The organism is Chryseobacterium oryzae, from assembly GCF_022811665.1.
GTDB lineage: Bacteria > Bacteroidota > Bacteroidia > Flavobacteriales > Weeksellaceae > Chryseobacterium > Chryseobacterium oryzae.
On the sequence record NZ_CP094529.1, the window covers coordinates 1,903,162 to 2,133,847 of the forward strand.

A 230,686-nucleotide genomic window follows, 5' to 3' on the forward strand; every position below is an offset into this window, starting at 1 on the left:
ATTTGTTGTTTGGCAATCCCGAATATCCACAGTTCAATTTACTGGTTTGTTCCTATAATTGCAGTGATGGGATTTTTCAATTCTATACAATTTACGTCCATGAATACAATTTCGATTGCAGATCTAAGAAACTTCCAGACAAGCAGCGGAAATTCACTTTTATCTGTTAATCAACAGCTTGCCGTAGGATTCGGAATTGCATTTGGCTTAATTGTTCTCAAAATTTATGAAAACAATACCGAGCTTATTCATCACGAAGTCCATCAAGCATTTAGATTTACATTTCTTACTGTAGGAATACTAACCATACTTTCCTCACTTGTTTTCAGAAGATTGCATATTTATGATGGTAAAAACATGAAGTCTCAAGATTAAGCAAAAAAAGTTTTTTATCATTAAACCGAAATTTTCAGTAACGCTTTTGTCTTTAATAATTGAATTTTATATTTTTTATACTTACTTTTCATTAAAAGCAGAGGTAAATTATATTATTTAAAAGTGACTTCCTGTAGTACTGATGAAAAACCAAATCAGCATCAAAATATAAAACGAAATTATAATTAAGGTAAGAATTCCTATAAATTTATAATGAGCTTTTAAATATTCAAAAGAACATCTCAATGCTGCCTGATTGTTGTTTTTCAGAGCAAGTTTCATATTCGATGAAAATTTGTACAGATAATTTATCGGGATAAAATAAAATCCGGCAACGATTAAATAAATAAGACCTGCCGCAAAACCTCCAAACATAGGTCCGAATTTTAAGCCCATGAGCATCATTCCCAATGATATAATGACAAAAAAACCAATTCCTATAAAACCAAGAATGGATAAAAATGAAGTCCATTTTACTGTTTCCGTTAAAAATTCTTTGCTAATACGATCTATTTTCAGTTCTTCAAACTTGTCGAAATGTGATTTTGTTTCCATGTGAAATTTTGTGCAAAATAGTAAAAAATTCATGATTCTATTGGATTAATAATCCAATCGAGAAATATACTTTAAGATGATAAAAGTAAGTATTTGTAGAATGGTTCAAAAATAAATAACAGTATCTTTGTGGATATATAATTTACAGATGAAAGACTTAATGGGACAGGCAATTTCAGATTATTTCCACAACAAAAATCCTGAAGATCTGCAGACCGAAACTTCTATTTCCGAACTCGATGAACTTCCGGTAAGTTATCTTTTCAGAGATTTTGAAGAGATGAATAGTATTGAGAAAAAAGCCCTTACTTTATCCTCAGGTAAAGTGTTAGATATTGGTGCTGGTGCGGGTTCTCACTCTCTTTATCTTCAGAATGAAAGAAATTTGGATGTTACTGCACTGGATATTTCACCAAAATCTATTGAAGTTTGCCAATTAAGAGGAATAAGAAAAACTGTCAATCAAAATATGCTGGAATTTTCAGGAGAAACTTTTGATACGATTCTTCTTTTGATGAACGGCACAGGAATTTTTCAGAGTTTAATTGTAATTGATATTTACCTCAAAAAACTATATTCTCTTTTAAATGAAAACGGACAAATTTTAATCGACAGTACAGATATTATTTATATGTTTGATGCTGATGAAGATGGCGGGGTTTATATTCCGGCGGAAGGATATTATGGCGAAATAGATTACATTGTACACTATAAAGCTGATACTGAAGATCCAATAAAATGGCTTTATTTAGACTTTAATACTCTTAAAAATGCTGTAGAAAATAATGGTTTCAAAATAGAAAAGATGATTACTGAAGAGAATTCTTATCTGGCGAGAATCACAAAAAGGTAATTACAATACTTATTGATTGTTTTTTTACAATGTATAATTCTAAATTATTAAATGAATTTATTTTAGATTGACTATAAATTACAGGTGTAAATAATTGAAAATCACCACATTGTAATTGATACGAGTTTCGGTTTTTATAAAAACACTTTCTGGGAATCATTTTTGTATTTTGATTACTAATTAAATCAAAAATATACAATTATGAACACCAACAGACTTTCATCTGCGATGGAAAAAGCTCTAAGCGACCAGATGAATAAAGAAATTCACGCCTCACACATATTTTTATCCTACGGAATTTGGGCAGATGATAAAGGATATCAAGGAATTGCCAATTTTCTTTACCGCCATTCGCAGGAAGAGAGAAATCACTCGATAAAATTTATGGAATATGTATTGAATCGTGGTGGAAAACCAAAAGTAGAAGCAATACCTGCTCCGCCAAACGACCCAAAGTCTCTTACAGAATGTTTTGATAATGTTTTTAAACATGAAGTAGATAATACAACCTCTATTTATAAGATTGTTGATATGGCGTTAGGTGAAAAAGATTGGGCTACATGGAATTTCATGCAATGGTTTGTTCAGGAACAGATTGAAGAAGAAACATTGGCTCAAAACCTAATAGATAAATTGAAAATTGCGGGTGGCGACAGAGCTACTGATGAATCTTTATTCACCTTAGATAAAACCCTTGCCAATGCACCGAATGATGTGCCTTTAGCACAGGAAGCTACCGGAGATAATCCGTAAAAATTCAAACATAATAATAATTAAAATCTGTCAATTTTTTCGACAGATTTTTTTGTGTTCATTTAAAAAGGATATAAAATAAAAACAGGAAATCAATTTGAAAATAAATATACTTATAGATTTGAAATAAGGTTAATTATATTATCTTTGCACGCTGAAAGTAAAAGCTAATTAGCGAAAACTTTTTAATCATCAAACTTTGAAATCGCTGTTATAAACCAAACGGTTAATAATGCAATAAAAATATAATTTCGTTATGAAATGTGGAATCGTAGGCTTACCAAATGTAGGTAAATCAACTCTTTTTAACTGCTTAAGCAATGCTAAAGCACAGTCGGCAAATTATCCTTTCTGTACCATAGAACCCAATTTGGGAACAGTTTCAGTTCCGGATCAGAGGTTATTCGAACTCGAAAAATTGGTAAATCCTGAAAGAGTGCTTCCTGCTGTTGTAGAAATTGTAGACATTGCAGGTCTTGTAAAAGGGGCAAGTAAAGGAGAAGGTCTTGGAAACCAGTTTCTTGCCAATATTCGTGAGTGTGAGGCGATTATTCATGTTTTAAGATGTTTTGATAACGGAAATATTGTGCATGTTGAAGGTTCTGTTAATCCTTTAAGAGATAAAGAAATTATTGATATTGAACTTCAGCTAAAAGATTTGGAAACAGTAGGAAAAGCTGTTGAAAAAGCTAAAAAATTCATCAAATCTGGGAAGAAAGAAGATATTTTAACGTATGAAACGCTTCAGGCGTTGCAAAAGCATTTGGAAGATGGTAAAAATGCAAGAGAATTTGTGGTCAACGATTTAACAAAATCTATTATCGGAGATGTGCAGCTTCTTACCAACAAACCGGTTCTTTATGTATGTAATGTAGACGAAAATTCGATTAAAAACGGGAACGATTGGGTTCCTAAAATCGAAGAAATGGCAAAAAATGAAGGTGCTGAAATTGTTGTTTTAGCAGCTCAGATTGAAGCAGACATCAACGAGTTGGAAACTTTCGAAGAAAGAGAGATTTTTCTTGATGAGCTTGGTCTTACAGAGCCGGGTGTAAACCGTTTAATTAGAAAAGCTTACGATTTACTGAAACTTCAAACTTATTTTACAGCGGGGGTTAAAGAAGTGAGAGCCTGGACAATCGGACAAGGTTGGACTGCCCCTCAAGCAGCCGGAGTGATCCATACAGATTTCGAAAAAGGTTTTATCCGTGCAGAAGTTATCAAGTTTAATGATTTTGTTACTTACGGATCAGAATCTAAAGTGAAGGAAGCAGGAAAGCTTTCTGTTGAAGGCAAGGAATACATCGTTCAGGATGGTGATATTATGCACTTCAGATTTAATGTTTAAAATATTAAAAGTTAGTTATATAATATTTTTTAAAACGCTTCCATGAATTTGGAAGCGTTTTTTCACTATCTTAGAAAAAAGCTATTATGAGATATTTATTTTTATTATTTTTGATTTTTTCGTGTTCAAAAACTGTGGAAGACAGATGTTTTGAATCGTCTGATAGCTTAACGAAGCATTTAAAAAATGATGAAGATTTAATCATTGATAGCCATGATATGCAAATGCAGGAATATGATGTGAAACGGATTATAGCAGAAAAACCGGATTATTTACAGATTGTTAATCTCAGAGAGTTTAGAAGTTTTAAAAAAGATAGTATAGAATTGAACTCAGAAGAGATTATGGAAAAGAAATGGAAAGAATATGATTCTGAATTTAAAATTTTTAATGATAAATTTTCAAAACAATTCACTTTTTCTAATCAACAAAAAATAGATAATATACTGTATGCTTTTGGCAGAAATCAACTTGGATTTTGGCTTTGTAAGATTGAAAACGAAAAGCCTTCTGCTTATTTTTTAGGATTAAGTTTCAGTCATTATTATATTAACGAAGTGCAGGAAAAACCAATTATTAATAATGGTTTTTTAGAGATTGAGGGAAGTTTTGTTAAAATCATAAAAGTTCCTGGCTTACCCGGTTATGATGATTATTCTGCAATTGAAGATGGTAAATTATTTAAAATAAAATTAGATGATTTAATAAAAGATTCTGATAGTGATGGATATAATGATATTTTCGAAAATAGTTTTGGTTTAAACCCTCATAATAAAGATTCAGATGGTGATGGAACGGATGATTTTAATGATTTGAATCCGATGTTTAAATCTGAAAACAATAAGTTTACGCAACTTTATGAAATGTTATTGCCTGATTACGGGACTGAAAATCTTCGAGATAATAATTACTTTTTTCAAGTTTTTATCAGTGACTGCGATTATTTTCATCAAATAAAACCTAAATACCATGTTCTGTTTGTTTCTGAAGATTTAAAATTACAGCCAAAGTATGTGAAAATTACTGATGTTTCCAGTTATGGAATCGATAAAATCAGGAGAAATAAAAGTAACCCTAATGTTTTTTATATAAAGCAATGGGGAAGCAGTAGCATGACAGATTATTCTGCAGAATATAAAGATGGTCAATGGATTTTGAAAATTGGTGGAGGATATATAATTTAACTCATTTTTCATAAATTCCTATATTTGAATTATACAAATTCCACATCCTGGAAAAACTAGCTCAAGCTTCTCTGGAAGATTTTTATTTAAAGCATTCTCCAATTTTTTGTGTTACCAAAAATGACTTAGGAATTGGAGGTGTTAAGAAAATTCTTCTGTTCGAAGTGAGACGAAAATTCGAAAGTAAAAACAATTGAGAATCGCGCAAGTTTAGAATTTTTAGAGACTAAAATTTATTTTTAGCCGACAGTTCCAGTCTTGAATTTTGTTTCTTTTGTTTCAAGACAAAAGAAAAATTACTTTAAAGTTTCGCTAAATTTTCAATCGCTTTTTCCAAAGTTTCAGTTTTCTTGGCAAAGCATAACCTTATTACATTTTCATTCATTTTATCCTGATAAAAAGAAGAAAAAGGTATCGTAGCAACTTTATGCTGAATGGTTAATTCCTGAGCAAAGTCGAAATCATTTTTATCGGAGATTTTATCATATTTCAAAGCCTGAAAATACGTTCCCTCGCAGTCGAGCAGTTCAAATGAAGTTTGGCGAAGACCTTCTCTTAAAAAATCTCGCTTTTCCTGAAAAAAATTGCTGAGGTAGAGATAATTACTATCATCTTTCATATAATCTGCCAATGCGAGTTGCAATGGAGTGTTTACACAAAAAACATTGAACTGATGCACTTTTCTGAACTCTTCAGTAAGAGCCTTCGGAGCCGCACAATATCCTATTTTCCATCCGGTGATATGAAAAAGTTTACCGAAAGATGCAATAAGAAAGCTTCTTTCTTTAAGTTCGGGATATTTGCAGATGCTTAAATGTTTTTTCTCATCAAAAACTATATTTTCGTAGACTTCATCGCTCAAAATAAATATCGAGGTTCCTTTTACAATTTTAATAAGTTCCTGCATATCTTCTTCACGCAATATCTTTCCTGAAGGATTGTTTGGATTATTAAGAATGATAAGTTTTGTTTTTTCGGTAACCAAATTTTTCACGATATTCCAATCTATTTCATAGTTCGGAGCCTTCATTTTAAATCTCTTTACTTTTCCTCCGAATAATTCTACGGTAGGTTCGTAGCAGTCGTATGCAGGTTCAAAAATAATCACTTCATCGCCTTCTTTTACCAAAGTTGCAATGGTTGTGAAAATTGCTTGGGTTCCGCCTGCGGTAATCGTGATTTCGGTTTCAGGATGATATATAGCTTGATGAGAATTTTCTATTTTTTCGGCAATCCGCTCTTTAAGAGGTAACATTCCACCCAACGGAGCGTATTGGTTAAATCCTTTTTTCATATACTCATCTGCTAAAGCAATAAGTTGAGCATCTGCGGGGAAATCGGGAAATCCCTGAGATAAATTGATGGCTTGATGCTCATTCGCAAGCTGAGTCATCTGGCTGAAAATAGTTGTCCCGACATTCGGAAGTTTAGATTTAGGAAGCTGTATCATTGGTGAATTTCAGTTTAACTTACTAAAATAAAGTATTTTCGTTAGTTTTTAGTGAAAAATCAACAAAAAAACAGACAAAATTGGTTCGGTAAGCAGAATAGTAAAAGTATAATTTGGTTATATCCCATATTCCACAGGCTTTATGTGAAATTTGATGTTGATTTAAAGTGAAAAAGAATAGAAAAACATGCTTTAAAATTCGTATTTTTTTGTTCTTATTCGTATTTTTGTCTGTTTACTGATTTTTATATGTCACAAGATTTACAACCCAACTATTCCGAAGAAAATATCAGAACCCTCGATTGGCAGGAACACATTCGTCTCCGTCCCGGTATGTATATCGGTAAACTGGGAGATGGATCTTCTGCAGATGACGGTATTTATATTTTGCTGAAAGAAATTCTGGATAATTCTATTGATGAATTCAGAATGAAAGCAGGAAAAAGAATCGAAATTAAAGTAGATGAGGGTAAGGTTTTAATTCGGGATTTTGGTCGTGGAATTCCTTTGGGAAAAGTGGTAGACGCTGTGTCTAAAATGAATACCGGTGGTAAATACGACAGTAAGGCATTCAAAAAATCGGTGGGTCTTAATGGAGTGGGAACAAAAGCGGTAAATGCATTGTCTGATTATTTTCGTGTACGTTCGTTCCGTGATGGTAAAATGAAAGTAGCGGAGTTTTCCCGAGGTCTTATTACTGAAGAATTTCCTGAAAAAGAAACCTCAGACAGAAACGGTACAGAGATTTCTTTTACTCCGGATGCTGAAATTTTTGTTCATTACAAATTCAGAAAAGAGTATATCGAAAGAATGCTCCGAAATTATGCCTATCTTAATCCAGGACTGAAAATTATCTTCAACGGCGAGACATTTTTTTCTGAAAACGGTCTAAAAGATTTGCTTGATGAAGAGCTGGAAAATGAAACACTTTATCCCATTATTCATTTAAAAGACAGCGATATTGAAGTAGCGATAACCCATACCGATAAATCTCAGACAGAAACGTATTTTTCTTTTGTAAACGGACAGAATACAACGCAGGGAGGAACACATTTGAATGCTTTTAGAGAGGCTTTTGTAAAGACTATTAGAGAATTTTTCAACAAAAACTTTGATGCATCCGATGTTAGAAAATCTATTGTTGCTGCCATTTCAATTAACGTAGAAGAACCCGTATTCGAATCTCAGACGAAAACAAAATTGGGTTCTAACGATATAGGTCCTAATGGTCCCACTGTCCGAACTTTTATTATTGATTTTCTAAAAAGCCAGTTAGATAATTTTTTACATAAAAATCCGGAGATTGCAGAAGCCATTCAAAGAAAAATTTTAATTTCCGAAAGAGAAAGAAAAGAACTTTCGGGAATTCAGAAACTGGCTAGAGAAAGAGCTAAAAAAGTTTCGCTACACAACAAAAAATTAAGGGACTGCAGACAGCATTACAACGATCAGAAAGCAGAAAGAAAAGGAGAAACTCAGATTTTTATTACCGAGGGAGATTCTGCATCAGGTTCAATCACAAAATCTAGAGATGTAGAAACTCAGGCAGTTTTTTCATTAAAAGGAAAACCTTTAAACTGCTATGGTTTAACCAAAAAAGTGGTTTATGAAAATGAAGAGTTCAACTTGCTTCAGGCAGCCTTAAATATCGAAGAAAGTCTTGAAGATTTAAGATATAATCAGGTAATTATTGCAACAGATGCCGATGTAGACGGAATGCACATTAGATTGTTGATGATAACATTCTTTCTTCAGTTTTTTCCTGATGTTATTAAAAACGGACATTTATATATTCTTCAGACTCCTTTGTTCCGGGTGAGAAATAAAAAAGAAACCAGATACTGTTACACAGAACAGGAAAGAATAAAGGCTCTGAATGAACTTGGGAAAAACCCTGAAATTACGAGATTTAAAGGTTTGGGAGAGATTTCTCCGGATGAGTTTAAGCACTTTATCGCTAAAGATATCAGATTAGAGCCGGTAGTGATCGGAAAAGACCAGACAATAGACCAGCTTCTTGAGTTTTATATGGGGAAAAATACTCCCGACAGACAGGTTTTTATCCTCGAAAATCTGGTGGTTGAGGATCCTGATATAGATAAAAAGGAAATCTTGGATGAAATAGAAATATAAAAAACACACAAAACACAAATAGAATGAGACTAAGTAATAAAAAGAAAGTACCGCTTTATAATTTTTTCAATACTTTGTTATTGTTATTGCTTTCACTGGGAATTATTGGTTTTATTTTCAATGAAATGAAATTCGATATTTTAGGTAATGCAAGTTATGTATTAATTATATTTCCTTTGTTATTACTCTGTATGCTTCATTTATTGGGAAGACAAATTTTCGAATATGACAGCGATGGCGAGGCTCTCAATTTTAAAAACAGAAATTTTATTCCGTTTTTACATAAAAATTTAAGCGATGAGTTCCCAAAATATAAGCTGATTAAGTATGAAGTAGTGTCGATATTGTTTGTAAAAAGATTATACGTTACAGTTTCAAGTAAAAATAGTGGTACAACAATGCTGAAATATGAAATTTCATATTTAACAAAAAAAGAAGTAAATGATTTAAAGTTTTCTCTGAATAAAGTAGTAAAAGCTAACCAAGAGAAAAATATCAAGAATAAATAATGATAGAAGAAAATGCTCACGAAGGCGAAAGCTTAAAAAAAGTTTCCGGACTGTATAAAGACTGGTTTCTCGATTATGCATCTTATGTTATTTTAGACAGAGCAATTCCGTCTGTTTATGATGGTTTTAAGCCTGTGCAGAGAAGAATTATGCATTCCATGCGAGAACTGGAAGATGAAAGGTATAATAAAGTTGCCAATATTGTTGGGAATACCATGAAATATCACCCTCACGGTGATGCTTCTATCACAGACGCAATGGTGGGAATTGGGCAGAGAGAACTTCTTATTGATACGCAGGGAAACTGGGGAAATATTTACACCGGAGATTCTGCCGCTGCTGCAAGATATATTGAAGCACGACTTACTCCTTTTGCATTAGAAGTTGTATTTAATCCTAAGACTACCATTTGGTCTAAATCTTATGATGGAAGAAATAACGAACCGGTAGATCTTCCCGTGAAATTCCCTTTACTTTTAGCACAAGGCGTTGAAGGAATTGGAGTCGGTCTTTCTACTAAAATTCTTCCGCATAACTTTAATGAACTTATTAATGCTTCGGTTGCTTATCTTAAAGGAAAGAAATTTGAGGTTTTTCCTGATTTTTTAACAGCAGGTTATCTTGATGTTTCTGAATATAATGACGGAGCAAGAGGTGGGAAAGTAAGAGCGAGAGCAAAAATTTCCCAGGTCGATAAACATACCTTAATGATTACCGAACTACCTTTTTCCAAAAATACTGGCGATCTTATAGATTCTATCCTGAAAGCCAATGAAAAAGGGAAGATTAAAATAAAGAAAATTGAAGACAATACCTCAGACAAGGTAGAAATTCTTATTCATCTTCACAACGATGTTTCGCCAGATAAAACTATAGATGCACTCTATGCTTTCACAGACTGTCAGGTTACTATTTCTCCCAACGCATGTGTTATTGTAGGAGATAAACCTATGTTTTTGAGTGTTTCGGAAATTCTTAAAATGAATACCGACCACACCGTTTCTTTATTAAAGAAAGAGCTGGAAATAGAACTGCACGAACTTCAGGAAAACTGGCACTTTTCTTCACTCGAAAGAATTTTCATAGAAAACAGAATTTATCACGATATTGAAGAAGTTAAAAGTTGGGAAGAAGTTATTAAAACTATTGATGAAGGCTTAAAACCTCATACATCTCATCTTTTGAGAGCGGTTACGCAGGAAGATATTCTCAGATTAACGGAAATCAGAATCAAAAGAATTTCAAGATTCGATTTAGATAAATTCAAAGAAAATATTGCAGCTTTAGAGGGCAAAATAGAACAGGTAAAGTTTCATTTATCCAACCTTATTGCTTATGCAATAGATTATTATATCAATATTCAGAAAAAATACGGAAAAGAAAAAGAAAGAAGAACAGAACTCAGAATTTTTGATACTATTGATGCTACAAAAGTGGCGGTAGCCAATGAAAAGTTCTATGCTAATTTCGAGGAAGGCTTTATTGGAACTTCTCTGAAGAAAGATAAATATCTGTTTGACTGTTCGGATATTGATGATATCATCACTTTCAGAAAAGACGGAAGTATGAAGGTTGTAAAAGTAGAAGCTAAAACTTTTATTGGTAAAGACATACAACACGTAGCTATTTGGAAGAAAAATGATAAGAGAACTGTTTATAACATGATTTATCGTGAAGGTAGAGAAGGACCTTATTATATGAAGCGTTTTTCGGTGACAGGAGTAACCAGAAATACAGATTATCCTTTAGCTTCCGATAAAAAAGGTTCAGAAATGCTTTATTTTTCTGCCAATCCTAATGGCGAAGCAGAAGTGGTAACCGTTCTTCTAAAACCAAACCCAAGAATCAGAAAAAATAAAATGGAAATAGATTTTTCTGAGTTGGCAATTAAAGGAAGAGATTCCAAAGGTAATTTGGTTACAAAATATTCTGTGAAAAAAGTAGATTTGAAGGAAGAAGGAGTTTCTACTCTTGCACCAAGAAAAATCTGGTTCGATGATACTGTAAGAAGACTAAATGCTGATGCGAGGGGAACTTTTTTAGGCAACTTTAAAGGAGATGATAAAATTTTAACCATCAATTCTCAGGGAGAAGCCAAATTGATAAGCTTCGATTTGGGTAACCGTTTCGACGATGAATATATTATTTTAGAGAAATGGAAACCGCAACAGGCAGTTACCTGTATTTATTATGATGGAGAAAAAGACATCTATTTTATTAAAAGATTCTTGTTGGAAAATACCACCAATGTTCAGACGTTTATGCCATCCGAACATCCAAAATCTTTTATAGAGAGTATAATTGTTTCGGATAATGCTTCTGCTGAAATTGTATTTGCTAAAGATAAAGGCAAAGATAGAGATCCTGAAACTGTAAATATTGACGAATTTATTTCCATCAAAGGAATAAAAGCCATCGGAAATCAGTTTACCAAATTCAAGGTGAAAAATATTAATATTACAGTTCCCGAACCTGTTGAAGAGGAACCGGAATTGTACGAAGAACTAGAATTTGGACTTTCCGTAGACGAAGATGGTGGTACAATTGGAGATTTATTTGAGGACGATAACACAGAAGCTTAAAAAAAATGAATATTATTATATTAATTATTGCAATTACTGCTTTGGTAACTTTTACAGTTCCTAACGGAAGTGCAAATTTCGAGAAATACAAGTTTAATGTAGGAGCTATTCTTCATAGAAAAGAATATATAAGATTGCTTTCTTCCGGATTTTTACATGCGGATTTTATGCATCTCTTATTTAACATGATGACATTGTACTTTTTTGGTCCCGTGATTGTTGAAGGATTTGGTAATCTTGGATTTCTTTTAATTTATTTCGGATCGATACTTTTAGGAAATATTTTTTCTCTCTTCATTTATCAGAATCAATCGTGGTATTCTGCTATTGGTGCAAGTGGAGGAGTTTCTGGAGTATTATTTTCTGCTATTGCATTGGTGCCGCAAATTGGCATTTACTTTTTCTTTATCCCGATTCCGATTCCAGGGTTTATTTTTGGTTTGTTGTATTTCAGCTATTCTGTATATATGATGCTGAATCCGAGAATGAATGATAATATTGGGCATGCTGCTCATTTGGGAGGAGCATTTTTCGGATTGGTTTATGCAGTTATTGTTCATCCTGAAAGTGCCATCCAGAATGCATTGTTTATTGCAATCATGTCTTTACCTTTGATCTATCTTGCTTACGAAATATTCATCAAAAAAAGAATCGGTTAGAAATTTTCTAACCGATTTTTCAATATGAAGCTTTACATGTTATAAATCCTTACCTCGAATTAGCTTAGATTAATGAAAGGCTATAAAATATAAACAGACCTTTAAATCAAAATATTGAGGCTCGAAGGCTGCACTTTTATATGAATGGGAGATTTAATTTTATTGAATTCCCCATCCAGATGCCAATTTTTAGTATTGACTTTAAATTCTATTTCTGAAACCGGTAAATACGTGATGTAATTGTCCTCTTTCAGCTTTTTGGTAAACATTCTGAACGCAAAAAAAGGAGAATAAGTAATCGGAAATTTCTTTACCAAAACCATATCCACCAAACCATCGCTTTTACTCGCCATTGGAGCAATATAAGCATTGTTACCAAACTGGCGGGTGTTGGCAATATTAATCATTAGATATTTTCCGTTGTACTGCTTATAATTTTCATCAAAAAACTTCAGCTTGATGGGTTTATAACTGAAAAATGTTTTCAGGGAAACTTTAATGTAATTTTTGAATCCGCGTGTAGTTTTTTCAAACTCTTTCACCACTTTTCCGTCGAAACCTGTCCCTGAAACATTAATAGAAAGCTTTCCGTTAACCGTAAAAGTATCTATTTTTCTTGATTTTTTATCTTCAAGCTTTTTTAAAAGCTCTCCTAAATTTTTACTGAACTGTGTTTCGTTGGAAAATCCATTTCCTGAACCTGCCGGGAAAATAGCGAGAATTTTTTCCGTATTAATAAGATTCTGGGCAACGGTTGAAATGGTTCCATCTCCGCCTATTGCCACAAAAATATCAACATCATTAAAATGTTTTAAAATAAATTCATCGGTTCCCTGTATAGATTCCGAAATATAATATAAAGGATCTTTTACCTTAGATTTCAGATCGTTAAGAAACGGATGATAATTTTTCTTCGCCGAAAAAGGATTAATGATAAACGCAATTCTTTCCATTCCCGCAAAATTATAAAATGGAAATGTATTGGAAAGCATTAAACTGTGTTAATCTTACCATATCCTCAAAAAACTTCATTGCTTAGCTCCATATTCACCATTGCTCCTGTAAAATTTCCTGTATGTACAGCATTGGCAACCGACCGCAGAATACTGGAGTTGTCTCCACATGCATAAATTCCGGCTTCTGTCGTCATTTGTTTATGATCTACGACCAAATGACCATGCTCTGTAAACTTGCAGCCTAAAGATCCGGGAATATCCGAATGCTGTTTGAAATGAAATGCTCCGTAAACGGCATCAAAATTCAATTTTTCGCCGTTATTCAAGCTCAAATAATCAACATTTCCTTTATGATGAACCATTTCTTCAATCTCTGTTTCGATGATGGAGATTTTATTTTCAGAAAGTTTCTGAAGTTGCTCTTCAGTAAAACAAGCTTCTCCTCTCGTAAAAATGGTAATGTCATCCGTAAGGTTTTTTATGATTGAAGAAAGATGAAAACCTCTGTCGCCATTGGCAATAATTGCAGTTTTTCTGTTTCGGAATTCGTAACCGTGACAATAAGGACAATGAATAAGCGAAATTCCCCAACATTCTTTAAATCCTTTAATATTCGGAATATCATCTGTAATTCCTGTAGCAAAAATCAGCTTTTTGGCTTTGAACGATTCGCCGTTTTCCGTAATAACTTCAAAACCATTTTCTGTTTTTTTCCCTTCTATGGCTAATCCTTCAAAAAATGTTATTGTATCATAATTTTCAACCTGTTTTTTTGCATTTTTCAAAATTTCTAAAGGTTTTTCGCCATCATGAGTAATAAAATTATGAGAATAGGGTGTTTGGCGGTTGCACGGCTTTCCGTTATCCAGAACTAAAACATTCCTCAAAGATCTTCCTAAAGACATTGCTGCAGAAAGTCCGGCGTAACTTCCGCCAACAATAATAACATCCAATAAATCTGAATTTTTCATATCTAATCTTTGGTTTAATTGGTACACAAAGATATATAAAAAGTGAACCAAGATTTTATAAAATTCTTTTGGTAAAATCATAAAAAAAGTGACTCCGAAGAATCACTTTTAATTTGAATAATATTGATGAATTACCAGTCTCTTTTCTTTAATATTAAATAAGAGCCTAAAATAAACAAACCGCACCAAACGACACAGGCAATAAGACTGTCTATAGGATAAGTAAATTCGTATTTTAAACCTAATGCTTTTGCCATATTAAGCCTGAACATAGGATTAGGAATTAGACTAGACATACTTTCTAACGGAAGTAACTTACTGAAGAAAAAATCATGCTGAAGAATTTCATTTCTTTCTGCCATCTGTGTACCTTGAACTTTTGCAAAAGTTTCTATTCCGCCAATAATAGATTCGCCAACCCATAATGCGAAAAATGCCAAAAACACAAACATAGATTTTCTTAACAATATGGATAAAAACATCAGAAAACAGAAGAATGTAAACAACTTAAGAAAATAACTTCCTATAAAGTACATTTCCTGATACACCAATGCAGAATCGGTAGTTTTAGAATAATTCAGCCCTAAAAACAAAGTAATTCCGAAAACAAGTATTGTAGAAATAATGGTAAAAATACTTATCGTAAGAAGCTTTGAACCGATAAACTCTTCTCTACTCAGTCCGTCTATTGTATTTTGTTTAAACATCCTGTTGCTGAATTCTTGGCAAATGGAGAAAACAATGATAAGTCCTAAAAATATCTTCAGCAATGCCACAATATAGGTGGTAAAATTCCAAATTTCAGGGAAATTATACATTCCCTGTTCTTTTAAATTAATTGTACTGCCAAAAATTTCCAGATCTGCCAAACCCATAAAAAGAAAGATAACAAGAATGGCAAAATACATAATTGTAAAAACCTTAAATGGAGTGTAATTCAGGTTTTTATAATATTCTAATTTTAATAGCTTCATCATGATTATTGTTTGTTTTTTACAAGTTCTAGGAATTGATTTTCTAAAGATTTCTTTTTCTTTGCCAAGTGAGAAAGATAAATACCTTTCTCTGCTAATTTCTGATTGAGTGCTGAAGCAGAAATTGAAGCATCATCACGAATCTGTGCTTTAACCATATCGCCTTCTGTAGATACAGAACTGAACCACTGCAATTCTTCCAAAGCACTCAATAATGCGGTATTTTGATCTGCTTTCAGTTCAAAAAAGCCCTGATTGCTGGTCATTTCATCTACTCTTCCCGAATAAATCGCTGTTCCTTCTTTCAGAACAATTACATGGCTGCAAATTTTTTCAATTTCATCCAAAAGATGACTCGCAATGATAATAGTAATACCCTGTTGTGCAATAGAACCAATTATTTCTCTAATTTGAATAATTCCTTCCGGATCCAGTCCGTTGGTTGGCTCATCCAGAATAAGAACTTCAGGATTATTCAGCAAAGCAGAAGCAATGGCTAAACGTTGTTTCATCCCTAACGAAAAAGTTTTGAATTTATCTTTTTTTCTTTCCAGAAGCTTAACCATGTTCAAAACTTCATCAATTCTTGCAGACGGAGTTCCCTTTATTTCTGCAACAATTTTAAGATTAGTTTCTGCACTTAGGTAAGGATAAAAATTGGGCTGCTCTATAATTGCTCCAATTCTTTTTAAAGTTTCGGGATCGGTTCCTTTTTTACCAAACCAAAACCAGTCGCCACTTGTAGGATTAATGGTGGAAAGCAACATTCCGAAAGTAGTAGATTTCCCACTTCCGTTGGGGCCGAGAAGTCCGTAAACATTTCCTCTTTCTACATCGAAAGAAATATTGTTCACCACCACTCTTTTGAATTTTTTCGTCAGATTCTTTACTGATAAAACTTTTTCCATGTAATTTGAGTTAAGTTATATGTAAAAAGTCTAAAATTTAGACCAATTGTTACAGAAAAGAAAAATAAGTTTACAGTTTCCTTAATCTGAATAAAAATTTAAAGAAAATTCTTATTTCTCGGAAATAAATATTCTTATTCTATTATTAGACTGCGATTGAAAAGGAGCATCATTTTTTAATCAAAAAAACGTAACTTTGCATCCTACGAAAAATTTTATGGAAAGTATACAAGTACACGACAAAACTTTTGTACCCTATCTAAAGGACGCCGAAATTCAGGAAATTGTAAAAGCTACCGCTTTAAAAATATACGAAGATTACAAAGACGAAACACCAATTTTTGTGGGTGTACTGAATGGAGTAATCATGTTTTTCTCCGATCTTCTGAAACATTATCCCGGTTCCTGCGAAATAGCATTCATCCAAATGAGTTCTTATGTAGGAACAGAATCTACGGGAATTGTTTATCAGAAAATGGAATTAACCAAAGATATTAAAGACCGCCACATCATTTTGGTAGAAGATATTGTAGATACGGGAAATACTGTAGAAAGTCTTTTTAAATATTTCACCGAAACACAGCGTCCTAAATCTGTAAAACTGGCTTCTTTCCTATTAAAACCCGAAGTTTATAAAAAAGATTTCAAGCTGGATTATATTGGAAAAGAAATTCCTAACAAATTTGTTCTCGGTTACGGTTTAGATTATGATGAATTAGGAAGAAACCTACCAAATCTTTACCAGTTAGAAGAAGGACAGATTAACCATTAAGCGCTGTTGGCTGAAAGCTGATAGCTTTTAGCCCCAACTTAAATTAGAAATAAATTTAATAATAACTTAAAAAAGCTAAAAGCAAAAGCACCCTGCAAAAGCCAGACGCCTATTGCAAAAAGCACTTAACATTATGATAAACATTGTTCTGTTTGGTCCTCCGGGAAGCGGAAAAGGTACACAAGCTCAAAACCTTATCGACAAATTTAATCTGAAACAAATTTCTACAGGTGATCTTTTCAGATTCAACATGAAAAACGATACCGAACTGGGGAAATTGGCAAAATCCTACATCGACAAAGGAGAATTGGTTCCCGATCAGGTAACCACAGATATGTTGGTTGATGAAATAAGAAAACCTACCGATGCCGCAGGATTTATTTTTGATGGGTATCCTAGAACAGCAGTTCAGACAGAAGCTTTGGAAAAAATTGTAAAAGAAGAACTGAATGATGAGATTGATGTTTGTCTTTCTTTGGTTGTAGAAGATTCAATTTTAGTAGAAAGATTACTGAAAAGAGGTGAAGTGAGCGGAAGATCTGATGACAGCAATGTGGAAATCATAGAAAACAGAATTAAAGAATACTACGCAAAAACTGCCGAAGTAGCCGAATTATACAAGCAGCAAGGTAAATATGTAGAAATTAACGGTGTTGGAGACATCAATGAAATTTCAGAAAAACTTTTCGCTGAAGTAGAAAAAGTAAAATAAGGAATTAGGGTTTAGAAATTAGGTAACAGGTATTAACCTAAATTCTAAGCTCTAAGCCCTAAATCCTAAGTAAAAAAATATGTCAAATTTTGTAGATTACGTAAAAATCCATTGTAAAAGCGGTCATGGCGGTGCAGGTTCTGCCCATCTACGTCGCGAAAAATATATTCCTAAAGGAGGACCTGATGGTGGCGACGGAGGTCGTGGCGGACACGTCATCATGAAAGGAAATGCCAACGAATGGACTTTACTTCCACTACGTTACACCCGTCACATAAAAGCAGAACGAGGTGAAAACGGAGGAAAAAACCAACTTACAGGAGCTTACGGAGCAGATGTTTACATAGAAGTTCCTATCGGAACTATTGCGAAAAATGAAGAAGGCGAAATTATTGGTGAAATTCTGGAGGACGGACAGGAAATTATCCTCATGGAAGGCGGAATGGGCGGAAAAGGAAACGAGCACTTCAAATCTTCTACCAACCAAACTCCACGTTTTGCACAACCTGGAATGGATGGACAAGAAGGCTTCGTTGTTTTCGAGCTTAAAATTCTTGCAGATGTAGGATTAGTAGGCTTTCCAAATGCGGGAAAATCTACACTTTTATCTTCTGTTTCTGCTGCAAAGCCGAAAATTGCCAATTATGCATTTACTACTTTAACTCCCAATTTAGGAATTGTAGATTACAGAAATTACAAATCTTTTGTAATGGCAGATATCCCGGGAATTATTGAAGGAGCTGCCGAAGGTAAAGGCTTGGGACATCGTTTTTTAAGACATATTGAAAGAAATTCTATCCTTTTATTTCTCATTCCTGCGGATTCTGAAGATCATTTTCAGGAATTTAAAATTCTTGAGAACGAGTTGAAAGAGTACAATCCTGAACTTTTAGATAAAGATTTTATTATTTCGGTTTCCAAATCTGATCTTTTAGATGATGAACTGAAAAAAGAAATCTCAGCAGAGTTTCCTGAAAACAGAAAGCCTTTATTTTTCTCCGGTGTAACTGGAGAAGGATTAATGGAACTTAAAGATGCTATCTGGAAAAGACTGCACGGATAAAAATTATTGAATTTTATTCGCTAAAATATAAACAAACCTCGGAATGCATTTCGAGGTTTGTTTATTTTGATTTTCAGAAAATAATAAGAAAAATTTACAATTATTTTTCGCAAACAATTACCGTTTCGTTTTTTGAAAAACCTAAATAATCGTTTTCATCAAAGACTTTTACTTCAGTTTTAAATCCGGCATTTTTCAGTCTGTTTTCCAAACCTAAAACCGAATAAATTCTTACATGATCTTCCTGTCCGAAATACTTCAAACGTCCTTCAGGAGAATTAATACTGTAATCTTCATAAATTTCTCCGTCTTTAAAAGGTGTTTGAATTAAAACAGTTCCATTAGTTTTCAAAACCCTGTACAATTCCGACATTGCTTTTTGATCTTCAACAATATGCTCTAAAATATGGTAACAAACCACAAGATTAAACTTTTCGTTCTCTGCATTAATATTGGTAATATCAAAATGATAATCCGAAAGAAATTCGTTTTCGAAATCGGTTGGAAAATAAAAAATATCATTTCTTTTTTTCCATTTTTTATACAACATTCTGGAAGGTGAAAAATCAAGAAAAAGCATATTGGGCTTTAGATATTTCTGTTCTAAAAGCTGGTTGAGTCTTCGTGTTCTCGGTAAACTTCCGCAGACTGGACAAATTAACTGCCCGTTTTCCAACTCAGCAAATTTCTTCAGTTGAGTTGTGCAAATATTACATTCATAATTTTTTCCTTTATAGAAAGGCTTTAGCAACTTTCTGAAATTATCCTCATTTTCAATAAGCAATTTCTGAGGAATAATATTCTTTACAATCGATTTTAAAAAATTATACATGTAAACGTTTTTCTGACTTCAAAATAACAAAAATTTATACGAACTCAATCGGTTTTTGAAGAATTAAAGCATCCTGACAACCCGAAAAAAGCTGAAATAGAGCTTTATGAAATTTTTACACTATCTTTGCATTATATTTCGCGGCATTCTCAGCCATAAAGCTCATTGATATGGCTTTAAAATTCTGTTAATAATTTTAGCAGATCTGCTAAAAATGATGAAGTAAACTGCTTCACCCGCATTATTTAATACACATTAAGAATTTGTTATTTACCGACTTAAAATTGATTAAGCCCATCTTAGATGCGCTTCAAACTGAAGGATACGAAAAGCCAACTCCCATTCAGGAACAGGCAATACCTTCCATATTAGAACACAGAGATGTCTTGGGTACAGCCCAGACCGGAACAGGAAAAACAGCGGCTTTCGCCATTCCTATTCTTCAAAATCTTACAGAAAGAAAAGCTCCGAAAAATAATTTCATCAAAGCTTTAATTCTTACGCCAACCAGAGAACTTGCCATTCAGATTGAAGAAAGTTTCAATGCATACGGCAGAAATTTACCGTTAAGAAAACTGGTAATATTTGGTGGAGTAAAACAAGGAAACCAAGAAGCAGCACTTAGAAAAGGAGTAGATATTTTGGTTGCCACACCCGGAAGATTATTGGATTTTGTTGCGCAGGGAATCATCAGCTTAAAAAATCTGGAAATATTCGTTTTGGATGAGGCAGACAGAATGCTGGATATGGGTTTTGTACATGATGTAAAAAGAATTATTAAGCTTTTACCTCAGAAAAGACAAACACTTTTCTTTTCTGCTACTATGCCTACGGAAATTCAAAAACTTGCAGATTCTATCCTGAATACTCCTATAAAAGTTTCTGTAACACCCATTTCTTCTACTGCAGAAACCATAAAACAGGCGGTTTATTTTGTTGAAAAAGAAAACAAACTCGACCTCCTCACTCATATATTAAAAAATAATATTTCGGATTCTGTACTTGTTTTTGCCCGAACAAAACATGGTTCGGATAAAATTGCGAGAAAGCTTCAGCAAAGCCAGATCACGGCAGAGGCAATTCATGGTAATAAATCGCAGAATGCAAGACAAAATGCTTTAAACAACTTCAAATCGGGCAAAACAAGAGTATTGGTTGCTACAGATATTGCTGCAAGAGGTATTGATATTGATGAGCTGAAATATGTAATTAATTTTGAATTGTCTGATGTTGCCGAAACGTATGTGCACCGAATTGGACGAACCGGTAGAGCTGGTGCAAAAGGAAGTTCAATATCTTTTGTAGACGGATTAGATTTGCTGAATCTAAAAGATACCGAAAAACTAATCGGAATGAAAATTCCTGTAGTAAAAGACCATCCATACCATACAGACGATTTGGTTGTACAAAAAAGAGATTCTAATAATAAACCTTTTGTACCAAAACCGAAATCATCCCATCCAACTCAACAGAGAAAAGATATTGGATTTAAAAAACCGAAAAACAAAAGCAATTTTTCTCGCAAAAAGTAAAATAAAAGGCTGTCTAAATTTCTAAGACAGCCTTTTTATTTATATGTAAGCAATAATCTATTCAGATTTATTAAATTTCAAAAGCAAGAGATTATCCTGATACAATTCTAAAGTATCTCCAGAAACAACATATTTGTTAGCTTTCTGAAGCATATCCAGAAAATTCTTTTCTACCGACATATTATTGCAAGCCATTCTGGTAGAACCCACCCCAGAAGTTTCAAATTTTCCAGATGTGGTATCCATCACTACTCCACCAAAAAATCTGTTGCAACCAGAATTTCCATTAATTTTTGAACCTTCAATCTGTAACGTAGGAATCTGTCCTTTTACGTTATCTGCTAAAGCCCATTTCGTATTGACAATAGATGGTTGCTCCTTTCCTACTTTTGCAGCAGAAGCATTTTTGGTCGTTCCGCAAGATGCCAAAAGAGCAAATGTGCATATACTTAAAAAAATATTTTTCATTTTAAAATTTTACTTTTAGGATTAATTTGAAATTCAAAAAGATTTGAAAAAGCTTATTATAAGCTAGAATAAGCCAAATTTACGCAAATATGTTTGAAATATTCTTAGTCTTCATTGATATTTTATTGGAATTGAAGAAAAATATCATTGAGTAATTTATTTTTATTGAATTTTCATTCTTTCAGCAAACTGAGGATTAAGTGTACCTTTCAATTCCTGCCAAGAAACGGGGATTACAATATCACCTGCCGCAAATGCGGCTATTTCGTAAGGGCTGTAATGAAAATAAAGATTTTTATTATCAAAATAGAAATTATTATTTACAGGAATAACATCTACCAGAAGCATATCAGAATTTTTCACGTTTCCTTTATCGTCAGTTGTTCCACTAGGAATTTTATTGATATTTTTCTTCAATAACTCCTGAAGCTTCAAAGTTTTTATGGATGTAATATCTGTAAGCTGAACTTTTTTATTGTTTTTTAAATCGAATACTCTGTCTGCAAAACCATAATTGCCGTGAGCTCCACCTTCATAAGAACTGAACATATATTCAATCTGAAGAAAATCGTCTGAAAGAGATTTCAGCTTCATTAAAGAACTTGAATCCCAAGTTTGAGGGTTGGGTAAATCTTTCATCCAATCCTCATCTCTACCTCTTAAAGATGAAAAATAATTATTTTTTTCTTTTTCTATAAAAGAAGTTAAACCTTGTTTTGAAAAATCTGAAATTCCTTTTTTGTCGTAATAAATACTATCCAATAGCGATTTATCTGTTATGGAAGGAAATAAAAGCACTTTCGATTCGTATTTCAAAGATAACTTTTCGTTTACTTTTACAGAATCATTTACTTTAAGAGAATCTATCGCAAATTTTTCTGGACTTTTATTTTCTGTTTTTAAATCAGTCTTTTGGCAAGCAGTAAAAAGAAAAGAAACAGAAAACAAAATGGGAAGAACATTACTTTTCATAATAATTTATTTTCCTATCAAAATGCAAAAACCATTCACAAAATGAATGGTTTTTAAAATTTATATAAAAATAATAATCTATTATTTCTTAATTAAGCTCATAACTTGACTTTCACAATCCGAAATTACCTTCCATATTTGTTTGAATGCCGGGTAATATTCTTTAGGATAATTTCCACTTGCAATATTATATTCTGAAAATGTTAGAATTTTATTATCTTTTTTCTCAACAGTATAAGAATAGCTAATTTCTTTATCTTCCGTAAGGATTTTTTTATTTTTTGGCAGTTCAGCAACTTCATATCCCTCAGGAATTTCTATTTCCACCATTTTTATTTTACTCATTGGTGAAATAAAATCTATTCTATATTTTCTTTCATCCTGCTGATCGAAATCATTTTTAGTTTGATGTAAAAATAAAAGAGGATTCAGAATCATTTTTTTTCCAATAACATCAATCATATTATTTGAGGTAAAAGCCATAGTAGATCGAAACTCTACTCCATTCAAAGCTCTAGAGTTGATATTCGTGAAATCCACTGAAAAGTTATTCTTATATTGTTTTTTATATTTATCCGGATTTTCATCAAATCTTTCTTTTGCATTCATTGCTAACATACCTTCATCTTGATCTTGATACTCACCTGAAATGGTACCATCAGAATTTATTTTTGCTTTAAGTTTATAATTACTGTAACTTATATTAGTATTATTAATAGAAATAATTTCTGCTTTATTATCTTTCAGTATAAGCCCATTATCATTCCATACTCGTAATGGTAAAAGATTAGCCTTAGATTGTTTAGAAGTTGCATCAAAAAGGTAAAATTCTTTGTTTATTTCGACTCCTACAATTACATAATTAAAATTGCCTAGATTGGGAAGTGTTAAATTAACGCTTCCATTACTCACGGTAGAAATAAGAATAGGATAAGCAGTAATATTGGCACTCCTGAACATTGCAGTCAACATTAAATTAATATCAGAATCATTCCCCGTTTTATTTTTAATAAGATCTCTCACTCCATTTTCTGCATAGATACCATTATTTTGATTCCATGTAAAGTTAGTCTTTACATATTCTAAAATTTTATTAGCCTTAGAAAGATCATCTTTATCACCAAGAATTTCTGGAGTAATTAATTCTTTTACCAATCTATCTTTTTTGTATTGAGAGCCAAAAAATTCAGCATCCCATAGTTCTCTTCTAATATCCTCCCAAGTAGTAGTATACATTTTAATGTTATTTCTTATATAGGTGGAATGAAGTTCTGCTCTGATTTTTGTTCTATAATTATCATTATTTTTTACAAATTTTTCAGTCTTAAAACTTTTAAGATTATCGTACCCAAATCTATAAGTCTTATAATGTGAACCATACATTATTGCTTCATTAATAATTTTATATTTGGGAAATAACTCTCCTGTAAAATCTACACTATAAGAAACTTGTATTGGTGAATCTAGAACATATTCTGTATAGACTGAAGGAGTATCCAATTCAATGTAGATTAAGGGAATTTCATATATAAACGGTGAAGAAACTTCGTAATGATACTCTAAAATTGACCCATTTTTTATAGCTGGAAATGCATATTTATTTACGGTTCTATATTTATTTTCTTTCGATCTGAATTTAGAACTTTTATCCACTTTAGTTTCTACTATATTATCTCCTTCAAGATTGTACACTAATGCATTCATATTCATCAAAACTTCGCGGTCTCCGGAATTGTTATCATAAAGAGAAACCTCCAGATTATGCCAATCTTCAGATTTGTCTTTGTCATAGATTTTCACACGATAAGTATATTCTTTAATAAGGTTTCCGGAGTTACTATCTATACGGAAGTGTATGGAGCGATATAATATTTCTGCAGGAGCTTTCGGTTCAATTTCAGATTTTTCTTTTTTAAGATCATCTTTATTAAACTTAGGCATCTTCAAGAATTTTTGTTCTTGTGCAAAAAGAGCTGTACTCATACAAAATACAGCAAATAGCATGATTATATTTCTCATTTAAGATTTTTTTGAAATTAAAATTTTTGAGTTGTCGGAATTCATAATTTTTTTTCTGAAACTTACATAGTCATTATACTTTTCTTTAGGAAAAAGCCCTTTGTTTACCTGAAAAAACCTTTTTACAATAAGCTGATCTTCTTTCTTTTCGAAAGATATTTTATAACTGCCAAATTCTGAATTAATGCTTCCATTTTCCGGCATTTCTTCAATAGTATATCCTAGCGGAAGCTTATAAATAATTTCATATTCATCTTCATAAGAAAAACGAATTTCAAAAGGAAGGTTTCGTTTTTCATTTTGATGATATATAGAATTCGTATAAATAGGAACAGCTCTGAAAATATAACTAGAACCCACGATTTTAGAATAATTAACAGCCTTGAAATTCAAATCAAAATCGATTGTTGCTAAATCTCTGTTATTTTTGAAATCAGACATCTCAATCTTTTCAAAATCTAAAGTACTGAGCCTATTTTTTATGGTATTATTTTTTTCGCTTTGTCCTAATCCGGCAAATACTAAATTAAAATCATACTGATTTCCTGTATAAATAAATTTCCCATTTCCTGTGATTGTTTTATCCGGATTTAGCTGAACATTTAATACCTGTTTTTCTTTATTCTGCTGAGAAGAATAACTTGGAGTTTCCATGATGTCGATTCCATTTGGTTTTACAGCCAAAACATTTCTATCCGTCGTATTGAAACTTAAATGATTATAAGCCATTTCCTGAGATGTATTTTCCAGCCAAATATTTCCCTTTTCTGTGGGAACTACCAAAATCACATGGTTACCTGCCATTTTTGGAAAATTAACATCAAAACTTATAGGTGAAGAATTAGAATTAACAATTACATAATAAGAATTTATTCCTGCTTCATCCAAAAGTGTTTTCATATAATTGGTAAGACCTTTACAATCACCATATCCTTTTTTTTGAACTTCATCCGGCATCATTGGCTGCCAACCTCCAATTCCCAACGCTACGAATACATATCTTGTTTTACTCTGCATATACTGATAGATTTTCTTCACTCTTTCCTCCGTAGATCCAGAAAGATTAAGTGCAGCAATTTCAGATTTTATTTGCGGAGTAGACACAGAAACTGGTTTCAGAAGATTGTTATAATACCATAAACCAAAATCTTTCCAAGTAGTGATATTCCCTTTTTTTCCGACTAAACTAAACTGATCTAAGGAAAAACTTACTTTTGGAAGTATTTTTTGTGGATTAGGAACCATATCTTCATGATCCATCGCCGGAATATTCTGATAGGTATACAATTTACCACCATCCTCATCTGATACATTTACCGAAGCAAAGCCAAAAGAAGAATCATAAGTTTTTGAACGTAAATTAATTCCTGATTTATTAATAATTTTAAAACTGCTTTTCTGTAAAGAAATATTAAAACCATAATAGGGAATGAAATCCGGAATAAAAACCGTATTCTGATCTTTTTGATCGTAACTAAACTCTATGGTATAAGGATAACTTGTGGGTGTGTAAGACAGATACATCATCCTGTTATCTGAATAAAATGAGCCTTGGGAATTTGCTGCAACATCGGAGAAATCACTTCTAGAGTAGCTTTTTACTTTAGCTCCTTTCTCATCATATATTGTTACTTTTATATTCGAAACTGTATTTCCTTTTTCATAATATATTTTAGGAACAGAAAAACCAACTGCATCTTTGTTGATTACAGTAATAGCTGAAGAATTTCGGTAGAATATTTCATCTATTTTATTAATTTCCAAAACTGTACTTTCATTCCTGATAACAGCACTTGCATTCTTTTTAAGTACATCACTAATTTCGGATACTGGATAATTTTGAGCATAGTAAAAAGAAGCTAAAGAAAATGCTCCTATACACCATAATTTCATCATTAGTTATTATTTTCTCAAAAATATAAAAAATCTTAATAAAATGTTAAAAAAAACTATCCTTCAGATGAGAATTATTGTGTTTCTAAACAAAAAAAAGACTCCATAAAAATGGAGCCTTTAAAATATTATTAATGAGATGATTATGCATCAATCTTAGCATATTTTGCATTTTTCTCAATAAATTCTCTTCTTGGCGGAACTTCATCGCCCATCAACATAGAAAATACATTATCTGCTTCAACTGCATTATCGATGGTTACCTGTTTTAGAATTCTGTTTTCAGGATTAAGAGTTGTTTCCCAAAGCTGTTCAGGATTCATTTCTCCAAGACCTTTGTAACGCTGTACTTCTACACCTTTTCCATCTGGAGACATTTCTAAAGTAAAATCTTCACGCTCTTTTTCGTTATAAGCATACACTTTTTTGTTTCCTTTCTTCAAAAGATATAAAGGAGGCTGAGCAATGTAAACATATCCGTTTTCTATAAGTTCTTTCATAAAACGGAAGAAAAACGTAAGAATTAATGTCGAAATGTGAGAACCATCTATATCGGCATCGGTCATGATAACGATTTTATGATATCTCAGTTTTGTCATATTCAGTGCTTTGCTGTCTTCTTCAGTTCCTACAGAAACACCAAGAGCTGTATAAATATTTTTTATCTCTTCATTATCATAAACTTTGTGGAGCATAGATTTTTCAACATTCAATATTTTACCTCTTAGAGGCAAAATTGCCTGAAAATGTCTGTCACGTCCTTGTTTAGCAGTTCCACCCGCAGAATCTCCCTCTACTAAGAATAATTCAGATTCCTGAGGATCTTTAGAAGAACAGTCTGAAAGTTTTCCCGGAAGCCCAGAACCTCCCATTGGAGATTTTCTCTGAACCATCTCTCTAGCTTTTTTCGCTGCCTGTCTTGCCTTTGCTGCTAAAACTACTTTCTGAACAATCTGCTTAGCTTCGTTAGGATTTTCTTCTAAAAAGTTAGTAAGCATTTCTCCCACGATTTTATCAACCGCACCAGAAACTTCAGAGTTTCCTAGTTTTGTTTTTGTTTGCCCCTCGAACTGAGGTTCCATAACTTTTACAGAAACCACAGCGGTTAATCCTTCACGGAAGTCATCCCCTGTAATTTCTACTTTTTCTTTCTGAGGAATACCTAAATCATCTGCATACTTTTTCAAAGTTCTTGTTAAAGCCCTTCTGAAACCCGCCAAGTGAGTTCCTCCTTCGTGAGTATTGATATTATTAACGTAAGAATGAAGATTTTCGCTGAAAGATGTATTATATCTCATCGCAACCTCCACCGGAATATCATCACGATCACCTTCCATGAAAATTACACTTTCCATGATAGATTCTCGGTTTCCGTCTATAAATTCAACAAACTCTTTTAAACCGCCTTCAGAGTGAAAAACTTCAGATTTGAAAGAACCGTCTTCAAGAACACTTCTCTCATCTGTTAGCGTAATGGTTATACCTTTATTAAGGTAAGAAAGTTCTCTTAAACGAGTAGCAAGAGTATCGTAATTGTAAACTAATTCTGTGAAAATAGTATCATCCGGCTGAAAAAACTGTTTTGTACCTCTGTAATCACTTTTTCCTATTTCTTCTACGTTTGTCTGAGCTTTTCCTTTAGAATAAATCTGCTGATAAACATTTCCGTCACGATAAACAGTCGTTATCATTTCATTAGAAAGTGCATTCACACAAGAAACCCCAACTCCGTGTAATCCTCCGGATACTTTATAAGAATCTTTATCGAACTTACCTCCGGCTCCAATTTTGGTCATTACTACTTCAAGAGCAGACTTTTGTTCTTTTTCGTGAAAATCTACAGGGATACCACGCCCATTATCCATCACCTCAATAGCATTTCCTTCTTTAATGTTTACCGAGATGGTATCACAGTACCCTGCCAAAGCCTCATCAATAGAATTATCTACTACTTCATAAACCAAGTGGTGAAGACCTCTGAATCCTACATCACCAATGTACATTGAAGGACGCATACGTACGTGCTCCATTCCTTCTAATGCCTGAATACTACTTGCTGTATATTGTTTCTGACTCATATTTTTGTAACAGCTACCCGATTTTATCTGTAGCTTAATAAGATTATTTTTTCAATAAAAATGCTTACAAATATCGTGATTTTTTTCGAGTTATGAAAGACAAAAGAACACCAATATTATCATCATATCATGAACATTTAACGAAAAATAATTTAAAGTTAATTTTAAATTATTTCGCTTCATTGCTGTTATAAATCATATTTAAAAAAGAATATTTATCCCTAACTTTCATGGGAAAATTTGGTTTTATGGATGATTTTATTGCAGCCCGCTCGCAGATGGCTCTTTCTTTAGGTTTTCATATTATTTTTTCCTGCGTCGGGATGGTGATGCCTTTCTTAATGGCATTTGCCCATTGGAAATACTTAAAAACCGGCAACGAAGTTTACAAAGGTCTTACCAAAGCATGGAGCAAAGGAGTAGCAATTCTTTTTGCGACTGGAGCTGTTTCGGGAACGATGCTTTCTTTTGAACTTGGCTTATTGTGGCCAGGATTTATGAAGCACGCCGGACCTATTTTCGGAATGCCGTTTTCTTTAGAAGGTACCGCTTTTTTTATTGAAGCTATTGCCATAGGCTTTTTTCTGTATGGATGGGACAAATTCAATAAGTGGTTCCATTGGTTTTGCGGATTTTTGGTAGGTATAAGCGGTTTAGCTTCGGGAATTTTGGTGGTTGCCGCCAATGCCTGGATGAATTCGCCATCCGGATTTGATTATATTAATGGAAATTACGTGAATATAGATCCTGTAAAAGCAATGTTCAATGATGCTTGGTTTCCTCAGGCTCTTCACATGACTGTTGCTGCTTTTTGTGCTACAGGATTTGCCGTTGCAGGGGTTCATGCATATTTAATTTTAAAAAAGAAAAATGTAGAATTTCATACAAAAGCTTTTCGTATTGCAGCTTCTTTTGCACTTATCGGAGCTTTCGGTGCACCTTTAAGCGGTGATATTGCTGCAAAATCTGTTGCCGAAAGACAACCTATAAAACTTGCCGCCATGGAAGCTCATTTTGAAACTGAGAAAGGAGCATCTTTTGTAATTGGTGGAATTCCTGATGAGAATAAAGAAGAAATTAAATATGCGATAAAAATCCCAAAAGTTTTAAGTTTTTTGGTGAGCAGCGATTTCAATTCCGAAGTAAAGGGATTAAAAGATTTCCCAAGAGATGAATGGCCACCGGTTTCAGTGGTTCATTATGCGTTTCAAATCATGATTTTTTTCGGTGTCATCATGATTATTATTGGCAGTGTTTATGTGTATTCAACATTCTTCAAAAAAGAGTGGCTAGATAAAAATTGGCTTCTGAAAACTTTTGTATGGGCAACTCCATTCGGATATATCGCTTTGGAAGCGGGCTGGACGGTGACTGAAGTAGGCAGACAACCCTGGATAATATATGGAATTATGAGAACCATAGACGCGGTGACTCCGATGCCCGGAATACAATATTCTTTTTACTTTTTTACGGCAATTTTCGTTTCATTATCGTTAATCCTAATTTTTCTTCTAAAAAGACAGATTAAAATGGTGCCCAAACTGTATGATTCTACAGATGTTGAATATCAATCTAAAAACAAAAAATCATGAATTATATTGTTATAGGATTTCTCTGGCTTGCAATATGTCTTTATATTATTTTAGGAGGTGCAGACTTCGGAGCTGGGATTGTAGAACTTTTCAGCAGAAAAAAAGAGAGAAAGTACACACAGAAAATAATGTATGAATCTATTGCTCCAATTTGGGAAGCAAATCACATGTGGCTTGTTATTGCTATCGTAATTTTATTTGTTGGATTTCCTGATATTTACAGCTTTGCTTCCACCTATCTTCATATTCCGTTGGTATTAATGCTTGTGGGAATTATTGCAAGAGGAACGGCATTCACATTCAGACATTATGATGCGGTTGAAGACCAATGGCAGAACGTTTATACTCATATTTTTTATTATTCTAGTTTGCTGACGCCTTTTTTTCTGGGAATGATTGGTGCGTCTTCTATTTCCGGAACCTTAAATCCTGATGCAAAAAATTTCTTGGATCTTTATGTATTCAGTTGGTTTAATTTTTTCGGAATTTGTGTGGGATTATTTACGGTGGCAATATGCTTTTATCTTGCATCAATATTCAGTTTGAGAGAAACAAAAGCAGGTTACAACCTCAATCTCATGATAAAAAAAGCCAAGCAGTCTATGATTTTTGTAGTAGCGACAGGAATTTTAGTATTCATCTCTGCTTACACTTCCGGAATTCCTTTATTGGAAAGAGTTTTTGGACATTGGATTGGCATTGCAGCAGTTGTTACCGCTAGTATATTTTTAGGAATGCTCTTTATTTTCATTAAAACAAAAAAACTTTTGTTGGTAAGAGTTTTGGCGGGAGCACAGATTCTTATGATTCTTGTTGCAGCAACTTATCAACTTTATCCCGATATTATTCTGCTTCACAACGGAAATCACTTATCATTAACGGAAAATATAGCTCCGGAAAAAACCATCAGTTTTTTAGGATGGGCACTTATGATTGGATGTATTTTTATTTTGCCTTTCCTTTTTTATCTGATGTATTCATTCAGCAGACGGAATGCTAAAGATTAGTTTTTTGCAACAAAAATGATTTGAAAAGAAAACTCCCTACAAAAAATGTAAGGAGTTTTTTTACGCTTATAATTTTCCAACAGCTTTCTTCATTAAATCTGGGCGTAAAATCCTGTATCTTACTTCCATATCTTTAGGAACATAAAGCACTAAAGGCAATTTACTGTTATAATTAGCAATTTCTGGCTGCAAAGAAACAAACTTAAGAGTGAGTTTTTGATCCGGACATGCCATTAATGTGCTTCCCGTTTCTCCTTTAGAATCTATTTCATAATAATTGTATCCCCAACCCTGAACTTCTTTCAGTTTTTTATCGCCAATTAAGAAATGTCTGTTACAATCTACTTTTTTTTCAATTCCTGCAAAAAATTCTACTTTTAAATCGTTCTCATTTTTCTCAACAGGAAGCTGAATATATACCATTTTATATCCATCTTTTGCTTTAGGAAACATTTCGATCTGGAGTTTTTCAAACTTTTTAGTTTTCTTTTGTGCCAATATATTTCCGCCCATTAAAAGAATTGCAGAAAGACAAATTATTTTTGAAAATTTCATATTATTTTAAATTTTGAAAAAGTAAAATTCAAAAATTATTCCACAAATGTGGTATCAAATTAACTTGTTAACTTTCAACATTATTCAAACCTGCAAAAAATAACTTTCGGAAAAACTTTCTTTAGCTGCTTTGTACCCAATATTAAAAATCTGTTCCAACCTTTCTTTTTTTCGTTCAAATGTACCAAAACCAGAAAGTTCCTGAGAGGAAATAAGCCAATCGCAATGATCGAACTTAATTTTTTCTATCCTGTAAGAAAGTAAATCGTATGAACGGGAAACAATTGCTTTTATCGATTTTAAATCATTTATTTTAATATCATTTGGCGGAGAAACAAATACACCAATCATTTTATCGCAATCATTCCGAATAATATCTGCTGGGAAATTATTAAGCACACCGCCATCGCAAAACATCTCTTCTCCCAAAATATAAGGTGTTGTAATCCCCGGAATTGAGCAGGAAGCAATAATGGCATCTGTAACCAAAAAATCTTTATCGAAGATTTTTTCTGTTCCTCCCACAAGTTCGGTAGCAACAATTCTCACGTCTTTATCCAAATCACCTATTTTAATTCCCTGAAAAATAGGTTTTAGATAATTTTTAAAAATAACAGACGAAACAAGCCCGGGTTGATTAAAAGCAAAATGCTTCCAGTTAAAAAAATATACCGATTGAAAAAAATCTAAAATTTCTTCAGGCTTTTTACCAATAGCATAAAGGCACCCAACAATAGAACCGGCACTGCAACACGATAAGACATCTATGTTGATGTTTTGTTCATTCAGAAATTTTAAAACTCCGGCATGAGCAATACCTTTTGTTCCGCCGCCGGATAAAACCAATCCTATTTTTTCAGAATTCATTGAATAAATTTAAGAAAACATCTTTAAAAGTAATCTTTAAGATTTCTAAATTTTATGTTAATTATTAAGAAAATAAAAAACCACAGACGTAAATCTGTGGTTTAGTTTATATTAAGTTGAAAATATCAAATTAAATATGAATTACCTCTCCATAAGCAGCTGCAGCAGCTTCCATAATCGCTTCAGAAACTGTTGGGTGCGGGTGTATAGCTTTGATGATTTCGTGACCTGTAGTTTCTAATTTTCTTGCAACAACAGCTTCAGCAACCATATCCGTAACACCATCACCAATCATGTGGCAACCTAACCATTCACCATATTTTGCATCAAAGATTACTTTGATAAAACCATCTGTATTTCCGTTGGCAGTTGCTTTTCCGCTTGCTGAAAGAGGGAATTTACCCACTTTAATTTCGTATCCTTTTTCTTTAGCCTGCTTTTCTGTAAGACCAACAGAAGCCACTTCTGGATGGCAGTATGTACATCCCGGAATATTGCCATAATCTATTTTCTCAACGTGCATTCCCTTAATTTTTTCTACGCACGTAATTCCTTCAGCAGAAGCAACGTGTGCCAAAGCCTGCGTAGGAATAATATCACCGATGGCATAGTAACCAGGAACAGAAGTTTCATACCACTCGTTTACCAAAACTCTGCCTTTATCTGTCTGAATTCCCACTTCTTCAAGACCAATCCCTTCAATATTTGCAGCAATTCCGACAGCAGACAATAAAATATCAGCTTCAAGAGTGATGTTTCCGTTTGCCGTTTTTACCGTTGCTTTTACGCCTTCACCGCTTGTATCAACACTTTCTACAGAAGCATTGGTCATAATATCAATACCAGATTTTTTCAGAGATTTCTCAAGGTGTTTAGAAATTTCTTCATCTTCTACAGGAACAATGTTTGGCAAGAATTCAACAATGGTAACTTTGGTTCCCATTGTGTTATAGAAATCTGCAAATTCTACTCCGATAGCTCCGGAACCTACAACAATCATAGATTTCGGTTGTTCAGGAAGAGAGAGCGCCTGTCTGTAGCCAATTACTTTTTTGCCATCCTGAGGAAGATTCGGCAATTCTCTAGAGCGGGCTCCGGTTGCAATAATGATATGAGTTCCTGTATATTCGGTTGTTTTACCTTCTTTATCTGTAACAGAAACTTTTTTACCTTTCTGTACTTTGGCAGTACCAAGAATTACGTCGATTTTGTTTTTTTTCATCAAAAACTCAATCCCTTTGCTCATTTTAGAGGCTACACCACGGCTTCTCTGAATAACATTCGGAAACTCAAAACTTGCTTCCACTTTATTCAAGCCATAATCTTCAGCGTGATTAATATAATGAAAAACCTGAGCAGATTTCAGTAAAGCTTTAGTGGGAATACACCCCCAGTTAAGGCAAATTCCTCCTAAATTTTCTTTTTCGATAATTGCAGTTTTAAAACCCAACTGTGCCGCTCTGATTGCGGTAACATATCCACCAGGACCACTTCCGATGACAATAATATCGTAATTCATTAGTTTAAAATTTTTATGCGAATTTAAGGAAAAATATTGGATCTTGAACGTTATCAAACAGCAGACTTCCACTACTGATTAACAAAAAAGAGCATGCTTTGCGCACACTCTTTATTATGTTCTTCTATACAATGATTTTTTAAGAAAAATTATCTTACAGATTTTAATAGTTTTTTTTCGTTTCTGTACCTTTCATTTAAAGCTTTCAGCTGCTGGCTTTTCATTTTTTTTGTGGCAAGCGGATGTTTCAGAATTAATTTTTTCTCAAAATTATATTTTTTATCCAGCTCTTTTGCCTTAGCATTGTACAATTCAGTTTTTGAAGGATGTGGCGGAACAGGCGGGCGTTTCTGTGAAAAAGCAGTTGTGGTGAAACCAAGCAATAATACTGTTGATATAAATAAGTTTTTCATAACATTTTATTTTTTGATATTTAAAAGAAAACCATTCATTGGATTTTGAAATGAATATTACACATACTATACCAAATTATTCATTGCTATTTTTAAACTATTTCTTTACTTTTATATCTTGAAAATTCATTTGCATTTATGAAAAAAAGTACTTTAACCCAAGACAACATTTGGATGAAAGAGCCCGAAGAACACGACTTCCCCGCTGCTCAGGATTACCTGGAATTACTTTTGGTTCCCGATGCTGCAAAAAAAATTGTTGAAGATCTCAAAAAAGCTCCCACGATTATAAAAAAATCTAAAGATATTCTGAGAGCAAGCAGGCTTCCATTATTGCCGGAAACCAATATTCACGTTAAAGAAAATCTGAAAAAAGTACAGAAAAATAAAAAACTGTCGCCCATATTGCTGATGAGAGGGCAAAATGATCTCATTATTGCAGATGGTTACCATCGCTTATGTTGCAGCTATTATCTTACGGAAGATATGGATGTTCCGTGCAGATTAGTATAACCCCAAATCAGAAATTGGTTTGGGTTTTTACTTTAAAATACATTTCAAAACCCATTACTGTATTTCAATATTTTGTTTTAAAGGCAGATTTTTAGAAGAATTTCCTACAAAAATTCTGAACGTACCTTTTTCTACAGTCCAGCTCATTGTTGAATCCAAAAACTGAAGTTCTTTTACAGGAAGCTCAATAGAAATACGTTTTGATTCTCCGGGTTTTAAAAATACTTTTTGAAAGCCTTTCAGCTCAATAACCGGTCTTGAAACTGATGCCAGTAAATCTTTTACATAGAGTTGTACAACTTCGCTTCCTGCTTTTGAGCCTGTATTTTTCACATTAATTTTTGCAATGATGGTATCATTTTCTGCAAATTTTGACTGATTTAATTTTAAATCTGAAATCTCAAAAGTGGTATAGCTTAACCCAAAACCGAACGGGTATAACGGTTCACCGCTCAAATCATAATAATCATTTCCTCTTCCTGTTGGATGATGATTGTACGTTAAAGGCAATTGTCCCTCCTCAATGGGAAACGTAATCGGCAATTTTCCTGAAGGATTTTCTGCACCAAAAAGCACTTTTGCAACCGCATTTCCGCCTTCTTCACCGGGATACCAAACGTCTAAAACTGCTCCTACCTGATCTTTCCAGTCCGTGGTTTTTATGGCAGAACCGCCCACCAAAATAACTGCGGTTGGTTTGTTTAGTTTTGAAATTTCATGAATAAATTCTTCCTGATTTCCCGGAAGGCTCAATGAAGAACGATCCTGAAATTCACCTTCATGAATTCCTGCCGTAACGATAATGTAATCTGCATTTTGAGCTAATTTTACAGCATCTTTAAAATCTTTTTGATAATCATTTAAACCATAATTCCAAACCAGTTCTATATTGGCTTCTCCTCTGTTTTCACGGAATTCTACAGCAATATTATATTTTTGACCTTTTGTGAAATCCACATCTACTGTTTGGGTTGAATAGCTCAGTTTTTCCCAATTATCAATCAATAATTTTTCATTTAAATATAATCTGAAACCATCATTTCCACGAAGTCCCAATTGATATTTTCCTGATGTTGGAGCTTCCAGTTTGCCTGTCCAGCGGATGCTGTAATTATCCGGCTGAAGCTTTTTGGGATTTGGAGAATATAAAGTCCATTTAAAATTCAACTGTTCGTCCTGTTTTTCAAACTCTGGAGTTCCTTTTAAATCGGAATTAGAAAAATAAATCCCTTTTAAGCCTTTTTGGTTTTCAGAAGATAAAAATTCGGCAGGAACAGTTACCAACTTTTTCAAATTCCAGTCAATTCCTTTGGAGTAGGTGATTTCTACATTTTTATTTTTAACGAAATTTTTAATCCCTTCCAAAATACTCACTTTTTTATTTCCCGGTCCCGAATATCCTCCCAATCTTGCATCTACAGCATCTGTTCCAACCACCAAAATCTTTTTATAATTTTCTGAAATGGGAAGTGTTTTGTTATGATTCTGAAGCAAAACAAACGATTCGGCAGCTGCCTTTTCCGCCAACGGTTTATGATTGATTTTCTTTAGCTCAGCCAAATCTTTTTTGGAAACATAGGGATTTTCAAAAAGACCCAATTCAAATTTAGCCCTCAAAACTCTTGTAACAGCATCATCAATTCTTTTCTTTGAAATTCTTCCATCCAAAAACGGAGGAATAAATAATTTATAATGTTGATATTCGGTTTGAAAAATTACATCAAGTCCTGCATTAATCGCCTGTGCAGAAGCATCATCATAATCTTTTGCCGTAAAATGCAGAACATTCGCCCCGCCAACCGCACTTGCATCACTAATCACGAAACCTTTGAAATTCCATTCGTTTTTCAATTTTTCGGTTAATAACCAATGATTTGCGGTTGATGGCCTTCCGTCCAAGAGATTATAAGAAGTCATCACAGAACGGCTTTTTCCCTGATTAAAAGCTTTTTGAAAGGGAATTAAATGCGTTTCTTCCAAATATCTTTTGCTCCAATGAATTGGATATGAATCTCTTCCGCCATCGCCCACATTGGCCAAAAAGTGTTTGGGAGTAGTAATAATTCCCTGATTTTCAAAGGAAGAGACGAAATTCACCCCCATCACGGAAGTCAAAAACGGATCTTCGCCGTAGGTTTCTTCTGTTCTTCCCCATCTAACGTCACTCGCCAAATTCACAACGGGTGTCAAAATCTGACGAATTCCTCTCAGTTTAGATTCTTTTGCAATCGCTGTCGAAACTTGTTTCATCAACTCAGGATTAAAAGTTGCCGATAAGCCTATTGCCTGTGGAAAAGCCGTTGCTCCTTCACGCATCAACCCATGCAAAGCTTCATCAAAAGGGATGATGGGAATTCCCAATCGGGATTCTTCCACAAAATATTTTTGAATGGCATTGATTTTTTTGGCCAACCTTTCTGCATCTTCATTGGCATTATATTTCAGCAATTGTCCGGCAACGCCACCTCCCTGATTTCCTGCACTCACTTGTAAACCAAAAATTCCGTGGGAATACTGACCTTTCGGAACGTTATCCAAATCTCCGGGAATCATAAAACACTGCCAGAATTTTTCTTCGGGAGTCATCCTTTTCAGTAAATCCTGAACTCTGACTTCCACAGTCTGTTTCGGGTCTTTATACAAAGGTTTTTGAGCTGAAATGATTACAGAACTCAATAATGAAAAAGCTATTATTTTAAAACGAAACTTAAAGCACATACATAATTTGATTTAATTATTGTTCTTTTGTCATTAAATATAAGAACCAAAAGTTCAAGACGGATTCTTCTGCTAAAATTTGGAAAAACTTCCTTAACACTTCCGAATCCTAAGTCATTTTTAAGTCTTCGCCAATTCAACTATTGTGTAATTTGAATTACCGTAGAATATTTTAATTGAGTTCTTTCCTTTGGTAAATTGAGTTCAATTGAATTCCCATTTTGTTTCCAATGGATTTTGTTTGATAATCCTAAAACTTTTAATGATTTTGGTTTAAAATTTTCAGGAATAATAAATTTCAGCGTTGATGGCGATTGATAATCTGACTGATCGCTCAAATGAAAAATATTTACTGTTTTTCCGTCTTTACTCTGTGTGTAATAAAAATTCCCTTCGTGGTAAGGAGCAATACTTCTCGTTGCAAAAACCGCCGACTGATTTTTATCCATCCAACCGGCAATTTCGCTTAATCTTTTATAAACAATCTCATCATAATCTCCGTTGGGCCCTGGAGCAATGTTCATCAGGTAATTTCCACCTCTTGAAATGATTTTCACCAGCGTTTCAATAATTTTCTGGGAAGATTTATAATTGTCATTCGGGACATACGAAAAAGAATCGCCCATCGTAATGCAACTCTCCCACGGAATCGAAAGTGCTTGTTCCGGAACAGCCTGTTCTGGTGTCACATAATTTTCCCATTTTCCGGGCACAGTGCGGTCTACAACAATAATTCCGGGTTGGTTTTTTCTTGCCATTGTCCCGATTTTATCCATATCAATATCCTGCTCTACTTTAATCGTTCTTTGCCATTCAACATTTGGATCGATGGTATGAAACGGGCGAACCCAGCCTCCGTCTAGCCAAAGAATATCAACTTTACCGTAATTTGAAGTGATTTCATTCAACTGATTAAAAGTGAAATTTTTGAAATTATTCCATCTTTCAGGATATTTTTTCGGATCATAATTTACATTTCTGTCTTTCGGCGGAAAGTATGACCACCAATAATTATCGGAATGCCAATCTGGTTTCGAAAAATAAGCTCCGATTTTGAAGCCATCTTTTCTGAATGTATTGAAAATTTCCCTCGTTACATCCGCTTTAGGATTTTTAGAAAAAGGCGTTTTGGAAGAAGTGATTTTATAATCAGACTGTTGCGTATCAAACATTGCAAAACCATCGTGATGTTTTGTAGTAAAAACCACATATTTCATTCCTGCTTTTTTGGCTGCATCTGCCCATTTTTGTGGATTGCATTGTCTAGGATTGAATGTCGTCTGAAGATTTTCGTAATTTTTCACATAATCGTAGTAAGATTTGCCATGTTCGGGTTTTCTCTGCGTCCAGGATTCGTCTTCCGGGCAAATGCTCCAGCTTTCCACTACTCCCCACTGGCTGTACGTTCCCCAATGCATAAACAGTCCGAATTTAAGATCCTGCCAATTTTCAAGATTCTGAATAACAAGTGGATCTGTAGGTTTCAGATAACCATCAGACACATTATGAGCCTGTGAAAAAAAAGCGGAGGACAGGAGAATTGAAGAAAAAAAGAAGGCTTTCGTTTTTAGCGTGGCAGACATTAATTTAGTTTTTGCTAAATTAATATTTCCTCAAGAAAAGGCACAAAATATTTCATTTTAAAATAAAAATTGAGAATAGCACTTCATTTCAGGAAAATGATGTATTAATAAAGCTTCTTTAAAAATAAAATTTGAATTTTATTGATATTCATTAAAGAAAAACGACTTCACTCAGTCTGACAACACTTTAAAATTACAGGTGCCATACTGAGTAAAATGAAATATCTAAACAAATTTTGTCGATTTTATAAAAGAAATTTCCTCAAGAAAATAACCATTACTATTTATTTTTCATAGTTGATCGATACGCTTCTACCAATCTCACAAACTCTGCTCTGTAGCCTTCTTCGTCAATACCTTTTCCTTTTTTGGCAAGATTTTGAATGTCCTTTAAATCTTTATTTTCAATTAAGTCAGAATTTCTTAAAACCAAACCAAACCATGCTACGGCAGAAGCAAACTTAAAATCTGCACTTGCAGAACTAAAGGACGGACTGCTGTTTTTCACTACCTCAACAATTTCATTACTTTTGTCACCATCAGGTTTTTTATATCGGAATTTTACGGTTGCCAGTTCGTCGCTGAAATTTTGTGAAACTATACTGTCAGAATACTTCAACTCTGTTTCTTTAGGTAAAAATTCAGAAAAAACATTGTTAGGAATAATTTCGTACAAAGCCGTAACGGTGTGACCACTTCCCAATTCTCCTGCATCAATTTTGTCGTTGGTGAAATCTTCATTTTTCAGTTTTCGGTTTTCATAACCTATTAAACGGTAAGATTTTACATATTTAGGGTTAAATTCAATCTGAATTTTCACATCCTTGGCAATGGCATACATATTCCCGGCAAATTCTTTTCCCAGAAACTTGTTGGCTTCCTGAAGATTATCAATATATGCATAATTTCCGTTGCCTTTGTCTGCTAAAGTTTCCATTCGGTTATCTTTAAAATTCCCCATTCCGAAACCTAAACAGGTAAGAAAAATTCCCGATTTTCTTTTTTCTTCCACCAAAGTCTGGAGGTCGCCCGTTGAAGAAGCCCCAACATTAAAATCTCCGTCTGTTGCAATAATAACACGGTTATTTCCCCCTTTTATAAAATTTTCCTGAGCCAATTTATAGGCCAATTCAATTCCTTCTCCACCTGCGGTACTTCCGCCTGCCCGAAGATTATCTAAAGCTTCAATAATTTTGCTTTTTTCTTTGGCTGAAGTTGGTGGTAACACCATTCCTGCGTTTCCGGCGTACACAACAATTCCTACTTTATCACTCGGTCTCAATTGATCGAGAAGAACTTTAAAAGAAGATTTCAAAAGCGGCAATTTATTGGGTGCATCCATCGAACCTGAAACATCAATCAGAAACACAAAATTTGAATTCGGAAGTTGATCTGTCGGAATTTCTTTTCCCTGCAAACCGATTTTTAATAATTTATGATTTTTGTTCCATGGAGAATCATTGTATTCTGTATTGATTGAAAAAGGTTGGTCATTTTTCGGGTGTGGATAATTATATTTAAAATAATTAATCATTTCCTCTATTCTTACGGCATTTTTATTAACATACTCGCCGTTATTAATCATTCTTCGGATATTGGAATAGGCTGCATTATCTACATCTATGGAAAACGTAGAAACCGATTGGTTTTTCGTGAGTTCAAAAGGATTTTCTACAAAAGCATCATATTCCTCATTATTTTGCTGAATCTGACTGGCTTTTCTGATGCTGTCCTGAATTTTTTGAATTTGCTTGAAAGCTTTTCTCTCTTTTCGGGAAAGTTTTTTGGTTTTAATAACAATAACTCCGTTTGAACCTCTGCTCCCATAGATTGCTGTAGCAGAAGCATCTTTTAAAACTTCTATACTTTGAATTGAGTTTGGGTTTAATTTCCTAAATTCATCAGCACTTTTTGGAATACCATTAACAACATACAAGGGCTGTGTATTTCCGCTAAAACTTGAAATCCCTCTAATAACAATTTGTTTGGATGAGCCAGGAATCCCTGAGTTGGGAACTACCTGCAAACCGGAAACAGTTCCGATTAATGCCTGAGAAATATTATTTTTTTGTTTAAATTCATTTCGAATATCAAAATTTGAAGAATAATTCTGATAATCACCCATTGCTATAATAGGCGCAGAATGATTCAGAATTGAATATTGATTTCTTTCTTTAACGACTTCAGAGGAAGTATTTGATGTCCCACTTAAAATATTAGATTGATTTTTTACTGTTTTATAACCTTTTACAACTATTTCTTCATTACTAGGCTTTACATCTTCTTTATCTAAAACCCCATCATGATCTGGTTCCATATAAACAAGATTATCTTTTGCTATATTGGAATTTTGTAAAGAAATTTCATTATGATAAACAGGTGATATTGTAGGTTCTGGAATTATGGTTTGATGTACCAAAATTTCAGGTTTCTGAATTTCTTTTTGAACACTCTTTTCCTTTTCAATATTGGTTTTCACTACACTATCAATTTCCTGAATTTTAGAATTAACTTTTGGTGAAACCGTATTTTGGGCAACAGTATTTTTTCCGTTTTCAGAACTATTATTTTTCTGAATGAAATAAAATGCTCCCAAACCGATCATTAAACTTGCAGCAATGCCGTAAGGAAACCAAATGGGCATTATTTTCTTTTTTTCGTCTTTTTCATCTAATTTTTCTTCAACTTTTGACCAAATTTTGTCAAACCCAGGAAAAGTAACAGGTTCTTCCCAAGATTGGGAAGCCTCATTGAATTTTTTATCTATATCGTGATTGTTTTCCATTTTGTAAAATTTTTAAATGTTCTGATTAACCAAAAGTTCCTGAAGTTTTTTTCTCGCAAAATTCAGCTGCGATTTTGAAGTTCCTTCGCTTATCGAAAGCATGGCTGCAATTTCTTTGTGAGGATATCCTTCAATGGCAAAAAGATTAAAAATTGCTCTGCAGCCTTCCGGCAGAAAATTCAGTAGTTTAAGAATATCTTTCTCGAAAGAAATACTGTCTGTAGGAGAATCTGCCGATTCCAGAAACTCTTCATCTAAAGAAACATTAAGGGCTTTCATGCTTCTTAACTTCTGCAAACATTCATTTACTGTAATTTTCTTTGCCCACGATTCGAAAATATCATGATTCTGAAGCTGATTAAATTTTGTGAAAATTTTATAGAATGAATCGGCTAAAACTTCTTCTATATCCTCATCATTTTTAAGGTAACGCTTACAGACTGCGTAGAGCTTACCCGCCATTTTTTCGTAAACTTTCCGCTGGGCATTGCGGTCGTTTATTTTACATTGTAACAGTAATTCTTTATCCATACTCTGGCTTATACTCTTAAAGATGCGGGAAATCTATGAATGGTTGGAAAACATCATTACTTTTTTTTAAACTATCAAAATAGATTGATTGAGCTTATTTTTTTTCAATTAAAAAATGAAAATACATTAAAAAAACTTATCAAAACAAATAATTTTAACCCTTCTTTAACAATAAATCTTGTAACATATTCTTAACATTGCTGACTATTTAATTACTGTTTAAAGCTGATAGGAAATTTAATTATAAGTTAACAATCATCTTTAAAACTAATAGATTTGCTTATGAAAAATAAAAGATTTGCATCTTTACTTTTGGTTTTATGTACCGGAAGTATGATGTTTGCTCAGGATGACTTAATTAATAAATTAAAAAACAATCATTCTCAGAATGCTAATTTCCAATTTACTACACTGAAAGATGTTGGAGCTACTTCGGTGAAAAACCAAGGTTCTTCGGGAACTTGCTGGAGTTATTCCGGAAACTCATTTCTGGAATCTGAAATGCAGAGAATGGGTAAAAAACCTGTTGATTTAGCTGAAATTTTCACCGCAAGAAATTCTTATCATGATAAAGCTAAACTCTATGTTTTAAACAGTGGGGCAATTAGTTGGGGCGATGGTGGAGAACTGCATGATGTTATTAATATGTATAAAAAATATGGTGCAGTTCCGCAGGAAGTTTACACAGGTCTGAAAACCGGACAAACTTTAAATAATTTTAAAGAAATGCTGGATAAGCTGAAACCAGTTTTAGACAGTTTGGTAGCAGCATCTTCTAAAGCAAAACTCTCAGATAACTGGATGAATTCTGTAGATGCTGTTTTAGATGCTTATTTGGGTAAAGTACCAACCAATTTTACGTATGAAGGTAAAAATTATACGCCAAAAACTTTTGCCAAAGAAGTTGTGGGAATAAATCCTGAAGATTATGTTGAAATTTCTTCTTATAAAGATTATCCTTATTACCAGAAATTCGTAGTTCCTATTCCTGATAACTGGAGCCATGATTCTGACTGGAATGTTCCGATGAAAGACCTTACAGCCATAATAGACAATGCAGTAAACAAAGGATATTCTGTAGGTTGGGCAACAGATGTTTCTGAACCTTATTTTTCTTATAAAAATGGTGTAGCCTATGTTCCGGATACCGATTTGGATCAAATTACCAAAGCCAACAGCGGAACTCTGTTCACCGAGCCTAAGAAAGATAAAACCATTACGGAAGATATGCGCCAAAAAGCATTGAATAATCTTTCTACAACAGATGACCACGGAATGCACATTGTAGGTTTGGCAAAAGACCAAACAGGTAAAGAATATTATATGGTGAAAAATTCCTGGGGTGTTACCAACGATTTTGCAGGATATTTATATGTAACAAGACCTTATTTAGAGTATAAATCTACCGCAATACTGGTTCACAAAAATGCAATTCCGAAAAGCATTAGAAAACAGCTGAAACCAACGAAAAGTATCGGTCTATAAATTGCCGATTTGGAATAAAAAAACAGAGTCGCTTTACAATATGAAGCGACTCTTTTTTTATTTTATAAGAGAGGTAAATACCTTTCTGAAATAATATTGAGATGATGAATATTATGTCCAACAATAAGCTTCCCTATTGTTTCCGCAGATATTCTGTTTCCGTTGGCATTTCCCACATTTTGTAAAGCTGAAGAACGGGCACTTTTTAAAAGAATTTCAGATGAATTTCTAATCAATTTATACTCTTCAATTAGACTTTGTAAAGACCTTTCGTTAGCAAAAGAATTGTTGGCATAGCTGTTTTCATCAAAACCGGGTAGCTCATTTTGATCTCCTCTTGCAATCGCGAGAATTCTGTACTGAAAAACTCTTTCAGTATCCGAAAGATGTAAAAGCAGTTCCTTTAAATTCCATTTTCCTGTATCATAAGCAAAAAGAGATTGCTCTTCGGAAATATCAGAAAAGATTTCCACAGTTTTTTTACCACATTCCGTAAATTCTTCTATCCAGTTGTCAGACGAAATTAAATTTAAATACCTCTGAACATATTTTTCAAAATCATTCATAATTTAAGTTGAAGAGTTAATCGTTATCAAAACAAAAATGTTATTCAAACGAAACCAAAAAAAACATCCGCTTTAAAAACGGATGCTGAATATATTTTAAGAAAAAGCTCTTTCTAAATCTGCAATAAGATCTTCTGCATCTTCAATCCCAACACTTAGGCGAACCAAGTCATCTGTAATTCCTAATTCTGCACGTTTTTCGGCAGGAATGGAAGCGTGAGTCATTAAAGCGGGATGATTTGCCAACGATTCTACTCCACCTAAAGATTCTGCCAAAGTAAAAACTTTCAATTTTTCTAAAAACTTAATGGCATCTTCTTTTTTCCCGGACTTAAATGTGAAAGAAACCATTCCTCCAAAATCTTTCATCTGAGTTTTTGCCAATTCGTATTGAGGATGAGATTCTAATCCCGGATAAATAACCTGTGCAACTGAAGGATGAGATTCTAAATATTTTGCCACAGCCATTCCGTTTTCAGAATGTCTCTGAACCCGTAATGCCAATGTTTTAATTCCTCTCAATACCAAATAAGAATCGTGTGGTCCTAAAATACCACCACTGGCAAACTGAATAAAATGAAGTTTCTCCCCTAGTTCTTCATCTTTTGCTACTAAAGCACCTGCAATAACATCCGAATGTCCTCCTAAATATTTTGTAGCTGAATGCATTACGATATCTGCTCCCAAATCTATTGGACGTTGCAAATACGGCGTTGCAAATGTATTATCTACTGCAACCAGAATATTTTTTCCTTTGGCAATATCTACAACCGCTTTTATATCTACCAACTTCATAAGAGGATTGGTTGGAGTTTCAATCCAGATTAACTTAGTTTTCTCGGTAATAACATCATTTATTTTTGAAGCATCATCAAAATTAACAAAGGTAAATTTTAACTGATATTTTTCGAAAAGTCTGGTAAACATTCTGTAAGTTCCGCCATACAAATCGTCTACCGCAATTACCTCATCGCCCGGATTTAGCAATTTCAAAACACAGTCTATCGCAGCCAACCCAGAGCCGAAAGCCAAACCTCTTGCACCATTTTCGATGCTTGCCAAAGAGTCTTCTAATGCCTGTCTTGTAGGATTTGCTGCTCTCGAATATTCGTATCCGGAATGTACTCCGGGAGATTTTTGCGCAAATGTGGATGTTAAAAAAACGGGAACATTTACGGATCCTGTTGCAGATTCGTGGTGTTGCCCTCCGTGTATAACTTTTGTATTAAAATTCATTTCTAAATATTTTTTGAAAGAAACTTCAAAGTTAATAAATATACCTTTTCAAGGCAAAAATAAAGCGGAAAGGCAACTGCTTTTCCGCTCTAAATTATCATAAAAATTGTTATTTTTTAATAATCTTATAAGACTTTCCTTCTTTTCTTGTACCGATATTTACCATATAGACACCGGAAACCAAATGAGAAACATCTATTTTTCCTTCTGTAGAAACAATTTCGCTTTTTACCACTTTACCATTCATGTCGACAATAAATACCTTTGTTTTTTCTTTCAAATTCGAAATATTCAGAACGTCGTTAACAGGGTTAGGATATACATTTGTAGAAGATTTAAGATCGCTCTCGTTTACAGATAGAGAAGGAGGTGTTACTGTAAAATCAGTTACAGAAAAGTTCAAATTATTAGGTGATGCCCAAATTCCTACCGCAATGTAAATAGTCTGATTGGCTGCCAAATTAGCTGTTGTTAATGTCGCTGTTCCTGCCGAAGAGTTATACTTGAATGCCAAACATCCATCTATTGAAGTTCCTGTACAATTGGTAAACATTGCAACTCCTTGATATGGAGTATGAGTTTGAATTGTTATAGAAACTGATTCGCCCGGAACATTTCCTGAGGTATAAGAAAAGAGATAATCTCCCCCTGTAGAAGTAAATACACTTCCAAAATATTGTCCTCCAGTTGTTGTAAGACATTGGCTACTGAAGTTAGTAACCCAAGATTCTGGTGCGGTACCTGTTCCGGCTGTTGTAATATTAGCCTCAGTAAATCCGTTTGTGATAGGACGAGCATTCGCACAACTTCCAAATTGTGCCTTTAATAAACCTGAGCACAAAAAAGCCATAATTGTTAAAAAGTAAAGTTTTCTCATTTTTAAAAAATTTAAAATTAGATTTAAAAATAATAAAAAAAATATTGATAACCAAACAATTATACTTTTTAGCAATTATGGTTTACTAGAACTAAATGCAAATATCTACATTTTTATTGCTGATTTTATGGCAAATTCTTCTGCAATCTGCTCAATCCATTCTGCAACATCATCTTCACCGGTTGCTCTCTGGTAAGTATTTCCTAGGGATACCAAAATCTGATGAATAAACATTTTCATTTGGTCTACAGGCATATCTTTTGTCCATAAATCAATTCTTAGAGCTTCCATTGTTTTGTCGTCCCACACGGAGATCATCGTTGCTTTTGTTTCTTCCTTTTCAACGCCTCCGTCCTGTGCATTCCAAGTGATGTTTTCCGGAATGTGATTTTCGTCCAGCTCTACATCTATCGTTATCTGAGTTTTTCTCATTATTTTATTATTCTGAATTTATTATTTTGATATTAAAAACTGCTTTCAGCTTTAAATTTATTTATCTAATTTCGGCTTGTAGCCTGCTTTGTTGAATATATCTGTTGCATCCATTTTCAAAAAATCGGTAAGTTTTATCTCCGGATTTTTTTTTAGGAATTCTTTACATATTTGCCAACCGGTGTACACTCCCACCATTGGAGAAGATTCATTATCTATTTCTGTATAAAATTTCGAAAAAGGTCCCGGATTGATGAAACGGTCTACCAAACGATGATCGTCACCAAAAATTAGATTATTCTCTACAAAATAATTGTAAATATTAGCTTCATTGGTTACAGCCCAATTGTATTGCTTTTGATCGTAATCCATTTTAAGGTAATTCGGCAAATCGGGAAGAAAAGCATCCTGAAGAATCATCATTTTCCCGTTATAAACCAATAAATCTACAAATTTCTGATGATCCGGAGAGAAAGGAACAATTTTCTCAATAAAAACCTTAGAAACTTTTGGAATAATATTGTTGGGGTTCATTGATTTTTGAAAATACTCTTCCAAGCCTTTATAATTAGGATTTTTATACCCCATAAATCCGGAAATATCAATAAACAGAAAATTGGTTTTCTCATCATACAGAATAGGATTCTGAATCATCTGTAAGCTTGATGAAAACAAAAATACTTTGGGATTTTTAAAATCCGGAAAATAGTATTTAATATGCGAAAATAAATCCTGAAGATCTTTTTCTAATTTTGCCTGATCTATTTTAGAAGCAGCTTCTTTATAGATCTTAATTTCATCAGCATTCACTTTATTTTTAGCAAAATCCGCATCCGAAACGGTACCCTGAAACCAAGGAAACTGAGCTTTAAATTTCTCCAGCGGAATATTAGGATCATAAAACATTTTAGAAAGATCCGTAATCTGCACTTTTTCAGCAGGATTTTTGATCTCTACTTTCCATTGTGCTTCCTCTTCCTTTTTACAGGAATTCAAACTAAATACTAATGCCGCAGATATAATAGCAATTTTAAAAATCTTCATTATTTTTACATGAAATTTAGGTTTACAAAAATAAGGATATAAATATAAAATCTTGTGGGAAAAGTTTTTTTTGTACTCAAAGAATTATATTTACTGAATTAAAGGAAAAAAAACAAAGGAAACCATTCCTCAACCAAACTAGCATTTTAAGGTTACCACCGAATTTAATTAAAAAGAAAAAATATTCGTTTGGTGTGAAATAAAAATATCAAAAAAAATAATAAACAATCAATGCAAACACAAAAAGTAATAGACCATATTGTAAAATGGTTGAAAGATTATGCTGAAAAAGCGAATGTAAAAGGATATGTTCTCGGCGTTTCAGGAGGTGTAGATTCTGGTGTTGTATCTACACTTTGTGCAATGACAGGGCTTGAAGTTCTTCTTCTGGAAATGCCTATCCGCCAAAAAGAAGATCAGGTGAACCGAGCAAAAGAGCATATTGAAGATCTGAAAAAAAGATTCCCTAACGTTCAGGGAGAAACCATCAACCTTACTCCGGTTTTCGAAACATTTGAAGATATCGTAGAAAATCATGTTGAAGGCAGATGGAGCAACAATCTTGCTTTAGCCAACACAAGATCGCGCTTCAGAATGGTTACGCTATATTATTTCGGACAGCTTCACCAGCTTTTGGTTTGTGGAACCGGGAATAAAGTTGAAGATTTCGGCATCGGTTTTTACACTAAATATGGTGATGGAGGTGTAGATGTTTCCCCTATCGCAGATCTTTATAAAACTGAAGTCTATGAATTGGCTAGAGCTTTAAATCTTATTGAAAGTATTCAAAATGCTATCCCAACAGACGGATTATGGGATGCGGAAAGAACAGACGAAGACCAAATTGGTGCTACATACCCAGAACTTGAAAAGATACAGAAAGAATACGGAACTAAAACTGCCGAAGATTACGAAGGACGCGACAAAGAAGTTTTCCTTATTTTCGACAGAATGCACAAAGCTGCAAAACACAAAATGATGCCTATCCCGATTTGTGATATTGATGAAGACTGGAGAAATTAAATTCACCCTACCTATAAACAAAAATATCAATGCGATTCTGCATTGATATTTTTGTTTTTTTTAGATTCTTAAATTATTTCATCTTACTTATTCAGAATCATAGCGGCTTCTTTGGCTGCATACGTAAAAATCATATCTGCTCCTGCTCTTTTGAAGCACGTTAAACTTTCAATAATTGCCTTATCATTATCCAGCCATCCATTTTGAGCTGCAGCTTTCAGCATTGCATATTCTCCGCTTACATTATAAACTGCAACAGGCAAATCTATTGCTTCACGAACTTTAGAAACAATATCCAAATACGGAAGACCTGGTTTAATCATGATAATATCTGCTCCTTCTTCAATATCTTTAAAAGTTTCGTTAAGTGCCTCCCGGGAATTATGAAAATCCATTTGATACGTTTTTTTATCTTTCGGAATTTCCATATTATCTTTTGGAGCACTGTCTAAAGCACTTCTGAAAGGGCCATAAAATGAACTTGCATATTTTGCGGCATAACTTAATATTCCTACATCCTGAAAACCACTTTCTTCAAGAGCCTCACGTATCGCAAGAACTCTTCCATCCATCATATCACTCGGAGCTACAATATCTGCACCCGCTTCCGCATGAGAAACAGACATTCTTGCCAAAGCTTCATTGGTGGCATCATTTACAATTTTACCATTTTCTATAATACCGTCATGACCATAAATAGAATAAGGATCCAAAGCAACATCGGGCATAATAACCATTTCCGGAACTGCATCTTTAATAGCTTTAATGGTATTCTGCATGAGTCCGTTTTTATTCCAAGCTTCTTTTCCTGTATTGTCCTTAAGGTTATCCGAAACTTTCATATATAAATTTACCGCCTTTACCCCTAAAGAAAAAAGCTCTTTGCATTCTTTCACCGTAAGATCTATGCTCCTTCTGAAAATTCCCGGCATAGAAGAAATTGGTTCTTCTTTATTTTCGCCTTCCATCACAAAAATAGGCATCACAAAATCGTTAACAGAAAGACTGCACTCTCTTACCAAACCTCTCATCGACTCGCTTACTCGGAGCCTTCTATTTCTAGAATATATCATTTTTGGAATAATTTTTGAATAATTTATTGCAAATTTAAAATAAGTTGTGCAAAAAACTATTGCATTATATCATAGAATATATTATTTTTGTTAGTAATTTTTATACAAACAGTTTATTGATGAAGAAATTTTTACTCTTAATTATATTTATTTTCTCCTTTACAGGGTTTTCCAGCGGAATTAAAGGACAAATTAAAGAGCCTGCGTCATTTTCTCAAAAATCCGATGACGGTGTTCTTACAGCTTATCCTAATCCGGCGAAAGATTTCCTGATGGTAAAAGCAAAGGATTCCGGGCTTAAAATAAAGACTGTAAGTTTCTATTCTATTTTGGGTACACAAGTTGCAAATTACGTAATTAACAGCAACAGTGTAGAAATTAATATCCAAAGGTTAAAACCCGGAAAATACCTAATTCGATATATTTTGAGTGATAATACACAAAAAGTTACTCAAATAGTTAAGCAATAACAACATAATCCTGATAATCATCAGGATTTTTTATTTGAACCCTTTCAGCTTTAATAATTTAAAACAATTTTAAAATTAAATTATTGAAATAAAGCATTTTACGTTTTCTCTATTTTCTTTCATATACTTATTGCGTAACTTTCGCATAATTTTTAAACTAATTGTAAAAAAACAATTTCATGCTAAAAGCAGAACACATCACTAAAACCTACAATGCAGGAAAGAAAACGGCATTACAAGATTTTAGCATAAACGTTCCCAAAGGTAGCATCTATGGACTTCTCGGTCCTAATGGTGCAGGAAAAACATCTTTCATTAGAATCATCAACCAAATTACGCAGGCAGATTCAGGTGAAATTTTTATTAACGGTGAAAAACTCAATCCTAATCATATTAAAGATATCGGATACATGCCTGAAGAAAGGGGTTTGTATAAAAATATGACGGTTGGAGACCAGCTTCTTTACTTTGGAGAACTGAAAGGCATGAAGAAAAATGATGCCTTAAACGAAGCTAAAAAATGGTTCGACAAGCTACATATTGACCAATGGTGGAAGAAAAAACTTTCTGAACTTTCTAAAGGAATGGCTCAGAAAATACAGTTTGTGGTTACAGTGCTTCACCGCCCGCATCTTCTAATTCTGGATGAACCTTTTTCGGGTTTCGATCCTGTAAATGCGAACCTCATCAAAGACCAAATTATTGAACTCAAAAATAACGGAACCACAATTATTCTGTCTACCCACAGAATGGAAAGTGTAGAAGAAATGTGTGATTATGTAGCTTTAATAAATAATTCTAAAAAAATAATCGACGGTAAAGTTTTTGACGTTCGAGAAAAATTCAAGAAAAATATATTTGGTGTTACTTTATCCGATTTACAAGAGGATTTATTTCTTCAATTCAAAGAAAAGTACGGAATTTTCAACATCACCAACGAAAACAATTTGGTTTCTTTCGATCTGAAAAATGAAAACGACCAAAACCTTATTTTATCCGACCTCATCAATATAGGAAAAGTAAGATCTTTTGATGAGAAAATCCCAAGTATGAACGAAGTATTTATTAATGCAGTAAGCACTAATTCCTGATTTATGAATAATATTTTTTTAATTACAAAAAGAGAATTTCTTACCCAGGTTAAGAAAAAATCTTTCATCATACTTACGCTTTTGGCTCCCTTAATGATTATTGCTTTTGGTGCCGTAATTGGGATGATGTTTAAAGCCAACGAATCTCATATTTCGATTCAGGTAGTAGATAACAGCGGGATTTTTAACAACCAGTTGAAATCTGATGACAAAATACAGTACGAATTTATCCCTTCCGCTGAAGAGCAATCTAAGCTGAGAACTTTAAAAAGCAATGAAAATCTTGACGGAATTTTAATTTTACCCGCTTTAGCCTCGAACAATTTCGATGATTTGGAGAAAAACACACGTTTGGTAGTAAACACCAAAATAGGTTTTGATACCAAACAGAGAATCGTATCAGATATTACCAATGTTATTAAAAAAGAGAAAATAAAGCAGCTTGGCATAAAAGAGACCCAACTAAATGATCTTGATAAAAATTTCAGTCTTAAAACCATCAATGTATCCGAAAACAACAAAGAAGATTCAGATTTAGCACATGGAATTAAGAGCGGACTGAGCATGATTTTGATGTATGTTACATTTATGTTCATCATTATTTACGGTGTTCGTGTCATGAGAAGCGTTTTAGAGGAAAAGAACAACCGAGTGGTAGAAATCATCATATCTTCTGTAAAACCTTTCGAATTGATGATGGGTAAAATTTTGGGCGTAACCATGGTTGCACTTACCCAGTTTATCGTTTGGATATCTATGTCTGTAATTGGAGCATTGATATTGAATACGAGCTTCAACTCGGTTCAAACCAACATACCTGGAGGAAATGATACACCTTTGAGCAAGTTAGATGTTCCTCAAATTGCTACACAGATTTCTCACGGTTTACTGGAGCTGAATTTCCCTCTAATTATCTTCGTTTTTATTGTGTACTTTCTTTTAGGATATATTTTTTACAGCTCAGTTTACGCAGCAATCGGTTCGGCAGTAGATAATGAAACAGAAACACAGCAATTCACTCTATTTGCTATTTTACCCCTTACTTTGGGTATGTACGGAAGCTTTTCAATATTAAATAATCCGGATGGACCTGTAGGATTTTGGATGTCTATTATTCCGTTTACGTCTCCTGTTGCAATGATTGCGAGAATTCCTTTTGGTGTTCCAGCATGGGAAATTGCCCTTTCTATTGCATTACTTTTAGGAACAACAGTTTTCATGATTTTCTTAGCAGGAAAAATTTACCGAGTAGGAATCTTGATGTACGGAAATAAAGCTACTCTGAAAGAAATTTGGAAATGGATAAAAAACTGATTTTTTTGAAATTAAAAATCATGTTTAGTAAATTTGCACAATAAAAAGTTATTATGAATATACAAGGTAAAAATGCCATTATTACTGGTGGTGGCAGAGGTTTAGGCAAAGCAGTTGCTTTAATTTTGGCTCATGAAGGAGTAAACATCGGGATTACCGGCAGAAATGAAGAAAACCTAAAAATGACCGTAGACGAACTGCAACAGATTGGCGTTAATGCTTATTATTCAGTTTTCAGTATGGATAATGAAATTCAGGTGAAAGCAGGATTAGAATCTCTTATCGAACAATTGGGAAGTGTAGATATTCTAATTAACAATGCAGGGATCGGAGATTTTGGATCTATAGAAGATATGCCGGTAGAAACATGGGAGCAAGTGATAAAAACAAATCTTTTTGGAGTGTATTACGCGTCAAAAACAGTTCATCCTTTTATGAAAGAAAAAGGAGAAGGTGACATTATCAATGTATCTTCTACAGCAGGTTTAAAGGGCGGCCCCAATATGTCTGCCTATGCAGCATCGAAAGCAGCCGTAATCTCATTATCTCAATCTATGATGGCAGAATGGAGAAAGCAAAACATCCGGGTTATCACTTTAACACCTAGTACAATTGCATCGGATATGTCTATTCAGGGAGGTCTCACCGATGGAAATCCTGAAAAGGTTCTTCAACCTGAAGATTTTGCAGAATGGGTACGAGATATTCTAAAAATGAACAGACGAGCCCTTATTGCTAATGGATCCATCTTTTCTACTAATCCTTAAAAAAACAAAACCAGCTTTCGAGCTGGTTTTTTTGTATATTTAATCCTTTGAAATCTTTTTACTCTGAAAAATTTTCGGAGTAATTCCTTCCATTTGTCTGAAAACACGAATAAAATAATTCATATCCGAAAAACCTGTACTGTAAGCCACTTCTCCTACCGAATGATTTTGCTTTAATAATTCTTTGGCTCTCTTTATTCTTTCCTGGACAATAAATTCGTTGGGTGAGATCCCTAATTCTTCTTTAAACATTTTAAAAAAGTTAGACTTACTTACATAAGCCATTTTTGCTATAGAATCTACAGATAGTTTCAGATGAAGATTTTTCTTGATGTAATCTGCTACAAAACCTATTCTCGATTTATTTTTCAAAGTATTTTTCTCCACAAGATTTCTTGCCTGAGTCTGCATGAGTCTTATTAACAGCTCTTTTAATGCAAAATCTGCGATTACATCTTTATAAGAATTGTCATCCATTGCAATTCTCATAATATTATTGGTTGCAGAAGCCAGAGATTTGTTGTTGAGAAGATAAAATTCATTCAGAGAAATATTCCATTGAGAAGAATCATCCACCTTTGCAGCATTAAAATTGAGATGATCCAAAGCTTGCTGTACAAATTCGGGATTCAAAGTGAGAGAAATACACTGTGAAGCATCATCATCAGCTTCAGGAAAATCAATCACCATAGTTTCGCCAGGAGCAACCAAAACACTTTCTCCTGGAAGATATTCAAAATAATTGGTTTTATTTTCAAGTTTCATCCATTTCTTCCCTCTCAACATTCCTGTAAAAGCTAAGTCTTCAAAATGCAGTTTTACATTATACGCACTCCTGTGGGTTTCATAAATGCTAAATTCACAATTATTTAAACTGAATTTAGTTTGGTTTTCTACCAATGTATTCAGTTTACTTTCTTGTGTCAGATTGGGTTTGATGAGCTGAAATCTGTTTTGGTTCATTATAGAAGATTTTAAAATCTCGTATTTCCAAATATAATGATTTTTAAAAAACAGAATGAATATAAATTTCCTTAAAAAATCTTAAAAAGTCTTAAAAAGATAATTATCCTATTTTTTTGGACGATTATCCTATGACATTTATCACATTAACTTCTAGATTAGCAATAATAAATGTTAATTGAATATTAATTAAAAAAAGTGAATAATATGAGCACAACAGCAGAACAAACCCAGAATTCATCGACTTTGGCGTGGCCTGAGTTTAAATCTAAATATGATAACTATATCGGAGGAAAATTTGTTCCGTCATTGGGCGGACAATATTTTGATGTTGTTTCACCGATAAATGGGGAAGTTTTCACTCAAGCAGCACATTCTAATAAAGAAGATTTGGATGCAGCTGTTAATGCAGCTTCAGAAGCTTTCAAAACTTGGAAAGATACCTCTCCAACAGAGCGTAGCATCATTCTGAACAAAATTGCAGACAGAATGGAGCAAAATCTTGAGTACATTGCAACTGTAGAAACTATTGATAATGGTAAAGCAGTAAGAGAAACTTTAGCTGCAGATATCCCTTTGGCGATTGACCATTTCAGATATTTTGCTTCGGTAATCAGAGCAGAAGAAGGATCTCATAATGAGTTAGATAAAGATACGGTATCATTAATCGTACACGAACCGCTTGGAGTAATCGCACAGATTATTCCTTGGAATTTCCCAATCCTTATGGCCGTTTGGAAACTGGCTCCGGCTCTTGCTGCTGGTAACTGCGTAGTTTTGAAACCGGCAGAAAGTACTCCTATCTCTATTATGGTTTTAATGGAATTGATTGGTGATTTGCTACCTGCAGGTGTTATAAACATCGTAAATGGTTTCGGTGCCGAATTAGGAAGACCTTTGGTAACCAATCCAAAAGTAGCTAAAGCAGCGTTTACCGGTTCTACAGCAACAGGACGTATGGTGATGCAGTATGCTACAGAAAATATCATTCCTGTAACTTTAGAATTAGGTGGAAAATCGCCTAACATTTTCTTCAATTCTGTTATGGATGCAGACGACGAATTTTTAGATAAAGCTATCGAAGGAGCTGTTCTTTTTGCCTTGAACCAAGGTGAAATCTGTACATGTCCTTCAAGATTATTGGTTCAGGAAGATATTGCAGACGCTTTCATTGCAAGAGTAGTTGAAAGAACAGAGGCTATCAAAGTCGGAAATCCACTAGATAAAACAGTAATGATGGGAGCTCAGGCTTCAAAAATTCAAAAAGATAAAATTGAAGGTTACTTAAAGTTAGGTAAAGAAGAAGGTGCAGAAGTGCTTACCGGAGGAGAAGCTAATAACATCGAAGGTTTCGAAAACGGTTTTTACATCAAGCCAACCATCTTCAAAGGAAACAACAAGATGAGAATCTTCCAGGAAGAGATCTTCGGTCCGGTTGTAGCGTTTACCACTTTCAAAGACGAAGCAGAAGCTTTAGAAATTGCAAACGATACCATTTATGGTCTTGGAGCAGGGGTTTGGACAAGAGATGCGCATCAGTTATACCAAATTCCGCGTCATGTAGAAGCAGGAAGAGTTTGGGTTAACCAATATCACGCTTACCCTGCAGGTGCACCTTTCGGAGGTTACAAGCAATCAGGAATCGGTAGAGAAAATCACAAAATGATGTTAGACCATTATCGTCAGACTAAAAACATGTTGATTTCTTACAACAAAAACAAATTAGGATTCTTCTAAAAAACACTTGTTATATATATTAGGGGCGTGCCCCTTTGTTTTCCAAAACTAAAAAACCTCATAGGTTTTTAAACCTATGAGGTTTTCCCCAAGCAAAAACAAGCGGGTCGGGCTTTTCAGGGCTCCACTACGTTTCGGTGCTTCGCTACGCTACGCACTGGCTTGTTCCTCGCCACCCTTACAATCCCTCACGCAATTACGTACAGAGCATTCAAAAATAATTAATTCTAATCATTAATTAAAGAAATCTAATCCTTAAATAAATAGTAATTATGATCCCAAAAACAATGAAAGCGGCAGTCGTACAAGGTTACGGACAGCCATTGAAGATTATGGAAGTTCCTGTAAAAACTCCCGGCAGATACGAAGTTCTTGTAAAAGTAATCGCTTGTGGTGTTTGTCACACCGATTTACATGCAGTAGACGGTGACTGGCCGGCAAAACCAAAAATGCCATTAATTCCAGGACACGAAGGTGTAGGAATTGTAGTGGCTTGCGGACCGGAAGCTCAGGTAAAAGAAGGTGATGCTGTTGGAGTTCCTTGGTTGTATTCGGCTTGCGGATGTTGCGATTATTGTATAACAGGATGGGAAACATTATGTGAAGCTCAGAAAAACGGAGGTTACAGTGTAGATGGTGGTTTTGCAGAATACGTTATTGCAGATTCCAGATATGTAGGACATCTAAAAAGCAATGCAAACTTTCTGGAAATTGCGCCTATCCTTTGTGCTGGTGTAACAGTATATAAAGGTCTGAAAGAAACTGAAACCAAACCGGGCGAATGGGTAGCTATTTCCGGTATTGGCGGATTGGGACACGTTGCTGTTCAGTATGCAAAAGCAATGGGAATGCACGTTGCCGCGATAGATGTAGCAGATGATAAATTAGAATTGGCTAAAAAATTAGGTGCAGATTTGGTGGTTAATGCTAAAGAAACCGATCCGGGAACTTATCTTCATAAAGAAGTGGGCGGTATGCACGGAGCATTAATTACTGCTGTTTCTCCAATCGCTTTTAAACAAGGGATTGATGTTTTGAGAAGAAAAGGAACCATTGCTCTTAATGGTTTGCCACCGGGATCATTTGAATTACCTATTTTCGAAACTGTTCTGAAAAGAATTACCGTGAGAGGTTCTATCGTAGGAACCAGAAAAGACTTGCAGGAAGCATTAGATTTTGCCAACGAAGGATTGGTAAAAGCAACCGTAACTTCTGCAAAACTGGAAGACATTAACGATGTATTTGATAAAATGAAAAAAGGACAAATCGACGGACGTATTGTTCTGGATATTGCCGGACAAAATTAACTTATTGTTATTTGTGATTTTTAAGCCCGGCAAATTATTCTTTGCCGGGTTTTTAGTAACTTTATAGAAGAACAAGGAGAATTTAAACGGCGTTTTCCTTAGAGTGATATACTAAAATGGCAAATTGATTTAATTTGCGACTCTTAAAATTATTTTATCAATCAAAAAGAAAAATATGGATACCAAAGATAAAACATCAAGACTTTCCGTAACGCCGGAAGCTATGGAGGTAGTTTGGGAATTGGAAAAAAAACACGGCGATCTGATGTTCTACCAGGCTGGTGGCTGTTGTGAAGGGACGCAACCGCAATGTTTCGAAAAAGGTGGCTATTTCCCCAGAATGAATGATGCAATGATAGGCACCATCAACGGACACGAGTTTTGGATAGACCGCGACCTGTTCGAATATTGGAAGTATTCTCATTTCACTTTGGATGTGCTGGACGGTTGGGGACCAGGCGGATTTTCTCTGGAAACACCTTTGGGAAAAACGTTCAAAGTTCATTATCGTTTATTCACGCCAGAAGAACTGGAAAAGCTGGAACCTGTGAAGCGCAGCGAATGAAAAAAAAAACCGTCCCAATTACTATAGGACGGTTTTTTTTTATTATTTGTAACCCAAAAGTTTAAGAACTTCTTCCGGTTCTTGTTTTTCTCTGAAAATTTCATACTGAAATTCTCCGTTTTCATCTTTCTGAATAAGAATATGCCTTGGCTGTGGCAATAAACAATGATGAACGCCACCATAACCTCCAATTGTTTCCTGATATGCTCCGGTATGGAAAAAACCAATATACAGAGGCTTTGTATCGCTAAAAACAGGAAGATAAATAGCATTGGTATGCTGTTCAGAATTATAATAATCATCCGAATCGCAGGTTAATCCGCCTAAGAAAACTCTTTCATAAGAATCTTCCCAACGGTTTAAAGGCAACATAATAAAATGTCTGGAAATTGCCCATGTATCTGGAAGAGTAGTCATAAATGACGAATCGATCATATTCCATTTTTCTCTGTCGTTCTGACGTTTCTGAGAAATAATTTTATACAGATTCGCACCACTTTCTCCTACGGTAAAACTTCCGAATTCAGTATAGATATTAGGTTCTTCAACGCCTTCTTCTTCACAGAATTTTTTAATTTGAGAAGCAATTTCTTCTACCATATACTGGTAATCGTAGTCGAAATTAAGGGATGTTTTTATCGGGAAACCACCTCCAATGTTCAATGAATTTACTTCAGGTGCAATTTTTTTAAGTCTTGCATATACGCGAAGACATTTATACAGTTCGTTCCAGTAATATGCAGTATCTTTTATTCCTGTATTAATGAAAAAATGAAGCATTTTCAGTCTTGCATTAGGATGCTCGGCAATTTTCTGACTGTAATATGGAATAATATCTTTATAACCTATTCCTAATCTTGAGGTATAAAATTCGAATTTAGGTTCTTCTTCGGCAGCAATTCTAATTCCTATGTCGAAAGTGGTATCGATACTTTCGGTAAGTTTATCCAACTCGCGGTAATTATCCAGAATAGGAGTAATATTTTCGAAACCTCCGTTGATCATTTCTGAAATTTTCACCAAATAATCATCCGTTTTAAAGCCATTACAAATTACCTCAATATTTTTGTCTACTTTACCTTCTTCGTACAGCGACTTTACAATATCCATATCGTAAGCAGAAGAAGTTTCTATAGAAATATCGTTTTTTAAAGCTTCTTCAAGTACAAATTTAAAATGGCTAGATTTTGTGCAATAGCAATATCTATAACTTTGCTTATAATCAATCTTTTCAAAAGCTTCTTTAAACCAGCTTTTTGCTTTTTGAATATTCTGGGAAATTTTCGGCAGATAATTTATTTTTAAAGGAGTGCCAAATTTTTCTACGACATCCATCAGCGGAATATCGTGAAACAACAAATTGTTCTCAGAAACATTGAATTCTTCAGTAGGAAAATACAATGTCTGATCAATAAGTTCCGAGTATTTTATCTTCATTTTTTAAACGAGTAAATTAAGAATGCAAAATTGCTAAAAAAGTTTGGTTTTTTAGTTTTAAATTGTATTAAAATTTCATCAAAAAACAAACATTATTATTGTCTGAATTAAAGATAGCGACTTCCCACAAATACTAGCAAATCTCCCTTTTCGTACTCCACAGAAACATCTTCCTGTACCGCAAAATTTCTGGTTCCTATTCGCGAGGTAATATTCAGGCTTTCACCATTCAGGCTCCAGTTCAAACCTTTTGTAAAAACATTTTCTGCGATGGGGAACGGATAAAGAGAAATCATACAACCTTTTACATTTTTCAGGACAAAATTTTTAGGAATAAAAAAGTATTCTGAAAACTCATCATAAAACTTAATATTCAATTTTTCTTTAAACGAAAATGCTACCGTAAGATTACCCAGAAAATGATCCTGCTCTCCTCCACTCGCTCCCCAAACATCAATATTCTTATACCCTTTTTGTAAAATAATTTCCAAAGCTTTGTGAAAATCGGTTTTATTTTGATCTGGCGTAAAAATGAATCTATCATCATAAACACTGTCATCCGATCCAAAATGAGAATCGAAGTCGCCGGAAATAAAATCCAGTTTTTCTAATGGAAAATTTAACTGTTTCAAATAATGAAAAGCGCCGTCTGTACAGGCTATAAGACCAAAACCGCTGAGTACGGGAAAAGATTTGGGCGGTTCTCCGTTAATGAATAATAATGCTTTATCTTTCATTAGGATTCCAGTATTCTTCCGGTTCGTTATTTATTTGAGAAACATATCTCGCCAATACAAAAAGATAATCTGAAAGACGGTTAAGGTATTTTATAAGTTCTGGACGAACTTCTTCGGAATCATTCAGAAAAACCAACGAACGTTCTGCTCTACGACATATTGTTCTTGCTGCATGCAGAAAAGTTGCAGATTTATCTCCTCCCGGAAGGATAAAAAACTGTAAAGGTTGCAATTTTTCATCAAAGGAATCCATCCATTTTTCCAGCTCTTCGATTTCTTTATCTGAAATAATGATTGGTAATCTCGATTTTCCATTTGCCAGCATTAATTTATCTACAGGAGTTGCCGCTTCCGAACCTACTGTAAACAAATCGAACTGTATTTTCTTAAGCTGTTTAACAATCTGCTCATCTTCGATATGGCTTTTAGCGATTCCGATAAATGAATTCAGTTCATCAATATTTCCATAACTGTCTACTCTTGCACTTGCTTTGGAAACTCTCGTTCCTCCATACAATGCTGTTTCGCCTTTATCTCCAGTTTTTGTATAAATCTTCATAAAAATCATTTTTGTGGAAGCAGTTCTGCATCCATATTTTTGTAAGACTAAATTACTTTATTATCCTGTTTCGGGCAAATAATACCTCCACTTAGTTCAATAATAACCGCATTATCGTAATAGAGATACCTAAAATTATAATGAACACTTAAATCACTCAAAAAATATCATAACAAAAAACTAATATTAAAATTAAAAAATCATTAAATGGTTAATGAGTTAATAATTAATTTAATTTTTGTTAAATACTATTAAACATTTCGCAACACATACCACACTAAGATCATTTTGCGTTTTATTTTTTTTATCTTTGATTCCTTATACGTATATATATGAATTTTGTGGAATGCCACGATGAACCCATCCATATCCCGGGTTACATCCAAAGTTTTGGTTACCTGATTGGCGTAGACACAGCTTCTCATACCATTTCTTTTTTAAGCGAAAATATTGCTGAAATTTTCGATATCGAGAATGCAGCATCTCTTTTGGGTAAGAAACTATCTCAATACCCTGAAGTTTTCAGAACAGTTTTAGATTCTGATATTTTCGAGAATGCAGAATTTCTTTCAAGACGAGAAAACGAAACTTATTTTGATAAAATTGTTATTCAGGGTAAACTGTATCATTTTTCTGTTTTCTTGTCTAATCAGTTTGCATTTTTAGAATTTGAAGCGGTTGTAGAAAATACCCTGAAAAAAATTACCAGTAAATATGATAATTTCTACATCATAGATAATGAACAGGAAATCTGGAAACAGCTTCTCAACATCATTTCTACCATTATAGATTATGACAGAATGATGGTTTATCAGTTTATGGAAGATGGTTCGGGCAAAGTAGTTGCTGAGAAAAACAATGACAATCTCGAAAGTTATTTGGGATTGCATTATCCAGAACACGATATTCCTAAACAAGCTAGAGAATTATATCTGAAAAAGAGAAAAAGAATTTTTTCTGATGTGTATTCTCAACCTGTTAAAATTTTGAGTCTTACCGAAAAAAATATTGATCTCACTTTTGCCGTAACAAGAGCCATGTCTCCTATCCACGGGCAATACATAAAAAATTCGGGTGCAGCATCCAGCTTTAGTATATCAATAATTATTGATGATAAACTTTGGGGATTGGTTACCTGCCAAAACAGAACAGCAAAACATATTGATCTTGAAGACAGAGTACAATCTGGTATTTTCACGGTATTGGCATCTAACGCTTACTCTTCATTTAAATCGAAAAAAGAGCTGGAATACAGGCTCGATCTTAATGAAAAACTGAGTTTTCTGAAATCTGAATTTCTGAAATCTGAAAATCTTTTCGATGCACTGGATGCCAATAAAAAGGAATTGAGAATAATTCCTAATGCAGACGGACTTGCAATTATTTCCGATCAGGACATCGTTTTGGAGGGAATTACCCCAAACAAAGAAAAGGTAAAAGAAATCATCAACTGGGCTTACAAAAATGTTTCTGATAATATTTTTGCAAGCAGCAGTTTCCTGAAAAACCACGGACAAAAACTTGGTCTTAATCCTGATACTGCAGGAATTATTATTTATTTCGTGGAAAAAAGCAAACGAGAAATACTAATTTGGTTCAGAAAAGAGTTTGATGAGCATATCAGTTGGGCAGGAAATCCGGAAAAAGAGATTAATATTTCTATGCAGAATGGCGTAGAAAAGCACACCGTTTCCCCAAGAAAATCTTTTGAAATATTCTTAGAAAATATTAAAGGAAATTCTAAAAGATGGAGTTCCAAAAACGTAATTGCTGTTAATCTCATTAAAGACCTCATCCTAGAAACATCTCACAAGCAATACATTACCATCAAAAAACTGAACGATCAGCTTAAAAGAGTTAACGAAGAGCTCGACAGTTTTTCTTACACCATTTCTCACGATTTGGGAACACCGCTTACGGTAATGAAATTAAATGCTCAAATGCTGCTTAAATCTCTTTCTGAAACTGCAGATCGAAGTAAAATCAATTCTATTATTGATGAAATCGACAGCATGGCAGAAATGATGCAGAATGTACTCCAGCTAAGCCGTGCAAAACACAGCGAAATTAAGCTGGAAACCATTGAAACCAATGCTACCATCCAAAAGATTACTGAAAATGCTAAAATTACATTTGACAGCCCAAAAAGTTTGGTTGTCATAAAAGAATGTCCCGAAGTTTTGGCAGATAAAACAATGCTGCATCAGGTATTTTTAAATATTATTAATAATGCTATAAAATATTCTTCTAACCAGGAAAAACCGGTTGTAGAAATTGAAGGTAGTGAGGAAGGTAATAAAATTATCTACCGAATTAAAGATAACGGCATTGGGATCCCCGAAGAAAATAAACATAAAATGTTCAAAATATTCAACAGGATGGATAATGCCAAGCAATTTAAAGGAAATGGTGTCGGTTTATCTATCGTACACAGAATAATGAGCAGACTTGGAGGAAATATCGATTATGAAAGTGATAAAAACGGAACCTGTTTTATTCTTACCTTTCAAAAACCTTCCACAATAACAAAAGAACTCAACAATGCTTTCTGATTATCTTAAACAAAAAACAGCAGAATATCACGATGCAGCAGAATTGCTTTTCAACTCTCAAAAGATATTCAGTAAAACATTTACATTAGAAGATTACAAAAAAATAATTTACAACAATTATTTAATGCTTTTTTACGCTGAAGATAAAATATTTAGGCTTCTTGAGGATAAATATGGTGAAAAACTTCATCTTGTAGACAGAAAAAAATTACCCCTTATCGAAAAAGATTTCCAATCTCTTCATTTAAGTAACGATCAGCCTTATTCTTTCGATATTGAAAATGAACTTGAAGCATTGGGGGCTTTATATGTAATTGAAGGCTCTACTTTAGGCGGAAATGTAATTGCTAAGCAACTTTTCAAAACAGAAGGATTTGAAGAATTAAAATTCAATTTTTTTGGATGTTATCAGGAAAATACCGGACTAATGTGGAAAAACTTTAAAGATGTTATCGACAGTTATATTGAAGAACCCAATTACGACCAGGTTTTATCCGGAGCCCGAAAAATTTATCAGTTTTTGTTAGGAATTTCTTAAATCTATTAAAATATAATTAAAATTCCCGAAATATTGCTCAATTTTTCGGGAATTTGTACATTTGGGAAATTCAAGATTACAATAATTCAAAATAATAAATAATTAAAAAGTACACATTATGAAACTGTAAAGTTCCATAATACCATTAAAAACAATAAATAAAAAATATTATGAAAGTAACTGTAGTAGGTGCAGGCGCAGTAGGAGCAAGTTGTGCAGAATACATCGCTATGAAAAACTTCTGTTCGGAAGTAGTTTTAGTAGACATCAAAGAAGGATTTGCTGAAGGAAAAGCAATGGATTTGATGCAGACAGCATCATTAAACGGATTTGATACAAAAATTACCGGAACAACTGGCGATTACAGCAAAACAGCAGGTTCTCACGTTGCCGTAATCACTTCAGGAATCCCAAGAAAACCGGGAATGACCAGAGAAGAACTTATTGGTATTAACGCAGGAATTGTAAAAGATGTTACCGAAAATCTGGTAAAAAACTCTCCTGATGTTATTATCATCGTAGTTTCTAACCCAATGGATACTATGGCTTATCTTGTGCACAAAACATCTGGTCTTCCAAAAAATAAAATTATAGGAATGGGTGGTGCTTTAGATTCTGCAAGATTCAAGTATAGATTGGCAGAAGCTCTAGAAGCTCCAATTTCTGATGTAGACGGAATGGTAATCGCAGCGCACAGTGATACGGGAATGCTTCCTTTATTGAGCAAAGCTACAAGAAACGGTGTTCCTGTAACAGAATTCCTTAGTACAGAAAAACAAAACTATGTAATTGAAGAAACCAAAGTAGGTGGAGCTACGCTTACAAAACTTTTGGGAACATCTGCATGGTATGCACCAGGTGCTGCAGTTTCTGTAATGGTTCAGGCAATTGCTTGCGATCAGAAAAAAATGATTCCTTGTTCTTTAATGCTAGACGGAGAATACGGAGAAAGTGATATCTGCCTTGGAGTTCCTGCTATTATCGGAGCCAACGGAGTTGAAAAAATCGTAGATATTACCTTAACAGAAGAAGAAAAAGCAAAGTTTGCTGAAGCTGCAAAAGCTGTAAGAGAAGTAAACGGAGATTTGAAATTTTAAATATAGCTTTCTTTTTTAAGCATAAAAAAAGCCAAAACAGAAATGTTTTGGCTTTCTTATTGAGAGTAACTCAATTTTGGATTACATTTTTAATTCTTACTTAAAACGAGTATTTCTTTTCAATTATAATTAAAAAAGAGGCTGTCTACACTTCTCTTGAGACAGCCTCGTGTTGTTTTTTTGAAGGATAATAACTTAATTGCGGATTAATTAAGATAAGTTTAAAACTGTTGTCCATTAATTACTTTTTATCTACAGCAAAAAAAGAATGTATCACATTTGTGATACGAAGTCTGTCTTCATCAGAAAGATTAGATCCTGAAGGAAGACACAAACCATTATTAAATAATTGTTCTGCTATATTAGTTCCATAATAGGGAGCATCAGTAAAAACAGGCTGCAAATGCATTGGCTTCCACAGTGGTCTCGATTCTATATCATCCTCTAAGAAGGTCAATCTTAAATCTTCACGATTTTTACCTATAATTTCAGGATTTACAGTAATTGCAGAAAGCCAATGATTGGAGAAAAAATCTTCTGATGGCTCAGTAAATACTTCTACCCCTTTAATATTTTTAAAGAGATTAATATAAAAGTCATGCATTTTTCTCCGGGCTTCTACTCTATCCTCTAAAACTTCCATTTGTCCACGACCTATACCTGCAACAATATTGCTCATACGATAATTGTACCCAATGAATGAATGCTGATAATGAGGTGCATTGTCTCTTGCCTGAGTTGAAAGAAAAACAGCTTTATCTTTATCTTCCTGAGTATGACAAACTAAAGCTCCACCTCCGGAAGTAGTAATGATTTTATTGCCGTTAAAAGATAAAATACCGAATCGCCCAAAAGTTCCGCAAGCTTTGTTTTTATATTTCGAACCTAACGCTTCAGCCGCATCTTCAATCACAGGAATTTCATATTTTTCTGCAATCTCAAGTATTTCGTCCATTTTAGCAGGCATTCCGTATAAATGAACAACAATAATTGCTTTTGGTTTTTTCCTTTTTGAAATTCGGTCTTCTATGGCTTCTTTTAAAGCTTTCGGACACATATTCCAAGTATTTTTTTCTGAGTCAATGAAAACGGGAGTAGCGCCGCAGTAAGTGATTGGATTGGCGGAAGCTGAAAATGTCATCGACTGGCAAATCACCTCATCCCCGTGTTTTACATCACATTCTATTAAAGCTAGATGCAATGCAGCTGTACCAGCAGAAAGGGCTGCTACTTTTACCTCTATATTGAAGTAACTTTCTAAATCTTTTTCAAAACCATCTACATTGGGACCTAATGGAGCTACCCAATTAGCATCAAAAGCTTCTTTTACATATTTTTGTTCATTCCCACCCATGTGTGGTGAGGAAAGCCATATTTTAGAATTGATAATAGTAGTTTTTTATAAATGTAAATGTATGTTTAATTTTCTCCAATACTTTTTAATTACTATTCATCGTTAAAACTACTCTTATAGTCTTAATTATTATTTCAAAATCTAATTTCATGGAGTAGTTTTTAATATAATATAAATCATACTCTAGTTTTTTCAAATTATCTTCGGGTGTTGCTTTTGGAAGATTGACTTGAGCCCAACCTGTAACTCCGGGTTTAATTACATGTCTTAAATCAAAAAATGCATTATCTATGGTACATTGGTGTACAAATTCTGGTCTTTCTGGTCTTGGACCGATTAAACTCATATCACCTTTTAAAATATTATAAAGTTGAGGAAGTTCATCAATTTTAGAGAGTCTTAAAAATTTGCCCACAAATGTAATTCTATCATCATTTTGTGTTGTAAAACCACCACTATGATTGGTCTTCATAGTTCTAATTTTATAAATTTTAAAATTTTTGGCTCGAATTCCAACACGTTCTTGAACAAAAAAAACTTTTCCGGGAGAAAATATTAAATTTATTATACAAGCAAATATAACCAAAGGTAGAGCAAAGGGTAAAAGACAAATAGCAACGGTAAAATCAAAAAATCTCTTCATCGATAGTTTAAAATTCTTTTTCAAACCAATCGAAAATATATCGTCAGCCAAATACTCGTTTGAGCTTAGCTTAACCAATGGAATTCTCCGATTTACGAATTCATAGAATTCATGTGCATCGTAAACAGTTACTCCTTTTAATCTTGCATGAATAATATCATTAACCAAATTTTCAGGCAATCTATTTAGACTTGATGTTTCAATGATAATATTCTTAATGTTTAATCTATCTAAATACTCTAAAATACTTTTGGAGTTTCTTTCTGAGTTATAGATAACAACTTTAAAAAATTGTTTCAATTTTTTTCCTTTAAATAGCTTCATAGATATGTCACTTACATTGATAAACAGACATCTTTCTATGCTATTTGCTACATTAAAATACGTTTTAAATTTCATACAATTTTTAGTTACTAATACTATAAATAATACATAAAGTATTTCTGCAAAAATATTAATTTTATATTAGAATTAATTTAAACTTTAATAATAATTACAATTACTTTTATGATGTAATAATTGCTTTTATCAACAATACTATTTTATCTGCAATAATTACAATTTTTCTAATTATTAAAACACTATAATATTTATAAAAGTCGCTTAAATAAAGTTACTAAACTTTAAGAATATCCTTATAAATATCTATTGTTTTTTTTATCATAATATCTCTAGTTAATTCTTCGTTATACCTTTTAACGGCATTTTTTGAAAACTCTTGGTACAAATTTTCATCTTTAAGCATCGTTCCAATACTTTCTGCAATTATTTTAGAGTTCATTATAGGAACTGTTATTCCTGTATACCCATTTACGTTTACCCAATCTACACCGGATCCAGGTATTTGTGTTGATACAATAGGCAAACCATAAGACAATGCTTCTACTTGTACAATTGCGTATGCTTCAGTTTTAAAAATTGAGCTTAATGCGAAAATTTTTGAATTTTTGAATAAAAAATCTTTTTCAGCATCAGTAATTTTTCCTGGTAATAGAACTTTATCTTCTAATTTATTTTCTTTAATAATCTCTTCTAGTTTCTGTCTTTCTTCACCTTCTCCCGCAATAACAATAATACAATCGGTAGGGATCGTTAATGCTGATTTTACAAGGTACTCGTAACCTTTATAATAAGCCAATCTTCCTAGAGAAAAAATAATATTTTTATTTTTTAAACCAGAAAAACGATTCTTTTCAATCTGCTTATCATTTGTTAGTATATTAACTCCAATTGGTACAACTACACATTTATTCCTATAAAGGTTTAACAAATCGGAACCTTCAATATAATTGGGGCTTGTCGCAACAATAACTGAAGATTTACTCATTAGCCATTTTAACAGAGGACGATAAAAAATTAATAAAATTTTTTGTTTTAAAATATCGCTATGCCAATGTAAAACAATTGGTTTTTTAGGCTTTGATAAAAACATAGCAATTGCAGCCATTGGATCTGGAGAATGAACATGTATTATGTCATAATCATTTCGAATTTTCTTAAATATTTTTATAACCTGCAAAGAAAAAAGTGTGGAAAATTTTTTAATATTAAGTTTTGCTCTATAAATATTGCCTTGTTTATAGTGATCTACTTTATATTCAGAAATATCATTTACACCTAGAGCATCACAAGTAATACCTTCGTCATTGAGTCCTTCTGTAAGTAATTGTATTACGACTTCAACACCGCCTAAATTTGCTGGTGGATAGGCTTTACCAAACTGTAAAATTTTCATAATTCTAAACTTTTTTCATGTTTTTCCCCAGAAATTGTCCAAGTAAATTTCTCTAAGAATAAGTCATAATTTTTCAAATCATTATCTTTAACAAGAAGTTTATTCATCTCATTAATTAAACTGTTTTCAATTTCTATTTCAAAATAGTTTATTTCATCTCCAAAAATCTCTTTGAAAACAGGAATATCTGAGGCTAATATTAACTTTCTAAAATACATTGCTTCAAGAATAGGCAATCCAAACCCTTCATATTTAGATGGAAATATCAAGAAAGAGGACTTTTCATAAACATATTTTAAAGTTGATTCGTTGACAAAGCCCGTAAAAAAAATATTATCTTTCCCCAAATTATCTATATTGTCGTTAATAAAAAAAGAATCTTTTTTACCTACAATTAATAAAAGTACATCTTCCCTATTCAGCTTATTAAAAGAATCTACTAAAAATTTTAAATTTTTGTGCGGTTTTACGTTTCCGACAAAAAGTATAATTTTATTGAATGAATCTAGTTTTTGTTTAACATTTTCATCAATATCAGTACAATCAATTTTATTCATTTGTTTATAGCCATTGTAAATCACTTCAATTTTAGACTGATCAATAGTTATAAATCGTAAAATTTCTGTTTTTGAAAATTCTGATACTGTGAAAATTTTATATGCATTTCTTTTAATAATTTTAAAAAGAAATTTAAAATATAGAATTGCCAATTTCGAATAATAATGCGGATTTGCTAAATGAAATGCATCATGAATGGTAATAAATAAACTATTCTTTTTTACAAAGAATGGAATATTTATATGAGGAATAAATATTTTAGCATTTTTGGGAAGTTTTGTAATGTACTCGTATTGTTCTCTCAAAGAAAATGGTAACGACTTAAAAAAAATAATCTCAACTTCTGATTCTGAATTTTTTAAAACTTCTTTAACTTTTTCGTCACTTTCATTGTTGCTAATCAATATTAAAGAAAGCTTTTTATCTTTTAAAAAATAATATAACAATTCTTCTACATAAGTACCTATTCCAGAATTATTAATCATTCGGCAATCAAAAATAGTTTTCATTATTTGAATAAAATAGAATTATATGGTTCCAAACTATTATTTAAAGGAGACAATGTTTGGAAAATTTGTAATACAACATACCCGAAAATTAATAAACCAATTAAAAATTTAAGAATATTATATCTAGTTATTGCAGGCAAAAAAGAAAAAAATATGCATTCACTAAAACGATAATATAATGAAAGTCTAGTGGCAATTAATTCGAATTCACTAAAAATAAGATAAATAGAAATATTAATAAGAGCAGACCACAATAAAATATTTTTTAATCTACTATCTAACTTAATTTTTTGTAAAGCAAAAAAAGTTATAAATAATATCGCCACCCTTACAGCTGTACTAAAACTATATAAAATATTACTATTATACATATCATCTTTACTGTATGCACTTGCTTTATTTGCAAAGTGATTTTCACTTCCTAAAAATGAACTAATAAGATTAATAATTGGCTGAGCAATTTTAGTGGTAGCTAAAAATAATACCGTAAAAAAAACTATAAAAAATATTTTTTTTGAACAGATTACATTTCGAGTAATTATAGCTAAAGGTAAAAAGACTGCTGCGGAATAATGATTAAATACAGCCAATACAATGGCAAAATAAAACATTTTGATATTTCCTTTGTTGAGATAACTTAGCCCCAAACCTACAAAACCGAGTGCTAATCCTTGCCGTATTCCGTTCATGTCATAAACAAGAAACCAGAATCCTGAATACATTAACAAAGATAGTATTATGTTATTGGATGTTAATTTGAATGATAACAGTTTAAGAATAAAAGATAAAAAGAAAAAAATAGCTAAAAATGAATTAAAGCTACCTCCAAAAAATTTTACGACTTTTGTTAAAAATTGATATCCTAATTCTATATTATCTGGAAAATTAAACACTCGATAATATTCATATGTATCTGTTCCTACACTAATATCTCTGAACATTCCTATACATAGAATAAATAAAATTGCAGGCAATAATAAAAACAAAAATTTATTTTTGTTTCTGAAAACTACTTGTAAACTATAGACAAGAAATAAGTATGTGGGTACAAGATAGTATAACATATATTAATTAATCCTAAAATTAAGGTAACCTTTTATTCTACCAATTAGAGTCTTATAATAAAATTTTTTATTGCCACTTAATAAAATTCCTCCCGCACTTCTTAATAGATATTTGTAAAACTGTAATAAAACTGATAATTTTTTTGTACGTAAGTATTCTTTTTTAAAAATAGCACCAAAGCCTAAACCATACTTATAAGCTCTTTCACTATCTTTTGATGACAAATTGGCTGGATGATATACTGTAGCATTTTTTGCGAACCCACCTCTGCTTTTGTCATTCAGCACAGCCCACATATAATCTGTTTCTTCTCCCGATCCAAAAAAACTACCTACACCTAATTGAACGTCAAAATTTATATTTTTATTTAATTTCGTAAATACGTTGTAAGAAATACATTTTTTAATAATATCTTTTTTGGATAGAATTCGGTTTTCTACAGTAATAAAATTAAAATCTGTAATAGGGTCATTAGCCTTTAATAATACAAAATCAAAGTTATTTTCTGTAAATGAATTTTTAACATCTTCTAAAACATTCTCAGAATACGTACAGTCATCATCCGGATATCCAACAATTTCTCCTGTTGCAACATCCAATGCAATATTACGATTATAAGAAAGACCTTTTCTATCACTTCTTATATATATTATAGTAAACTGAGAATCATATCTCTGAACAATTTCTTCAATAAGTCTATGAGGATTCTGATCTACCAATATAAGTTCAAAACTCCTATATGTCTGGGCTGATAAAGAAATTAATAGTTCTTCTATTTCAGAAACTCTACCTAAAGTAGCCGTAATTAGTGAAAACTTCATTTAATATATAGTTTCATTTAATTTGTAAAATAACTCTTTAATGTGAAATTCATCATTATAGTAAGTAGTAAAAGCGTTAGCTAAAAAATCGTCATAAATCGAGTTTTCTAATAAATTGTTACTTTCAAAACTATTAAGTTGTTGAAGTAAATATTCTGAATCTAAATTATTTTTCAAAACAATTTTAAATTCAAGATTAGATAGATTCTCTTGAAACGAATTTATACAATTACTAAAAATAGGAATTATACCATTTGCAAGATAGCTATTCATTTTTGTAGGAGTTGCCACTCTGTTCATTTCAATATCTTCTCGTATTATAAAGCCATACTTGTACTTCTTTATTTCTTGAGACAATTCTTTATATGGTTTATAATCAATCACAACATTTTCAATTTTATACTTATTTACATACTCTTTTGCTTTGTCTTGATCAGGAGTAAACAAATACAATTTCGCGTTCTTAATTTTTAGTTCTATTTCGGAATACAAAATCAGCATTTGATCTATACATTGCCAATCTGACATGGTTCCTGCGTATAAAAATGTAGGAGTGCTATATTTACTAGGCTGTGTGAAAGCTTCCTTGTTAACATCCAAATTAAAACAAGGCATTATATAAAATTTATTTTTAAAATCTACTTTATATTTTTTCTCATAGTGTGTTTTCATTTTATTTGAAACAAAAATTGAGAAAAAATTACATCTCAATGAGATAAACTCGAAAATAGTCCATAAAGCAATTTTAAATACTTTGTCTTTATGGTGGTAATTAACGAACAATTCTTCGGGCATAATACCTTGATACCAACATATCACTTTGATGAAAGGATTTTTAATTAAAACCTTTAAATGTGATTTTGCATTAACAACAATAATAATATTTTTTCTTGAGTCTATTTCTTTTATAGATTCAATTATTTCGACTTTAGCTTCGAAATTAGATAAAGATTTTCTTATGATTTCGACATAATGTATTGTAGCATCATGCCTATCTCCTTTTTCAAAAAGAATCTGAAATTTCATCTTAATGTTATTATAGTTACTTATATTCTAAATGATAATCTTTTTTAAATAAACAAACTGAAAAACAGTATGAAATATATAACTTATTAGATAAGAAATTGAAATACCAACTGCTCCTAAATTGAGTATTCTAATCGTATAATATGAACATGCAATTAAAATAATTGCCCAGAATAAGTTAAAATAAAAACCAAGCCACATTTTGCCTTTACTTGCAATTGCTTGTCCTACTACATTATTAACAGCGATAAAACCGGTAGTAATGAACATAATAATGATTGGTACAAGGGCATCATCATATTTATGTCCATAAAAAAATGTAATTAAAGGTGAAGCAATAACAAAAAACAGCACCAATCCAAAACCTATATAAACACTTACTCTCAGATTTTTATTAAACACTTCTTTGTATGTATCTATATTATTTGCATTAGCAGTTAACATAGGCAATGCAATCTGAGAGAGCGCAGCAGGAATAAATAAAATTGTATTTCTCCACTGGTTGGCAATATCAAAATTAGCCATCTGCTCATATCCTTTTGGTTGATTAACAAGTAAGTAATTACAATACCAAGTAACCGGACCAACCATTAAACCTCCCAAAATTGCAGGTAAACTAAATTTCCATAAAACATTAAGTTCTTCGAAATTTTTAATATCAAAGATTTGAATATTAAATTCTGAGTAAAAATATTTTTTTAATGTTAAAAAATTGAGTAAAAACAAAATCACAAAGTTAAGACCAAATGCAATTACCACAGCGTTCAGATCAAAAAATTTGGATGCCAAAATTAATCCTATAGAGGAAATAACTCCTGCAACAACATTATTTATAGACATTTGTTTAAATTTTTCCATTCCTGCGAGAATGCCATTTTGGATTCCGTTAAGAGAGGAAAAAAACAGAATAAAAGAACTTAATCTAATTTCGTTAAAAATTACCGGAGCTTTTATTTGGATTGCAATTTCTTCGGCAAATACATAAACTAAAATAGAAACAAATATGCTTATTATAATTGCTAGTAGTGTAGAAATACCAACAATTTTTTCAACTTTTGCTTTGTCTGAAAATCTATACTGAGAAATATATTTTGTTGAAGTAATACCCAATTCTAAACCCGCAAACATTACAAACATAAGTATTGTAGATTTAATTATCCCAAACTGACCATATTGCTCTTTACCTAAATATCTTGCCATTAAAATTGTGGCTAGTAGTAGAATAAATTTTGACAACAGGTTTCCTAATAGAATCCAAAAACTATGTGAAAAAATTTTCTTATTAATGTCGGATGATAGAATTAACTTTACTTTTGATTTGATATCCATTGCTAATTATAATGAACGGATAAACTCTACAATTTTCTCACAAGCATTTCCATCCCCGTATGGATTATGAAGTTCACTCATTTTTTGGTAGATTGTAGTATTTGTTAAAAGTTTATTTGTTTCTTCTACAATCTTATTTTTATCTGTCCCAACCAAAATAACGGTACCCGCTTGTACTGCTTCTGGCCTTTCAGTTGTGTCTCGCATAACCAAAACAGGTTTTCCTAAACTAGGAGCTTCCTCTTGCACACCACCAGAATCGGTAATAATTAGATAAGACTTCGCCATCAACCAAACAAATGCAGGATAAGCTAATGGATCTATAAGCCTTATATTGTTAATACCGGAAAGTATTTTATATACTGGTTCCTTTACATTAGGGTTAAGATGAACAGGATATATAATCTGTGAATTATGGTTGGATAGCGCAATTTCTTTCAGTGCTTCACAAATATTGATAAATCCTTGACCGTGATTCTCTCTACGATGCCCAGTTACCAGTATTAATTTTTTTGAAGGATCAACTATTGTTTCTAAAAAATCGATTTCAGGATTCTTAATTGTTTTTACTCTTTCGGAACTCTCTAATAAAGCATCAATAACAGTATTTCCAGTAATAACAATATTTTGTTTTGGCAGATTTTCTTTCAACAAATTATCATAAGATTGTTGTGTTGGTGCAAAATGAAAATCTGCAATTCGTCCCGTAACCTGCCTATTGATTTCCTCTGGAAAAGGCGATCTTTTATTATGAGTTCTCAATCCTGCTTCTACATGACAAATCTTAGCCCCACTATAAAATCCAGCAATACTAGCAGCCATTGTCGTTGTTGTATCACCATGAACATAAACATAGTCTGGTGAAAAATCATCCAAAACCGGTTTCAGTTCAGATATAATGTCTGCAGTTAATGTAAATAGATTTTGGTTAGGCCTCATTAAATTCAAATCATAATCAGGTCTAATCTCGAAAAAATCTAATACCTGATCTAGCATTTCGCGATGTTGAGCTGTAACGCAGACCTTTGTTTCAAAAATATTCTGATGTTTTTGAAATTCTTTTACCAGAGGAGCCATTTTAATTGCTTCCGGTCTCGTTCCAAATATTATAAGATTTTTCTTTTGCAATTTTTAATTTTTAAATTATTAGTATAAATTAAGTTGCTTTAAAAACTTTAGTAATTTATTATAACTTATTGCTATATCAAATGTTATAAAACATTTATCTTAAAGTAGATTGATATTTTTCTAACTGATTATAAATCTTTTTAACATCTTGAGATTTCTCTTTCTGTAAAATTAAAAACGCATCGGGAGTATAAACGAAAATAGAATCTTTAAGACCTACAAATGCAGTGAAAATTTCTGTACCGATGACCATATTACCATTTTCATCAACAGAATGCCCTGTAGAACGTAAATAATCATATAAAGACTCGAAAGACCCTAAATCACTCCATCTGAAATGAGCAGGTACTACTTTTATCTTTTTAGATCTTTCCATTACAGCATAATCTATACTTATGGATGGTATCTGTAGAGAGGCTTCTATATTCAGAGACTTATTTTCAGATATACTCCAAGCTTCTACACATTTTTCAAAGACTTCCGGTTGATACTTTTTCAGTTCATCTAAAAATACACCTGCTTTAAAGCAAAACATTCCGGAATTCCACAAAAAAGTACCTCTTTCTAAAAATCCTTGTGCTGTTTCAGTGTTTGGTTTTTCTCTGAAAGAAAGTACATCTTTCCCTTCATATTCTATGTAACCATATCCAGTTTCCGGTTTTGAAGGAACTACTCCAAAAGTAACAAGAAAGTCTTTCTGAGCTAATTCAATCGCCTCTTTAATTGCTTTTTCATAAGCATCTTGGTTCTGAATAAGATGATCAGATGGAGTAATAATCAATATATCCTCAGCATCAACAGCAAGAGATGCAAAGGCAATTGCGGCTGCTGTATTTCGTGCTGCAGTTTCTGTAATAAAAGTTTTAGGAATAGAAATGTCATTCAAAAGCTGTTGGCTCCATTCGATATGATCTGTATTTCCTACAACCATAATTTCATCTACCACTTTTTGATTTCTTTCTGCAGTTAATTCAAATAAAGCTTTACCAGAAAATAATTTAAGAAACTGTTTTGGATGTTGTTTCCTTGAAAGAGGCCAAAGCCTACTCCCTACACCTCCTGATAAAATTACATTATATATTTTCATGCTCTATTATAATCATCTTCAACTCTTACAATATCGTCCTCACCAAAATAAGTTCCATATTGTACCTCTATAAAAACAACAGGCTCATTAGTTTTGTTCTCCATACGATGATGTGCTCCTAAAGGAATTTGTGCTACCTCTCCCGCTTTAAAATCTTTAACTTGATCGTTAATGGTTATGGTTCCAATACCAGAAACTATTGTCCATACTTCAGCTCTATGGTGATGGTACTGAAGAGAAAGCCTACCTCCAGGATTCACTAATATTCTTTTTACTTTATGAGTTTCAGCATCTTCCAAAACCCAGTACTCTCCCCAAGGTCTAACATCGTGTTCTAGCATTACTTATATTTATTTGTATTAAGTCTGCAAATATACTCAGTTTTTTCCAAGAATTACATTAATAAAATTTAATATCACATCTAAATTCTTTTATTTATCAAAAAAAATATTAATTAAATAATAAAAACGGTTTAATAGTCAAAAATAGTTGGTGAAATTCTTTGCAACGCTGATTATTACTGATGATACAGAAAGTTTATTGAACTTTGTTTCAATAAACTTTTTTTATGTCTGAAAATTCAAAAAAAATCGCTGTTGGAGTTGCAAAAGTTTGGAGGTGATTTCTTGAGGTAAACAAAATGGCAAACGCCGTTTTAAATGTAAAAATTGTGGCATTTATTTTACATCCGAAAACAAATCTGTGAGCTTGAAAAACAAAGAAATTTGGTTTAAAAAATGGATTGTCTGTAAACAAACCTATGAGCAGATTTCAGATGAATCAGGGTATTCAGTAAGTACGCTTCAGCGGTATTTTAATGTGATGCTTGGAAATGCTCCTAAGCTGACCTACAGCCAAAACAAGGAAGTAAGTTTATCTGCTGATTGATGGAACCTATTTTTCCAATGAAATTTGTTTGGTTGTTTTCAGAGATAATGTTTTTAAACAAACCCAACTTTATAGAATCACTGACGGGGAGCATTATGAGGAGATGAAAGAAGATTTGGAAAACATCCTTAGTTTGGGAATAAAAATCGGCGGAATAACCTGCGACGGCGATAAATCATTACTCAAAGCCATCCGAAAAGTCTGCCCGAAGGTTCCCGTTCAAAGGTGTTTGGTTCATATCCAGAGGATGTGTAAAATATGGCTCTCTGCCTATCCAAAGTCGAATGCGGGATTTGAACTGCGGGAAATTGTCTGCAAACTGCATTTCATTGATAATGAATCTAAGAAACAGTATTGGATAAAAGAATTTTTGGATTGGTTTGACAAGCATAAAGATTTTATTGATGAAAAATCCTACAGCCCGGAAACCGGTAGATATTGGTATACTCACAAAATGGTCAGAAGGTGTTTCTCTGTTATCAGAAAAGCTTTGCCTAATATGTTCACTTTTCTTCAAAATCCTAAAATCCCAAAAACAACAAACGGAATTGAGTCTTTTTTTGGTCATTTGAAAGGAAATTTAAATATTCACAGAGGGCTCACGAAAAGCAGGAGAAAAAAGTCCATTCAGTGGTATCTCTTCTACAAGAACCGAAAGAAGTAAGGTTTTTTTAGCCATAAAGCTGTTCCAATAATTAATGGAAAAAAGGATGGAAAAACCCATCCTTCTAAACTATTGTTTACAGCGCTGATTGTATTGCTGATGAGTTGCTCCTCAGCATTGCTCATTTCCTCTTCCAATCAACAGCCAAATATTACGAATTATTTCTGGGAAAAACACCAACTATTTTTGACCACATTACCATAAAAACTCAATGGAAAAGAATTTATATCATTTTTTACATCTACTTGAAATATATCAATTACCTAAGAATTAACTAAAACTGGACTATAAATAGATTTTTCAACTTTCCAATTTAATTTCTTGAAAACTGTTATATCCCAATATATTCTTTGTAAAATTGGAAGATTATTTTGTTTCATATAAAAAATAGTTGAAAAATTTTAACTATTATTGAGCATAAAATTTTATAATAGCAATATTACTATATTTTATAAAATTTATATGACAGAAGCAAATAACAGTATACGAGAAAAAAAATTAAAATTTCACACATAGTATGACTAGATCATAAATAACTTGAGTTCGGTATAAGCAATATTTTAAATAAATGATATTTTAGTTGGTTATTACTTTATCACAAAGAAAACAAAGAGATGCTTGATTTTTAAAACAATTTTAAGTTATAGAATGGCACTTCGTTTATCAAAGTAATAAAAATTTTTATTACTTTGGTGAGTTCCACGCTTTTGTTTGCTTTACGTATAAATCAATTATTAGTATTTTGTTTAACTTTTCGATTTATAAATCCTTAACCCTAACTCAGATTAAATATTAAAAAGACAAATAATTTACAATCTTTTATTTACAATATTTTTATTTAGAAGACCTTTAACATCATAAATAATTCCATTTTCCTTAAGAAAACTTTTTAAATCTAATGTGAAAAATTCTTTGTGTGATACGGTGAGAACAATAGCATCATATTTTACCTCATCTCGAAGTTGTGAAATACAATGAATGTTATATTCGTTTTTTACTTCTTCAGGGTTTGCCCAAGAATCATATGTAATTACCTCTGCACCATAATCTTGTAGATTGGTAATAACATCAATCGCTTTTGAATTTCTTATATCAGGACAGTTTTCTTTAAAAGTAATTCCGAGATTTAAAATTTTAGATCCTTTTACTTTAATATCGTTTTTAATCATTAATTTAACAACCTGGGATGCGACAAATGCCCCCATAGAATCGTTCAGTCTTCTTGCTGCTAAGATTAATTCGGAGTAATATCCTATTTCCTGTGCTTTTTGAGCGAGATAAAAAGGATCTACTCCAATACAATGCCCACCCACCAAACCAGGTTTAAATTTTAAAAAATTCCACTTGGTTCCAGCCGCTTCTAAAACATCATGAGTATCAATATCCATTAAAGAAAAAATCTTAGCAAGTTCGTTCATAAATGCAATATTGAGATCTCGCTGAGAATTTTCAATTACTTTTGAAGCTTCAGCAACTTTTATGGATGGAGCTAGATGCGTACCTGCAGTAATTACCGATTGATATAAATCGTCAACAATCTTCCCTGTTTCGGGTGTTGAACCGGAAGTTACTTTCAAAATTTTATCTACTGTATGCTCTTTATCTCCCGGATTAATCCGTTCCGGAGAATATCCAACAAAAAAATCTTGATTAAATGTTAATCCTGACACTTTTTCTAATACAGGAACACATTCTTCTTCGGTAACTCCGGGATAAACTGTAGACTCATATATAACAATATCTCCTTTTTGTAATACCTTAGCTACCGTTTCACTGGATTTGTAAAGTGGAGTTAAATCTGGTCTATTGTGTTTATCTACAGGTGTTGGAACGGTAATTATATAAATATCAGCATTTTTGATATCTTCTAGCAGAGAAGTACAATACAGACCCTTTGGATTTGATTCTGATTTCTGTAAAGGATTTTCTTCTAACAATACTTCATGAAGAAAATCATTATTCAATTCCTGAGTAACGTCATTACCAGATTTAAGTTCGGCAATTCTTTTCTCATTGATATCAAAACCTACTACAGAATATTTTGTAGCAAAAAGTCTGGCAAGCGGTAATCCCACATATCCTAAACCTATCACACAAATATTATATTTACTGTTCATTATCTATTAAATTACTCAGAAAAGACTAAAAATTATTCTATTTACCTAATAGTCTTTTCCAGAATGACTTTTTATTATCAGCAGAATATCCATACCCGTATTTGTAACCATAACCATATCCGCTGTGTATTTTATTCACATCATTAAGAACCATTCCAACATTTTTAATTTTCTTTTCTGCAATCTGTTTATTGATGAATAATGCCAATTCTTTTTCTGTGTAGCCAGAACGAGATACATACACCGTAACATCAGCAGTATCAGCAATAAGAAAAGAATCTGTGACAAGCATAAGAGGTGCCGTATCCAAAAGGATATAGTCATAATCCTGTTTTAAACTTTCAACCAATTCCTGATATCTTCCATTGGATAAAAGCTCTGTAGGATTTGGCGTAATTGCGCCAGAATATATTACATCACAATGAGGATTAAAAGATGTAGGATGAATAATTTCTGAAGCTTTCATACTATCATCGTACATAAATTCCGATAAACCTATCAATCCTCTTCTATTCTCATTATATCGCTGTAGTTGTGGATTTCTGATATCAGAACCAATAATAACCACTTTTTTTCGCGGAGTGGCTAAAGTTAATGCTAAATTCACTGAAGTAAAAGTTTTACCTTCCCCTTTCACCGTTGAAGTTACAAAAATAACATTCCCTTTTTTACCCTTCGGAAGCATAAAATTAATATTGGTAATCAGTATTCTGAATGCTTCTGCCAATGGCGACAAATCGTTCATCTGAACTATTTCAGGTTCACCTTTCTCTAAAGAAGGCAGTTCACCAATCACTGTAGCACCATGTATAAGTTTTTCCAGATCATTTTTAGTTTTAATCTTATTATTGAATAATTCGATTAAATAAATAATACCGAACGGAATTAAAAGTCCGATAATTAAAGCTCCTAAATAAATAATCAGCTTCTTTGGAGAAACCGGTATCGGATTCGTTAAAGCATCGTCTACAATTCTAGCTTTTGGTGCGGCTATAGCCAAAGAAATTGCAGCTTCCTCTCTTTTCTGAAGCAACAGTAAATAGAGCTGCTCTTTAATAGTCTGTTGCCTTTCTATGCTTCTGAAAAGCTTTTCCTGAACCGGAATTTTAGAAATTTTTCCCGATAAACGGTTTTGTTCACTATTAATATTGTTTCTTGCTATTTGAAGGGCAGATCTGCTTTTCTGTAAACTTTGAATTACAGAGTTCCTCATGCTATTCACCTGGTTGGTAAGATCCACAACAAGTGGATTGGCTGTTGTAGAATTTTCTAACAAGCGGCTTCTTTCAATCACCAATTGGTTGTACATTCCAATATTAGATGAAGCATCGGAATCTGAAAGTCCTACGTTGAGAGGTAAAACCTGATAATTGCCCTGTCTGTTAATAGAACTCAATAAACTGTTCACCAATTCCAGCTGAGATTCATTCTCTATTTGTTTTTCTCTTCCTTTAGTAGCTGCTTCCAGTGAAAGTTCTGCCTCAGTCTGTATATCTGCAATATTATTTCTAACTTTAAAGTCTTCTTTTTGGGTTTCTACAGAACCTAATTCGTTACTAATCAGTTTAATTCTATCATCTATAAAATTAGCTGTTTTCTGCGCCTCAGAATTTTTATCAATATTAGCTTCTTTGTTATAATTTATGGCGAGAGAATTTAATATATCTTCGGCCTTTTCTGGTACAGGATCTGTAATAGAAAGTTTAAGTACTGTTGCATCTTTCTGAACAAGAGAGACATTTAGCTTTGCAAGATAGTAACGAGCCCTATTCATTCCCGACATAAAATTCAGGAAGAAAAGATTTTGGTTATTATCTTCTTTTTTTGGACGGTATAATGAGTTTTTCTGAAACATTATAACACCAAAAGGCATTGAAACAGACTTATTAAATTCAGCAATAATATCTTTATTAAAAGACTTAGATTTTAAAATTATTTTATTTCCTTCAATTTCTGCACTAACTTGCTTTTTAGGATATTGTCCGTTTTTATTCTCTTTTATAATTCTTACTATAAATGGGGAAGTTTCTTTATAAAGTTCAGATTCTTTAATCTTTCCTTTTGCATAAATTCCTGTTTCAAGAGATTTGTCTCTTACCACAGAAAGCATCAGTTTTTTAGACTTCAAAATTTCAATTTCGTTATCTACAGAATTGGTACCCATGCCTCCAATTCCTCCCAATTCGGAGATAACTGACATTTCCGGTTGTCCTGACGCAGATTTTTTAACTTCTTTAATTAGTAATGTAGATTCTGTGCTGTAAATAGGCACACTATATCTCAAGAAAAACCATGCAATTATTAGTGCCGCAATGACTCCAATGACAAACCAATACCACCTAAACAGATAAGGTTTAATTATTTCTCTAATATTAAGATTTTCTTCCTGAAATTCTTCTGGGTTCTGACTGTAATCCACTATTAACTATTGTGAGGAATTAGAAATTTATTTTTTTGTTAATGCTAACACACCTAATGCAATAGAAGCGATTACTGAAGCAACAGATATATACAATCCTGTATTAGGATCTATTCTGGCTGCTTTTTCACGAACTTCATTGGGTTCAACATAAATTAAATCATTTTGTCTTAAATAATAGTATGGCGAGTTAAAAAACTGAGCACTCGTTAAATCTACCCTTTCCTGTGTGAATTTACCATCAACATTTCTAACAATCAAAACATTTTTTCTAATTCCAAAAGGAGTAAGATCGCCTGCTAAACCAAGAGCAGCGGGTAAAGTTGTATTTCCGTCCGGAATAACATAAGTTCCAGGTCTACTAACTTCTCCCAATATGGATATTTTAAAATTAACCAGCTTAATATCAACAGCAGGATCCTTTACATATTTTGAAATTAAATCTACAAGTTTTGTTTTCAAAGATTCTACTGTTTCATCTTTTGCCACTACTTTTCCTATTTGTGGAAAATTAATGTTCCAGTCCGTATCTACCATGTATGTGGGACCTGAAACAGGTAATTGCTGAGGAAGATTATTGGAGCTAGGCATAGAATACTGCGTAATAGTGGTACTCGACGAATAATTCTGATTGAATGGCTTTACAACATCCATATCCTTAGCTGAAACAGATATAATTAACTGATCTCCCGGCTGTAAAGTACTACGACTGTTCTTTATAGAATTATCAAGTGCAACACTTTCAATATCTTTCATATAGTTGATCTCTTGTCTTGGAGTACAGGAGAAAGCAGCTAAACCAATAGCTCCGCAGATCATATATCTTCTTAAATTCATTTTTGAAATTTTTTTCACAAAAATAGGATTATTATTTATAATATACATTTTTTTAATTATTAATCTTCTTTGTAACCCAACTCTCCCAACTCTGAATTTTATTATTATTTTCTATCTAAAATCTCAAACTCAGAATTATTGCTTATAAATTCTGGAACAATGTCTTTAAGGATGCTTACAACTTGGAATTTATCTCTTTTAATTGCAGCTTTAATGATTTGGTTACAAAGTCGATCTATTTTTTCAAACTCTATATTGACATCTTTAGAAATCATAATTTTCTGATGTAAAGTAGACAAGGTTTTTGTATTATTTTTTAAAATTTCTTCATATAATTTTTCTCCAGGTCTTAAACCAATAAATTTTATTTTTATGTCTTCATCTAAAGTAAACCCCGATAATTTAATCATTTGCTTAGCCAAATCTAAAATTTTAATAGGTTTCCCCATATCAAAAACAAAAATTTCTCCGCCATTTCCTATTGTTCCAGCTTCCAAAACCAGTTCACAAGCCTCTTGTATTGTCATAAAATAACGAATAATCTCTGGATGTGTAACCGTAATAGGACCACCTTTTTCAATTTGCTTTTTAAAGTGAGGAATTACCGAACCATTAGATCCTAAAACATTACCAAATCTTGTAGTAATAAATTTGGTAGAATTATCTCTGCATCCATAAAGTGCCTGGACGTACATCTCTGCCACTCTCTTTGAAGCTCCCATAATATTAGTTGGATTAACAGCTTTATCTGTGGACAACAGCACAAAATGTTCTACATTATATTTTTTTGAGAGTAAAGAAACATTTTTTGTTCCCAAAACGTTTGCAAATATTGCTTCATGGGGATTTTCTTCAATAAGAGGGACGTGCTTATATGCCGCTGCATGATAAACCATAGAAAACCAATAATTCTCAAATAAAACTTGTAAACTATAATTATTGGAAACATCTGCTAAAACAAACTTAAAATTCTGCTCTGGAAATTTTTCTAAAAGATCTAATTTCAGATTATACAAAGGTGTTTCTGCCTGATCTACAATAACTATTACTGAGGGTTTAAATTGAGCTACTTGTTTTATGATTTCACTACCTATTGAACCCGCTCCTCCCGTTACCAAAATACTTTTCCCAAAATGCCTTTTTCTAACTTCAATATTTTCGCTTTTATTAGACTTTCTTTTGAGTAAGTCTTCAATTTGTAAATTACTAATTCCTTTTATAACATTAGACTCATTTATATCATTTAGATTTGGTGCTTTTAAGACTTTCAGACCATTGTCTAATGCTAAAGTCACCCATTTATTAAGCTCATCTTCAGAAACAATTTCTTCGATAATCAATATAGCATCAAATTTATTAAGTATATTTTTATCTTTAAAAAAATTATCAATATTATAAATTTTATTTCCTAATAACATTTTTTTCTGAGAATCAGACTGTTTTATTAGAAAGCCTTTCAACTTGTAAGAACAATTCCGATTATGCAAAATTGCACGAGCTACAGATACCGAATTACCATCCACTCCAATAACTGCAAGTTTAATTTTTGAAAAAGAAGCTTGAGCATCAATCAAATCACTAAACATTTGTTTTATTAATAATCGGAATAAAAACATTAAAAAAACCGAAATAAAAAAATATAAATAAATAAACAGATTCGAATATATATATTCATCGAAAATGCTTTTAAGAATTAAATTGAGCAACAAAATAGTTAATAATGTACTCCCCGAGCAAAGTATTATTTTAAAAAAAACATAGTGATGAGCGATTTTAGTAAATTTTTGATAAAAATAAATGAAAATAACATTCACAATAACTACAAGAGCTATTTTAAAGAAAATATATCGAGAGAAACTCTCTTTTACATGAAGATTATCGAAAATAAAATATAAAATAGAAATAGATATAATTGACAATAAAACATCTAAAACAAACACAACCCATTCTGATGGATAGCTTAGCTTAATATTTTTAAAATAATCTCTTATAGAAAGAGATTTAAAAGCATGTATAAGCTTTTTCATCTAACAATTAAATTCCTAACTTACAAATATATTTAGAATAGATATTTAGAATGATAAACACATTTTATTGAACTAAAACAAATTGCTCTATTATTTTTTAACGCTTAACATATTTATTATTAAAAAAACATGTAATATTTAAAATAATACTTCTTTTTTATTTAAAAGTAAACTTACCCATTCTTCTTTCTGCAATTTCTTTTTAAGGACTAAATTATTTTCTTCACAGACTTCTAAAATATCATCAACATCGAAAAAACATAACCCTGAAAGTAATAATTCGCCACTATTATTGAGTACCGATGTATAAGTGGGAATATCCGAAATTAAAATATTCCGATTAATGTTAGCCAGAATAATATCAAACTTTTCTTTTCCAAGATTTTCTGCGGTCCCTAATTCTATATTCAGCTCAACATTATTTCTAACAGCATTTTCTTTAGAGTTTTCTACCGACCACTCGTCTATATCGATTGCTAAAGTATCTGCTGCACCATTCTGTTTCGCATAAATTGCTAAAACCGAGGTACCACAACCCATATCCAGAACTTTCTTATTCTGAAAATCCATATCCATCATTTGCTGAATCATTAAATGGGTAGTGGGATGATGCCCTGTTCCAAAAGACATTTTAGGCTGAATAACGATCTCATGCATTCCAGGTACAGATTCATGAAATTCTGCTCTAATTAAAACTTTGTCATCGATATTAATTGGCTCGAAATTTTTCTCCCATTCTTCATTCCAATTAATGTTGGGCATTTCTTTATAAGAGTATTGAATTTCAACATCGTTGTTCTGGAGAAGAGAAATTCCTTGAAGCTGATTTTCATTGAATATATCTTTTTGAATGTATCCTAAAATACCATCAAATTCCTCTGTAAAACTATCGAAACCAATTTCAATAAGCTCCGCCATTAATATTTCGTTCCACGGATAAAGGGGAGATATTTTAAAATCAAATTCAAGATAATTCTGCATACAATATATTTTTGCAAAAATAGTGTTTTCAATACTTAAAAACTAAAGCCAAACAGAATAATTTTACTTATCATAATATTCGGCAGATTTTTTGCACCATAAAATTATGTAAGTGCTTGAAATACTTACAAAATATTCCACCAAAACAAATTAAAATTACAAAACATCTATTATGAAAACAACATTTGCCATTGTCGCAATCTCCGCAATTAGTTTGTTGAGCTGTGCAGATAAAAAAGAAAACAGAGAAGAATTTAAAGAAGAACACAATAAAGATTTCATGAGAAATGATATGGGCGAAACTGCTGCTGCTCATTCCGAAAAATCTTCAGATCGGGATAAAGATACTCCAAAAGCGTTAAAAGATACTGCTGCAACACCTACAGATTATAAAAGTAAAGAATCCAGACCCAATACTTCTGTTGGTGGTTCCAGATAAACTAACTCATCTATAATTACAATAATCCGTTTCAAAATTGAGACGGATTAATTTTTTATTGATTGCTTGCAATCAGAAATAATTTTATTTCAGCATTAGTTTTAAATCTAAAATGTGGATTATTTCAAAATAACAAAGGCTCATTGATTTTTAGTAATATGATTAAAACTGACATTCTTATCAATTTCAATATAAAAACAAATCTTTCATAGATTCGAAATTATTTTTATTAAAAAAGAATAAATATTTACCATAATTATTACATTTGTTCAAACAAAAAAAATTCATGAAAAAGACAGCAATATTTTCCTTATTATTCTTTGCAGCATTAGCTTTTGCACAGGGAATCAAATTTGAAGAGGGAAATTTTAAAACACTCTTAGCAAAGGCTAAGAAAGAAAACAAACTTATATTTATTGATGCTTATGCGGTATGGTGTGGACCGTGCAAATTGATGGTTAAAAACATCTTTCCGCTTCAATCTGTTGGAGATCATTACAACAGTCATTTCGTCAATGCTAAAATTGATATGGAAAAAGGAGAAGGTATTGAACTTGCCAAAAAATATAATGTAAAAGTTTTTCCTACTTACCTGTTTATTAACGGCGATGGCGAAGAAGTTCACAGAACGATTGGTTACGTAGAGGAAAAAGATTTTATCCAGTTTGCAAAAGATGCAGAAGACCCAAGCAAAAGGCTTACTTCCTTAAAACAAAAATTTGAAAAAGGAGAAAAAGATCCAGAATTTTTGTTAAAACTTGCAGAACTTACAATGTATAGCGATGCAAAACTATCCAATATGGTTCTTGAACGTTATTTTGCTGCCAAACCAGAGTTGAATCAAACAAACTTACAGCTTTTGTTTCAAGTTATGAAAAGCACCGAAGATCCATCATACAAAATTTTTGTGGACAGAAAACAAGATATTCTGAAAATGTTGCCTGAGAAAAATTATGATAACATCAATAAAAATGTAAAAGTTAATACGATTCTTGCTAAGGCATACAATCCTGAAACAAAAAAGTATAATGATGCATATTTCTTAGCGGAAACTCAAAAATTCATGACTCAGCCAGAAGCTGAAAAGCTATTGGTAAAAGTAAAATCTAACAAGGCTCTAAAAGAAAAAGATTTTGCAACTTATGAAAAGCTTGCTTTAGAAACGTATAAAGATTACTCTTCTGCATCTTCTGAAGAACTTAATTCTGTAGCGTGGAACTTTTTTGAAAATATCAGCACAAAGACCTCTTTAGAAACTGCTATAAAATGGGCTCAGGAATCGGTGAATAAAAATACAAATTATGCCAATACCGATACTTTGGCTAATCTTTACCATAAAATTGGTGATAAGAAAAACGCAAAAATCTGGGCAGAAAAATCTATTGAACTTGCAAAAGCAAGTGGAGAAGATTCTACTGATACAGAAAAACTTTTAAAGAGCCTGTAAAAACAATCTCACTTTAAAATTCTTATAAGCGATGCAATATAATTATGCATCGCTTTTTTTTTATTTGAATATTTATCTTCAAAGCTATAGATATTAAATAAATCATCATATTGAAATAAACCAGCTTTTGTCATTATGAAAAAAGTCTCAACTTTCTGAAATACCAACAGTTTAAATTCCTTCGGAATGACAAAATCAATACTAAAAACTCATTGCTAATTGCAAACAATCAGGATACTAAATCATATAAGAGTAATTTCTTTCAATTTATACCATACAGATATTCATTATATTACAAAAAAAATCCGCTATACTTTTTGTATAACGGATTTAAATATTTTAAAGAAATTTCTTAAGCTTCTTCAGCAGGAGTTTCTTCTTTTTTAGCAGGAGCAGCCTTTGGAGCTTCTACCGGTGCGTCTGATACGATATCAAACTCGAAGTTATACTCTACATTTCTGTGTAATCTGATGTTAGCAGTTACTTTACCTGTTCTCTTAATTGTGTTACCAGGAATTTTGATGTATTTTTTCTCAACAGAAACACCAGCTTTCTCAAGAGCAGCAGAAAGATCTGCATTGTTGATAGAACCGAATAATCTGTCTCCTGATCCTACTTTTGCAGGGATTGTAACAGAAGTTTTCTTCAATTGTTCCACTTTAGCGTTAGCTGCAGCGATCAATTTAGCTTCTTCTTCTTTTCTAGCTTCTAAAGTAGCTTCTAAAGCAGCTTTATTTTTTGGAGTAGCCAAAACTGCATAACCTTGCGGTAATAAGAAGTTTCTTGCGTAACCAGGTTTTACACTTACTGTGTCGAACTCAAGACCTAAGTTTTCTACGTCTTTTTTTAGGATAATGTCCATTGTTGTTGTCTTGTTTAGATTCTAGATTTCAGATTCTAGATTTCAGATTTTTTCTGATGCCTAATTTCTGATGTCTAAAACAGTTAGAATTAAATAATTTATTCAGCAACAAAAGAAGCAAAAGTCTTTCATCTTGCTTCTTTTATCTTTTAGTCTTATTTTAATAAATCTGCTACGTAAGGCATCAAAGCAAGGTGTCTTGCTCTCTTAATTGCAGCAGAAACTTTTCTTTGATACTTTAAAGAAGTTCCTGTATATCTTCTTGGTAAAATTTTACCTTGCTCGTTTACGAACTGTAATAAGAAATCAGCATCTTTATAATCTACATGCTTAATTCCGTATTTTTTGAATCTACAGTATTTCTTTTCAGATTTTGTATTGATATCAAGCGGAGTAAGGAATTTTACTTCAGATTCTCCTCCAGCTGAGGCTTGTTTAGCCATATCATCTATTGCCATGTCTTTGTCTTTTTAGATTGTGGGTTAATAAATTAAGCTTTTGCAGCCTTTAGTTTAGTTCTTCTTGTTACAGCATATTCTACAGCATGCTTGTCTAGTTTTGTAGTAAGGTAACGGATTACTCTTTCGTCGCGTTTGAATGCCAATTCTAGATCAGCTACTACAGAACCTTCTCCTTTAAACTCAATTAAAGTATAGAATCCATTCTTTTTCAATTGAATAGGATAAGCTAATTTCTTTAATCCCCAATTTTCTCTTGTTACAATTTCGCAGTTCTTTTCTTTTAAAAGATCTTCGAATTTTTTCACTGCTTCCTCCACCTGAGCATCAGATAGAACGGGAGTTAAAATGAAAACAGTCTCGTAATTGTTCATAATGTAAATAAATTTGTTAATTATTTCGAGGTGCAAAAATAGGAATTAATATCATAATATACAATACACCTATAAAAATTCAATTAAAAATTTGAATTCAACAAATAATTCCTCTAGGAAAAAGCCTTTTAAATAGACAGATTTTTATAAATTCGTTTAAATTTTTTACGATGATGACTTTCGGAATTGAAGCAGCAAGCTTTTACGCACCATCTTTATACCTGGAAATTAAAGATTTAGCAGAAAAAAGAGGAATTGAACCCGCAAAACTTGAAAAAGGTTTAGGCTTACACAAAATGGGACTTCCAGATGTACACGAAGATGCCGCAACTTTCGCAGCAGAAGCTCTTTTGAAACTGATAACAGACTATCAGATTAATCCTAAAGACATTTCGAGAATATATATAGGAACAGAAAGTGCACTGGATGCAGCAAAACCAACAGCTTCTTATGCAATGCAGATGGTGGAAAAATATCTGGAAAATGAATTTGGTGAAAGATGCTTCAAAAACTGTGATGTGGTAGACATGACTTTCGCCTGCATTGGTGCGGTAGATGCTCTACATAATTCATTAGATTTTGTACAGGCAAATCCCGACAAAAAAGCGATTGTTATTGCAAGTGATTATGCAAAATACGAACTATCTTCACCCGGAGAATACACTCAGGGAGGTGGTGCAGTAGCACTTTTAATTTCTTCTGAGCCCAACTTAATTGAAATTGAAAATAAATGGGGCGTAGCTACAGAAAGTGTTTTCGATTTTTTTAAACCAAGACGTCAATTCAAAAAAGAGGACCTGAAAGAATCTCCCGAAAACTTTCCCGATAAAATAGAAATTTTTACAGATGAACCCGTCTTTGATGGACACTATTCTAACCAGTGTTATCAAGACAGAATTCGTGAAGCTTACCAACATTATAAAGAGATTACTTCTACAACAAAACCGTACGAAAACTGGAGATATTTAATTTTCCATCTTCCTTATGCTTTCCACGGAAAGCGTGTTTTTACAGAAATTTACAGCCTAGAAAACGGGATTTCTTTCGATACTCTTGAAGAACAAAAATCTGTAGCAAAATCTGAAGAATACATCCAGTTTATCAATTCAAAAATAGAAAAATCGCAACGGGCATCATCAGAAATAGGAAATATGTACACTGCGTCCATTTTTATGGCGTTGCTTTCTGCTTTTCAGTCTTCTTATGATGAAAATGAAGATTTATCGGGTGAAGAAATTGGCTTCTTGGCATACGGAAGTGGTTCAAAATCTAAAGTTTTTGCCGGAAAAGTTTCACCGAAATGGAAAAAAGTAGTTTCTAAATGGAATTTGTTTGAAACGCTGAAAAACCGATTAGCCATCGACTTCAACACCTACGAAAAATTGCACAGAAAACAGCTTGAACATTCTGTAAACCCAGATTACAACGGTTTCGGGCTGGATCGTATAGAACTCGAAAATCCTGTTCTGAAAGGTGCGAGATATTACCAGCACAAATAATATTCAATTTAAAAAATAAAATCTGTCCCATTTTCTGAGACAGATTTTTTTTATTTATAAAAGTGATGAAATTATAATTGAACCATTTCCGTTACTTCAACATCATAACCCCCAACCTGCGGTCTGATATTAGGATTCTGAGTAATTACTTTGAATTTATTGATGCCTAAATTTTTTAAAATCTGCGTTCCAATACCATAATCTCTATAGTTGAATGCCAAAGTAGGATGCTGTTGCTGTCCGTCCTGATAATTCAGAAACTGCTGAAGTTTTCTTAATGTATTTTCTGAATTGGAAACATTATTAATGAAAATAATCGCTCCTTTTCCTTCTTCATTAACCATTTTTGTTACTTTTTCCAACAGTGGTTTTTCTCCGTTATTCAATCTGGTCAATACATCAAAGTACGAATCTGAAGACTGAACTCTCACCAAAACTGGTTCATCTACCGTCCACGCACCTTTTGTTAACGCAAAGTGAATCTGATCGTTAGAGGTTTCTCTAAAAGCAAAGAAATCGTATTCTCCATACGCTGTTTTTACCTTTCTTTCCTCAATTCTTTCAATTAAATTACCTTTTTTAAGCTGATAATGAATTAAATCTTCAATAGAAACAATTTTCATATCATGTTTCTGAGCAAAGGCATATAACTCTGGTAAACGCGACATGGTTCCGTCTTCGTTCATGATTTCGCAGATTACCCCACCCTCTTTAAGACCGGCAAGACATGTTAAGTCTATCGCTGCTTCGGTATGACCTGCTCTTTTCAAAACACCACCTTTTCTCGCTCTTAAAGGGAAAATATGTCCCGGACGCATAAAATCCGTAGGTTTAGAATTTTCGTCCATTAATGCAAGAATTGTTTTAGCTCTGTCTCCTGCAGAAATTCCGGTAGAAGTTCCTTTGCCTAAAAGATCTACAGAAACGGTAAAAGCTGTTTCTTTAGGGTCGCTGCTTCTGCTTACCATTACTTCAAGCCCCAGTTCGTCACATCTTTTTTCAGGAAGCGGCATACAGATTAATCCTCTTCCGTGAAGTGCCATAAAATTGATGATTTCTGGTGTTGTAAGTTCAGCTGCACAAAGAAAATCTCCTTCATTTTCTCTGTCTTCATCATCTACTACTATGATTATTTTACCATTTTTAAGGTCTTCGATAGCCTCAGGAATAGTATTTAATTTAATATCAGACATTTTTACTTTAAATTTCTGCAAAGATACTCATAAAAAAATGCATCTTCCAATTATTATAAACTGTTTATTATTCGCCAAATACGGAGTTTTTTGCTTTTCTGAAAATATGATAAGACTCCAGTCTTTTGGCATGGTCGTAAATATGCGAATTTATCATGATTTCATCGACCTTAAATCTCTCCTGAAAACTTTTTAATTTTTCTTCAATCTCTTTTTGATTTCCAATTAAAGTAAATTTAAGTTTTTGAAGTACCATAGATTTTTCCATAGGCGACCAAATATCATCCATATCTACCACGGGCGGTGCAAAAGGTTTTCTGTCGTTTCTTATAATATTAATAAACGCCTGATACAGAGTGGTGGAAATTAAATGAGCTTCTTCAGAAGTTTCGGCAGCAACTCCATTTACACAGGCAATAATGTATGGTTTTTCTAAATATTTGGAAGGCACAAAATGTTCTCTGTAAATATTAAAAGCCATTTCCATCTGTTCCGGAGCAAAATGCCCTGCAAACGCATAAGGCAAACCAAGTTCCGCAGCAAGCCACGCGCTGTCTGTACTCGATCCTAAAATATACATCGGAATATCTAGTCCTTCTCCCGGAATAGCTCTAACCAAAGCATCAGAATTTTCTTTGGAGAAATATTTTTGAAGTTCTAAAATCTGTTTTGGAAACTGCTCATTAATTATTGCCGGATTTCTTCCTAATGCCTGAGCCGTTAAACCGTCTGTTCCCGGAGCTCTTCCCAAACCGAGATCTATTCTTCCGGGGAATAGAGATTCTAATGTTCCGAACTGTTCTGCAATAATTAAAGAACTGTGATTGGGAAGCATTATTCCTCCTGAACCCACTCTTATTTTTCGGGTTCCATTCGCGATAAAACCTATAAGTACCGAAGTTGCAGAACTCGCAATACTTTCCATATTATGATGTTCTGCAAGCCAGAATCTTTTATATCCTAAATCTTCAACATATTTTGCCAAAGATAAACTGTCCTGATACGTGTCGTGAATGGTTTTATCCCTTTTTACCGGAGCCAAATCCAATACAGATATTTCGAAGTTTTTCATAAACGAATTATTGAATAACAAATGTAAGGCTTATTCAATTTCACCGGTTGGTTCTGTAATTGATTGCATGGATAATACAATATAGAAAAAACCATCAATAAAGGTTCTGAACTTTTATATTTATTCTTTTATAAACTTGAAATTCTTATAATCGATCACTATAAAATACACTCCTTTTTCTAAAGATGAAATATCTACTTTTTGGTTTGTAATTCCGGATTTAATTAATCTTGCATCGGAAGAATAAATCTTAAATTCTGCTTCTTTTCTGAGACCAGAAACAAACAATTCATTCTTTGCAGGAATGGGATAGATATGTACTTCAGTATTTTTCACCTCTTTAACATTCAAATTATTATCCTGCGTAACTGTAGAATTATTCTCGATCATCTGATAATCATAATTGAACTGAATACTGGAGATGGGAAACGTAATATTTTCCGTAAAATACTGATTATTTGCTGTATTATTAAGCACCAGATAAGCGGTCTGACCGCTAGTTCCTGTAACTTTTATTGGCAAAGGCATTTCAAAAAAAGATACTGACGGATGACTTTGCGTTTGTGATGCTTTTACAGTAAGCTGATTTCCCACCTGCTTCCATCTGATATCATACATGGGATAACCTTGTCCGTAAACCCAATCATTAAAAAACTCTGTAAAATCTTTTCCTGTAGATTGCAATAAAGATGCATTAAGGTCTGCTGTTTTTACATAATTATATGCTAAATTAGGTCTTGCGTGATAATCTTTAAGTGCCTGATAAAAAACAGTATCTCCTAAAATCCATTTAATCATTCTTACCACATATCCTCCTTTAGCGTATGATAATCGACTGTTAAATATCGCATTGATGTTGCCAAGACTACTGTCCGGAACATACACACTTCCCCCCGGAGAACTTGTAATATAATTTTTTTGATTGAGTAGATAGCTCAGAAACTGAGAATTCGTCATCAGTAATTTTTCGTTGGCAACATGTTCTCCAAAAGTAGCAAAACCTTCATTAAGCCATATATCATTCCACAAACCGCAGGTTACTTTGTCTCCAAACCATTGGTGGGCTAGTTCATGAGCAATTAAATCTTTACTCCATGCACCCATAGAAGACATTGTCTGATGCTCCATTCCGCCACCAGCCTGAAATTCCATGTGCCCATATTTTTCGTTTCTGAAAGGATAAGCACCAAAATAGGTTTCAAAAGTATTCATTACAGTTTTTGTCCAGTCTATATTAATCATACTTGAAGTATTGAGAGAGGTAGACGGGAAAACGTAATTAACAAACGGAAAAGGAGGATTTCCCATAGTATCGTTTATTTTAACAAAATTCGTAATAGAAAATGCTATAAGATAGGCAGCTGTGGGATATTGCGTTCTCCAAAAAGTAAGTTTTTGTCCGTTGGGTAAAATGTTTTCAGACATCAGTTTACCATTGGCTGCTACATTATACTGAGAAGGAGTGGTTACTTTTATATCGAATCTTTCAATTTTATCGTTAAGACTTTGTTTTGTAGGAAACCAATCCTGTGCGCCATAAGGTTCATTTAGAGTAGATAAAACAGCATTACCGTTTTGTGTCCCGTTAAAAAAAGCTCCGTTAGAGGCAGAAGGGACTCCAGAATATTGTATAGTGAGAGAATCGAGCACATTTGCAGGCAGAGATGATGTGAAATTAATCTTCAGTTCTTTAGTAGAAAGCTGCTGAAAATTAAGACTTTGCCCATGATAAGTAACCTGCGACACAGGCATATTATTATTCAGATCAAAATAAATAGCGTTGAGGGATTGAGAAGGTTTGAAATGAGAGGTTACCGAACCAGAAATCTGCAAAAAAGCAGGATCTACCGTTACATCCATTCTCTGATACTGCAAATCGTAATTCAAAGTATTGTTATTAATATTTCCTGCTTCCATTTTTGCAGAAAAAGATTTCATTTCTTTAGCAATTAATCCCTTTTTTTCCAGGTTTATACTCTGAGCTTCCAGTGAATTGATAAAAAAAACACTTAAAAGAACTAGATATATATTTTTCATTGATAGATAATTAGAGGTTAAAGATAAAAAAAACCTTTCAATCTCAGATTAAAAGGTTTTGTATGAATTCATTCAATATTTCTTAAAGATCCAATGCCGGTCCTATAATTTTTTCCATTCTGCTTTTTACCTGATCTACAGATCCGGAGTAATTATTAACCATTAAAGAAAAAACCAATGTTTTACCAGTATTTGTTTTTAAATATCCTGCTAAAGTCTTTACCTTATTTAAAGTTCCGGTTTTGGCAAAAACCTGACCGTTTCCGTTGGTTAAAAACATCCTTTTCAAAGTTCCGGATTGTCCTCCAATAGGTAAAGAATCAAAATAAGTTTTGTAGATTTTAGTATTCATCAGAGAAGAAAGATATTTTACCTGAGCAATAGGTGTTACTTTATTGCTTCTGGATAAGCCGCTTCCGTCTATATAATTTAAACCTTCTACATCAAAAGCAATATCTTTTAGGTGGTTGTTCACCACTATTCTACCCGATTCTGAAGTTTGGTCGCCCATTTTATAAAAACCAACCACTTTTAGTAAAGCTTCCGCTAAGGAATTATCACTTCTTTGGTTCGTATAATACACGATATCTGCCAAAGTTGGAGATTGATAAACACTCACTTTTTTTCTGATTTCCGGAGAAGAATCTGATATTTTCGGGGTAACTTTTCCTGTAACTGCCACACCGCTTTTAAGTAAATTTGCCTTAAATGAATTGGCTAAAAATGCAGGTGCATCGGGAAGTTTTGTAGTTAAAGTTCCGTTTCCTTCATATTTTTCGGCATAAACCATTTGATCAGCGTACGGAGAAACATAGAAAAATTTCTTATCCGAACCAGGCGTCATAGATTTTTTTACGATAAGCTTCTCGTTTGCAGGATTAATCTCTTTAGTGGTACCTGCGGGCAAATAATAATTGTTATTTTCCAGCCAAACCACATTTTCCGGAAGTCTAGAGATATTCCCTTTGAAAAGTGCTGTCTGAATAATGATATCTCCATTTACCTTTTTAATTCCTTCATTTTTAATTCCCGAAACAAAATCGGCAACAATATCTTTATAAGACGCAGCTCCCGCTTTATTGGTTCCTAAAGAAGGATCTCCACTTCCTACAATATAAATATTACCGTTTAATACCCCATTCTCATCAATATTTCCTGAATACTCTAACTGAGTCATCCAACGATAATTTTCTCCCAATAAGCTTAAAGCTGTTTCTGTTGTAAGAAGTTTTGTAGTAGAAGCAGGAACAAGCGGAGTACTTTCGTTGTAAGATGAAATAATCTTTTTGCTTTTCGGATCATATACCACAAATCCCCAAGTCGCATTTTTAAGCACAGGATCTGTCATCATCGTATTAACGCTGATGTCTACTAAATCTTTAGGAGACAAAACCGCTTTTTCTACAATTTCAACAGGAGAAGGCAGACTTAAAACTCTGGAATTATCTGTATTGTGAGAGTAAAGAACCGAAGATACGGTAGTCTGCGCCAATAAAAATCCGGCAGCTAAAACCGTAATACCTGAAATATATTTTCTGAAATTTACCATCTAATTTTTATTTTTGATACTATTTGGATACCGTAAAAAATGATTGGTTAAATGATTATTTACAATTCAAACATACTATCAACGTTCAAATGTAGAGAATATTGCAATACAGTGATGATAAGAGGCATTATAAAACAATATAAAATTTGTTAATATCTGTTAAAAATCTACAAAAACATCTTTTTTAACACTTTGATATGCAGTGATTTCATCAAATTCTTTCAAACTTAGCAAAACTAAAGATTTATATTCCTGATATTTTTTTCCTCTGGGCAATTTAAGTAAAATCTGAAATTGATATAAATTATTCAGACGCGAAATCTGGGATCTTTCCGGACCTAAAACACAATCTTCCGGAAGATATTTTCTAAGCACAGAACCTAAGAACTGAGAGGCTCTATTCACCTTTTCATCTCTTCTGTGCTTCAGTTCAATCATAATTAATTTGGTAAATGGAGGATAATTGAATTTCTGTCTTTCTGTAAGAAAATATTTATAAATTTTAGAAATATTATTCATTTTAATCAACTGAAAAACAGAATGATCCGGATTATAAGTCTGAATTAAAACTTTACCTTCTCCAGAAACTCTCCCTGCTCTTCCGGAAACCTGCGTAATGAGCTGATAAGCTCGTTCTTCTGCTCTGAAATCCTGTACATATAGCATAGAATCTGCTTTTGGAATGGCAACGAGTTCAATATGATCAAAATCTAATCCTTTAGAAATCATTTGGGTTCCTACGATAATATCGGTTTCCCTTTCTTCAATCTTTTCGTAGAGTTTTTCGTAAGCAAACTTTTTGCGCATAGAATCTACATCCATTCTGTCTACTTCACTATCGGGAAATATTTTCGACACTTCCTCATGAATCTGCTCTACTCCCACACCTCTTTCGTTCAGGTTTTCAGAAAAACATTTAGGGCAAACCTTTGGTTTCGAAGCTCTTTGTCCGCAATAATGGCATTTCATTTCATTTGCAGATTTATGGTACGTCATTACTACATCGCAGTTGGAGCAATAATTTACATATCCGCAAGATTCGCATTCCAAAACACTCGCATAGCCGCGTTTGTTGTGCAGAATAATGGTTTGGTTTTTATCTTCGAGGGTTTTCTTAATTTCATCAATCAGACGAAGAGAAAAATTACCCGACACCTTTTTAGAATCCTGAGCTTCTTTAAAATTAATCAGTTCAAACTCAGGAAGTTTTACACTCCCAAACCGTTCTCCGAGAAAAACGTATTTCATTTTTCCTTTTCTGGCAGAATAATAACTTTCTACGGAAGGCGTTGCAGAACCCGAGATAACTTTAGCATCATAAAATTTAGCCAAAACCAATGCAGCATCTTTCGCATTGAAATAAGGCGAAACTTCACGAGGTCTGTATCCAGAATCGTGTTCTTCATCCACCACAATTAATCCTAAATTCTGGAATGGCAGAAACAGAGAAGATCTGGTGGCAATCAAAATGCGGATGTCATTATTTTTTATTCTTCTCCAAACCTCAACTTTTTCAAAATCGGTGAGTTTTTGATGATAAAATGCAAGCTGTCGCCCATATTTTTTTTCTAACCGCTGAGTAATTTGCTTTGTTAGAGAAATTTCGGGCAATAGAAACAGTACATTTTTCCCTTCAGAAATACAGTCTTCAATTTTTTCTAAATAAATATGCGTTTTGCCGGAGGAAGTTACCCCGTGCAACAACACATTTTTACCTTCCGAAAAAGCTTCATTAATTTCCGCTTTGGCTACTTCCTGCGTTTCTGTAAGTTCCTCCAATTCCTCAATTTCACCTTCATAAGATTCGATACGGTCTTTTCTCAGATAATATTCTTCAACCAGATTTTTATCGGCAAGAGATTTAAAATGAGCACTCACAAAATATCCGTCCTCAAAAAGCTGGGATTTTTTGATGGGTAAATCCGGATTTTCGGTTTGCTTTTCTAATATATGAAGAAAAAGGTCTTTTTGTTTTTTGGCTTTATTGAGTTTTAAGAGGATTTCGGTAAGATTTTGATTCCTAAGAACTTCATCGTTTATTTTTACATACGCAACTTCTTTCGCTTTGTATTTTTCTGAAATTTTTTCGTCTATTTCTATGTACTGTAAATCAATAAGCGAATTGATGGTTTTTATAATATCTTTTTTCGGAATAAAAGCTTCAATATCGGTAAGATTAATCAGTTGTTTTACTTCCAATGCCTGAATAAGATACATTTCATTCACATCCAGATTCTCAAACTCTATAACTGTATTGGGTTTCAATTTAAGATATGTTTCGCTTTCCAATTTCAAAGAAGAAGGAAAAGCAAAACGGTAAATCTCTCCCAAATTGCATAAATAATATTCTGAAAGCCATTTCCAGAAGCTGATTTGTTCTGGTGGCAGAATCGGCTGCTCATCTAAAATACTGATAACATCTTTCGGGATAAACTCTATCGGCTCTTGGTTGTGAAGTTCGAAAACAATACCAGTATAAATCTTTTTTCCGCGGAACTGAACCAAAACCCTCATCCCTGGCTGAATTACAGAAAACAATTCATCAGGAACTTTATAGGTGAAAGTTCCTTTCAGATTGAGAGGTAAAATAATTTGAGCGTATTGCAAAAGAGTAATTATCCTGTAAAATTAAATTTTTATTCAGAAAACAGCAATTTTGTTTGTATTGAATTACATTAAACACTCAATTTAGATTCAATGCAAAAATTTTAATTCTGAAAATGCTTTAGAAAACCATTTCAATAATTTCAAACCAAATAGCCGATGTTACAAACCCAGCAATAATGCTTACCCCAATAATAAGATTGGTGAGTTTGGTATTCAGCCTGAACTGTTCTGCTATAATACTAGAAGTAACCACCGTGGGCATTGCTGCTTCAAATACAGATATTTTTGCCACATTCCCTTTTATATTGAACAAAAGAGCCAACGCCAATACAATTGCCGGAGCCAAAATGAGTTTATAAAGCATAGAAAAAGACATTTGAGGAATGAGTTTTTTCCAGCCATTAAATTTTAGTTGTAACCCTACAGAAAATAAGGCTAAAGGACTTACTGTTGCAGCAAGCTTATCGAAAAAAGGTTCTGCAGAAGAAAAATCTATAAATTGTGATAATCCGAGTGCAAAAACACATCCCAAAAGCGGCGGAAAAGTAATAAGTCTCTTTAAAATAAATTTTGCACTTACCTTACCCGATTTGCTGCCTCCTTTAACTGCAGCTATAATTCCTAATGTTGACAATGCCAAAAACATGGTCTGATCACAAATGATGGCAATACTTAAAAGACTTTCTCCATAAAATGCCGAAATAAGCGGAAAACCTATGAAAGATGTATTGCTGTATCCGCTTGCCAGTTCCAGCGTACTTCTTGATCTTCGCGAATATCCTTTATACTTGCTGTAAAACATCATTATAAAAAAACAGCATACCGCTACTAAGAGTGTGGAAAGTATAGGAAAAAGCATTTCTGCAGACCACTTAACTTTGGGTAAATATTTAAAAGAAACCGCAGGGAGAGCAATATAGAGAATCCAGGTGTTGATGCCTTTGTGGGCATCCGGATGAATAGACTTTGTTTGTTTAAAGATCATCCCTGCCAAAATACACACTGCAATTAAAACAAAATTCACCATGATTATAAAAAAATATCTGCAAAGTTACGCTTGATTTTAAAAACCTGACAGTTTTACGGGACTTTTTATTATAGAAATTAAATTTTCATTAAATAGAAACATTTAATTTTTAAAATACTTTCGCGGAGAGAAGTTAATATTTATAATTTTAGCAGATATACCGACCAAATAGCAAAAATTAACAATTTACATTTTAATAAATTTTTAAAAATAATTTTTAATTTAAGGAATTTAAAACTTAAAATTACCAAACATCAATGTCTATCTCATCAGAACATATTATTTTAGTATCCATAAAATATAGAAATTATGAAAGCAGAATTTGAAAATATTCCACTTAAAAAAAATGAAACTTTAAAAAGATTTGAAATTGAAGTCAATGGGCATTTTGCATTTATTAATTATAAAGAGAACGGCACGCAGATTTCACTTATTCATACCGAAGCAGAACCCGAACTTTCCGGTACTGGAGCAGCGGCGGCTGTGGTAGAAAAAACACTTTATTATATTGAAGAAAGCGGAAAAAAACTTCTTCCTTTTTGTCCTTATGTTTTTGCATTCATCAAAAAAAATCCTGAATGGAAAAGAATTGTTGATGAGAAATTCAATGGATACGAAAATATTTAAAAGATTCAATCATAATTAAAAAACAAATAAAAAGTAACTGAGATATGATGTCAAATATTGGTTTAATCGTTGAAGAAAGAGCTGCAGATATAGGTAATTTTTTAGTCGGAAGACTTTTACCTTTTCGGGAAAAAAGATCTGTAGGTCCTTTCATTTTTATCGATCACATGGGACCAACCTGTCTAAAAGAATATCAGAATTTTGATGTTCCTCCACATCCGCATATTGGGCTTTCTACCCTAACTTATCTTCTGGAAGGATCTATTTTTCATCGTGACAGCATTGGGTCGGCAACAGAAATAAAACCGGGAGCCGTTAATTGGATGACTGCAGGAAAAGGGGTGGTACATTCTGAAAGAACTCCCGAATATTTAAGAAATTCACCACAATTTCTTCATGGTTTCCAGATTTGGGTGGCTTTACCGAAAGCATTAGAGCAAAGCGAGCCATCATTTTTCCACATAGAAGCAGAAGAAATTCCTTCGTGGAAGGATGGAGATACTGAATATAAACTTATTGCCGGAGAAGCTTTTGGCAAAAAATCTGCTGTTCCCACTCACAGTCCGCTTTATTTTGTCGAAATTAAAAGCAAAACGAAACAAAAACTGAATATTGGGCATCATATTTTTGGTGAAGTAGGAATGTATGTTTTAGAAGGTTCGGTAAATATTGAAGGAAATGATTATGGCACCAAACAACTTTTAATTGCAAAAAACGCTTCTCTCTGCGAGTTTGAAATCAACGAAAATACTACGATATATCTTTTTGGTGGTGAACCATTTCCTGAAGAAAGACATATTTTCTGGAATTTCGTGCATTCAGACAAAGAAAAAATTGAGGAAGCAAAGATTAACTGGCACGATCAAAACCATGAGGCATTTCCTCTTATCCCGGGAGATGATCAGGAATACGTTCCGCTTCCTAAAGCTATTCTGAATAGAAAATAGTTCTCTACAGTTTTATTTAAAACCCATCAAAATGAAAATATTAGCATTCGCAGGAAGTACTTCTTCCACATCCATCAACAGAGAACTCGTAAAGTTTGTTTTAAAAAGTTTTCAGGAAAACGAAATCAATTTAATTGATCTTAATGATTATTCTATGCCTGTTTTCTCTGTAGATCTTGAAAAGAAAGGATTTCCAGAAGAAGCCCATCAATTCTTACAACAGATTGAAGATTGCGATGTCATTATCTGCTCTTTGGCAGAACACAACCGTTCTTACGCTGCGGCGTTCAAGAATATTTTCGATTGGGCATCGAGAATCAATGTAAAAGTTTTTCAGGATAAACCAATGTTTCTAATGAGCACTTCTCCCGGAGGTTATGGGGGCGGAAATGTGATGAACGAAGCAAAGAAGTTTTTTCCAAACTTTGGAGCAGATATTAAAGAAACCTATTCACTTCCAAAATTTTACGAAAATTTCGATTTGGAAAGTGGTGTTATTAATCCAGAAATGCTGCAAGAACTCAATGACAAGATAAAACTTTTCAAAACACGATAAAAAAAGGGATGAAATTAATTTTCATCCCTTTTTATTTAATTTTCAAATTTCCTTACCGCTTCTAAGGTTTTGTTGATTTCTTCATCCTGAATAGCATCGCTTATAAAATACGTTTCATAGCCACTTGGCGGAAGATAAACGCCGTTATTCAGCATGTGATGAAAGAATCTGTTGAATTGTGCATGGTTCGCTTTTTGAGCATCATCAAAATTGGAAACTCCTTCAGTATCGAAGAAAACCGACATCATAGAACCTTTTCTGTTGATTTTATGAGCAATTCCTTTTTCATTTAAAATTTTTGCAATTTCAGTATCTAAGACTTCTGTTGTTTTTGCAAGTCTGTCGAAAAATTCAGAATCATTTTTAATGATCTGTAAAGTTTTCAAACCGGCTCTCATTGCCAAAGGATTTCCACTTAAAGTTCCCGCCTGATAAACAGCACCTTTAGGAGCCAAGCAATCCATAATTTCGTTTCTTGCGGCAAAAGCACCAACAGGAAGTCCACCACCAATAACTTTTCCGTAAGTAACCAAATCTGCTTTTACATTAAAAAGCTCCTGAGCTCCGCCAAAAGCAAGTCTAAAGCCAGTCATAACTTCATCAAAAATCAGTAATGCTCCATTTTCATCACATAGTTTTCTCAATTTTTGAAGAAAATCATTTTCTGGCAGTACGCATCCCATATTCCCTGCAACAGGTTCAATGATGATCGCAGCAATTTCCTCAGGGTTTTCTTTAAACAGAGCTTCAACCTGATCTATATCATTGTATCTCGCTAAAAGAGTATCTTTGGCAGTACCTTGTGTTACCCCTGGAGAATTGGGATTTCCAAAAGTTACCGCACCGCTTCCGGCTTTAATAAGAAAAGAATCTGAATGACCGTGATAGCAACCTTCAAATTTGATAATCTTATCGCGTCCCGTAAAACCTCTTGCCAATCTCACCGCACTCATACATGCTTCCGTACCAGAAGATACCATTCTTATCTGATCGATATTCGGAACATTTTCGGTAATAAATTTTGCGATTTCTGTTTCCAATTCGGTAGGAGCACCAAAGGAAAACCCTTTTTCTGCCTGAATTTTCAGTTCTTCTAAAACTTCAGGATGCGTATGCCCCAAAATTGCAGGTCCCCACGAATTGATATAATCTATGTAAATATTTTCGTCTGCATCGGTAAGATAAGCACCTTTAGCAGATTTCATAAAGACAGGAACTCCTCTCACAGATTTGAACGCACGAACAGGAGAATTTACTCCCCCCGGAATATATTGGTTAGCTTCGTTGAATAAAGCTGAACTTCTCTGGTATTTCATATTCAGTTGTTTAGAAGTCTAACAATCTCGTTGTAAGATGTTAAACTTTCAGCAATAATTAGTTTCTTGGTTTTTTATCAATTAAATAGATGACTTGTCCTGCCAAAGGCTTCTGTCCTTCATTCATTCTATTTTTAGCATACAGTTTATTAAGTTTAATCCCAAATTTCTGGGCAATATCGTACATATTTTCACCAAATTCTGCTTTGTAAGTAGGTGTATTACCTTCAGAATTTTTAGATTCAAGAAAGACTATGGCATTTTTTTTAAGTAAATCAGATTCAAGCTCATTCCACTTCATGATTTTACTTTCGCTGATTCTGAATTTATCTGCAATAAATTTTACATTAGTATCTTCTGGTATTACTACATATCTTAAACCATCATTGGGATGGGTTTTAATTAAAATAGTATTGAGGGTTTCTTCTTTTTTAATTTTTTCTACCCTTTTCTTTTGTTCTGCATAAGAAGTCGCCTTATAAGGAACTTTCACAGTAACAGGTTCGGATATTTTCTTTATCTCTTTTACTTGTTTTGCGGGTTCTAATCTTGCCATGAAAGTTCTATCATCTTTCAAATCAGGATATTTTTTCAAAACCGCATACAGAACCTCCTTAGAATTAACATCATCGAATTCGTAAAGCTTATATTTTTCGATCTTTCCGATTAATATAGATGCATATCGTGGATTTGTAGCGTAGCCTGCTTTTTTAAGACCATGAGCCCATGCTTTGTAGTCTTTCATATCCAGCTCGAAAAGTTTTGTATAATATTTTCTTGTTGCCAGAAAAACTGAGTGATCTTCGTAGGATTGTTTCGGATCATCATACACTCTGAAACACTCATTGGGAGCATCATCGGTATGCTTCATGGTTTTACCAACCCAATCTTCTTTACATTTTATTCCGAAGTGATTTTTGCCTTCCTGTGCAAGTCTGCTCTGCCCACCTCCTGTTTCCAAAAGTCCTTGTGCAAGGGTTATAGAAGCCGGAATTTTATATTTTTCCATTTCTTCCACAGCATACTGTGCAAATTTCTGAATGTACTGATCTTCTGTAGCCCAAGTTTGAGCTGAAAATTTTGATAAAACTAAAAGGCTTACCAATGAGAAAAGTCTTTTCATTTTTCTATTTTTTTGATGAGATAAAAACCATATAAAAGTTTGAAAACTTAGATTACAATAGAATCACTTAACTATTGATTTCAAACAAATTACACAGCAAAATTTCATTATAAAATTATACAATTACAGTTTTGTTTTGTTTTTCCAAAAGCATATTGGCTCCCTCAATTCCCTGCAGACCTCCTGTATGAAAACATAAAATCTTGCTTCCTTCAGGAAAATAGCCTTCATTAATCATCTCAAAAACATTCTGCATCATTTTTCCTGTATAAACCGGATCTAAAGGAATATTGTATTTCGCTTTAAAATCGTTAATAAAACGCACATTTTCTTCATTCAACTTACCGTAACCACCTAAAGATGCGTCTATTAAATGATAATTATTTTTTGTGGTAAGTTCAGAAATTCTATTCTCAAGAGAGTCATCTTGCACGACCTTAAAACCGATCACTTTCTGCCCATACTCACAAAATTCCGCAATTCCGGCTACTGTTCCCCCCGTTCCAACTGCTGTGCAAAGATAATCAAAATCTTTTGTATGCTCATTCAGCATCATTTTAACACCTTTTACAGCACTATGGTTTGTTCCTCCTTCGGGAATAATCAATGCTTCAGGAAATTCCTGCTGCAAAAAAAAGGTAAGCTGATCTTTATGCCGGTAATCTTCACGGGTAACAAATTTCAGATTCATCTCGTTTCTTTTCGCAGAAAGCAAAGTAGGATTATGAATCCATTTTTGCTCCAGCTCCTCTCCTCTTATAATACCTAAAGTTTTTACGCCATATAAGTTCCCAAAAGCTGCAACCGCAGAAATATGGTTAGAAAAAGCTCCTCCAAATGTTATAATAAGTGAGTTTTGGGGTCGATGTTCCAAATACTGGTTAACATTCCAAAAAAGCTTCCAAAACTTATTGCCAGAAATATAAGGATGAATAAGATCCTCTCTTTTCATAAAAAGTTTTACGTTTTTTTCTGTAGGAATCTCTACGATTGGAATATGAATATTTGGAATTTTCATTACTACAAATTTCTTTATTTTATTTGAATTGAATGAATATCTGAACGTTAAACAAAACTTAAAATCATTTTAACCTTGTTAAATCCTTCTGAATTTCCAAAAAGACCATAACTTCCTGTTCTTTAAATAATTAATATCGTGTTCCATAGCATATGCTTCTCTTTCAAACGAAATAGATTTATATGCCTGATATTCATTTTTCAATTTAAAATAATGATAATAATATTCTACAACATACCACACGTAAAAGAACACAATAAGCAGCTCAAGCTGTTGCCTTAAATGAATTTTCTCGTGGTTAATAAGAACTTTATTCCTTTTATCTTCGGGTTTTCTAATTAAAATAAAAGGATAAAGGGTAATGCCGTTTATTTTTGTATTTTTGAGGAGGAATTGGCACACAATTATCATAATAACAAATATAAAAGTTTTGATTTAACTTATGGCAAATTTTGACATCAAAGAGCATGAAGACTTTTACTATAATGAACAGGGATATAAAGTTTTCACAGAAAAGTTTCATTTAAAAAGAGGTTATTGCTGTAAGAACGGCTGCAAACACTGCCCTTACGGTTACGACAAAAAAACCGATACATTTACAAAAAACATTAAAAAATAGATACAATGAAAAAATATATTTTTATTTTGCTTGCAGCAAGTTTAGGATTAAGTTCTTGCAGCCCTTTCAGAGTACAATCCGATTATGCACAAACTGCTAACTTCTCTACTTATAAAACTTACAAACTAAGAATTGATGATCTGAAACTGAATGACATCGATAAAGACAGAGTTTTGAATGAGTTATCCAAACGGCTCCAGATGAAAGGTCTATCATCATCAAATACTCCAGATTTAATCATCAATGTAAAAGCAAATCATAAAAAGATTACCGACATCAACACATCCAATCCTGGCGGAATGTGGGGATGGGGAGGCGGATTCGGCTGGGGAATCGGCATGAACCGTACTTGGACAAGCAATTATAACGAAGGTGCCATTATTGTAGATATGATTGATGCACAGAGCCAGAAACTTGTTTGGCAAGGTATAGGAAGCGGTATTTCTGTAGACAGACCTGCTGCAAAACAAAAACAAATTCCTCAGATTATGTCTGAAATCATGGCAAATTATCCTCCGGGAATGAAAAAATAGTATAAAAATTATCATTATATTTGGAAGCCGTTACGAGTATGTTTCGGCTTTTTATTTTATATTTAAAGACACTTCACTGCTTCATATATTAATGATTCGTGTGTTGGAAGAGCGTAGAATAATACTAAACATAAAATTGTCAGCGATTTAAGTAAAATATTTTAGTGGTTAATTTGTTACTATTCAATTTTTTTAACTAAATTTGCACACCTAAAATTTAAAATTTACAAAGGAAATGACAAAGGCAGAATTGGTAAACACCATCTCAAATAAATTGGGGACCGAAAAGAATGAAACACAGAAAGTTGTAGAAGCTTTTATGCAGGAGATAAGAACTTCTATGTACAACGGAGATAATGTTTACTTAAGAGGATTTGGATCATTCATAGTGAAAACAAGAGCAGCTAAAACGGGAAGAAACATCTCTAAAAATACTGCAATAGAAATTCCTGCACACAATATTCCTGCTTTCAAACCATCAAAATCTTTTGTGGAGAAAGTTAAGACAAAAGTTGCAGTAAAATAAAAAATTAATATTAACGATTTACTAAAAAATTAACATTATGCCAAGCGGAAAGAAAAGAAAAAGACACAAGGTAGCAACCCACAAAAGAAAGAAAAGAAGAAGAGCAAACAGACATAAGAAAAAATAATCTCACAAGAGGTTTTTAATATAATAATATAGTTGGTGCGATTTATTTTTAATATCCACCGACTATATTTTGTTATGTAAATAAGTTAAAAAAATTAAGAGCTAAAAAAAATCTTAATTTTATCAATCTTTTTATCTTTAATTTTAACAATGAAGAAAGAACTAATAGTTTCGTATGAAGATGATCTTACAAAGATTGCTTTGCTGGAGGACGGAAGACTATGTGAACTTCATGAGGAAGAAGACAAAAATGATTTTGTAGTAGGAGATTTATTTATCGGAAAAGTAAAAAAACTCGCTCCAAACCTTAATGCAGCTTTTGTAAATATCGGTTACGATAAAGACGCTTTTCTGCATTATCAGGATTTAGGACCGCAGTATCTCACGTATAGAAAATTTCTGAAAGATACCGTTTCGAAAAAACAAACGACTTCTAGCCTGAAAAACTTTGAAATTCAGCCTGAAATTGATAAAAACGGAACCATCGACAAAATCATTGCAAAAGATGATATCGTTTTATTACAAATTACCAAAGAGCCTATTTCTACCAAAGGACCAAGAATATCTACACAGATTTCTCTTACCGGCCGTTTTTTGGTTCTGATACCTTTCGACAACAAAGTATCTATATCTAAGAAAATAGGTAGTTCTGAAGAAAAAATAAGACTTCGCACTCTCATTAACAGCATAAAACCTGAAGGTTTTGGCGTCATCATCCGAACAGTGGCAGAAGGAAAAAAAGTAGCAGATCTTCACAATGATATGAATCAGCTGATTCAGAAGTGGGAAAATACTTTTAAAAATATTCAGAAAAATAAAGTTCCGTCTAAAGTTCTGAGTGAGGACGACAAAGCCTCATCTATTCTAAGAGACAACTTTAACCAAGATTTTGTAAATATCATCTGTGATGATGAACAGATGGTAAATGAAATGAAAAACTATCTGGAAGTTATAGCTCCTGAACGTAAAAATATCGTTCAGTTTTATGACTCCCACATTCCTCTACTCGAATATTATAACGTTGAAAAACAGCTTAAACAAAGCTTCGGAAAACACGTTAATATTCCCAGTTCTAAAGGTGCTTATCTTGTGATAGAACACACAGAGGCACTGCACGTCGTCGACGTTAATTCCGGAAATAACATTACTGCCGGAAATACTGCCAATAAAGAACACGCACTGAACGTGAACAAAATGGCAGCAACAGAAATAGCAAGACAACTTCGTCTTCGTGATATGGGTGGTATTATTGTCGTAGATTTTATTGATATGACAAACCCGGATCACAGAAAAGATCTTTACGAGCATTTCCGTACAGAAATGAGCAGGGACAAAGCCCGTCATAAAATTTTACCTCCAAGCAAATTTGGACTGATACAAATTACAAGACAGAGAAACCGTCCCGAAAAACAAATTGATACCAAAGAAGAAAACCCCAATAAAGACGGAGAAATTGTTGCTCCTATAGTTATTGTGGAAAGAATGGGTGAAACCATTAGAACCATTATGCAAAAAGAGAAAGGCAAACTGTTCTTACATGTACATCCTTTCGTAGAGGCTTATCTTACCAAAGGTTTGAAAAGCATCCAAATGAAATGGTTTTTAAAATACAGAAAATGGGTTAACATTATCCCAAGAGATTCTTTTAAGTATCTGGAATACAAGATTTACAATTCTAAAAAAGAAGAATTAAGCAGTTATTCCAACTAAATTACAATTAAAACCTCCTTTTCGGGAGGTTTTTTCTTTCAATTCCTTCATCATTACATTGAAATTTAAATATGTAAAGAAATAAATTTAGAATTATAAAACAATACAAATTAAAGTTCGTCAAAAAATTTGATAACCATTCTGAATAAATTTATTAACCAGAATAGTATTGTTTTTAAGGCTACAAAGGGCTCACCAATTGTAAAAACCATTCTTTTACTTCGCCTTGCAGATGTGGTGCAAGCTTTTCTTCACAGGTTTTGTGGTAAGTATTCAGCCAATTAATTTCTTCAGAAGAAAGAAGCTCTTTTACCACAGTATCTTTAAAAAACGGACAAATCGTTAAGGTTTCGAATTCATAAAAAATTCCGTTTGCAGTAGCTTCAGATTCTTTTACGGCAATAAGATTTTCATGACGAATCCCATATTCTCCCTCTACATAATATCCAGGTTCGTTGGAACACACCATTCCTACCATTAATTCCTGAGGATTCAAATCTTTTCTTATATTTTGTGGCCCTTCATGTACATTCATAAAACTTCCCACACCGTGTCCTGTTCCGTGGTTGTAATCTTTACCGTTCATCCACAAAGGCAATCTTGCGATAGCATCCAGCTGAACTCCTTTGGTACCTTTAGGAAATTTCACCATTGATAAACGAATCATCCCCTGCAAAACCAACGTAGAATTGATTTTAAACTCCTCCGAAACTGCCCCTAAAGCCAAAGTTCGGGTAATATCGGTTGTTCCTTCTAGATACTGACCTCCGGAATCCACCAAAATACTTGCATCATTGGTAACTTCATTACTTCCTTCAGATTTGGCAGAATAATGAATCACAGCACCATTATTTTTATATCCTATGATGCTTCCGAAACTTTCTCCCACGAAGTTTTCTCCTGCCGCACGAAACTCTCTTAATTTTTGCCCGATAGAATATTCATTCATAGCTTCTTTGCCGGCATTTTGGATAAGCCAGTAAAGAAATTTCACCATAGCAACGCCGTCTCTTACCATCACTTTTCTGAAACCATCCAGCTCGGTTTCATTTTTCTGAGCCTTCATCAAATTTCCAGGAGGATTAGCTTTTATAAAGGTATTGCCCGCTTTTAAAGCTTCAAAAACAGATTGATTGCTGTTTGGAGACACCAAAATATTTTCATTGCTGAAGTTTCTCAAATGACTGTAAAAATCTTCATAAGGCATCATTTTTACGAAAGATTCATCCATCTGCTTTCTGGCTTCCACATCCATTTTATCAAGATCTGTGAAAAGAATAGCATCATTTTTTGTAATGATAATATACCCTAAAAATACAGGATTGCTCTCTACATCACTGCCTCTAAGGTTCAAAGTCCATGCAACATCATCAAGACTTGAAATAATATGAACCGTAGCCTCCAGCTCTTCCATTTTCTGGCGGATTGCAGAAATTTTATCACTTACAGATTTCCCAGCTCTTTCTATAGGATGCGTATAAATCGGATTTTTTGAAGGAGTACCTCTTTCTTTCCAAATTTCTTTTAATAAAGGAAGATCTACCAGAGTTAAATTTTTTGCATTCAGTTTCTGATGCAAGAGTTCCCAGTTGGAGTGGGAAGTTGCCAAAGCATTTACCGCAACTTTTCCGTTGGAAGGAATTTCAGAAATAATCCAGTCGATATAATTAGGAGTTCCCTCCATTCCGTCTTTAAAAAGATCAATCCCCGAACCAGCCAGTTCTACAGGAGCCTGAGTAAAATATCTTCCATCTGTCCACAGCCCTGCTTTATCTTTTGTAACTACCACAAAGCCGGCAGAACCCATAAATCCCGAAAGCCAAGCTCTCTCCTGCCATTCCTGAGGCAAATATTCGCTCATGTGAGGATCTGCAGAATATACTATAAACGCATCAATATTATTTTTCTGCATTTCTTCACGAAGTGCAGCTACTTTTTCCTTTGAAGTCATTTTTTTACCAATTTTAAAGATGGAAAGTTACGGAATTTTAAAATTTTGAAATCATCTGAACCGTTAAAAAAAACCTAAGATTATACCGTTTTGCATTTCAAATTTTGTTTTTCAGAAGTAAATGAAACGGTTTTGTTTGCCTTTATTTTCAGTATTTTTTTTAAAATTACTTGTCTCTACTTGCATTTTTTTCATTATCAGAACATGTTTTTCTCTTTTTGCCGATTCAATTTAAAAAATTTGGAAAGGTTATTGCTATTCTGCTCTTATGAAACCACAGAATTATCAAAACCACAGAAAATTTTATCCGCTACACCACTTCGTTTTATTGCCGATACTTTTCTTTTTAGAAATATTAGGGATTTATAAAGTTTTTAAAGATTCTGAAAACGAACTTATATGGATTTTATTTTCCGTACTCATTTTTTTAATTCTTTTTTTTAGCATTATGGTTCGCCAGCATTATGCATTAGGACTTCAGAACAGAATCGTAAGGCTTGAATTTAAACAGAGATATTTTGAAATCTATGGTGAAAGATCAGATGAAACTGAAGGAAAACTGAAATTCAGCCAGATTGCAGCTTTACGTTTTGCTTATGATGATGAATTTAAAATTCTTCTGGAAAAAACATTAAAAGAAAACCTGAGCGGTGATGAGATTAAAAAATCTATTAAAAACTGGCGCGGAGATTATCACAGAATTTAAACAATATTAAAACAAATCAATAAAATTAAATTATTATGAAAAAATTAGCTTTATTCAGCGTTACATTAATGTCTTTGATGCTTTTAACAAGCTGTGAGGCGGTAGAAACAATCTTCAAAGCCGGTATGTGGAGGGGAATTATCGTAGTGGTAGGAATTCTGGGTCTTATCTTGTGGTTATTTTCAAGAGGTAAAAACTCATAAATCATGGAAAATTCTGATCTTGAAATTATTTCGCACCTAAAACCTTCCAAGATCATCAAAATTATGAAAGATCCGGTGGCTTCTGCAAAAGCGGTAAATTTAATTTATACGTCGGATGCAGAAGCTTCCGGCATTATTCGCCGAAAAAGAGGAAAAAAATTTCAATATTTTAAAAACGATGAGAAGATTAAGGATAAAGATGAAATTAAACGCATCAACAGTTTGGTAATTCCTCCCGCTTGGGAAAATGTATGGATTTGTGCATTAGATAACGGGCATCTTCAGGCAACAGGTTTTGATGTAAAAAAAAGAAAGCAATACCGTTATCATCCTTTATGGAGTGCTCTCAGAAACCATACCAAATTTTACAGAATGCTTCAGTTTGGGTATGCTTTGCCTGAAATCCGTTTACAGCTTGAAAAAGATTTAGCCTTAAAAAATTTTGAAAAAAGGAAAATTTTAGCCTTAATTGTAAGTTTGATGCAGCGTACAAATATCCGTATTGGAAACAATATTTACGAAAAACTTTACGGATCTTTTGGACTGACTACTCTTAAAGAAAAACATGTAAAAGTAGAGGGGCAAAAGATCAATTTTTCTTTCAAAGGTAAAAAAGGGGTAATGCACAACGTTAATCTGAAAAGTAAGAGGTTGGCAAAACTCATCATGAAATGTAAAGAAATCCCGGGAAAAGAGCTTTTTCAGTATATTGATGATGAAGGAAAAAGGCATTCTGTAGATTCCGGAATGGTAAATGACTATATAAAAGAACTGAGTGGTGAAGATTTCACAGCTAAAGACTTCAGAACATGGTCGGGAACCGTAAATGCTTTAATTGCTTTTAAAGAAATCGGCTATGCCGAAAATAATTCTCAGTATAAAAAGAAAATAAAAGCAGCTCTGGATATTGTGGCAGAACATTTGGGAAACACCAGTACCGTGTGCAGAAAATACTATGTACACCCATTAGTCATTAACCTTTATGAAAATAATACCATAAAAAAATACCTGGACGAGCTGGAAACTATTGAAGAAAATGACGGAAAAGCAGGATTAACTCACGAAGAAAAGCTTGTTTTAAAAATTCTTGAAACAGAGAAAATGTAAATTTCAGATTCAATGATTCCAAACTTATTTCTGAAATAAATCACATCAGAGAATCTTTTATCATAAGTTTTAAAAGTTGTAAATTTGTGAAAAAGCAAAACAAACAATACAACGATATGTCAAAAGCAATTTCGCAAGTCCCTTTTGCAGTAAATGAGCCTGTAACATCTTATTTACCAGGATCTTCAGAAGTAAAATCTCTTCTTGCCACTTACAAAAAAATGTGGGCAGAAAAAACTGAAGTACCAATGATTATTAATGGTAAAGAAGTTAAAACAGGAGATAAGGTACAACTACAGTCACCACAGGATCACACTCATGATTTTGGTTTCTACCATAAAGGAACCATGCAGCATGTAGATGATGCCATTAATGCCGCTTTAGCAGCAAAAAAACAGTGGAACGAACTGGGTTGGGAACAGCGTGCAGCCATTTTCTTAAAGGCAGCTGATCTTTTGGCAGGACCTTACAGAGACGTAATTAATGCTGCAACCATGATTGGGCAGTCTAAAAATGTTCATCAGACTGAAATTGATGCAGCGTGTGAATTCATAGATTTCCTAAGATTCAACGTAGAATTTATGACGGAAATGTATTCTGAGCAACCAGTCTCTGATGCAGGAATCTGGAATAGAATAGAATATAGACCATTAGAAGGTTTCTGTTTTGCAGTAACTCCGTTCAACTTTACAGCAATTTCAGGAAACCTGCCAACCTGTATGGCAATGCTCGGGAATGTAGTGGTTTGGAAACCATCAGACAAGCAAATTTATTCTGCGAAAGTAATTATGGATGTTTTAGCAGAAGCTGGTCTTCCTGCAGGTGTTATTAACATGATTTTTACAGACGGAAAAGAAACTGCTGATAAAGTTTTGGCACACAGAGATTTTGCTGGACTTCATTTTACAGGTTCTACAAAGGTTTTTCAGGGAATGTGGAAAATGATTGGCGATAATATTCATAACTACAGAACGTACCCTAGAATTGTAGGTGAAACAGGAGGAAAAGATTTCGTGATTGCCCATTCTTCTGCTAATGTGGATGCTGTAGCTACTGCTTTGGTAAGAGGTGCTTACGAATATCAGGGACAGAAGTGTTCCGCAGCTTCCAGAGCATATATTCCTAAATCTATTTGGAATGATGTGAAAAAAGTAATGGAAACTCAGATTTCATCTATAAAAGTAGGTTCTCCTGAAGATCCTTCCAATTTTGTGAATGCTGTAATTGATAAAAACTCTTTCGAAAAATGTAAAGGATACATCGACAGAGCCAATGCTTCTACCGAAGCCAACGTAGTGATCGGTGGTAAAACAGATGATTCTAAAGGTTGGTTTGTTTATCCTACCGTAATTGAAACCACAAATCCTCATTACGAAAGTATGGTGGAAGAAATCTTCGGGCCTATTTTATCTATCTATGTATACGAAGATGAACAATGGGCAGAAACTTTGCAGTTGGTAGATTCTTCATCTCCTTATTCCTTAACGGGATCTGTTTTTGCACAAGACAGATATGTAATTAATGAAGCATTCAAAGCTTTGGAAAATGCATCAGGAAACTTTTATATCAACGACAAGCCAACGGGTGCCGTTGTAGGGCAACAGCCTTTCGGCGGAGGAAGAGCTTCCGGAACCAATGATAAAGCCGGTTCTAAGATGAATCTTTTGAGATGGACTTCAGTAAGATCCATCAAAGAAACTTTTGTTTCTCCTAAAGATTACAAATATCCATATTTGGGATAAAATTAAAAATACCATTAACAAAAAAAGCCTTGAAAATAAATTTTCAAGGCTTTTTTACTAATATGTTTTATAAAAATATTATTTTTTATCTTCTAATTTATGTACTTTCTTAGTACCTTCATACATTTCGTATTGTAAAAATCTTGTTTCCAATTTTCCGTTGAAAAGTTTAATTTTTCTTGAAGGTCGAAGTCCAATTTTCTTTACCGCTTCCAAATCTGAAGAAATGAGCCAAGCCAAAGTATTTGGATAATTCGTTTTAAATGTATCCCCTATTTTCTTATAAAAATCGTCATCATTTATAGAAATTCTTTCATCGTATGGAGGATTGAACACCATTAACAAAGGGAAAAGATCTTTTTTAGAATCGAAGAAATTCTGTTTTTTCACTTCAATAATATCTTCCATTTCTGCAGATTCTACATTGGTTCTTGCGGCATTCAGCATTCTCGCATCAATATCATAACCAACAATTTTTCCTGTAAATTCTTTCACTCTGTTTACCCTTACTTCTTTAATCTTAGAAAACAAATCTGCATCGTAGTTTTTCCAGTTCTGGAATGAAAATCTTCTTCTGAAAATCTGAGCAGGCAAATCGAGTGCAATCATTGCAGCTTCAATTAAAAGAGTTCCTGAACCACACATTGGATCTAGAAAATTTCCTTTTCCGTCCCAACCAGCCAACTGAAGCATACCGCTTGCCAAAACTTCATTAATAGGAGCTTCTCCCTGCTCTTTTCTGTAACCTCTTTTAAAGAGCGGATCACCGGAAGAATCGAGAGAAATGGTAACCAATTCGCGATCAATATGCAAGTGAAATTTTATATCCGGAGATTTTGTTTCTATACTTGGTCTTTTATGGTATTTGTTCTGAAAATAATCTACAATGGCATCCTTCATCTTAAAAGTCATGAATTGGGAATGCTTGAATCTTTCAGAATTTACCGTAGAATCTATTGCAAATGTTTGATCTACGTCCATAAACTCGTCCCATTCAAACTTAAAAAGCTTATCATAAAATTTACTTTCATTGAACGCTTTAAACTCCAGAATAGGAATAATAATTTTAAGAGCAGTTCTAGCAGAATAATTTATTTTATATAAAAAGCCTAAATCGCCTTCACAGTTTACTGCACGATTTTTAATTTCTACGTTTCTCCCGCCAAGCTTTTTTATTTCTTCCGCCAAGATAACTTCCAGTCCGAAAAATGTTTTTATCTGAATTTTGAGATTTTCTGTATCCATTCTGCAAAAATAGTCAAATTTTAATCGTTAAGTTGTGTTGATGAGTTTTGATAATAAAATAATCTCATAATCTCATGAATACTGTTTTGATTCATGATTTTGCTTAGGTTAAGCTTCCAACAAAAATCCTTACTTTTGCAATATGGAATGGTTTGAATCTTGGTTTGATACCCCTTATTATCACATACTTTACAGCAACAGAGATTACACAGAAGCAGAAAATTTCATTACTGCATTAACATCTGAACTTCAACTTGCAAAATCATCAAAAATAATAGATTTAGCCTGTGGTAAAGGAAGACATTCGGTTTTTCTGAATCAGCTTGGTTACGATGTTTTAGGCTTAGATCTTTCAAAACAAAGTATTGATCATAATAAAAAATTTGAAACTCATGACTCTGAGCCTGCACTTCATTTTCAGGTTCATGATATGCGAAATCCCATAAAAGCCGAACCTGTAGACGCAGTTTTTAACCTTTTTACAAGTTTTGGATATTTTGATAATGAAGAAGATGACCGAAAAGTTTTTCAGTCTGTACATGAAATTCTTAAACCAGAAGGTTATTTTGTTCTCGATTATCTTAATGAACAGTTTGTAAGAAATACTTTAGTTCCTGAAGCAACTGTAAACAGAGAGGGAATTGATTTTAAAATTTCCAAAAAAATCGAAGGGAGACACATCATAAAGGATATACAATTTGAAGCTGATGGTAAATCTCATCATTTTTTTGAAAAAGTGAAGCTTCACACTTTAGAAACCATTGAAAATTACGCTCAAGAATGTGGGTTTGAAAGAATCACAATTTGGGGAGATTATCAACTGAACGATTTTGAAAAAGAAAAATCTCCACGTTGCATTAACCTATTCAGGAAAAAATAACAGCATTTATGATTTTTATTTTACTTATATTAAGTGTTGTTGCTGGAGTTTTACTGGGAAAATACTTTGGTAAAAAAGAAAAGTTCGCAAAAAATCTTTTAATTGTAAGCGCCGGTTTTTTAATTACAATCTGCCTGAACGAAGTTTTTCCGGAAGTTTATCACAGCGAAACTGAAAATTTAGGCATTTTTGTTATCGGAGGTGTATTGCTTCAAATGATTTTAGAGGCTCTTACAAAAGGTTTTGAGCACGGACATTTTCATCATCACAGCGAAAACAATATCTTGCCTATGGCTCTCATGGTAGGGCTTTTTATCCATGCATTTATAGAAGGAATTCCTTTAGGAAATGAAGAAAACCCTTTTTCTCCGTATTTAATGGGAATTTTGGTACACAACATCCCAATTTCTTTTATATTGGGAGCATTTTTATTTAATAGAAAGAGTACTAAAGCATCTTATCCATCAATACTCATTGTCGCTTTATTTGCGTTGGCTTCACCTTTTGGGATGCTGTTAGGAAATTATTTCAATCCAGAATGGCAGCCTTATTTTCTGGCTATTGTAGGAGGAATTTTTCTTCATATTTCGTCTGTAATTATTTTTGAAAGTAATAAAAATCATAATGTAGACTGGACGAAAATTGGGTTGGTGCTGTTAGGCGTCTCTCTTGCATTAATGATACATCTGTTCCATGTACATCCTCATTCAGAACATATTCATTAAAAATCATCAATAACGAAAATAAAAAAGGCTTCAAAATTATCTTTCGAAGCCTTTTTTTATACTAACTTATTGATATTAAAATTTCCAACCAACAGTTACAAAAATATTGTTTCTCACGTTTTTCACATCCGAAACAACAGAATTTGGAGTTGCAACATCAAAATCTGAAGAATAATATCCTGTTCCGAAATCTGAATGACCCGCTAAGAACGGATTTTTATAATTTGAAGTAATATTCTGATAAGCAGCATCTATATAGAATTTCCCAAAATCATAGCCCAATCCTGCCCCAATCATATTTCTATCGCCCAAAATCATATTGCTAAAATTGGTCTGAGCAGTAGATCCTGAGTTGGTAAATGCGCTAACCGTCATATTATCAAACGGGCTGGATGTATAAGAATACCCTCCTCTTAAACGGAAAGATTTAATTCTATATTCTGCTCCCACTTTTATTTCAGATAAATTTTTGTAGGTATCACTGAAAAAAGAGTTTAATTCTTTTTCTGCATCTCCCTGAACTTTATAATGTGGTTTTGTAATACCTAAAGTATAATCTACATCAATGGCAAAATTCTTACTTGCTACAAAAGCTCCACTTAAAGTTGCTTTCATTGGAGATCTGAAGGTTCTGTCTTCAACAAAGCTATCCTGATAAACGTATCCGTCTGTTCCAGTATAATAGTCTGTATAAACTCTATCCAAAGACCACCAAGTAGGAGTTTCTATAGATGCTCCCAATCTAAGCTGATTTGTAATTTTTCCTAAAACTCCGACCGTTGCAGAAAACCCGTTAGATTTTTCTGAGAAAGGAGTATATTGTTTATTGAATGTATATGCCGTTTTATCTAAATCTAGACCAAAACTAGCACTGTCGTACTGTTCTAAATCTACATAATGCATATTTACACTAGCTCCTAAATAAAGTGAGTTATTGTAATTGGCACCAACACCTAAATTAAATTTAGTTTGAGTTCCGTATCTGTTATAAGCATGTCCTAAATAGGATAAGTTTCCTACTACATTATTTCCAGAACCATCCACAAGATTTTTAGAAATAACAACATTTGAATTTCCCGGAGATTCTACATAATTTTCCAGAGATGTTGTAGACATATTTGCTCCTAAATTGATGAATTTCCAAGGTGTTTCTGTCATCAGTTGAAATGCTGCCACACCTCCTACATTCCCAAGATTAACTTTGCTGATGTTATAGTTAACCGAATTTCCGGCTAATGTACTTGTATTTTTATTGTTTTCCACAGAAAGCGTTACGGAAACATCACCCGCAATAGCCACACCTAATCCGGCAGGATTGGTAAGCAAAGAAGAAGCATCTCCTCCTAAAGCACCATTAGAACCCGCCATAGCGTTAAATTTAGAGCTTCCCGTCATAGGTGTGTTAGAATACACATCTACCGAATTTCTGATTACCGATATATCCTGAGCCTGCAGATAAAAAGCTGCAGTAACACTCATTAGTACAAGAGATTTTTTTAACATTATTTTCAAGAATAGTTATTAATTTATATTATCTACCACCAGATCTAAAACCGCCGCCTCCGCCGCCAGATCTGAAGCCGCCTCCACCGCCTGAAGAACCACCTCTAAATCCACCACCGCTTCCGGAGTTAAAACCACCAGATCTGAATCCTCCATTATCGCTTGGTCTGTTAAAGTTGTCATTTCTTCTTGGTTGAGACTGAGGTCTGTAATCGTAATTAGGTCTTTGCTGATTCATGTTACCGTTAGGATTTCTCATCCCTGGCTGATTTCTGAATCCGCCATTATCCGAACCTTGTCGGAATCCGCCGTTGTTAGCACCTTGTCTAAATCCTCCATCTCCAGTTCCTTGTCTGAATCCTGAATTATTACTACCTTGACGATAGCCATTAGCATTTCCGGATCTGAAACCATTTGTATTATTACGGAATCCTGAAGCTGTATTCATATTTCTATATCCATATAAAGCTCCTCCATTAAAGCCAGATCTGCCATTTGCTCCGCTTCTTCTATACGAAGGAACATAATAATTTCCTCCCCAATAACCATTTCCCCAACCCCAATAAGGATTGCCATACCATCCACCATAATAAGGGTTTCCCCAGTTATTCCAGCCCATTCCCCAATAAGGATTGTAGCCTCCCCATCCCCAACCGGATCCCCAGCCGAAAGACATGCTCATACCCCAACCAGAACCCCAGCCCCAGTAAGGATTATATCCCCAACCCCATGGAGAACCCCAACCCATCATTCCGTAACCGTAGCCCCAAGAGTTATCATAATAATTGGTTTGGCTTCCTGCAAAATTTCCCCAATCGGAATCTGTTGCATTGTTATTCCAATTGGTATTGCTCCAATCGTTGTAACGGTTATTCTGTTGTTGCTGGTTAATTTGAGAATTTTCAATTACACTGCTGTCGCTATAATAATCGTAGTAATCTCCTACTCTGTTTCCTTCATTATTAATAATTACACCTTCCGGAAGAGTATCTTTATTGGGATCGTAATAAACACCGTCTGTCTCGCTGTATCCTCCCATTTGGGCACCACATGACATTAACAATAAACCACCTGAAACAGCTAAAATACCTTTAGATTTTAGAGTTTCAAATAAAAATTTATGTATATTTCTTTTCATGATAATGTATTATTTTTTTTAATTTAAATTATATTTGCATTCGGTACCAAAAATATACCAATTGTTGGTGCGAAAAATCTATCAAAAATAAATCTTTATTTTTAGATTACATAATTTTACAAAAGTTAAAATATTAAAAAAAAATTAATGGCAAAATTAACTTCAAGAAGCGAAGATTACAGCAAGTGGTACAATGAGTTAGTTGTAAAAGCAGATTTAGCAGAAAATTCCGGAGTAAGAGGTTCTATGGTTATAAAACCATACGGATACGCAATTTGGGAGAAGATGCGTGACGAAATGGACAAAAAATTCAAAGAAACCGGTCACGTTAATGCTTATTTCCCTCTTTTTGTTCCCAAAAGCTTGTTTGAAGCTGAAGAAAAAAATGCCGAAGGGTTCGCAAAAGAATGTGCAGTTGTTACCCATTACAGACTGAAAACAGACCCTAACAATCCTCATAAACTCATCGTAGATCCAGATGCAAAGCTGGAAGAAGAACTTATCGTAAGACCTACTTCTGAAGCCATTATATGGAATACCTACAAAAATTGGATTCAATCTTACAGAGATTTGCCAATTCTTATTAACCAATGGGCAAACGTTGTAAGATGGGAAATGAGAACCAGATTATTTCTAAGAACTTCAGAGTTTCTTTGGCAGGAAGGTCACACAGCACATGCTACTCGTGATGAAGCCGTAGAAGAAGCAGAAAAAATGAATAAAGTATATGCAGATTTTGCAGAAAATTTCATGGCAATTCCTGTTATTCAGGGATTAAAAACTCCTTCGGAGAGATTTGCGGGAGCTGATGAAACATATTGCATTGAAGCATTAATGCAGGACGGTAAAGCTTTACAGGCAGGAACTTCTCACTTTTTAGGACAAAATTTCGCTAAAGCTTTTGATGTTAAATTTACCAACAAAGAAGGAAAAATAGAATATGCATGGGCAACTTCTTGGGGAACATCAACACGTTTAATGGGAGCTCTAATCATGACTCACTCTGATGATTTTGGTCTCATACTTCCTCCAACATTAGCTCCTATACAAGTGGTTATTGTTCCTATTTTCAAAGGAGAAGAACAGCTTAATGAAATAAGTGAAGTTGCTTTGGAAATTCAGAATAAATTAAAATTAAAAGGCATCTCGGTAAAATTTGATAACGATACCCAAAACAAACCAGGTTGGAAATTTGCCGAATACGAACTAAAAGGAGTTCCTTTAAGAATTGCCATCGGACCGAAAGACTTAGAAAATAAATCTGTTGAAATTGCGCGAAGAGACAATCTTACAAAAGAAGTACGTCCTTTAGAAGGATTAGATTCTTATATTGAAGACCTTTTAAAAACTATTCAGGAAGATATTTATAAAAAAGCGTTCAGTTTCCGTGAAGAAAACATTACAAAAGTAGATTCTTACGAAGAATTCAAAAAAGTTCTTGAAGAAAAAGGAGGATTTATTTATGCTCATTGGGATGGAACGGCTGAAGAAGAAGAGCAGATTAAAGAAGAAACAAAAGCAACCATACGATGCATTCCGCTGAATGATGATATTGAAGAAGGAGTTTCTATGGTAAGCGGAAAACCTTCTAAAAGAAGGGTTTTATTTGCTAAAGCTTATTAAATTTAACATAATAATTTACTAAATCTATAAAAATTTTTAAAATTTTTATAGATTTTTTATTTTACAACCACTTTTGGATGAATTTTTGTTTAATTTTAAATAACATTAATTTTAAAAAATAAATTATTATGGCATTAAACATTATTGATCTTATTAAAGGGCAACTTGGAGCCGCATTAGTTTCTCAGACAGCCTCACAACTGGGAGAAAGCGAATCCGGAATTTCTAAAGCTATTTCAGGATTACTTCCTGTGGTGATTGGAGGTTTGGCAAACAATTCAGACAACCCAACTGTATTAGATACTGTAGCAAACTCTTCTTCAAACGGAATTTTGGGGAGTTTATCGAGCGCAACATCAGGCAATTCTTTTATATCGGGATTATTAACATCAATTTTTGGAGATAAACTAAGCGGAATTATCAACAGCGTCGCTACTTATGCTGGAATCAGCAACAATTCTTCTTCATCTTTATTGAATATGGTTACAGGAGCAACCATAGGATCTATAGGAAAATATGCTTCTGAAAACAATTTAGACCGAAACGGAATTGCATCTTTATTAAATGACCAAAAAGGAATAATTTCTACTTTATTACCTGCAGGTCTTTCTTTAGCATCCCTTAATGTAGGAGATTGGGCTAAAGGATATGGTTTTGAAGGAAATGAAAATCCTGCAACAAAGCCAGTAGTAGATGCTCCACGCGTAGAAGTAACAAGAAGTACGGCAGAAACAGGAACTTTTCCGGATAGAACTACTTCTTCAGAAGGTGGATCTATATGGAAATGGCTTTTACCAGTAATTCTTTTGCTTGTTGCATCTTATTTTCTTTGGCAACAATGCCGTAAGAGCGAAACTACCACTACTACAAGTGTAGAAGGCGATTCTTTAAAGACCAAAACCGATACAACTACTGTGAATTCTACAGCAACTACCACAAAAGTAGATGAAGATATCGACCTTAATGGTACAGCTCTTAAAGGATACAGAAACGGTATGGAAGATCAAATGATTTCTTTCCTTAAATCTGGAGAATACACCAATGCAAAAGATGACGCTGCACTAAAAAACAGATGGTTCGATTTCGACCATGTAAATTTTAAAATGGGAAGTGCAAACCAACTTGAAGCAGGTTCAGAAAGTCAGTTACAAAATTTAGTTGCTATTTTAAAAGCTTTTCCTGATGCTAAAATAAAAATTGGTGGTTACACCGATAAAACAGGAAATGAAGCTAACAATTTAAAACTATCTGCTGAAAGAGCTAACTTCATTAAAGATTGGTTATCTAAACAAGGAGTAGCATCGCAAGTAATTGCTGCCGATGGATATGGAAGCGAATTTGCAAAAGTAGACGCAAAAGCTTCTGATGCAGAAAGAGCAGTAGACAGAAAAATGTCTGTAAGATTTACAAAATAAACTTTATTTAAAAAATAAATGATTAAATCCTGAAAAATTTTTTCAGGATTTTTTTTGATACCTGCGATAGAATTCGTTTAATTTAATTAATTTTGTTAGTATATTCTAACAATACATGAATTTCAAAATAAAAGAAGGCTGGAGAAAAGAAAAAGTATCAGATTCCTTGCCTGAAGTTTTCTCTTCTATTCCCATTCCGAAAAAATCAGGATTTTGGCGAAAGTATCTTGCATTTGCAGGGCCAGGCTTAATGATTGCAGTTGGGTATATGGATCCTGGTAATTGGGCTACCGATATTGCCGGTGGTGCTCAGTTTGGGTATACTCTACTTTCTGTAATTCTTATATCCAATATTTTTGCTATGGTTTTACAGCACCTTTCCGTAAAACTTGGGGTTGCAACCGAACGAGATTTGGCGCAGGCTTGTAGAGATCACTTTAGCCCAACTACGAATGTTATTCTTTGGATTCTTTGCGAAATAGCAATTGCTGCTTGCGATCTTGCCGAAGTCATCGGTTCTGCAATCGCACTCAATTTACTTTTCGGAATTCCATTAACATGGGGTATTGTTATTACAACTATCGACGTACTTTTAATATTATTGCTTCAGGCAAAAGGATTCAGATGGGTGGAAAGTATTGTTGGAGGATTAATTTTTATCATTCTAATTTGTTTTGGGTATGAACTTATCATTTCAAAACCAGAAATTAATCAGATTTTAGGCGGATTAGTTCCACAGAAAGAAATCATCACCAATCCTGCTGCACTTTATATCGGGATAGGGATTTTAGGTGCCACAGTAATGCCTCATAACTTATATCTTCACAGCAGTATTGTGCAGACAAGGGATTACGATAGAGATAGAGCCGGAAAAAAAGAAGCTATAAAATTCGCAACTTTAGACAGTACAGTTTCCCTTTTAATTGCTTTTTTCATTAATGCAGCAATTCTTATTTTAGCTGCAGCAACTTTCCATACTACGGGAAATCAGCACATTGCAGATATTCATGATGCCTATAAAATGCTGACTCCAATTTTGGGAGCTTCTATGGCGAGTATTGCTTTTGCCATTGCTCTTTTGGCATCCGGACAAAATTCTACGCTTACAGGAACGCTTGCCGGACAAATCGTAATGGAAGGATTTCTGAACATCAGTCTTAAGCCATGGCTCAGAAGGCTAATTACCAGACTTATTGCGGTGATTCCTGCTCTTATTGTAGCAATACTTTACGGAGAACAGGGCACTACAGATTTATTGGTTTTAAGCCAGGTTATTCTATCCATGCAACTGAGTTTTGCCGTAGTTCCTCTGGTAATGTTTACCAACGACAAATCTAAAATGGGAGAATTTGTGAACAAACCCATTCTAAAAATTTCTGTATGGATTATCTCAGGAATTATTATTGTGCTTAATCTATACCTTTTGTATCAAACAGTTTTCGGGTAATTTTTTAGGAGCTTTTTCCCGCTTTCCGTTGCAATCTTTTTTTTCAAAAAAGGATTTCCACTGCAATCGGGGCTAATGATGAATACTTTTGAATGATAGAACTACTATTTTAATTTAAAATTTTCAACTTTCAATATTTATTAATTACGTTTCAAAAAAAAGAGATTTTTAGCCCAGATAGTAACGGTTACCCCGCAACTTGTAAGGGACAGCCTCGGAATAAGCTAAGGACAGAATAGGCGTGAGGAGTATGAGTGGATAGCTGGAAATAGCTCCCTGAAATCTTAATTACTTTCATATTAGAAAACAAACTCTGCCTAATTGTCATTATTTTTTATTTGGCAAACTGTTTGACAAATCACAATGTAAAAAGTTATTGAATTATGGAAAATCAGGATATCAACGAAGAAAACATCAATAAACACGAAGAAAACGCTAACGAATCTCAAAATAATCAACAGGAAAATGTGGCAGAAACTCCTACTGCAGAAGAACTTTTGGCAGTGGAAAAAGATCGTTACATTAGATTGTATGCGGAATTCGAAAATTATAAAAAAAGAACTTCCAAAGAAAAAATGGAATTCTTCCAATATGCAAACCAAGACATGATGATTTCTATGTTGGGAGTATTGGATGATTTCGAAAGAGCTCTAAAAGAAATTGCTAAAAACGGAAGTGAAGCAGATCTTCAAGGTGTTGAATTAATTTATAATAAATTCAAAAACAAACTTACTGAAAAAGGATTAAAAGCAATGGAAGTAAGAGCAGGTGATAATTTTAATGTAGATTTTCATGAAGCTATTACGCAAATCCCGGCTCCAACGCCCGAACTAAAAGGTAAAATAGTAGATGTTATTGAAACAGGATACACTTTAGGAGACAAAGTAATCCGTTTTGCTAAAGTAGTAACCGGAAACTAAAATTCGTTAATGATAAATGATGAGTGACTATTGAGGAAAATTTTCACTTAGTTTTATGAAGCATCAATAATCATTTATCAACATCAATTATAATATATCATGTCAAAAAGAGATTATTACGAGGTTCTAGAGATAAGCAAATCTGCCAGTTCCGAAGAAATAAAGAAAGCATACCGAAAAATGGCTATTAAACATCATCCAGACAAAAATCCGGGTGATAAAGTGGCTGAAGAAAAATTTAAAGAAGCAGCAGAAGCTTATGAAGTTTTGAGTGACGACCAAAAACGTGCTCGATATGACCAGTTCGGTCATGCCGGTGTTGGAGGAAACGGAGGCTTTGGAGGCGGAGGCTTCGGCGGAGGTATGAACATGGAAGATATTTTCAGCCAGTTTGGAGATATTTTCGGAGGAGGTTTCGGAGGTTTTGGCGGCGGAGGTGGTCGTCAACAGGTAAAAGGTTCTAATTTGCGAGTTAGAATTAAACTGAATCTGGATGAAATGGTGAACGGAACCCAGAAAACTCTCAAAGTAAAAAAAATGAAGCTTGCGGAAGGTGCAACTTCAAAAACATGTCCTACATGTAACGGTTCCGGAGTTCAAATGAAAGTGATGAACACCATGTTCGGACAAATGCAGACCCAAACTACCTGCGGAACTTGTCAGGGAATCGGTAAAGTTGCAGACAAAATTCCGGCAGGAGCCAATGCTCAAGGATTGATAAAAGATGATGAGGAAGTTACAATCAGTATTCCTGCAGGAGCTAGAGACGGAATACAGCTTAACGTAAGAGGAAAAGGTAACGATGCACCTTTTGGCGGAGTTCCTGGAGATCTTTTGGTTATTATTGAAGAGGAAGCAGATGCTACTATAAAGAGAGAAGGCGATAATCTTCATCAGGAATTATATATTTCTTTTGCAGAGGCAGCTTTGGGGACTAAAAAAGAAATCCCTACAGTTGGTGGTAAAGTGAAAATTACCATTGATGCAGGAACACAATCCGGAAAAATATTAAGATTAGCAGGAAAAGGATTACCAAGCATAGACAGCTACGGAAAAGGCGATATGTTTATTCATATTAACGTATGGACTCCGCAAAAGCTTACAAAAGACCAAAAAGAATTCTTCGAAAAGCAAATGAACAGCGGAGAAATGGTTGCCGAACCCTCTGGTAAAGAAAAAACTTTTTTCGACAAAGTAAAAGATTTATTTAATTAAAAATAGGAGGCTTTTTACAAGCCTCTTGTCTATTTTATCATAAAAAACTTATCCACAAACTGCGCTAGAAACTACTGAACTCATAAATAGATCTTAGATTTTTTTGTAATTTCGACGCGCAATTTAAAACTATTTCAAATGAATTATCAGCTTCAGCTGCGAACGCCCGAGTCTAATCTTACCCTTGTTTTTCATGCTATTGTGTTCGATTCTTTCAAGGTGAATGTTATTGAAAGATATACCGGGAAAGGAACAAAATTGTGCGAGGTAGTACTTAAGGTAAGAACCTTGGATGACCAAATTGTCCACAGAAAAGACGGATTTATAAAAATAAAGTTGAAAGATGAAGATTTTGAAATGTATAAGAACTTAACAAGAACTCTTACTTCTTACGACTACAAAAACAAACTCATCAACAGAAATAAAGCAGATGAAGATTTTGTACATTTTCTGCTAAGGATCGTTATTATTAATTACGATTTCAATTAAAATCATTTCAAAAAATACTTTAAAGACAGCTTTTGGCTGTCTTTTTCAATCCCTAACTAACTACAAAAGATATTTAAGTTTTTATTGATAAAAACCAAAACAATACTCACCGGTATTAATACTGATATTAAAATAAGAACTTTAAATGATTTAATTTCTACAAACCAACTCGATTTCATAATAAAAGGGTGAACAAAATAAATAGCTGTAGATAAATTTGCCAATATTTTGGAACTGCTTTTTACATATCTTTTCTGTGCATACAAAAAAAGGATAGGACTGGTAAAAAACAGAGAAAGCAAAATATCTGTATTTTCGTGGCTAATGAATATATAGTTGAGATATGCTTCTAAACCGACCAAAACACACCCTATAAAAACCCAAACTGATGAATATTTAATATTGCTAAGGCTTGCCTTTTCTTTATTGATTAAAAAACCAATGCTTAAAAAAGGCAGACAGACAAATAAGAAATTACGGTACATCAAATAATTATTCAGTAGAGAATCGTTTGCATTTTTCAGAATATGAAGATTCCCCAATACCTGTATACAGTAACCTGTTAAGAATAAAACTGCAATAATCGCCATTAAAACTCCTGAAGACAATTTTCTGAGATAAAAAAGAATAATTCCCGAAAAAAAAGTACCGATTAAGTACCACAAATGATGGTATCCGAAAATAATAGTAAGAAGAAAATCATCTGTATTTTTCCAAAAAGAGTAATAGATAGCCATCCAAACAACATACAGCAATAAAGTTCTGAAAAGCCATTTCTTCAGTTTTTCTTTATTATCTATATGAAAAAAATAATAACCGGTGATTATTAAAAAAACAGGCACTGCCAATCTAAAAATCCCATTTACCAACATATAACTGAGTATAGGATGAGATTCTTTCAGAAAATTCATGTGCAGAAACACAACGAAAAATGCAAGAATAATTTTGAGAATATCAAGAGATAAATTTCTTCCCATTATTGAAGATATTTATTTTAAAAAGGCAAAATACTTCTCCAATCCCATCTCCAGCTTATTGTTCTATTTTTCCCCCAAGTTCTTGTAGCTCCTTTTTCTATAGATATGCTAAAAAACAAAGCTATTAACAAGACAAAAACTGCAATTATAAAAAATTTCTTTTTTCTTACCATATCATTACATCTTTCACTACTCCATTATTTTGAGTATGCTGCAACAATTCAGATTCTATGAATGACTTTATTTGTTTTTCTGAACCGTCATTTGGGAACAAAAGATGCACATTGGCTCCGGCGTCTAAAGTGAAAAATAAAGGAAGATGAGTAGATTTTCTGAAATCCCAAATTTTATTGATGACTTCCAAAGTTCCTGTTTTCATCAGAATAAATGCAGGTTCGCTCATCATCATCATGGCATGGAGAGTTAAGGCCTCGTGCTCTACCAATTGTATAAACTGCTCCATATTTCCGGATTTCAGGATCTCTTTCATGGGAACAAAATTTTCTCGTGCTTCCTGAAATCTTCTTTCAGCGTAAGGATTAGTATTCATCAAACCATGACCAACCGTAGAAGAAACACTTTTTACCCCTTCATGAATGAGCAAAACCCAATCATTAAAATTTTTAAAAACAGAATGAATCTCATCATCAGAATATTTAACGGCAAATAGATCTGAACTTCCGGACACTTCTTCAGATTCTCCCCAAACAACCAAACCACTGTACAGACTTCTGCATGCACTTCCGCTTCCCAATCTTGCTAAAAATGACGCTTTTTTTAGTATAAATGATGATAAATCATTGGCAATTGATGAATCTTGGCTTTCATAAGAAAATTGTTCATCCAAACGCATAAGACATTTTGCAATAGCTCCGAAACCTGAAGCTGAACTTGCAATCCCTGAACTGTGAGGAAAAGTATTTTCTGTTTTGATAATATATTTTCCTTTTAAAATCCAAGGCAAATATTTTTCGATATTTCTAAAATATTTTTCGATTTTTTCGGCAAATTTTAATTCTTCTTTTCCTGCAAGAAAGGTCTGAACTGAAAATGATTCATTTGCTGAAAATTCTATTTGAGTATTGGTTCTACAGTGATTCAAAGTATAGCTGATACTCGGGTTTGCAGGGATTTGGTCTTTATATTTTCCCCAATATTTAATTAAGGCAATATTAGACGGGCAGCTTTCTGAAACCGTTGTATTCTGTATGGTAAAATTTTCTTTTCCTAAAAATTCGTTTGTTGTCATCATTTAAAAATGTAGAAACTGTATTTCATTAAAATACAAAATTAATACTAATGGATTTTTATTTCGCCCTTTCAGGGCTCCTCTTTTATGGTTTTATCCTCAAATCAATACATCTTCTCAATAATATCGGCATATTTTTTCAGAACGATGTTTCTTTTTACTTTTAAGGTTGGAGTGATTTCTCCGCTGCTGATTTCAAATTCTGCGGGCATTAATGTAAATTTTTTCACTTTTTCAAAATCCGAAAGAGGCTGCTGAATTTCTTTAATTTTCTCTTTATAAAAATCGATAATTTCCTTTTTATGAACAATTTCTTCCCAATTGGTAAAACTAATTGAATTCTTTTTTAGATAATCCTTCAAAAATTCAAAATTAGGAACAATTAAGGCAGAAACAAACTGTTTACCTTCTGCAATTAAAACAATTTGCTGGATAAAATTATTATTGGTAAGAAGATTTTCAATCATTTGGGGAGCGATATATTTACCGTTGGAAGTCTTCATCAGATCCTTTAATCGGTCTGTAATGGTAAGGTTTCCTTCGGCATCTATTTTACCGGCATCACCGGTCTTAAACCAACCGTCTTCTGTAAAGACTTTCCTCGTTTCTTCCGGCTGGTTATAGTAGCCTTTCATAATACCGTTTCCTTTTGCCTGAATTTCGTCATTTTCTCCGATGCGCAGCTCTACTCCGGGTAATGCTTTTCCGCAAGTTCCATGTACAAAATTTCTGAAAGGAAAAGCCGTTAAAGTTGCGGTAGTTTCTGTAAGCCCGTATCCCACAGTGATATGGATATCTACAGATTCGAAAAACTGGGTAACTTCCGGTGATAAAGAAGCTCCACCACAAGGAATAAACCAAAGTCTGCCTCCCAGCTTTTCTTTAATTTTGCTGTAAACCAACAAATTCGCAATGGTTTCTTTCGCTTTTAAGCCAAAAGGAATTTTGCTTCCTGTTCTTTTATATTCGGCGGTCTGTTTTCCGTTTTGCAATGCCCAACCGAAAATTTTCTTTTTTAAAGGTGAACCTTCCTCTGCTTTATCTAAAACTCCTGCAAAAACCTTCTGCAAAAACCTTGGAACCGTACACATCATTGTAGGTTTTACCTCTACCAATTCTTTGGCAATATCTTTAGGATCTTCAAGAAAATAAACTCTTGCACCGCCATATAAACAAAGTAAACTCCAGCTTCTTTCGAAAACGTGAGTTAATGGTAAAAAAGCTAGAGAAAGTTCTTCTTCGAAATTTTTAAATTGGTAATACTCAAAATGGGCATTAAAGACATTGATGAAATTTCCGTGCGGAATAACAACTCCTTTAGGATTCCCTGTGGTTCCCGAAGTATAGATAATGGTAGCAGTATCATCTTTTTCTCTGGGCGTAAATTCCAGTTTTGATGATGATTTGGCAATAAAATCTTCCAGATAAAAACTGCTGAACTCTTTTTTAATCCAAACTGCTTTTTTTGATATGATGATAGACTTTAATTCGGTCTCTTCTTTCTGCAAAATTGACAGACAAGCATCGTATTGAATCTGATTTCCTACCAAAACCATTTTAGAACCAGAATCCTTCAGGATAAATTCTGCCTGTTCCTGATTATTGGTAGAGTAAATAGGAACCGTAATAGCTCCAATAGACATTATGGCTAAATCAAAAATTACCCATTCTGCAGAATTATCTGCATAAATGGTGACTCTGTCATTTTCCTCAATCCCCATATTTTTCAGGGAATTGGCAGTTTTATAAATAATTTCGCTTAATTTATTCCAACTCAGTTCTTTCCAGCCTGCATCTTTTTTCTTAAAGCCAACTGCTGATTTTAAAGGATGTTTTTCTACATTTTTTTTGATGATTACCTCTGCAAGATTCATTACTTTGTATTCAGCTTTTTGTCGTTAATATAGTTATTGAGATGAAAGGCGATGCTTTCTTTGATCGGAATAAATTGATAGTTCAATTTTTCCTTTATTTTATGATTCGAAATTACAGTCATGGTCGTAATTGCATCAATATTCGTTTTGGTAATCATCCTTAGCGAAGGAACCAGCCATCCGAATAGAATGTTCAAAATTCTTCCGAAATTCAACAGAGATTTAGACATTATTTTAGCTTCTTTCAATCCTAGTTTACTTCGAACCTGACCAGCTATTTCTGTATATTTTTTTCCTTCAGAAATGAGAATGAAGCGTTCTCCGAAAGCATTTTTTTCCATTAAGAGAAGAGAAATTTCTGCAACATCCCTTACATCAACATAGCTTGTTCCGCCAGAAAATGTGAAACTGTTTTTTTCAAAAGTCGGGAATATATCGCCACTGCTTTTACCCCAATTTCCGCTTCCTACAATCATTCCGGGATTAATGATGATAACATTTAAATTTTCTGCAGAAGCTCTCCACGCTTCCATTTCAGAAAGATGTTTAGAAATTGCATAAGCAGAATGCTCTTCTTTAGGATTGAAGTCTGAATTCTCATCCAGCTCACCGTTTTCGTTTAACGTATCCAAAACAGCAATAGAACTTACATGAAGAAACTTTTCAACCGAAGAATTTTCGCAGACATAGAATAAGTTTTCTGTGCCTTTAATGTTGGTATGATACATCTCTTTTTCATCTTTTGGATGAAAGCTTACTTTAGCTGCACAGTGATAGACTTCTGTAACATCTTTCAGAGCCATTTCGAGAGAAAAAATATCATCAAAATCTACATCAACCCACTCTATTTTATCAAAAAAAATATTGGGATTGTCGGTATAGAAGCGGTAAGATTCCTTAACTTCCTGAATATTGCTAGAAGGTCTTTTGGCAGCTCTTACTTTTCTCCCTTTTTTTAAAAGTTCAAGAACGATAACTCTGCCTAAAATTCCGGTAGCACCCGTTACTAAGACCATAAATTGAAATAAATTTTAATGATTCTGCAAATTTGCGGAAATATAAATTATTAAAGGCTAAAAGATACAATTTTTAGATTGAATTTATTCCTCATTAAAAAGGCACAGTTTCAGACTTTAAATTTTTAAAAATTCTTTTACAGCCGTAGCAAAATCTACAGGATTATCTGCCTGAACCCAATGTGCAGCGTTTTTAATTTTCACAAACTGAGCTTTCGGAAACTGCTGTTTAAGTGAAAATTCGTCCTGCGGCAAAATATAATTGGACTTTTCACCGGCAATAAATAAAGCTTCACCATTAAAAACTCCAAATTTAATTGCATTAGATACAAACTGATTGTATTTTTCTGAAAGTGTCTTCAGATTGAATCTCCAGTTCAGCTTTTTAGAATCTCCATTTTCTTCCCAATACAGATTTTTTGCCAAAAACTGAATGGTAGATTTTTCCGGAATATATTGTGATAATATGTGCTCTACTTCATTTCTGGATTTTACCTCATCGAAATTTACGGTTTCCAATGCTTTAATAATTCCCTGATGGTGTGGCGGATATGCTTTCGGACCGATATCTACTACAATTAATTTATCCACTTTTTCGGGATAGCTAATTGCAAACTGCATTACTGCTTTTCCGCCCAGAGAGTGTCCCAAAACATGGACTTTTTCTATCCTGTAATGATTCATATAATTGGCAATATCGGTAGCCAAATCATCATGAGACATATTTTCTGAGTGGAAACTTCTGCCGTGATTTCTTAAATCTATTAAATGTACCGGAAGAAACTCGCCCAATTCTTTTCCGAAACTTCCCCAGTTATCCAGCATTCCAAACAAACCATGGAAGACTAAAAGTGGCGTAGAAGAAAGATTTTCTCCAAATATTTTTGAATGTAAGATTTCCATATTTTTTTATATAAATTTTCAGACAACAGATTTCAGATGACCATTGGATTATTTTTTAGAAAACGATTACCTAAAATCTAAAATCCGGTATCTCATTTACCATTTAGCCAGTCTTTTGAGATATGACTGTACCGTATTTTCCATTCCCATATATAGGGCTTCGGAAACCAGAGCATGACCAATGGAAACCTCTAAAAGATTGGGGATATTGTCTGCAAAATATTTTAAATTATCTAGACTTAAATCGTGCCCTGCATTAATTCCTAAACCAAATTCTGCTGCTTTTACAGCGGTTTCATAATACGGTTTAATAGCCTCTTCTTTATTAGCCGAATAATTTTTAGCATACGCTTCTGTGTATAGTTCTATTCTGTCTGCTCTTGCTTCTGCGGCGTATTCTACCATTTCAGGGTTAGGATCAAGGAAAATAGAGGTACGGATTCCTGCATTTTTAAATTCTGAGATAATTTTTGTAAGAAAATCAAGATGCTTTTTAGTATCCCAACCTGCATTAGAAGTAATCGCATCATCTGCATCGGGAACCAAAGTTACCTGTTCAGGCTTTACCTCCAGAACCATATCAATGAATTCCCGATGAGGGTTTCCTTCAATATTATATTCTGTGGTTACCAAAGGTTTTAGATCATACACATCTTTTCTGGTAATGTGTCTTTCATCAGGTCTTGGATGAATGGTAATGCCTTGAGCTCCAAATTCCTGAATTTTAACTGCAGCTTCGGTTACACTGGGCGTTTCTCCACCTCTTGCGTTTCTTAACGTAGCAATTTTATTAATGTTTACACTTAGTTTTGTCATGATTGTGTTGGATGATGAATACAATTCAAACTTTGAAAAATTCATCCTAAATTATATTTAACTGTATTATTTTTTTAAAATTTATTTATCAAATTATGTTTATTTCGGCAAACCTATCTGCATAATCTGCAAATCAAATTCTTTGGAAGCCACCAGTAAATGATCGAAAATATCTGCCTGAATCTGTTCGAAACGCTTCCATTCTGAATCGTTGGCAAAACAGTAAATTTCCATTGGAAGTCCTTGCGTGGTAATTTCTAACTGGCGTACCATTATGGTGTTGTCTTTCACTATATCCGGATTGTTTTCTAAATATTTCTGAGCGTAATATCTAAAAACTCCAATATTGGTAAGCTGTCTTCCGTTGATGATTTTATTACTGTTCCTCAAATCCATTTTTTCTTTATGAATTTCATCTTCTTTTTTAGCTAAATAATCAGAAATGAGATTAATGTCCTTCAAACGCTCTATTTCTTCATCGGTTAAAAATTTGAACGAATTAATATTAAAGAAAATTGATTTTTTTATTCTCCGTGTGTTGGATTCTGACATTACCTGAAGATTTTTAATCTCCGTTGTCAATAAATCATAGGTAGGAACCGAAGAAATTGTTTTATCAAAATTTAAAATCTTTGTAGTTAAAAGACTTATATCCAATATATTACCTTCAATATTGTATTTAGGAATCCCGATCCAGTCGCCAACTTTCAGGCTTTTAGAGGTTGCAACATGAATCCCGGTAACGAATCCCAAAATGGTATCCCTGAAAACCAATACCAAAACCGCCGTAATCGCTCCCAAACTCCCTACAATGGTAGTTCCTTTAATTCCGAAAATCACACAGATTCCAACAATGGTAAATATGAAGATTCCTAGAATTTTTATGGTTTCGGAAACAGCATTTATCGCCATCACTTTGTAATAATCCTGCTTTATGGTAAAGTAATATCTGAAACCTTTTAACGCTCTGTAAAGCATACCTGCAAGAATGAATACCATCCCGAGATTAACACTTCTCACGATAAATATCGTAGTATCTTTCAAAGCTCCTGTAAAAATTGACTGATGAATGCCTCCCACTATTGCCAAAGCGGTAAAATGCGCCAGAGAATTGGTGATTTTAGATTCGTAAACCGATTTAATTACCGGAAATCTGTTTTCATCTCTGAAAAATCTAAATACCTGATTGATGATGACTTTAAATATAAAATCGAACAGCAAGAAAATTATCAGCAGCAATGTAAGCTTTACAATAATGTGAAATATAAATGCGGTACCTTCCGGTGCTATATTTGAAATATACACATACAACTGCTCACTCTGCTCCTGAAAAAAACTCTTGGTATCTTTTATTTCGTCTTTCATCCTAAAAAATCGTTTATCATCGAGATTAAACACCCATAATCGTACCTTTTCACCTAATAAAACATACAAAAATAATGCGTGAATATTTTACTTACGCAAAATTAGCAATTTCCTGCTGTTTGCCATTTATAACTCAGAAAAATTAAGGTATACTAACCGATCTTATTCTTCAGATCTGCCTAAAAATTCTATATTTCTTTTCAAGCCAGCAAATTTTGTACGCTTTACCGGTGATTTTCTGAATATTTCTGAAAAAAGTTCTTGTGTGAGCTCTTTCCAATCATTTTTTTTAAAATTTAACAACGAATTGTTAGGCTTGAATTTTTGCTGCAAATTCGGACTCGAAAACCGATTCCAAGGACAAACATCCTGACAAATATCGCAGCCAAACATCCAATCTTCCATCTTATCCTGAAAATAATCCGGAATTTCGTTTTTCAGTTCTATTGTTGCATAGGAAATACATTTACTTCCATCCACAATTTTGTCCGAAACAATAGCATTCGTAGGACAGGCATCTATACATTTTCTGCATGTTCCGCAATGGTCTTTGGTTTCATGGTCTGCCACCAGCTCAAGATCGCAAATAATTTCAGCCAAAAAATAAAATGAACCGCTTTGTTTGGTAATGAGATTTGCATTTTTACCAACCCAGCCAATTCCTGATTTTTTTGCCCAGCTTCTTTCCATAACCGGAGCAGAATCTACAAAAACCCTGAAAGAAAATTCGCCAATTTCTTCCTGAAGTTCAGCAACCAAATCTCTCAGAATATCTTTTATAACTTCGTGATAATCTTCAGCATACGCATATTTAGAAATTTTAAAATTTTCTAACGATGAAATTTTTTCTTCGGGAAAATAATTATAAGAGAGTGAAATAACCGATTTTGAACCTTCTACCAACAATCTCGGATCCAATCTTTTATCGAAATGATTTTCCATATATTTCATTTCTCCGTGGTAATTGTTTTTCAGCCAGATCTCCAGGTTTTTTGCATCATCTTCAAGAAATTCAGCTTTAGAAATTCCACAATTCTGAAATCCAAAACGGTGTGCTTTGGCTTTTATGAGTTGTGAATAAATTTCTGGGGTTGAATTCATAGATTTCGTATTGCAAAACTAAGATTATTTTATAAATTTGTTTGTTTTGATTTTCATTATTAGACGAATGGAAATTCAAATTATTAATTTTAACCAAAAAATAAAAATTATGTCATTAGCAGATGTACTACAAACGGGAAAATATACATTAATCGACGTTCGTGAACCTATGGAACTTGAAATGGACGGAAATATAGAAGGTGCACAAAATATTCCTTTAGGAGAAGTGGAAGATAGAAAAGACGAAATCTTGTCTATTGAAGGACCGGTAGTTTTGTTCTGCAGAAGCGGAAACAGAAGCGGAAAAGCTTTGGAATATCTTAACTCTCAAGGTCTAAAAGACGGTTATAACGGCGGAGGCTGGGCAGAATTAAAATCTCAACTATAATCTAAAAGGAACTTTTGAGTTCCTTTTTTTATTGAATGAAGCAAAAAATAAAGCCTAATTTTTAACAAAAAATCCTGTTTTATAAAACAGGATTTTTTGTATCATTAAATTCTTTTATCAAATTTTCGAAAACTTTTTCTACCGGAAGAATTTCATCAATTAAAGCAGAAACCTGACCAATTTCCAGTTCGCCTTCAATCATATCGCCTTCAAACATTCCTCTTTTAGCCCTTGCTCTTCCCAAAGATGCAATCAAAGCTTCGGCATTTCTTCCTTCATCATATATTTTTTCCAGTTCATTATAGAAATTATTTTTTACCATTCTTACAGGAGCGAGTTCCTTCAATGTAAGTTGGGTATCGCCTTCTTTAAGCTCTGTAATTTTATCTTTCCAGTTGTTATGCGAACTTGCCTCTTGTGTTGCAGCAAAACGGCTTCCAATCTGCACTCCGTCTGCTCCGAGAATCATAGCAGCTTTCATTTGAGAGCCTAATCCTATCCCGCCTGCTGCAATTAGCGGCTTTGAAATATTTCTTTTTACATTCGGAATAAGGCAAAGTGTTGTTGTTTCGTCTCTTCCATTATGTCCGCCAGCTTCAAAACCTTCAGCGACAATTGCATCAACGCCTGCATCTTCACATTTCACCGCAAATTTTGTAGATGAAACCACATGGGCAACTTTAATCTCTTCTTTCTGTAAAGTTTCCGTAAAGGTTTTGGGATTTCCGGCAGAAGTAAAGACTATTTTCACTTCCTCTTCCAAAATAATATTGATAATTTCTTCTAAATTAGGGTAAAGCAATGCTACATTAACCCCGAAAGGTTTGCTCGTAGCTTTTTTACATTTCTGAATATTTTCGCGCAAAATATCGGGATACATACTTGCAGAACCAATTAAGCCCAAACCTCCGCAATTGGAAACTGCAGATGCCAAACGCCATCCCGAATGCCAAATCATTCCGCCCTGAATAATAGGATATTTTATATTGAAAAGTTCTGTAATTCTATTACTATTTTCCTGCATATCATGAAGCTTTTTAGCCGTTCCGAAATCTATAAAGTTACTCATAGCGTAAAAATACCAAATTTTATTGACGTCTGAAAACAAAAAACCTTCAGAAGATCTGAAGGTTTCGGTATTTATTTTTTTACTGTTTCTTTTTTCCAGTTGGCACTGAAATTACAGTTATCGTATCTGCTGTCTATTTTAATAAAGGTTGTAGGCAATTTAGTATTCACATACTTCTCTACCATTTCGTTTTTTCTTTTATTAAGAGCCATTTGTTTTATCCTGTCGTAATCGGTTTCCAGTTGTATATGATGGGCAGGAATTACATCTTCAATTTTTATGATTTTAACTACTTTTCTGTCGCGGTCTATCACATCATCAAATGCTGTGGTAATATCTCCTTTATTTAAACCTGCAAGTTCATAAGTAACGGTTCCCGCTAGGCTTTCTCTTTCAATTTTGTTGGAACCATCAGCTCCAGAGAGAACGCCGGCGTTGAATTTCGTTCTTTTATCATCCGAATATTTGAAAGCTGCATCTTTAAACGTAATTTTCTGATTTAAAATTAACCCTCTAATGCTGTCTAATTTTTTTCTCGCAGATGCCATTTCTGAGTCTGTCGGAATTGCCTTTAGAAGAATGTGTCTTGCATCGTAATTTTTACCGGACTTCTTCACCAACTGTATAATATGGTAACCAAATTCAGATTCTATAGGATCTGAAATTTCGCCCTCCTGCAAATTGAGAGCAGCAGCCTCAAAAGGCTTCACCATCTGTCCTTTGCTGATGTTTTTATATAAACCACCATTTGCAGCAGAACCCTCATCTTCAGAATAAATTCTTGCCTGACTTTCAAAAGTTTCTCCGCCTTGGATCTCTGCTTTTATTTTTTTAAGCTTGTCGATTAATTCGTTTTTATGAGCTTCTGTAAGTTCAGGATACATCATAATCTGCGATAAAGAAACTTCATCTTTTACTTCCGGAAGCTGAGACTTGTATAAATTATAAAAATCGGTAACCTCGTTTGGAGTAACATCTGCTTTATCGGTAATTCTTTTATATTTTTCTTGTCCGTAATACTGATCTGTATCAATTTTTTCTATTGCATTTTTCAGTTCATACGAAGTTCTGAATTTATATGCTGCAAGCATCGTTTTTTCGTCCGGAAACTGAGAAAGAAACTGCTTATATTTTGCGTTTACTTGTTCTTTAATTGCTGCAGAACGGTTTTCAATAAGGGTATCTTTTTTAGCGGCATACACCAAAAACTTATTGTTGATGAGACGTTCCAAAAATTCACATCTGTTGGTTGTGGCAATCCCCTGCTGTTTTCCGTAGTTAATTTGCTCATCAACATCAGATTCTAATACGATTTCATCGCCAATTACGGCTGCGATACCATCTACCAACTGTCCTTTTTTAAGCTGGGCATTTATGTTTAGCGAACAAAACATCATCAACACTCCAAGAAGAAAAGTGATTTTTAGTTTATTTGTCATTTCAAATTTTTAAACAAGTTGCAAAATTATAATTCTTAGCGAATTGCACTCAATTTTTTATTATAAATATTTCTTAAAAAAAGGAATATTACTGAAGTTCTACATTAAAAGTTGTTAATTCCTTAAACTGTGCAAGTCTGTTGGTAATATCTGCTTCGGTTACCTGCTGCAATCTTTCTGTACCGAATTTTTCTACAGTAAATGATGCCATTGCAGAACCTACAATAAGAGCAGACTTCATCGTATCGAAATCGAATTTTCCTTTTTTAGCAAGATAAGCTGCAAAACCACCCGCAAAAGTATCTCCTGCACCTGTAGGATCGAAAACATCTTCTAAAGGAAGTGCCGGAATCGCAAAAATCTTATTATCATGAAATAAAAGTGCTCCGTGCTCACCTTTTTTAATGATGACAAATTTAGGCCCCATTTCATGAATATTCTTAGCTGCTTTAACCAAAGAATATTCTCCGGAAAGCTGTCTTGCTTCTTCATCGTTGATGCTGATTACATCTGTTTTTGCAATCATCTGCTCCAAGATATCCATCGCAGAATCCATCCAGAAATTCATGGTATCAAGAATTACAAGTTTAGGACGGGCGTTCATTTTCTCAAGAACAGAAAGCTGTACTCCGGGATGAAGATTTCCCAACAACAAAATCTCTGCATCCTGCATAGAATTTGGGATTTTTGGATCAAAATTTTCCAAAACATTCACTTCTGTTGCCAAAGTATCTCTGGTATTGAGATCATTATGATATTTTCCTGCCCAAAAAAAGGTTTTACCATCTTTTACGATTTCAATACCTTCAATATTTACGTTTCTTTTGTTGAACATATCCAGGTGCTCTTGTGGAAAATCGCCTCCCACTACAGAAACAATCCCAGAATTTACTCCTAAAATAGAAGATGTAATACCTATATAAGTTGCTGCTCCTCCTAAAATTTTATCTGTCTTACCAAACGGCGTCTCAATTGCATCAAATGCCACGCTTCCTACGACTAATAGTTTCATATGTATTTTATATATTATTTAAAGGTAATCATCCACCGCATTTTTATTTCTCGTCATGCGATTTCTTAATCTTAATTCATTTTATTTTTTCCATTCGAATGTATCCAGAAGATGAATAACATCTCTTTTGATGTAATCTATTGCCGGAGCAAGAGAGTCTGGTTTTGGTCTGGAGTTGAAATATAAATATCCTGTTACAAAATGTTTTGTGCTGTCTGTAGCATAAAACTGTAAATTGGATGCAGCCTGACCTTTCAGTTCATAAAAATTGCCGTACACTTTTCTATCCGGATATTCGAAAGACTTGGTATCTATTGAACTTGCCTTAATGGTATGTTTATAAACCATTTTTTCTGTTTCCTGAATTTGTTGGGCAAAGTCATTATTTATAGGATAATAGGTAAGAAAAATCTTTGCTTTCATTTTGGGATAATTCAGATAATACCAACAAGGTTTTTTAGCATCATAAATCTTAGCAAAATCTGAAATTTCGAAAGAATAATTGCAGTTGGGATCGAACTTTTTATATTTCGGAGCCGGATATTCTAGTCTAAGCTCACCATAAGGCTTTGGCGATGCTTCCTTACCGCAGGAAATAATAAGCATTGAAACAAAAAGAAAAATGATTTTTTTTATCATTTGGCAAAAATACAAATTAGATTTGATTTCGTCTAACTTACACTTCAAATTTCAGTCTTTCAGCAGATTTTGAATATAGTTTTCTAAAGGTTTAGGAAATGATCTGTTTACGGAAGATTCTAAATCTGTCACTAAATAATCATGTTCCGAAACAAAATGATCCCAAATTTCGTTGGATGTTACCTCAACATCATAGATATCTATACTTAAATTTTTATGGGTAAGCTTATGCTGAAAAGTTTTACATCCTTTGCTGAACTGCTGTAAAACTTCTGGAATGGCAGTTGGAAATTCAAATAATTTTTTCCAGATAAAATCATCTTTTCTTTGCTGAATTAAAAACTGTTCTTCCCGATGCACAAAAAAGTATTGCAAATTCAGATTTTCGCTTTTTATTTTTTTTGTTTTTACCGGAAATTGGGAAGTTTTCTGTAAAGAAAATGCGATACAATCCTCATTAAGCGGACAATCTCCGCACAACGGATTTCTTGGCTTACAGATTTCCGAACCCAAATCCATCATTGCCTGATTAAAATCTCCAACATTATTTGGCATGATCCTATAAGATAATTCCGAAAAATATGCAAATGCCCGAGAGGACGAAACATCAAAATCGTCTGCAAAAATACGACTCAAAACTCTGTAAAAATTACCATCAACAGCTGGCATTTTTCCTTTAAAACAAATACTAGAAACTGCAGCAGCAGTATATTTTCCAATACCTTTAAGTTTCAGAATTTCTTCGTACTGAGATGGAAAAATGCCATTGTAATCTGATATAATCTGTTTTGCCGCTTTATGAATATTAATTGCTCTGGAATAATATCCCAAACCTTTCCAATACAGTAAAACCTCATCTTCTGAAGCTTCTGCCAATGTTTTTACATCTGGAAATCTTTCTACAAATCTATTGTAATGATTAAGCCCCTGTAAAATTCTTGTTTGCTGAAAAACAATCTCACAAATCCAAATCTTGTACGGATCTTTGGTCTTTCTAAAAGGAAGATCTCGCGCATTTTGATAATACCAGTTGAGCAGTTTTGTACCTATATGGAGCAAATCGTGGTTATTTTTCAAGTGTTATGAGAATAAAATTGTAGGGTGCAAAGATAGATATTGTTATTTCTTTTTAAGAATAGAAAAAAAATAAAAAAGCTGTCCTTTTTACAAGACAGCTTCATTTTTTATTAAAATTACCAGATTTTTATTCTTTCTTCCGGAGCTTTATACAATTTGTCTCCTGGTTTAATATCAAAAGCTTTCATAAAAGAATCCTGATTCACTAACGGTCCAAACGCTCTGAAATATCCCGGAGAGTGCGGATCTGTTTTTACCTGATTCATCATATACTGTTCTGTAGATTTGGTTCTCCAAACTGTTGCCCAACTCATAAAAAATCTTTGATCCTGGTTGTAACCACTTATTAATCCCGGATTTCCGTGATCTTTAAGATACATCTGAAGCGCATCGTAAGCAACCGCTACTCCACCCAAATCTCCAATATTTTCGCCACTTGTAAATTTACCATTTACAAAACTCCCTTTTACAGGTTCGTAAGCGTTATATTGTGCCGCCAACTGACTTACTTTTGCATCAAAGTTTTTTCTGTCTTGCTCTGTCCACCAATTATTCAAGTTTCCATCACCATCGAATCTGGAGCCACTATCATCAAAACCATGAGAAATTTCGTGCCCGATTACAGCTCCAATTCCACCAAAATTTACCGCTGCATCAGCTTTAGGATTATAAAACGGAGGCTGGAGAATAGCCGCTGGGAAAACAATTTCATTATTAGAACCACTGTAATAAGCATTAACAGTTTGAGGAGACATTCCCCACTCTGTTTTATCTACCGGTTTACCTACTTTTTCCAAACTTTTCTGGTATTGCCAAGCTGAAACATTTTGCAGATTAGAATACAAAGTTGCACCTTGCGAAGGAGATTCTACTTTCAGTTTAGAATAATCTTTCCACTGATCAGGATAGGCAATTTTCACCGAAAATTTAGACAGTTTTTCTTGTGCTTTCACTTTAGTTTCCGGCGACATCCAATCCATGTTATTGATGTGATTTTTGAATGATTTCAAAATATAATCAATATACATTTCCATCTGTTTTTTAGATTCCGGGCTGAAATATTCATCAACATAAAGTTTCCCGAATGCTTCTCCCAAAACGCCGTTCACAAGAGCTAAACCTCTTTTATCCATAGAGCGTTGCTCTTTTTGTCCCTGAAGATATTTTGAATAAAAATCGAATCGTATAGTATCCAGATTATCACCAAGATTACTTGCATTTCCGTTAATAATATGGTATTTTAGGTAATCTTTCAGTAAAGGAAGATTTTTCTGATTGATAAACTGATCCATATTCTGATAATACTTTAACTCTCCAATAATTACCCTATCGGTTTTCACTCCTGCATCAGAAAGATATTTTGCCAGATTTACATTTTTAACCAACCCTGAAAGTTCAGAAAGATTTTTAGGATTGTATCTTAAATTGGCATCTCTGTTTTGCTCTAAAGTTAAGAGATAATTGGCAAGCTGCTTTTCAAAATCTACTACATTTTTTGCAGCCTGATTAGCATTTTTATATCCTAAAACTCCAAATAATTTTGACACATAATTCTGATATTCTGCCAAAGTTTTAGTATTGGCATCATTTACTTTTTGGTAATAATCTCTTCCCAATCCCAAATCCGGACCTCCAAGGTAAACAGCATTCATTTTAGAATTTTTCAGGTCTGCACCCACTCTCCATCCATAAAAAGAATTATCGCCCAGTTTTGTAGCTTCCAAAAGATATTTCTGAAGATCATTTACATTTTTAATTGCATCAATTTTGGCTAAATCAGATTTAATAGGGGTAATTCCCTCAGCATTTCTCTTGCTTATATCCATAAAAGAAGCATACAGATTCTGAATTTTCTGACCTTCTGAACCATCGGCATATTTTTCTGATAAAATTTTATTCAGAATCGATAAAGAAGCATCATCTACATTTTCTCTTAATGCATTAAAAGATCCCCAACTGGCTTTATCTGACGGAATTTGCGTGGTTTTAATCCAATTACCGTTTACATAATTAAAAAAATCGTCTTGCGGACGAACACTTTTATCCATATAAGAAAGATTCAGACCTTCTTCCGGCATCTCTTTTTTCGGGGTTTCTGTCACAGCTTCAGGCTGTGGTTCTTTAGATTGATTAGTGGCTGTATTTTTGGATGCGCCACAAGAATTTAAAAATACAATTCCTGAAAGTGCAAGAACTGCAATATTTACATTTTTCATATTTTTTATTTTAAATTTAAATGTGATTTCATCATGTTTATTTATTTTCCGTTTCTGAAACATGATGGAAATTCATATAAATTTTTATTTTAAAGGATTTAATTTTAATATTAACTAAGCTAAGTTTACCATTATGATTAGATCAAATATAAGAAATTATGTTAAATAATGATTTCGTATTTCTCCCAACAAATATTACCTTTGATGCTTAAATAACATTATGAATAAGCAGATTTTAGACTTTTGGGTAGGAAATTTCCAGACTGAAGAAGATTTTTACAACTTCGTAGAAGAAGACGAAAATTATTACACTAACGAAGAATCTGATGACAGCTATATTTCTAAATTTGCTGAATCTCAGGATACTGTATGGTTCGACCAAGATTTACTGGAATATGGTTTTGAAGAAGGCATACAACATTTTGCCGAATATTCTTTTGCCGAACAGTGGTTACCTGTTTTAGTAAATAGAATGAACGAAATGAACCTTAAATTTGAGGTTAATTCTTTAATTTTTGTAAGCCACGGACAAATTCCGCAGCCAAAATCTGTAGAAAATGACGATTTCTCTTTATCTTATTTAGGCGGAATAGAATTCGAGTTTTAAGATTTATCTTCGCTTCTCAGTTCTGCAAGAAAAGTATGTTTCAGAACATCATAAAGAGAATGTCTGCTTACTAATATTGATGCTATGGAAGAAATCATTCCGGCAAGCATCAGATGAAAAATGAGAGAATGCCTGTCTGTCATTTCCAAAACAATTATAGCTGATGTAAACGGAGCTCTGGTAATTCCTGTAAGAAAAGCAACCATTCCGGCAAGTACCACCACATTGGTTTCATTAGGAGATAAATGTATAACTCCCGAAATAACAGATCCTATACTTGCACCAGCCGTTAAAGCCGGAGCAAAAATCCCTCCCGCTCCACCAGAAGTAAAGGAAAGTGCCGATCCCAACATTCTTAATAATGGAACATACCAAGCTTCATGTTTGTTTTCTGTAAAGAGAATACGCTCCATAATTTCTTTACCGGATCCAAGAATTTCCTGACTGATAAAAAAAGAGATACACGCAATAATTAATGCACAAACCACCAAAAAAATCACATTTGCTTTATTGGTTTTGAGTTTATTTTTCTTCCAACGGTTAATTTTCAGCATACTTACGGAAAGTTGGCTTGCCAAAATCCCCGAAATTCCCGCAACTAAAATAATAGGAAACATCACCATTAGAGAAACATCGCCAGTTTTAGGATATCCTAAATAAAGGTAAGAACCTGCCAAAGTTTGTGCAGTTAAACCTGCAATAATTACAGCCGTAAAAAGCGCTGTTTTAAAATAATTGATATGTGTTTTCGAAAGTTCTTCCACCGCAAAAACAATTCCGCCTAAAGGAGTGTTGAATGCCGCAGCCAATCCCGCCGCAGCTCCGGTCATAATCATATTTTTCTTGGAAATCTTGGGCCACCATTCGGGAAGATATTCATTCACCTTTCTGAATATAGATCCTGCAATCTGTATAGTAGGACCTTCTCTTCCGACTGCTCCACCTCCAATGACCAAAACTACCGAAGAAATAATTTTGAAAATAATAATTTTCAGACTCAGAAGGTTAGGAATTTTACGGTGTTCTTTGGGATTTGCCAATTCCACAGCCGCCATCACCTGCGGAATACCGCTCCCTTTAGCATTCGGAGCAAATTCTTTTACCAACCACCAAGACAGAACAAAACCTATAGGTGCAATAATAAAAATCATCCAATCATTCCAATTCAATATAAAATGTAAGAGATTTTCTCCCCAAGCAAATATCTTCGCATACATTACTGCAAAAAAACCTGTAATTATCGAACCTATCCAAAAAGGAATTGCCTGAAGAAGATTATTTTTCAGCTGTTCGTTTCGGATATTGTCAAAAGATTTTTTGAGAATTTTACGGATGTAGATGAGTATTCCACGCATAGTTCAAATTTAAATCAAATTTTACGAAATCTGAAAAAAAACATTCAAAAATGATGTTAAAATTTAGACATCCATAATTCAAAATAATTAACAAGTATTTCGCACTAAAAATTAGTTATAAAACATTGCTCAATTAATCCCTAATACTAAATTAAAAATTAATTTTTTAGAACATAGAATCAGTTATTAAATTAATTTTTTTTAAAATCATTTTAAGAAAAAAAGCGTCCAAAAAAATATTTGGAACGCTTATCAAATCAAACTATATGGACTTACATTTATAAATATCTTCTGCAATTATACTCTACAGTAGTGTTGAGAAGTTTATTTTCATTGAGAAAGAACTCAACTTTTTGAAATTCTTCACTGTTTGCATTAATACGTAATTGAAATGATCCAAAATTATTACCATCCACAAATTCTACATCGGCATTCAGCAGACTATAGCAAATACCCATGTTTTGATCTATGCAATATAGAATTTGGTCGAATTTCAACTTCCCGTTAAGTTCTATTTCCAAAATAAGGTCTTTTCTGGTATCACTTGCAGCAATGTCTTTCTGTAGAAGATTAGGAATAATCATGATGGAGATTTTAGTTACACTTCAATTACGTTTTAATCATTAATTCTTAGCAAAAATATAAAAAATATTTAGTCTACCAAATTAGTAGGGTATTATTTGTAAAAAAAAAACAGCAATATAAATACTGCTGTAAATAGGAGATTGAATTTAATCTGCTATTATTGATGAAATAAGCTAAACAAATTTTAAGTAAATCTTTTTCCATTTTGCGACAGTATTTCTACTAAGATTGAAATGTATCGCCAGTTGAGTATTATTTAATCTATTTTTAACCTGATATTCTAAAATTTGCAATATTGTTTCTTTATTATAAGATCTATACTTTTGGTTTTCCTGTTTTATTTCTTTACTTAAATTATTAAACAATTTTTTATTGAGATTAATAATGTCTAAAAATGTAAGTGCTTCCTTATTCAAAATATTTTGACAAAGTTCTTTTTTGGAAGGAAACTTTTCGTTAATAATATCAGTATAAATTTTTTTATAATTAGGAGTACTTAAATTATTCATGATTTTGCGATTTATATAATGTATTTTGGATTGCTACTGTATTAACTTCATAATTCTAATTTAGACTTCATCTTTAGAAAACTTACTTAGCCATTTATAAAGAGTAGTTTTTGGAATTCTATATTCTTCTATTATCTGGTGTTTTGTTTTCTCCCCTTTGGTAATTTTTTCAATGATAAAATCTATCATTTCTTTGGTATAAATATTTTTCCTGAAACTGGGTAATGTAGTTTTATTAGGTTTTCCTTTAGATCCGGTAGGAGAATGAAATATAAGGTGTTGAGAATATATTCTGAAAAAATCATATTCTAAAAGTTTACTCCATCTTAAGAGAATTTCTGTATCCAAACTTTTAGAATTGAGCATTTCTTCAACTTCTTCTTCTGAGCAATTCAAGAAATTACAAATTCGAGACATCTCGATTTCACTTTCGGATAAAGCATTTCTAAGCATATTACCAATATAGATGTCTTTAAAAAAACTCATAACATTATTTTTTAGAAACTCATTAAAGAATTATAGAAAAGATGATTATCCGCATTTGCTTATATTTGAAGATTACAAATAATATTCTATATTATAAGCATAATGCAGATAATCGGTATATATAAAGTGTTTTTACTTATTTTTAAAGAACTTAGGGTACTTGTGTCATTATCATTGAAGAATCTACAGAGTATCCTCCATCAAAATGACCATCGCTCATTCTTTCTACATTTATTAAGTATTTAGAATTACCCGAAGTACTTGCACTTCCTGAAGGACTTACCTGAACCATTGTAAAGGTAATACGATAATTAGATCCCGTAGTTCCATCGTTTATTTGATAAATAGCAATATCATTTACATCTACACCCCCGTTACTGAAAATTAATTTTCTTCTTTCGGTATCATTAACATCGGAAGAAACAGGATATCTTGTTAAAAAAGTAACTAATGGTCTATCTGTTCCTTGCGAAGCATATGCTAGCTGTTTTCTATCGGGTGTAAACCAGCCGGAATTATCAATATCCATCTGTGGATTACCTCCAGAATCCTTATAGAGTTTATAGATAGCTACAGATGAGAATGGAACATTTGATAGAACATTAGTAGAAGGGTTTACATAATTAGATTTTATTTCTAGATAAGCTCCTGTTGGAGCTCCTGTATGTCTTACACATATTGTTCCTACGCATACCTCACTTTGTCCTGCGCCAGTAGGGTTATTAAATGTAAACGAACTTACAGAGATATTTGGAGTTCTCCCATTTATTGTTGCATTGTTACATTGCCAAGTTGGGCTGCGTGAGGAAACATACGTTTGGAAGCATTTTTGTTCTTTATTATAAATGGTAAGTCCTGAAATTGGATTTGTAATTCCATTACGTTCTGCTGTAAGCATCCTAGGTATTAAAATTCCTCTTTCTGTACTTTTTATTTCAAATGCAGCAGAAGCATCTGGAGAAGTTGTCCCTATTCCTATAGAGCCCGATGTTGTTACTACTACATCATTTGCATCTTTTTGCACTTGGGTAAGTGTTGTCGAGTTATTGTCTTTTCCTGCATCGACGTGTAAAATAGTACCGGAAGCTGGTTTATCTGTATTAATGCCCACTTGAGCAATTAAAGAAAAATTAAATAAAACCAAACTAAGTAATGTATAATATCTTTTCATTATTTGAAGTAGAATTTAATTAAAACGTTCTGCTACTATTAGGTAACGACCTGCACCTTGATTGGGTAAGTAATTGGTTTTACTATTGGATAATAAAGTTAAAAATATCCTGAATGCGTGTCCTGTTTGTGGCACAATGATGGTATAATTAATAAATTCACCACCACTTGCACCACCTCGGTACATTGTTGCTGGAGTTCTGTAATAAGTTTGGTTTGCATAGGTTTGTGTTTCTATATACGCAGGGCCTTGGCCATCTATATAAGCATAAACTCCTCCACCTTCTTTGTTATTACTCGTAGCATTTTGCCAACCATGAATAAGAACATGATTTAGAATATAAGAATTATCTGTTCTTACAGTTAGATCTCCTTCATTATCAGCACCATTATGACCTATAATTAAATTCGTTAAAAGTGTTCCAGAAGCATCTTTGATATCGAATTTCAAGCTACCTCTCGGACTTTGTGATCCATTTACAATATTGGTGCTGTTGGTGGAATATGAAGGTAGGTTATAAATCATTTTCTGGTTGTCCGGAACCTGAGTCACGCACTGCCATGATGGTGATGATTTAGTTCCCACATTCACCTGTATGCAAGATTCCGTACTGTTGTAAATCATTAGACCGGTTTCTGGCTGACTAATATTACCTCTCTCTGTCGTGGTTAATGAAGGAGGCATAAATCCCTTGTTGTTTGCTTGTATATCCAAGTAAGATGATGCATCGGGTGCTATATTTTTCACGCCTATCTGACCTGTATTGGTAATAACAAAATCATTTGAAGCTTCTGTAGCGCTTATGCTTCCAACTGTGGCTGTACCATTGTCTTTTAGACCATCAACATGCAATTGGGTATTTGTTGCAGGCTTATTAGTATTAATACCTACTCCCTGTGCCATCAAAAAACTCCCGAAAACTAGTGAGATAATACTGTATATTAATTGTGTCATTATTTATTTCTCTATGTGTATTTTTATTTATCTTAATTTCTCTACAACAATAAAATATTTTATTCCTCCTCTGTTTGTCCATCTCGGTTCACCGTTGTATGGAATCGGACTACCAGGAGGAGAAATTGATGTAGCTCTTACCATACCTGGATTCATAAGCTCTGCGGCGGTAATGCGGTAGTTCTCCCCATCAATGGTAGTTACATGATATGTAATAACATCCCCACGATAAGGATTAAGTTGTAACATGTCTACATTTACGTCTGAACCCGAAAGTTCTAAGAAAGTGCTGGGATCAAGATTTCCTGAATAGAAATATCTTCTAAAATTTACTCCATCAAAATTATTATTTTGGGGAAATTGATCCGGCATCATACGAAAATCCGTAATAAAACTTTGGTATCCTCCTATGCTTACTTTTAAAGGTTTGCCTGTGTTAGAAGCTATTAAAATTTTACCATACTTTGCATCGATTGGCCAAGGATTCCAATCTGAATAATTATATATAGGATCTGCACCGTTATGGCGAACTTTAATTGACCCTAGAGCAACTTCGCCGTTGTTAGCATCACCAGCTAAAGTATAAGAGTATTTAGAAACTACAAAAGTACCTTCCGGTCCTTGCAGACCAATAGCACTCCAATTGGGAAATTGTGGGGTACCATTGTTTACTTCTAATGCTTTGGTATCTAAATTATAAATAAACAAACCTGTTGCGGGAAGAGAAATTGCATCGCGTTGCTTGGTACTCATTCTAGAGGGCAAAAAACCTTGATTTGTATTCGTGCCTGTTCCGACTCCATTTACAGATAAAGCAGCACTTGAAGGTACAGTTGCCATTTTTACACCTAAAGCACCATTTTGCGTAACAACTACATCATCAGTGTTTAAATTTATTCCGGATGACGAATTGTTACCTTTACCATCTACATGTAAAATCTGAGTAGGCTGATTAGTATTAATCCCTACTTGGCAAAGTGCATTTATTGAAACCGAAATCAATAATAATATTACTAGTTTTATTTTCATTTTTTGTTTTAAGTTATTCTATAATTTTTTTTTAATTTCATTAATTTGAAATTATGAAAATGATAAAAAAAGAAAATTATAATAATACTACTTTAAAAAAAGAATGCTTTCAAATTTCATTTTTTAAAATCAAATATTATATTTTCGATCTCATTTTAAATTCAAAACTATTTTTTTTAATAATACTAAAAAAATGAAAATGTACCTTTTAACGCTATAATACAGATGCATTACGTATCTAATACGTATGTTGGAAATATATATTTTTATTAAAGCTGGGAAGGTAAGTAATTATACTATGTATAGGATAATTCTTTATTCTAGCTCTTGCAAAAATTATTTTTGTTTGTGAAAACTAAACAACAATAAATGTTTATTTTTGTGAAAAATAAATTCATACTCTTGGGAAATTTCATTAAAAATAATTTCTTGTTAATTCTGGTTTTTTGTTCTGTATTTTTATTTGCAGGAGAACCATCATCAGCTTTAACAAGGAAGATTGATGAAAAAATAAACCTTATCGCCATGCAGGCAGTAGAGGATATTTATAATGACAAATACATTCATCAGTTAAATGTTGTAAACGAAGAATCCAAGAAAATAAATTATTCAAGAGGGATTTTAAATAGTTATTTTCTGAAAAATTATATCTATAATTTTCGTGGAGATAATGAGAAGTTACTAAAGTCTTTTGGAGAGCTCGATTCTAAATTTTTAGTAAAGAAACCTGAAAATGACAACAATATTAATAGTTTTTATTGGCAATTAGGAGGAGTTTTTCTAGATTTAGGCTTTCACGAAAGGTCTATCGATTATCTTAAAGAAGGAATTTCTAAACTTACCCACAAAGATGATTTTGCATTTCAATTTAACACAGATATTGCATACAATTATGGTGAACTAAAAAATTATCGCCAATATCTATATTATATAAAAGAGGCCGAGGGTAATTATATAAGGGCTACTCCGCAAAGTGTATATTATAAAGATCCAGATTACAGATATTATCTTGATTCTTTTTATGCTTTGGCGTATTCTAACCTAAAGAAATTTGGACAGGCAAATCATTATTTGAACTTAACCAGAAAAAATCTAAAGAATGTAAATTCACATTCGATGCTTTTAAACATCTATAATAATCTTTCGGATACAGAGGTTAATTATAAAAATTATAATCAAGCATGGGACGATATATTTAACGCAAAAAAATATTATGAAGAAGTTAATGTAATAACACTTAGCTCCGATTTAGAATTAAGCCAAAAAATTCTGAATCTTTCTATTTTAACCCAAAAGAAAGATAGTATAGAAATATACACAAAAAAGGTAGAAGAGATTAAAGAAAAAATTAAAGAAAGAGATCGTAATGCCAAAGATTTTGCTTTAAATTGGGCTCTGAATGATGAAATAAAAAAAGATAAGAATGAAGTTCTGAAATACGTAGTTTCAGCCGTTGTTTTAAGTGTTTCAGCAGGTATCTTGGTTTTTTTATATTTAAAAAAGAAAAAGAAATCTCGCTATAATAGTAAGACAGTAGAAAATAATGAGGAAGAGCTGTCAACAGAAAATAAAATATTTCAAAATAATATAGAACCCAAAACAGTTGAGTTTTCTAATGAAAAATTTATACAACTGAATGAATTGGCAAGAGCAAACAGTCCTGAATTTTTAACTCTCTTTCAGGAGCTATACCCTAATTTTATGCCTAAAATATTGGATATTGATCCTAAAACCAATATTACAGAATTGCGTTTTTATGCGTATTTGTTTTTAAATTTTTCCACTAAAGATATTGCTCAGTTTACCAATACATCTATAAGAACGGTACAGACGAAAAAATCTAATATTCGTAAGAAATTAAACATTCCAAGTGGTGAAGATGTGTATTTGTGGTTCGGAAAATTGATGAATTAACTTTTTTTATTTAGAAAAAAATAGCAGGATACTTCCGAGGTATTCTAGAAATGATAAGCGTTCGTTTTTTTTGAAATTTCTTCAAAAAAAATGTAATTTTATGAGCAGAATGAAAGAAATCCAATTACAGCCACGCTTTAAAAACGCTTCCCATTTTCGGAATTTCTGGGAAAAAGGAAACGGAAAACAACTTATCGACTTTTCGGGAGCTCAGGTAAATTTCAACGATTTTGAAAAGTTTTCTCAATTCTATTATCATACAGATTCAGCGGGAGATGAGGTTGTAAAAGATATTTATTTCACAAGAAGTTTTAAGAAAGCATCCGAAGAAATAGAACAGTATATCCGAAAAGGAGTTTTAGTTGATGATGATGTTCCCGAAAGTGTTAAGGCACTTTTTCTTCAAACTCAGAAAATACCCGATTGGTTAGATTATCAGTTAATTAATAAAGGAGCGGAGCTTTGCATGAGAAGCAATCTCGATTCTCTTATTTCCCTCAGAGATTATTGCCTTATCGGAGGATACGATTACGCCTATCTGAACAAGCCTCTCATCGCCACTGAAGCTTTAAAGAAAGGAGCTGTAAAAAGGCTTTCGGAAACTTTAGATTTTTGGGTGAATGTTACTCGCTACAACGCCTTGGAAATTCATAAAAAAGGGTATGAATTTGCCATTAAAACAAGACTTATCCATTCTTACGCAAGGCTTTCTATAAAGAAACATTATAAAGCCTGGGATACCGAAAAATGGGGAGAACCCATTAATTCTTGGGATATGATGGCAACTTATATCGGTTTTAGCTTGGTTTTTATGCACAGTCTTAAAAAATTGGGAAATACCATTGCATTAGAAGAAGAAAAGGGGCTTTTCCATCTTTGGAAGTATGTAGGATATCTTTTGGGAATTCCGGAACAGCTTCTGCCGGATGATAAAAAACAGGCAACAGAATATTTTTATTTGTGGACTTCAGTTCAGCCGTCATCCGATGAGGATTCCGTTTTACTTGCGCATTCACTTTTAAATGAATCTTTGGAAAATCCTATCCTTAAATATAATTTTCAGCGTAAAAATCTCCGTTATCTTCACATTTGCTGTACATGGTTTTTGCTTGGTGAAGAAGTATGCGAACGATTGAAAATTCCAGATGTTCCCTTTAAAAGCGGTTTTCCAGTAACTAAAAAATTCTTGAATTTTATTTATAACAATCTCGTAAGCCGAAAAGCACGAATCGAAAAAGGAAATAAAGATCAGATGAAAGTGTTGGAAGATTACCTTAAAATATCTCAGCATTCAAATTTTCATTAAATGATTTTTTAACGTTTTTAATGATTTTCAGACTCAAATAAAATTAGCTTTTCAAATTAAAATTGCGTAATTTTGATAAATTATATTTAATCGGAATGAGTAACATAGAAGATAAGAAAAAAGCACTTGCACTGGTGCTGGATAAATTAGATAAAACATACGGAAAAGGTACTGTGATGACTTTAGGAGACGATTCTGTAGATAATACTATAGAGGTAATACCTTCAGGTTCTTTAGGATTAGACATTGCTTTAGGTGTAGGAGGTTATCCAAGAGGAAGAATTATTGAAATCTACGGTCCTGAATCTTCAGGTAAAACAACCTTAACGCTTCACGCTATTGCTGAAGCTCAAAAAGCTGGTGGTATTGCCGCTTTTATTGATGCTGAACATGCATTCGACAGATCTTATGCTTCAAAATTGGGTATCGATCTGGAAAATCTTATTATTTCTCAGCCAGATAACGGAGAACAGGCTTTGGAGATTGCAGATAATTTAATCCGTTCCGGAGCTATTGATATTGTGGTAATCGACTCTGTTGCAGCATTAACTCCTAAAGCTGAAATTGAAGGGGAAATGGGAGATTCTAAGATGGGGCTTCATGCAAGATTGATGTCTCAGGCATTAAGAAAATTAACAGCAACAATTTCTAGAACCAAATGTACGGTGATTTTCATTAACCAGTTAAGAGAAAAAATCGGGGTAATGTTCGGAAATCCGGAAACTACTACCGGTGGAAATGCTTTGAAATTCTACGCTTCAGTAAGAGTAGATATCAGAAAAGCCAGTGCACCAATTAAAAATGGTGATGAGGCTATCGGAAGCCGCGTAAAGGTGAAAATTGTTAAAAATAAAGTGGCTCCGCCATTTAAACAAGCTGAATTTGATATTATGTACGGCGAAGGGGTTTCTAAAGTTGGAGAAATTCTAGATACCGCTGTAGATTTAGGAGTTGTTAAGAAAAGTGGTTCTTGGTTTAGCTATGAAGATTCTAAATTGGGACAAGGTAGAGATTCTGTAAAAGATGTTCTTAAAGATAACCCTGAACTTGCAGAAGAAATCGAAAATAAAATTAAAGAAGAACTGAAGAATAAATAAAATTTTTTATTTACAAAATACAATGAGTTACCGATTTTTCGGTAGCTCATTTTTTATAACCTGATTAATTATTTAGCTGAGGTATTATAAACAAAGAAGATAATTCTGTTTAATTGATATAGATCAATAAAATTGCCAAGCAAAGATGATTATATTTGCAGCTTCAAAATTATTTAAAAAAATGAAAAAATTATTGTTATTGGCAGTATTGGCAAGCGGATTGGCTTTCGGACAGACAAAAAAAGTAGTAAGCTCCGATGTGCACTGGTGGGGATATAAAGTAGCTAAATCTGCAGCGAGTTCTCATGACGGAACCATTAATGTAAAATCTGGAAATGTTGTTGTAAAAGGCAACGAAGTTGTTGGCGGATCTTTTGTGTTGGATATGACTTCGATTAATGCAACCGATGTTTCCGGCGAAATGCAAGGTAAACTAAACGGACATTTAAAAGACGGAGATTTTTTTGAAGTTGAAAAATACCCTACAGCCAATTTCAAAATTACTTCTGTAAAAAAGAATAATAATAAATCTTACAACAAAACCGTTACGGGAGATCTTACGGTAAAAGGGAAAACAAGTTCTGTTTCTTTCCCTGCCAATATAATTGTGAAAGACGGTGCAGTGTCTCTTACTTCCGCTAAATTTTCTTTCGACAGACAAAAATTTGATGTAGCGTACAAATCGTCCATGAAAGATGTTTTTGTGAAAGATGAAGTAGATATGACGGTAAAGCTTACGGCAAAATAATTTATTTAAAAAAAGATTGTTAAAAGTGTAGAAGTTCTACACTTTTTTTTATTTTTGTTGAATTGTAAATAAAAAAGAATGAAAAGATTACTATTGTTTGTTTTGATGTGTGCATGCATGTCATCGGTTTTTGCCCAAAAGAAAGGAGATAAAGTTTCTAAGGTCGTTACTTCTGAGATAAAATGGTGGGGACACAAGGTGGTAAAAACAAAAGCGACATCCCATTACGGAACCATAAAACTGAAAAGCGGTAAATTTAATTTCGACAAGACAGTTTTGGTAGATGGTGAGTTTGTAATAGACATGAGAAGTTTAATGGTGGCAGATTTATCGGGGGATGACCAAGTGAAGCTTACCAATGATCTTAAAGGACCAACTTTTTTCGATGTTAAAAAGTTTCCTACAGCAACATTTCATTTAAAAAGAATTATTCCTTTGGCAAACGAAGAGTATAATTCTACAATTGTTGGAGATATCACTATTAAAGGGGTGAGAAAGACTATCTCTTTCCCGGCTAATGCACATATCACGCAGTTTACAGTAGAGATTGAATCTTCTAAATTCTCTTTAAACAGAAGAGATTTTAAAGTTTTCTATCAAAGTTCAATGAAAGATTATTTCATTAAAGACGAGATGGAAATTCAATTTAAACTTTCTACAGAAAAAGTAGATAACGAAAGACCTAGATAGGGTTAAACTTTCATAAATTAATCAGGACTGCTTTCAATTAAGCGGTCCTTTTTTTATTTTAGCTTAACGAAAAAACAGTTTATACTGATGAAAATTTACGTAATAAGTGGTCTCGGTGCAGATTTTAAAGTATTAGAAAGGCTTCAGTTTCCTAAACAGCACGAAGTGGCTTTTATAGATTGGCTAATTCCCGAAGCAGATGAGTCATTTTCTTCGTATGTCGGTAGAATGGCAGAAAAAATTAATCATGCCGAACCATTTTATTTGCTAGGATACTCTTTCGGTGGAATTATAGTGCAGGAAATCAACAGATTAAAACCCGCTGAAAAAGTGATTATTTTGGGAAGTATAAAATCTGATAAAGAAAAATCGAAGCTCATTAAAATGGGAGAAATAACCAAAATACCCAAATTTCTTCCCACCAATTTTTTTGGAGAAAAAACATCTCTACTTTATACAAGGTTAAGAAAAATGGTAGATCCTAAAAACCCTAAATTACTGGAGTATTTTCAGGTTCGGGATCCCTATTATCTTAAATGGTCTGTAGAAAAAATTTCAGAATGGAAGTTTGAAGAAATTCCCAATGTAATTCAGATTTTGGGAGATCGCGACATTGTTTTTCCTATTAAAAATTCTAAACCAGATTATATTATTAAGGGCGGAACGCATTTGTTTCCGGCAACAAAATCTAAAGAGGTTTCGCTAATTTTAAATAAACTATTCAATTAAGATGTAAATAATTTGATATAGTGTATTTTTTTAAGGGTTGTTTATTTAAAATATGTGTTTTTATAAAATTTATTTATAATTTTGAGGGGGTTAAAAATAAATTTTATGAAAGTTGGTTTGAAATGGAAAATTTCATTTGTAATTATTTGCATTGTTGCCATCGGTGGATTATTTTTCAGGCCGGATGTTGATCTTCCCAATACAGGTAATTTTTTAAGCGAAAAAGAAATTGTAGGCTCAGATGTTGCCTGGATTTTGGCAGCTGCAGGTTTGGTTCTTCTCATGACTCCGGGTTTGTCATTCTTCTACGGCGGAATGGTAGGTAAAAAAAATGTGATTTCTACCATGTTGCAAAGCTTTATTGCTTTGGGAGTAATTTCTATTTTGTGGATTGTTATCGGTTTTTCTCTATCCTTCGGAGAGTCTATCGGATTCACTATCAATGGTGTACATTATGGGATTATAGGAAATCCTTTTACGTATCCATTCTTTAACCATGTAAGTATTTATCCGCATAAAGCGATGGCATCTACCATACCTTTCATTCTTTTTGCACTTTTCCAGATGAAATTTGCCGTAATTACCCCGGCTTTAATTACCGGTTCTTTTGCCGAAAGGGTAAGATTTATTTCTTATTTGGTTTTTATGGTACTTTTCAGTCTGTTTATTTATACTCCGTTATGTCATATGGTTTGGCATCCGGATGGGCTTTTAAATAAATTTTTCGGTATTAAAGATTTTGCAGGAGGAACAGTAGTTCATATGAGTGCGGGGTTTGCTGCATTAGCCGGAGCTATTGTCTTGGGCAGAAGAAAAAATCCTCATCATGAGCCATCCAATATTCCGTACGTGATTCTTGGAACGGGGATGCTTTGGTTTGGATGGTTTGGGTTCAATGCGGGATCTGCTTTAAGTGCAAATGCAACGGCTGCTATTGCATTCGGAACAACAACTATTGCATCGGCCTCCGCAATGATGACGTGGATTTTTTTTGACAGAATTAACGGAAGAAAAGTTTCTGCTTTAGGAGCCTGTATTGGGGCTGTAGTAGGTTTGGTGGCGATTACTCCTGGTTGTGGATTTGTTTCGGTACAGGAAAGTATTTTTATAGGTTTTGTTTCTGCAATTGTTTCCAATATCATGATGAATTGGAAGTCACTGAAAAAAATTGATGATACTCTCGATGTATTTGCCTGTCACGGTGTTGGTGGGATTATGGGAATGATTCTTACGGCTATTTTTGCTCACGGTGAGAATGCAAGCCTTCTTCATGGAGGATTTGGAGTTTTTGGACATCACATGATGGCTTTGGTTCTGGTTTCTATTTTTACGTTTTTCGGTTCTTTGATTTTATATAAAATTACTGACAGGATTATAAGCTTAAGAGTAAAAGAAGATTCTGAAGAGATGGGACTTGATTTGTCTCAACACGGAGAAAACCTGAAATGGTAAATCAATCATTATATTAATCCAATAATTACATTAAGTAATAACTCATTAAAAAAAACGCTTCATGACTGAGGCGTTTTTTTAATGAGTTATATTTTAAAATGAGGATATCAATTCAATCTAGATTATTTTATATTCGTTCAATATCTGCACCAATGGCTTTTAATCTGCCGTCAATATTTTCGTACCCTCTGTCGATTTGTTCAATATTATGAATGATGGATTTCCCTTCAGCCGAAAGAGCAGCAATTAAAAGAGCATTTCCCGCTCTGATATCCGGAGAAACCATTGTAGTACCACGTAAAGGAGATTCCTGATTGAGACCAATAACGGTAGCTCTATGCGGATCGCACAAAATAATTTGCGCACCCATATCAATAAGTTTATCAACAAAAAACAATCTTGATTCGAACATTTTCTGGTGAACCAAAAGACTTCCTTTAGCCTGTGTAGCCACTACCAAAATAATAGACAGTAAATCTGGTGTAAATCCTGGCCAAGGTGCATCTGAAACGGTAAGGATAGAACCATCAATAAATTTCTGAATTTTATAGTGTTCCTGAGCCGGAATATAAATATCGTCCCCACTTTGTTCAAGCTGAATACCCAATTTTCTGAACGTATTTGGGATTACACCAAGCTGGTTCCAGTTGACGTTTTTTATGGTGATTTCAGATTTAGTCATAGCTGCAAGACCAATCCACGAACCAATTTCTACCATATCAGGAAGCATTGTATGCTCTGTACCATGAAGATTGTTGACACCTTCTACAGTGAGAAGGTTAGATCCAATACCAGAAATATTTGCTCCCATCCTGTTTAACATCTTACAAAGCTGTTGTAAATAAGGTTCGCAGGCTGCATTATAAATCCTTGTTTTACCTTTTGCCAAAACTGCAGCCATTAAGATATTTGCAGTACCTGTAACAGAAGCTTCTTCCAAAAGAATAAATTTTCCGTTCAGTTCTTTGGCTTTTAAAGAGTAAAATGCTTCTTCGTCATCATAATGAAATTCTGCACCCAACTCTACCAACCCCTGAAAATGAGTATCTAATCTTCTTCTACCAATTTTATCACCGCCCGGAGTTGGCATATACGCTTCTCCGTATCGTGCAAGCATTGGTCCCATCAACATAATTGAACCTCTTAATTTCGCACCGTCTTTTTTGAATTCAGTTGATTTAATATAATCGAAATTAACCTCATCAGATTTGAAGGTATAATCTCCATGACCGTTTTTAGTCACTTTTACACCAAAATCTCCTAAAATTTCGATAAGCCTGTTTACATCATGTATATCGGGAATATTTTTAATTCTTACTTCCTCGTCAGTTAACAAAACTGCACATAAAATCTGTAAAGCTTCATTTTTTGCTCCTTGCGGAGTAATTTCGCCTTGCAGTCTTTTTCCTCCACGTATTTGAAATGTTCCACTCATTACTATCTTCTGTTCTTATGATTGTTGTTATTATTAAATCTTCTTTTAGCAGGTTGGTTTTTATTGTTGCTATTTTTATTATTATTCCGATTGTTATTATTGGCGTAATAAATTTTACTTTTTTCCAGGCTGTCGATACCGGTAAGATCGAGTCTGTTGTTTGAAAGCTCTTTCAGGTGACGGAAAATAACATCATCTGTAACATGCTCTTTATTATAGACATTGTAAGACTTTTTCATGTTATTGGCAATCACTTCAATAAGTGCTTCTTTCTCGTCTCCACTTTCCAATTCTATTGCTTTTTCAATTAATTGGAGAATACTTTTGCCATAAAACTTAAAATCTCCCTGAAGTTTAGGATATTCCATCCTTTTAGGTTTTTCTGCAAGCTCTTCTCTTGTAGGAAAAGGATAAGGAGAATCTACATCCATATCATAGTTTGCGAGAATAAAAAGATGATCCCAAAGTTTATGTTTATAGTTTTCTTCGTCTCGAAGTTGCGGGTTTCTCTGCCCCATAAAATCTATTATAGCCATTGCCATTTCGTTTCTCTCTTCACGGTCTGAAACTTCTTTGCAACGTTCAACAAGCTGTTGTATAATTCTGCCGTATTCCGGCATATTTAGATGTGTTTTTTGGGTATTGTATTCCATAGAATGCAAATATATGGATTAATAAAAAAAAGAATTTAAAAACTTTCTTATTTATTGATGATTTAACAGAAAGTTAAGCCTCAATAGAAATCAAACTCCAAAATGTAAACCAATTATTAAAACTCAATAAACTTCTTCCTTTGATTATAGTCGGGTACAAAGCATTTTTGATTGGCTAATTTCTTCCTGTTTTTCGATATTACATCATAAATACTGTCTGTAATTTGCTTTGGGAACACGTTTGCAATGAAAGAAATTTTATAAATACCACCTAATAAATTGGCAATTTTAAGCACAGCTTTAGACTTTATCAAATAGTAATGATTAGGTTTCCAGAGATACAAAGTATTGAATTCGATACTATTTAAAGCCCTTTCTTTTAAAAATTTTTGCCCGAAATCTGACTGTAACGAAGCAAATAAAAACTCATCTTTCTTATCCTTTTCCAAAATCCATTGTACCCAAAAATTGCAGAATCCACAATCTCCATCGTAAAAAACAACATGTTTTTCTTGCCAGTTTTGCTCACTCATTTATTGCAATTTACGTTTAGTTTCTTCAATCTCTCTTTTGAAATATTGGATAAGTTCTTGTCTTTCGCTATCGCTAAGTTTCGCATCCTGATGCCCAAGATAATAAGACTCCAATGGCATTTCATGTTTCTCCAACATTTCTACACACTCTTCCATCTTATTAATTTGCCTTTTCGGTTCATACATAGCAAAAGTGGAAAAATTAAGATGCTTTCTTCCCTCGTTGATATGATTTTTCACCCACCATGAAGCTGGAGCAATATTAGCATACCACGGATATTTTGTTTCATCGGAATGACAATCATAGCAAGAATTATTAATAAGTTTAGAAACTTGAGATGGTGTCTTTTTAATCTGCAAAAAATCCATTCCTTTATCTACAGGTTTGTTCGTTTTATCTATCGGAAAAAACTGTATTATGATGAACGCAACCAATATAACGACAAGTATTTTTTTCATGAAATAGATTTTTTAGATTTTTTTTAATAATTTCAAAATTAATGTTCAAAAAAACATACTAAATATAGCTGATTTTTTTGTTTGAAGAGCTATTTGTAGAAATAATTATATAATTAAAAACCAAAAATTATCAGAAAATGTCAATTAATGTATTATCATTTAGTTGTATTATGAGGCTTAGAAAATGACGATTATTTCCCGATACAGTATTTAAAGAAGTGGTTATTAATGGTGGTTTACACAATACAAGGTGTACAAAAGTGGTACAGGATTAAGATGCTGCAACATCTTTTTTTTCTACTTTTTCGCACGAATCTCGTCGCGCTAAACAATTGCAAACCAATGCTTTAAAGTTTTTTATGATAAATTTAAAAATACATTTGTACTACTTCTGTACACCTTAAACCTTGTAACTTGCAGTAAACTAAATACTTAACACTTCCCGAATACTACAGTGATAATTGATAGATTTCGCCAGTACAACTCAATTTTCACTAATTGTGTAGGACGAAATAATTTACAGTTTTTACATTATAGCTCAAATTTCTATCAAATATTTTAATCAATTATGAACACAATCTTTCAACCAAATCCTCCTGTATAAACTCCAGTTGCGAACGTCTCTCACGGATATTATCAACTATTTTTATTGTATTTTGATTAGAAAATAAATAATATAATAATATCTATTATTACTAAGTAATAAATAATATCACTGTATTACAAAATATATTGAATTTATTGTTCCAACTTACCTATCGTCGAATCATTTTTTACTGTTTGACACTATAAAATTAATTCAGTCTTTTTTGAGTTGTTACTCAAAATGAGTTAAAGCAAATCAACAAGATGTTTTCCAATTGATTCGTCCAGTTTCCCTTCAACATTAAATATAGAAATCCTTCCCAAACCGCATTGATGATTTGGATCTTCTTTTATCTGAACAAAAGATTTAAAATCATTTAGATTGTTATTGTTTGAAGGATAAAGCAAAAGTGATCTTTTACTTTTCCAGTATTCGTTGTACACATACATCTGTCTCAAATCATGAGTATTAGGTTGAGACTGATCGATATTTTTCCACTTGGTATCAATAATTAAAACTATATCATTATCTTTTTCTATTACAATATCAGGACGAATGGTAATACCATTCCAAAATAGCTTTGAATTTTGACCGTAGACTGCAATATCATTATCCTGACATGCTTGTTTTAATCTTACCAGAACATATTCTTCCCAAAGACTGTTCATATCAAAAAGCAATGCCAGCATCTTTTCAGAACCACTTGAAATGTTGGGAGCATAGTTCAGAATAATTAATCTAGCGATGGCTAATGCATTTTCATACGGAGCTGACTTTCTCGATTTTAGAATTCTCGTAAAAGTATTTTCATTGGCGTTGATAGATTTTACTTCAGGAAAATTGAGCTGTACCGTCTTGCATTTGCTGTACAGATAATTGCCTTTTGATAGAGTCGAAATAATTTCTAAAGCTTGACCTAAGATTTGGTGAATCAAATGGTCTTTATCATACACCTGATGCGTAGTGTAGAATCTTTCTTTATGAACAAGATTTTTATTGATATGACCTGCAAATTCGAGTTTTCCTTTCAATGCTTTTACATTTCCTGTTTCTTTATAATATTGCTTGATTAATCCTTGATGTATCAACAATTGCACTTCATTCAGAAACCATTCGAAATAAATATCTAATAAGTGGATAGATTGTCTAGAAACATTCGCCTGACCTACCTGTTGAATGTTCAGTTTTTTAGTGACACGCAACATTTCTATTAATACCTTTTGCCACTTTGTTTTGTTTTCCTGATCTTCAGATTCGTAACGGTCAATCTTGGGAAGGATTTCAATAGTCAGATTGTCAACCTGAATGACGCCAACAAACTGCTTAAATCTTACTCCATTATGACTCAAATCAAAATATTTGTTACTATGTAAAACATTTAATTTTGAGAGAGCTACAAAATGTCGTTGTTCAAAATCACTGCTTCCAATAGGTAAGAAGCTGTACTCAAAAACTTGAATGGTATTTTTCTTCAGCATTTTTAAGCAAGCAATGTCTCCAATGCAATATCAAAATTAAACGCGTCATCCTCAAACGGAATTAATTCATAAGACTTCAAGATTTCAATTTCATTTCTTGTCTCAAACTCAGCAAATATGTTTTGAGTATTGATTTTAGAAATTTCTTTTTCACGAACAAATCCTTTTCCAAGAATCAGTCCGATTTTACCATAATCATTGTAAAAATATTCTTGAAGTAAGGGAATAATTTCGTTTTTAAAAGACTTTTTGAAATCTTCTTTAATGAAATAAGAATGCCCAAGTGTGTAATTTTTATCTAACAACAACTCGATTCTTTGATTAATCTTCTCCATAATATCAACTCTCAAGTAGTCTATGAATTCTTTCTGTTCTACAACTTTCAATTCTGGCATCATTTCAATGAAACTAAATCTTCTCCTAAGTGCTGTGTCCAAAGCTTCTACACTTCTATCCGCAGTATTCATCGTCCCTATGATATATAAATTAGATGGGATACCAAAATCTCTTTTGGAATAGGGTAATTTTATTTTAAGTTCATTCTTTGCTCCTAGTCTTTTATCTTCTTCAATAAGAGTGATTAATTCCCCAAAGATAGCAGAGACATTCCCTCGATTGATCTCATCTATAAAAATAGCATAATTACTATCTGGATCTGCAGTGGCTTTCAAACATAATTTTTTGAATATTCCATCTTTAATCTCAAAACCTAATTCTGTTTCATCCTCTTCTAATCTGGGTTTTATTCCTTCAATAAAGTCTTCATAGCTGAATGACTGGTGAAAAGTAACAAAATCATAATTTTTAACCAATGTTTCTGCATTTCCAATAAAATTCTGAGTAGAGTTTAAAATTTCAGAGGCTTCCGGATAATATTGGTTCAATAGCTCAACATCAATTGTCCAATTTGAATCTTCATCCTTACTAAAATAAAGTGGTTCTGATCTATCTCTTACTTTTACATTTGGACATTCTAAGATTGTGTGACTTTGCAATTGTCTCCATATAGTAGGTCTCACATTATTGGAATTAGATAACTTTTCTTTAATTTTTACTAACTCGTGATCATATATTGTATTGACTTTAGCAGTTTCTAAATCTAGTAATGCAATGCTTATTACTTGCCACCAACTCAATTCTGATACTAAATTTTCAAGAAATTGATCTCTTGATAATGATGAGCCTTTAAGCGTAAATTTATCAAAAAATTCATTTTGGAGTCTATGAGTCTTTCCTGTTCCAGGTGGACCATATAAAATTTGATTTAAATTGTCGTTGTCCATAATATTCGACTTACTGTCATTTGAGATTGTGTTGTTTTTTGATACTGTCAAAGAATCTATCAGACTAAATGTATCACTATAACCTTCTTTTACCTTTTGAATCGTGTCGGCAGTAGCAATATTAAAACCTGACCAGTCACCTATTGCATTATTCAATTTTCTCTGTGATTTGTTAATCCAGACAATTTTAATCACTTTATCTTCAGCATAACCATTTTCTAAATATTCGTTATTAAGAATTACACCTATGCCGGCCATATTTTTGGTTCCTCTTCTGACTATAACTATATTACCATCAAATACTTTATCTAAAGGATATTCACCACCTCGTGTTTTATGATCTCCTGAACTACCAGCACGAACCTCATTGTTGCGGACAAAATCATCGTAATAATCATTGTGCTTTTGCCCATCAACCATTGTGCTGATTTGGCAGAAGTTTTTCTTTAAAGCATGTTGTTTTTCTTTGCCCGTAAACTGACTAAGAAATAGATTTACTTCATAAGGGTAACAATTTGGAAATTTCTCTTTGTAGAATTCGAGTAGTTGTTCATATTTTGCAAGTCCTATATTATTAATTTCTTTCCCAATATTTGTTGAAGTTGGAAGTAGTGTAGCTGTTCTTTCATCAATAGGTAAAAACTTTTCAGCATTTATCAAAAATAATGTCTGTGTTAGTTTTACAACACCAACATTGATTATTGATAGTATATTTTTAAATTGTTCGTTATTAAGATTTCTATCATTTATAGCATCTGAAAATAATCCCCAGATGATATCTACAGAAATACTAATTCCATCATTATCAATATATTCTCCTTTTTTATAATATAAACTTTTTGTTTGAGGCGTTGGCGTAGGAAAGTGCCAATCTGTTGGCAAATCTATATCTAAAGAAAAAGCATCTATACAATTTTGAAAACTTACAACTCTTTGATTTTTTGTATTTTTTTGTGCCAGTGTATATACAAACGATAACGGATCTACTTCCGGGTTCGTATATATTGGATGGGTTTCACCAAATACATCTTTGGCTTTTTCTTTTAAGAGTATATTTCTTTTTTCTTTATCTTGACCAATCAGATCTATTGCTTTACAAACTGATTTGAAAAAATCAACCCAATCATATAATTTTACATTTTTAAATTCTTTCATACTAATTAAAATAACTCACATTAACTACCTATTCCTCTTAAAATTCTCCGCCTGCTCCAGCACATTCTTATACACCTCATCCTGCGTGATCGGCGGATAGCCAAACTCGTGCAGCTTCACAATGATTTCCATTTTCAATTGCGCTTTGATGTCATCCCTGTCGCTCCAATCCGGAAATCTGGCAGTGTCATCTACAATCTTTTTAATTTCTCTGGCGAGCTCCAGCATTTTGTCTTTGTCGAACTCAAAACCATATTGCTTGCAGATCATATCCAGAATGTCGTAAAACGCTTTTTCTTCGTAGTCAATGCCTAAGTCTTCAAAAGAAGCCATTTCAGTACGCAATTTTAGAATCAGGTCGAGAATTTGTTCCGAAGTATCCGCTTGGATACCATCGTAATCCAGCAGGTCGGCTTCGCTTCGTTCGTTGTAGCTGTTGATAATTTTTTGTAGCCTTTCAGAAAATTCGATGCCTTTCACCTTGTTTACCTTTTTGAAATCAGAGATCGCCTGGTTCAGCAGTCTTTCCAATATTTTAATCTTGGTATTCGGCAGTTCAAGGGCGTCGATTTTTTCTAAAAACTTATCGTTGAACAGATCTATCGCATTGGCTTTGTTGTCATCCAGTTTAAAGATTTCTTCCACGCCTTCCGAGACGATGGCATCTTCTACCATTTTGCTCACTTTGGCATTCATCTGTGCCGTGTCGGGAGCTTCGCCTTTGGTCAGTTTGACGACAATCGATTTAATGGCAAAGTAAAAATGGATCTCATCGGTTTCTTTGTCATTAAAGATTTCCGAACCGCAGGTTAAGTTGTAAGCGGCCTTCAATTTTTTCGTGACATCCACAAAGAACTTTTCCGACTTTTCGGTGAGCAATACCAATTCAGAGGCACGGTTCAGACAATGCAACTGCTCAACGAGCGAACCTTTGAAATAATCCGTGGTATCAAACTGATAGAAAAACTGTCGCAGTAAATCCAACTGGTCTTTTACAATAATCACCGCCTTATCAAGGTCTTCAAAATCATCGGCTGCAGTCGTGTTATTGAATAATCCCAAAGCGTGATTCAGATTTTTCTTAATGCCAATGTAATCGACCACTAGGCCTTTATCCTTACCTTCAAACTTTCTGTTCACACGGGAAATCGTCTGAATCAAATTATGCGTTTGCAAAGGCTTATCGATGTAGATCGTGTCCAAAAACGGAACATCAAAACCAGTGAGCCACATATCCACAACGATAGCTATTTTAAAGTTGGAATGGATCTGTTTAAACTGTCTGTCCAGTTCTTTTCGGTCTTCTTTATTGCCGAGCAGATTCCACAAACTCTCTTCGTCATCTTTGTTTCGGGTCATCACCATTTTGATGCGCTCGATGGGTTTGATGTCTTTCTGCTCTTTTTCGCTAAGGTTTTCTGCAACACTTTTTTCACTCCATTCGGGTCTTAGCCTGATGATTTCTTTATAAAGTTTATAGGCAATTTCACGTGAGGCACAAACGAACATGACCTTTCCGGCAACGGTCGCTTTCTCCTCGATTCGTTTTTCATAATGCGTAATGAAATCCTGTGCAATCGCTTCAATTCTTCCAGGATCGCCCAAAATCACTTCCATTCTGGCAATGGCTTTCTGGCTGGCTTCCACGTGGTATTCCGAAGCGCCTTCTCCTACAGCGTTTTGATAATACTGTTCAATTTCCACCACTTTTGAATGGTTCAGATTAACCTTGGCAGCACGACCTTCATAAACCAACCGAACCGTAATCTCATCCACCACCGATTCAAACATGGTGTAGGAATCTACCACAGGACCAAAGACATCCAGAGTCTTATCAATCGGCGTTCCCGTAAATCCTACATACGTCGCATTGGGAAGAGAATCGTGAAGGTATTTGGCAAAGCCGTATGATTTTTTCACACCATCTTCATCGACGCGGACTTTCAAATCCAGATTCACCTGTGAGCGGTGGGCTTCGTCGGAAATACAGATGATATTGGTGCGATCACTTAAAATCTCGCTGTCCTCTGCAAATTTCTGGACGGTCGTCAGAAAAACGCCGCCACTTTCCCTGCCCCGCAATCTGGTACGAAGATCGGCTCTGCTTTCTATGTTGATAATATTTTCATCGCCAATAAAATCCTTGGCGTTGGTAAAATCTCTTGACAGTTGGTCATCCAGATCGGTACGGTCGGAGATGATAATGATGGTCGGACTTGCCAATTGCGTGGAACGCATCAGCAGTCTCGACAGGTAAAGCATCGTATAACTTTTCCCGCAACCTGTTGCTCCGAAATAGGTTCCGCCTTTTCCGTCGCCTTCCGGTTTTCGGTGCTTTTGGATATTGTCAAACAGTTTGTTGGCAGCATAATACTGCGGATAGCGGCACAGGATCTTTTCTTCTTTTTTAGTCGTATCGGGAAACCAAATGAAATGATGCAAAATATCACAAAGCCTTTCCCTGTTCAGCATTCCGTGGACAATGGATGTGGCGGTATGAATGCCCGTCAGTGCTTTCTTTTCTTCACCTGTTATTTTGTGCCAACCATAGAAGAAATCGTAAGGCGCAAACAGAGAACCTGCTTTGTTGTTCACGCCATCGCTGATGATGCAGAACGCATTGTATTTCATCAGTTCCGGAATATCTCTTTTATAACGCTTGGTTAATTGTTCGTATGCATTAAAAATTGTAACGTTTTCTTCAATCAAAGTTTTAAACTCAAAAACCACCACCGGAATCCCGTTGATATACAGAATCAAATCGGGAATGCGCAGTTCTTTTCCCTGAATCTCCAGCTGGTTCACAATCTTAAAGCAATTGGTTTCCAGAATACTGGTTGAATCAAAATCTATATAACGAATGTGTAAATCTTTTTTAGCAGGATTGTTTCTCTTAAAAATCAGACCGTCTGCCAAGAGTTTGCTAATGTATTTATTGCTGTCATACAGATTAGATGAAGGTTGGTACGCCAGTTCATTGATAAGGCTTTCCAGCTCTACCGCTTCCAAATCAGGATAACGCGACAGCAGAAAATCACTTAAATCTTCCCGAATCAAAACATCTTGGTTTGATGCCCGAACTACGTCTTTGCCATTCACGTACTCATAGCCTTCCTCTTTCAGAAGATGGATGAATGATTTTTCTAATTGGGATTCGGTGTATTTCATTGGTTTTCCGTATTTCCTTTTGGTTTTCTAATATCAATTTTTTTTGCTAACTGTTCAATCAGATCGTTGGATTCTCTTTTTTCATTAATAGTATTTCGAAAGCCATCTTTATCAGTTGTCGGCGCCTGCTGATAAATATTTTTAGCGAAATCTGAATTTGAAATCAGAAATTTCACAAAATCGCTATCAGATAAAAATTCATTCTTGATAATTAATCTAAATATATCCTTTTGATTACTTAACAAATCATATTTTAAGAAATATGGTAAAATTAATTTTGCAACTTCTAAATTTAAGGTTATTGAAGAATTTAAAATCTGGTCTCTAATATTTTTTAATGTATTTACAACAGAAAGGTCAGCATTGTTTTCGTCATACTTTTTCAGAATCTTCCACCATTGTTTATCTATTTTATTACCAGATTTTAATAATTCAATAAACTTATTTTCATATACATCCAACGATTCCTGAGTTAGGCTTTCTAGCTCTAAATGTTCAAAATACTTAAAATGAACATCTGATTCATCATCAAAAACAGTTTCATAAGTATCTTTATAAAAATTTTTAAAATCACTATTAAAAACCTCCAAGAAATCTTTTGTCATTCTAGAGTCCAGATTTTTAATGGAATCGCTAATAAATTCATCATCTAGTTTATTTACGTCAAGATTATCCTTGTTAATTTCCCACTTATTTAATTCGGTAATTAATTCGCTGTCATCTATTTTTAAACTATCTTTAATTTCTTGATATTTGTTTATTAAATCAATAATATTTGCAGTCTTTTTTACAGAAGTTAACGGAAACATTGACAAAATAATCTGCCTAAACAATGGTGCATTTTCAAATGTCTTAGACAATAAAAGTAATTCACCATAAGAGATGTACTGCAAAATTATTTGTGCAATTTTACTAGCTCTTTCTTCATCTTCTGTATTGAGAACATTATTAAAAGTACTTTTGTAGGAGGTACTAAATGTATTTCCTTTAGCGATTCTCATTGATATAAAATCATTTACTATTGGCAATTCTGATGTTTTATTATTTGTATAAAAAGTATATATCTCATCATCATCTAATAAATTTTGTAGCTCAGCACTTTTTTTAACCGTTTCCTTTATTTTAATCAAAGTATCATTTGCTAGCTTAGTATCATTTTGATTTATAAATTTTTTAAATGCATTTTTTAACGATTCACTATATTGTTTTGAACTAGTAGTTTGAGCAATAATATCGGTGTGCTCTAGCGCTAAAACATCTTCAATTTTCAATTTGGAAAGATGTAAATCAAGTTGATAAAAATTTGTTTTTAATTTATACTTTTTATAATCATCACTTTTGTATTCGATTAATTTTATAAAATTACTAGCAGAGATTGTTTTTTCATTTAAAGCAGCATTAATTCTATCATCACCTAAATCTTTTGAGATATCGTCTATCAAATCTGCATAGTTTTCTATATTACTGTCATCTATTAATGTATAATAATTTGCTAATAATTTAGATAAATAAGTATCATCAGAAATATTTCTTAATAAAGTCACTTGCCAATTTTCAATTTCTAATTTTCTTACAATATCAAGCTTTAATATTTTACTATAAAAAAAATCCCACGCTTGACTTATATGCAACTTAGAAAGATTTGTTTCTTCATCTAATTTTGACAATGTTAATATTGGATTTTCTAAAATCTCCAATTCAGTAATCGCAGAATTAAATATTGAGTCAATAAACTCAGATTTGCATATAGTATTAAATTGTTCTACATCATTTTTATTCATTGAATCTTTCAACTCTTGAGTGTATATGAGCTCTATTGCATTTTCTACATCAATATGGTAAACTATTGCAGTTAATTGTTTTGCAAAATCTTTATCGTTGCTATAAAACGATTGTAGACCTTTTAGGTATTCTAGATTTGTAATAGCATCTAGAGGATTTTTTAAAATATCATCCTTTTTTAGAACAAAAATTGCTATATACCTTTCTTTAAAGCTGTCGTCTAATAATTTAATTGTGAGTATTTCATTTATAAAAGATATAATTTCTCTCGGCGTTATTCTTCTATTCAAAAACTCATAAACTTGCATAACCAATCTTAACTCATCCTCATCATAGTTTATAAAAGCTTTCTTCCATTGTTCAGTAAAAAACTTTTTCCAGTTAGACATAATTGGCAAAGTGATTCTAAATACAATATCAAAAGTTTTATTTACATAATCATCCCCAAATTTAGTATCTAAACCGTTCAATTCTTTAAATGCATTTTGAATGTGCTCTCGATCGAAGGGAATGATAACTTTAATATTATCATAAACTTCTTCAGCAAAAAAGATATGAATTGATGACCATATGCTTTGAATATGTTTTTTAGGCAATCTGTCAAAATTGTCAAATACAATTACGACTTTTTCTGTAAGATCTTCATCAATTTGTTTCATCCATTCTCGAAACTCTTTAACAGTAGGTTCTTTTTCACTGATTACTTCAATTTTAGTTTCTGACTCCTTTTGGCTATGATACACTTTAAATAATTCTTGTGCAGCATCTTGTCCATATTTTTTAAATCTTCCCCATCCGGTTAAATCATTTTTATCATTTAATTTGCCCTCTTTTTTGTATTTACAATAAAATTTTATGAACAATCCAAATAAGAGTATGATTGGCAATAGAACAATTGGAATTTTAAGCCAAACATTTAATTCTTTTGCAAACGCATTCACGGTTGGCACATAAATAATAAGCAACAAAGAAAGTATAAACCCAATACTCAAATGTGGTATATTTGTGGTTGTTGTATTCTTTTCCTTACTAGTAAGTGACACTAATTTTTTTTTCCAGTCGCTATTTCCTTTAACAATACTCTTTATGGTTATAAAATCAGTAAGTTCAGATAATATTGAATGTCTCTGTTCGTCTTCTTGATGCCCCCAAACATCATAAACAAAAAATTCATGAGTACTTTCAAGCTTTTTATCCAGTAGTCTTATCAAGTTACTTTTACCAGAACCCCATTCACCATCAATTCCAATAATCTTAAATTCTGGATCATCTATGATTTTTTCACTAATAACTTGCGCTATTTTATCTTGCGATTTATTTTCAAACAAATCTTCACCTAGAGGTTGATTCGTTAGAAACTTTAATTTGCTCTCGTTTGTAGAATTATCTGTCATCTTTTTGTGATTATTAGTTTTAGTTTTTTTATTAAGTACTCACTTCCTCCCCAACCGCCAACCGCGACAATAACAAACTTTGTAGTTTTGTGAGTATTTGGTTTTGATCAGCTATATTTTTTATTTGCTTGAAAAGCTTTTTTACAATTTCTTCAAATTTTATATAAATTATATTATTATCCGCTTTCAAAACATCAATATTATTTAAAATTCCTTGTGTTAAGAGTGGGTGACTACTTCCTTCGCTTTTAGAATTAAGATTTAAACTATTGAGTAAAAGAAAATCATAATATATCGTATCATTTTTTGAAATTCCAGCTAAAGCATTATCACTAATCCATATTTTACTATCGTTATAATAAACTGAACCACAATAAGCACCTACACGACCAATAATATTTAATCTTTCATAATTATTTTGATTTACATACTCAATAATCCCATTACCTCCATAAACAGGAATATTTCCATTACTATTTGGCTTAATTTTGCCGTTTTTAATTAAAACAAAATCTTCAAGCTTACCAACTTCCCACCCGTCCGGAATCTCCTTCCCAAGCTCGTCATTCAAAACCATTTTACCGCCGGAAGATTTGTAAGGTTTCCCTTTGACCATCCCGTCCTGCGGACACCCCTCCGACGGAGGGGAATAGGGAAACTCAAAATCCACAAACCAATGTTTATACAAAGCCTGAGCAGTAGCTTCCAACTTTTCGCAAATCTGCTCGTTGACTTTTATTTTGTTGGCTATGCTTTGGTATTGCGAAACAATTTGTCGTTGTTCTTCGATGGAAGGAATGGGTAATTCAACTTCACACATTTCTTCCATATCAAAAAATTCGTGAGCACTTCCGTGAGATTTGAAGCGTGCATATCTGTCAAATTCGGGTCTTGTAAACCACATCTGTAAATAATCAGGATGCAACACATTCTCATCTCTTACCTCAAAAATCCTATACGATGGAGAAACAATACAACTTTCGCCTTTTCTCAAAGCAATTGATATCTTATCGCCATTACGTGTAGTTGCTCTATTAAAAACAAATTGATTATAATGAGCTACCCGATATTTCGACAAGTCAATCCCGATGATGTTTGTTTTCGCCTTTTGGAAATATTTGTTATTGCTTACACCTTGCAACAATTTGTATTTATCCCCATCATTGAACTCCACTTTTTCAATGATATAATCACCAAGTTTTTTATAGCTCATAACCTAATGATTTAAAGACATTTTCAACTTCAATTTTTAATGAGGATTCTTTATCAAAAAGAACCTTTAGATCTGATGTAATATCATTCATCTTTTCATCGAAATTGAAATCCTCTTCAATGTTTTTGAAGTCGATATATTTACTTGGAACCAATGAATAATCTTTCTTACGAATTTCATCCAAAGAAACACTCTTGCAATATTCATCTACATTTTTATAGTTTTCTTGCCACGTTTGCAATTGCCATTGATGATAATGTTGAGCAATTTCTGAAATTGAATTTTCATCAAATTCTATAAATTTCTTCTCAAACGGAACACCTTGCTTTCTTAAATCAAAAAACAAGACTTCATTGGAACGATCTCTATAATCTTTTATAACATCATTTAATTCAATAGTTCTTTCTTTTTTATTTCTATTAATAATCCACATAGAAACACTGATGTCTGTCGAATAAAACATACTTCCAGGCAAAATCAAAATAGCCTCCACCAAATCATTTTCAATAATCTGCTTCCGGATTTTATATTCTTCGCCACCACCACTCAAAGCACCGTTTGCCAAAATAAATCCGGCTACTCCATTCTGAGAAAGCTTGGAGATCATATTCAGGATCCACGCATAATTGGCATTGGATTTTGGTGGCACTTCATAGCCTGCCCATCTTGGGTCGGTTGTGAGTTCGTTTTCTGCACGCCAGTCTTTTAAATTAAAAGGCGGGTTTGCCATAATGTAGTCGGCTTTCAGATCTTTATGCTGGTCATCGCCAAAAGTATCTGCCGCTTTATTCCCCAGATTAGAAGAGATCCCACGTATGGCGAGATTCATCTTGGCGAGTTTATAAGTGGTATTAGTGAGCTCCTGACCGTAGATAGAAACGTCTTTTTTGTTGCCCTTATGTTTTTCAATAAACTTCAGCGATTGTACAAACATCCCACCCGAACCACAGGAAGGGTCATAGATTTTCCCTTTGTACGGTTCTATCATTTCAGCGATAAGGTTCACGATAGACTTAGGCGTGTAAAATTCTCCTTTTCCTTTCCCTTCGGCAATCGCAAATTTGCTCAGGAAATATTCGTACACACGCCCCACAATATCGTGGGCTTCGTCGCGCAGCGTATCAATATTGTTGATGGTATCCAGCAATGCCGAGAATTTAGACTGATCCAATCCGAGACGGGAAAAATAATTATCGGGCAAAGCACCTTCCAGAGATTTGTTGGTACGCTCAATGGTTTTCAGGGCAGAATCTACAATCAATGTAATATTTTCCTGCTTGGCGTTTTCCATAATGAAAGTCCACCGAGATTCTTCGGGAAGATAAAAGACATTCTCAGCCTGATAGAATTCGGGAATATCCAAAAATGCTTCTTTGTGTTCGTTGACAAGTTTCTGTCTTCTTCTCAAAAATTTGTCATTTGCAAACTTTAGGAAGATCAGACTCAACACAACGTGCTTGTATTCTGATGGTTCTACAGAACCTCGTAATTTATTTGCGGAATCCCAAAGGATTTCTTCAGTACTTTTTGTTTTTGCAGCTGTTTTCTTTGCCATTGTATCTTTTGTGAACAGAGTATTTTAAATAATCGTTAAATATAACTAAAGGACAACAAAAGAAAAAACGGTTAACCGTATAACAAGTATTTTTTTTAAAATTAATTTGAAAGACGCTATTGCTCGCTTTACTTTATTTCTCTGAAATGCTAGTCGATCAATTTTAGTGTAAAAAAAATACCAACTCTCGTCGGTATTTTTAAATATTGTACTTTTTTAAAGTCCAGCCATCTCAAAGAATTTAGACAACTTAATATTCTTTGCCTCGCAAATTCTCATTATAGTAATTAAACTAATTTGATAATTGGTATCTTCTCTAATTCTTCTTACAGTCTTCTAGTCAATATTATTTTCAGTTGCAAATTGACTGTTATTATTCCTTGGAATAACCCATTTATCCCTTATAAATTCAACAATCTTTCTATTTGCAATTTTCATAAAAGCAAATAAAAGTGATATTGCGTAAAATAATTCGGACTAAAATCCGAATTATCCAATTTTTTTATATATTTGTAAAATAAGTTACTGCTTTGTAACTTTGCGATAGTTCAAAGAAATATAGAAGCTATTGCTTAGATTCTCGACTAGAAAACTGGCACTTTTCAAAAAGCGATGAGATGATAAGTAAATGTGCCCACGACTTCGGCGTGGGCTCACTTATCGTTGCTTGGTATGCCAGTACCTCTAGTCGGTAAGTTGAGTTCCACGCCTTTTCTTTTGTGCAAGATATAATAAACTAAGGAATATAGTAAAGAGTAGAATTCACCTTATTAATTTAAGCAGTTCCTTCCAGCAATAATTAGCTAAAATCCGCTGCTTATGAAAAGAACAAACTCTTTACCCAAAAAATTAACCAATTTTCAGTTGTACGAACTGCTGAAAAAAGGTAGTCCAATTGCTCTGGAATACATTCATCTGCGCTACAAAAGACTTCTTTTCTGGTCTGGATGGCAGGTGCTGAAGGATGATTTCATAGTGGACACTATTGTTCAGGATACCTTTCTCAAATTGTGGCTGCACCGCGATACCATTGAATCGCCTAATCACATTACCGGCTTTTTACGGTTTGTGATGAAAAGGGATTGTATTGCGTATGTCACTGCGCCAAGGAATAAATTCACGCGCTTAATGGCTTCCCTTGACAGTTTTGAGAATTATCAGGAATATCTTGCAGGTTACGATCCTTTGAAAGATAAAGAGTATTTACATAGCCAGGAATCAGACCAAAAGAGATTCGATGAAATCACAAAGGTTTTACCCGTACTGAACCCCAAAAGGAAACACCTGATAGAACTTTGCCTAGAATACGGCTTTCAGTACAAACCCATCGCAGAAGCTATGGGAAGCAGCGTGACAGGCATCAGCACGGAGGTGAGCAAAGCCATACATGATCTTCGGAAAATTCTTAAGGTAACTACTTTTGAGCAGCCAGAAGAAAAAGCTTTTGACAAAGAAGAGCAGTTAGAAAAACTCAGCAGTCAGCAGCTCGAGATTATTAAAAGACGGTTTAAACAGAAGTCTTCATTTGCGGTCATTGCACAAGAACTTAAACTTTCTGAAAAGGAAGTGCATCGGGAATTTCTTTACGCCTATCAGCATCTGCAAAATCAAAACCTATCTGAAATACTCCTTTGAAATGGAAAAGTCTACGATAACCTTAACACGGAAAATTCAGCTGGTGATTGATGTTCCATCTGAGGATAAAAGCAAAATGTGGGAAAAGCTCTATAGGTATCAGAACCGCTGTTTCAGGGCGGCTAATCTAATTGTTTCCCATTTGTACGTACAGGAAATGATCAAGGATTTCTTTTACCTCACTGAAGAAATCCAATATAAATTAGTTGACGAAAAAAGAGATGAAATGGGAATCTTCAACCGTTCTAAAACAAATACAACTGCACGCATGGTCTTTGACCGTTTCAAAGGAGAGATCCCCACAGATATTCTGGGATGCTTAAACAATACAATTCAATCTACCTTTTCCAAAAACAAAGCCGACTACTGGCAGGGAACAAAATCACTGACAAACTTTAAAAAAGACATTCCTATTCCGCTTCCGGTCAAGTGCATCAGCAAAATGAAGTATGACCCTGAAAAGAAAGCGTTTACCTTCAATATGTTTGCGATTCCGGTCAAAACCTATTTAGGGAGAGATTTCTCCGATAAACATTTGGTACTGGAGCGGCTGTTAAGAGAAGAGATCAAGCAATGCAACTCACAAGTCCAGCTGAAAGACGGTAAAATATTTTGGCTATCTGTCTTTGAGTTTGAAAAGGAAAACCATGGCTTAAAACCAGAGATCATTGCCGAAGCATCTTTGTCTCTGGAACATCCCATCGTGGTAAAAGCCAACAATGTGCGAATGACTATTGGCTCAAAAGAGGAATTCCTCTACCGCAGGTTGGCGATTCAGGCGAGTAATAAAAGGATTCGAGCAGGAGTGGCTTACTCCCGTTCGGGAAATGGAACCAAACGGAAACAGAAGGCATTGCAAAAAACAGAGAATTTGGAAAACCGTTTTGTGAGTCATCATCTCCATCTGTACAGTCGGCAGTTGATTGATTTCTGCATCCGACAGCAGGCGGGCACATTAATTCTTAAAGATCAGGAAGACAAAATAGGGATTGCAAAAGAACAGGAGTTTGTACTTCGTAATTGGAGCTATTATGAATTGCAGACAAAAATAAAATACAAAGCAGAAAAAGCCGGAATCGAATTGATTATCGGATAGCTAAAAAATGAGGGTGCTTGTAAACCCGTAGGGTGAGGTTTTGAACACTCACTAAATACTGGAATTAAATACTTTTTCCGGTGTATACAATGGCGTGGGTTTCTTTTTTCTAAAAAAAAGCATGAAATTAGAATAGTTGGTGGAGGATAGAAATAAAATTACAGAATAAATCATATTCTTTAAAAAAACGAGTTCCAAAACAAAAAAAAACGAGTTCCGAAGTTTTTTCACCCTTTTCGCGGAAAAGGCAAGAGAGTCTAGGTAGTATAAAATGTAAATTTTGTACGTACAAAGACACATCTTGCTGTAAAGTTTTCAAAAGTCAAAATTTTATTTAGTCTACCTTAATTTAGACCAGTCGAATAGTTGATTTTAATCTAGGTTCGGTCTTTTAATTAGTGGAAGATTAGATAACGAAGAATTTCCATTAAAGTGTGAAACCTCAAGGGTATTCATATTTTTTTCAAGAGTAGATTTCCAATTCAAAATAGGTCTTCCCAATGAATTTTTCCAATCTGCTTCTTCCCATTTCTGAAATTTTTGAATCAATAAATCATCTAGTTTTTCTGAATAGTCTTTTAAAGTTTTTGCAAAATCTATAAACTGTTTTAAGTTCGGATATTTTGAAAATGAGCTATTGGTATTAATTTCCGATTCCTCAATGGTTTTTAATTCATCACTAGGTTTATCTATTGTTTCATAGGTATTTGGTGTTACTTTTGGCATTGGGTTTCCATTTAAAATAAAACGATTTGGAAAACCCTGATTTCTATTGTAATCCAAAAGTCCTAAAAGTTTGAGTTTGTTTTTTGCAGTGATGACCGTTTGCCTGGAAAGCCTAAGCTCTCTTGCAATTTGATAGTCTGATAGAACTATTTCTTTTCGTGGATCTTCACATTTATATAGGATAAAAGTAAAAACAGCTATAGTATTTGCTCCGATTTTATTTTCTGAATTTAAATCAAACATTTTATCAAATAAGTTAATATCAAAAGTTTTTGAATTTTTCATCTCTTAAATGCAGATTTGTATTGTTTTTGAACTTCTTCAGTTTTCTTAACAAGATATTCATTCAAGTCCTTAAAATTAGAATAGAAAGCTCGACAGTCTTTTACATTTTGTAATACATCACTGATGATTTCTACAGCACGATTCCCAGCTTGGTCATTATCAAAATAAAGCTCAATATTTTCATATTTTTCAAGAGAATTTTTAATATTTTGGATCATCGAAACAGAGTTCAAAACGAGATAATCAGACGGTTCTTTTGCCAATTGATTTTCTACAGTTTTAAATGAAAGGAAATCAAAAAAACCTTCAAAAATCCTAATGAAATTTGAATTGTTTTTAATTGTTGAAACATCTTTTTTACCCAAACAAATCTTAGAGTATTTATTGCGGAATTCATAACCACCAGAATCATTTTTGAAACCTATCCCAAAATAATTCTTATCGTCTATCCGATAATGAATCTCTTGTAGAAATTCGGTTTGATCTTCAACTTTTCTGCTCTTTAAATATTCCAAAAGTGCAGAATGCCTGACCGCTTTCACGCTAGTTATCTCATAATTTCTGCGTTGGTTATTACACTTCAGACTAGGACTGTTTTGCTTTTGAAAAGAAGAAAAATTTTGATTGTCAGCCCAATTCAAAACCCCATTGATGGAAGTATTCAGGTATTTTTTCATAAAGTCTGTATTATTCCCACCAATTCCTTCTGAAAATAGGTACCAATAGTTGAGGCTTTTATTGATTTTAAAAGAGGCCTGGGATTCGCTGGCAAAAGGATTGAGATACCAGGCTTCTTTTTCATTTTGTTTCGTGGGAAGGTGTCCGAGAGAAAGGAGGACTTCTTCCAACGAAATGCTATTGAATTGTTTGCAGTTCATAAAATTTTGTGTTTTGTTTATAAAGTTTTGTAATTCACTTACCTTATTACCTATGCCTTTATTCATTGAGAGTTTTAAACATTTACATCCTACCTCCCTTTACCTGCTTACCTATATTTTAAGTAATTAGGTAAGTTTACTTTTGTAAGTTACCTTATCATAAACTTTGTGTCAATGGTGGTTTTCGCAATGTTGAGGTAAGTGGTAAGTAATTTTAGATTATATCATTCATCAATTTTCCTTCGGATCAAATATCCATAGACTTGTCTTTTAGGATGTTTAATTCTGTCGTAGTTTAGTGCAGTCAAGGCTTTACCAACTTTTATGATATTTAGACGTACCCCTAGTGCATTATTCATAGCAAGCATAATGTCCGAAGGTGTTAGAAATTCACTTTGAAGTTTTGATTTTTCGAAATGACTAAGAATAATTTCCTGTTCCAGAGATACCTGTTTGAATTTTTCATTCCGCCTTTCGTTTTCCAGGATATCTTCAGCCGTCAGTTCCGGATTGTAATTTTTCCTTTCAAAAGCATTGTAGTATGCTTGTGACCAAACTTTTTCAATATTGATTTCCTTAGAATAATTGAAATCAATCTCCAAAACTTCAAAAATCTGCCACCGCACACTTCCGGTTTCATCGGTTAAAAAATCCGACCGGTTGGTAGAGCCACAAAACGAAGCTGTCCGGTGCATCAATGACGATTTGCGATCGTAAGGCAAACGTGCATTGACGGTATTTTTAGAAATGAAAGACTTAAGAATATTGACATCCGTTTTTGACATTACCGAAAGTTCATCAATATTGACCAGAAGGTTTTTGCATAAAGAAATTAAGCCATCTTTATCAACACCAATGTCTTCTGTATAATATTGTTCAAGATTTGCAGGAATGAGAAATCGCAGAAAACTCGTCTTTCCACTATTCTGCTTAGTATTGAAAAGAACAAAACACTGTTTGTTGATGTAACCAGGTTTTAAAGCACAAATTACAGTCCTGGTTAACCACTTTTCGAAATACTTTAGGAATGATTTATCATCAGTCGTCTTTACATAACTGCAAAGCTTACCGATATGATTCTCGTTGTCCCAATCTTCCAAATTTTCGAAATATTCCCGAATCGGATTGTATTGCTGAATCAAATGACTTCTGACCAGAATTTCCAATTTATTAATTGGAATATCAATTCCTGATCTAACAAGTTCTATAAATAAAGAATTCAAATTGAGCGCTGACCATTTTTTATCCGATACAAGTTTAATTTCAAGCTCAAGAGAGATTCTATTGAACCTAATTGAATATTTTGAATTCAAATAATTAATCGCTCTGTCAAATATTGTTTTCGTTTCAGTCTCGATTTGATACAGAATTTTATTTTCTTCCATAAAGCATTTTTTGATTTTGGAAGAACTCGCAAATAATTTTTATATTTGCTCTTTACTTCCAGTAAAACAAACATTTAAACCTAACTATGGCAGTAGTTAGGTTTTATTTTTTGCGTAAAGAAAATTCTATTGCCTCTTGTTGGATTTCGTCATTTGATTTATGACTGTTTTTCAGCAACCATTCGTCAATTTTTTTCCGTTCAAAGAATAGAATTTTGCCAGATGGTTTTGAAAATGGGATAGAGTTGGTATGAACCAATTTGTAGATATACGATTTCTTGAACCCTGTGTAATCTGAAAGTTCTTCTACATTAAGAATTGCTTTTAGTCCGAAAATATGCTTTTCAATTCGGTTGAGCTTATGAATGATGATTTCGTTATTTTCCATCTGTTTCTTTTAATTGATTTAACAAAACAAAAGTCAACAATAAAAATCACAAACAAAAGACTATCAATAACATGCGGGCTAAATAAGAATATTTTGGACTAATCTGAAATGTTAAAAGGCTAAATAAGATTATTCTGGATTCAACTGAATTAAAAAGCCATTTTCATTAAGGTAAAAAAGTGAAAATGAAATTAATGACTCAATCACTGATTACGTTATATCCTTTCTCATAAATTCGTGTAGGAATTGTGCAAAATAATCTAGATAACTCATAATAAAAAATAGTTAGTTATCTTTAAGATATTCTAATCGATGACTAAGTAAATCTTTATATATTTTTTTCTTTTCTTCATCAAGGAAAGAAATACTTATTAATTCCTTCATCTTTTCTTCCTCTTTTATAAATCTTTTAAAAATATTTTCTATCTGTCTTTCAGTCAATCCAAATTTTAATCCTAAATTGATAAAGTCAGCTTTTGTTAATCGGCTCTTCTTCCCCCCAATTGTCAATGCTGTTTCTTCTTTATCTTCCGGTAAATGAAGTTGGACATTAAGTAAATCATAAGCGGGCGATAATACCCAATCTTCACCTTTCAAAATCATAGAAAAATTCTTTAGGTGCATATCATTATTCCCAGTGATGTAACTAAAAATAGATACTTCATAAAGTCGTACAACATCAAGTAAGGTATTAGAAGAATACTCATTCACAGCTTTGCCCACCTTCTCCATAGAGCTTTTATACTTATCAAATGCTTCTGTTATTTGAAACATATCCAGCATATGTATTTTCCTAGATCCTGTTCTATCAATTCTTTTGGTTATGTAAGAAAGTTCCCCTGATTTCAATCTTATCAATGAAGAGATTACAGCTTGGATTCCTAATAATTCTGCCAATTTCATTGTCAAATGTTCGTTTTCAGGCATTTGAGGAAAAACTACATTTTGAGGTTTCAAGATGTAATTTCCGCCTAGAGCTTCCAGAACGGTTAATCTTCCTCTAGTCCCATCTTCCAATTTTTCTTTTACAAAACTTAAAGACAATTTTGGTTGTACACCTGGTACTGAAATCGATGTTTCTATGACTTCCTTAGCTAAAAGTTCCATTTCGCTCAGAGTGTAATTAAGCAATGGAGCTGTTTCTGTTCCAAAGATTTTTTTACTGCATTTTTTATGAAAGTCAATCTCGTTGTCTTTCAAAAACTGATAACAAAAAAGACACTTATTCATCAGTAGATAAATCTAAAGGTTCAACACTCACCGATCCGATACAATTTTTACAACAAGCTAAAAGTAAGCCCATCCGATCATTTTTATTGATTTTCCAGTTATCAGAAGCAATATCCAAAAGCCAACCTTCAGGAATAAGTCCTTCAAAAAAAGGAAATAATCTTTTGTCTTTGTACACTTTGTCAGTTACAGGCATAGAAAATGTCAGAAACTGTTTAGGATATTCTTTAATATAAGAAGACTCATAGGCGAATGTATATTCGCCATCATTAGTTTCTGTAATGATTCCTGCAAAAATATCATTGTAAAAAACTTTTCCTTGTCTCATTCTTCAACTTCTTTAGAATTCATTGGAATAAGCTTACTCCCAAACATCAAAAGAACCTGATTGACCTTTGCTAGACTCAAATTATCTTTTCCTTGTTCGATTTTACGAACTACAGTAAGAGCAACGCCTGTTCTATCAGCAAATTCTTCTTGGGTTAAATTAGCTTCTTTACGTTTTTGCTTTACAAAATTTGATAAGTTGGTGTACATAATTATATGCTTTTACATCTATTGTGATACAAATTTACAAAATATATGCAAATAGATATAAAAATATAGAATAATCATATATTATATTTAAAAGCATATAATTGAAATATTATAAAACTAGTTTAATAAAGCAGATTTTTTTAAGATAAGAGTTATATCACAATTCAATATTTAATTCCGGAATAATCTCAGCAGCTTCTTTCATTTTGCTATCCACTATTCTTGCATAGATCTGTGTCGTTCTTAATTCTCGATGTCCTAATCTTTTGGAAACTGTGTAAATATCTGCACCGTTTTCCAACAAGAGAACTGCATTCGTATGTCTGGCAGAGTGAAAAGTAATATGCTTAGGAACTGCAGCACGATTACACCAGCGTATAATTTCAGTATTGTAGGTCATTCCATACTTCAAACCTTTGAAAACTCTTTCTTGCGGATCTTGTCTTTCTCCTAACAATTCTCTTGCTTGTTTTGAGATATAAAGATATTCTACACCATCTGTTTTTTCCTGTCTGAAGTTGACTTTTGATATATCACCTTCATCACGAACTTCTTTCCAAATCAAAGTATTGATATCCGACCAACGTAGCCCCGATAAGCACGAAAAAAGAAAAGCTTTCTTCAAAACCGGATATTTACATTCAGCTTTAGATAAACGTTGTAATTCATCAAAAATCAGATATTCTCTTTGGCTTTCAGCCTGTTCAAAGGATTTGACTTTTAATGCGTAATTTATAGTCAGATATCCATTATCGAAAGCACTTCGGAGTGAAGCTTTAAACTTATTGAAATATGAATATTTTGAATTTTGAGAAAGTGGTAGCTCACTTTTAGTAAGAGCATCTTTTTCGAAATATCGGTGAACTTTCTTGACGAAACTTTCATCTATTTCTTCGAAAGTCATATTTTTCGGAACAATCTTTTTGAGATGTTGTAGAGTAGATAACCAATTCCCGTAATTGTTAGAAGTATCCTGCTTTTGCTTTTCTTCTGTCAGTTCAGCAAAATAATTTAGAAATATTCTTTTGGACTTTGCAGTGTTTTTTAATTCAAATCTCCCTTGCGCATATTCAGCTTTTCTAATTGCAAGTACGTTTTCTGCAAATTCTAAAGCTTCTTTATTTTCTTTTTTTTCTTTTGCTGTTTTTGGATCTGAAATTAAATAAGAATCTAGATTCTCAAAGCTTCTGAGATGTTTTCTTTTTCCGTCTTCAGTAATTTCGGAACCACGATAAAACTCAATAGACAGACTGATTCTTCCATCTTTCAATTTTCTTTGACTAAGTGATATTTTCATAACTTTGGATTTGTACTACTTTGTACTACTTTTCACTATTTTAATATCCTGAAGTGGTACAGAAGTAGTACAAATATATAAATAAACTCCAAAAAGAGAAAATAAAATTTTTATAAATAATTGATAATCAAATAAAAGAAAGAAAAAGAAACTAAAGAAAAGCTAAATTATTTCCCGATACAAAACTTAGAAAAAATATTCCCCAACACTTCATCATTAGTAAATTCGCCGGATATTTCTCCGAGATTTTCTAAAGCATTGCGGAGTTCGTAAGATAATAACTCTGTGGTAATTTGAAAATTGACCGCTTCTTCCACTTTCCTTACGGAAGTAAGGGATTTTTGCAAGGCTTCATAATGCCGCTGATTAGTGATGATAACATTTCCTTCTTCAGATTTCAGTTGCTCTACATAGGAAGATAATTCATTTTTCAAATCTTGGATATTCTGATTTTCAACTGCTGAAATTTTGATAAAATCAAATTCCTGAGTGATAGATTCTCTTAAAACATTTTCTATGCTTTCATATTGATCAGGAATTACCTCATCAATTTTTGTGGCACAGATAATCAGTTTCAAATCCTCTCTCAATAAAGATTTTAGCATATCAATATCTTCCGAAAAATCTTGGGTTGAAGCATCTATAAGATAAATAAGAACTTCAGCATTTTCTACTTTTTCTTTAGCTTTTTTGACACCAATAGCTTCAATTTCGTCCGATGTTTCACGCAAACCTGCTGTATCAATAAGTCGGAAAGCATGTCCTTTTATATGAAGAATTTCCTCAATAGTATCTCTTGTAGTTCCTGCAATATTGCTTACAATAGCTCTTTCTTCTTTCAACAAAGCATTTAAAAGTGTAGATTTTCCGGCATTCGGTTTCCCGATGATGGCAACCGCAGTTCCGTTTTTGATGGCATTTCCATATTGAAAACTTTCAATCAGAGAATTCAGTTTTTCTTCAATTTTAGAAAGCAGAGATTTCAGTGCAGCTCTGTCGGCAAATTCTACATCTTCTTCTGCAAAATCCAGCTCTAGCTCAATAAGTGAAGTAAAATTCAGCAAGTCGTTTCTTAGGAAAGAAATCTCATTAGAAATTCCGCCTTTTAACTGATTTAAAGCCACTTTTCTACTCGCTTCATTTTCAGATGCAATCAAATCTGCAATAGATTCAGCTTGGGAAAGATCAATCCTTCCATTCATAAAAGCACGCATGGTAAATTCACCTGCTTTTGCCATTCTTGCTCCGTTTTTTATTAAAACCTCAAGAATTTTTTTGGCAATATAAGGCGAACCGTGAAAAGAGATCTCCACAGAATTTTCTGTTGTAAAAGTTTTTGGGGCATGAAATACCGAAACCATCACTTCATCAATTACCTCATAATCATCTTTTATAAAACCATACTGAACGGTATGAGAAGCTACTTTCGTTAGATTTTTACCTTCAAAAACCGCATTTACAATTTCAAAAGATTTTTCTCCGGAAATTCTGATAATTCCGATTGCTCCCATTCCGTTGGCAGTTGCCAGTGCGCAGATTGTGTCCTGATTCATAATGCAAAATTACGGAAATTTAAAAAGTGAAAGCTTTAATTTTCGAGGATGTGCACACCAAATTGAAAAACTGATTTTTTCAATTTAATTTCAGTACAAAATAAGGAATAATTTAAGCAATTTAATACTACCATATAAACAAAAAAACTCAGAGTCGCCGCTCTGAGTTTTTAAAATATTTGTTTTGAAAGATTAGTCTAGCCAGCCCATTTCTTTCATCCAGTCGTCATTATAAATCTTACCAACATATCGCGAACCGTGATCGTGAAGTAAAACAACAATAACATCGTCTTTTGTAAACTGGTCTTTCATCTGAATTAGCGAAGCAATAGCACTCCCAGCAGAATATCCGCAGAAAATCCCCTCTTCTTTTGCCAGTTTTCTTGCATAAATTGCTCCGTCTTTATCGGTAACTTTTTCAAAATGATCTATAACAGACATATCGTAGTTTTCCGGTAAAATATCTTCACCAATACCTTCTGTTATATAAGAATATGCATTTTCTAGGTGAATTTCTCCTGTTTCGTGAATTTCTTTTAGAATTGATCCATACGTATCAACTCCAATTACTTTAATATTAGGATTTTTCTCTTTAAAGAACATTCCACAACCTGTAACCGTTCCACCAGTTCCTGCTCCAGCTAAAAAGTGAGTAAGTTTTCCTTCAGTCTGCTCCCAGATTTCTGGTGCAGTAGATTCGTAGTGAGCCGTTCTGTTGGATAAATTATCATACTGGTTTACATACCATCCGTTTTCAGTTTCTTTTGCCAATCTTTTCGATACGGAATAATAAGAACGCGGATCTGTAGGCTTTACATCTGTAGGACAAACAATAACTTCTGCACCAACAGCACGAAGAATATCACATTTTTCTTTAGACTGTTTAGAATTGGTGACAAAAATACATTTGTAGCCTTTAATAATAGCGGCTAAAGCAAGCCCCATACCTGTATTTCCTGACGTACCTTCAATAATTGTTCCTCCCGGCTTCAATCTACCGTCTTTTTCGGCATCTTCAATCATTTTAAGAGCCATTCTGTCTTTTACAGAATTTCCTGGATTGAAGGTTTCTACCTTTGCCAAAACCAATGCGGGAAAATCTTCTCCAAGAACTTTATTAAGTTTCACAAGAGGCGTATTTCCAATGGTTTCGAGTATATTTTCTGCGTATTTCATAAACATTTTTATAAGCGCGGCAAAGATACGGCTTTATAACTTAAACTCTATTTAAGTTTATTGTAATTTGCTAAAACATTCATTTAACATCAATACTTTAAACTCATTAAAATATTGATCGATAAAGATGATTTTTAATTATATTTAATGGCTTTAACCGGAGATATTTTACTGATAAGATAACTTGGAATTACCAAAGCCATCCCGGAAATAATAAGAATTCCGACAGAAATAGAGATAATAACCAACGGATTAAGATCTACGGGTACAACACTTACGTAATAATTTTCAGGATTAAGTTTGATGATTTCGAAATACTTTTGTGCAAAAAGAAGCCCTAAACCTATAATGTTTCCACATAGAAGTCCGGGAATCATGATAATTAATGTATAATTGATGAATGTTGTACGAATTTGTCCGTTTGTCGCTCCTAAGGTTTTAAGCAAGCCAATAGAATTGGTTCGTTCGATGATAAGAATCAGCAAAACCATAATAATATTGATAATCACAACAAGAAGCATGATAGAAATAATAATCCCCATATTGGTATCGAAAAGACCAATCCAATCGTTAATCTGCGGATATTTATCGGTTGCTTTTTCAGCATAATTTTTATAGCCTATATATTTTTCTACTTGAGGAAAATCTTCATCTACATCGTTGACATTCTTAAAGAAAATATCAAGCCCTCCAATTTCTTCAGGCTTCATATCCAGAATTCTTTTTACATGGTTGATGTCTCCAACCACAAACTGATCGTCAATCATCTTTATGTCTGTCTTAAAAATACCTGTAACTTCAAATTTTCTGTAGATTGGTTTTTGATCTGCTTTCGAAAATACGGTTACAATGCTGTCTTTCACTTTTAAATGAAGATCATTTGCAATTTTTTCTGATATTACAACGCCATTATTATAGCCATCACCATCAAAAAAGGGAGTTTTCCCAGCAATAAGAAACTTTTTGAATCTTAAACTATCAAAATCTTTTCCTACTCCTTTGAAAATAACACCGCAAAAACTATGTTCATTCCGCATAATCCCCGTTACCATCGCATATTTCTGTACAGAAGCCACATCGGGAAGAGATTGTATTTTTTTTATGTCTAATCCTGCATTATCCAACACAGATGTATTGTAAGAAGAATTCGACTGGGTAGATTTTATGGTAACATGTCCGCTGAAATCCCCTAACCTTTCTTTTATTGCTTTTTTGGAACCCAAACCGGTAGAAACCGTAATGAGCGATACAATAACCCCTAAAGCTACAGAAAGCCTGCCAATAAAGATGATCACCCTAGAAAGGTTATTTTTGTTATCTTTGGAAAACGCTATTTTTCGGGAGAAATATAATGGAAACTTCAAGCCTATGATTTTTAATTTCAAAAATAAAACATTCGTTCTTATTTGCCTAATTTTTTTAGGGATATTCAATAGATATTATTCTCAGACAAACGCTCAAGAATTTAAGACCGGAGCAGATCAGCCAGAAATATATTTACCTCTTTTAAAAAACAAAACAATTGGGATTGTCACCAACCAGACTGGTTTATTGAAAGATAAAACTCACCTTGTAGATTTTTTGGTAAAAAACAATGTTTCTATTAAAGCCATTTTTGCACCTGAACACGGTTTTCGTGGAGATGCAGATGCTGGAGAAAAAGTAAAAAACGGTGTGGATACCAAAACAGGAATTCCAATTATATCTCTTTACGGAAATAATAAAAAACCTAAACCAGAGCAATTAAAAGGGATGGATTTGGTTATTTTTGATATTCAGGATGTTGGAGTTAGATTTTACACCTATATTTCTACCCTTACTTATTTAATGGAAGCCGGAGCCGAAAATAATGTCGAAATAATGGTTCTGGACAGACCAAATCCTCATGACGGATATATTGACGGGCCCGTTCTCAAAAAAAAATGGGAAAGTTTTGTAGGAATGCACGAAGTTCCGGTTGTGTACGGACTTACTATTGGCGAATACGGAAAAATGGTGAATGGCGAAAAGTGGCTGAAAAATGGAGTTCAGGCTCAATACACTTTAATTCCCTTGAAAAATTATTTTAAAAATAAACGTTATCCTATTTCCGAAAAACCTTCTCCCAACTTACCGAACGATAAAGCGATTAATCTTTATCCAAGTTTATGTTTTTTTGAAGGAACACAAGTTTCTGTAGGTCGTGGCACCGATTTTCCTTTTCAGATTTATGGATCTCCGTGGACTAAAAATTTGCCTTATCAGTTTACACCAAAGCCAAACTACGGAGCAAAAGATCCTTTTTTAAACGGCCTTATGTGCTATGGAGAAAATCTGTCAAATTATCCTGAACCATTACGTGAATTAAATTTAGAATGGCTTTTAAAAGCATATAAAAATTATAAAAATCCTCAACAGGATTTTTTCCTGAAAAACCTGTTTTTTGATAAACTTGCAGGTTCGGATGAACTCAGAAAACAAATAATTGCAGGAAAATCTTTAAAAGAAATAAAAGCTTCCTGGAAATCTGATCTTGAAAAGTTTTCCAAAATAAGAAGCAAGTACGTTATCTACAAAAATTAACATAAAAAAACTCGAATCTTTAGAGGATTCGAGTTTTTTATTTTTAGAGTTCTTTTCTTAATCTTGCCACCGGAATATTAAGCTGTTCTCGATATTTAGCAATAGTTCTTCTTGCAATATTATAGCCCTGTTCTTTAAGAATTACCACCAATGCATCATCGGTAAGCGGTTTTCTTTTATTTTCTTTACTAATAACCTCCTGAAGATGATTTTTAATTTCTTTGGTAGAAACTTCCTCTCCATCATCATTGGTAAGACTGTCAGAAAAAAGATCTTTCAAATAAATAATTCCGTTTGGAGTATCTGCATACTTACTTTTTACCACTCTGGAAATAGTAGAAATATCAAAACCTGTAATATCTGCAATATCTTTAAGAATCATAGGTCTTAGAGATTTTTCATCACCGGTAATAAAATAATTATGCTGAAATTTCACAATAGCCGTAATGGTCTGCAATAAAGTATTTTGTCTTTGGTTGATGGCATCAATATACCATTTCGCAGCATCCAGTTTTTGTTTAATAAACAATGCAGCCTGTTTGTGTTCAGAAGAATTTTTATCGTGAGAATAAGTTGTTAAAATATCTTTATATTCTTCCGAAACACGCAAAGTTGGAGCGTTCTTACTGTTGAGTAAAGGAATTACCTGCCCATCTTTCACCTGAATAACAAAATCCGGGATAATTTCCTGATTAATGGTAATGGTTTGAGTATCAAAATTTCCTCCAACTTTAGGAGACAGTTTAGAAATTTCTTCCAAAGCAGCTTTCAAATCCTCTTCTTCGATATCGTATTTTTGAATGATTTTATTATAATGCTTATTAGTTAAAGCATCAAACTGAAATCTTAAAATATTGGCTGCCAAAGAAACAGCTTTATCAGAGCTTACTTTTTTTTCTATCTGAAGTAAAAGACACTCCTGCAAACCTCTTGCTCCTACACCAGGCGGATCCAGCTTCTGAATATAGTTTTCTAAAATATCTTCTACTCGTTCCTGAGTTGTATAAATCCCTTGAGAAAACGCTAAATCATCAACAATAGATTTTATTTCACGTCTTAAATAACCGTCAGTATCTAGATTTCCGATGATGTATTCTGCGATTTTAAGATCTTCATCAGAAATATTAACAAGATTAATCTGTTCCATCAGATAATCGTATAAAGACTGCCCTTCTGTTAGCAGACTTTCATTATCAAAATCTTCATCATCTGCAGAATAATTGCTGGACGCCGTTTTGTAACTTGGTTCATCATCATAAAGATATTCATTTACATCGAAATCGGTTTCTATGCTTTCTGTTCCTTCTGTTTCATAAGAATCGTCCAATGAAGAATATTCATCATCCGAATTATCTTCTTTGGCAATTTCAAGTGCTGGATTTTCTTCCAACTCTCTTTCCAGCTCTTCTTCAAATTCCAACGTATGAAGCTGAATCAACTTCATCAGCTGAATTTGCTGCGGGGCAAGCTTTTGACCTAATTTAAGTTGTAAATGTTGTTTTAACATATCTTACTTTGTGTGTATTATTTGTAATTTAAAACGAATTTACTATATTTTTTTGAATTGAACCAAATTTAGCACGATTTTTGCTTTAAAAACATCAAATACCAAATAGATACGTACAACACGCATTTTTTCTATAAAATGCCTGATAATATTTGTTCAAATTTCTTTAATATTCCTTTTTTTGAAATATTTTTCTTGTAATTTTTATTAATTCTTTATTATTCTAAATTTCAAATTTATTTTAAAAAAAATCGGTGATATTACACAATACCACCGACTCATATTTTCTAAAAATTCAATATTATTGAATATCCACAACGTACATTGTACCTTTATCCGTCTTTCCTGTTTTTGGAAGAATTTTAGCTTTAGGATTTCCGTTTCCATCATCTACAATTCCAAAATCATCATCATTAAATACAGCTAGTTTTTTATTTCCTAAATAAACTATTCCTTCAAACTTATCGTGTTCGTATCCTAATTTAGAAACCAAATCTACTGCAAGAGTTTTGGTAACCGGTTGGTATCCTGCTGCCGCAATTTCGCTCCAAGTAGATTGTTCTAAAGTTTTACCGTTTATTTTTAACCCGTCTACCGCACTGATATCAGATCCATTTACATCTGAAGCACCGGAAATATTGATTTTGTAAACTTTTTTAATACCTCCCTGAGAACCAAAATTACCATCTCTTTCGATAACCAAAAATTCTGTATTGCTTAAAGCCGTGATATCGCAAACGGAATCTGACGCTCCGCCATCTTGCTGATAAAGAAACTGCTTCGTCTGACCTGTTGCAATATCGAAAGTTACAATTCTTGTAAGTGTTTTATTGGTAGCCAGATTTTTGCTCGGTGCATACATCATAGACTGCATAGTTCCCACTAAAGTTTTACCATCCGGAGTTATACAAAGCCCTTCCATACCTCTGTTTGGTCTTCTTTTAGCTAAAACGGCAGGTAATTTTCTAGTACCAGTATTTACCCCAATCGGGCTGATTCTTTCCATCTCCACACCTTCTGCACTATAATGAACGATGTGCGGTCCGTACTCATCTGAAACCCAAAAAGTACCATCCTGAGCTGCAACAATACTTTCGCTATCTAATCCATAATTGTCTGTTCCCAAAACATTTCCATTGGCATCATAAGCAACTTCACCTGTACTTCCCATTCCAACAGGATTTGGTAGACCTGTAATAAGCTGTCCGGAAGGATTTTTCAGTTTGATATATTTTATTACTTCTATATTTCCATCTGCATTAATCTTTAAATGCATAATGGTAGGAGTGAAATTCGGAACTAAAAATTTTTTACCATTAAGATAATCTGTATTAGGACCACGATCGGTGATAACATAAAATTCTCCTTTCCTTGTAGGATGCGCAGCAGCACCAGAACCATATCCTCCGTTAATAACATCTACTCCATTAATTGTAGCCATTGTAGTAAACGGAAATTCCTGAGGAAGTTTAGAATAATTTATATCCTTATTGTCATCGGTAATACTTGCTTCATTTTCTCTGCATGCAGTTAATCCAGCCAACAAAAGCATAGATAGTAATGTTTTTTTCATGTAGTTTTATATTGTGCCGCAAAAGTAATTACGGTATATAAACTAATTTGAGCAGAAATATTAAGCTTTCATTAATATATCAACAGTAAATATTAATTGAAAATTACTTCCATTTTGGATTATGCTTGAAAATTTCATGATTTATCGGACAGTTTTCAGAATGCGCCCCTTTAAGAAAGCCAATACTCATCAAAAATTCATTTACAATTTCTCCACCGGTAAATTTGAATGTTTTTTTGAACAATTTCATCCATTCCGGCAACGTTTTCGGATGATGATAATCGAGCCATTTTTCGAAAGAACCAAATTCTCTTTGAAGTTCTACTATCGTCTTTGCATTTTCGATAGCCGCGTTTACTTTAAGTTTATTTCTGATGATGCCGGAATCTTGCAACAATCTTTCACGATCTTTTTCATTATAAGCCGCTACTTTTTGAATATTAAAATTATCATAAGCAGCTCTGAAGCCTTCTTCTTTTTTCAAAATAGTTTCCCAGCTAAGACCTGCCTGATTGATTTCCATAATAAGTCTGCCGAATAATTCATTATCGTCATGAATAGGAAATCCATAAAAATAATCATGATAGTTTTTGTGTAATAATTTCCTGCTTTCAGGCTGCATATTTTCTATAGCGGAACAGTAGCTCATTGTGGTAAAATTTATTCATCAAAGATAATAATGATTTACGACAACAGTCTGTCAGCAGAAAACTATAAAAAATCAATCGACTTTTCCAGTGCAATTCCTCTGGAACCTTTCAGCAAAATATTATCAGACATAATTTTGTTATTTTTGAGATACTCGATTAAATCCTGAGTAGATAGAAACGACAAAGAAAAATTATTGATTTTCTTAAACTGATTTCCTACGGTAAAAATTTCATCAAACCCTAATTCTTCTGCGAGATTAAGAATTGCCTGATGTTCTTTTTCGCTCTCTTCACCTAGCTCCAACATATCTCCAATGATAATGGTTTTGGAACCTTCAAAGGTTTTAAAATTATGAAGTGAAGCAGTCATAGAACTTGGATTAGCATTATAAGTGTCTAAAACTAAAGTTTTCCAGTCTTTTTTCACAATCTGAGACCTCATATTGGTCGGCGTATAATCTTCTAAAGCAGTTTTAATTTCTTTAATATCTACCCCAAAGTGAAGCCCAAGACTTGCCGCTGCACAAACATTGGTAAAGTTATAATCCCCAGTAAGTTTTGTGAGAAGATGAGTATTTTGATACTTTAAACCCACAAAATGTTCTTCATTAAATGGAGTAAAATAATAATCAGAATCCGGTTTTCCGAAAGTTATTTTTAAATTACATTCGGCAGTTTTTTCAATTTGAATAGGATCATTTTCATTCACTAAAACAGTCTGATTGTTTTCTTTTATATAATCATAAAGTTCAGATTTACCTTTGATAACGCCCTCGAAACCTCCAAATCCTTCAAGATGAGCTTTTCCAAAATTGGTAATATAACCTATATTTGGTTTTGCTATTTGACACAGAAACTCAATCTCTTTTTGGTGATTTGCTCCCATTTCAATAACCGCCATTTGATGTTCAGATTTAATAGAAAGCACTGTTAACGGAACACCGATATGATTATTTAAATTTCCCTGCGTATATTGTACATTATACTTCTGCGAAAGAACAGCATGAATAAGCTCTTTGCTTGTTGTTTTACCATTACTTCCTGTAAGACCGATAATAGGAATACTAAGTTGACTGCGGTGAAAAACAGCTAAGTCTTGCAAAAATTCTAAAGTAGAATCAACATAAAATATATTTTTATCGTGATCTTCAAACTTTTGATTTTCTACAATTACTGCAAGAGCCCCATCTTCAACAGCTTTGAGAGCAACCGTAGCGGCATCAAAATTATCTCCTGAAAAGGCAAAAAAAACATCATTTTCTGATACTTTTCTACTGTCTATTGTTACTTTTTGTGATTTTAAATATATAGGATAAAACTGTTCTGGGCTCATAAAGTAAATCTGTTTAAGTAAAAGCCAAACTATATTTTCAAAACAAATTTTTCAGCTTAAATTAATGGTTCAAAAATAAAAAACCTCCCGAATATATGGGAGGTTTTTTGAAAGTATTTTGATAAATATTTTATCTTCTTGTTCTAGCTTTATCGCTTGCTCTTGCATCTTGCGCAACACGGAAACCAATCCATCCATACGCAGTATTCTGGCTTTTGAATCTTCTTTGTCCCGGATCTAACCAATAAGCTGAATCCATCCAAGAACCACCTTTTACTACTCTGATATCGTTAGAGATTTCTGAAGTTCTCTCTTTAGTATCTTTCTGTAAAACAACTCTACCGTTAGCATCAACGATAAATTTAGTTTTTGGAGAATTATACATATCGTAAGAAGCAGCAGAATCGCTTGCGTTTCTATAATCTAGAGAAGACATTCTGTCTCCATCTCTATAGTTTCTGTAATCAGCAATAGTTTTTCTTTCGAACTGACCTGGTAAGTTTTTATAAACCAATCTTCCATCAGCTAAAGTATCGTACTGAATAGTTCCTTCTTCTACCATTTTGTAAGTTCCGTCACCATTTCTTACGATTGCCTGTGGCATATTTCCTCTGTAATAGTTGAAATCACTAGCTTCCTCATCAATAATTGGTCTGTAAACATCGGCAGTCCATTCTGCAACGTTACCAAACATACCATATATACCTAAATTGTTTGAAGGGTATTGTCTAACATCTGAAGTTTTAGAAGAACCATCATTTTTCCAACCAGCAGTACCAGAATAATCTCCTCTTCCTTGCTTGAAGTTAGCTAAAATTTCTCCTTTTTTATTTCTCAACATTTCTATCTGAGGTTTTTTATCAAGATAGTTGTTGTATTCTCTGTTTTTCTCCATTCCCAAAGCTGCAAATTCCCATTCTACTTCCGTTGGAAGTCTGAATTTAGAAACCATTGCAGAAGAAGGAGATCTGTTTGCAGCAAGCAATCTTTGGTTGGTAGTTTTCATACCAGATTTTTGCTGTAATCTTTTCTCGTTAATGTAACCTTGCATTTCTGGATCATTCGATTTGAATTTATCCATATTGAATGCAGTACCACCCTGATTATTAGATTCGTTAATATACAAATCTTTTGAAATAATTCCTGCTTGCATTAAAGCCTTTTCGTTGGCTCTGTCTGTCAACCATTCACAATATCTGTTTGCCTGAGTCCAAGAAACTCCCACTACCGGATAATAATCATAATTCTGATCTCTGAAATAAGTCTCACTATTATCATTTCTAGACAGTTTATTATCCCAAAGAAGAGTATCTGGCAAAGCACCATTGTAAATTTCTTTGTAACTTGGATCACTTGGCGGGAATACATACTTCAACCATGTAAGGTATTCGCGGTATTCATAGTTAGTAATTTCAGTTTCGCCGATAAAGAACGAACTTACCTGCATTCTGCGAGGCGAATTGTTCCAATCGTGCATTACATCATCTTTCACTAATCCCATGGTAAAAGTTCCACCTTCCACATATACCATTCCAGGCCAACCTTTTTGTTTTTGTTGCTTTCCTGCAAAAAACCAACCCTGTTTTTCGTTTGGTTTCCAACCTGTCTTGCTGACAAATTTTTTAGTACCACCGCCTTTGCTGGTACCCGAACCGCCACAACTGGTTAATGCAAGTGTAGAACTCAATGCTATTAATGAAAACAACTTTAGTTTTTTCATAGTCGATATAAATATTATTCAAAGTACAAAGAAAAAATAAATTATTCAATAAATCAAATAAAGATTTGATTTTTTTGAAAAATCTTAACAAATTAATTTTATGGTATCGTAAATTAATTATAAAATTTTCATTTATTTTGTAATTCAGAAATTTCAAAAACAAACATGAGACTAAAAATCACGCTTTTATTTGTATTTGCTTTTGTATCAGTCGCTTGGGCTCAGCGAATTTCCATAGATTGGAATGGCGCTAAAGTTCACGATTTTGGCGATACGAAAAAGAATCTTCCTAATTTCAAAAATGAAGGTTTTTCATACAGCCAAAATAATATTTTTATAGTAAATACACAAAAAGTTGGAGAAAAACAACTTCGTGTTGCCAATTTGAATTGGGAACCTGTTTCTGCAAGAGATTTATATGATCTTGATAAAAATTTGATTCAGGACAGAGATATAGCTGAAATTAACTATTATTACTCTGAAGGAGAAAGATTCGCAAGTGTATATGTATCTTTATTTAAAAATGTAAAAGGAAGTATTTTAAAACTTTCCTCTTTTGATATTTCTGAAAACAGCTCCACACCTCCTTCTTTAGCAAGTAAAGTAGGAAGCACACAAAACCCGTTATCTACCGGTACATTTTATAAAATAAAAGTAGACAAATCGGGAATTTTTAAAATTACCAGTCAGTTTTTGAGAGACAATGGAATTAATCCCTCTAACGTTAATCCTAAAAACTTCCGAATTTACGGAAATGGAGGAATTATGCTGCCTGAATTCAATCAGGATGTAAAATACAGTGCTTTGCAGGAAAATGCCATTCAGGTAGTAGGAGAAGATGATGGAGTTTGGAATGATGGAGATTATGCCCTTTTCTACGCCCAAGGCCCTAATGGATATAATTTATACAACAAAAATAATGGTAAAGGTTTTAAAAGAAATGATACAAGAAACGATAGAAGCGAAAATGTAAAAAACATTTATGAAGACGTATCTTATTATTATATAAACTTCGACAAAGGTGCGGGAAAAAGAGTTCAGAATTCTGATGCGAATCTGCCTACTAATCTAATTTCGCGTTATGACGATTACCAAGTCATTAATAATGACCAGAAAAACTTAGTAAAAGTGGGAAGAATCTGGGTAGAAGACCAACCTTTTACCACTCCAAAAACTGTAACATTTAATTTGAATTCGCCTATTCAGGGAGGAGATGTTATTCGTTACAGAACTCAGGTTATCGGATGGAGATCACAACAAAACAGTATTAGTTTTAATCTCAATAATCAGAATACAGTTTCGTATGCAATACCTGCCAATCAGCCGGGATATGTCTATGATTTCTTTCCAACAAAATATACAGGAACGATTTCTAACCTTTCCGGAAATACCATAACAATTAATTATACTCCTGATATCTCGGTTAATCCTAATGGCGTATTTCATTTAGATTATGTTGAAGTTCAGTATAAAGAAGATTTAAAATTCAACGGTTCCCAAATGAATTTCCGTGATTTTTCTTTGGAAAGCGGTTCAAACTTCAATTATGGTTTCAGTATTTCGAATGTTGGAAGTCTGGAGCAAGTTTGGGATGTTACAGATATTACTAATGCGAACAGAAGAGTAAATAAAGCAGCGGGAAGCGGAAGTTTCAACTTTGGATACAATGCATCGGATCCTAATTTCAATAACGAGTTCGTGGCATTTCGTGCTGATGCGGCTTTTTCTCCTCAGTTTGTTGGAAGAATCAACAGCCAAAATATTTCTGCTCTTCAGAATATAGATTATTTAATTATTACCACTCCTCAAATGATGGCTCAGGCTCAGAGGATTGCCAATTATCATCAGCAAAAAAATAATTTCACTGTAGAAATTGTTGACACAGATAAAATCTATAATGAATATGGGAGCGGAAGCAGAGATCTTACTGCAATAAGAGACTTTATAACAAAACTGAATACTCCTGCAGGAAGTCTAAAATATGTTTTGATTGTAGGAGATGCATCTTATGATTATAAAAACAGAGTTGCCAATAATTCTAATGTTGTATCAAGCTATGAAAGTGAAGAATCTGCAGATTTTGTAGGCTCATATGTTACAGACGATTATATTGTAATGACAAAACCTCAGACTGTTTCTTCTGTGGCATTTAATTTACCCGATTTACCCATTGGGAGAATTCCTGCCGCAAATCCTACCGAAGCTGCAAATATGGTAGATAAAACCTTAGCATATTACAATTCTTTATCTGGACAATCTACCCCTTTCGGAGAATGGAGAATGAAGCTTGATTTTGTTGTAGATGATGATAACGATGGTGCCAATGCTATCCCTTTTCATACGGTGATGAATAATACTTTACAAAGTATATTCGAAATTCCTGCAGTAAATACATTAAAAGAATATAACGTAAGAAAACTTTATCTTGATGCATTTCCTGCACAGAGTTCTGCCGGCGGACAAAGATACCCGCAGGTAAACCAAGCGATAGCAAATGATATTAACAACAGTTTGTATCTATTTTATTTCGGGCATGGAGGTATTAACGGATGGTCTCAGGAAAGAGTTCTTACCACTACGGAAATTCAAAACGCTAATAATTTCTCTAATGTATACAGCAGATTTCCTTTTGTTTCTACCATCACCTGCGAATTTACCCTTTGGGATGAACCTTCTACTTTTTCAGCAGGAGAACAGTTCATTAAGCTGAAACAGGGAGGCCCTGCTGCAATGATTACTTCCAGCCGTGCTGTAGGCGTAGATTACGGTGTAGATTTCACCAATTTGTACACTAAGGAAATGTTTAAAATGGTTAATGATGATTTTATATCCATTGGAAACGCTCATCTGAATGCCAAAAAACTAAGGATTGATGCCAACCATTTAAAAGTTAACTTTTTAGGCGATCCCGCAATGAAATTGAGCAGACCGCAAAGGCTTTTGGTGATTGATAATATAGATACGCCAGTTCCAGGTTTAATTAGAGGTTTAGATTTTGTGAAGGTAAGCGGTCATATTAATAATTCAAACGGAACTATAAATACGAATTTCAACGGAAGAGTTGTCATCAATATTTTTGATAAAAGACTGAATAAATCTACTTTAAATAACGATGGTAATCTTACCCCTATATTAAAGTACACTGAAGAAGGAAGTGCCATTGTTAAAGCTTCCGGAACAGCAGTAAACGGAGTGTTTACCGTAGAATTTTATGTTCCTAAAGATATTAACTACACTGTTGGTGAAGGAAGAATTTTAGGGTATGCAGATAATAGATCTATTGATGTTTTCAACAATCAGTCTGTACAGGTAGGTGATATCAATCCTAACGGAATTAACGATAACCAACCACCCAAAGTAAAGCTTTACATGAATAACACCAACTTTGCGAATGGTGGAATTACCGATCAAAACCCTATGCTTTTAGCCTGTGTGACAGACGATACAGGAATAAATTCTACAGGTTCTGGTATTGGTCATGATATTACTGTATATTTGGACGGTCAAATTATCAATACCGTAGTTTTAAATGACTTTTATTCTTCTGGAGAAGGAAATGGATGCCTTAATCCTTCTTTGGCAGCATACCAAAAAGGAAATGTAACTTACCCTTTCAGAAATCTTTCGGTAGGACAACACCAGTTAACATTTAAAATTTGGGATATTAATAATAATTCGACTACAGAAACGTTAAACTTTGAGGTTAAAGATGAAGCAGATCAGCATTTAATAATTAACAGACCGCTGAACTGGCCCAACCCTTTCACCAACAAAACTTACATTCATTTCGAGCATAATTGTGATGATATTTTGGATGTTAACGTGCAAATTTATACGATTACCGGAAAATTAGTAAGAACTTTAACAAATGTTGTAATCGCAGAACCGTTCCTACAGGGCTTTAGAACGCCACGTCAGGCAATAGAATGGGACGGAAAAGACGATTTTGGCGATACAGTTGCAAAAGGTACGTATATTTTTAAGATATTTGCAAAAAGTCAAAATCAAGAAAAATGCAAAGGTAGTGCTACAGCTGTAGAAAAAATGGTACTTTTGAAGTAAATAAATAATTAAATAAGAATATCAATAAAAAACTGATAATATATAAAAGACAACATATGAATTTAACTACTAAACTGCTTTTAGGGATTGGTTTGAGTGCTGGTTTTCTAAGCTACGCACAAGATTTGAGTCAGGTAAGACCTGTATTAACAGGAGCCCCTTTCCTAAGAATTGCACCTGATGCAAGATCAGGAGGTATGGGAGATCAGGGTGTGGTAACATCTCCAGACGCATTTTCCCAATTCTGGAATGCTGCAAAATATCCTTTTAGCAGAACAAGTTCTTCTGTAGGTTTGAACTATACTCCATATATGGGGAAACTTACCAATGATGTATTTTTATTGTATGGTGCTTTCCACAAATTTTTAGGACAGGAAGAAAGATCTACAATTTCTGCGAGTATTTATTACTTCAATATGGGACAGGTAGACCTTACTACACTTGTTGGTAGCGATGTAACTTCTTTGGGTACTTCTAAACCAAACGAATTCTCTATTGATGTTGCATATGGTCTGAAACTTTCAGACTCTTACTCAATGGCTGTTACTGGTAGATTTATCCGTTCAGATTTAGCCGGAGGATTCAATACAGATACTACACTGAAGCCTGCCAATACTTTTGCAGTAGACATCTCTGGGTATTATACTTCACCAAGATTTTCGAGTTTTGGAGGTTATGAAGGAAAACTAAACGGAGGTTTCTCTATTCAGAATTTAGGTCCTAAACTAGATTATACAGGAGACGATAACTCAAGATCTTATCTTCCAAGTATGGCAAGAATTGGGGTTGGGTACGATATGTTTTTGGATGACATGAACAAAATCGGATTATCTGTAGAAGGTTCTAAAATTTTAGTTCCGGGATCAGAATTAATAGGTACAGATCCTAATTCTAGACAGCCTATCTATGCAGTTCCTAACGTTGGTGTAATGTCTGGGATAGGAAAATCTTTCAAAAACCCTAATTCTATTATGTATAGCGGTGCTTTGGAATATTCTTATGATAATGCATTTGCAATTAGAGGTGGTTATTTCCACGAAAGTGAACAGCAAGGTGCAAGACAGTTTGCAACTGCAGGTATTGGTTTAAAATATAGATCTTTCGGATTGGATGTTTCTTATTTAATCAACATGTCTAAAATTAATACAGCTTTGGATAACACATTACGTTTTGGCTTAACATGGAATATCGGTGACGAAACTTCTAATGCAGAAAACTAAAAAAAATATTTTATAAGCTTAAAAATCCGTCTTACATTTTTTGTAAGACGGATTTTTTATTAAATCTAAACCAATAAAACATTGTTAAGATTTCAAAAAAAATAATTTTAAGGCGTTAAAACTCCGAAGTTCATTATTAACTCTTATTTTTGCAGTATGAACTATTCTGCGGAGCTAAAAAAAATCATCACAAGCCAATATTTGTATTCTGCCACCAGAATTACATTAGCAACCGTGCTTCCGTGTTTGGTTCTCTCCTATTTTGGAATACTTAAAGAATATTTTCTATTTCCTTTAGGAACTAGTTTTGTTGCACTTACCGACCAACCCGGTCCATTTATCCGAAGAAGGAATTCCCTAACTTTTGCTGTAATTTGCTTCGTTTTTGTCGCACTCATTGCAAGTCTTGTAAAAGGAATTATTGCTTTAGTATTTCTGGAAATCATTATTTTCGGAATGTTCTTTTCCTTAATTGGTGTTTACGGACAAAGATTGGGTGCCGTTGGATCTTTAGCTCTAGTCGTACTTGCCATTTTTATTGATGGACATTTAACAGGCGAACATATTTTTAAAGGTCTTCTGATTTTTACATCGGGATGCATTTGGTTTTTACTTATTTTTCTTATTGTCACCACTATTCAGCCTTATAAACTTGCAAGCCAAATGATTGGTGAAAACTACTTGCAACTTGCAGAATTTTTAAAAATAAAAGCCAATTTCTACCAGAAAAATCCAGATTTTGATAAGCTGTATTCTCAGGTAATATCCAAGCAGATAGAAATTAAAAACCTTCAGGAAGAAACCCGTGAAACCGTATTTAAAACGAGAACCATAGTAAATGAATCTACTACATTAAGCAGATTGCTGATGATGATGTTTCTGAACTCTATGGATCTTCACGAAAAACTGATGACCTCAGAAAGTGACTACAAAAAATTGCAGGAAAGCTTCGATAAAGGAGATATTTTGGTTAAAATGCATAATTATCTGAATATTTTGTCGGATGAACTTTCTAATATCGGAATTGCACTTCAAAGCAGCAAAAGAGCAAAACCTCTTTATAATATTGAACTCGAATTTCAGGAACTTAATGTAGCATATTTTGAACTGAGAAATCGCCAAATATCTCCGGATACTTTAGAAAACTTCATGATTTTGAGACAAATCATGATGCGTATAAATGAGATTACCAAAGAAATTGAAGAAATCTACAAAGTTTTTTCTCAAAATGTAAAGTTGGCAAAAAGTCTTTCTACTGGATTAGATCTTAAAAAATTCCTTCCCAATCAGGAAAAAATTAACTTTAAAGTTCTCAAAAGTAATATATCTCTTTCATCATCACATTTTAGACATGCTGTTAGGGTTACTATTGCATTACTGATTGGATATTTGGTTTCTTTGCTTCCGTTTTTGGTTATTGGGCATACTTACTGGATTCTTATCACCATTATTGCAATCCTAAAACCAGCCTATTCTATAACAAAACAAAGAAATCTGCTTAGACTGTATGGCACAGTCGTGGGAGCGGTAATAGCGTATGGAATTTTGTATCTTATAGATATTAATGCCGTTCTACTTGCCATTCTACTAATCAGCATGGTACTTTGCTTTACTTTCCTTAAAACAAAATATTTTTGGGCGGTACTGTTTATGACGATGTATATTTTCTTAAGTTTTAATTTTTTGAAACCAGGAAATGTAAATGTCATATTTAAAGACCGAATTGTAGATACTTTTATTGCAGGTGTTATTGCCTTTGCCGTTTCTTATCTCGTTCTTCCGGTTTGGGAGCATACACAGAATTTAGATTTAATGAAAAAATCGGCTACTGCCAATCTTACTTATTTTCATAGTGTAATGGCTAAGTTTCTCAATCAAAACTACAATCTCGAAGAGTACAAAGTAAGAAGAAAAAATGCTATTATCTCTTTGGCAAACCTTTCGGATAATTTTCAGCGAATGATCTCTGATCCAAAAAATCAGCAGAAAAAACTGGAAGTAGTTCATCAATTTGTAACCACATCACACTTAATTACGGCTTATACAGCATCTTTATCTCAATACGCAAATGATGAAAGACAGTATAGTGAAATAGATTATGAAAGCTGGACAAAGAAAATTGAATCTGAAATGAATCAGGTTTCCGCATTGCTGAGCGACCAAAAGATAAGTGAAACACTCAAAATGGACAGCCATATTGAACCCGAAGATTCATCTCTTGAAGATTTAATTCTGAAACGAAAAACAGAGATTAAAGAAAATGATTTCTACGACCGCCGTGATCCGGATAAAATCTCACGTTTAACGGAACTTAAAAACATTCATGATGTGTTGGAACTTATTTACAGTGTAGCCAAAGAACAGAGAAAAGTTATTGAAAAGTATAGATATGAGAAATCTACTCTTCTACAATCGTGAAGCAGTAATCATCAAAAAACTCAACTCTTGCCCTCAATTCATCGGATATTTTATCATCATGTACTCTGCATTTAATATGATGCAGATGTTTCAGCTCGAAAGGATAAACTTCGTAATGCTTTTTTAGTGACCAATGTTTAGAGTGATGAATTTTGTACATACTTTCCTTTACACTCCAAATGATCGTATAAAAAGTAACTTCGTTATCCAACGGGATAAATCCTCTTTCTTCCTCGAAAGTAAATTTATCTATAAGCCTTAATATTTTAGGATTGAATTTTTCTAGATCTATCCCTATTTTATTTTTAGAAATTGCAATAGCAGCAAATGGAAAAGAATGGGTAATTGAAATTTCCGCATCCTTAGGATAAAGAAATGGCTCTCGTTCCTGATATAAAATTTTAGACATTGGCTTCAAACTTTTCAAAAGTTTTCTCACCATAAGAACCTCTAGAAGTTTTTTGGGATGATAATCTTTTACTTTATCTTTATTTTCGGGTTCAAGAAGATAGTTTATATCCAAATCATCACTCTCGTCGTATTTCCAGACCAGAATGGTTGCGTTATTATCCGAAAAATCACGGTAAAGAGGCATCTGTTTTTATTTGAGGTTAAAATTAGAAAAAAAATACAACAATATTCTCTGCTGAAAGTCATATCTCCGAACCTTAAGACTCCGTTTTTTTATCTAAAAGATATGTTGTAATTTTGTCGCTCAATTTTTTAATTTAATTATCAACAAGATATGAGTACAACAACACAATACGTTCCTTACAAAGTGAAGGATATTTCCTTAGCAGAATGGGGAAGAAAAGAAATTACATTAGCAGAAGCAGAAATGCCTGGTTTAATGGCTATTCGTGAAGAATACGGACCATCTCAACCGCTAAAAGGTGCAAGAATCGCGGGATGTCTTCACATGACTATTCAGACTGCAGTTCTTATCGAAACTTTGGTGGCTCTTGGTGCTGAAGTAACTTGGTCTTCTTGTAATATTTTCTCTACTCAGGATCATGCTGCTGCTGCTATTGCTGCTGCAGGAATTCCTGTTTATGCGTGGAAAGGTCTTAATGAAGAAGATTTTGATTGGTGTATTGAGCAGACCATTTTCTTTGGTGAAGACAGAAAACCATTGAATATGATTTTGGATGACGGTGGAGATTTAACAAACATGGTTTTTGATAAATATCCTGAATTAACTGCAGAAATTAAAGGTCTTTCTGAAGAAACTACAACCGGAGTTCACAGATTGTACGAAAGAATGAAAAACGGAACTTTGGTAGTTCCGGCGATTAACGTAAACGATTCTGTTACCAAATCTAAATTCGACAACAAATACGGATGTAAAGAATCTGCTGTAGATGCAGTAAGAAGAGCTACAGACGTTATGTTGGCAGGAAAAAGAGTGGTAGTTTGCGGTTATGGAGATGTTGGTAAAGGTACTGCAGCTTCTTTCAGAGGTGCAGGTTCTATCGTTACTGTTACTGAAATCGACCCAATCTGTGCATTACAAGCTGCAATGGACGGTTACGAAGTTAAAAAACTGGATACTGTTGTAGACAACGCAGATATCGTAATTACAACGACTGGTAACTTTAATATTGTAAGAAAAGAACATTTCTTAAAATTAAAAGATAAAGCTATCGTATGCAACATCGGTCACTTCGATAACGAAATAGATATGGCTTGGTTAAACGAAAACTATGGTCACACTAAAACTGAAGTAAAGCCACAGGTAGACATTTACAATGTAGAAGGTAAAGAAGTAATTATTCTTGCAGAAGGTAGATTGGTAAATCTAGGATGTGCAACCGGTCACCCATCTTTTGTAATGTCTAACTCTTTCTCTAACCAGACTTTAGCTCAAATTGAACTTTGGAATAATTCTGAAGCTTATGGAAACGAAGTTTATATGCTTCCAAAACATTTAGATGAGAAAGTTGCTGCTCTTCACCTTAAAAAATTAAGCGTGGAACTAGAAACTCTTTCTCCTGAACAAGCTAATTACATCGGTGTAAAAGTGGAAGGTCCTTTCAAACCTGAATATTACAGATATTAATTGTCTTTAATAACTCAATTATAAACTGCAAAACGCTTCAGAAATAGTTTCTGAAGCGTTTTTTATATTCTGACAAAATAATCACCTATTCAAACAAAAATGATATATTTGAAAAAGTATAACATAAAAAAGACAATTTAATGAAAAAACAAAATGTATCAGGAGCTTTTATTGCAGCCTCTTGGATTGCTTTAGGAGCCGGAATGGTGGGATTTATTGTAGGTCTTACAAGAGCGGAAATGCAGTTGAATGAAAAAGGATATTATTTAGTAACACTTTTATACGGATTATTTGCAGTTATTTCTCTTCAAAAAGCAGTTAGAGACCGACTTGAGAATATAAAAGTAACTGATATTTACTATGGAATATGCTGGTTTGCAACCATATCATCCATTATTTTACTGGCTGTAGGACTATGGAATGCAACTATTCTTCCGAGTGAAAAAGGTTTTTATGCCTTTGCCTTTTTGCTTTCCTTATTTGGTGCAATTGCCGTTCAGAAAAATACACGCGATAATATGATGAATCAGGAATAAAAATTAAAACTCACCAAATTTGGTGAGTTTTTTTGTTTTGTTTCGTTTATTTCACTTAAATTTGATTAATCACAAAAAAAATAAATGGTATGTACAGAAAATTTACAATTTTATTTTTTATCATTTCTTTTGTAGCTCTCCAAGCACAAAATGAATTTATAACAATATGGAAACCTGCTGAAGGCAATCCTCCTAACATCAACCCCGCACCTCCTGTTTGTGGCGATACCCAAATATGGTTTCCGGGAATTGGTACAAACTATACAATTACCTGGGAAGAGATAGGATTTCCGCAACATAACGGAACCATGACTAATGTAACGTCTACAGACCGCGTTCTTATTGATTTTGGAGCACCACTCAACCCTAATTCCGGGAATGCATTATACAGAGTAAAAGTTTCCAACGGAAATGGAAATTTCAATCAAATAAAATTTGCCAATAATACAATAATTCAAGGCACGTTCTTCGATTTAATAAGTGTTCAGCTGGTAGGAAGCAGCAACAAAATTATGGCGATTGAACAATGGGGAAATATTTCGTGGACCTCCATGAACAGTGCTTTTACACAATGTCTGAATATGCAGCTTACTGCAACCGATACACCCAATCTTCAGAATGTAGAAGATGCGTCTATGATGTTTTATAATAGCTTTAATTTTGAAGGAAATAATTCTATGGCTCTTTGGAATACCTCAAACATCAAAAATTTCAAAGCCATGTTTGGATACAGAAATGCTAATCCTACAATTAATTTAACAGATAATTTTAACCCTCCGATAGGAAGCTGGAATACTTCTAATGTAACAGACATGAGCTATATGTTTATGGAACGAAAATTATTTAACCAAAACATTAATTCTTGGGATGTTTCAAAAGTAACCGATATGGCATATATGTTTGCACAATGTACCACCTACAATCAACCACTCAATAATTGGAATACATCCAAAGTTCTGAACATGCAATTTATGTTTCATTTTATGCCCGACTTTAATCAGCCTTTAGACCAATGGGATACTTCTAAAGTTACAACTATGGCACATATGTTTCATGGGACTAATTCATTTAACCAACCTTTAGACAGTTGGGATACCAGTAATGTTACAGATACCAATACGATGTTTACGGGGGCATCAAGCTTTGATCAGACACTGGAAAGTTGGGATCTTCCTAGTCTGGTTATTGCCGACAATATGTTTTTGGGCTCAGGAATAAATTGTGATAATTTCAGTTTCATACTTGCAGGTTGGGCAGACAATCCTGTTACAGCAAACAATGTATACTTACAAAGTGTGTATCCTCTAAAGTATTCTAGCAATGCTATTCCGAAGAAAAATATTTTACTTGGAAAAGGATGGTCAATGACTGGTGATAGCGTTGGCGAATGCCGCAAATTAGGATTAAATGAGTTACATTTAGAAAATAAGTCTTCTATCTACCCAAATCCTGCCGATGATTTCATTTTCCTCAAAAATATATATAACGTTAAAAAATTCATCATTACAGATGCAAGTGGCAGAATAATAACTCAGGAAAATCTGCGTAATGATTTTATTAATATTGATTTTCTTCCAAAAGGCAGTTATATTCTCCAGCTAATAACTACAGACAAAAGCTACTCTTTAAAATTTATAAAAAAATAACAAAAAAAGCCGTTTCAATTTATTAGAAACGGCTTTTTAGAATTTAATGAATAAAATTTTCGTTAAAATATTTAATCATTTTTTATTTGAATTCTAACTATTAAGACTTAATCGAATTGATTAGGATGAATTTTTTTGATATCATCTACCGTTCCCAAAACTTTATCTTTTAAAGAATCCTGATATCCCTGAAGTTTCTCAGAAACTTCATTATCTGCACTTCCTAATATTTTCGCAGCTAAAATACCTGCATTAAGAGCACCATTCAGGGCAACTGTAGCAACGGGAATTCCGCCAGGCATTTGAAGAATAGACAGAAGAGAATCCCAACCGTCTATAGAATTACTAGACAAAATGGGAACACCAATTACCGGTAAAGTGGTACAACTAGCAACCATTCCCGGAAGATGTGCTGCACCTCCCGCACCTGCAATAATAACCTTCAATCCCCTATCCTTTGCTGTTTTTGCATAATCGAACATTCTTTCGGGAGTTCTGTGTGCAGAAACTACCGTTAATTCGTAAGGAATTTCTAAAGTTTTAAGAAAATTTGCTGCCTGTTCCATTATTGGTAAGTCGCTCTGACTTCCCATGATGATTCCTACCATTATTTTTCAATTTATTAGATCTTCAAAGATAATCATTTTAAAGATGAATTCTAATATTCTTATTGGGTGGAAATTACCTTCAATTCTAACATTTCTATAAATTCTGAAAAATGTTTGCATAATTTTTGAAGACAATGAGTAATATTCAATCAATACTAAATAATCACCAAAACTAAACACCTGAAGTATCGTTAACGATTTCTTTTTTCTGGTTTTTTTTTATATCTTTTGGTACAATTTAAAAAATATGATAAAAATATCTCCTTTCATTCTGCTTTTTTCGTTCTTACTTATCATAAGTTGTAATGATAAAGAAAAATCTCAACAACTTACCGACAGAGAAAATAAACTTCTGGAAAAAGAAAAAGAATTTGCCAAAAAAGAATCAGAATATCAATCTTTAATCAAGATGCGCGACAGTATTTTTGCTCAAAAAGATTCCATACAAATTATGAAATGGCCTTCAGAGATTTCCGGTTTATGGAGCGGAAAAGTAATCTGTACCGAATCTAATTGCAGCGACTACGTAGTCGGAGATCAAAGAATCGACAACTGGGAATTCGACAGCGATTCTACCCAACTGGTTACAAAAATCATCAATAATAATAATTTGGTAAGGCTTTATACTGCCAAACTGGATCAGCAGGAAATTAAACTTAATTACAAGACCGATTCTACTGCCAAAAAAAATGTTGAAATGAATGTTATACTGAACGAAATAACACCCAACAAAATACGGGGAACCCGAAGCATCACCGTAGATAAAAACTGTCTGGCAAAATTTTCTGTTGAGTTGACCCGTCCTTCTAAATAAACACTATGATTCTTAGTTTACACAACCTTACTCTTCCCATAGAAGATCCGGTACTGAAATTTCTTTTGGTGCTTATCATTATTTTGGCAGCACCATTATTACTCAATAAAATAAAAGTTCCGCACCTGCTTGGTTTAATTATAGCGGGAGCTATTATTGGCCCAAACGGATTCAATGTACTATCAAGAGACAGCAGTATTGTGGTAACGGGAACTACCGGATTGCTGTATATAATGTTTCTTGCCGGTCTGGAAATAGATATGGGCGACTTCAAAAAAAATAAATGGAAAAGCTTAACCTTTGGGATTTATACTTTTCTGGTTCCTTTTGTATTAGGGTATTTGGGCGGATATTACATCCTTCATTTTTCTGTTCTTACTTCGGTACTTTTTGCGAGTCTTTTTTCTTCTCACACGCTTATTGCCTACCCATTAGTAAGTAAAATGGGAATTGCCAAAAACCTTTCTGTAAACATAACCGTTGGAGGTACGATGATTACAGATATTCTTGCATTACTTGTTTTAGCGGTAGTTGTAGGAATGTCTCAAGGAGATGTGGGAACAGCATTTTGGACGAAGCTTTCTATTTCTGTTATCCTTTTTTCTTTAATTGTGCTTATCGTATTTCCTATTATAGGACGTTGGTTCTTTAAAAAAGTAGACGATAAAATTTCTCAGTACATTTTTGTTCTGGTAATGATTTATCTCGCTGCATTATTAGCAGAATTGGCAGGAGTTGAAGCCATTATCGGAGCTTTTTTTGCAGGATTGGCATTAAACAGATTAATTCCTCACACCTCATCTTTGATGAATCGTGTAGAATTTGTTGGAAACGCCATTTTTATCCCGTTTTTTCTAATAAGTGTGGGAATGCTGATAGATTTTAAAGTGTTTTTCAAAAGCTGGGAAACCTTAGAAGTAGCTGCAATAATGCTTATTGCGTCTATCGGTGGAAAATACATATCGGCAGTAGCCACGCAAAAAACCTTCAGATTATCTAAAGAAGAAGGCAAGCTTATTTTCGGATTAAGTTCTGCTTCGGCGGCTGCAACACTAGCTTCGGTAATGGTTGGTTATAATATAATTATTTCTGAAAGCGAAACCGGAGAACCTGTTAGATTACTCAATGAACATGTTTTGAACGGAAGTATCTTGCTGATTTTAATTTCCTGTACAATTTCGTCATTTGTTTCGATGGCAAGTGCCCAAAAAATAGCTGAAAGCGATAATGAAGATACTGTTTCCGGAAATAATCACGAAGAAGAAAGCATATTATTGGCTCTCAATTATGAAAAAACAGTAGAAAGAATGGTGAATCTTGGAATATTGATAAAAGCTCATTCTAATATTCAGGATTTATTTGCTCTCAACATCATTAATGAAGAAAATAATGAATCTTCCCTAAAAAATGCCGAGAAATTACTTCATACCGCTACAGACGCTGCCGCATCGGCAGATGTAAAAATTAAAACTTTAAAAAGATTCGACAATGATGTTATCAACGGTGTAAACAACGTTATTAAAGAACAGAAAATTACAGATTTGATTATCGGAATTGAAGATGAGAAGGGATTTTCTCCATCGTTGGTCTACAATCTTTACAACGGTTACCTTCAGAATGATGATGTAAATGTTTTGGTGTATCATGCAGCACAGCCTTTATCTACCATTAAAAGATATGCAGTAATGATTCCTGAAAATGCTCATAAAGAAGCGGGGTTCTTCCATTCTTTGGTAAGAGTATGGAATATTGCGAGAAATTCCGGAGCAACCATCATTTTTTATGCACCCGAAAACATTTTGGATATCCTTCAGAATATTGTAAAAAAAGCCAATATCGAAGCAGAATTTATCATCATGAATACCTGGAAAGATGGTGAGGAAACCGCAGCACAGCTGAAAGATGATGAGGCTTTAATTATTTTTATGGCAAAGAGAGGTATGAAATCTTATATTCCGAGAATGCGGCTCATTCCTGATCTTCTGAATAGAAGTCTATCGGACAAAAATTATCTTTTAATTTTCCCTTATTCTGAATTTGATAAAAATAATCCAGAAAAAAGAGCCGTAGGAAACCATGATGATTTCATGGAAATAGGAAATGTTATTAAAAAAATATTTAAGTAATTTAAAAACTTTAGCTTAGTTTTGAACTGCTTTATTATTTAACATTTTAAAAAATTGAATGAAGAAGAAAGCCCTTATTATAGCCTTATCAACAATAGCCATCATTGTTTTATCATTTATCGTGTATTGGAATCTTCCGATTGAAATTACCTACCACTCCGAAATCAAAAAAGGAAATACAATTGTGGAGAATATCGAAGATTATAAAAAGAATAGTTATAAACTTCCCGAAAATGATGATTGGCAAACTTTGGAGCAACTCGGTTTGGAAAAAGATCAGGCAGATAAACCTATTTATCAAAAATATGATACCGAAAATTATGAACTATATTACCCCGATCAACTTGGAGGGCCTTATTTAATTTATATTTCAAAAGAGAAAAAATGGTCTATTGATTATCCTAAAATCGCTACCAAATAAAAAAAGACTGCTTTTTGGCAGTCTTTTTAGTTTTCAAACAATCTTAAGCAATGACTCTTACCATAGATTTTACTTTTATCAGTTTTTCCATGAGTTCTTCGCGCGAATCTGCTAAAACATTAATGTGTCCCATTTTTCTTCCGGGTTTAGTTTCGGTTTTCCCATATAAATGTACATACGTTTTGGGAAGCTTTAAAACATCATCCATTCCTTCATAAATAACTTTTCCCGAAAAACCTTCTGCTCCTACCAAATTGAGCATTCCACTGAATGTGAAAGTATCGGTATCTGCCAAAGGAAGATTTTTTACCACACGATACATCTGCTCAAACTGAGAATTGGCATTGCCTTCCTGGCTTTGGTGTCCCGAATTGTGAAGTCTTGGAGCTGTTTCGTTTACCCACACTTTTCCTTCTTTATCTAAAAATAATTCAATAGCAAAAAGACCAGGAGAATGTACTGCATTGAGGAATTTCTCGGTAATAGATTTAATCTGACTGTCGATATCTTCACTCAAAAAAACCGGACAAACATTAAAATCCAGAAGATTAAGCTTAGGATCTGCCACCATTTCTGTTACCGGAAAAGTTTTTGTTTCTCCATTTTCGTTTTTTGCAACAATAACAGAAAGCTCTTTATCAATATCTACAAGTTTTTCGATGACAGAATCCTGCACCCAAAGGTTTTTCATATCCTCGTTATTTCGAATCACCTGTACCCCTTTTCCATCATAACCTCCGGTATTCATTTTTTGCACGAAAGGAAGAGGCATTTTTATTTCGTCTGAACTTCCGTCCATAATTTCAAACTCCGGACTCGGAATATTATTTTCTTCATAAAACTTTTTCTGAAGAATTTTTTGCTGAATTGTTTTTATAATTCTTGAATTTGGAACCACTTTAATACCCTGATTTTCCAGTTCTGCCAATGCATCTGCATTTACATGTTCTATTTCTATGGTTACTACATCCTTATCTTTACCAAATTCTAAAACGGTTTCATAATCATTAAAATTTCCTTGCGTAAAATAAGAAATATGATGACATGGTGCATCTGAAGCCGGATCTAAAGTATAAAATTCATCATCATATTTTAAAGCTTCCTGAATGAGCATTCTTCCCAACTGTCCGCCACCTAAAATTCCTATTTTCATTTTTAAATTTTATTTTTTGTTAGATTTATTTCGTTAATAAAGAGATTATCCTGTAAATTCCGAATAAAAAATGATTTTATATTTTATCAATTTTCAAATACCCGGTTTCTGTAGGATTTAACTGATTATTGCTTGTAGATTTTTTTAACACAATCGAATATTTTTCTTTCATTTTTTGAGGAAGTATATCATGAACATTAAAAATATCATCAATATCCACTCCATGTTTATCGTCTATATGACTTACTGCACCTTCAAACCCCATCGTTTTGTAAAAATGGGTACTTTTTGCCTTTTTAACAATTTCTGCCATAGAATTTCCAACCATTAAATGTTGCTCGTGAAATTCTTCAAAAAAACCCTTTTTATATCCTCCTAAATTAATGAAGTACAGTTTATTTTCTGAAACCTGTTCCGTTCTTTCTACAATTTCAACTTCAAAACCATCTGCAAAAAGAGCTTCCTGATAACAGTCGATATGGATTTTACCATCGGCTTCTTTCCAAAATTCTTTCATATCCGGAACCAGTTCTTTCAGGCTTTGGGCAATGCCGAAAAAAACATCGTGCTGCTCAATATTTCTACCTTTAGGAGTCGCTCCCAAAATGACATAAAAAAGTTTTAACCCTGTCTTCATGGTACAAAAATACATCAAATTTATTTTTTCCATGAGTTTAGGAGCAGCTTTTAAATTACATCTCAAAATCTGTAGTGAATATTAAATTTTGTTTTTCAGAAATAATTGAAATAACTTTTTTAACCTTTATTTTAGTATTTTTTTAATCCTTAAAGAAATACAACCTTTGAAAGAAAGTTGTTTGAATTTTAAATACTAAGTTAACGTGAGTTCGGGATAAGAAATATTTTAAATAGTTCTGATATTCAGATATTAATTATTTTATCGCAAAGAGAAATTTATTTTTTGAAATGCTTTTAAGCTATACAAAGGCACTTTGTTTAGCAAAATAACACAATGTTTTGTGTTACTTTGCTAAGTTATACGCCTTGGTTTATCTTAAACATATGTAAATCAAAAATTTTAATCTTTTGTTTAGCTTTGCGTTTTATAAATCCTTATCCCGAACTCAGGTTAAGTTGATGCATACATTTAGATTCTATTTTAGTTATTTAAAAAAAAATTAAAAATGATGTTTCTGTTATGTTTTGTTTGTCGGAAAACCTCAAGAGTTTTATATTTGTAACATGTCGGAGATCATCATACTTTTTCTGGGCGCTATTTCAGCAGGTCTTTTAGGTTCGCTCACCGGTTTAGGAGGTGGGGTTATTATTATTCCATTATTAACGCTTGGTTTTGGCGTTCCTATGCATTATGCCATTGGCGCATCCCTTATTTCGGTTATCGGAACTTCTTCGGGAGCTGCCGTTGCATTTGTAAAAGAAGGTTTTACCAATATGCGGATAGGAATGTTTTTGGAAATCGCTACTACTGCAGGAGCCATTGCAGGAGCTTTGGTTTCCGGAATGCTGAATCCTAATACCATTGGAATTATTTTCGCCAGTATTCTTCTGTTAACGGTAATCTTAAATTTAAAAGGAAAACCCGATCATCAGGAACCTCTTATTAAAGGGAGCCTTGAAGATAAGCTGAAACTGTACGGCACTTTCCCAGACAAAGGCGTAATTAAAAGTTATGCAGCAAGAAATACCATCCCTGGATTTTTTATGATGATGTTTGCAGGAGCCATGTCCGGACTTTTAGGAATAGGTTCCGGAGCTTTGAAGGTTTTGGCAATGGATAATATGATGAGACTTCCTTTTAAAGTTTCTACTACCACAAGTAATTTTATGATTGGTGTAACAGCAGTTGCAAGTTCGCTTATTTACTTCCAGAGAGGCGAAATTATTCCGGTAATTGTTGCTCCTGTTTTGGTTGGTGTTGTAGTAGGAAGTTTTATAGGATCTAAAACCTTAATGGTATCTAAAACCAAAAAACTGAAAACCTTTTTTGCAATAGTAATCACTATTCTTTCAATTTACATGATGTATAACGGTATAAGAAGCAATTTCTCATGAGAAAAGATTTTACAGACCTAGACCTCAACCGTTCTGTCGGAAATCTTCTTCGTTTAGGAGTTATTCTTTCGGTAAGTACTTCCATCATTGGCTTTATAAAGCTTTTTACTGAAGGTTTTAAAATGCCAAGAAAATATACCTTGCTGGAAATGGGAAATTCTTCGGAAAAAGTATGGAGCCATTTTTGGGAAACACTCATGAAAGGTGATGGTATGGCAATTATTCAGTTGGGAATTCTGATGCTTATTTTCACCCCTTTAATGAGAATTATTTTCGCATTAATCGGCTACATGAAAGAAAAAGACTACGTATATGTAGTGATATCTACAATTGTTTTGGCAATTATGGCGATTAGTTTCTTTACGGGTTATGCCCATTAATAATAATTAATGATTGATGATCGATGATTGATGATTGATAACGGTAACTGATTTAATTCTCATAAAATTCAAGCGGTAAATAATCCGGATCTTGGGTAAAGAAAAATTCTTTTCCGGTAAACTCATCGATGCGGATTTCTTCACAGCGTAATCCTTTTCGAATTAATTCTTCGCGTTTTTCATTAACATTTTCCACAGAAAACGCCAAATGCCTTAAGCCACATACTTCTGGTTTTGATGAACGTTTTGGAGGGTTGGGAAAAGAAAAAAGTTCAATAACATAGTCCTCTCCTATTCCAAGATCTAATTTATATGACTGTCTTTCTTGGCGATACACTTCACGGAGGATTTTCAAGCCCAAAACTTCTGTATAAAATCTTTTAGATATTTCGTAATCTGAGCATATAATTGCAATATGATGAATTTTCATTTCTATTTTTATAGGTTTTTCAAAACTATACATTAATCTTCAAAAAGACAAAATTCCGGTTTATAATTACTTGATTTAAATGAAACTTAAAATGTAAAAAAGTTTTCAAAATTTTAAATCTCACCAACACAATATTGCGGAGAAAAACCTATTTTTATCGCTTTATAAAAAAATATGCAGACTGCTTATTATATACTTGTACTTTTATTGTTTTTATTTTCTGTACTTCCAAAAATCCCAAGTCAGCATTGGATTTTCAGGGTGCCAGATTTCGGAAAAATTCAGGTAACCATTATTGCTGCATTTGTTTTTTTTTCGGCATTCCTTATTCAAGATAAAATTCCTCATTTTTGGTATTATCAGGCATTTTTACTGTTTTTATTAATTTATCACTCTCTAATTCTTATTAAATATACACCGCTGTATAAGATTAATAAGCATAAACCCGGTAAAAATTCTTCAGAAAAAATTCATTTTATATCTGCTAACGTTTATCAGTTCAACAAAGATTATCAACGTTTTATCCACTTAATTAACGATTGTAAACCAGAAATGTTTCTCACGATGGAAAGCAATGGGAGTTGGGAAAATGCCTTAACGGTATTAGAAAAAGATTATCCTTTTCACCATAAAGTAACGCTGGAAAACACGTATGGAATGCACTTTTATTCTAAAATAAAAATTGAACAATCTACAACTCATTTTTTCGTTGCCGATGATATCCCAACCATTGAAGCCCATTTGAAAACTGATGACGGGTACAAATTTGTATTTTTTGGAGTTCATCCGCCGCCGCCAAGTCCTACTGAAGAAGAAACTTCTAAGGAAAGAGACGGCGATTTGTTATCCACTGCAAAAAGGGTGCGCCAAATAGAAAAACCCGTGATTGTAGTGGGAGATTTCAACAATGTAGCATGGTCTAAATCTTCTATATTATTCAGAAAAACAAGTGAGCTGATTGATCCCAGAATTGGTCGTGCTTTGGTTTCTACATTTCATGCCAAATATAGACTGTTCAGATTTCCTATAGATTTAATGTTTCACAGTGAAGAAATTTTTATCGAAGACCTGAAAACATTAGACAATTTTGGTTCTGATCACCTCCCTGTTTTTTGTGAATTTTTTATCGATCATAAAAATGATGAACAGGAATCTCAAATTGAAACTGCAGATTTTCAAGAAAAAGCAGAAGCTGAAGAAATGATTCTGGAAGGAAAAAAAGAAAGCAGCGAACGTGAAAAAATTGCTACCGAAGACTAATTTTGGTAATATTTTCTACTAAAATACAATCCAAAAAAAACAGAAAATCTAATGATTCTCTGTTTTCTGGAAATTTATATTGAAATTACTCATTCAAAAGACGATTAATTTCTTCATAAAATGAATTTTTACTGTAATCTGCCATTCCATTATGCTGCATTCTGATTTTTCCTGATTTATCTAAGATTACAGTAGTTGGAAGAGATCCATTGAAATATTTTTCTGAAATAGAACCACTCGGAGTTAAAAACGGGATGCTGAAATTTTCTTTTCTAAGATACATTTTCCCGGCACTCGGATCATCATCCAAATTTACCGTTAGGAAAACCAGATATTTATGGTTCTTATACTCATTGTAAAACTTTTGAACTGAAGGAAATTCGGCACGACACGGAGGACACCACGATGCCCAGAAATTGATGAAAACTACCTTTCCTTTAAGATCAGAAGTCTGAATAATTTCATCATTTTCATATTTAACGATTAAATTTTCTGATTTTTCTTCTATCTTTTCAGTACTCGTTTCGTTTTGTTCTTCAATTTTCGGATTGAATATTCCGGTTGAAACAATTTGTCGCATCGTCCATGCTTTTGCATCTTTATTCACCAGTAATACTACAAATAATGAAAAAAGAAATACTGTACTCCAATTTTTTTTAAGCCAAAGTTTAAACTTTTCCAAAATTTTAACGTTTGATTTCTGAGATTTGCTTTTTCACCTGTTCTTCTGTCACAAAACCAAGATTATCCCAAACCAACTGATTGTTTTTATATAATTTAAGAACCGGAAGTGCAGAAACACCCAATTCTTTGCATATCTCGGTATTTTCGTCTGCATTAATTCTTACAATTTTTACTTTATCCGGCATTTCAGCAGACATTTTATTTAAATAAGGTTCCATTTTTTTGCACGGAGCACACCATTCTGCATAGAAATCTACCAAAACAGGAAGATCATTTTTAATCATTTCATTAAATTGAACTAAACTTATTCCTTTGGAAGTAGACTTTTTAATTTCAGAAAGATTGGCACTCCTCCATTTCATCATTCCACCTTGCAAATCATAAACATTTTTAAAACCCATTTCTTTCAATTTGGCAGCTGCAGCGGTACTTCTTGGACCGCTCATGCAATAAACAAAAACAGGTTTTTCTTTATTAAGAGTTTTTACTTTATCCGTAAAATCATCTGCATTCCAGTCGATATTCATTGCATTTTTCAGATGCCCGTTCTGGAATTCTCCGGGCGTTCTCACATCTACTAACTGTGCATCTTTGGTCTGTTCCAGCTTTTTAGAAAAAACAGCAACGGAAAGACTGTTTTCATTGGTATTTTGTGCATTTCCGACCCCAAAAAATGCAATAACAAACAGAATTGTGATTATATTTTTTCTCGACATTTTTAGCTGTTTTGTTTAATGAGTTTTTCCAGTTCTTCTGCTTGAAAAACACCGGACTGCTTCCATTTTACTTCTCCGTTTTTAAAAATCATCAAAGTAGGAACACTTCGAATTCCGAATTGTGCAGCAACTGCCTGATTTTTATCAACATCAATCTTCACAATACTTGCATCATCACCAATTTTCTTTTTCAAATCCTGAAGAATAGGAGCCTGCATTTTGCATGGACCGCACCATTCTGCAAAAAAATCTACCAAAACAGGTTTATCCTGATTAATAAGTTCCTGAAATTTATTCATTGTATTATTTTTTAATTTATTTTCCGTTTCGAGTGTAAATTGAAATTTTAACTTTATAAAATGTTCATTTATTGCATTCTATGAATCAAAAATTTCTCCAAAAAGAATGAATATAGAGTTTTTATTATATCTTTTCTAAAATATGAACTAAAATACAAATTTCAGTTTTTAAAGTTGACTCTGCATTCTTTTTTTCGATTAAATTTACTTTATCTACACATCAATGCGGTAATTTTTCCCGGAAATATCCATAAACCCATGTTCCGAAAACAGCACTTATTAAGGTAACCGTTATAACCAAAGCTCCTGTTCCTATTTGTGCAAAAAGTGGCCCCGGACAAGCTCCGGTAATTGCCCAGCCAAATCCAAAAATAAGTCCGCCGTAAATTTGACCTTTGTTAAACGTTTTCGGAGCTATAGAGATTTTCTCTCCGTAGATAGTTTTGATATTGAATTTTTTGATGATGAAAACCGATAGCATTCCCGTAACAACAGCACTTCCAATAACACCGTACATGTGAAAAGACTGCAAGCGGAACATTTCCTGAATCCTGAACCAACTGATAACTTCTGCTTTTACAAATACAATCCCGAATAAAATGCCCAATAAAAGATATTTCAGATTGTGATACCATTGGTGCTTCAGATGGCTTTCGTTGGTACAAACACTGTCCTGATGACGGATATCTTTTTCTTTTTCCATAGATTTTAAAATTAAAGTGAAAGAATAATGGGCAGAATTACATTCGCCATGAAAAAGCCACCTACCATAAAACAAACTGTTGCCACCAAAGACGGCCACTGCAGATTAGACAACCCCATAATAGCATGTCCGCTGGTACACCCGCCCGCATAACGGGTTCCGAAACCAACTAAAAATCCACCGACCACCATCATTATGAAACCTCTTAATGTTAATAGACTTGCAAAATTCATTAATTGAACAGGAACAAGATTGCTGTAATCTGTAATTCCGTAAGTTGCAAGTTCTGTTTTAAGTGCAGAATTTACGGACATTTCTCCGGGATTTATTAAGAAATGGGAAGAAATAATTCCGCCTAAAAAAATTCCGAAAACAAAAAAAAGATTCCAAAGTTCCTTTTTCCAGTCGTATTTGAAAAAGCCAATATTGGCAGGGACACACGCTGCACAAATATGCCTGAGCGATGAGCTAATCCCAAATGATTTGTTACCCAAAATAAGCAAAGCAGGCACAGTAAGACCAATTAAAGGGCCTGCAACATACCACGGCCAGGGTTCTTTTATAATTTCTAACATTGATGTTTTATTAAATATTTAAAATTTTGGTTTGACAAACAAAATCACTTTTAGGAATATCAGTTTCTGCAATGGCATTGAAACCGCCCTCAATTTCGGAAAAATTTCTGTAACCTCTTGCCTGAAGAATGCTTGCAGCCATCATACTCCTGTAACCTCCCGCACAGTGAAGGTAAAAATGCTCAGCAGGATTTATCGTATTTATCCAATCATTAATATAAGCCAAAGGTCTGTTGAAAGCCTCCTGAACATGTTCTGCATTATATTCGGATTCTTTTCGCACATCCAGAATTGTTGCTTCCTTTCCTTTTATTTCTTCTTCAAATTGCTTCGCAGAAATTCTGTTGACTAAGTCTATTTCTTTTCCACTATTTTTCCAGGCCTCAAAACCACCTTGCAGAAATCCGAGAACATTATCGAAACCAACTCTGCTCAGTCTCGTTACCGTTTCTTCCTCTTCATTTCTGTTGGTAATGAGAAGAATTGGTTGTTTTACATCTACCATCAACGCGCCTACCCAAGGTGCAAAATCACCATTCAGCCCAATATTGATGGATTGTGGCACAAAGCCTTTTGCGAAATCCCCATTTTCCCTCACATCCAATAACAGAGCTCCGGAATGTTCTGCCAATTCTTCGAACCCATCAGGAGAAAGTGCCTGTAAACCTTTAGATAAAACCTCATCGAAGCTATCGTATCCTTTTTTGTTCATTGCAACATTCATCCCGAAATAAGCAGGTGGCGGTAAAAGGCCATCCGTAACTGCTTTGATAAAACTTTCCTTATCTTTCTGATTCAGTGCATAATTGGTCTTTTTCTGATTTCCCAAAGAGTCCACCGTTTCTTTCTGCATATTTTTACCACATGCAGAACCGGATCCATGCGCTGGATATACGGTAATATCATCATCCAGAGGGAGAATTTTATTATATAAACTCTCGTAAAGCAACCCTGCTAATTCCTCCTGAGTCATGTTTGCCGCTTTTTGTGCCAAATCCGGACGACCCACATCGCCCAAAAACAATGTATCTCCGCTAAATAGGGCTTTTTCTTCACCATTTTCATCTATTAGGAGAAAAGAAGAACTTTCCATAGTGTGACCAGGCGTGTGCAGAACTTTTATTTTGATATCACCTACCGAAAAAGCCTGATGGTCTTCTGCAATAATAGCTTCGAATTCTGGTTGTGCAGTGGGACCGTAAACTATGGGTGCATTGGTTTTGATACTTAAATCCAAATGTCCGCTTACAAAATCGGCGTGAAAATGCGTTTCAAAGATATATTTGAGCTTTACATTGTCTTTTTGCAATCTTTCGAGATAAGGTTGCGTTTCTCTTAAAGGGTCAATAATTGCGGCCTCACCATTAGAAACGATATAATATGCGCCCTGTGCAAGACATCCTGTATAAATCTGTTCTATTTTCATTTTTTTATGATTTAAATTTTATAATTGATTTTATCTGATACAAATTTCCGGGTTTATGATTTTCTGTACAGTCACTTTTGTTACATAAGAAACTCATTTCTAAAACAGAGAATTTCTCGTGGCTCGGTGAAGCCAAAACATTTATAAGAAGATTTCCTTTATAATGATATAAATTCCCATCACCAAAATAAACCAACCGAATGCAGGTTTCAACTTTTTACCATCAATTTTTTTTGATAATTGTGACCCGATAATAATCCCAACAATAGCAATGGATGAGATTGTTAAAAGTAATTTCCAGTCGATTGCCAAGTTGTTGGCTGATGCAAAAAATCCGATGAGCGAATTGAGTGAAATAATGACGAGAGAAGTTCCAATGGCAATCTTCATAGGTGTTTTGAGTAGATTAACCAATGCCGGAATAATCATAAAGCCACCTCCTGCACCTACCAAGCCTGTCAGAATACCGACAACGGAGCCTTCGCCCACCGCCAAAAGGGTATTATCTTTCTGAAATTCAGGGTTATTAGCCATGTTTTCAGAATTTTTGCCAATCATTTTATAGGAAGCCAAAATCATCAGAACAGCAAAAACCAGTAATAGCAAAATATTTTTGGTCAGAACGAAACTATTAATGGTAAAAACATTATTCGGAATCATCGGTAAAATATAATTCCGGGTAAGAAAAATAGAAATGATGGAAGGAATCCCAAAAACCAAAGCTGTTTTAAGATTAACCAAACCGTTTTTAAAGTAAGATACAGAACCTACTAAACTGCTTATTCCTACAATGAAAAGTGAGTATTCTGTTGCCAAAAAAGCATCCAACCCAAAAAGATACACCAAAACGGGAACGGTAAGAATACTTCCGCCGCCGCCGATTAATCCCAATGAAATTCCTATAAAAACTGAAGCAATATATCCGAAAATTTCCATTTCTCAACTTTATGCTGCAAAGATGAAAATCCTGGAAAAGGTGTACCGCTACTTTTGTTACATAAGCCTAAATTGTACTTAAAAGTTCAATTTTGTTTCTTCCCAATTTCAGCTTTCCCGAGTATTCCAATTGTTTTAACAATCTCGAAATGACTACTCTTGCAGTTCCAAGTTCGTTGGCGAGTTGCTCATGCGTTACGGAAATCGTTGTAGAATGAAGGATTTCGGATTTTTTATGGAGAAGATTCAGTAATCTTTCGTCCACTTTTTTAAATGCAATAGCATTGATAATATCCAGCAATTCTTCAAAACGCTTGTGATAAAGCCTGAAGATATAATCCAGCCATTCCGGATATTCTTTGATGAAAAGAGAAACTTTGTCCACGGGGAGAAAAAGAATTTCGGTATCTTCCTCAACTTCAGCTTTTACAATGCTTTTTTCGTTGTGCATTCCGCCGAGAAAAGACATAATGCAACTTTCACCCGCTTTAATGTAATACAACAGAATTTCTCTGCCGTCTTCTTCGGTACGGATGACTTTCAGCATTCCGTTCATCACAATCGGAATAGAACGGATGGACGCATTTTCATCTAAAATAATATCACCTTCACGATACGTTTTTGCAACACCGTTTTTGTAAAGTTTCTCTACCAGTTCCGGCGAAGAAGTAAATTCTGAATTAAGAATAGATGACTGCATATAACGAATTTAGCATTATGAACCTGCAAAGTTCACTAAATTTTATGTTTAATACAATTCCATCATGATTTTTCCCATAAAACTCTGTTTCTTTTTTTAAATAAGATATTTTTATCCGATTAAAGAAGTAACTTTGCTACGATAAAAAAATATTCATTTTCAATTTCAAATACAGTCAAAATGTATAAAAAAATCACCATTGTAGCTTTAATTATTTCCCTTGTTTCAAACGCAGTCCTCATTTACAAATTCTTTTATCAGGGCGAAAAAGTTGAACTTGCAAAAGATGGAAGAACAGAAATAAAAATGCCTAAAGAAAACCGCGAGTTTATAATGAAAGAAATGCGAGGTTTTTTGGAAAGTGTACAGCAAATTAATGAAGGTATTGCTAAAAATGATCCTCAAATTATTGCTAAAGTGGAAAAACAATCCGGAACCTGCAAAATAAATGAAGTTCCACAAGGGATGATACGTTCCCTGCCTCTCGGGTTTAAAGAAATGGGCTTCAATACTCACGAACTTTTTGATGCTATGGCAAAAATGGCTCAAAAAAATTATGACCGACAACAGATTCAGGAAAAAATGAACCAACTCCTCAACAACTGCGTTTCCTGCCATAAAACCTACAAAATAACTGCTGAGTAATTTAACCACAAATACTTAACTTTGTTATACTAGAAAATGTAAATGCTGATTTTTTCCAACACCTGTCAATACGCAATTAAAGCCTGCATTGTTCTCGCCAACGAGAATGAGAAAACCGGAATAAAAGCTATTTCTGAAAAAATTGGTACACCTGCAGCGTTTACTTCCAAAATTTTGCAGCAACTTACAAAAAAAGGACTTATCTCTTCCGGAAAAGGAAAAGGAGGCGGCTTTTTTATGACCGAAGAACAAGTTGAGAAGTTGACGATACAGGATATTTATGAAAATTTTGAAGGAAAAGAAGTTCTCACTTCATGTCTTTTAGGGCTGAAAACGTGCAATTCGCAAAACCCTTGTCCCATACATCATTTAGCGGCTGAAATAAGACAGAAAATCATCATGATGTTTCAGTACAAAATTAAAGAACTGAAGGACTTCGGAACTCTTATGATTTAAATTTCAATGTTTTGAACAAAGTAACAATGGAAATCATCATCACCAACGAAGCAAATAACAGCCAAAATTTCGCACTTAAAAAAGGAATATAAAAGACAGAAAATATCCCTGAAAGTCCTAAAATTAGTTCATTCAAAACAATTCCGAACACCAGCATTAGAATACTTATTTTAAGTATTTTATCGATTTTAATATTGGATACCATTACGATTTTCCAAATCAGGAAAATGCTAATTCCCATCAGCAAAACCAAATGAAGATAGGCAATAATCAGATTTATATTATTGAAGAAAAACACACCCAAAGCTGGTATTACCGACAAACTCTGAAGAACGGATTTCCCCAAAAAAGCCAATCCAACCACAGACAAAAGTAATTTACCCATAAAATTCTGATTCTGAAACCAATCGATTTTTCTTATCCACCTTAAAAATAAAACCGCTCCAACTAACTGAACAATGGCAATCAAACCGAAGAAAAAGAGCCAATAAGCACTCATTGTTATCCATAAAATGGAAAGTCCATATCCGAAGAAACAGCCTATTGACAGGAGATAAAAAATCGTTTTATTCCATTTTTCCGAAATGTTGATTTGGTGTTTTTTTAATGTTATCAAAAACAAACCAATGCACGAAAACAAGAAGAATCCGTTGTACTGGTAATGCAGGTAAAAATAAGTAGAAGCTCGGAAAAGCACTTCAAACTCCTCTTTCCTCGATGAAAAATAAGCCAATCCAAAAATTCCTACCGCAGAAAATGTGGCAAAAAAAGCACCGGCTTTCAGCCAGATCATTTCGGGATTTTTATTGTTTTTGGTATCGAAAAGTAAAAATCCAAAATAAGCGAAACCTGTAAACAATGCCACAGAAGAAAAAACGATGGAAAGCCAAAAATAACCGCCATACAAAAAACTGAACAGCATCCCATAAGAACCTATCTGATTGAAAATCATCATCCATTGGTATTTTTGGAGATTGATTTCTTTTTTATTTTCACTGAGATATTTCGTCACAAAAAGATAAATCGTAGCACTTACCCAACCGTAAAATGCAAAATGGGAATGCGATTCCTGCATAAACTGATGAGAAAACCAAGGAAGGGAAAACGCCATTTCGTACCGCATCATTACGCCCACAATAGACACAATAAAGAAATTGAAAAGGCAGAGTTTCACCCAAAATCCAAAGTTTTTCATAGTTAATCTGCGATTCTTTCCATTGTGCGGCATTTGGTTTTATCACCAGTTTTCACCACTGAAACGTCCAAATATTTTACAGTTCCGGAACTGGCTTTTTCAAACTGTTTTGCTTTTTTGTCGGCATATTCGTAGGTATATCCAATTCCCATTACCACTTTGTGCCCGTTGCACTCTCCCATTGCCAGGTAAAGATATTCTCCTAAAGTATGATTCATTTCAGTTAAAGTTTTTAATGTAATTTTAAAGTTATTTTTTTGATTTGTTGTTGAGCAATTGTTCCAGATAATCCCTTAAAACCAAAGGATGACAATGTTTTTCATCTTTTGCCGCATAAACCAGCGTTATTTTTTCCTGTTGCCCATTTTTTTCTAAAAAAGGCTTTCCGGGATTTCGCTCCAAAAGCTCTTCTTTATATTTCCGGGAAAACTCGTCCCAAAGTAAAGGATCGTGATGAAACCATTCCCGAAGCTCTGTTGATGGTGCAAGGTCTTTGCCCCATTCATCCAAAGCGGCTTTTTCTTTTGAGATTCCTCTTGGCCAAATCCGGTCTACCAAAACACGGTAACCATCTTCGGGAGAAGCATCTTCGTACACTCTTTTTAATATGATTTCCATTGATTTATTTTTTTAAATTGATGATCATTTCCAAAACTCATCCACATAGTCATCTTCTTCTTTGTGATGATGATTGCTTAATTCTACACCTATTGTATCCATCTGTTCATCGGAAAGATGTTCTTCAAGATAAGGAAAAACACTTCTTTCCTCAAAACGGATATGTTTGTATAAAGCATCAGCAAAATCTGATAGCAACTGCTGGTTATCTGATTGATTGATACTTCCAATTAAACGGCTAATTTCGCGATGTTCTTTCTCAATTTGGTTCTGTAAACCCTCGTTCGACAATTCCGGAAGCACATCATCTTCAGTCTTGAAATGGTTATGAAGATTGTTTTCCCAATAATAATTAATGTAATTTTTGATTCGTTCGTAAGAAACCTCTTTTTTGATGCCCTGACGGATTTTCCAGCAACAAAGCAAACCAAAATGATGGTCTCGGGACAAGGGTACGAGATTTTCGTTTCTTTTCATAGATTGAATTTTAATGATTTTTTATTTTTAAAATTAATGAAAAAGAACCGCCAAAATAAGATGACGGCTCCTGCTTTTAATCATATTTTATCTTTTCTCTTTTAGCGACCAACCGGTTTTCAGTCCTATAATGAAAATAACTAATAAAAATTCGCCTACCGCAAGCATAATATCCCCCGGAACACGTAGCCATCTCAAGGTTTTCATCATATCCGTCTGCATAAATTCGGCAGAACGGGCGTACCAATAGCCTTCTTTTATGGAAGCTACCGACTGCATAATGCCGATTGGCAATAAACTGATTGTTACCATTACCAAAAGTCCGATGTTGGTGAGCCAGAATGCCCAACCGATCAGTTTGTCATTCCATTCTCTGTCGGGATAAAGTCCTCTCAGCATAAACATCATCAATCCGATTCCCAAAATCCCGTACACTCCGAAAAGTGCTGCGTGACCGTGAACAGCGGTGGTATTCAACCCTTGAATGTAGTATAATGCAATCGGCGGATTAATGGCGAATCCGAAAATCCCTGCTCCTAAAAAGTTCCAGAAACACATCGCAACGAAACAGTAGATCGGCCATTTGTAGGCTTTGATCCATTTGGTTGATTTACTTATTTGATAATTCTGCCAGGCTTCAAAACCGATCAGTACCAACGGAACAATTTCCAAGGCGCTGAATGTCGCACCCAATGCCAGAACAGCCGTTGGCGTCGCACTGAAGTACAAGTGATGGAACGTTCCCAAAATGCCACCTGCAAGGAAAATAATTGTAGAAAATAATACTGCATGCGTGGCAGATTTAAGTCTTAATAATCCTAATCTTGTAAAGAGGAAAGCGGCAACCACGGTGGCAAAAACCTCGAAAAAACCTTCAACCCAAAGATGCACTACCCACCATCTCCAGTATTCGGCAATTGCCATGTGGGTTTGTCTGCCATACATCAATCCTGCACCGTAAAACATCGCAATTGCAACCGCAGAAAGAGTGAAAAGTAAAAGCAAATGCCGGTCGGCATCTTTTTTCTTGAGTGCCGGAAGAAGTGCGCGAACCATCAAGACTAACCAAAGAATCAATCCAACTAATAAAAGGATTTGCCAGATTCTGCCCAGCTCTACATATTCGTAGCCGGAATGTCCCCAAAGGAAATTATCTACATAACCTAATTTCTGCATTACACCAAGCCATTGTCCAGCCAAAGAACCGAAAACCACAATCAGCAACGCTCCGAACAATACATTGACGCCTAAAACCTGATATTTCGGTTCGTAACCTGAAACGGCTGGTGCAATATATAAACCTGTGGCAAGCCAGGAAGTTGCAATCCAGAAAATCGCCAACTGCACGTGCCAGCTTCTGGAAATGGATTGCGGAAGAACCTCATCCAACGGAATGCCGTAAAAAGCACTGCCTTCTACCCCATA

General features: G+C 33.5%; 206 protein-coding genes (2 of these 206 running past the window's edge). 78 read left to right on the top strand and 128 right to left on the bottom strand.

Annotation, left to right across the window (positions count from 1 at the left end; all coding sequences use genetic code 11):
- A protein-coding gene (locus MTP08_RS08755) for a DHA2 family efflux MFS transporter permease subunit (protein WP_243575659.1) crosses the window boundary here: on the top strand, positions 1-375 show its final stretch. The gene continues 1,029 nt to the left of window position 1, outside the view; 375 of the gene's 1,404 nt are visible here — the last part of the coding sequence; its start codon lies beyond the left edge, outside the window; the stop codon is at positions 373-375.
- A 117-nt stretch (positions 376-492) separates the two neighbouring features.
- Here MTP08_RS08755 and MTP08_RS08760 read toward each other — a convergent pair whose 3' ends face one another.
- Positions 493-930, bottom strand: a complete 438-nt coding sequence (locus MTP08_RS08760) for a hypothetical protein (protein WP_243575660.1) — start codon at positions 928-930, stop codon at positions 493-495.
- A 148-nt stretch (positions 931-1,078) separates the two neighbouring features.
- Here MTP08_RS08760 and MTP08_RS08765 point away from each other — a divergent pair, with 148 nt between their 5' ends.
- The 4 genes from MTP08_RS08765 (at position 1,079) to MTP08_RS08780 (ending at position 5,068) form a co-directional block, all read left to right on the top strand.
- A complete protein-coding gene (locus MTP08_RS08765; RefSeq protein WP_243575661.1) occupies positions 1,079-1,783 on the top strand; it encodes a class I SAM-dependent methyltransferase in 705 nt (234 codons plus the stop codon).
- Between the two features lie 201 nt (positions 1,784-1,984).
- Complete coding sequence (locus tag MTP08_RS08770; protein WP_243575662.1) at positions 1,985-2,536, top strand: ferritin; 552 nt, start codon at positions 1,985-1,987, stop codon at positions 2,534-2,536.
- 256 nt (positions 2,537-2,792) lie between these two features.
- Positions 2,793-3,884 (top strand): redox-regulated ATPase YchF, encoded by a 1,092-nt coding sequence (ychF, locus tag MTP08_RS08775; RefSeq protein WP_243575663.1) that lies wholly within the window; start codon positions 2,793-2,795, stop codon positions 3,882-3,884.
- An 86-nt stretch (positions 3,885-3,970) separates the two neighbouring features.
- A complete protein-coding gene (locus tag MTP08_RS08780) occupies positions 3,971-5,068 on the top strand; it encodes a hypothetical protein (RefSeq protein ID WP_243575664.1) in 1,098 nt (365 codons plus the stop codon).
- Between the two features lie 301 nt (positions 5,069-5,369).
- On the opposite strand, the gene MTP08_RS08785 is transcribed toward MTP08_RS08780, so the two are convergent.
- Positions 5,370-6,518: a methionine aminotransferase gene (locus MTP08_RS08785; protein WP_243575665.1), complete on the bottom strand. Its 1,149-nt coding sequence runs from the start codon at positions 6,516-6,518 to the stop codon at positions 5,370-5,372.
- A 249-nt stretch (positions 6,519-6,767) separates the two neighbouring features.
- Here MTP08_RS08785 and MTP08_RS08790 point away from each other — a divergent pair, with 249 nt between their 5' ends.
- From MTP08_RS08790 to MTP08_RS08805, 4 genes are read left to right on the top strand one after another with little or no spacing between them, the layout of a single operon-like run.
- Positions 6,768-8,651 carry a DNA topoisomerase IV subunit B gene (locus MTP08_RS08790; RefSeq protein WP_243575666.1) on the top strand — a complete coding sequence of 628 codons (1,884 nt, stop codon included), beginning with the start codon at positions 6,768-6,770 and terminating at the stop codon, positions 8,649-8,651.
- A gap of 23 nt (positions 8,652-8,674) precedes the next feature.
- On the top strand, positions 8,675-9,160 hold the full coding sequence (locus tag MTP08_RS08795; protein WP_243575667.1) for a hypothetical protein: 486 nt from the start codon (positions 8,675-8,677) through the stop codon (positions 9,158-9,160).
- Positions 9,160-11,742 (top strand): DNA gyrase/topoisomerase IV subunit A, encoded by a 2,583-nt coding sequence (locus MTP08_RS08800; protein ID WP_394803711.1) that lies wholly within the window; start codon positions 9,160-9,162, stop codon positions 11,740-11,742. The genes MTP08_RS08795 and MTP08_RS08800 overlap by 1 nt, the downstream gene beginning before the upstream one ends.
- 5 nt (positions 11,743-11,747) lie before the next feature.
- Entirely contained in the window at positions 11,748-12,401 is a 654-nt protein-coding gene (locus MTP08_RS08805) for a rhomboid family intramembrane serine protease (RefSeq protein ID WP_209389416.1), read from the top strand.
- A 101-nt stretch (positions 12,402-12,502) separates the two neighbouring features.
- Here the strand turns inward: MTP08_RS08805 and MTP08_RS08810 are convergent, their stop codons facing one another.
- From MTP08_RS08810 to MTP08_RS08825, 4 genes are all read right to left on the bottom strand, one after another.
- The gene (locus MTP08_RS08810) at positions 12,503-13,354 is read right to left on the bottom strand and encodes a diacylglycerol/lipid kinase family protein (RefSeq protein WP_243577743.1); all 852 of its coding nucleotides are present in this window, start codon (positions 13,352-13,354) and stop codon (positions 12,503-12,505) included.
- Between the two features lie 65 nt (positions 13,355-13,419).
- Positions 13,420-14,328: an NAD(P)/FAD-dependent oxidoreductase gene (locus MTP08_RS08815; protein WP_243575668.1), complete on the bottom strand. Its 909-nt coding sequence runs from the start codon at positions 14,326-14,328 to the stop codon at positions 13,420-13,422.
- A gap of 131 nt (positions 14,329-14,459) precedes the next feature.
- Entirely contained in the window at positions 14,460-15,305 is an 846-nt protein-coding gene (locus tag MTP08_RS08820; protein ID WP_209389269.1) for an ABC transporter permease, read from the bottom strand.
- 2 nt (positions 15,306-15,307) lie between these two features.
- Entirely contained in the window at positions 15,308-16,210 is a 903-nt protein-coding gene (locus MTP08_RS08825) for an ABC transporter ATP-binding protein (RefSeq protein ID WP_209389270.1), read from the bottom strand.
- Between the two features lie 217 nt (positions 16,211-16,427).
- Between MTP08_RS08825 and MTP08_RS08830 the strand changes: the two genes are divergently transcribed.
- The 3 genes from MTP08_RS08830 to obgE all read left to right on the top strand — a co-directional run bounded on the left by MTP08_RS08830 (position 16,428) and on the right by obgE (position 18,757).
- Positions 16,428-16,982: a phosphoribosyltransferase gene (locus MTP08_RS08830; RefSeq protein ID WP_243575669.1), complete on the top strand. Its 555-nt coding sequence runs from the start codon at positions 16,428-16,430 to the stop codon at positions 16,980-16,982.
- A 133-nt stretch (positions 16,983-17,115) separates the two neighbouring features.
- Entirely contained in the window at positions 17,116-17,694 is a 579-nt protein-coding gene (locus tag MTP08_RS08835; protein ID WP_209389272.1) for an adenylate kinase, read from the top strand.
- Positions 17,695-17,773: 79 nt separating this feature from the next.
- Positions 17,774-18,757 (top strand): GTPase ObgE, encoded by a 984-nt coding sequence (obgE, locus tag MTP08_RS08840; protein WP_243575670.1) that lies wholly within the window; start codon positions 17,774-17,776, stop codon positions 18,755-18,757.
- Positions 18,758-18,857: 100 nt separating this feature from the next.
- Here obgE and MTP08_RS08845 read toward each other — a convergent pair whose 3' ends face one another.
- Positions 18,858-19,589 carry a methyltransferase domain-containing protein gene (locus MTP08_RS08845; protein ID WP_243575671.1) on the bottom strand — a complete coding sequence of 244 codons (732 nt, stop codon included), beginning with the start codon at positions 19,587-19,589 and terminating at the stop codon, positions 18,858-18,860.
- A gap of 263 nt (positions 19,590-19,852) precedes the next feature.
- Here MTP08_RS08845 and MTP08_RS08850 point away from each other — a divergent pair, with 263 nt between their 5' ends.
- Positions 19,853-21,121, top strand: coding sequence for a DEAD/DEAH box helicase (locus MTP08_RS08850; RefSeq protein WP_243575672.1), 1,269 nt, complete (start codon positions 19,853-19,855; stop codon positions 21,119-21,121).
- Positions 21,122-21,178: 57 nt separating this feature from the next.
- Here the strand turns inward: MTP08_RS08850 and MTP08_RS08855 are convergent, their stop codons facing one another.
- From MTP08_RS08855 to gyrB, 5 genes are all read right to left on the bottom strand, one after another.
- Complete coding sequence (locus MTP08_RS08855) at positions 21,179-21,589, bottom strand: META domain-containing protein (RefSeq protein ID WP_243575673.1); 411 nt, start codon at positions 21,587-21,589, stop codon at positions 21,179-21,181.
- Positions 21,590-21,751: 162 nt separating this feature from the next.
- Positions 21,752-22,561 (bottom strand): RsiV family protein, encoded by an 810-nt coding sequence (locus MTP08_RS08860; RefSeq protein WP_243575674.1) that lies wholly within the window; start codon positions 22,559-22,561, stop codon positions 21,752-21,754.
- 81 nt (positions 22,562-22,642) lie between these two features.
- Positions 22,643-24,580 carry a transglutaminase-like domain-containing protein gene (locus MTP08_RS08865; protein WP_243575675.1) on the bottom strand — a complete coding sequence of 646 codons (1,938 nt, stop codon included), beginning with the start codon at positions 24,578-24,580 and terminating at the stop codon, positions 22,643-22,645.
- Positions 24,581-26,476, bottom strand: coding sequence for a DUF3857 domain-containing protein (locus MTP08_RS08870; protein ID WP_243575676.1), 1,896 nt, complete (start codon positions 26,474-26,476; stop codon positions 24,581-24,583).
- 140 nt (positions 26,477-26,616) lie between these two features.
- The gene (gene gyrB / locus MTP08_RS08875; RefSeq protein ID WP_243575678.1) at positions 26,617-28,551 is read right to left on the bottom strand and encodes a DNA topoisomerase (ATP-hydrolyzing) subunit B; all 1,935 of its coding nucleotides are present in this window, start codon (positions 28,549-28,551) and stop codon (positions 26,617-26,619) included.
- A gap of 248 nt (positions 28,552-28,799) precedes the next feature.
- On the opposite strand from gyrB, the gene MTP08_RS08880 reads away from it, so the two are divergent.
- Positions 28,800-30,143: a cytochrome ubiquinol oxidase subunit I gene (locus tag MTP08_RS08880; RefSeq protein ID WP_243575680.1), complete on the top strand. Its 1,344-nt coding sequence runs from the start codon at positions 28,800-28,802 to the stop codon at positions 30,141-30,143.
- On the top strand, positions 30,140-31,150 hold the full coding sequence (locus MTP08_RS08885; RefSeq protein WP_243575682.1) for a cytochrome d ubiquinol oxidase subunit II: 1,011 nt from the start codon (positions 30,140-30,142) through the stop codon (positions 31,148-31,150). The genes MTP08_RS08880 and MTP08_RS08885 overlap by 4 nt, the downstream gene beginning before the upstream one ends.
- A gap of 66 nt (positions 31,151-31,216) precedes the next feature.
- On the opposite strand, the gene MTP08_RS08890 is transcribed toward MTP08_RS08885, so the two are convergent.
- The 4 genes from MTP08_RS08890 to MTP08_RS08905 form a co-directional block, all read right to left on the bottom strand.
- Positions 31,217-31,705: an ecotin family protein gene (locus MTP08_RS08890; RefSeq protein WP_243575684.1), complete on the bottom strand. Its 489-nt coding sequence runs from the start codon at positions 31,703-31,705 to the stop codon at positions 31,217-31,219.
- An 84-nt stretch (positions 31,706-31,789) separates the two neighbouring features.
- On the bottom strand, positions 31,790-32,572 hold the full coding sequence (locus MTP08_RS08895) for a patatin-like phospholipase family protein (RefSeq protein WP_243575686.1): 783 nt from the start codon (positions 32,570-32,572) through the stop codon (positions 31,790-31,792).
- A gap of 130 nt (positions 32,573-32,702) precedes the next feature.
- Positions 32,703-34,091, bottom strand: a complete 1,389-nt coding sequence (gene lpdA, locus MTP08_RS08900; RefSeq protein WP_209389284.1) for a dihydrolipoyl dehydrogenase — start codon at positions 34,089-34,091, stop codon at positions 32,703-32,705.
- Positions 34,092-34,240: 149 nt separating this feature from the next.
- Positions 34,241-34,504 carry a hypothetical protein gene (locus MTP08_RS08905; RefSeq protein ID WP_243575687.1) on the bottom strand — a complete coding sequence of 88 codons (264 nt, stop codon included), beginning with the start codon at positions 34,502-34,504 and terminating at the stop codon, positions 34,241-34,243.
- A gap of 138 nt (positions 34,505-34,642) precedes the next feature.
- Between MTP08_RS08905 and MTP08_RS08910 the strand changes: the two genes are divergently transcribed.
- The gene (locus tag MTP08_RS08910; RefSeq protein ID WP_243575689.1) at positions 34,643-35,017 is read left to right on the top strand and encodes a hypothetical protein; all 375 of its coding nucleotides are present in this window, start codon (positions 34,643-34,645) and stop codon (positions 35,015-35,017) included.
- Between the two features lie 54 nt (positions 35,018-35,071).
- Here MTP08_RS08910 and MTP08_RS08915 read toward each other — a convergent pair whose 3' ends face one another.
- The 4 genes from MTP08_RS08915 to MTP08_RS08930 all read right to left on the bottom strand — a co-directional run bounded on the left by MTP08_RS08915 (position 35,072) and on the right by MTP08_RS08930 (position 42,634).
- Complete coding sequence (locus tag MTP08_RS08915) at positions 35,072-37,735, bottom strand: glycoside hydrolase family 3 N-terminal domain-containing protein (RefSeq protein WP_243575691.1); 2,664 nt, start codon at positions 37,733-37,735, stop codon at positions 35,072-35,074.
- A gap of 140 nt (positions 37,736-37,875) precedes the next feature.
- Positions 37,876-39,318, bottom strand: coding sequence for an alpha-L-fucosidase (locus MTP08_RS08920; protein ID WP_243575692.1), 1,443 nt, complete (start codon positions 39,316-39,318; stop codon positions 37,876-37,878).
- Positions 39,319-39,598: 280 nt separating this feature from the next.
- Positions 39,599-42,103 (bottom strand): vWA domain-containing protein, encoded by a 2,505-nt coding sequence (locus MTP08_RS08925; RefSeq protein WP_243575694.1) that lies wholly within the window; start codon positions 42,101-42,103, stop codon positions 39,599-39,601.
- A gap of 12 nt (positions 42,104-42,115) precedes the next feature.
- The gene (locus MTP08_RS08930) at positions 42,116-42,634 is read right to left on the bottom strand and encodes an RNA polymerase sigma factor (RefSeq protein ID WP_243575696.1); all 519 of its coding nucleotides are present in this window, start codon (positions 42,632-42,634) and stop codon (positions 42,116-42,118) included.
- Between the two features lie 282 nt (positions 42,635-42,916).
- Here MTP08_RS08930 and MTP08_RS08935 point away from each other — a divergent pair, with 282 nt between their 5' ends.
- Entirely contained in the window at positions 42,917-44,119 is a 1,203-nt protein-coding gene (locus tag MTP08_RS08935) for a C1 family peptidase (protein WP_243575697.1), read from the top strand.
- A 62-nt stretch (positions 44,120-44,181) separates the two neighbouring features.
- Here the strand turns inward: MTP08_RS08935 and MTP08_RS08940 are convergent, their stop codons facing one another.
- From MTP08_RS08940 to gldB, 5 genes are all read right to left on the bottom strand, one after another.
- Positions 44,182-44,685, bottom strand: a complete 504-nt coding sequence (locus MTP08_RS08940) for a DinB family protein (RefSeq protein ID WP_243575699.1) — start codon at positions 44,683-44,685, stop codon at positions 44,182-44,184.
- A gap of 96 nt (positions 44,686-44,781) precedes the next feature.
- Entirely contained in the window at positions 44,782-45,921 is a 1,140-nt protein-coding gene (locus tag MTP08_RS08945; protein ID WP_243575701.1) for a cystathionine gamma-synthase, read from the bottom strand.
- Between the two features lie 109 nt (positions 45,922-46,030).
- Complete coding sequence (locus MTP08_RS08950; protein ID WP_243575703.1) at positions 46,031-46,798, bottom strand: T9SS type A sorting domain-containing protein; 768 nt, start codon at positions 46,796-46,798, stop codon at positions 46,031-46,033.
- 105 nt (positions 46,799-46,903) lie between these two features.
- The gene (gldC, locus tag MTP08_RS08955; protein ID WP_209389295.1) at positions 46,904-47,230 is read right to left on the bottom strand and encodes a gliding motility protein GldC; all 327 of its coding nucleotides are present in this window, start codon (positions 47,228-47,230) and stop codon (positions 46,904-46,906) included.
- A gap of 57 nt (positions 47,231-47,287) precedes the next feature.
- Positions 47,288-48,274 (bottom strand): gliding motility lipoprotein GldB, encoded by a 987-nt coding sequence (gene gldB / locus MTP08_RS08960; protein WP_209389296.1) that lies wholly within the window; start codon positions 48,272-48,274, stop codon positions 47,288-47,290.
- A 231-nt stretch (positions 48,275-48,505) separates the two neighbouring features.
- Between gldB and nadE the strand changes: the two genes are divergently transcribed.
- Positions 48,506-49,297 carry an NAD(+) synthase gene (nadE, locus tag MTP08_RS08965; RefSeq protein WP_209389297.1) on the top strand — a complete coding sequence of 264 codons (792 nt, stop codon included), beginning with the start codon at positions 48,506-48,508 and terminating at the stop codon, positions 49,295-49,297.
- An 83-nt stretch (positions 49,298-49,380) separates the two neighbouring features.
- Here the strand turns inward: nadE and hemB are convergent, their stop codons facing one another.
- Complete coding sequence (hemB, locus tag MTP08_RS08970; RefSeq protein WP_209389298.1) at positions 49,381-50,370, bottom strand: porphobilinogen synthase; 990 nt, start codon at positions 50,368-50,370, stop codon at positions 49,381-49,383.
- Between the two features lie 119 nt (positions 50,371-50,489).
- Between hemB and MTP08_RS08975 the strand changes: the two genes are divergently transcribed.
- The 4 genes from MTP08_RS08975 to MTP08_RS08990 all read left to right on the top strand — a co-directional run bounded on the left by MTP08_RS08975 (position 50,490) and on the right by MTP08_RS08990 (position 54,012).
- Positions 50,490-50,840 (top strand): T9SS type A sorting domain-containing protein, encoded by a 351-nt coding sequence (locus tag MTP08_RS08975; RefSeq protein WP_243575705.1) that lies wholly within the window; start codon positions 50,490-50,492, stop codon positions 50,838-50,840.
- A 179-nt stretch (positions 50,841-51,019) separates the two neighbouring features.
- On the top strand, positions 51,020-51,931 hold the full coding sequence (locus MTP08_RS08980; RefSeq protein ID WP_243575706.1) for an ABC transporter ATP-binding protein: 912 nt from the start codon (positions 51,020-51,022) through the stop codon (positions 51,929-51,931).
- Between the two features lie 3 nt (positions 51,932-51,934).
- A complete protein-coding gene (locus MTP08_RS08985; RefSeq protein WP_243575708.1) occupies positions 51,935-53,245 on the top strand; it encodes an ABC transporter permease in 1,311 nt (436 codons plus the stop codon).
- Between the two features lie 53 nt (positions 53,246-53,298).
- Entirely contained in the window at positions 53,299-54,012 is a 714-nt protein-coding gene (locus tag MTP08_RS08990) for a 3-ketoacyl-ACP reductase (protein WP_209389302.1), read from the top strand.
- 39 nt (positions 54,013-54,051) lie between these two features.
- On the opposite strand, the gene MTP08_RS08995 is transcribed toward MTP08_RS08990, so the two are convergent.
- Complete coding sequence (locus tag MTP08_RS08995) at positions 54,052-54,975, bottom strand: helix-turn-helix domain-containing protein (protein ID WP_243575709.1); 924 nt, start codon at positions 54,973-54,975, stop codon at positions 54,052-54,054.
- A gap of 207 nt (positions 54,976-55,182) precedes the next feature.
- On the opposite strand from MTP08_RS08995, the gene MTP08_RS09000 reads away from it, so the two are divergent.
- The 3 genes from MTP08_RS09000 (at position 55,183) to MTP08_RS09010 (ending at position 58,584) form a co-directional block, all read left to right on the top strand.
- The gene (locus MTP08_RS09000) at positions 55,183-56,712 is read left to right on the top strand and encodes an aldehyde dehydrogenase family protein (protein WP_243575710.1); all 1,530 of its coding nucleotides are present in this window, start codon (positions 55,183-55,185) and stop codon (positions 56,710-56,712) included.
- A 272-nt stretch (positions 56,713-56,984) separates the two neighbouring features.
- Positions 56,985-58,019: an alcohol dehydrogenase AdhP gene (gene adhP / locus MTP08_RS09005; protein WP_209389305.1), complete on the top strand. Its 1,035-nt coding sequence runs from the start codon at positions 56,985-56,987 to the stop codon at positions 58,017-58,019.
- 175 nt (positions 58,020-58,194) lie between these two features.
- Positions 58,195-58,584: a DUF779 domain-containing protein gene (locus tag MTP08_RS09010; RefSeq protein WP_209389313.1), complete on the top strand. Its 390-nt coding sequence runs from the start codon at positions 58,195-58,197 to the stop codon at positions 58,582-58,584.
- A gap of 42 nt (positions 58,585-58,626) precedes the next feature.
- Here the strand turns inward: MTP08_RS09010 and MTP08_RS09015 are convergent, their stop codons facing one another.
- The 3 genes from MTP08_RS09015 to MTP08_RS09025 form a co-directional block, all read right to left on the bottom strand.
- The gene (locus tag MTP08_RS09015; RefSeq protein WP_243575712.1) at positions 58,627-60,021 is read right to left on the bottom strand and encodes a type III PLP-dependent enzyme domain-containing protein; all 1,395 of its coding nucleotides are present in this window, start codon (positions 60,019-60,021) and stop codon (positions 58,627-58,629) included.
- Positions 60,022-60,128: 107 nt separating this feature from the next.
- Positions 60,129-60,758, bottom strand: a complete 630-nt coding sequence (locus MTP08_RS09020; RefSeq protein ID WP_243575713.1) for a thiamine diphosphokinase — start codon at positions 60,756-60,758, stop codon at positions 60,129-60,131.
- Positions 60,748-61,317, bottom strand: a complete 570-nt coding sequence (locus MTP08_RS09025; RefSeq protein WP_243575715.1) for a cob(I)yrinic acid a,c-diamide adenosyltransferase — start codon at positions 61,315-61,317, stop codon at positions 60,748-60,750. Before MTP08_RS09025 ends, MTP08_RS09020 begins: the two co-directional genes overlap by 11 nt.
- Positions 61,318-61,649: 332 nt before the next feature.
- Here MTP08_RS09025 and MTP08_RS09030 point away from each other — a divergent pair, with 332 nt between their 5' ends.
- From MTP08_RS09030 to MTP08_RS09040, 3 genes are all read left to right on the top strand, one after another.
- Positions 61,650-63,869, top strand: coding sequence for an ATP-binding protein (locus tag MTP08_RS09030; RefSeq protein WP_243575716.1), 2,220 nt, complete (start codon positions 61,650-61,652; stop codon positions 63,867-63,869).
- Positions 63,859-64,407, top strand: a complete 549-nt coding sequence (locus tag MTP08_RS09035; RefSeq protein ID WP_243575717.1) for a biliverdin-producing heme oxygenase — start codon at positions 63,859-63,861, stop codon at positions 64,405-64,407. Before MTP08_RS09030 ends, MTP08_RS09035 begins: the two co-directional genes overlap by 11 nt.
- A 170-nt stretch (positions 64,408-64,577) precedes the next feature.
- Positions 64,578-65,504, top strand: a complete 927-nt coding sequence (locus tag MTP08_RS09040; RefSeq protein ID WP_209389311.1) for a malate dehydrogenase — start codon at positions 64,578-64,580, stop codon at positions 65,502-65,504.
- Between the two features lie 241 nt (positions 65,505-65,745).
- On the opposite strand, the gene MTP08_RS09045 is transcribed toward MTP08_RS09040, so the two are convergent.
- The 11 genes from MTP08_RS09045 to MTP08_RS09095 all read right to left on the bottom strand — a co-directional run bounded on the left by MTP08_RS09045 (position 65,746) and on the right by MTP08_RS09095 (position 77,100).
- Positions 65,746-66,891: an aminotransferase class I/II-fold pyridoxal phosphate-dependent enzyme gene (locus MTP08_RS09045; RefSeq protein WP_243577744.1), complete on the bottom strand. Its 1,146-nt coding sequence runs from the start codon at positions 66,889-66,891 to the stop codon at positions 65,746-65,748.
- Positions 66,892-66,943: 52 nt separating this feature from the next.
- On the bottom strand, positions 66,944-67,900 hold the full coding sequence (locus MTP08_RS09050) for a sugar transferase (protein WP_243575719.1): 957 nt from the start codon (positions 67,898-67,900) through the stop codon (positions 66,944-66,946).
- Positions 67,901-68,117: 217 nt separating this feature from the next.
- Positions 68,118-69,236 carry a glycosyltransferase gene (locus MTP08_RS09055; protein WP_243575720.1) on the bottom strand — a complete coding sequence of 373 codons (1,119 nt, stop codon included), beginning with the start codon at positions 69,234-69,236 and terminating at the stop codon, positions 68,118-68,120.
- Positions 69,233-70,303, bottom strand: a complete 1,071-nt coding sequence (locus MTP08_RS09060; RefSeq protein ID WP_243575721.1) for a glycosyltransferase family 4 protein — start codon at positions 70,301-70,303, stop codon at positions 69,233-69,235. The genes MTP08_RS09055 and MTP08_RS09060 overlap by 4 nt, the downstream gene beginning before the upstream one ends.
- On the bottom strand, positions 70,303-71,289 hold the full coding sequence (locus MTP08_RS09065; RefSeq protein ID WP_243575723.1) for an EpsG family protein: 987 nt from the start codon (positions 71,287-71,289) through the stop codon (positions 70,303-70,305). Before MTP08_RS09065 ends, MTP08_RS09060 begins: the two co-directional genes overlap by 1 nt.
- A gap of 81 nt (positions 71,290-71,370) precedes the next feature.
- Positions 71,371-72,189, bottom strand: a complete 819-nt coding sequence (locus MTP08_RS09070) for a glycosyltransferase family 2 protein (protein ID WP_243575725.1) — start codon at positions 72,187-72,189, stop codon at positions 71,371-71,373.
- Complete coding sequence (locus MTP08_RS09075; protein ID WP_243575726.1) at positions 72,190-73,215, bottom strand: glycosyltransferase family protein; 1,026 nt, start codon at positions 73,213-73,215, stop codon at positions 72,190-72,192.
- A 27-nt stretch (positions 73,216-73,242) separates the two neighbouring features.
- Positions 73,243-74,544 (bottom strand): oligosaccharide flippase family protein, encoded by a 1,302-nt coding sequence (locus tag MTP08_RS09080; RefSeq protein ID WP_243575727.1) that lies wholly within the window; start codon positions 74,542-74,544, stop codon positions 73,243-73,245.
- 6 nt (positions 74,545-74,550) lie between these two features.
- Positions 74,551-75,621: a non-hydrolyzing UDP-N-acetylglucosamine 2-epimerase gene (gene wecB / locus MTP08_RS09085; RefSeq protein WP_243577745.1), complete on the bottom strand. Its 1,071-nt coding sequence runs from the start codon at positions 75,619-75,621 to the stop codon at positions 74,551-74,553.
- A gap of 145 nt (positions 75,622-75,766) precedes the next feature.
- Positions 75,767-76,759, bottom strand: coding sequence for a mannose-1-phosphate guanylyltransferase (locus MTP08_RS09090; protein ID WP_243575729.1), 993 nt, complete (start codon positions 76,757-76,759; stop codon positions 75,767-75,769).
- Positions 76,756-77,100 (bottom strand): phosphomannose isomerase type II C-terminal cupin domain, encoded by a 345-nt coding sequence (locus tag MTP08_RS09095; protein ID WP_243575730.1) that lies wholly within the window; start codon positions 77,098-77,100, stop codon positions 76,756-76,758. The genes MTP08_RS09090 and MTP08_RS09095 overlap by 4 nt, the downstream gene beginning before the upstream one ends.
- A gap of 361 nt (positions 77,101-77,461) precedes the next feature.
- Here MTP08_RS09095 and MTP08_RS09100 point away from each other — a divergent pair, with 361 nt between their 5' ends.
- Together MTP08_RS09100 and MTP08_RS09105 are read left to right on the top strand one after the other, a co-directional pair.
- Entirely contained in the window at positions 77,462-77,647 is a 186-nt protein-coding gene (locus MTP08_RS09100) for a hypothetical protein (RefSeq protein ID WP_243575731.1), read from the top strand.
- A 28-nt stretch (positions 77,648-77,675) separates the two neighbouring features.
- Complete coding sequence (locus tag MTP08_RS09105; protein ID WP_243575732.1) at positions 77,676-78,311, top strand: transposase; 636 nt, start codon at positions 77,676-77,678, stop codon at positions 78,309-78,311.
- An 809-nt stretch (positions 78,312-79,120) separates the two neighbouring features.
- On the opposite strand, the gene MTP08_RS09110 is transcribed toward MTP08_RS09105, so the two are convergent.
- From MTP08_RS09110 to prmA, 5 genes are all read right to left on the bottom strand, one after another.
- Entirely contained in the window at positions 79,121-80,428 is a 1,308-nt protein-coding gene (locus tag MTP08_RS09110) for a nucleotide sugar dehydrogenase (RefSeq protein ID WP_243575733.1), read from the bottom strand.
- A 37-nt stretch (positions 80,429-80,465) separates the two neighbouring features.
- Positions 80,466-82,847: a GumC family protein gene (locus MTP08_RS09115; RefSeq protein ID WP_243575734.1), complete on the bottom strand. Its 2,382-nt coding sequence runs from the start codon at positions 82,845-82,847 to the stop codon at positions 80,466-80,468.
- Positions 82,848-82,874: 27 nt separating this feature from the next.
- Complete coding sequence (locus tag MTP08_RS09120) at positions 82,875-83,684, bottom strand: polysaccharide biosynthesis/export family protein (protein ID WP_243575736.1); 810 nt, start codon at positions 83,682-83,684, stop codon at positions 82,875-82,877.
- Between the two features lie 104 nt (positions 83,685-83,788).
- Positions 83,789-85,102, bottom strand: a complete 1,314-nt coding sequence (locus MTP08_RS09125; protein ID WP_243575737.1) for a UDP-N-acetylglucosamine 4,6-dehydratase family protein — start codon at positions 85,100-85,102, stop codon at positions 83,789-83,791.
- A 747-nt stretch (positions 85,103-85,849) separates the two neighbouring features.
- Positions 85,850-86,692, bottom strand: a complete 843-nt coding sequence (prmA, locus tag MTP08_RS09130) for a 50S ribosomal protein L11 methyltransferase (RefSeq protein ID WP_243575738.1) — start codon at positions 86,690-86,692, stop codon at positions 85,850-85,852.
- A gap of 172 nt (positions 86,693-86,864) precedes the next feature.
- Between prmA and MTP08_RS09135 the strand changes: the two genes are divergently transcribed.
- Together MTP08_RS09135 and MTP08_RS09140 are read left to right on the top strand one after the other, a co-directional pair.
- The gene (locus MTP08_RS09135) at positions 86,865-87,131 is read left to right on the top strand and encodes a hypothetical protein (protein ID WP_209391027.1); all 267 of its coding nucleotides are present in this window, start codon (positions 86,865-86,867) and stop codon (positions 87,129-87,131) included.
- A 286-nt stretch (positions 87,132-87,417) separates the two neighbouring features.
- On the top strand, positions 87,418-88,578 hold the full coding sequence (locus MTP08_RS09140) for a thioredoxin family protein (protein WP_209391028.1): 1,161 nt from the start codon (positions 87,418-87,420) through the stop codon (positions 88,576-88,578).
- A gap of 352 nt (positions 88,579-88,930) precedes the next feature.
- Here the strand turns inward: MTP08_RS09140 and rplI are convergent, their stop codons facing one another.
- The 3 genes from rplI to rpsF all read right to left on the bottom strand — a co-directional run bounded on the left by rplI (position 88,931) and on the right by rpsF (position 90,272).
- A complete protein-coding gene (gene rplI, locus MTP08_RS09145) occupies positions 88,931-89,440 on the bottom strand; it encodes a 50S ribosomal protein L9 (RefSeq protein WP_243575739.1) in 510 nt (169 codons plus the stop codon).
- A gap of 155 nt (positions 89,441-89,595) precedes the next feature.
- Positions 89,596-89,898: a 30S ribosomal protein S18 gene (rpsR, locus tag MTP08_RS09150; protein WP_056215709.1), complete on the bottom strand. Its 303-nt coding sequence runs from the start codon at positions 89,896-89,898 to the stop codon at positions 89,596-89,598.
- A gap of 32 nt (positions 89,899-89,930) precedes the next feature.
- Positions 89,931-90,272: a 30S ribosomal protein S6 gene (gene rpsF, locus MTP08_RS09155; protein ID WP_089743038.1), complete on the bottom strand. Its 342-nt coding sequence runs from the start codon at positions 90,270-90,272 to the stop codon at positions 89,931-89,933.
- A gap of 173 nt (positions 90,273-90,445) precedes the next feature.
- Between rpsF and MTP08_RS09160 the strand changes: the two genes are divergently transcribed.
- Positions 90,446-91,771, top strand: coding sequence for a hydroxymethylglutaryl-CoA synthase family protein (locus MTP08_RS09160; protein ID WP_243577746.1), 1,326 nt, complete (start codon positions 90,446-90,448; stop codon positions 91,769-91,771).
- Between the two features lie 71 nt (positions 91,772-91,842).
- On the opposite strand, the gene ribB is transcribed toward MTP08_RS09160, so the two are convergent.
- From ribB to MTP08_RS09190, 6 genes are all read right to left on the bottom strand, one after another.
- Positions 91,843-92,964 carry a 3,4-dihydroxy-2-butanone-4-phosphate synthase gene (gene ribB, locus MTP08_RS09165; protein ID WP_209391030.1) on the bottom strand — a complete coding sequence of 374 codons (1,122 nt, stop codon included), beginning with the start codon at positions 92,962-92,964 and terminating at the stop codon, positions 91,843-91,845.
- Positions 92,965-93,031: 67 nt separating this feature from the next.
- Complete coding sequence (locus tag MTP08_RS09170; RefSeq protein WP_243575740.1) at positions 93,032-94,036, bottom strand: LLM class flavin-dependent oxidoreductase; 1,005 nt, start codon at positions 94,034-94,036, stop codon at positions 93,032-93,034.
- A gap of 120 nt (positions 94,037-94,156) precedes the next feature.
- Positions 94,157-96,073, bottom strand: a complete 1,917-nt coding sequence (locus MTP08_RS09175; protein WP_243575741.1) for a M1 family aminopeptidase — start codon at positions 96,071-96,073, stop codon at positions 94,157-94,159.
- Between the two features lie 82 nt (positions 96,074-96,155).
- On the bottom strand, positions 96,156-97,622 hold the full coding sequence (gene dacB / locus MTP08_RS09180; RefSeq protein WP_243575743.1) for a D-alanyl-D-alanine carboxypeptidase/D-alanyl-D-alanine endopeptidase: 1,467 nt from the start codon (positions 97,620-97,622) through the stop codon (positions 96,156-96,158).
- 159 nt (positions 97,623-97,781) lie between these two features.
- The gene (priA, locus tag MTP08_RS09185; RefSeq protein WP_243575744.1) at positions 97,782-100,229 is read right to left on the bottom strand and encodes a replication restart helicase PriA; all 2,448 of its coding nucleotides are present in this window, start codon (positions 100,227-100,229) and stop codon (positions 97,782-97,784) included.
- Between the two features lie 118 nt (positions 100,230-100,347).
- The gene (locus MTP08_RS09190) at positions 100,348-101,256 is read right to left on the bottom strand and encodes an AEC family transporter (protein ID WP_243575745.1); all 909 of its coding nucleotides are present in this window, start codon (positions 101,254-101,256) and stop codon (positions 100,348-100,350) included.
- Between the two features lie 309 nt (positions 101,257-101,565).
- Here MTP08_RS09190 and MTP08_RS09195 point away from each other — a divergent pair, with 309 nt between their 5' ends.
- From MTP08_RS09195 to MTP08_RS09205, 3 genes are read left to right on the top strand one after another with little or no spacing between them, the layout of a single operon-like run.
- Positions 101,566-101,883 (top strand): GNAT family N-acetyltransferase, encoded by a 318-nt coding sequence (locus tag MTP08_RS09195; RefSeq protein WP_243575747.1) that lies wholly within the window; start codon positions 101,566-101,568, stop codon positions 101,881-101,883.
- Positions 101,884-101,930: 47 nt separating this feature from the next.
- Positions 101,931-102,830: a pirin family protein gene (locus MTP08_RS09200; RefSeq protein ID WP_243577747.1), complete on the top strand. Its 900-nt coding sequence runs from the start codon at positions 101,931-101,933 to the stop codon at positions 102,828-102,830.
- A 31-nt stretch (positions 102,831-102,861) separates the two neighbouring features.
- On the top strand, positions 102,862-103,386 hold the full coding sequence (locus MTP08_RS09205; RefSeq protein WP_243575749.1) for an NADPH-dependent FMN reductase: 525 nt from the start codon (positions 102,862-102,864) through the stop codon (positions 103,384-103,386).
- A gap of 35 nt (positions 103,387-103,421) precedes the next feature.
- On the opposite strand, the gene hemL is transcribed toward MTP08_RS09205, so the two are convergent.
- The 4 genes from hemL to MTP08_RS09225 form a co-directional block, all read right to left on the bottom strand.
- The gene (gene hemL, locus MTP08_RS09210) at positions 103,422-104,702 is read right to left on the bottom strand and encodes a glutamate-1-semialdehyde 2,1-aminomutase (protein ID WP_243575750.1); all 1,281 of its coding nucleotides are present in this window, start codon (positions 104,700-104,702) and stop codon (positions 103,422-103,424) included.
- A 58-nt stretch (positions 104,703-104,760) separates the two neighbouring features.
- A complete protein-coding gene (locus MTP08_RS09215; RefSeq protein ID WP_243575751.1) occupies positions 104,761-105,825 on the bottom strand; it encodes a glucosaminidase domain-containing protein in 1,065 nt (354 codons plus the stop codon).
- A 115-nt stretch (positions 105,826-105,940) separates the two neighbouring features.
- Positions 105,941-106,843, bottom strand: coding sequence for a 1-aminocyclopropane-1-carboxylate deaminase/D-cysteine desulfhydrase (locus MTP08_RS09220; RefSeq protein WP_243575753.1), 903 nt, complete (start codon positions 106,841-106,843; stop codon positions 105,941-105,943).
- Positions 106,844-106,921: 78 nt separating this feature from the next.
- Complete coding sequence (locus MTP08_RS09225; RefSeq protein ID WP_209389013.1) at positions 106,922-107,254, bottom strand: hypothetical protein; 333 nt, start codon at positions 107,252-107,254, stop codon at positions 106,922-106,924.
- Between the two features lie 31 nt (positions 107,255-107,285).
- On the opposite strand from MTP08_RS09225, the gene MTP08_RS09230 reads away from it, so the two are divergent.
- From MTP08_RS09230 to MTP08_RS09245, 4 genes are all read left to right on the top strand, one after another.
- Entirely contained in the window at positions 107,286-107,462 is a 177-nt protein-coding gene (locus MTP08_RS09230) for a DUF5522 domain-containing protein (RefSeq protein WP_209389012.1), read from the top strand.
- Positions 107,463-107,467: 5 nt separating this feature from the next.
- On the top strand, positions 107,468-107,995 hold the full coding sequence (locus MTP08_RS09235; protein ID WP_243575755.1) for a DUF4136 domain-containing protein: 528 nt from the start codon (positions 107,468-107,470) through the stop codon (positions 107,993-107,995).
- Positions 107,996-108,230: 235 nt separating this feature from the next.
- The gene (locus MTP08_RS09240; protein WP_034674127.1) at positions 108,231-108,521 is read left to right on the top strand and encodes an HU family DNA-binding protein; all 291 of its coding nucleotides are present in this window, start codon (positions 108,231-108,233) and stop codon (positions 108,519-108,521) included.
- Between the two features lie 276 nt (positions 108,522-108,797).
- A complete protein-coding gene (locus MTP08_RS09245) occupies positions 108,798-110,357 on the top strand; it encodes an Rne/Rng family ribonuclease (RefSeq protein ID WP_209389010.1) in 1,560 nt (519 codons plus the stop codon).
- Positions 110,358-110,538: 181 nt separating this feature from the next.
- Here MTP08_RS09245 and MTP08_RS09250 read toward each other — a convergent pair whose 3' ends face one another.
- Positions 110,539-112,308, bottom strand: coding sequence for an aminopeptidase P family protein (locus tag MTP08_RS09250; RefSeq protein WP_243575756.1), 1,770 nt, complete (start codon positions 112,306-112,308; stop codon positions 110,539-110,541).
- Positions 112,309-112,576: 268 nt separating this feature from the next.
- Between MTP08_RS09250 and MTP08_RS09255 the strand changes: the two genes are divergently transcribed.
- The 4 genes from MTP08_RS09255 (at position 112,577) to pruA (ending at position 116,066) form a co-directional block, all read left to right on the top strand.
- Positions 112,577-113,014 carry a DUF6526 family protein gene (locus MTP08_RS09255; protein WP_209388950.1) on the top strand — a complete coding sequence of 146 codons (438 nt, stop codon included), beginning with the start codon at positions 112,577-112,579 and terminating at the stop codon, positions 113,012-113,014.
- Between the two features lie 35 nt (positions 113,015-113,049).
- A complete protein-coding gene (locus MTP08_RS09260; protein ID WP_243575758.1) occupies positions 113,050-113,217 on the top strand; it encodes a phosphatidate cytidylyltransferase in 168 nt (55 codons plus the stop codon).
- A 3-nt stretch (positions 113,218-113,220) separates the two neighbouring features.
- Entirely contained in the window at positions 113,221-114,324 is a 1,104-nt protein-coding gene (locus MTP08_RS09265; protein WP_243575759.1) for a DNA topoisomerase IB, read from the top strand.
- Between the two features lie 116 nt (positions 114,325-114,440).
- The gene (gene pruA, locus MTP08_RS09270; RefSeq protein ID WP_243575760.1) at positions 114,441-116,066 is read left to right on the top strand and encodes an L-glutamate gamma-semialdehyde dehydrogenase; all 1,626 of its coding nucleotides are present in this window, start codon (positions 114,441-114,443) and stop codon (positions 116,064-116,066) included.
- A 78-nt stretch (positions 116,067-116,144) separates the two neighbouring features.
- On the opposite strand, the gene MTP08_RS09275 is transcribed toward pruA, so the two are convergent.
- Positions 116,145-117,311, bottom strand: a complete 1,167-nt coding sequence (locus tag MTP08_RS09275; protein WP_243575761.1) for a THUMP domain-containing class I SAM-dependent RNA methyltransferase — start codon at positions 117,309-117,311, stop codon at positions 116,145-116,147.
- Between the two features lie 142 nt (positions 117,312-117,453).
- Here MTP08_RS09275 and MTP08_RS09280 point away from each other — a divergent pair, with 142 nt between their 5' ends.
- Positions 117,454-118,191 carry a class I SAM-dependent methyltransferase gene (locus MTP08_RS09280; RefSeq protein WP_243575762.1) on the top strand — a complete coding sequence of 246 codons (738 nt, stop codon included), beginning with the start codon at positions 117,454-117,456 and terminating at the stop codon, positions 118,189-118,191.
- Positions 118,192-118,199: 8 nt separating this feature from the next.
- A complete protein-coding gene (locus MTP08_RS09285; protein ID WP_209388944.1) occupies positions 118,200-118,916 on the top strand; it encodes a ZIP family metal transporter in 717 nt (238 codons plus the stop codon).
- A gap of 75 nt (positions 118,917-118,991) precedes the next feature.
- Here MTP08_RS09285 and MTP08_RS09290 read toward each other — a convergent pair whose 3' ends face one another.
- Complete coding sequence (locus MTP08_RS09290; protein ID WP_243575763.1) at positions 118,992-120,395, bottom strand: OmpP1/FadL family transporter; 1,404 nt, start codon at positions 120,393-120,395, stop codon at positions 118,992-118,994.
- 52 nt (positions 120,396-120,447) lie between these two features.
- Positions 120,448-121,557 carry a prolyl-tRNA synthetase gene (locus MTP08_RS09295; protein ID WP_243575764.1) on the bottom strand — a complete coding sequence of 370 codons (1,110 nt, stop codon included), beginning with the start codon at positions 121,555-121,557 and terminating at the stop codon, positions 120,448-120,450.
- Between the two features lie 147 nt (positions 121,558-121,704).
- Between MTP08_RS09295 and proS the strand changes: the two genes are divergently transcribed.
- From proS to MTP08_RS09325, 6 genes are all read left to right on the top strand, one after another.
- Positions 121,705-123,180, top strand: a complete 1,476-nt coding sequence (gene proS / locus MTP08_RS09300; RefSeq protein WP_243575765.1) for a proline--tRNA ligase — start codon at positions 121,705-121,707, stop codon at positions 123,178-123,180.
- Between the two features lie 128 nt (positions 123,181-123,308).
- Entirely contained in the window at positions 123,309-124,595 is a 1,287-nt protein-coding gene (locus tag MTP08_RS09305) for an OmpA family protein (protein WP_243575767.1), read from the top strand.
- 115 nt (positions 124,596-124,710) lie between these two features.
- On the top strand, positions 124,711-126,042 hold the full coding sequence (locus tag MTP08_RS09310) for an Nramp family divalent metal transporter (RefSeq protein ID WP_243575768.1): 1,332 nt from the start codon (positions 124,711-124,713) through the stop codon (positions 126,040-126,042).
- Positions 126,043-126,425: 383 nt separating this feature from the next.
- Positions 126,426-126,962 (top strand): nucleotide exchange factor GrpE, encoded by a 537-nt coding sequence (locus MTP08_RS09315; RefSeq protein ID WP_209388938.1) that lies wholly within the window; start codon positions 126,426-126,428, stop codon positions 126,960-126,962.
- Positions 126,963-127,061: 99 nt separating this feature from the next.
- On the top strand, positions 127,062-128,177 hold the full coding sequence (dnaJ, locus tag MTP08_RS09320; protein WP_243575771.1) for a molecular chaperone DnaJ: 1,116 nt from the start codon (positions 127,062-127,064) through the stop codon (positions 128,175-128,177).
- Between the two features lie 138 nt (positions 128,178-128,315).
- Positions 128,316-128,666 (top strand): prevent-host-death protein, encoded by a 351-nt coding sequence (locus MTP08_RS09325; RefSeq protein WP_243575773.1) that lies wholly within the window; start codon positions 128,316-128,318, stop codon positions 128,664-128,666.
- A 56-nt stretch (positions 128,667-128,722) separates the two neighbouring features.
- Here the strand turns inward: MTP08_RS09325 and MTP08_RS09330 are convergent, their stop codons facing one another.
- The 8 genes from MTP08_RS09330 to queG all read right to left on the bottom strand — a co-directional run bounded on the left by MTP08_RS09330 (position 128,723) and on the right by queG (position 137,967).
- Entirely contained in the window at positions 128,723-129,643 is a 921-nt protein-coding gene (locus tag MTP08_RS09330; protein ID WP_243575774.1) for an acyltransferase family protein, read from the bottom strand.
- A 166-nt stretch (positions 129,644-129,809) separates the two neighbouring features.
- On the bottom strand, positions 129,810-130,892 hold the full coding sequence (locus MTP08_RS09335; RefSeq protein ID WP_243575775.1) for a diphosphomevalonate/mevalonate 3,5-bisphosphate decarboxylase family protein: 1,083 nt from the start codon (positions 130,890-130,892) through the stop codon (positions 129,810-129,812).
- A 104-nt stretch (positions 130,893-130,996) separates the two neighbouring features.
- Positions 130,997-132,766, bottom strand: a complete 1,770-nt coding sequence (locus tag MTP08_RS09340; RefSeq protein WP_243575776.1) for an AMP-dependent synthetase/ligase — start codon at positions 132,764-132,766, stop codon at positions 130,997-130,999.
- Positions 132,766-133,782, bottom strand: a complete 1,017-nt coding sequence (locus MTP08_RS09345; protein WP_243575777.1) for an NAD-dependent epimerase/dehydratase family protein — start codon at positions 133,780-133,782, stop codon at positions 132,766-132,768. The genes MTP08_RS09340 and MTP08_RS09345 overlap by 1 nt, the downstream gene beginning before the upstream one ends.
- 117 nt (positions 133,783-133,899) lie before the next feature.
- Complete coding sequence (locus tag MTP08_RS09350) at positions 133,900-134,685, bottom strand: alpha/beta fold hydrolase (RefSeq protein WP_243575779.1); 786 nt, start codon at positions 134,683-134,685, stop codon at positions 133,900-133,902.
- A gap of 96 nt (positions 134,686-134,781) precedes the next feature.
- Positions 134,782-135,501, bottom strand: coding sequence for a pyridoxine 5'-phosphate synthase (locus tag MTP08_RS09355; protein ID WP_243575780.1), 720 nt, complete (start codon positions 135,499-135,501; stop codon positions 134,782-134,784).
- Between the two features lie 99 nt (positions 135,502-135,600).
- Entirely contained in the window at positions 135,601-136,866 is a 1,266-nt protein-coding gene (locus tag MTP08_RS09360; RefSeq protein ID WP_243575782.1) for a mechanosensitive ion channel family protein, read from the bottom strand.
- Positions 136,867-137,028: 162 nt separating this feature from the next.
- Positions 137,029-137,967: a tRNA epoxyqueuosine(34) reductase QueG gene (queG, locus tag MTP08_RS09365; protein ID WP_243575783.1), complete on the bottom strand. Its 939-nt coding sequence runs from the start codon at positions 137,965-137,967 to the stop codon at positions 137,029-137,031.
- Positions 137,968-138,076: 109 nt separating this feature from the next.
- Between queG and MTP08_RS09370 the strand changes: the two genes are divergently transcribed.
- Positions 138,077-138,355: a rhodanese-like domain-containing protein gene (locus MTP08_RS09370; RefSeq protein WP_209389964.1), complete on the top strand. Its 279-nt coding sequence runs from the start codon at positions 138,077-138,079 to the stop codon at positions 138,353-138,355.
- 79 nt (positions 138,356-138,434) lie between these two features.
- Here the strand turns inward: MTP08_RS09370 and MTP08_RS09375 are convergent, their stop codons facing one another.
- From MTP08_RS09375 to MTP08_RS09400, 6 genes are all read right to left on the bottom strand, one after another.
- The gene (locus MTP08_RS09375; RefSeq protein ID WP_243577748.1) at positions 138,435-139,379 is read right to left on the bottom strand and encodes an NAD(P)H-dependent flavin oxidoreductase; all 945 of its coding nucleotides are present in this window, start codon (positions 139,377-139,379) and stop codon (positions 138,435-138,437) included.
- Positions 139,380-139,495: 116 nt separating this feature from the next.
- A complete protein-coding gene (locus MTP08_RS09380; RefSeq protein WP_243575784.1) occupies positions 139,496-140,863 on the bottom strand; it encodes a peptidylprolyl isomerase in 1,368 nt (455 codons plus the stop codon).
- Positions 140,864-140,951: 88 nt separating this feature from the next.
- The gene (locus MTP08_RS09385) at positions 140,952-141,875 is read right to left on the bottom strand and encodes a PfkB family carbohydrate kinase (RefSeq protein ID WP_243575785.1); all 924 of its coding nucleotides are present in this window, start codon (positions 141,873-141,875) and stop codon (positions 140,952-140,954) included.
- Positions 141,876-141,956: 81 nt separating this feature from the next.
- Positions 141,957-142,514, bottom strand: coding sequence for a gliding motility lipoprotein GldD (gene gldD, locus MTP08_RS09390; protein ID WP_243575786.1), 558 nt, complete (start codon positions 142,512-142,514; stop codon positions 141,957-141,959).
- Positions 142,515-142,565: 51 nt separating this feature from the next.
- Positions 142,566-143,591, bottom strand: a complete 1,026-nt coding sequence (gene mutY / locus MTP08_RS09395) for an A/G-specific adenine glycosylase (protein ID WP_243575787.1) — start codon at positions 143,589-143,591, stop codon at positions 142,566-142,568.
- Between the two features lie 116 nt (positions 143,592-143,707).
- Positions 143,708-145,807, bottom strand: coding sequence for a M13 family metallopeptidase (locus MTP08_RS09400; protein WP_243575788.1), 2,100 nt, complete (start codon positions 145,805-145,807; stop codon positions 143,708-143,710).
- Between the two features lie 220 nt (positions 145,808-146,027).
- Here MTP08_RS09400 and MTP08_RS09405 point away from each other — a divergent pair, with 220 nt between their 5' ends.
- Positions 146,028-146,414 (top strand): immunity 22 family protein, encoded by a 387-nt coding sequence (locus MTP08_RS09405; protein ID WP_243575789.1) that lies wholly within the window; start codon positions 146,028-146,030, stop codon positions 146,412-146,414.
- Here MTP08_RS09405 and MTP08_RS09410 read toward each other — a convergent pair.
- The 7 genes from MTP08_RS09410 to MTP08_RS09440 form a co-directional block, all read right to left on the bottom strand.
- Complete coding sequence (locus MTP08_RS09410; protein ID WP_243575790.1) at positions 146,411-147,769, bottom strand: chloride channel protein; 1,359 nt, start codon at positions 147,767-147,769, stop codon at positions 146,411-146,413. The two genes, MTP08_RS09405 and MTP08_RS09410, sit on opposite strands and share 4 nt — an antisense overlap.
- A 278-nt stretch (positions 147,770-148,047) precedes the next feature.
- Positions 148,048-148,353: an NIL domain-containing protein gene (locus tag MTP08_RS09415; protein WP_209391366.1), complete on the bottom strand. Its 306-nt coding sequence runs from the start codon at positions 148,351-148,353 to the stop codon at positions 148,048-148,050.
- 174 nt (positions 148,354-148,527) lie between these two features.
- A complete protein-coding gene (locus MTP08_RS09420) occupies positions 148,528-148,863 on the bottom strand; it encodes a helix-turn-helix domain-containing protein (RefSeq protein ID WP_243575791.1) in 336 nt (111 codons plus the stop codon).
- Between the two features lie 60 nt (positions 148,864-148,923).
- Positions 148,924-149,349 (bottom strand): transposase, encoded by a 426-nt coding sequence (locus MTP08_RS09425; protein WP_243575793.1) that lies wholly within the window; start codon positions 149,347-149,349, stop codon positions 148,924-148,926.
- A gap of 151 nt (positions 149,350-149,500) precedes the next feature.
- Positions 149,501-150,520 carry a hypothetical protein gene (locus MTP08_RS09430; RefSeq protein WP_243575794.1) on the bottom strand — a complete coding sequence of 340 codons (1,020 nt, stop codon included), beginning with the start codon at positions 150,518-150,520 and terminating at the stop codon, positions 149,501-149,503.
- A 15-nt stretch (positions 150,521-150,535) separates the two neighbouring features.
- A complete protein-coding gene (locus MTP08_RS09435) occupies positions 150,536-151,474 on the bottom strand; it encodes a hypothetical protein (RefSeq protein ID WP_243575795.1) in 939 nt (312 codons plus the stop codon).
- 27 nt (positions 151,475-151,501) lie between these two features.
- On the bottom strand, positions 151,502-152,503 hold the full coding sequence (locus MTP08_RS09440) for a hypothetical protein (RefSeq protein WP_243575796.1): 1,002 nt from the start codon (positions 152,501-152,503) through the stop codon (positions 151,502-151,504).
- A gap of 381 nt (positions 152,504-152,884) precedes the next feature.
- Here MTP08_RS09440 and MTP08_RS09445 point away from each other — a divergent pair, with 381 nt between their 5' ends.
- From MTP08_RS09445 to MTP08_RS09475, 7 genes are all read left to right on the top strand, one after another.
- Positions 152,885-154,417 (top strand): helix-turn-helix transcriptional regulator, encoded by a 1,533-nt coding sequence (locus MTP08_RS09445; protein ID WP_243575798.1) that lies wholly within the window; start codon positions 152,885-152,887, stop codon positions 154,415-154,417.
- A 100-nt stretch (positions 154,418-154,517) separates the two neighbouring features.
- A complete protein-coding gene (locus MTP08_RS09450) occupies positions 154,518-155,723 on the top strand; it encodes an oxygenase MpaB family protein (protein WP_243575799.1) in 1,206 nt (401 codons plus the stop codon).
- 95 nt (positions 155,724-155,818) lie between these two features.
- Positions 155,819-156,820: a recombinase RecA gene (gene recA / locus MTP08_RS09455; RefSeq protein ID WP_209390581.1), complete on the top strand. Its 1,002-nt coding sequence runs from the start codon at positions 155,819-155,821 to the stop codon at positions 156,818-156,820.
- 181 nt (positions 156,821-157,001) lie between these two features.
- Positions 157,002-157,568: a YceI family protein gene (locus MTP08_RS09460; RefSeq protein WP_243575800.1), complete on the top strand. Its 567-nt coding sequence runs from the start codon at positions 157,002-157,004 to the stop codon at positions 157,566-157,568.
- 78 nt (positions 157,569-157,646) lie between these two features.
- On the top strand, positions 157,647-158,258 hold the full coding sequence (locus tag MTP08_RS09465) for a YceI family protein (protein WP_209390579.1): 612 nt from the start codon (positions 157,647-157,649) through the stop codon (positions 158,256-158,258).
- An 87-nt stretch (positions 158,259-158,345) separates the two neighbouring features.
- Entirely contained in the window at positions 158,346-158,987 is a 642-nt protein-coding gene (locus MTP08_RS09470) for an alpha/beta hydrolase (RefSeq protein ID WP_243575801.1), read from the top strand.
- 105 nt (positions 158,988-159,092) lie between these two features.
- Positions 159,093-160,439, top strand: coding sequence for an ammonium transporter (locus MTP08_RS09475; RefSeq protein ID WP_243575802.1), 1,347 nt, complete (start codon positions 159,093-159,095; stop codon positions 160,437-160,439).
- A gap of 127 nt (positions 160,440-160,566) precedes the next feature.
- Here MTP08_RS09475 and murA read toward each other — a convergent pair whose 3' ends face one another.
- The 10 genes from murA to MTP08_RS09525 all read right to left on the bottom strand — a co-directional run bounded on the left by murA (position 160,567) and on the right by MTP08_RS09525 (position 177,133).
- On the bottom strand, positions 160,567-161,874 hold the full coding sequence (gene murA / locus MTP08_RS09480; RefSeq protein ID WP_209391367.1) for a UDP-N-acetylglucosamine 1-carboxyvinyltransferase: 1,308 nt from the start codon (positions 161,872-161,874) through the stop codon (positions 160,567-160,569).
- Positions 161,875-161,876: 2 nt separating this feature from the next.
- Positions 161,877-162,527: a DUF4290 domain-containing protein gene (locus MTP08_RS09485; protein ID WP_243575803.1), complete on the bottom strand. Its 651-nt coding sequence runs from the start codon at positions 162,525-162,527 to the stop codon at positions 161,877-161,879.
- Positions 162,528-162,643: 116 nt separating this feature from the next.
- A complete protein-coding gene (locus MTP08_RS09490; RefSeq protein ID WP_243575805.1) occupies positions 162,644-163,060 on the bottom strand; it encodes a thiol-disulfide oxidoreductase DCC family protein in 417 nt (138 codons plus the stop codon).
- Complete coding sequence (locus tag MTP08_RS09495; RefSeq protein WP_243575806.1) at positions 163,061-163,519, bottom strand: heme-binding domain-containing protein; 459 nt, start codon at positions 163,517-163,519, stop codon at positions 163,061-163,063. It lies immediately after the preceding gene.
- 831 nt (positions 163,520-164,350) lie between these two features.
- On the bottom strand, positions 164,351-165,583 hold the full coding sequence (locus MTP08_RS09500) for an McrC family protein (RefSeq protein WP_243575807.1): 1,233 nt from the start codon (positions 165,581-165,583) through the stop codon (positions 164,351-164,353).
- Between the two features lie 2 nt (positions 165,584-165,585).
- Positions 165,586-168,021, bottom strand: a complete 2,436-nt coding sequence (locus MTP08_RS09505; RefSeq protein WP_243575809.1) for an McrB family protein — start codon at positions 168,019-168,021, stop codon at positions 165,586-165,588.
- A 24-nt stretch (positions 168,022-168,045) separates the two neighbouring features.
- Positions 168,046-171,189 (bottom strand): type I restriction endonuclease subunit R, encoded by a 3,144-nt coding sequence (locus tag MTP08_RS09510; protein WP_243575810.1) that lies wholly within the window; start codon positions 171,187-171,189, stop codon positions 168,046-168,048.
- A complete protein-coding gene (locus MTP08_RS09515; protein ID WP_243575811.1) occupies positions 171,186-174,365 on the bottom strand; it encodes a P-loop NTPase fold protein in 3,180 nt (1,059 codons plus the stop codon). Before MTP08_RS09515 ends, MTP08_RS09510 begins: the two co-directional genes overlap by 4 nt.
- A 31-nt stretch (positions 174,366-174,396) precedes the next feature.
- Positions 174,397-175,578, bottom strand: coding sequence for a restriction endonuclease subunit S (locus tag MTP08_RS09520; protein ID WP_243575812.1), 1,182 nt, complete (start codon positions 175,576-175,578; stop codon positions 174,397-174,399).
- On the bottom strand, positions 175,568-177,133 hold the full coding sequence (locus tag MTP08_RS09525) for a type I restriction-modification system subunit M (protein WP_243575813.1): 1,566 nt from the start codon (positions 177,131-177,133) through the stop codon (positions 175,568-175,570). Before MTP08_RS09525 ends, MTP08_RS09520 begins: the two co-directional genes overlap by 11 nt.
- A gap of 819 nt (positions 177,134-177,952) precedes the next feature.
- Here MTP08_RS09525 and MTP08_RS09530 point away from each other — a divergent pair.
- Positions 177,953-178,768 carry an RNA polymerase sigma factor gene (locus tag MTP08_RS09530; protein ID WP_243575814.1) on the top strand — a complete coding sequence of 272 codons (816 nt, stop codon included), beginning with the start codon at positions 177,953-177,955 and terminating at the stop codon, positions 178,766-178,768.
- A 1-nt stretch (position 178,769) separates the two neighbouring features.
- On the top strand, positions 178,770-179,864 hold the full coding sequence (locus tag MTP08_RS09535) for a hypothetical protein (protein ID WP_243575815.1): 1,095 nt from the start codon (positions 178,770-178,772) through the stop codon (positions 179,862-179,864).
- A 372-nt stretch (positions 179,865-180,236) separates the two neighbouring features.
- Here MTP08_RS09535 and MTP08_RS09540 read toward each other — a convergent pair whose 3' ends face one another.
- The 11 genes from MTP08_RS09540 to MTP08_RS09590 all read right to left on the bottom strand — a co-directional run bounded on the left by MTP08_RS09540 (position 180,237) and on the right by MTP08_RS09590 (position 190,683).
- The gene (locus tag MTP08_RS09540) at positions 180,237-180,875 is read right to left on the bottom strand and encodes a hypothetical protein (RefSeq protein ID WP_243575817.1); all 639 of its coding nucleotides are present in this window, start codon (positions 180,873-180,875) and stop codon (positions 180,237-180,239) included.
- On the bottom strand, positions 180,872-181,753 hold the full coding sequence (locus MTP08_RS09545; protein WP_243575819.1) for a toprim domain-containing protein: 882 nt from the start codon (positions 181,751-181,753) through the stop codon (positions 180,872-180,874). Before MTP08_RS09545 ends, MTP08_RS09540 begins: the two co-directional genes overlap by 4 nt.
- A gap of 224 nt (positions 181,754-181,977) precedes the next feature.
- Positions 181,978-182,976: a virulence-associated E family protein gene (locus MTP08_RS09550; protein ID WP_243575820.1), complete on the bottom strand. Its 999-nt coding sequence runs from the start codon at positions 182,974-182,976 to the stop codon at positions 181,978-181,980.
- 265 nt (positions 182,977-183,241) lie between these two features.
- Positions 183,242-183,526, bottom strand: a complete 285-nt coding sequence (locus tag MTP08_RS09555) for a helix-turn-helix transcriptional regulator (RefSeq protein WP_027374281.1) — start codon at positions 183,524-183,526, stop codon at positions 183,242-183,244.
- 285 nt (positions 183,527-183,811) lie between these two features.
- Positions 183,812-184,726, bottom strand: a complete 915-nt coding sequence (locus MTP08_RS09560) for a HipA domain-containing protein (RefSeq protein ID WP_317232999.1) — start codon at positions 184,724-184,726, stop codon at positions 183,812-183,814.
- Between the two features lie 22 nt (positions 184,727-184,748).
- Positions 184,749-185,084 (bottom strand): HipA N-terminal domain-containing protein, encoded by a 336-nt coding sequence (locus tag MTP08_RS09565; RefSeq protein WP_074235061.1) that lies wholly within the window; start codon positions 185,082-185,084, stop codon positions 184,749-184,751.
- Positions 185,081-185,293, bottom strand: coding sequence for a helix-turn-helix domain-containing protein (locus MTP08_RS09570; RefSeq protein WP_076784036.1), 213 nt, complete (start codon positions 185,291-185,293; stop codon positions 185,081-185,083). The genes MTP08_RS09565 and MTP08_RS09570 overlap by 4 nt, the downstream gene beginning before the upstream one ends.
- 157 nt (positions 185,294-185,450) lie before the next feature.
- Positions 185,451-186,590, bottom strand: coding sequence for a site-specific integrase (locus tag MTP08_RS09575; RefSeq protein WP_243575822.1), 1,140 nt, complete (start codon positions 186,588-186,590; stop codon positions 185,451-185,453).
- A gap of 167 nt (positions 186,591-186,757) precedes the next feature.
- Entirely contained in the window at positions 186,758-188,143 is a 1,386-nt protein-coding gene (mnmE, locus tag MTP08_RS09580; protein WP_243575823.1) for a tRNA uridine-5-carboxymethylaminomethyl(34) synthesis GTPase MnmE, read from the bottom strand.
- Between the two features lie 192 nt (positions 188,144-188,335).
- Positions 188,336-189,319, bottom strand: coding sequence for a PLP-dependent cysteine synthase family protein (locus MTP08_RS09585; RefSeq protein ID WP_243575824.1), 984 nt, complete (start codon positions 189,317-189,319; stop codon positions 188,336-188,338).
- Positions 189,320-189,453: 134 nt separating this feature from the next.
- Positions 189,454-190,683 carry an ABC transporter permease gene (locus MTP08_RS09590; protein WP_243575825.1) on the bottom strand — a complete coding sequence of 410 codons (1,230 nt, stop codon included), beginning with the start codon at positions 190,681-190,683 and terminating at the stop codon, positions 189,454-189,456.
- 4 nt (positions 190,684-190,687) lie between these two features.
- On the opposite strand from MTP08_RS09590, the gene MTP08_RS09595 reads away from it, so the two are divergent.
- A complete protein-coding gene (locus tag MTP08_RS09595; RefSeq protein ID WP_243575827.1) occupies positions 190,688-191,881 on the top strand; it encodes an exo-beta-N-acetylmuramidase NamZ family protein in 1,194 nt (397 codons plus the stop codon).
- Positions 191,882-191,924: 43 nt separating this feature from the next.
- On the opposite strand, the gene rpoN is transcribed toward MTP08_RS09595, so the two are convergent.
- The 5 genes from rpoN to gldJ form a co-directional block, all read right to left on the bottom strand.
- Positions 191,925-193,388, bottom strand: a complete 1,464-nt coding sequence (gene rpoN / locus MTP08_RS09600) for an RNA polymerase factor sigma-54 (protein WP_243575828.1) — start codon at positions 193,386-193,388, stop codon at positions 191,925-191,927.
- 301 nt (positions 193,389-193,689) lie between these two features.
- Positions 193,690-194,961 (bottom strand): esterase-like activity of phytase family protein, encoded by a 1,272-nt coding sequence (locus MTP08_RS09605; protein ID WP_243575829.1) that lies wholly within the window; start codon positions 194,959-194,961, stop codon positions 193,690-193,692.
- Between the two features lie 103 nt (positions 194,962-195,064).
- Entirely contained in the window at positions 195,065-195,610 is a 546-nt protein-coding gene (locus tag MTP08_RS09610; protein ID WP_243575830.1) for a DNA-3-methyladenine glycosylase I, read from the bottom strand.
- A gap of 62 nt (positions 195,611-195,672) precedes the next feature.
- Entirely contained in the window at positions 195,673-196,944 is a 1,272-nt protein-coding gene (locus MTP08_RS09615; RefSeq protein WP_243575831.1) for a UDP-N-acetylmuramoyl-tripeptide--D-alanyl-D-alanine ligase, read from the bottom strand.
- A gap of 130 nt (positions 196,945-197,074) precedes the next feature.
- Positions 197,075-198,664, bottom strand: a complete 1,590-nt coding sequence (gldJ, locus tag MTP08_RS09620; RefSeq protein ID WP_243575832.1) for a gliding motility lipoprotein GldJ — start codon at positions 198,662-198,664, stop codon at positions 197,075-197,077.
- A 165-nt stretch (positions 198,665-198,829) separates the two neighbouring features.
- On the opposite strand from gldJ, the gene porU reads away from it, so the two are divergent.
- From porU to MTP08_RS09635, 3 genes are all read left to right on the top strand, one after another.
- Positions 198,830-202,726, top strand: coding sequence for a type IX secretion system sortase PorU (gene porU, locus MTP08_RS09625; protein WP_243575833.1), 3,897 nt, complete (start codon positions 198,830-198,832; stop codon positions 202,724-202,726).
- 56 nt (positions 202,727-202,782) lie between these two features.
- Positions 202,783-203,946 carry a type IX secretion system outer membrane channel protein PorV gene (gene porV / locus MTP08_RS09630; protein ID WP_209389000.1) on the top strand — a complete coding sequence of 388 codons (1,164 nt, stop codon included), beginning with the start codon at positions 202,783-202,785 and terminating at the stop codon, positions 203,944-203,946.
- Positions 203,947-204,102: 156 nt separating this feature from the next.
- Positions 204,103-206,364: an FUSC family protein gene (locus tag MTP08_RS09635; protein WP_209388999.1), complete on the top strand. Its 2,262-nt coding sequence runs from the start codon at positions 204,103-204,105 to the stop codon at positions 206,362-206,364.
- On the opposite strand, the gene MTP08_RS09640 is transcribed toward MTP08_RS09635, so the two are convergent.
- Positions 206,345-206,959 carry a 4'-phosphopantetheinyl transferase family protein gene (locus MTP08_RS09640; RefSeq protein WP_209388998.1) on the bottom strand — a complete coding sequence of 205 codons (615 nt, stop codon included), beginning with the start codon at positions 206,957-206,959 and terminating at the stop codon, positions 206,345-206,347. The genes MTP08_RS09635 and MTP08_RS09640 overlap by 20 nt on opposite strands.
- Before the next feature lie 150 nt (positions 206,960-207,109).
- On the opposite strand from MTP08_RS09640, the gene ahcY reads away from it, so the two are divergent.
- The 3 genes from ahcY (at position 207,110) to MTP08_RS09655 (ending at position 210,605) form a co-directional block, all read left to right on the top strand.
- Complete coding sequence (gene ahcY, locus MTP08_RS09645) at positions 207,110-208,423, top strand: adenosylhomocysteinase (RefSeq protein ID WP_209388997.1); 1,314 nt, start codon at positions 207,110-207,112, stop codon at positions 208,421-208,423.
- 140 nt (positions 208,424-208,563) lie between these two features.
- The gene (yiaA, locus tag MTP08_RS09650; protein ID WP_209388996.1) at positions 208,564-208,959 is read left to right on the top strand and encodes an inner membrane protein YiaA; all 396 of its coding nucleotides are present in this window, start codon (positions 208,564-208,566) and stop codon (positions 208,957-208,959) included.
- A gap of 89 nt (positions 208,960-209,048) precedes the next feature.
- The gene (locus tag MTP08_RS09655) at positions 209,049-210,605 is read left to right on the top strand and encodes a BspA family leucine-rich repeat surface protein (RefSeq protein WP_243575834.1); all 1,557 of its coding nucleotides are present in this window, start codon (positions 209,049-209,051) and stop codon (positions 210,603-210,605) included.
- 107 nt (positions 210,606-210,712) lie between these two features.
- Here the strand turns inward: MTP08_RS09655 and purE are convergent, their stop codons facing one another.
- A complete protein-coding gene (purE, locus tag MTP08_RS09660) occupies positions 210,713-211,213 on the bottom strand; it encodes a 5-(carboxyamino)imidazole ribonucleotide mutase (RefSeq protein ID WP_243575835.1) in 501 nt (166 codons plus the stop codon).
- A 247-nt stretch (positions 211,214-211,460) separates the two neighbouring features.
- On the opposite strand from purE, the gene MTP08_RS09665 reads away from it, so the two are divergent.
- From MTP08_RS09665 to MTP08_RS09675, 3 genes are read left to right on the top strand one after another with little or no spacing between them, the layout of a single operon-like run.
- Positions 211,461-212,027 carry a hypothetical protein gene (locus MTP08_RS09665; protein WP_243575836.1) on the top strand — a complete coding sequence of 189 codons (567 nt, stop codon included), beginning with the start codon at positions 211,461-211,463 and terminating at the stop codon, positions 212,025-212,027.
- Between the two features lie 5 nt (positions 212,028-212,032).
- Positions 212,033-214,153 carry a cation:proton antiporter gene (locus MTP08_RS09670; RefSeq protein WP_243575837.1) on the top strand — a complete coding sequence of 707 codons (2,121 nt, stop codon included), beginning with the start codon at positions 212,033-212,035 and terminating at the stop codon, positions 214,151-214,153.
- 58 nt (positions 214,154-214,211) lie between these two features.
- Positions 214,212-214,574: a hypothetical protein gene (locus MTP08_RS09675; protein ID WP_243575839.1), complete on the top strand. Its 363-nt coding sequence runs from the start codon at positions 214,212-214,214 to the stop codon at positions 214,572-214,574.
- Between the two features lie 43 nt (positions 214,575-214,617).
- Here MTP08_RS09675 and MTP08_RS09680 read toward each other — a convergent pair whose 3' ends face one another.
- Together MTP08_RS09680 and MTP08_RS09685 are read right to left on the bottom strand one after the other, a co-directional pair.
- Entirely contained in the window at positions 214,618-215,727 is a 1,110-nt protein-coding gene (locus MTP08_RS09680; protein WP_243575840.1) for a 5-(carboxyamino)imidazole ribonucleotide synthase, read from the bottom strand.
- Positions 215,728-215,803: 76 nt separating this feature from the next.
- Entirely contained in the window at positions 215,804-216,397 is a 594-nt protein-coding gene (locus MTP08_RS09685; protein WP_243575841.1) for a DUF1543 domain-containing protein, read from the bottom strand.
- Positions 216,398-216,930: 533 nt separating this feature from the next.
- Here MTP08_RS09685 and MTP08_RS09690 point away from each other — a divergent pair.
- Together MTP08_RS09690 and MTP08_RS09695 are read left to right on the top strand one after the other, a co-directional pair.
- Positions 216,931-217,761: a sulfite exporter TauE/SafE family protein gene (locus MTP08_RS09690; RefSeq protein WP_209388988.1), complete on the top strand. Its 831-nt coding sequence runs from the start codon at positions 216,931-216,933 to the stop codon at positions 217,759-217,761.
- Positions 217,758-218,141, top strand: coding sequence for a DUF1634 domain-containing protein (locus tag MTP08_RS09695; protein ID WP_243575843.1), 384 nt, complete (start codon positions 217,758-217,760; stop codon positions 218,139-218,141). The genes MTP08_RS09690 and MTP08_RS09695 overlap by 4 nt, the downstream gene beginning before the upstream one ends.
- A gap of 52 nt (positions 218,142-218,193) precedes the next feature.
- Here the strand turns inward: MTP08_RS09695 and gloA2 are convergent, their stop codons facing one another.
- Positions 218,194-218,571 carry an SMU1112c/YaeR family gloxylase I-like metalloprotein gene (gene gloA2 / locus MTP08_RS09700; RefSeq protein ID WP_243575844.1) on the bottom strand — a complete coding sequence of 126 codons (378 nt, stop codon included), beginning with the start codon at positions 218,569-218,571 and terminating at the stop codon, positions 218,194-218,196.
- Between the two features lie 174 nt (positions 218,572-218,745).
- On the opposite strand from gloA2, the gene MTP08_RS09705 reads away from it, so the two are divergent.
- Positions 218,746-219,831 carry an endonuclease/exonuclease/phosphatase family protein gene (locus MTP08_RS09705; RefSeq protein WP_243575845.1) on the top strand — a complete coding sequence of 362 codons (1,086 nt, stop codon included), beginning with the start codon at positions 218,746-218,748 and terminating at the stop codon, positions 219,829-219,831.
- A gap of 85 nt (positions 219,832-219,916) precedes the next feature.
- Here MTP08_RS09705 and MTP08_RS09710 read toward each other — a convergent pair whose 3' ends face one another.
- From MTP08_RS09710 to MTP08_RS09745, 8 genes are all read right to left on the bottom strand, one after another.
- The gene (locus tag MTP08_RS09710) at positions 219,917-220,513 is read right to left on the bottom strand and encodes a TlpA family protein disulfide reductase (RefSeq protein ID WP_243575846.1); all 597 of its coding nucleotides are present in this window, start codon (positions 220,511-220,513) and stop codon (positions 219,917-219,919) included.
- 4 nt (positions 220,514-220,517) lie between these two features.
- The gene (locus tag MTP08_RS09715; protein ID WP_243575848.1) at positions 220,518-221,231 is read right to left on the bottom strand and encodes a thioredoxin domain-containing protein; all 714 of its coding nucleotides are present in this window, start codon (positions 221,229-221,231) and stop codon (positions 220,518-220,520) included.
- 2 nt (positions 221,232-221,233) lie between these two features.
- Positions 221,234-221,530 carry a thioredoxin gene (gene trxA / locus MTP08_RS09720; protein WP_209388982.1) on the bottom strand — a complete coding sequence of 99 codons (297 nt, stop codon included), beginning with the start codon at positions 221,528-221,530 and terminating at the stop codon, positions 221,234-221,236.
- Positions 221,531-221,750: 220 nt separating this feature from the next.
- Entirely contained in the window at positions 221,751-222,233 is a 483-nt protein-coding gene (locus MTP08_RS09725) for a DUF6691 family protein (RefSeq protein WP_243575850.1), read from the bottom strand.
- An 11-nt stretch (positions 222,234-222,244) separates the two neighbouring features.
- Positions 222,245-222,808 carry a YeeE/YedE family protein gene (locus tag MTP08_RS09730; protein WP_243575851.1) on the bottom strand — a complete coding sequence of 188 codons (564 nt, stop codon included), beginning with the start codon at positions 222,806-222,808 and terminating at the stop codon, positions 222,245-222,247.
- 10 nt (positions 222,809-222,818) lie between these two features.
- Positions 222,819-224,234 (bottom strand): MBL fold metallo-hydrolase, encoded by a 1,416-nt coding sequence (locus MTP08_RS09735; RefSeq protein ID WP_243575852.1) that lies wholly within the window; start codon positions 224,232-224,234, stop codon positions 222,819-222,821.
- A gap of 141 nt (positions 224,235-224,375) precedes the next feature.
- Positions 224,376-225,170, bottom strand: coding sequence for a sulfite exporter TauE/SafE family protein (locus MTP08_RS09740; RefSeq protein WP_243575853.1), 795 nt, complete (start codon positions 225,168-225,170; stop codon positions 224,376-224,378).
- Between the two features lie 67 nt (positions 225,171-225,237).
- Positions 225,238-225,870 carry a Crp/Fnr family transcriptional regulator gene (locus tag MTP08_RS09745; protein WP_243575854.1) on the bottom strand — a complete coding sequence of 211 codons (633 nt, stop codon included), beginning with the start codon at positions 225,868-225,870 and terminating at the stop codon, positions 225,238-225,240.
- Positions 225,871-226,050: 180 nt separating this feature from the next.
- Between MTP08_RS09745 and MTP08_RS09750 the strand changes: the two genes are divergently transcribed.
- A complete protein-coding gene (locus tag MTP08_RS09750) occupies positions 226,051-226,515 on the top strand; it encodes a hypothetical protein (protein ID WP_243575855.1) in 465 nt (154 codons plus the stop codon).
- Positions 226,516-226,557: 42 nt separating this feature from the next.
- Positions 226,558-226,971, top strand: a complete 414-nt coding sequence (locus MTP08_RS09755) for an RrF2 family transcriptional regulator (protein WP_243575856.1) — start codon at positions 226,558-226,560, stop codon at positions 226,969-226,971.
- On the opposite strand, the gene MTP08_RS09760 is transcribed toward MTP08_RS09755, so the two are convergent.
- From MTP08_RS09760 to MTP08_RS09780, 5 genes are all read right to left on the bottom strand, one after another.
- The gene (locus MTP08_RS09760; protein ID WP_243575857.1) at positions 226,961-228,166 is read right to left on the bottom strand and encodes a hypothetical protein; all 1,206 of its coding nucleotides are present in this window, start codon (positions 228,164-228,166) and stop codon (positions 226,961-226,963) included. The genes MTP08_RS09755 and MTP08_RS09760 overlap by 11 nt on opposite strands.
- A 2-nt stretch (positions 228,167-228,168) precedes the next feature.
- Positions 228,169-228,384 carry a hypothetical protein gene (locus MTP08_RS09765; RefSeq protein ID WP_243575858.1) on the bottom strand — a complete coding sequence of 72 codons (216 nt, stop codon included), beginning with the start codon at positions 228,382-228,384 and terminating at the stop codon, positions 228,169-228,171.
- A 31-nt stretch (positions 228,385-228,415) separates the two neighbouring features.
- Entirely contained in the window at positions 228,416-228,784 is a 369-nt protein-coding gene (locus MTP08_RS09770) for a DUF488 domain-containing protein (RefSeq protein ID WP_243575859.1), read from the bottom strand.
- A 24-nt stretch (positions 228,785-228,808) separates the two neighbouring features.
- On the bottom strand, positions 228,809-229,261 hold the full coding sequence (locus MTP08_RS09775; protein ID WP_243575860.1) for a hemerythrin domain-containing protein: 453 nt from the start codon (positions 229,259-229,261) through the stop codon (positions 228,809-228,811).
- Between the two features lie 87 nt (positions 229,262-229,348).
- Positions 229,349-230,686 carry the 3' portion of a nitric-oxide reductase large subunit gene (locus MTP08_RS09780; RefSeq protein ID WP_243575861.1) on the bottom strand. Its footprint extends 912 nt past the window's final position, so only the last 1,338 of its 2,250 coding nucleotides appear in the window; its start codon lies beyond the right edge, outside the window; it ends in the stop codon at positions 229,349-229,351.

Bases quoted from the DNA above. Each gene is read 5' to 3' on its own strand.
- MTP08_RS08760 (WP_243575660.1), bottom strand. From the start codon at position 930: ATGGAAACAAAATCACATTTCGACAAGTTTGAAGAACTGAAAATAGAT.
- MTP08_RS08765 (WP_243575661.1), top strand. From the start codon at position 1,079: ATGAAAGACTTAATGGGACAGGCAATTTCAGATTATTTCCACAACAAA.
- MTP08_RS08770 (WP_243575662.1), top strand. From the start codon at position 1,985: ATGAACACCAACAGACTTTCATCTGCGATGGAAAAAGCTCTAAGCGAC.
- ychF (WP_243575663.1), top strand. From the start codon at position 2,793: ATGAAATGTGGAATCGTAGGCTTACCAAATGTAGGTAAATCAACTCTT.
- MTP08_RS08780 (WP_243575664.1), top strand. From the start codon at position 3,971: ATGAGATATTTATTTTTATTATTTTTGATTTTTTCGTGTTCAAAAACT.
- MTP08_RS08785 (WP_243575665.1), bottom strand. From the start codon at position 6,518: ATGATACAGCTTCCTAAATCTAAACTTCCGAATGTCGGGACAACTATT.
- MTP08_RS08790 (WP_243575666.1), top strand. From the start codon at position 6,768: ATGTCACAAGATTTACAACCCAACTATTCCGAAGAAAATATCAGAACC.
- MTP08_RS08795 (WP_243575667.1), top strand. From the start codon at position 8,675: ATGAGACTAAGTAATAAAAAGAAAGTACCGCTTTATAATTTTTTCAAT.
- MTP08_RS08800 (WP_394803711.1), top strand. From the start codon at position 9,160: ATGATAGAAGAAAATGCTCACGAAGGCGAAAGCTTAAAAAAAGTTTCC.
- MTP08_RS08805 (WP_209389416.1), top strand. From the start codon at position 11,748: ATGAATATTATTATATTAATTATTGCAATTACTGCTTTGGTAACTTTT.
- MTP08_RS08810 (WP_243577743.1), bottom strand. From the start codon at position 13,354: ATGGAAAGAATTGCGTTTATCATTAATCCTTTTTCGGCGAAGAAAAAT.
- MTP08_RS08815 (WP_243575668.1), bottom strand. From the start codon at position 14,328: ATGAAAAATTCAGATTTATTGGATGTTATTATTGTTGGCGGAAGTTAC.
- MTP08_RS08820 (WP_209389269.1), bottom strand. From the start codon at position 15,305: ATGATGAAGCTATTAAAATTAGAATATTATAAAAACCTGAATTACACT.
- MTP08_RS08825 (WP_209389270.1), bottom strand. From the start codon at position 16,210: ATGGAAAAAGTTTTATCAGTAAAGAATCTGACGAAAAAATTCAAAAGA.
- MTP08_RS08830 (WP_243575669.1), top strand. From the start codon at position 16,428: ATGGAAAGTATACAAGTACACGACAAAACTTTTGTACCCTATCTAAAG.
- MTP08_RS08835 (WP_209389272.1), top strand. From the start codon at position 17,116: ATGATAAACATTGTTCTGTTTGGTCCTCCGGGAAGCGGAAAAGGTACA.
- obgE (WP_243575670.1), top strand. From the start codon at position 17,774: ATGTCAAATTTTGTAGATTACGTAAAAATCCATTGTAAAAGCGGTCAT.
- MTP08_RS08845 (WP_243575671.1), bottom strand. From the start codon at position 19,589: ATGTATAATTTTTTAAAATCGATTGTAAAGAATATTATTCCTCAGAAA.
- MTP08_RS08855 (WP_243575673.1), bottom strand. From the start codon at position 21,589: ATGAAAAATATTTTTTTAAGTATATGCACATTTGCTCTTTTGGCATCT.
- MTP08_RS08860 (WP_243575674.1), bottom strand. From the start codon at position 22,561: ATGAAAAGTAATGTTCTTCCCATTTTGTTTTCTGTTTCTTTTCTTTTT.
- MTP08_RS08865 (WP_243575675.1), bottom strand. From the start codon at position 24,580: ATGAGAAATATAATCATGCTATTTGCTGTATTTTGTATGAGTACAGCT.
- MTP08_RS08870 (WP_243575676.1), bottom strand. From the start codon at position 26,476: ATGATGAAATTATGGTGTATAGGAGCATTTTCTTTAGCTTCTTTTTAC.
- gyrB (WP_243575678.1), bottom strand. From the start codon at position 28,551: ATGAGTCAGAAACAATATACAGCAAGTAGTATTCAGGCATTAGAAGGA.
- MTP08_RS08880 (WP_243575680.1), top strand. From the start codon at position 28,800: ATGGATGATTTTATTGCAGCCCGCTCGCAGATGGCTCTTTCTTTAGGT.
- MTP08_RS08885 (WP_243575682.1), top strand. From the start codon at position 30,140: ATGAATTATATTGTTATAGGATTTCTCTGGCTTGCAATATGTCTTTAT.
- MTP08_RS08890 (WP_243575684.1), bottom strand. From the start codon at position 31,705: ATGAAATTTTCAAAAATAATTTGTCTTTCTGCAATTCTTTTAATGGGC.
- MTP08_RS08895 (WP_243575686.1), bottom strand. From the start codon at position 32,572: ATGAATTCTGAAAAAATAGGATTGGTTTTATCCGGCGGCGGAACAAAA.
- lpdA (WP_209389284.1), bottom strand. From the start codon at position 34,091: ATGAATTACGATATTATTGTCATCGGAAGTGGTCCTGGTGGATATGTT.
- MTP08_RS08905 (WP_243575687.1), bottom strand. From the start codon at position 34,504: ATGAAAAACTTATTTATATCAACAGTATTATTGCTTGGTTTCACCACA.
- MTP08_RS08910 (WP_243575689.1), top strand. From the start codon at position 34,643: ATGAAAAAAAGTACTTTAACCCAAGACAACATTTGGATGAAAGAGCCC.
- MTP08_RS08915 (WP_243575691.1), bottom strand. From the start codon at position 37,735: ATGTGCTTTAAGTTTCGTTTTAAAATAATAGCTTTTTCATTATTGAGT.
- MTP08_RS08920 (WP_243575692.1), bottom strand. From the start codon at position 39,318: ATGTCTGCCACGCTAAAAACGAAAGCCTTCTTTTTTTCTTCAATTCTC.
- MTP08_RS08925 (WP_243575694.1), bottom strand. From the start codon at position 42,103: ATGGAAAACAATCACGATATAGATAAAAAATTCAATGAGGCTTCCCAA.
- MTP08_RS08930 (WP_243575696.1), bottom strand. From the start codon at position 42,634: ATGGATAAAGAATTACTGTTACAATGTAAAATAAACGACCGCAATGCC.
- MTP08_RS08935 (WP_243575697.1), top strand. From the start codon at position 42,917: ATGAAAAATAAAAGATTTGCATCTTTACTTTTGGTTTTATGTACCGGA.
- MTP08_RS08940 (WP_243575699.1), bottom strand. From the start codon at position 44,685: ATGAATGATTTTGAAAAATATGTTCAGAGGTATTTAAATTTAATTTCG.
- MTP08_RS08945 (WP_243575701.1), bottom strand. From the start codon at position 45,921: ATGAATTTTAATACAAAAGTTATACACGGAGGGCAACACCACGAATCT.
- MTP08_RS08950 (WP_243575703.1), bottom strand. From the start codon at position 46,798: ATGAGAAAACTTTACTTTTTAACAATTATGGCTTTTTTGTGCTCAGGT.
- gldC (WP_209389295.1), bottom strand. From the start codon at position 47,230: ATGAGAAAAACTCAGATAACGATAGATGTAGAGCTGGACGAAAATCAC.
- gldB (WP_209389296.1), bottom strand. From the start codon at position 48,274: ATGAAGATTTTTAAAATTGCTATTATATCTGCGGCATTAGTATTTAGT.
- nadE (WP_209389297.1), top strand. From the start codon at position 48,506: ATGCAAACACAAAAAGTAATAGACCATATTGTAAAATGGTTGAAAGAT.
- hemB (WP_209389298.1), bottom strand. From the start codon at position 50,370: ATGATATATTCTAGAAATAGAAGGCTCCGAGTAAGCGAGTCGATGAGA.
- MTP08_RS08975 (WP_243575705.1), top strand. From the start codon at position 50,490: ATGAAGAAATTTTTACTCTTAATTATATTTATTTTCTCCTTTACAGGG.
- MTP08_RS08980 (WP_243575706.1), top strand. From the start codon at position 51,020: ATGCTAAAAGCAGAACACATCACTAAAACCTACAATGCAGGAAAGAAA.
- MTP08_RS08985 (WP_243575708.1), top strand. From the start codon at position 51,935: ATGAATAATATTTTTTTAATTACAAAAAGAGAATTTCTTACCCAGGTT.
- MTP08_RS08990 (WP_209389302.1), top strand. From the start codon at position 53,299: ATGAATATACAAGGTAAAAATGCCATTATTACTGGTGGTGGCAGAGGT.
- MTP08_RS08995 (WP_243575709.1), bottom strand. From the start codon at position 54,975: ATGAACCAAAACAGATTTCAGCTCATCAAACCCAATCTGACACAAGAA.
- MTP08_RS09000 (WP_243575710.1), top strand. From the start codon at position 55,183: ATGAGCACAACAGCAGAACAAACCCAGAATTCATCGACTTTGGCGTGG.
- adhP (WP_209389305.1), top strand. From the start codon at position 56,985: ATGATCCCAAAAACAATGAAAGCGGCAGTCGTACAAGGTTACGGACAG.
- MTP08_RS09010 (WP_209389313.1), top strand. From the start codon at position 58,195: ATGGATACCAAAGATAAAACATCAAGACTTTCCGTAACGCCGGAAGCT.
- MTP08_RS09015 (WP_243575712.1), bottom strand. From the start codon at position 60,021: ATGAAGATAAAATACTCGGAACTTATTGATCAGACATTGTATTTTCCT.
- MTP08_RS09020 (WP_243575713.1), bottom strand. From the start codon at position 60,758: ATGAAAGATAAAGCATTATTATTCATTAACGGAGAACCGCCCAAATCT.
- MTP08_RS09025 (WP_243575715.1), bottom strand. From the start codon at position 61,317: ATGAAGATTTATACAAAAACTGGAGATAAAGGCGAAACAGCATTGTAT.
- MTP08_RS09030 (WP_243575716.1), top strand. From the start codon at position 61,650: ATGAATTTTGTGGAATGCCACGATGAACCCATCCATATCCCGGGTTAC.
- MTP08_RS09035 (WP_243575717.1), top strand. From the start codon at position 63,859: ATGCTTTCTGATTATCTTAAACAAAAAACAGCAGAATATCACGATGCA.
- MTP08_RS09040 (WP_209389311.1), top strand. From the start codon at position 64,578: ATGAAAGTAACTGTAGTAGGTGCAGGCGCAGTAGGAGCAAGTTGTGCA.
- MTP08_RS09050 (WP_243575719.1), bottom strand. From the start codon at position 67,900: ATGAAATTTAAAACGTATTTTAATGTAGCAAATAGCATAGAAAGATGT.
- MTP08_RS09055 (WP_243575720.1), bottom strand. From the start codon at position 69,236: ATGAAAATTTTACAGTTTGGTAAAGCCTATCCACCAGCAAATTTAGGC.
- MTP08_RS09060 (WP_243575721.1), bottom strand. From the start codon at position 70,303: ATGAAAACTATTTTTGATTGCCGAATGATTAATAATTCTGGAATAGGT.
- MTP08_RS09070 (WP_243575725.1), bottom strand. From the start codon at position 72,189: ATGAAGTTTTCACTAATTACGGCTACTTTAGGTAGAGTTTCTGAAATA.
- MTP08_RS09075 (WP_243575726.1), bottom strand. From the start codon at position 73,215: ATGAAATTTCAGATTCTTTTTGAAAAAGGAGATAGGCATGATGCTACA.
- MTP08_RS09080 (WP_243575727.1), bottom strand. From the start codon at position 74,544: ATGGATATCAAATCAAAAGTAAAGTTAATTCTATCATCCGACATTAAT.
- wecB (WP_243577745.1), bottom strand. From the start codon at position 75,621: ATGGCTCCTCTGGTAAAAGAATTTCAAAAACATCAGAATATTTTTGAA.
- MTP08_RS09090 (WP_243575729.1), bottom strand. From the start codon at position 76,759: ATGAAAATATATAATGTAATTTTATCAGGAGGTGTAGGGAGTAGGCTT.
- MTP08_RS09095 (WP_243575730.1), bottom strand. From the start codon at position 77,100: ATGCTAGAACACGATGTTAGACCTTGGGGAGAGTACTGGGTTTTGGAA.
- MTP08_RS09110 (WP_243575733.1), bottom strand. From the start codon at position 80,428: ATGAACAGTAAATATAATATTTGTGTGATAGGTTTAGGATATGTGGGA.
- MTP08_RS09120 (WP_243575736.1), bottom strand. From the start codon at position 83,684: ATGAATTTAAGAAGATATATGATCTGCGGAGCTATTGGTTTAGCTGCT.
- MTP08_RS09125 (WP_243575737.1), bottom strand. From the start codon at position 85,102: ATGTTATTAGGAAATAAAATTTATAATATTGATAATTTTTTTAAAGAT.
- prmA (WP_243575738.1), bottom strand. From the start codon at position 86,692: ATGCAGAATTATCTTGAATTTGATTTTAAAATATCTCCCCTTTATCCG.
- MTP08_RS09135 (WP_209391027.1), top strand. From the start codon at position 86,865: ATGAAAACAACATTTGCCATTGTCGCAATCTCCGCAATTAGTTTGTTG.
- MTP08_RS09140 (WP_209391028.1), top strand. From the start codon at position 87,418: ATGAAAAAGACAGCAATATTTTCCTTATTATTCTTTGCAGCATTAGCT.
- rplI (WP_243575739.1), bottom strand. From the start codon at position 89,440: ATGGACATTATCCTAAAAAAAGACGTAGAAAACTTAGGTCTTGAGTTC.
- rpsR (WP_056215709.1), bottom strand. From the start codon at position 89,898: ATGGCAATAGATGATATGGCTAAACAAGCCTCAGCTGGAGGAGAATCT.
- rpsF (WP_089743038.1), bottom strand. From the start codon at position 90,272: ATGAACAATTACGAGACTGTTTTCATTTTAACTCCCGTTCTATCTGAT.
- MTP08_RS09160 (WP_243577746.1), top strand. From the start codon at position 90,446: ATGACTTTCGGAATTGAAGCAGCAAGCTTTTACGCACCATCTTTATAC.
- ribB (WP_209391030.1), bottom strand. From the start codon at position 92,964: ATGTCTGATATTAAATTAAATACTATTCCTGAGGCTATCGAAGACCTT.
- MTP08_RS09170 (WP_243575740.1), bottom strand. From the start codon at position 94,036: ATGAAAAACTTCGAAATATCTGTATTGGATTTGGCTCCGGTAAAAAGG.
- MTP08_RS09175 (WP_243575741.1), bottom strand. From the start codon at position 96,073: ATGAAAAATATATATCTAGTTCTTTTAAGTGTTTTTTTTATCAATTCA.
- dacB (WP_243575743.1), bottom strand. From the start codon at position 97,622: ATGGTAAATTTCAGAAAATATATTTCAGGTATTACGGTTTTAGCTGCC.
- MTP08_RS09190 (WP_243575745.1), bottom strand. From the start codon at position 101,256: ATGGTGAATTTTGTTTTAATTGCAGTGTGTATTTTGGCAGGGATGATC.
- MTP08_RS09195 (WP_243575747.1), top strand. From the start codon at position 101,566: ATGAAAGCAGAATTTGAAAATATTCCACTTAAAAAAAATGAAACTTTA.
- MTP08_RS09200 (WP_243577747.1), top strand. From the start codon at position 101,931: ATGTCAAATATTGGTTTAATCGTTGAAGAAAGAGCTGCAGATATAGGT.
- MTP08_RS09205 (WP_243575749.1), top strand. From the start codon at position 102,862: ATGAAAATATTAGCATTCGCAGGAAGTACTTCTTCCACATCCATCAAC.
- hemL (WP_243575750.1), bottom strand. From the start codon at position 104,702: ATGAAATACCAGAGAAGTTCAGCTTTATTCAACGAAGCTAACCAATAT.
- MTP08_RS09215 (WP_243575751.1), bottom strand. From the start codon at position 105,825: ATGAAAAGACTTTTCTCATTGGTAAGCCTTTTAGTTTTATCAAAATTT.
- MTP08_RS09220 (WP_243575753.1), bottom strand. From the start codon at position 106,843: ATGAAAATTCCAAATATTCATATTCCAATCGTAGAGATTCCTACAGAA.
- MTP08_RS09225 (WP_209389013.1), bottom strand. From the start codon at position 107,254: ATGATAATTGTGTGCCAATTCCTCCTCAAAAATACAAAAATAAACGGC.
- MTP08_RS09230 (WP_209389012.1), top strand. From the start codon at position 107,286: ATGGCAAATTTTGACATCAAAGAGCATGAAGACTTTTACTATAATGAA.
- MTP08_RS09235 (WP_243575755.1), top strand. From the start codon at position 107,468: ATGAAAAAATATATTTTTATTTTGCTTGCAGCAAGTTTAGGATTAAGT.
- MTP08_RS09240 (WP_034674127.1), top strand. From the start codon at position 108,231: ATGACAAAGGCAGAATTGGTAAACACCATCTCAAATAAATTGGGGACC.
- MTP08_RS09245 (WP_209389010.1), top strand. From the start codon at position 108,798: ATGAAGAAAGAACTAATAGTTTCGTATGAAGATGATCTTACAAAGATT.
- MTP08_RS09250 (WP_243575756.1), bottom strand. From the start codon at position 112,308: ATGACTTCAAAGGAAAAAGTAGCTGCACTTCGTGAAGAAATGCAGAAA.
- MTP08_RS09255 (WP_209388950.1), top strand. From the start codon at position 112,577: ATGAAACCACAGAATTATCAAAACCACAGAAAATTTTATCCGCTACAC.
- MTP08_RS09260 (WP_243575758.1), top strand. From the start codon at position 113,050: ATGAAAAAATTAGCTTTATTCAGCGTTACATTAATGTCTTTGATGCTT.
- MTP08_RS09265 (WP_243575759.1), top strand. From the start codon at position 113,221: ATGGAAAATTCTGATCTTGAAATTATTTCGCACCTAAAACCTTCCAAG.
- pruA (WP_243575760.1), top strand. From the start codon at position 114,441: ATGTCAAAAGCAATTTCGCAAGTCCCTTTTGCAGTAAATGAGCCTGTA.
- MTP08_RS09275 (WP_243575761.1), bottom strand. From the start codon at position 117,311: ATGGATACAGAAAATCTCAAAATTCAGATAAAAACATTTTTCGGACTG.
- MTP08_RS09280 (WP_243575762.1), top strand. From the start codon at position 117,454: ATGGAATGGTTTGAATCTTGGTTTGATACCCCTTATTATCACATACTT.
- MTP08_RS09285 (WP_209388944.1), top strand. From the start codon at position 118,200: ATGATTTTTATTTTACTTATATTAAGTGTTGTTGCTGGAGTTTTACTG.
- MTP08_RS09290 (WP_243575763.1), bottom strand. From the start codon at position 120,395: ATGAGTGTTACTGCAGCTTTTTATCTGCAGGCTCAGGATATATCGGTA.
- MTP08_RS09295 (WP_243575764.1), bottom strand. From the start codon at position 121,557: ATGAAAAGAAATATACATAAATTTTTATTTGAAACTCTAAAATCTAAA.
- proS (WP_243575765.1), top strand. From the start codon at position 121,705: ATGGCAAAATTAACTTCAAGAAGCGAAGATTACAGCAAGTGGTACAAT.
- MTP08_RS09305 (WP_243575767.1), top strand. From the start codon at position 123,309: ATGGCATTAAACATTATTGATCTTATTAAAGGGCAACTTGGAGCCGCA.
- MTP08_RS09310 (WP_243575768.1), top strand. From the start codon at position 124,711: ATGAATTTCAAAATAAAAGAAGGCTGGAGAAAAGAAAAAGTATCAGAT.
- MTP08_RS09315 (WP_209388938.1), top strand. From the start codon at position 126,426: ATGGAAAATCAGGATATCAACGAAGAAAACATCAATAAACACGAAGAA.
- dnaJ (WP_243575771.1), top strand. From the start codon at position 127,062: ATGTCAAAAAGAGATTATTACGAGGTTCTAGAGATAAGCAAATCTGCC.
- MTP08_RS09325 (WP_243575773.1), top strand. From the start codon at position 128,316: ATGAATTATCAGCTTCAGCTGCGAACGCCCGAGTCTAATCTTACCCTT.
- MTP08_RS09330 (WP_243575774.1), bottom strand. From the start codon at position 129,643: ATGGGAAGAAATTTATCTCTTGATATTCTCAAAATTATTCTTGCATTT.
- MTP08_RS09335 (WP_243575775.1), bottom strand. From the start codon at position 130,892: ATGACAACAAACGAATTTTTAGGAAAAGAAAATTTTACCATACAGAAT.
- MTP08_RS09340 (WP_243575776.1), bottom strand. From the start codon at position 132,766: ATGAATCTTGCAGAGGTAATCATCAAAAAAAATGTAGAAAAACATCCT.
- MTP08_RS09345 (WP_243575777.1), bottom strand. From the start codon at position 133,782: ATGGTCTTAGTAACGGGTGCTACCGGAATTTTAGGCAGAGTTATCGTT.
- MTP08_RS09350 (WP_243575779.1), bottom strand. From the start codon at position 134,685: ATGGAAATCTTACATTCAAAAATATTTGGAGAAAATCTTTCTTCTACG.
- MTP08_RS09355 (WP_243575780.1), bottom strand. From the start codon at position 135,501: ATGACAAAACTAAGTGTAAACATTAATAAAATTGCTACGTTAAGAAAC.
- MTP08_RS09360 (WP_243575782.1), bottom strand. From the start codon at position 136,866: ATGAAAGACGAAATAAAAGATACCAAGAGTTTTTTTCAGGAGCAGAGT.
- queG (WP_243575783.1), bottom strand. From the start codon at position 137,967: ATGAATTCAACCCCAGAAATTTATTCACAACTCATAAAAGCCAAAGCA.
- MTP08_RS09370 (WP_209389964.1), top strand. From the start codon at position 138,077: ATGTCATTAGCAGATGTACTACAAACGGGAAAATATACATTAATCGAC.
- MTP08_RS09375 (WP_243577748.1), bottom strand. From the start codon at position 139,379: ATGCAGGAAAATAGTAATAGAATTACAGAACTTTTCAATATAAAATAT.
- MTP08_RS09380 (WP_243575784.1), bottom strand. From the start codon at position 140,863: ATGACAAATAAACTAAAAATCACTTTTCTTCTTGGAGTGTTGATGATG.
- MTP08_RS09385 (WP_243575785.1), bottom strand. From the start codon at position 141,875: ATGAAACTATTAGTCGTAGGAAGCGTGGCATTTGATGCAATTGAGACG.
- gldD (WP_243575786.1), bottom strand. From the start codon at position 142,514: ATGATAAAAAAAATCATTTTTCTTTTTGTTTCAATGCTTATTATTTCC.
- MTP08_RS09400 (WP_243575788.1), bottom strand. From the start codon at position 145,807: ATGAAAAATGTAAATATTGCAGTTCTTGCACTTTCAGGAATTGTATTT.
- MTP08_RS09405 (WP_243575789.1), top strand. From the start codon at position 146,028: ATGAATAAGCAGATTTTAGACTTTTGGGTAGGAAATTTCCAGACTGAA.
- MTP08_RS09410 (WP_243575790.1), bottom strand. From the start codon at position 147,769: ATGCGTGGAATACTCATCTACATCCGTAAAATTCTCAAAAAATCTTTT.
- MTP08_RS09415 (WP_209391366.1), bottom strand. From the start codon at position 148,353: ATGATTATTCCTAATCTTCTACAGAAAGACATTGCTGCAAGTGATACC.
- MTP08_RS09420 (WP_243575791.1), bottom strand. From the start codon at position 148,863: ATGAATAATTTAAGTACTCCTAATTATAAAAAAATTTATACTGATATT.
- MTP08_RS09425 (WP_243575793.1), bottom strand. From the start codon at position 149,349: ATGAGTTTTTTTAAAGACATCTATATTGGTAATATGCTTAGAAATGCT.
- MTP08_RS09430 (WP_243575794.1), bottom strand. From the start codon at position 150,520: ATGAAAAGATATTATACATTACTTAGTTTGGTTTTATTTAATTTTTCT.
- MTP08_RS09435 (WP_243575795.1), bottom strand. From the start codon at position 151,474: ATGACACAATTAATATACAGTATTATCTCACTAGTTTTCGGGAGTTTT.
- MTP08_RS09440 (WP_243575796.1), bottom strand. From the start codon at position 152,503: ATGAAAATAAAACTAGTAATATTATTATTGATTTCGGTTTCAATAAAT.
- MTP08_RS09450 (WP_243575799.1), top strand. From the start codon at position 154,518: ATGAGCAGAATGAAAGAAATCCAATTACAGCCACGCTTTAAAAACGCT.
- recA (WP_209390581.1), top strand. From the start codon at position 155,819: ATGAGTAACATAGAAGATAAGAAAAAAGCACTTGCACTGGTGCTGGAT.
- MTP08_RS09460 (WP_243575800.1), top strand. From the start codon at position 157,002: ATGAAAAAATTATTGTTATTGGCAGTATTGGCAAGCGGATTGGCTTTC.
- MTP08_RS09465 (WP_209390579.1), top strand. From the start codon at position 157,647: ATGAAAAGATTACTATTGTTTGTTTTGATGTGTGCATGCATGTCATCG.
- MTP08_RS09470 (WP_243575801.1), top strand. From the start codon at position 158,346: ATGAAAATTTACGTAATAAGTGGTCTCGGTGCAGATTTTAAAGTATTA.
- MTP08_RS09475 (WP_243575802.1), top strand. From the start codon at position 159,093: ATGAAAGTTGGTTTGAAATGGAAAATTTCATTTGTAATTATTTGCATT.
- murA (WP_209391367.1), bottom strand. From the start codon at position 161,874: ATGAGTGGAACATTTCAAATACGTGGAGGAAAAAGACTGCAAGGCGAA.
- MTP08_RS09485 (WP_243575803.1), bottom strand. From the start codon at position 162,527: ATGGAATACAATACCCAAAAAACACATCTAAATATGCCGGAATACGGC.
- MTP08_RS09490 (WP_243575805.1), bottom strand. From the start codon at position 163,060: ATGAGTGAGCAAAACTGGCAAGAAAAACATGTTGTTTTTTACGATGGA.
- MTP08_RS09495 (WP_243575806.1), bottom strand. From the start codon at position 163,519: ATGAAAAAAATACTTGTCGTTATATTGGTTGCGTTCATCATAATACAG.
- MTP08_RS09500 (WP_243575807.1), bottom strand. From the start codon at position 165,583: ATGCTGAAGAAAAATACCATTCAAGTTTTTGAGTACAGCTTCTTACCT.
- MTP08_RS09505 (WP_243575809.1), bottom strand. From the start codon at position 168,021: ATGAAAGAATTTAAAAATGTAAAATTATATGATTGGGTTGATTTTTTC.
- MTP08_RS09510 (WP_243575810.1), bottom strand. From the start codon at position 171,189: ATGAAATACACCGAATCCCAATTAGAAAAATCATTCATCCATCTTCTG.
- MTP08_RS09515 (WP_243575811.1), bottom strand. From the start codon at position 174,365: ATGACAGATAATTCTACAAACGAGAGCAAATTAAAGTTTCTAACGAAT.
- MTP08_RS09520 (WP_243575812.1), bottom strand. From the start codon at position 175,578: ATGAGCTATAAAAAACTTGGTGATTATATCATTGAAAAAGTGGAGTTC.
- MTP08_RS09525 (WP_243575813.1), bottom strand. From the start codon at position 177,133: ATGGCAAAGAAAACAGCTGCAAAAACAAAAAGTACTGAAGAAATCCTT.
- MTP08_RS09530 (WP_243575814.1), top strand. From the start codon at position 177,953: ATGAAAAGAACAAACTCTTTACCCAAAAAATTAACCAATTTTCAGTTG.
- MTP08_RS09535 (WP_243575815.1), top strand. From the start codon at position 178,770: ATGGAAAAGTCTACGATAACCTTAACACGGAAAATTCAGCTGGTGATT.
- MTP08_RS09540 (WP_243575817.1), bottom strand. From the start codon at position 180,875: ATGAAAAATTCAAAAACTTTTGATATTAACTTATTTGATAAAATGTTT.
- MTP08_RS09545 (WP_243575819.1), bottom strand. From the start codon at position 181,753: ATGAACTGCAAACAATTCAATAGCATTTCGTTGGAAGAAGTCCTCCTT.
- MTP08_RS09555 (WP_027374281.1), bottom strand. From the start codon at position 183,526: ATGGAAAATAACGAAATCATCATTCATAAGCTCAACCGAATTGAAAAG.
- MTP08_RS09565 (WP_074235061.1), bottom strand. From the start codon at position 185,084: ATGAGACAAGGAAAAGTTTTTTACAATGATATTTTTGCAGGAATCATT.
- MTP08_RS09570 (WP_076784036.1), bottom strand. From the start codon at position 185,293: ATGTACACCAACTTATCAAATTTTGTAAAGCAAAAACGTAAAGAAGCT.
- MTP08_RS09575 (WP_243575822.1), bottom strand. From the start codon at position 186,590: ATGAAAATATCACTTAGTCAAAGAAAATTGAAAGATGGAAGAATCAGT.
- mnmE (WP_243575823.1), bottom strand. From the start codon at position 188,143: ATGAATCAGGACACAATCTGCGCACTGGCAACTGCCAACGGAATGGGA.
- MTP08_RS09585 (WP_243575824.1), bottom strand. From the start codon at position 189,319: ATGAAATACGCAGAAAATATACTCGAAACCATTGGAAATACGCCTCTT.
- MTP08_RS09595 (WP_243575827.1), top strand. From the start codon at position 190,688: ATGATTTTTAATTTCAAAAATAAAACATTCGTTCTTATTTGCCTAATT.
- rpoN (WP_243575828.1), bottom strand. From the start codon at position 193,388: ATGTTAAAACAACATTTACAACTTAAATTAGGTCAAAAGCTTGCCCCG.
- MTP08_RS09605 (WP_243575829.1), bottom strand. From the start codon at position 194,961: ATGAAAAAAACATTACTATCTATGCTTTTGTTGGCTGGATTAACTGCA.
- MTP08_RS09610 (WP_243575830.1), bottom strand. From the start codon at position 195,610: ATGAGCTACTGTTCCGCTATAGAAAATATGCAGCCTGAAAGCAGGAAA.
- MTP08_RS09615 (WP_243575831.1), bottom strand. From the start codon at position 196,944: ATGAGCCCAGAACAGTTTTATCCTATATATTTAAAATCACAAAAAGTA.
- gldJ (WP_243575832.1), bottom strand. From the start codon at position 198,664: ATGAAAAAACTAAAGTTGTTTTCATTAATAGCATTGAGTTCTACACTT.
- porU (WP_243575833.1), top strand. From the start codon at position 198,830: ATGAGACTAAAAATCACGCTTTTATTTGTATTTGCTTTTGTATCAGTC.
- porV (WP_209389000.1), top strand. From the start codon at position 202,783: ATGAATTTAACTACTAAACTGCTTTTAGGGATTGGTTTGAGTGCTGGT.
- MTP08_RS09635 (WP_209388999.1), top strand. From the start codon at position 204,103: ATGAACTATTCTGCGGAGCTAAAAAAAATCATCACAAGCCAATATTTG.
- MTP08_RS09640 (WP_209388998.1), bottom strand. From the start codon at position 206,959: ATGCCTCTTTACCGTGATTTTTCGGATAATAACGCAACCATTCTGGTC.
- ahcY (WP_209388997.1), top strand. From the start codon at position 207,110: ATGAGTACAACAACACAATACGTTCCTTACAAAGTGAAGGATATTTCC.
- yiaA (WP_209388996.1), top strand. From the start codon at position 208,564: ATGAAAAAACAAAATGTATCAGGAGCTTTTATTGCAGCCTCTTGGATT.
- MTP08_RS09655 (WP_243575834.1), top strand. From the start codon at position 209,049: ATGTACAGAAAATTTACAATTTTATTTTTTATCATTTCTTTTGTAGCT.
- purE (WP_243575835.1), bottom strand. From the start codon at position 211,213: ATGGTAGGAATCATCATGGGAAGTCAGAGCGACTTACCAATAATGGAA.
- MTP08_RS09665 (WP_243575836.1), top strand. From the start codon at position 211,461: ATGATAAAAATATCTCCTTTCATTCTGCTTTTTTCGTTCTTACTTATC.
- MTP08_RS09670 (WP_243575837.1), top strand. From the start codon at position 212,033: ATGATTCTTAGTTTACACAACCTTACTCTTCCCATAGAAGATCCGGTA.
- MTP08_RS09675 (WP_243575839.1), top strand. From the start codon at position 214,212: ATGAAGAAGAAAGCCCTTATTATAGCCTTATCAACAATAGCCATCATT.
- MTP08_RS09680 (WP_243575840.1), bottom strand. From the start codon at position 215,727: ATGAAAATAGGAATTTTAGGTGGCGGACAGTTGGGAAGAATGCTCATT.
- MTP08_RS09685 (WP_243575841.1), bottom strand. From the start codon at position 216,397: ATGGAAAAAATAAATTTGATGTATTTTTGTACCATGAAGACAGGGTTA.
- MTP08_RS09690 (WP_209388988.1), top strand. From the start codon at position 216,931: ATGTCGGAGATCATCATACTTTTTCTGGGCGCTATTTCAGCAGGTCTT.
- MTP08_RS09695 (WP_243575843.1), top strand. From the start codon at position 217,758: ATGAGAAAAGATTTTACAGACCTAGACCTCAACCGTTCTGTCGGAAAT.
- gloA2 (WP_243575844.1), bottom strand. From the start codon at position 218,571: ATGAAAATTCATCATATTGCAATTATATGCTCAGATTACGAAATATCT.
- MTP08_RS09705 (WP_243575845.1), top strand. From the start codon at position 218,746: ATGCAGACTGCTTATTATATACTTGTACTTTTATTGTTTTTATTTTCT.
- MTP08_RS09715 (WP_243575848.1), bottom strand. From the start codon at position 221,231: ATGTCGAGAAAAAATATAATCACAATTCTGTTTGTTATTGCATTTTTT.
- trxA (WP_209388982.1), bottom strand. From the start codon at position 221,530: ATGAATAAATTTCAGGAACTTATTAATCAGGATAAACCTGTTTTGGTA.
- MTP08_RS09725 (WP_243575850.1), bottom strand. From the start codon at position 222,233: ATGGAAAAAGAAAAAGATATCCGTCATCAGGACAGTGTTTGTACCAAC.
- MTP08_RS09730 (WP_243575851.1), bottom strand. From the start codon at position 222,808: ATGTTAGAAATTATAAAAGAACCCTGGCCGTGGTATGTTGCAGGCCCT.
- MTP08_RS09735 (WP_243575852.1), bottom strand. From the start codon at position 224,234: ATGAAAATAGAACAGATTTATACAGGATGTCTTGCACAGGGCGCATAT.
- MTP08_RS09740 (WP_243575853.1), bottom strand. From the start codon at position 225,170: ATGGAAATTTTCGGATATATTGCTTCAGTTTTTATAGGAATTTCATTG.
- MTP08_RS09745 (WP_243575854.1), bottom strand. From the start codon at position 225,870: ATGCAGTCATCTATTCTTAATTCAGAATTTACTTCTTCGCCGGAACTG.
- MTP08_RS09750 (WP_243575855.1), top strand. From the start codon at position 226,051: ATGTATAAAAAAATCACCATTGTAGCTTTAATTATTTCCCTTGTTTCA.
- MTP08_RS09755 (WP_243575856.1), top strand. From the start codon at position 226,558: ATGCTGATTTTTTCCAACACCTGTCAATACGCAATTAAAGCCTGCATT.
- MTP08_RS09760 (WP_243575857.1), bottom strand. From the start codon at position 228,166: ATGAAAAACTTTGGATTTTGGGTGAAACTCTGCCTTTTCAATTTCTTT.
- MTP08_RS09765 (WP_243575858.1), bottom strand. From the start codon at position 228,384: ATGAATCATACTTTAGGAGAATATCTTTACCTGGCAATGGGAGAGTGC.
- MTP08_RS09770 (WP_243575859.1), bottom strand. From the start codon at position 228,784: ATGGAAATCATATTAAAAAGAGTGTACGAAGATGCTTCTCCCGAAGAT.
- MTP08_RS09775 (WP_243575860.1), bottom strand. From the start codon at position 229,261: ATGAAAAGAAACGAAAATCTCGTACCCTTGTCCCGAGACCATCATTTT.